Source organism: Vreelandella andesensis (assembly GCF_003989795.1).
In the GTDB taxonomy this organism is placed as follows: Bacteria; Pseudomonadota; Gammaproteobacteria; order Pseudomonadales; family Halomonadaceae; genus Vreelandella; species Vreelandella andesensis.
Map to the genome: position 1 here is coordinate 1 of NZ_RZHG01000028.1, position 229,459 is coordinate 229,459.

215 protein-coding genes and 6 tRNA genes are annotated in these 229,459 nt (G+C 50.2%); 113 read left to right on the forward strand and 108 right to left on the reverse strand.

Annotation, left to right across the window (positions count from 1 at the left end; genetic code table 11):
- Window positions 1-75: 75 nt before the first annotated feature.
- The 9 genes from ELY33_RS14880 to ELY33_RS14920 all read left to right on the forward strand — a co-directional run bounded on the left by ELY33_RS14880 (window position 76) and on the right by ELY33_RS14920 (window position 10,971).
- Window positions 76-1,646, forward strand: a protein-coding gene (locus tag ELY33_RS14880; RefSeq protein ID WP_126942763.1) for an IS3 family transposase whose coding sequence is annotated in 2 segments (ribosomal slippage) — window positions 76-529 and window positions 529-1,646 — 1,572 coding nt in all. Because the reading frame shifts where the segments join, the coding sequence is not laid out codon by codon here.
- A gap of 708 nt (window positions 1,647-2,354) precedes the next feature.
- Window positions 2,355-3,176 (forward strand): bacteriorhodopsin-like, encoded by an 822-nt coding sequence (locus tag ELY33_RS14885; protein WP_126948695.1) that lies wholly within the window; start codon window positions 2,355-2,357, stop codon window positions 3,174-3,176.
- A gap of 28 nt (window positions 3,177-3,204) precedes the next feature.
- On the forward strand, window positions 3,205-4,326 hold the full coding sequence (locus ELY33_RS14890; RefSeq protein WP_126948696.1) for a polyprenyl synthetase family protein: 1,122 nt from the start codon (window positions 3,205-3,207) through the stop codon (window positions 4,324-4,326).
- Window positions 4,323-5,891: a phytoene desaturase family protein gene (gene crtI, locus ELY33_RS14895; RefSeq protein WP_208644259.1), complete on the forward strand. Its 1,569-nt coding sequence runs from the start codon at window positions 4,323-4,325 to the stop codon at window positions 5,889-5,891. Before ELY33_RS14890 ends, crtI begins: the two co-directional genes overlap by 4 nt.
- Window positions 5,888-6,934 carry a phytoene/squalene synthase family protein gene (locus tag ELY33_RS14900; RefSeq protein ID WP_126948697.1) on the forward strand — a complete coding sequence of 349 codons (1,047 nt, stop codon included), beginning with the start codon at window positions 5,888-5,890 and terminating at the stop codon, window positions 6,932-6,934. Before crtI ends, ELY33_RS14900 begins: the two co-directional genes overlap by 4 nt.
- 2 nt (window positions 6,935-6,936) lie before the next feature.
- The gene (locus ELY33_RS14905) at window positions 6,937-8,121 is read left to right on the forward strand and encodes a lycopene cyclase family protein (protein WP_126948698.1); all 1,185 of its coding nucleotides are present in this window, start codon (window positions 6,937-6,939) and stop codon (window positions 8,119-8,121) included.
- 69 nt (window positions 8,122-8,190) lie between these two features.
- Window positions 8,191-9,135, forward strand: coding sequence for a Brp/Blh family beta-carotene 15,15'-dioxygenase (locus tag ELY33_RS14910; RefSeq protein WP_126948699.1), 945 nt, complete (start codon window positions 8,191-8,193; stop codon window positions 9,133-9,135).
- On the forward strand, window positions 9,119-9,751 hold the full coding sequence (idi, locus tag ELY33_RS14915) for an isopentenyl-diphosphate Delta-isomerase (RefSeq protein WP_208644260.1): 633 nt from the start codon (window positions 9,119-9,121) through the stop codon (window positions 9,749-9,751). Before ELY33_RS14910 ends, idi begins: the two co-directional genes overlap by 17 nt.
- Window positions 9,752-9,870: 119 nt before the next feature.
- The gene (locus tag ELY33_RS14920; RefSeq protein WP_126948700.1) at window positions 9,871-10,971 is read left to right on the forward strand and encodes a flavin monoamine oxidase family protein; all 1,101 of its coding nucleotides are present in this window, start codon (window positions 9,871-9,873) and stop codon (window positions 10,969-10,971) included.
- 49 nt (window positions 10,972-11,020) lie between these two features.
- Here the strand turns inward: ELY33_RS14920 and ELY33_RS14925 are convergent, their stop codons facing one another.
- Window positions 11,021-11,908, reverse strand: coding sequence for a LysR family transcriptional regulator (locus ELY33_RS14925; protein ID WP_126948701.1), 888 nt, complete (start codon window positions 11,906-11,908; stop codon window positions 11,021-11,023).
- 130 nt (window positions 11,909-12,038) lie between these two features.
- On the opposite strand from ELY33_RS14925, the gene ELY33_RS14930 reads away from it, so the two are divergent.
- From ELY33_RS14930 to ELY33_RS14950, 5 genes are all read left to right on the forward strand, one after another.
- Window positions 12,039-13,634, forward strand: coding sequence for an NADH-quinone oxidoreductase subunit L (locus ELY33_RS14930; protein WP_126948702.1), 1,596 nt, complete (start codon window positions 12,039-12,041; stop codon window positions 13,632-13,634).
- The gene (locus ELY33_RS14935) at window positions 13,631-15,991 is read left to right on the forward strand and encodes a putative inorganic carbon transporter subunit DabA (RefSeq protein ID WP_126948703.1); all 2,361 of its coding nucleotides are present in this window, start codon (window positions 13,631-13,633) and stop codon (window positions 15,989-15,991) included. The genes ELY33_RS14930 and ELY33_RS14935 overlap by 4 nt, the downstream gene beginning before the upstream one ends.
- Window positions 15,992-16,264: 273 nt before the next feature.
- A complete protein-coding gene (locus ELY33_RS14940; RefSeq protein ID WP_126948704.1) occupies window positions 16,265-16,858 on the forward strand; it encodes a hypothetical protein in 594 nt (197 codons plus the stop codon).
- A 234-nt stretch (window positions 16,859-17,092) separates the two neighbouring features.
- Complete coding sequence (locus ELY33_RS14945) at window positions 17,093-18,439, forward strand: type II toxin-antitoxin system HipA family toxin (RefSeq protein ID WP_126948705.1); 1,347 nt, start codon at window positions 17,093-17,095, stop codon at window positions 18,437-18,439.
- Window positions 18,436-18,741 carry a helix-turn-helix domain-containing protein gene (locus tag ELY33_RS14950; RefSeq protein WP_126948706.1) on the forward strand — a complete coding sequence of 102 codons (306 nt, stop codon included), beginning with the start codon at window positions 18,436-18,438 and terminating at the stop codon, window positions 18,739-18,741. Before ELY33_RS14945 ends, ELY33_RS14950 begins: the two co-directional genes overlap by 4 nt.
- Before the next feature lie 30 nt (window positions 18,742-18,771).
- On the opposite strand, the gene ELY33_RS14955 is transcribed toward ELY33_RS14950, so the two are convergent.
- Window positions 18,772-20,505 carry a PilZ domain-containing protein gene (locus ELY33_RS14955; RefSeq protein ID WP_126948707.1) on the reverse strand — a complete coding sequence of 578 codons (1,734 nt, stop codon included), beginning with the start codon at window positions 20,503-20,505 and terminating at the stop codon, window positions 18,772-18,774.
- A 510-nt stretch (window positions 20,506-21,015) separates the two neighbouring features.
- On the opposite strand from ELY33_RS14955, the gene ELY33_RS14960 reads away from it, so the two are divergent.
- The gene (locus ELY33_RS14960; RefSeq protein ID WP_244208627.1) at window positions 21,016-23,583 is read left to right on the forward strand and encodes a putative bifunctional diguanylate cyclase/phosphodiesterase; all 2,568 of its coding nucleotides are present in this window, start codon (window positions 21,016-21,018) and stop codon (window positions 23,581-23,583) included.
- 210 nt (window positions 23,584-23,793) lie between these two features.
- Here ELY33_RS14960 and ELY33_RS14965 read toward each other — a convergent pair whose 3' ends face one another.
- From ELY33_RS14965 to ELY33_RS14975, 3 genes are read right to left on the reverse strand one after another with little or no spacing between them, the layout of a single operon-like run.
- Window positions 23,794-25,008, reverse strand: coding sequence for a lipocalin-like domain-containing protein (locus ELY33_RS14965; protein ID WP_126948708.1), 1,215 nt, complete (start codon window positions 25,006-25,008; stop codon window positions 23,794-23,796).
- The gene (locus tag ELY33_RS14970; RefSeq protein ID WP_208644261.1) at window positions 25,005-27,518 is read right to left on the reverse strand and encodes an ABC transporter permease; all 2,514 of its coding nucleotides are present in this window, start codon (window positions 27,516-27,518) and stop codon (window positions 25,005-25,007) included. Before ELY33_RS14970 ends, ELY33_RS14965 begins: the two co-directional genes overlap by 4 nt.
- On the reverse strand, window positions 27,515-28,180 hold the full coding sequence (locus tag ELY33_RS14975) for an ABC transporter ATP-binding protein (protein WP_126948709.1): 666 nt from the start codon (window positions 28,178-28,180) through the stop codon (window positions 27,515-27,517). Before ELY33_RS14975 ends, ELY33_RS14970 begins: the two co-directional genes overlap by 4 nt.
- A gap of 285 nt (window positions 28,181-28,465) precedes the next feature.
- Between ELY33_RS14975 and ELY33_RS14980 the strand changes: the two genes are divergently transcribed.
- Window positions 28,466-29,635 (forward strand): alpha-hydroxy acid oxidase, encoded by a 1,170-nt coding sequence (locus ELY33_RS14980; RefSeq protein WP_126948710.1) that lies wholly within the window; start codon window positions 28,466-28,468, stop codon window positions 29,633-29,635.
- A 152-nt stretch (window positions 29,636-29,787) separates the two neighbouring features.
- Here the strand turns inward: ELY33_RS14980 and cydB are convergent, their stop codons facing one another.
- Both cydB and ELY33_RS14990 read right to left on the reverse strand, forming a co-directional pair.
- Window positions 29,788-30,786, reverse strand: a complete 999-nt coding sequence (gene cydB, locus ELY33_RS14985; protein ID WP_126948711.1) for a cytochrome d ubiquinol oxidase subunit II — start codon at window positions 30,784-30,786, stop codon at window positions 29,788-29,790.
- Window positions 30,783-32,192: a cytochrome ubiquinol oxidase subunit I gene (locus ELY33_RS14990; RefSeq protein WP_126948712.1), complete on the reverse strand. Its 1,410-nt coding sequence runs from the start codon at window positions 32,190-32,192 to the stop codon at window positions 30,783-30,785. Before ELY33_RS14990 ends, cydB begins: the two co-directional genes overlap by 4 nt.
- Window positions 32,193-32,523: 331 nt before the next feature.
- On the opposite strand from ELY33_RS14990, the gene ELY33_RS14995 reads away from it, so the two are divergent.
- From ELY33_RS14995 to ELY33_RS17910, 3 genes are all read left to right on the forward strand, one after another.
- Window positions 32,524-33,537, forward strand: a complete 1,014-nt coding sequence (locus tag ELY33_RS14995) for a hydrolase (RefSeq protein WP_126948713.1) — start codon at window positions 32,524-32,526, stop codon at window positions 33,535-33,537.
- A gap of 22 nt (window positions 33,538-33,559) precedes the next feature.
- Window positions 33,560-34,567, forward strand: coding sequence for an aldo/keto reductase (locus ELY33_RS15000; RefSeq protein WP_126948714.1), 1,008 nt, complete (start codon window positions 33,560-33,562; stop codon window positions 34,565-34,567).
- A 131-nt stretch (window positions 34,568-34,698) separates the two neighbouring features.
- Window positions 34,699-34,863, forward strand: coding sequence for a hypothetical protein (locus tag ELY33_RS17910; RefSeq protein WP_167470104.1), 165 nt, complete (start codon window positions 34,699-34,701; stop codon window positions 34,861-34,863).
- A 55-nt stretch (window positions 34,864-34,918) separates the two neighbouring features.
- Here the strand turns inward: ELY33_RS17910 and ELY33_RS15005 are convergent, their stop codons facing one another.
- Window positions 34,919-35,680 carry a dienelactone hydrolase family protein gene (locus ELY33_RS15005; protein WP_126948715.1) on the reverse strand — a complete coding sequence of 254 codons (762 nt, stop codon included), beginning with the start codon at window positions 35,678-35,680 and terminating at the stop codon, window positions 34,919-34,921.
- A gap of 161 nt (window positions 35,681-35,841) precedes the next feature.
- Between ELY33_RS15005 and ELY33_RS15010 the strand changes: the two genes are divergently transcribed.
- The 5 genes from ELY33_RS15010 to ELY33_RS15030 all read left to right on the forward strand — a co-directional run bounded on the left by ELY33_RS15010 (window position 35,842) and on the right by ELY33_RS15030 (window position 38,068).
- Window positions 35,842-36,522, forward strand: a complete 681-nt coding sequence (locus ELY33_RS15010; RefSeq protein ID WP_126948716.1) for a Bax inhibitor-1/YccA family protein — start codon at window positions 35,842-35,844, stop codon at window positions 36,520-36,522.
- A 79-nt stretch (window positions 36,523-36,601) separates the two neighbouring features.
- Window positions 36,602-36,991 (forward strand): sulfurtransferase complex subunit TusD, encoded by a 390-nt coding sequence (tusD, locus tag ELY33_RS15015; protein ID WP_126948717.1) that lies wholly within the window; start codon window positions 36,602-36,604, stop codon window positions 36,989-36,991.
- 35 nt (window positions 36,992-37,026) lie between these two features.
- Window positions 37,027-37,392, forward strand: a complete 366-nt coding sequence (gene tusC, locus ELY33_RS15020; RefSeq protein ID WP_126948718.1) for a sulfurtransferase complex subunit TusC — start codon at window positions 37,027-37,029, stop codon at window positions 37,390-37,392.
- A gap of 35 nt (window positions 37,393-37,427) precedes the next feature.
- Window positions 37,428-37,715 (forward strand): sulfurtransferase complex subunit TusB, encoded by a 288-nt coding sequence (gene tusB, locus ELY33_RS15025; protein WP_126948719.1) that lies wholly within the window; start codon window positions 37,428-37,430, stop codon window positions 37,713-37,715.
- Window positions 37,716-37,717: 2 nt separating this feature from the next.
- Window positions 37,718-38,068: a TusE/DsrC/DsvC family sulfur relay protein gene (locus ELY33_RS15030; RefSeq protein WP_126948720.1), complete on the forward strand. Its 351-nt coding sequence runs from the start codon at window positions 37,718-37,720 to the stop codon at window positions 38,066-38,068.
- A gap of 10 nt (window positions 38,069-38,078) precedes the next feature.
- Here ELY33_RS15030 and ELY33_RS15035 read toward each other — a convergent pair whose 3' ends face one another.
- Both ELY33_RS15035 and ELY33_RS15040 read right to left on the reverse strand, forming a co-directional pair.
- The gene (locus tag ELY33_RS15035; RefSeq protein WP_126948721.1) at window positions 38,079-38,711 is read right to left on the reverse strand and encodes a helix-turn-helix domain-containing protein; all 633 of its coding nucleotides are present in this window, start codon (window positions 38,709-38,711) and stop codon (window positions 38,079-38,081) included.
- Window positions 38,712-38,818: 107 nt separating this feature from the next.
- Window positions 38,819-39,760 carry a histone deacetylase family protein gene (locus ELY33_RS15040; protein WP_126948722.1) on the reverse strand — a complete coding sequence of 314 codons (942 nt, stop codon included), beginning with the start codon at window positions 39,758-39,760 and terminating at the stop codon, window positions 38,819-38,821.
- A 106-nt stretch (window positions 39,761-39,866) separates the two neighbouring features.
- Here ELY33_RS15040 and ELY33_RS15045 point away from each other — a divergent pair, with 106 nt between their 5' ends.
- Complete coding sequence (locus tag ELY33_RS15045; protein ID WP_126948723.1) at window positions 39,867-42,614, forward strand: bifunctional acetate--CoA ligase family protein/GNAT family N-acetyltransferase; 2,748 nt, start codon at window positions 39,867-39,869, stop codon at window positions 42,612-42,614.
- Window positions 42,615-42,692: 78 nt separating this feature from the next.
- Here the strand turns inward: ELY33_RS15045 and pdxH are convergent, their stop codons facing one another.
- The gene (pdxH, locus tag ELY33_RS15050) at window positions 42,693-43,337 is read right to left on the reverse strand and encodes a pyridoxamine 5'-phosphate oxidase (protein ID WP_126948724.1); all 645 of its coding nucleotides are present in this window, start codon (window positions 43,335-43,337) and stop codon (window positions 42,693-42,695) included.
- 237 nt (window positions 43,338-43,574) lie between these two features.
- Between pdxH and ELY33_RS15055 the strand changes: the two genes are divergently transcribed.
- Window positions 43,575-44,267, forward strand: coding sequence for a cytochrome b/b6 domain-containing protein (locus ELY33_RS15055; RefSeq protein WP_126948725.1), 693 nt, complete (start codon window positions 43,575-43,577; stop codon window positions 44,265-44,267).
- Window positions 44,268-44,291: 24 nt separating this feature from the next.
- On the opposite strand, the gene ELY33_RS15060 is transcribed toward ELY33_RS15055, so the two are convergent.
- The 3 genes from ELY33_RS15060 to ELY33_RS15070 are packed head-to-tail and all read right to left on the reverse strand — an operon-like array spanning window position 44,292 to window position 45,823.
- Complete coding sequence (locus tag ELY33_RS15060; protein WP_126948726.1) at window positions 44,292-44,684, reverse strand: DUF2069 domain-containing protein; 393 nt, start codon at window positions 44,682-44,684, stop codon at window positions 44,292-44,294.
- Window positions 44,681-45,307, reverse strand: a complete 627-nt coding sequence (wrbA, locus tag ELY33_RS15065) for an NAD(P)H:quinone oxidoreductase (RefSeq protein ID WP_126948727.1) — start codon at window positions 45,305-45,307, stop codon at window positions 44,681-44,683. Before wrbA ends, ELY33_RS15060 begins: the two co-directional genes overlap by 4 nt.
- Before the next feature lie 45 nt (window positions 45,308-45,352).
- Entirely contained in the window at window positions 45,353-45,823 is a 471-nt protein-coding gene (locus tag ELY33_RS15070; protein ID WP_126948728.1) for a gamma-glutamylcyclotransferase family protein, read from the reverse strand.
- Between the two features lie 153 nt (window positions 45,824-45,976).
- On the opposite strand from ELY33_RS15070, the gene smrA reads away from it, so the two are divergent.
- Window positions 45,977-46,567, forward strand: coding sequence for a DNA endonuclease SmrA (gene smrA / locus ELY33_RS15075; protein WP_126948729.1), 591 nt, complete (start codon window positions 45,977-45,979; stop codon window positions 46,565-46,567).
- A 101-nt stretch (window positions 46,568-46,668) separates the two neighbouring features.
- On the opposite strand, the gene ELY33_RS15080 is transcribed toward smrA, so the two are convergent.
- The 4 genes from ELY33_RS15080 to metH all read right to left on the reverse strand — a co-directional run bounded on the left by ELY33_RS15080 (window position 46,669) and on the right by metH (window position 54,009).
- Window positions 46,669-47,214, reverse strand: a complete 546-nt coding sequence (locus ELY33_RS15080) for a DUF934 domain-containing protein (RefSeq protein WP_126948730.1) — start codon at window positions 47,212-47,214, stop codon at window positions 46,669-46,671.
- A complete protein-coding gene (locus tag ELY33_RS15085; protein WP_126948731.1) occupies window positions 47,201-48,859 on the reverse strand; it encodes a nitrite/sulfite reductase in 1,659 nt (552 codons plus the stop codon). Before ELY33_RS15085 ends, ELY33_RS15080 begins: the two co-directional genes overlap by 14 nt.
- Window positions 48,860-49,006: 147 nt before the next feature.
- The gene (locus ELY33_RS15090; RefSeq protein WP_126948732.1) at window positions 49,007-50,314 is read right to left on the reverse strand and encodes an MATE family efflux transporter; all 1,308 of its coding nucleotides are present in this window, start codon (window positions 50,312-50,314) and stop codon (window positions 49,007-49,009) included.
- Entirely contained in the window at window positions 50,314-54,009 is a 3,696-nt protein-coding gene (gene metH, locus ELY33_RS15095) for a methionine synthase (protein WP_126948733.1), read from the reverse strand. The genes ELY33_RS15090 and metH overlap by 1 nt, the downstream gene beginning before the upstream one ends.
- 285 nt (window positions 54,010-54,294) lie before the next feature.
- Between metH and nfuA the strand changes: the two genes are divergently transcribed.
- Complete coding sequence (nfuA, locus tag ELY33_RS15100; protein ID WP_126948734.1) at window positions 54,295-54,906, forward strand: Fe-S biogenesis protein NfuA; 612 nt, start codon at window positions 54,295-54,297, stop codon at window positions 54,904-54,906.
- Window positions 54,907-54,979: 73 nt separating this feature from the next.
- On the opposite strand, the gene ELY33_RS15105 is transcribed toward nfuA, so the two are convergent.
- On the reverse strand, window positions 54,980-56,014 hold the full coding sequence (locus ELY33_RS15105) for a DNA-binding protein (protein ID WP_126948735.1): 1,035 nt from the start codon (window positions 56,012-56,014) through the stop codon (window positions 54,980-54,982).
- A gap of 199 nt (window positions 56,015-56,213) precedes the next feature.
- Here ELY33_RS15105 and ELY33_RS15110 point away from each other — a divergent pair, with 199 nt between their 5' ends.
- Window positions 56,214-57,410 carry a tyrosine-type recombinase/integrase gene (locus ELY33_RS15110; RefSeq protein WP_126948736.1) on the forward strand — a complete coding sequence of 399 codons (1,197 nt, stop codon included), beginning with the start codon at window positions 56,214-56,216 and terminating at the stop codon, window positions 57,408-57,410.
- Between the two features lie 38 nt (window positions 57,411-57,448).
- Complete coding sequence (locus ELY33_RS15115) at window positions 57,449-57,868, forward strand: SufE family protein (RefSeq protein ID WP_126948737.1); 420 nt, start codon at window positions 57,449-57,451, stop codon at window positions 57,866-57,868.
- 17 nt (window positions 57,869-57,885) lie between these two features.
- On the opposite strand, the gene yidD is transcribed toward ELY33_RS15115, so the two are convergent.
- Genes yidD through ELY33_RS15145 form a run of 6 tightly spaced genes read right to left on the reverse strand, consistent with a single transcriptional unit; the run spans window position 57,886 to window position 62,568 of the window.
- Entirely contained in the window at window positions 57,886-58,218 is a 333-nt protein-coding gene (yidD, locus tag ELY33_RS15120) for a membrane protein insertion efficiency factor YidD (protein WP_126948738.1), read from the reverse strand.
- Window positions 58,218-58,685 (reverse strand): phosphoribosyl-AMP cyclohydrolase, encoded by a 468-nt coding sequence (gene hisI, locus ELY33_RS15125; RefSeq protein ID WP_126948739.1) that lies wholly within the window; start codon window positions 58,683-58,685, stop codon window positions 58,218-58,220. Before hisI ends, yidD begins: the two co-directional genes overlap by 1 nt.
- Complete coding sequence (locus tag ELY33_RS15130; protein WP_126948740.1) at window positions 58,685-59,134, reverse strand: transcriptional repressor; 450 nt, start codon at window positions 59,132-59,134, stop codon at window positions 58,685-58,687. Before ELY33_RS15130 ends, hisI begins: the two co-directional genes overlap by 1 nt.
- A gap of 31 nt (window positions 59,135-59,165) precedes the next feature.
- Window positions 59,166-60,164: an alpha-L-glutamate ligase-like protein gene (locus ELY33_RS15135; RefSeq protein ID WP_126948741.1), complete on the reverse strand. Its 999-nt coding sequence runs from the start codon at window positions 60,162-60,164 to the stop codon at window positions 59,166-59,168.
- Window positions 60,161-61,684 carry an inactive transglutaminase family protein gene (locus ELY33_RS15140; protein ID WP_126948742.1) on the reverse strand — a complete coding sequence of 508 codons (1,524 nt, stop codon included), beginning with the start codon at window positions 61,682-61,684 and terminating at the stop codon, window positions 60,161-60,163. Before ELY33_RS15140 ends, ELY33_RS15135 begins: the two co-directional genes overlap by 4 nt.
- A gap of 38 nt (window positions 61,685-61,722) precedes the next feature.
- Complete coding sequence (locus tag ELY33_RS15145; protein ID WP_126948743.1) at window positions 61,723-62,568, reverse strand: ATP-dependent zinc protease family protein; 846 nt, start codon at window positions 62,566-62,568, stop codon at window positions 61,723-61,725.
- A gap of 224 nt (window positions 62,569-62,792) precedes the next feature.
- On the opposite strand from ELY33_RS15145, the gene ELY33_RS15150 reads away from it, so the two are divergent.
- On the forward strand, window positions 62,793-63,329 hold the full coding sequence (locus tag ELY33_RS15150; protein ID WP_126948744.1) for a DUF3833 domain-containing protein: 537 nt from the start codon (window positions 62,793-62,795) through the stop codon (window positions 63,327-63,329).
- Between the two features lie 79 nt (window positions 63,330-63,408).
- Here ELY33_RS15150 and ELY33_RS15155 read toward each other — a convergent pair whose 3' ends face one another.
- From ELY33_RS15155 to gorA, 4 genes are all read right to left on the reverse strand, one after another.
- Window positions 63,409-63,801: an ectoine synthase gene (locus ELY33_RS15155; protein ID WP_126948745.1), complete on the reverse strand. Its 393-nt coding sequence runs from the start codon at window positions 63,799-63,801 to the stop codon at window positions 63,409-63,411.
- A 100-nt stretch (window positions 63,802-63,901) separates the two neighbouring features.
- Window positions 63,902-65,170, reverse strand: coding sequence for a diaminobutyrate--2-oxoglutarate transaminase (gene ectB, locus ELY33_RS15160; RefSeq protein WP_126948746.1), 1,269 nt, complete (start codon window positions 65,168-65,170; stop codon window positions 63,902-63,904).
- A 113-nt stretch (window positions 65,171-65,283) separates the two neighbouring features.
- Entirely contained in the window at window positions 65,284-65,862 is a 579-nt protein-coding gene (gene ectA / locus ELY33_RS15165; protein ID WP_126948747.1) for a diaminobutyrate acetyltransferase, read from the reverse strand.
- A gap of 234 nt (window positions 65,863-66,096) precedes the next feature.
- Window positions 66,097-67,479: a glutathione-disulfide reductase gene (gorA, locus tag ELY33_RS15170; protein ID WP_126948748.1), complete on the reverse strand. Its 1,383-nt coding sequence runs from the start codon at window positions 67,477-67,479 to the stop codon at window positions 66,097-66,099.
- A 172-nt stretch (window positions 67,480-67,651) separates the two neighbouring features.
- Here gorA and can point away from each other — a divergent pair, with 172 nt between their 5' ends.
- On the forward strand, window positions 67,652-68,299 hold the full coding sequence (gene can / locus ELY33_RS15175) for a carbonate dehydratase (RefSeq protein ID WP_126948749.1): 648 nt from the start codon (window positions 67,652-67,654) through the stop codon (window positions 68,297-68,299).
- A gap of 40 nt (window positions 68,300-68,339) precedes the next feature.
- On the opposite strand, the gene ELY33_RS15180 is transcribed toward can, so the two are convergent.
- From ELY33_RS15180 to ELY33_RS15205, 6 genes are all read right to left on the reverse strand, one after another.
- On the reverse strand, window positions 68,340-68,867 hold the full coding sequence (locus ELY33_RS15180) for a c-type cytochrome (protein ID WP_126948750.1): 528 nt from the start codon (window positions 68,865-68,867) through the stop codon (window positions 68,340-68,342).
- Between the two features lie 42 nt (window positions 68,868-68,909).
- Window positions 68,910-69,530 (reverse strand): peptide-methionine (S)-S-oxide reductase MsrA, encoded by a 621-nt coding sequence (msrA, locus tag ELY33_RS15185; protein ID WP_126948751.1) that lies wholly within the window; start codon window positions 69,528-69,530, stop codon window positions 68,910-68,912.
- Between the two features lie 9 nt (window positions 69,531-69,539).
- Complete coding sequence (gene tamB, locus ELY33_RS15190; protein WP_244208628.1) at window positions 69,540-73,541, reverse strand: autotransporter assembly complex protein TamB; 4,002 nt, start codon at window positions 73,539-73,541, stop codon at window positions 69,540-69,542.
- A 9-nt stretch (window positions 73,542-73,550) separates the two neighbouring features.
- Window positions 73,551-75,404: an autotransporter assembly complex protein TamA gene (gene tamA / locus ELY33_RS15195; RefSeq protein ID WP_126948752.1), complete on the reverse strand. Its 1,854-nt coding sequence runs from the start codon at window positions 75,402-75,404 to the stop codon at window positions 73,551-73,553.
- A gap of 84 nt (window positions 75,405-75,488) precedes the next feature.
- The gene (locus tag ELY33_RS15200; RefSeq protein ID WP_126948753.1) at window positions 75,489-76,337 is read right to left on the reverse strand and encodes a hypothetical protein; all 849 of its coding nucleotides are present in this window, start codon (window positions 76,335-76,337) and stop codon (window positions 75,489-75,491) included.
- Window positions 76,338-76,346: 9 nt separating this feature from the next.
- On the reverse strand, window positions 76,347-77,639 hold the full coding sequence (locus tag ELY33_RS15205) for a nucleotide sugar dehydrogenase (RefSeq protein WP_126948754.1): 1,293 nt from the start codon (window positions 77,637-77,639) through the stop codon (window positions 76,347-76,349).
- 165 nt (window positions 77,640-77,804) lie between these two features.
- Between ELY33_RS15205 and ubiG the strand changes: the two genes are divergently transcribed.
- Window positions 77,805-78,548 (forward strand): bifunctional 2-polyprenyl-6-hydroxyphenol methylase/3-demethylubiquinol 3-O-methyltransferase UbiG, encoded by a 744-nt coding sequence (ubiG, locus tag ELY33_RS15210; RefSeq protein ID WP_126948755.1) that lies wholly within the window; start codon window positions 77,805-77,807, stop codon window positions 78,546-78,548.
- Entirely contained in the window at window positions 78,549-79,214 is a 666-nt protein-coding gene (locus tag ELY33_RS15215; protein ID WP_126948756.1) for an HAD-IA family hydrolase, read from the forward strand.
- Between the two features lie 101 nt (window positions 79,215-79,315).
- On the opposite strand, the gene ELY33_RS15220 is transcribed toward ELY33_RS15215, so the two are convergent.
- From ELY33_RS15220 to ELY33_RS15280, 13 genes are all read right to left on the reverse strand, one after another.
- Window positions 79,316-80,077, reverse strand: coding sequence for a YciK family oxidoreductase (locus ELY33_RS15220; RefSeq protein ID WP_126948757.1), 762 nt, complete (start codon window positions 80,075-80,077; stop codon window positions 79,316-79,318).
- A gap of 33 nt (window positions 80,078-80,110) precedes the next feature.
- Window positions 80,111-80,902, reverse strand: a complete 792-nt coding sequence (gene ybgF / locus ELY33_RS15225; protein WP_126948758.1) for a tol-pal system protein YbgF — start codon at window positions 80,900-80,902, stop codon at window positions 80,111-80,113.
- A gap of 104 nt (window positions 80,903-81,006) precedes the next feature.
- Entirely contained in the window at window positions 81,007-81,570 is a 564-nt protein-coding gene (pal, locus tag ELY33_RS15230; RefSeq protein ID WP_126948759.1) for a peptidoglycan-associated lipoprotein Pal, read from the reverse strand.
- Between the two features lie 46 nt (window positions 81,571-81,616).
- Window positions 81,617-82,909 (reverse strand): Tol-Pal system beta propeller repeat protein TolB, encoded by a 1,293-nt coding sequence (gene tolB / locus ELY33_RS15235; protein ID WP_126948760.1) that lies wholly within the window; start codon window positions 82,907-82,909, stop codon window positions 81,617-81,619.
- Window positions 82,909-84,132 carry a cell envelope integrity protein TolA gene (gene tolA, locus ELY33_RS15240; protein WP_126948761.1) on the reverse strand — a complete coding sequence of 408 codons (1,224 nt, stop codon included), beginning with the start codon at window positions 84,130-84,132 and terminating at the stop codon, window positions 82,909-82,911. The genes tolB and tolA overlap by 1 nt, the downstream gene beginning before the upstream one ends.
- A gap of 13 nt (window positions 84,133-84,145) precedes the next feature.
- A complete protein-coding gene (tolR, locus tag ELY33_RS15245) occupies window positions 84,146-84,583 on the reverse strand; it encodes a protein TolR (protein WP_126948762.1) in 438 nt (145 codons plus the stop codon).
- Window positions 84,584-84,594: 11 nt separating this feature from the next.
- Window positions 84,595-85,290 (reverse strand): protein TolQ, encoded by a 696-nt coding sequence (gene tolQ, locus ELY33_RS15250; RefSeq protein ID WP_126948763.1) that lies wholly within the window; start codon window positions 85,288-85,290, stop codon window positions 84,595-84,597.
- Between the two features lie 134 nt (window positions 85,291-85,424).
- Entirely contained in the window at window positions 85,425-85,817 is a 393-nt protein-coding gene (ybgC, locus tag ELY33_RS15255; protein ID WP_126948764.1) for a tol-pal system-associated acyl-CoA thioesterase, read from the reverse strand.
- The gene (gene ruvB / locus ELY33_RS15260) at window positions 85,814-86,851 is read right to left on the reverse strand and encodes a Holliday junction branch migration DNA helicase RuvB (protein ID WP_126948765.1); all 1,038 of its coding nucleotides are present in this window, start codon (window positions 86,849-86,851) and stop codon (window positions 85,814-85,816) included. Before ruvB ends, ybgC begins: the two co-directional genes overlap by 4 nt.
- A 42-nt stretch (window positions 86,852-86,893) precedes the next feature.
- Window positions 86,894-87,502, reverse strand: a complete 609-nt coding sequence (gene ruvA / locus ELY33_RS15265; protein ID WP_126948766.1) for a Holliday junction branch migration protein RuvA — start codon at window positions 87,500-87,502, stop codon at window positions 86,894-86,896.
- 70 nt (window positions 87,503-87,572) lie between these two features.
- On the reverse strand, window positions 87,573-88,124 hold the full coding sequence (gene ruvC / locus ELY33_RS15270; RefSeq protein WP_126948767.1) for a crossover junction endodeoxyribonuclease RuvC: 552 nt from the start codon (window positions 88,122-88,124) through the stop codon (window positions 87,573-87,575).
- Window positions 88,125-88,211: 87 nt separating this feature from the next.
- On the reverse strand, window positions 88,212-89,993 hold the full coding sequence (aspS, locus tag ELY33_RS15275) for an aspartate--tRNA ligase (RefSeq protein WP_126948768.1): 1,782 nt from the start codon (window positions 89,991-89,993) through the stop codon (window positions 88,212-88,214).
- A gap of 66 nt (window positions 89,994-90,059) precedes the next feature.
- Complete coding sequence (locus tag ELY33_RS15280; RefSeq protein ID WP_126948769.1) at window positions 90,060-90,341, reverse strand: FmdB family zinc ribbon protein; 282 nt, start codon at window positions 90,339-90,341, stop codon at window positions 90,060-90,062.
- A gap of 205 nt (window positions 90,342-90,546) precedes the next feature.
- Between ELY33_RS15280 and ELY33_RS15285 the strand changes: the two genes are divergently transcribed.
- Entirely contained in the window at window positions 90,547-91,497 is a 951-nt protein-coding gene (locus tag ELY33_RS15285; RefSeq protein ID WP_126948770.1) for a D-2-hydroxyacid dehydrogenase, read from the forward strand.
- Between the two features lie 11 nt (window positions 91,498-91,508).
- On the opposite strand, the gene ELY33_RS15290 is transcribed toward ELY33_RS15285, so the two are convergent.
- Entirely contained in the window at window positions 91,509-91,784 is a 276-nt protein-coding gene (locus tag ELY33_RS15290) for an acylphosphatase (RefSeq protein ID WP_126948771.1), read from the reverse strand.
- 105 nt (window positions 91,785-91,889) lie between these two features.
- A complete protein-coding gene (locus ELY33_RS15295; RefSeq protein WP_126948772.1) occupies window positions 91,890-92,789 on the reverse strand; it encodes a YihY/virulence factor BrkB family protein in 900 nt (299 codons plus the stop codon).
- 163 nt (window positions 92,790-92,952) lie between these two features.
- Here ELY33_RS15295 and ELY33_RS15300 point away from each other — a divergent pair, with 163 nt between their 5' ends.
- Entirely contained in the window at window positions 92,953-94,047 is a 1,095-nt protein-coding gene (locus ELY33_RS15300; RefSeq protein WP_126948773.1) for a bifunctional nicotinamide-nucleotide adenylyltransferase/Nudix hydroxylase, read from the forward strand.
- Between the two features lie 32 nt (window positions 94,048-94,079).
- Here ELY33_RS15300 and ELY33_RS15305 read toward each other — a convergent pair whose 3' ends face one another.
- The 7 genes from ELY33_RS15305 to ELY33_RS15335 form a co-directional block, all read right to left on the reverse strand.
- Complete coding sequence (locus tag ELY33_RS15305) at window positions 94,080-94,997, reverse strand: LysR substrate-binding domain-containing protein (RefSeq protein ID WP_126948774.1); 918 nt, start codon at window positions 94,995-94,997, stop codon at window positions 94,080-94,082.
- A gap of 52 nt (window positions 94,998-95,049) precedes the next feature.
- A complete protein-coding gene (cls, locus tag ELY33_RS15310; RefSeq protein WP_126948897.1) occupies window positions 95,050-96,468 on the reverse strand; it encodes a cardiolipin synthase in 1,419 nt (472 codons plus the stop codon).
- A 119-nt stretch (window positions 96,469-96,587) separates the two neighbouring features.
- Complete coding sequence (locus tag ELY33_RS15315) at window positions 96,588-98,093, reverse strand: fumarate hydratase (protein WP_126948775.1); 1,506 nt, start codon at window positions 98,091-98,093, stop codon at window positions 96,588-96,590.
- Between the two features lie 182 nt (window positions 98,094-98,275).
- Window positions 98,276-99,100: an endonuclease VIII gene (gene nei, locus ELY33_RS15320; protein ID WP_126948776.1), complete on the reverse strand. Its 825-nt coding sequence runs from the start codon at window positions 99,098-99,100 to the stop codon at window positions 98,276-98,278.
- 3 nt (window positions 99,101-99,103) lie between these two features.
- Window positions 99,104-101,128, reverse strand: coding sequence for an excinuclease ABC subunit UvrB (gene uvrB / locus ELY33_RS15325; RefSeq protein ID WP_126948777.1), 2,025 nt, complete (start codon window positions 101,126-101,128; stop codon window positions 99,104-99,106).
- A gap of 26 nt (window positions 101,129-101,154) precedes the next feature.
- Window positions 101,155-101,562, reverse strand: coding sequence for an OsmC family protein (locus tag ELY33_RS15330; RefSeq protein WP_126948778.1), 408 nt, complete (start codon window positions 101,560-101,562; stop codon window positions 101,155-101,157).
- Entirely contained in the window at window positions 101,562-101,759 is a 198-nt protein-coding gene (locus ELY33_RS15335; RefSeq protein ID WP_126948779.1) for a hypothetical protein, read from the reverse strand. Before ELY33_RS15335 ends, ELY33_RS15330 begins: the two co-directional genes overlap by 1 nt.
- A gap of 178 nt (window positions 101,760-101,937) precedes the next feature.
- Between ELY33_RS15335 and ygfZ the strand changes: the two genes are divergently transcribed.
- A complete protein-coding gene (gene ygfZ / locus ELY33_RS15340; RefSeq protein WP_126948780.1) occupies window positions 101,938-102,906 on the forward strand; it encodes a CAF17-like 4Fe-4S cluster assembly/insertion protein YgfZ in 969 nt (322 codons plus the stop codon).
- Here ygfZ and ELY33_RS15345 read toward each other — a convergent pair.
- From ELY33_RS15345 to ELY33_RS15380, 8 genes are all read right to left on the reverse strand, one after another.
- Window positions 102,903-103,694 (reverse strand): TatD family hydrolase, encoded by a 792-nt coding sequence (locus ELY33_RS15345; protein WP_126948781.1) that lies wholly within the window; start codon window positions 103,692-103,694, stop codon window positions 102,903-102,905. The genes ygfZ and ELY33_RS15345 overlap by 4 nt on opposite strands.
- Window positions 103,695-103,735: 41 nt before the next feature.
- Complete coding sequence (locus tag ELY33_RS15350) at window positions 103,736-105,325, reverse strand: peptide chain release factor 3 (protein ID WP_126948782.1); 1,590 nt, start codon at window positions 105,323-105,325, stop codon at window positions 103,736-103,738.
- A gap of 246 nt (window positions 105,326-105,571) precedes the next feature.
- Window positions 105,572-105,781, reverse strand: a complete 210-nt coding sequence (locus ELY33_RS15355) for a putative motility protein (protein WP_126948783.1) — start codon at window positions 105,779-105,781, stop codon at window positions 105,572-105,574.
- A gap of 104 nt (window positions 105,782-105,885) precedes the next feature.
- Entirely contained in the window at window positions 105,886-107,127 is a 1,242-nt protein-coding gene (locus ELY33_RS15360; protein ID WP_126948784.1) for an NAD(P)/FAD-dependent oxidoreductase, read from the reverse strand.
- Window positions 107,128-107,701: 574 nt separating this feature from the next.
- A tRNA-His gene (locus tag ELY33_RS15365) sits at window positions 107,702-107,776 on the reverse strand.
- Between the two features lie 43 nt (window positions 107,777-107,819).
- Window positions 107,820-107,894 (reverse strand) — tRNA-His (locus tag ELY33_RS15370).
- A 57-nt stretch (window positions 107,895-107,951) separates the two neighbouring features.
- Window positions 107,952-108,028: transfer RNA gene (locus ELY33_RS15375), tRNA-Arg, on the reverse strand.
- Window positions 108,029-108,120: 92 nt separating this feature from the next.
- Window positions 108,121-108,197 (reverse strand) — tRNA-Pro (locus ELY33_RS15380).
- Between the two features lie 231 nt (window positions 108,198-108,428).
- On the opposite strand from ELY33_RS15380, the gene folD reads away from it, so the two are divergent.
- Both folD and mtnN read left to right on the forward strand, forming a co-directional pair.
- Window positions 108,429-109,295, forward strand: a complete 867-nt coding sequence (gene folD, locus ELY33_RS15385) for a bifunctional methylenetetrahydrofolate dehydrogenase/methenyltetrahydrofolate cyclohydrolase FolD (RefSeq protein WP_126948785.1) — start codon at window positions 108,429-108,431, stop codon at window positions 109,293-109,295.
- A gap of 48 nt (window positions 109,296-109,343) precedes the next feature.
- Entirely contained in the window at window positions 109,344-110,057 is a 714-nt protein-coding gene (mtnN, locus tag ELY33_RS15390; RefSeq protein ID WP_126948786.1) for a 5'-methylthioadenosine/S-adenosylhomocysteine nucleosidase, read from the forward strand.
- Between the two features lie 78 nt (window positions 110,058-110,135).
- On the opposite strand, the gene pyrC is transcribed toward mtnN, so the two are convergent.
- On the reverse strand, window positions 110,136-111,173 hold the full coding sequence (gene pyrC, locus ELY33_RS15395) for a dihydroorotase (protein ID WP_126948787.1): 1,038 nt from the start codon (window positions 111,171-111,173) through the stop codon (window positions 110,136-110,138).
- 178 nt (window positions 111,174-111,351) lie between these two features.
- On the opposite strand from pyrC, the gene ELY33_RS15400 reads away from it, so the two are divergent.
- Genes ELY33_RS15400 through ELY33_RS15410 form a run of 3 tightly spaced genes read left to right on the forward strand, consistent with a single transcriptional unit; the run spans window position 111,352 to window position 113,626 of the window.
- Window positions 111,352-111,768: a hypothetical protein gene (locus ELY33_RS15400; protein WP_126948898.1), complete on the forward strand. Its 417-nt coding sequence runs from the start codon at window positions 111,352-111,354 to the stop codon at window positions 111,766-111,768.
- Window positions 111,769-111,775: 7 nt separating this feature from the next.
- A complete protein-coding gene (locus tag ELY33_RS15405) occupies window positions 111,776-113,050 on the forward strand; it encodes an ATP-binding protein (RefSeq protein WP_126948788.1) in 1,275 nt (424 codons plus the stop codon).
- Between the two features lie 36 nt (window positions 113,051-113,086).
- Window positions 113,087-113,626, forward strand: a complete 540-nt coding sequence (locus tag ELY33_RS15410; RefSeq protein WP_126948789.1) for a response regulator transcription factor — start codon at window positions 113,087-113,089, stop codon at window positions 113,624-113,626.
- A gap of 52 nt (window positions 113,627-113,678) precedes the next feature.
- Here ELY33_RS15410 and ELY33_RS15415 read toward each other — a convergent pair whose 3' ends face one another.
- Both ELY33_RS15415 and hybE read right to left on the reverse strand, forming a co-directional pair.
- Window positions 113,679-114,452 (reverse strand): 3-hydroxybutyrate dehydrogenase, encoded by a 774-nt coding sequence (locus ELY33_RS15415; protein WP_126948790.1) that lies wholly within the window; start codon window positions 114,450-114,452, stop codon window positions 113,679-113,681.
- A 75-nt stretch (window positions 114,453-114,527) separates the two neighbouring features.
- A complete protein-coding gene (gene hybE, locus ELY33_RS15420) occupies window positions 114,528-114,965 on the reverse strand; it encodes a [NiFe]-hydrogenase assembly chaperone HybE (protein ID WP_126948791.1) in 438 nt (145 codons plus the stop codon).
- A gap of 140 nt (window positions 114,966-115,105) precedes the next feature.
- Between hybE and ELY33_RS15425 the strand changes: the two genes are divergently transcribed.
- Window positions 115,106-115,369, forward strand: coding sequence for a GrxA family glutaredoxin (locus ELY33_RS15425; protein WP_126948792.1), 264 nt, complete (start codon window positions 115,106-115,108; stop codon window positions 115,367-115,369).
- Between the two features lie 110 nt (window positions 115,370-115,479).
- Window positions 115,480-116,247: a VOC family protein gene (locus ELY33_RS15430; protein ID WP_126948793.1), complete on the forward strand. Its 768-nt coding sequence runs from the start codon at window positions 115,480-115,482 to the stop codon at window positions 116,245-116,247.
- Window positions 116,248-116,279: 32 nt separating this feature from the next.
- Here ELY33_RS15430 and ELY33_RS15435 read toward each other — a convergent pair whose 3' ends face one another.
- On the reverse strand, window positions 116,280-116,945 hold the full coding sequence (locus ELY33_RS15435) for a CoA transferase subunit B (RefSeq protein ID WP_126948794.1): 666 nt from the start codon (window positions 116,943-116,945) through the stop codon (window positions 116,280-116,282).
- Window positions 116,946-116,990: 45 nt separating this feature from the next.
- The gene (locus ELY33_RS15440; RefSeq protein WP_126948795.1) at window positions 116,991-117,689 is read right to left on the reverse strand and encodes a CoA transferase subunit A; all 699 of its coding nucleotides are present in this window, start codon (window positions 117,687-117,689) and stop codon (window positions 116,991-116,993) included.
- Between the two features lie 147 nt (window positions 117,690-117,836).
- Between ELY33_RS15440 and ELY33_RS15445 the strand changes: the two genes are divergently transcribed.
- The 3 genes from ELY33_RS15445 (at window position 117,837) to ELY33_RS15455 (ending at window position 120,648) form a co-directional block, all read left to right on the forward strand.
- Window positions 117,837-118,760 carry a LysR family transcriptional regulator gene (locus ELY33_RS15445; RefSeq protein ID WP_126948796.1) on the forward strand — a complete coding sequence of 308 codons (924 nt, stop codon included), beginning with the start codon at window positions 117,837-117,839 and terminating at the stop codon, window positions 118,758-118,760.
- A 116-nt stretch (window positions 118,761-118,876) separates the two neighbouring features.
- Window positions 118,877-119,758 carry an acetyltransferase gene (locus ELY33_RS15450; protein ID WP_126948797.1) on the forward strand — a complete coding sequence of 294 codons (882 nt, stop codon included), beginning with the start codon at window positions 118,877-118,879 and terminating at the stop codon, window positions 119,756-119,758.
- 122 nt (window positions 119,759-119,880) lie between these two features.
- Window positions 119,881-120,648 (forward strand): LysM peptidoglycan-binding domain-containing protein, encoded by a 768-nt coding sequence (locus ELY33_RS15455; protein ID WP_126948899.1) that lies wholly within the window; start codon window positions 119,881-119,883, stop codon window positions 120,646-120,648.
- A 176-nt stretch (window positions 120,649-120,824) separates the two neighbouring features.
- On the opposite strand, the gene gcvT is transcribed toward ELY33_RS15455, so the two are convergent.
- Both gcvT and ELY33_RS15465 read right to left on the reverse strand, forming a co-directional pair.
- Window positions 120,825-121,937, reverse strand: a complete 1,113-nt coding sequence (gene gcvT, locus ELY33_RS15460; protein WP_126948798.1) for a glycine cleavage system aminomethyltransferase GcvT — start codon at window positions 121,935-121,937, stop codon at window positions 120,825-120,827.
- A gap of 93 nt (window positions 121,938-122,030) precedes the next feature.
- Entirely contained in the window at window positions 122,031-123,449 is a 1,419-nt protein-coding gene (locus ELY33_RS15465; RefSeq protein ID WP_126948799.1) for an alanine/glycine:cation symporter family protein, read from the reverse strand.
- A 413-nt stretch (window positions 123,450-123,862) separates the two neighbouring features.
- On the opposite strand from ELY33_RS15465, the gene gcvH reads away from it, so the two are divergent.
- Both gcvH and gcvP read left to right on the forward strand, forming a co-directional pair.
- Entirely contained in the window at window positions 123,863-124,252 is a 390-nt protein-coding gene (gcvH, locus tag ELY33_RS15470) for a glycine cleavage system protein GcvH (protein ID WP_126948800.1), read from the forward strand.
- A gap of 78 nt (window positions 124,253-124,330) precedes the next feature.
- The gene (gene gcvP, locus ELY33_RS15475; RefSeq protein ID WP_126948801.1) at window positions 124,331-127,225 is read left to right on the forward strand and encodes an aminomethyl-transferring glycine dehydrogenase; all 2,895 of its coding nucleotides are present in this window, start codon (window positions 124,331-124,333) and stop codon (window positions 127,223-127,225) included.
- 38 nt (window positions 127,226-127,263) lie between these two features.
- On the opposite strand, the gene ELY33_RS15480 is transcribed toward gcvP, so the two are convergent.
- On the reverse strand, window positions 127,264-128,169 hold the full coding sequence (locus ELY33_RS15480) for a LysR family transcriptional regulator (RefSeq protein ID WP_126948802.1): 906 nt from the start codon (window positions 128,167-128,169) through the stop codon (window positions 127,264-127,266).
- 175 nt (window positions 128,170-128,344) lie between these two features.
- Here ELY33_RS15480 and ppnN point away from each other — a divergent pair, with 175 nt between their 5' ends.
- The 3 genes from ppnN to ELY33_RS15495 all read left to right on the forward strand — a co-directional run bounded on the left by ppnN (window position 128,345) and on the right by ELY33_RS15495 (window position 130,860).
- Window positions 128,345-129,727 carry a nucleotide 5'-monophosphate nucleosidase PpnN gene (gene ppnN, locus ELY33_RS15485; RefSeq protein WP_126948803.1) on the forward strand — a complete coding sequence of 461 codons (1,383 nt, stop codon included), beginning with the start codon at window positions 128,345-128,347 and terminating at the stop codon, window positions 129,725-129,727.
- Between the two features lie 82 nt (window positions 129,728-129,809).
- Complete coding sequence (locus tag ELY33_RS15490; protein WP_126948804.1) at window positions 129,810-130,535, forward strand: sulfite exporter TauE/SafE family protein; 726 nt, start codon at window positions 129,810-129,812, stop codon at window positions 130,533-130,535.
- A gap of 61 nt (window positions 130,536-130,596) precedes the next feature.
- Complete coding sequence (locus tag ELY33_RS15495; protein ID WP_244208629.1) at window positions 130,597-130,860, forward strand: hypothetical protein; 264 nt, start codon at window positions 130,597-130,599, stop codon at window positions 130,858-130,860.
- Window positions 130,861-130,958: 98 nt separating this feature from the next.
- Here ELY33_RS15495 and ELY33_RS15500 read toward each other — a convergent pair whose 3' ends face one another.
- Entirely contained in the window at window positions 130,959-133,694 is a 2,736-nt protein-coding gene (locus tag ELY33_RS15500; protein ID WP_126948805.1) for an HAD-IC family P-type ATPase, read from the reverse strand.
- 620 nt (window positions 133,695-134,314) lie between these two features.
- Here ELY33_RS15500 and ELY33_RS15505 point away from each other — a divergent pair.
- Window positions 134,315-135,040, forward strand: coding sequence for a Crp/Fnr family transcriptional regulator (locus ELY33_RS15505; protein WP_167470105.1), 726 nt, complete (start codon window positions 134,315-134,317; stop codon window positions 135,038-135,040).
- Here ELY33_RS15505 and ELY33_RS15510 read toward each other — a convergent pair.
- The gene (locus tag ELY33_RS15510) at window positions 135,020-135,946 is read right to left on the reverse strand and encodes a GGDEF domain-containing protein (protein WP_126948807.1); all 927 of its coding nucleotides are present in this window, start codon (window positions 135,944-135,946) and stop codon (window positions 135,020-135,022) included. The genes ELY33_RS15505 and ELY33_RS15510 overlap by 21 nt on opposite strands.
- Before the next feature lie 162 nt (window positions 135,947-136,108).
- Entirely contained in the window at window positions 136,109-136,594 is a 486-nt protein-coding gene (locus ELY33_RS15515) for a hypothetical protein (RefSeq protein ID WP_126948808.1), read from the reverse strand.
- Between the two features lie 781 nt (window positions 136,595-137,375).
- On the opposite strand from ELY33_RS15515, the gene ELY33_RS15520 reads away from it, so the two are divergent.
- The 14 genes from ELY33_RS15520 to ELY33_RS17915 all read left to right on the forward strand — a co-directional run bounded on the left by ELY33_RS15520 (window position 137,376) and on the right by ELY33_RS17915 (window position 147,796).
- Window positions 137,376-137,735 carry a hypothetical protein gene (locus tag ELY33_RS15520; RefSeq protein ID WP_126948809.1) on the forward strand — a complete coding sequence of 120 codons (360 nt, stop codon included), beginning with the start codon at window positions 137,376-137,378 and terminating at the stop codon, window positions 137,733-137,735.
- A gap of 51 nt (window positions 137,736-137,786) precedes the next feature.
- Window positions 137,787-138,245, forward strand: a complete 459-nt coding sequence (locus ELY33_RS15525; RefSeq protein WP_126948810.1) for a hypothetical protein — start codon at window positions 137,787-137,789, stop codon at window positions 138,243-138,245.
- Window positions 138,246-138,270: 25 nt separating this feature from the next.
- Window positions 138,271-139,020, forward strand: coding sequence for a VIT1/CCC1 transporter family protein (locus ELY33_RS15530; protein ID WP_126948811.1), 750 nt, complete (start codon window positions 138,271-138,273; stop codon window positions 139,018-139,020).
- Between the two features lie 372 nt (window positions 139,021-139,392).
- Window positions 139,393-140,745: a site-specific integrase gene (locus ELY33_RS15535; protein WP_126948812.1), complete on the forward strand. Its 1,353-nt coding sequence runs from the start codon at window positions 139,393-139,395 to the stop codon at window positions 140,743-140,745.
- Between the two features lie 120 nt (window positions 140,746-140,865).
- Window positions 140,866-141,552, forward strand: a complete 687-nt coding sequence (locus ELY33_RS15540; protein WP_126948813.1) for a hypothetical protein — start codon at window positions 140,866-140,868, stop codon at window positions 141,550-141,552.
- Between the two features lie 199 nt (window positions 141,553-141,751).
- Window positions 141,752-142,060: a hypothetical protein gene (locus ELY33_RS15545; RefSeq protein WP_126948814.1), complete on the forward strand. Its 309-nt coding sequence runs from the start codon at window positions 141,752-141,754 to the stop codon at window positions 142,058-142,060.
- A complete protein-coding gene (locus tag ELY33_RS15550; RefSeq protein WP_126948815.1) occupies window positions 142,057-142,296 on the forward strand; it encodes a hypothetical protein in 240 nt (79 codons plus the stop codon). The genes ELY33_RS15545 and ELY33_RS15550 overlap by 4 nt, the downstream gene beginning before the upstream one ends.
- An 83-nt stretch (window positions 142,297-142,379) precedes the next feature.
- Window positions 142,380-143,327 carry a toprim domain-containing protein gene (locus ELY33_RS15555; RefSeq protein WP_126948816.1) on the forward strand — a complete coding sequence of 316 codons (948 nt, stop codon included), beginning with the start codon at window positions 142,380-142,382 and terminating at the stop codon, window positions 143,325-143,327.
- Window positions 143,324-145,303 (forward strand): DUF927 domain-containing protein, encoded by a 1,980-nt coding sequence (locus ELY33_RS15560; RefSeq protein ID WP_126948817.1) that lies wholly within the window; start codon window positions 143,324-143,326, stop codon window positions 145,301-145,303. Before ELY33_RS15555 ends, ELY33_RS15560 begins: the two co-directional genes overlap by 4 nt.
- On the forward strand, window positions 145,300-146,034 hold the full coding sequence (locus tag ELY33_RS15565) for a hypothetical protein (RefSeq protein ID WP_126948818.1): 735 nt from the start codon (window positions 145,300-145,302) through the stop codon (window positions 146,032-146,034). The genes ELY33_RS15560 and ELY33_RS15565 overlap by 4 nt, the downstream gene beginning before the upstream one ends.
- Complete coding sequence (locus tag ELY33_RS15570; RefSeq protein ID WP_126948819.1) at window positions 146,024-146,296, forward strand: hypothetical protein; 273 nt, start codon at window positions 146,024-146,026, stop codon at window positions 146,294-146,296. The genes ELY33_RS15565 and ELY33_RS15570 overlap by 11 nt, the downstream gene beginning before the upstream one ends.
- A gap of 50 nt (window positions 146,297-146,346) precedes the next feature.
- On the forward strand, window positions 146,347-146,823 hold the full coding sequence (locus ELY33_RS15575; RefSeq protein ID WP_126948820.1) for a hypothetical protein: 477 nt from the start codon (window positions 146,347-146,349) through the stop codon (window positions 146,821-146,823).
- A 415-nt stretch (window positions 146,824-147,238) separates the two neighbouring features.
- Window positions 147,239-147,553 (forward strand): hypothetical protein, encoded by a 315-nt coding sequence (locus ELY33_RS15580; protein ID WP_126948821.1) that lies wholly within the window; start codon window positions 147,239-147,241, stop codon window positions 147,551-147,553.
- Window positions 147,554-147,652: 99 nt separating this feature from the next.
- Window positions 147,653-147,796: a hypothetical protein gene (locus tag ELY33_RS17915; RefSeq protein WP_167470106.1), complete on the forward strand. Its 144-nt coding sequence runs from the start codon at window positions 147,653-147,655 to the stop codon at window positions 147,794-147,796.
- 540 nt (window positions 147,797-148,336) lie between these two features.
- Here ELY33_RS17915 and ELY33_RS15585 read toward each other — a convergent pair.
- From ELY33_RS15585 to ELY33_RS18345, 5 genes are all read right to left on the reverse strand, one after another.
- Window positions 148,337-148,413: transfer RNA gene (locus tag ELY33_RS15585), tRNA-Pro, on the reverse strand.
- A 125-nt stretch (window positions 148,414-148,538) separates the two neighbouring features.
- Window positions 148,539-149,348, reverse strand: coding sequence for an inositol monophosphatase family protein (locus ELY33_RS15590; protein WP_126948822.1), 810 nt, complete (start codon window positions 149,346-149,348; stop codon window positions 148,539-148,541).
- Between the two features lie 91 nt (window positions 149,349-149,439).
- The gene (locus ELY33_RS15595; RefSeq protein WP_126948823.1) at window positions 149,440-149,925 is read right to left on the reverse strand and encodes an anti-virulence regulator CigR family protein; all 486 of its coding nucleotides are present in this window, start codon (window positions 149,923-149,925) and stop codon (window positions 149,440-149,442) included.
- 93 nt (window positions 149,926-150,018) lie between these two features.
- Window positions 150,019-150,402, reverse strand: coding sequence for a type II secretion system protein (locus tag ELY33_RS15600; protein WP_126948824.1), 384 nt, complete (start codon window positions 150,400-150,402; stop codon window positions 150,019-150,021).
- A gap of 61 nt (window positions 150,403-150,463) precedes the next feature.
- A complete protein-coding gene (locus ELY33_RS18345) occupies window positions 150,464-150,880 on the reverse strand; it encodes a prepilin-type N-terminal cleavage/methylation domain-containing protein (RefSeq protein WP_340148140.1) in 417 nt (138 codons plus the stop codon).
- A 243-nt stretch (window positions 150,881-151,123) separates the two neighbouring features.
- Here ELY33_RS18345 and pilB point away from each other — a divergent pair, with 243 nt between their 5' ends.
- The 6 genes from pilB (at window position 151,124) to ELY33_RS15635 (ending at window position 157,282) form a co-directional block, all read left to right on the forward strand.
- Window positions 151,124-152,878, forward strand: coding sequence for a type IV-A pilus assembly ATPase PilB (gene pilB, locus ELY33_RS15610; protein ID WP_126948825.1), 1,755 nt, complete (start codon window positions 151,124-151,126; stop codon window positions 152,876-152,878).
- An 8-nt stretch (window positions 152,879-152,886) separates the two neighbouring features.
- Window positions 152,887-154,116 (forward strand): type II secretion system F family protein, encoded by a 1,230-nt coding sequence (locus ELY33_RS15615; protein WP_126948826.1) that lies wholly within the window; start codon window positions 152,887-152,889, stop codon window positions 154,114-154,116.
- A 139-nt stretch (window positions 154,117-154,255) separates the two neighbouring features.
- Window positions 154,256-155,101 carry a prepilin peptidase gene (locus tag ELY33_RS15620; RefSeq protein WP_126948827.1) on the forward strand — a complete coding sequence of 282 codons (846 nt, stop codon included), beginning with the start codon at window positions 154,256-154,258 and terminating at the stop codon, window positions 155,099-155,101.
- Between the two features lie 40 nt (window positions 155,102-155,141).
- Window positions 155,142-155,738: a dephospho-CoA kinase gene (coaE, locus tag ELY33_RS15625; protein WP_126948828.1), complete on the forward strand. Its 597-nt coding sequence runs from the start codon at window positions 155,142-155,144 to the stop codon at window positions 155,736-155,738.
- Between the two features lie 98 nt (window positions 155,739-155,836).
- Entirely contained in the window at window positions 155,837-156,070 is a 234-nt protein-coding gene (yacG, locus tag ELY33_RS15630; RefSeq protein ID WP_126948829.1) for a DNA gyrase inhibitor YacG, read from the forward strand.
- A gap of 339 nt (window positions 156,071-156,409) precedes the next feature.
- Window positions 156,410-157,282, forward strand: coding sequence for a DNA replication terminus site-binding protein (locus ELY33_RS15635; protein ID WP_126948830.1), 873 nt, complete (start codon window positions 156,410-156,412; stop codon window positions 157,280-157,282).
- 31 nt (window positions 157,283-157,313) lie between these two features.
- On the opposite strand, the gene ELY33_RS15640 is transcribed toward ELY33_RS15635, so the two are convergent.
- Window positions 157,314-157,661: a hypothetical protein gene (locus ELY33_RS15640; protein ID WP_126948831.1), complete on the reverse strand. Its 348-nt coding sequence runs from the start codon at window positions 157,659-157,661 to the stop codon at window positions 157,314-157,316.
- Between the two features lie 371 nt (window positions 157,662-158,032).
- Here ELY33_RS15640 and ELY33_RS15645 point away from each other — a divergent pair, with 371 nt between their 5' ends.
- The gene (locus ELY33_RS15645) at window positions 158,033-158,866 is read left to right on the forward strand and encodes a helix-turn-helix transcriptional regulator (protein WP_126948832.1); all 834 of its coding nucleotides are present in this window, start codon (window positions 158,033-158,035) and stop codon (window positions 158,864-158,866) included.
- A 77-nt stretch (window positions 158,867-158,943) separates the two neighbouring features.
- Here ELY33_RS15645 and ELY33_RS15650 read toward each other — a convergent pair whose 3' ends face one another.
- From ELY33_RS15650 to ELY33_RS15685, 8 genes are all read right to left on the reverse strand, one after another.
- The gene (locus tag ELY33_RS15650; RefSeq protein ID WP_126948833.1) at window positions 158,944-159,318 is read right to left on the reverse strand and encodes a histone-like nucleoid-structuring protein, MvaT/MvaU family; all 375 of its coding nucleotides are present in this window, start codon (window positions 159,316-159,318) and stop codon (window positions 158,944-158,946) included.
- A gap of 286 nt (window positions 159,319-159,604) precedes the next feature.
- A complete protein-coding gene (rpsA, locus tag ELY33_RS15655) occupies window positions 159,605-161,281 on the reverse strand; it encodes a 30S ribosomal protein S1 (RefSeq protein ID WP_126948834.1) in 1,677 nt (558 codons plus the stop codon).
- Window positions 161,282-161,465: 184 nt separating this feature from the next.
- The gene (gene cmk / locus ELY33_RS15660; protein WP_126948835.1) at window positions 161,466-162,155 is read right to left on the reverse strand and encodes a (d)CMP kinase; all 690 of its coding nucleotides are present in this window, start codon (window positions 162,153-162,155) and stop codon (window positions 161,466-161,468) included.
- Window positions 162,145-164,436, reverse strand: a complete 2,292-nt coding sequence (locus ELY33_RS15665) for a bifunctional prephenate dehydrogenase/3-phosphoshikimate 1-carboxyvinyltransferase (protein ID WP_126948836.1) — start codon at window positions 164,434-164,436, stop codon at window positions 162,145-162,147. Before ELY33_RS15665 ends, cmk begins: the two co-directional genes overlap by 11 nt.
- Window positions 164,437-164,447: 11 nt before the next feature.
- On the reverse strand, window positions 164,448-165,539 hold the full coding sequence (gene pheA / locus ELY33_RS15670) for a prephenate dehydratase (protein ID WP_126948837.1): 1,092 nt from the start codon (window positions 165,537-165,539) through the stop codon (window positions 164,448-164,450).
- 5 nt (window positions 165,540-165,544) lie between these two features.
- A complete protein-coding gene (serC, locus tag ELY33_RS15675) occupies window positions 165,545-166,648 on the reverse strand; it encodes a 3-phosphoserine/phosphohydroxythreonine transaminase (RefSeq protein ID WP_126948838.1) in 1,104 nt (367 codons plus the stop codon).
- Entirely contained in the window at window positions 166,632-169,361 is a 2,730-nt protein-coding gene (gene gyrA, locus ELY33_RS15680; protein ID WP_126948839.1) for a DNA gyrase subunit A, read from the reverse strand. The genes serC and gyrA overlap by 17 nt, the downstream gene beginning before the upstream one ends.
- Before the next feature lie 156 nt (window positions 169,362-169,517).
- Window positions 169,518-169,952, reverse strand: a complete 435-nt coding sequence (locus ELY33_RS15685; RefSeq protein ID WP_126948840.1) for an acyl-CoA thioesterase — start codon at window positions 169,950-169,952, stop codon at window positions 169,518-169,520.
- 156 nt (window positions 169,953-170,108) lie between these two features.
- Here ELY33_RS15685 and ELY33_RS15690 point away from each other — a divergent pair, with 156 nt between their 5' ends.
- The 11 genes from ELY33_RS15690 to nth all read left to right on the forward strand — a co-directional run bounded on the left by ELY33_RS15690 (window position 170,109) and on the right by nth (window position 180,988).
- Entirely contained in the window at window positions 170,109-171,047 is a 939-nt protein-coding gene (locus ELY33_RS15690) for a recombination-associated protein RdgC (RefSeq protein ID WP_126948841.1), read from the forward strand.
- 56 nt (window positions 171,048-171,103) lie between these two features.
- Window positions 171,104-172,285, forward strand: a complete 1,182-nt coding sequence (locus tag ELY33_RS15695) for a 1-acyl-sn-glycerol-3-phosphate acyltransferase (protein WP_126948842.1) — start codon at window positions 171,104-171,106, stop codon at window positions 172,283-172,285.
- Between the two features lie 233 nt (window positions 172,286-172,518).
- Complete coding sequence (locus ELY33_RS15700) at window positions 172,519-172,800, forward strand: hypothetical protein (RefSeq protein WP_126948843.1); 282 nt, start codon at window positions 172,519-172,521, stop codon at window positions 172,798-172,800.
- A 101-nt stretch (window positions 172,801-172,901) separates the two neighbouring features.
- The gene (gene metG, locus ELY33_RS15705) at window positions 172,902-174,938 is read left to right on the forward strand and encodes a methionine--tRNA ligase (RefSeq protein WP_126948844.1); all 2,037 of its coding nucleotides are present in this window, start codon (window positions 172,902-172,904) and stop codon (window positions 174,936-174,938) included.
- A gap of 107 nt (window positions 174,939-175,045) precedes the next feature.
- Window positions 175,046-175,627, forward strand: coding sequence for an electron transport complex subunit RsxA (gene rsxA, locus ELY33_RS15710; protein ID WP_126948845.1), 582 nt, complete (start codon window positions 175,046-175,048; stop codon window positions 175,625-175,627).
- A gap of 5 nt (window positions 175,628-175,632) precedes the next feature.
- Window positions 175,633-176,235, forward strand: coding sequence for an electron transport complex subunit RsxB (gene rsxB / locus ELY33_RS15715; RefSeq protein WP_126948846.1), 603 nt, complete (start codon window positions 175,633-175,635; stop codon window positions 176,233-176,235).
- Window positions 176,222-177,916: an electron transport complex subunit RsxC gene (gene rsxC, locus ELY33_RS15720; protein ID WP_126948847.1), complete on the forward strand. Its 1,695-nt coding sequence runs from the start codon at window positions 176,222-176,224 to the stop codon at window positions 177,914-177,916. Before rsxB ends, rsxC begins: the two co-directional genes overlap by 14 nt.
- Entirely contained in the window at window positions 177,913-178,992 is a 1,080-nt protein-coding gene (locus ELY33_RS15725) for an RnfABCDGE type electron transport complex subunit D (RefSeq protein WP_126948848.1), read from the forward strand. Before rsxC ends, ELY33_RS15725 begins: the two co-directional genes overlap by 4 nt.
- Entirely contained in the window at window positions 178,989-179,636 is a 648-nt protein-coding gene (gene rsxG / locus ELY33_RS15730; protein ID WP_126948849.1) for an electron transport complex subunit RsxG, read from the forward strand. The genes ELY33_RS15725 and rsxG overlap by 4 nt, the downstream gene beginning before the upstream one ends.
- Window positions 179,633-180,334 carry an electron transport complex subunit E gene (locus ELY33_RS15735; RefSeq protein ID WP_126948850.1) on the forward strand — a complete coding sequence of 234 codons (702 nt, stop codon included), beginning with the start codon at window positions 179,633-179,635 and terminating at the stop codon, window positions 180,332-180,334. The genes rsxG and ELY33_RS15735 overlap by 4 nt, the downstream gene beginning before the upstream one ends.
- A gap of 15 nt (window positions 180,335-180,349) precedes the next feature.
- Window positions 180,350-180,988, forward strand: coding sequence for an endonuclease III (gene nth, locus ELY33_RS15740; RefSeq protein WP_126948851.1), 639 nt, complete (start codon window positions 180,350-180,352; stop codon window positions 180,986-180,988).
- A gap of 79 nt (window positions 180,989-181,067) precedes the next feature.
- Here the strand turns inward: nth and ELY33_RS15745 are convergent, their stop codons facing one another.
- Window positions 181,068-182,126 (reverse strand): tRNA-queuosine alpha-mannosyltransferase domain-containing protein, encoded by a 1,059-nt coding sequence (locus ELY33_RS15745; protein ID WP_126948852.1) that lies wholly within the window; start codon window positions 182,124-182,126, stop codon window positions 181,068-181,070.
- Window positions 182,127-182,291: 165 nt separating this feature from the next.
- Between ELY33_RS15745 and ELY33_RS15750 the strand changes: the two genes are divergently transcribed.
- Genes ELY33_RS15750 through ELY33_RS15765 form a run of 4 tightly spaced genes read left to right on the forward strand, consistent with a single transcriptional unit; the run spans window position 182,292 to window position 187,694 of the window.
- Window positions 182,292-182,666, forward strand: a complete 375-nt coding sequence (locus ELY33_RS15750; RefSeq protein ID WP_126948853.1) for a response regulator transcription factor — start codon at window positions 182,292-182,294, stop codon at window positions 182,664-182,666.
- Window positions 182,663-184,723, forward strand: a complete 2,061-nt coding sequence (locus ELY33_RS15755; protein WP_126948854.1) for a 3'-5' exonuclease — start codon at window positions 182,663-182,665, stop codon at window positions 184,721-184,723. Before ELY33_RS15750 ends, ELY33_RS15755 begins: the two co-directional genes overlap by 4 nt.
- Window positions 184,720-184,923, forward strand: coding sequence for a hypothetical protein (locus ELY33_RS15760; RefSeq protein ID WP_126948855.1), 204 nt, complete (start codon window positions 184,720-184,722; stop codon window positions 184,921-184,923). The genes ELY33_RS15755 and ELY33_RS15760 overlap by 4 nt, the downstream gene beginning before the upstream one ends.
- Window positions 184,924-184,925: 2 nt before the next feature.
- Window positions 184,926-187,694, forward strand: a complete 2,769-nt coding sequence (locus ELY33_RS15765) for a sensor histidine kinase (protein WP_126948902.1) — start codon at window positions 184,926-184,928, stop codon at window positions 187,692-187,694.
- A gap of 3 nt (window positions 187,695-187,697) precedes the next feature.
- Here the strand turns inward: ELY33_RS15765 and ELY33_RS15770 are convergent, their stop codons facing one another.
- The 3 genes from ELY33_RS15770 to ELY33_RS15780 are packed head-to-tail and all read right to left on the reverse strand — an operon-like array spanning window position 187,698 to window position 190,461.
- Window positions 187,698-188,825 carry a DUF294 nucleotidyltransferase-like domain-containing protein gene (locus ELY33_RS15770; RefSeq protein ID WP_126948856.1) on the reverse strand — a complete coding sequence of 376 codons (1,128 nt, stop codon included), beginning with the start codon at window positions 188,823-188,825 and terminating at the stop codon, window positions 187,698-187,700.
- Window positions 188,826-188,860: 35 nt separating this feature from the next.
- Window positions 188,861-189,187, reverse strand: coding sequence for an HlyU family transcriptional regulator (locus ELY33_RS15775; RefSeq protein WP_126948857.1), 327 nt, complete (start codon window positions 189,185-189,187; stop codon window positions 188,861-188,863).
- A 53-nt stretch (window positions 189,188-189,240) separates the two neighbouring features.
- Window positions 189,241-190,461, reverse strand: coding sequence for an argininosuccinate synthase (locus ELY33_RS15780; protein WP_126948858.1), 1,221 nt, complete (start codon window positions 190,459-190,461; stop codon window positions 189,241-189,243).
- Between the two features lie 207 nt (window positions 190,462-190,668).
- On the opposite strand from ELY33_RS15780, the gene rnt reads away from it, so the two are divergent.
- Window positions 190,669-191,337 carry a ribonuclease T gene (gene rnt, locus ELY33_RS15785; RefSeq protein WP_126948859.1) on the forward strand — a complete coding sequence of 223 codons (669 nt, stop codon included), beginning with the start codon at window positions 190,669-190,671 and terminating at the stop codon, window positions 191,335-191,337.
- 204 nt (window positions 191,338-191,541) lie between these two features.
- On the forward strand, window positions 191,542-192,801 hold the full coding sequence (locus tag ELY33_RS15790; RefSeq protein WP_126948860.1) for a 6-phosphofructokinase: 1,260 nt from the start codon (window positions 191,542-191,544) through the stop codon (window positions 192,799-192,801).
- A gap of 101 nt (window positions 192,802-192,902) precedes the next feature.
- Here the strand turns inward: ELY33_RS15790 and ELY33_RS15795 are convergent, their stop codons facing one another.
- The gene (locus ELY33_RS15795; RefSeq protein WP_126948861.1) at window positions 192,903-194,618 is read right to left on the reverse strand and encodes a bifunctional protein-serine/threonine kinase/phosphatase; all 1,716 of its coding nucleotides are present in this window, start codon (window positions 194,616-194,618) and stop codon (window positions 192,903-192,905) included.
- 256 nt (window positions 194,619-194,874) lie between these two features.
- Between ELY33_RS15795 and ppa the strand changes: the two genes are divergently transcribed.
- From ppa to purH, 8 genes are all read left to right on the forward strand, one after another.
- Entirely contained in the window at window positions 194,875-195,405 is a 531-nt protein-coding gene (ppa, locus tag ELY33_RS15800; RefSeq protein ID WP_126948862.1) for an inorganic diphosphatase, read from the forward strand.
- A gap of 218 nt (window positions 195,406-195,623) precedes the next feature.
- On the forward strand, window positions 195,624-197,474 hold the full coding sequence (gene dsbD / locus ELY33_RS15805; RefSeq protein WP_126948863.1) for a protein-disulfide reductase DsbD: 1,851 nt from the start codon (window positions 195,624-195,626) through the stop codon (window positions 197,472-197,474).
- A gap of 296 nt (window positions 197,475-197,770) precedes the next feature.
- Window positions 197,771-198,235 (forward strand): acetyl-CoA carboxylase biotin carboxyl carrier protein, encoded by a 465-nt coding sequence (gene accB, locus ELY33_RS15810; RefSeq protein ID WP_126948864.1) that lies wholly within the window; start codon window positions 197,771-197,773, stop codon window positions 198,233-198,235.
- Between the two features lie 30 nt (window positions 198,236-198,265).
- Window positions 198,266-199,606 carry an acetyl-CoA carboxylase biotin carboxylase subunit gene (accC, locus tag ELY33_RS15815; RefSeq protein WP_126948865.1) on the forward strand — a complete coding sequence of 447 codons (1,341 nt, stop codon included), beginning with the start codon at window positions 198,266-198,268 and terminating at the stop codon, window positions 199,604-199,606.
- Window positions 199,607-199,716: 110 nt separating this feature from the next.
- Window positions 199,717-200,628 (forward strand): 50S ribosomal protein L11 methyltransferase, encoded by a 912-nt coding sequence (gene prmA, locus ELY33_RS15820; protein ID WP_126948866.1) that lies wholly within the window; start codon window positions 199,717-199,719, stop codon window positions 200,626-200,628.
- Between the two features lie 98 nt (window positions 200,629-200,726).
- Entirely contained in the window at window positions 200,727-201,767 is a 1,041-nt protein-coding gene (gene dusB / locus ELY33_RS15825) for a tRNA dihydrouridine synthase DusB (protein WP_126948867.1), read from the forward strand.
- Window positions 201,764-202,087 carry a DNA-binding transcriptional regulator Fis gene (fis, locus tag ELY33_RS15830; RefSeq protein WP_126948868.1) on the forward strand — a complete coding sequence of 108 codons (324 nt, stop codon included), beginning with the start codon at window positions 201,764-201,766 and terminating at the stop codon, window positions 202,085-202,087. Before dusB ends, fis begins: the two co-directional genes overlap by 4 nt.
- 60 nt (window positions 202,088-202,147) lie before the next feature.
- On the forward strand, window positions 202,148-203,728 hold the full coding sequence (purH, locus tag ELY33_RS15835) for a bifunctional phosphoribosylaminoimidazolecarboxamide formyltransferase/IMP cyclohydrolase (RefSeq protein WP_126948869.1): 1,581 nt from the start codon (window positions 202,148-202,150) through the stop codon (window positions 203,726-203,728).
- Between the two features lie 264 nt (window positions 203,729-203,992).
- Here the strand turns inward: purH and ELY33_RS15840 are convergent, their stop codons facing one another.
- A complete protein-coding gene (locus ELY33_RS15840) occupies window positions 203,993-205,450 on the reverse strand; it encodes an NAD-dependent succinate-semialdehyde dehydrogenase (RefSeq protein ID WP_126948870.1) in 1,458 nt (485 codons plus the stop codon).
- Between the two features lie 118 nt (window positions 205,451-205,568).
- A complete protein-coding gene (gene folE, locus ELY33_RS15845; protein WP_126948871.1) occupies window positions 205,569-206,120 on the reverse strand; it encodes a GTP cyclohydrolase I FolE in 552 nt (183 codons plus the stop codon).
- A gap of 296 nt (window positions 206,121-206,416) precedes the next feature.
- On the opposite strand from folE, the gene ELY33_RS15850 reads away from it, so the two are divergent.
- Entirely contained in the window at window positions 206,417-207,010 is a 594-nt protein-coding gene (locus ELY33_RS15850) for a hypothetical protein (protein ID WP_126948872.1), read from the forward strand.
- A gap of 49 nt (window positions 207,011-207,059) precedes the next feature.
- Here the strand turns inward: ELY33_RS15850 and ELY33_RS15855 are convergent, their stop codons facing one another.
- Both ELY33_RS15855 and ELY33_RS15860 read right to left on the reverse strand, forming a co-directional pair.
- Window positions 207,060-208,034, reverse strand: coding sequence for a serine/threonine protein kinase (locus ELY33_RS15855; RefSeq protein WP_126948873.1), 975 nt, complete (start codon window positions 208,032-208,034; stop codon window positions 207,060-207,062).
- A 33-nt stretch (window positions 208,035-208,067) separates the two neighbouring features.
- A complete protein-coding gene (locus tag ELY33_RS15860; RefSeq protein ID WP_244208630.1) occupies window positions 208,068-208,631 on the reverse strand; it encodes a ComF family protein in 564 nt (187 codons plus the stop codon).
- A 262-nt stretch (window positions 208,632-208,893) separates the two neighbouring features.
- Here ELY33_RS15860 and ELY33_RS15865 point away from each other — a divergent pair.
- Both ELY33_RS15865 and ELY33_RS15870 read left to right on the forward strand, forming a co-directional pair.
- Window positions 208,894-208,978: transfer RNA gene (locus ELY33_RS15865), tRNA-Leu, on the forward strand.
- Between the two features lie 221 nt (window positions 208,979-209,199).
- On the forward strand, window positions 209,200-210,192 hold the full coding sequence (locus tag ELY33_RS15870; RefSeq protein ID WP_126948874.1) for a hypothetical protein: 993 nt from the start codon (window positions 209,200-209,202) through the stop codon (window positions 210,190-210,192).
- 105 nt (window positions 210,193-210,297) lie between these two features.
- Here the strand turns inward: ELY33_RS15870 and ELY33_RS15875 are convergent, their stop codons facing one another.
- Window positions 210,298-211,059 (reverse strand): SDR family oxidoreductase, encoded by a 762-nt coding sequence (locus ELY33_RS15875; protein ID WP_126948875.1) that lies wholly within the window; start codon window positions 211,057-211,059, stop codon window positions 210,298-210,300.
- A 214-nt stretch (window positions 211,060-211,273) separates the two neighbouring features.
- Between ELY33_RS15875 and ELY33_RS15880 the strand changes: the two genes are divergently transcribed.
- The 4 genes from ELY33_RS15880 (at window position 211,274) to ELY33_RS15895 (ending at window position 214,873) form a co-directional block, all read left to right on the forward strand.
- On the forward strand, window positions 211,274-211,744 hold the full coding sequence (locus ELY33_RS15880) for an FxsA family protein (protein WP_126948876.1): 471 nt from the start codon (window positions 211,274-211,276) through the stop codon (window positions 211,742-211,744).
- 230 nt (window positions 211,745-211,974) lie between these two features.
- The gene (locus ELY33_RS15885; RefSeq protein WP_126948877.1) at window positions 211,975-212,268 is read left to right on the forward strand and encodes a co-chaperone GroES; all 294 of its coding nucleotides are present in this window, start codon (window positions 211,975-211,977) and stop codon (window positions 212,266-212,268) included.
- Between the two features lie 58 nt (window positions 212,269-212,326).
- Window positions 212,327-213,970, forward strand: a complete 1,644-nt coding sequence (groL, locus tag ELY33_RS15890) for a chaperonin GroEL (RefSeq protein ID WP_126948878.1) — start codon at window positions 212,327-212,329, stop codon at window positions 213,968-213,970.
- 159 nt (window positions 213,971-214,129) lie between these two features.
- Entirely contained in the window at window positions 214,130-214,873 is a 744-nt protein-coding gene (locus tag ELY33_RS15895) for an RNA methyltransferase (RefSeq protein WP_126948879.1), read from the forward strand.
- A gap of 110 nt (window positions 214,874-214,983) precedes the next feature.
- Here ELY33_RS15895 and ELY33_RS15900 read toward each other — a convergent pair whose 3' ends face one another.
- The 4 genes from ELY33_RS15900 to fabI form a co-directional block, all read right to left on the reverse strand.
- A complete protein-coding gene (locus ELY33_RS15900; RefSeq protein ID WP_126948880.1) occupies window positions 214,984-216,330 on the reverse strand; it encodes a Na+/H+ antiporter family protein in 1,347 nt (448 codons plus the stop codon).
- Window positions 216,331-216,498: 168 nt separating this feature from the next.
- A complete protein-coding gene (locus tag ELY33_RS15905) occupies window positions 216,499-217,731 on the reverse strand; it encodes an acetate/propionate family kinase (protein ID WP_126948881.1) in 1,233 nt (410 codons plus the stop codon).
- Window positions 217,732-217,733: 2 nt separating this feature from the next.
- On the reverse strand, window positions 217,734-219,164 hold the full coding sequence (locus ELY33_RS15910; protein WP_126948882.1) for a bifunctional enoyl-CoA hydratase/phosphate acetyltransferase: 1,431 nt from the start codon (window positions 219,162-219,164) through the stop codon (window positions 217,734-217,736).
- Between the two features lie 40 nt (window positions 219,165-219,204).
- Window positions 219,205-219,981 (reverse strand): enoyl-ACP reductase FabI, encoded by a 777-nt coding sequence (fabI, locus tag ELY33_RS15915; protein ID WP_126948883.1) that lies wholly within the window; start codon window positions 219,979-219,981, stop codon window positions 219,205-219,207.
- 440 nt (window positions 219,982-220,421) lie between these two features.
- Here fabI and ELY33_RS15920 point away from each other — a divergent pair, with 440 nt between their 5' ends.
- From ELY33_RS15920 to ELY33_RS15940, 6 genes are all read left to right on the forward strand, one after another.
- Window positions 220,422-221,627, forward strand: a complete 1,206-nt coding sequence (locus ELY33_RS15920) for an MFS transporter (RefSeq protein WP_126948884.1) — start codon at window positions 220,422-220,424, stop codon at window positions 221,625-221,627.
- Window positions 221,624-221,755, forward strand: a complete 132-nt coding sequence (locus ELY33_RS18285; protein WP_279629884.1) for a hypothetical protein — start codon at window positions 221,624-221,626, stop codon at window positions 221,753-221,755. Before ELY33_RS15920 ends, ELY33_RS18285 begins: the two co-directional genes overlap by 4 nt.
- A gap of 133 nt (window positions 221,756-221,888) precedes the next feature.
- Window positions 221,889-222,647: a DUF1538 domain-containing protein gene (locus tag ELY33_RS15925; protein ID WP_126948885.1), complete on the forward strand. Its 759-nt coding sequence runs from the start codon at window positions 221,889-221,891 to the stop codon at window positions 222,645-222,647.
- Window positions 222,647-223,462 carry a Na,Li,K/H(+) antiporter subunit UmpB gene (gene umpB / locus ELY33_RS15930; protein ID WP_126948886.1) on the forward strand — a complete coding sequence of 272 codons (816 nt, stop codon included), beginning with the start codon at window positions 222,647-222,649 and terminating at the stop codon, window positions 223,460-223,462. Before ELY33_RS15925 ends, umpB begins: the two co-directional genes overlap by 1 nt.
- Window positions 223,452-223,805, forward strand: coding sequence for a P-II family nitrogen regulator (locus tag ELY33_RS15935; RefSeq protein WP_126948887.1), 354 nt, complete (start codon window positions 223,452-223,454; stop codon window positions 223,803-223,805). Before umpB ends, ELY33_RS15935 begins: the two co-directional genes overlap by 11 nt.
- 10 nt (window positions 223,806-223,815) lie before the next feature.
- Window positions 223,816-224,232, forward strand: a complete 417-nt coding sequence (locus tag ELY33_RS15940; protein ID WP_126948888.1) for a CBS domain-containing protein — start codon at window positions 223,816-223,818, stop codon at window positions 224,230-224,232.
- A 22-nt stretch (window positions 224,233-224,254) separates the two neighbouring features.
- On the opposite strand, the gene ELY33_RS15945 is transcribed toward ELY33_RS15940, so the two are convergent.
- Window positions 224,255-224,473: a hypothetical protein gene (locus ELY33_RS15945; RefSeq protein WP_126948889.1), complete on the reverse strand. Its 219-nt coding sequence runs from the start codon at window positions 224,471-224,473 to the stop codon at window positions 224,255-224,257.
- A 176-nt stretch (window positions 224,474-224,649) separates the two neighbouring features.
- Between ELY33_RS15945 and mntR the strand changes: the two genes are divergently transcribed.
- Window positions 224,650-225,132 carry a manganese-binding transcriptional regulator MntR gene (gene mntR / locus ELY33_RS15950; RefSeq protein ID WP_126948890.1) on the forward strand — a complete coding sequence of 161 codons (483 nt, stop codon included), beginning with the start codon at window positions 224,650-224,652 and terminating at the stop codon, window positions 225,130-225,132.
- A gap of 117 nt (window positions 225,133-225,249) precedes the next feature.
- Here mntR and ELY33_RS15960 read toward each other — a convergent pair whose 3' ends face one another.
- From ELY33_RS15960 to ELY33_RS15970, 3 genes are all read right to left on the reverse strand, one after another.
- Window positions 225,250-226,014 (reverse strand): DUF3750 domain-containing protein, encoded by a 765-nt coding sequence (locus ELY33_RS15960; protein ID WP_126948891.1) that lies wholly within the window; start codon window positions 226,012-226,014, stop codon window positions 225,250-225,252.
- Between the two features lie 423 nt (window positions 226,015-226,437).
- Window positions 226,438-227,880, reverse strand: a complete 1,443-nt coding sequence (locus ELY33_RS15965) for an NAD(P)(+) transhydrogenase (Re/Si-specific) subunit beta (RefSeq protein ID WP_126946082.1) — start codon at window positions 227,878-227,880, stop codon at window positions 226,438-226,440.
- Window positions 227,881-227,896: 16 nt separating this feature from the next.
- On the reverse strand, window positions 227,897-229,459 hold a 1,563-nt coding region (locus ELY33_RS15970; RefSeq protein ID WP_126946085.1), incomplete at its 5' end, for a Re/Si-specific NAD(P)(+) transhydrogenase subunit alpha.

The following is a 229,459-nucleotide window of genomic DNA, read 5'->3' on the forward strand; positions in this document are numbered from 1 at the left end:
CCCCCTCTGTCAACCTAGTTGTCCGGTTGGCGATATTGCCCAAATCTATTCCAGAGGGAGCGGCATGGAGCACGTGTGCCACGTTATTCTGCAGAGCGTAAAGCCGCCGTACTGAAAAAGTTGTTGCCCCCCCATAATCGCAGTGTGGTGTCGGTCGCCACTGAAGAAGGCATCTCTGACGCGACGCTGTATAGTTGGTTAAAACAGTGTCGAGAAAAAGGAGTGCCTGTGCCGGGTTACACCCAAAGCGACAACGAGTGGTCGCCTGACGCCAAGCTTGCCGTGGTCATCGAAACCGCCACCCTCTCAGAAACAGAGCTTGGTGCTTACTGCCGCGAAAAAGGCCTTTATCCCGAGCAAATCCAGCAGTGGAAAGCCGCTTGTCTCCAGGGCGCTGGCCAACAAGAAGACCAGCAAAAAACGGCACAAAAGCAGCGTAAACAAGACCGTAAGACGATCAAACAACTCAAAGCGGAAGTGCGCCGCAAAGACAGAGCCCTAGCGGAAACCACGTCGTTGCTGGTGCTCTCAAAAAAGCTCGACGCCTTGTACAGCGAAGACCCGAACAGCGGCGAGGACGACTGACGCCGTTTGAGGAACGTGCAAGGCTCATTGCGTTATTTGATGAAGCGATAACGGGGGGTGCTTCCCGTTATCAAGCAGCGGCGATTATCGACGTGAGCGAGCGCACACTGAAACGCTGGCGTTCTGCGTGTGGCGCGGTGGCTGAGGATCAGCGTCCACACGCGGTACAAGGCCGTCAGCCGCATCAACTGACTCACGAGGAGAAACAGGCCATTTTGAACGCCTGCCATCGCCCCGAGTATCAGAGCCTGCCGCCGTCTCAAATCGTGCCGTTACTGGCCGATCAAGGGGCCTACTTGGCGTCCGAATCGTCGTTCTACCGGGTGCTGAAAAAGCACGAACAGCAGCACCACCGAGGGCGAATGAAACCACGCCGACCAGTACCTGAGCCGACGAGCTTTACGGCCACTGGGCCGAACCAGGTCTGGTGTTGGGATATCAGCTACTGTTCTTCCGTTGTGCGTGGTCAGCACTGGTATCTCTATCTGATCATGGATATCTACAGCCGCAAAATCATCGCGTGGGAAGTCCATGAGGCGGAATCAGGCGAGTTAGCGAAACAACTGCTGGAACGCGCCTTATTGCGAGAAGGCTGCTGGCATCAGCCCCCGGTGCTGCACTCAGATAACGGTGCGCCGATGACGTCTTATACGCTTAAAGCAAGATTAACAGAGCTGGGAATGTTGATGTCTTACAGCCGGCCGAGAGTGAGCAATGACAACCCTTACTCGGAAGCGTTGTTCCGCACCGTCAAATATTGCCCCGCGTGGCCTACGAAGGGGTTTGCATCGCTGAGTGCGGTACGAGACTGGATGCTGGCGTTCGAACGCGCTTATAACGAACAGCACCTGCATAGTGGCATTCGGTACGTGACACCCGCTGATCGGCATCGAGGTGTCGACCGAGAACGTCTTGAGCACCGCAAAGCGGTTTACGAAAGGGCTAAGCGCCGGCATCCACAACGCTGGTCGGGCAGCACCCGAAACTGGGAGGTGCTCGGTTCGGTGTCGCTCAACCCTGGAAAAATGCACGAAATCGAGCGTAATAAACAGGCTGCTTAGAGGCAGCCATTTGGACAACTGGGTTGAAAATCACCGCTACCCTCGCGCCTAGAATCTGTAAATTTTTGTGTTGATAACACACTAAGCCACCTAAATTACTTTACAAGACTTCTAACGTCTAACACGCAGAGACAATTTTTCATGCGGCAGTGGCCATAAAAATTGCGCTGCTATTGCGTCACTCGCTAGCTTCTTCCTCTACGACGCCACCTTATTTATCAACTATTTTACTGATTACCCCCCCCCACATCTGTGTAGTTCTCCTGGCGTACCTGACTGACAGTCACTCCGTTCCCATACGGAATTTAACTACGTATTGTGCATCTCTTTTATATCGATTTTCTTTTCAAATAATTGATTTTAATAATTATATTAAAGTGCGTCGCTAACCACACGAATGAGTGAAAGTCGAGCTTTCAAACGGTTGCAGGCCTGTCATACGATCCCATTACATGATGCCTATCTCAATAAAGTTATACTAAAGTTGATAAAAAAATTGCTATAGATCAAATCGTGAATAATATTTGTATAAGGGTGTTGCTAATTTATTGTTGGTGTGACTAATCTATACAGAAGTTAATCAGAAGATAGTTTCTGAATAACTTTTTGTTGGTATGCATTAGTAGATCATTGCTTATTGGGTAAGAGATCTGTGCTGACCCCAACAGCAATGACTGCTTACAAAAATTAGTGCCGCCGGAGATATTTATGGAACTTGAAGCTCTATCCGTAGGGCAATACTCCTTTGTCCAGAATGGCTATTCATTCGGCTTTGCCGTGATGGCCGCAGCAACGCTTTTCTTCTGGTTAATGAAGTCTGAAATTGCCCCAGCCTACCGCCTAGCCATCACCATTACCGGGCTAGTAACCGCGGTTGCTGCTTATCACTATCTACAAATCATGCTGTCTTGGGGTGCCGCAGTTGATATAACGGCTGGAGAAGTCGTCTCAACAGGTAAGCCTTTTAACCAAGCGTATCGGTATGTTGATTGGCTATTGACGGTACCACTATTACTGATCGAGCTAATACTGGTCATGCGCCTGTCCAGAAAAGAAACCATTAAGAAATCAACGGTTTTAGGTGGTGCAGCTGCGTTAATGATCGTACTAGGGTATCCAGGTGAAGTATCCAGCGTGGGCGGTCTCCGCTTCGTGTTCTGGGTGCTCTCAATGATTCCGTTCGTCTACATCGTTTACCAGCTTGTGGTGGGCCTTAAAGAGTCCATTTCACAGCAGCCGGAAAGCGTGAAGGGCTTAATCAACATCGCTGTCTACTTGGTCATCGGTTCTTGGTTATTCTACCCGATCGTCTACCTCTTTCCGTTGGTCGGTTTGGAAGGCGGAGCTGCTATCACAGCCGTTGAAATTGGCTACACGGTAGCGGATATCGTTGCTAAGGCTGTCTTTGGTGTCTTCATCTTCGTGATTGCCATGCGTAAATCACAGGATGAGACGCAAGGTGCTCCAACAGTTCACCATGCAGCAAATGTAGAAGCAGACGACGAAAAAGAAACGTCAACGCTCTCTTAAGTGACGACCTTCAAAAAAAGGAGTTGTTTTGGCCAAGGATGGCCCCGTTAAAAAGGACGTTGGCATGGTCACTGCAACACCCATTCAAACCGCCAATTTCAACGCTGATGGTGGCAATGAAACAATGAAAGCACCATCCAATGCGAGCGATGTCGATCGCGAACTTGAACACGTTAATGCATTAATGCGTAAAAGCCTTAATGCCACCGATCAATGGCCAGCACATGCTGCGAGCCTCTATCATCTTGAAACGGGCGGCAGTCAGTTGCGCGCCCGTTTAGCGTTACTTAGTGGTATGGCATTTAAGTCATCAAGCGCTCATCGAATTGCCGCTGCTGCAGCTTCCGAGCTCATTCATAATGCATCGCTTGTGCATGACGACTTGTGCGACGGCGACAGTGAGCGCCGTGGACAACCCTCTGTCTGGAAGCGTGACAACCGTGGGGTTGCACTTTGCACGGGTGATCTTTTACTTACTGCGGCCTTCCGCGCTGCCCTTTATAGCGACCAACCCAAAAACAGTCTGGCGCTGGTTCAGCTCCTCACCGAGCGGTCAGGCCAAGTCATTGCTGGTCAAAGTATCGAATTGGCCTCACGTGGCTCCAACGATATCGATTTTCAGCGCACTACTCATCATCAACGCCTGGTTCCTTCGTTTACCAAGTATCTGCAAGCCACATTAGCTAAGACAGCGCCTTTGATTGCACTGCCCCTGGAAGCTGCGGCATTGGGTGGAAATATTACCGAACGGCAATGCGAACAGCTCCAACGGTTTGCAGAAGCAGTGGGGCTGGCTTATCAGATTATCGATGATTTAGATGATCTAGATAGTCCTTGTTCGCAACACCTTCAGCCAGACCATTATCATTGCTATCACGCTTGGCCGCGTCATTGGCCGGTTAGGCCACAGCAGCTGGCGAACCCTGCCTCTCAGGCCATGCGCCGTGCCACTCGCCACGCATCCGCAGCGTTATCCCGCGGGGATGCTCTTATCCAGCGCTTTCCTGAGACCCTTGGTGTGGCATTAAAAGAAGTGTTGGCAACGCTGCGCCGCCGGCTTGATAAACATCAAATGACCATGGCGGCCTATGCGGATCAATCATCTGAGCCGCACCAGGGTATCTATGCTATGACGGGGCAGGCCTTATGAACGAACTGATGGATAAGCCAGTATCGGCGCAAGGCAAAGCAATTGTCATCGGGTCAGGGTTCGGTGGCATTGCCGTTGCCATACGTCTGTTGTCTGAAGGTTGGGACGTTGAGTTACTTGAGCGCCATGCCGATATTGGCGGGCGAGCTCGTGTTTTCCATTTAGACGGCGTGACCTTTGATGCCGGACCAACAGTCATTACCGCGCCGTTCATTTTTGAAGCGCTTTTTGAACGCTTCGGCGAACGCATGGAAGAACATGTCACCCTATTGCCCGTCGAACCTTTCTACCGTATGGATTTTGCCGACGGTAGCTATTTCGACTATAAAAGCCGTATTGATGAGACTGTCGCAGAGATTGAGCGTATATCGCCAGGAGAGGGCGGCGCTTACGCGGATTTTTTGAAAGCGACAGAGGTCATGTACCAGCGCGGTTTTGTCGAGTTGGCGGAGCAGCCCTTCACACGCGTATCAGATATGCTCAAGGTACTACCCGACTTGGTGCGACTGCGGGCCGATATTAGCCTTTATGATTTTGTGTCACGTTTCTTCACTGATGAACGCTTGCGTAAGGCATTTTCAGTGCCTTCGCTGCTGGTAGGCGGGCACCCGTACCGCACTTCGTCGCTTTACGGCTTGATTCACGCCCTTGAACGTCGTGGAGGTGTCTGGTACCCAAAAGGGGGGACCGGTGCGCTGGTTAAGGCACTTGCCGACTTGTTTAAACGCAACGGTGGGTTCATACGGACTAATCAGCAAGTCAGTGCGATCAGTGCGGAAGGTGGCCGTGTTACCGGTGTGGAGCTGGTATCGGGCGAGCACTATTCGGCAGACATTGTGGTCAGCAACGTTGATCCGCTGCATGTTTATGAGCACTGGCTACCGATGGGGCGCTGGGGCCGCTTATTAAATAGTTGGCGACGGCGTATGAAGCAGTCGATGGGGCTGATAGTGGTGTATTTCACCACCCAACGACGTTATCCAGAGCTTGAACACCACACAATTGTCTTCGGCGATACGTTCAAAGAGATTCTAGACGCCATTTTTGATAAGCATGAACTGCTCGACGACCTTAGTCTTTACCTGCATCGGCCGAGCGCCACTGATCCGCAGATGGCGCCTGCCAATAGCGACGCGTTCTATGTATTGGCGCCGGTGCCAAATCTTAGCGGTAAGCAAGATTGGGAGACGCTTGAGCCGGTTCTCACCCAACAGATTTTGCTGACGTTGCAACAGCGGCTAATGCCCGATCTGTTTGAACAATTAAGTGCCACCCATGCGATAACGCCGCGCTATTTTCATGACGCACTTTCAAGCCCTTTTGGTAGCGGTTTTTCAATTGCGCCGACGCTGACTCAGTCTGCCGGGCTGCGTTTTCATAACCGCTCCCCACATTTCGACAACCTGTATTTTGTGGGTGCTGGAACACATCCTGGTGCCGGTGTGCCAGGAGTGGTGTCTTCTGCTGGCGTGGTCGAACGGTTGGTCAAGGAAGATAGCCATAAACGTCAACAGTGGCTGGCGTCTGTACAAGACAGGTCTGTGCAGGGCGGAAAAGTCACATGACTACGCCAGCCAGTAGGTCTCAGGCCACCCTCCGTCAGCATGGTAGAAGCTTTCATTGGGCGGGACACTTTTTACCTGCCGACCAGCTGAAGTCCGGAGCCCGGCTTTACCACGTTTGTCGGCAGGTGGACGACATCGCCGATAACGCCACTACTGATGCACAGTGCCAGCGCGCTAAGCAAATGCTTTGCTGTTTGCAGCAACAACTTGCAGCGCGCTCACCTAATGCGTCTTCACCTTCGTTAATGTTTCTTGAGGATCAATCAATCGCTTTAGCCGCAGATGGCGTACCAACCTCGTCGCTATCAGCAACAGATCGAGAGGTCGTGGCAGCGCTTGAGGCCGATATTTGCTCACTATTTAACCCAGATTCATCGGCCTTTCATGCTATGCAGGACCTGCTTGCGACCATGACTGCTGACCTTACCAGGCTTCATCTCAACAGCCAGTCAGCATTGTTGCATTATGCCTACGGGGCCGCAGGCACGGTTGGCGTGATGATGTGCCACTTGCTCGACGCCAACGAGCATGATCGTGCACTGGCCTTTGCCATTGATTTAGGTATCGCGATGCAAATGACAAACATTGCGCGTGATGTTCTTGAAGATGCAAAGGAGGGCCGACTTTATTTGCCTGCCGCCTGGATGTCTGACGACGTCACGACAGCCCAAATTGTCGCAGGTGATGTTCAGGCACGCCAGCAGGCCTGGCAAGCGATCCAACGATTGCTGGTGCTGGCTGAACATTACTATCTCAGCGGTTGGCAAGGGTTAGCGTTCTTGCCGGTTCGGGCGCGGCTGGCGATAGGCGTTGCGCTGCGTGTCTACCGTGATATCGGTCGGCGTATTCAGCGACTTGATGCGGCGCAGTACTGGGGCTGTCGTGTGGTTGTGCCGGGGTGGGCAAAGGCGTATCAGAGTGTGTTGGCGTTGTCCGCTCTTACGTCTGGTAAGCCGTCGGTTCATAACGCAGCGCTTCATCAACCTCTTGGCAGTACTCTTTCTTTTTACGGTATTGCGCAGCATAGTGATCTCAAGTGTTAACCATGCACCCTTATACCGACGTCGCTATTTTAGGTGCTGGTTTAGCAGGGCTTAGCATTGCAAGCTGGTTAGTTGGCATGACACCGCAGCATGTATCAGCGCCGCGCGTGCACCTGCTTGAGGCGCGTCAAGAAGATACCAACGACCGCACGTGGTGCTTCTGGGATCAGCAGCCGCATCCTTTTCGTGAGGTTATCAGTCACCGTTGGCCCCGCTGGCAAGTCCGGTTTGGAAATCAGTGCGTCGAGCGCGAAGATTCCGAACACTGTTACTCTTTGCTATCCGCCAACGCTATGCGGCGCTCAGCCTATGCGGCAATCGCGACACGTCCAGAGTTCCGTTTAACTCGTGGTATTGACGTTGGCACGATTTCCCCGCAAAACGATGGCCTGCATATTGCCACTTCCCAGGGCGGGCTAACGTCTAAACTGGTCATCGACACTCGCCCACCCGATACCACTATGTTGCCTTCCCATCGTGGCGTCTGGCAGGTCTTTCATGGGGTTGAAGTGCATTGTCCCGAGCACGGGATCCCACTTTCAACCGCGTGCCTGATGGATTTTCAAACAGGGTTCAGCGGCGTTAATTTTGTTTACCTGCTGCCACTCGATGATCATCGACTGCTAGCTGAATGGACGTGCTTCCACAGCGATAAAACGCACCCCGATTGCCAGCGGTTGTTGTCGCGGCAGATCCCCGTTCAACTCAGTGATTGGTTGAATCAGCGGCTGGGAAGCCAGTGGACGCTTTCGCGGCAGGAAACGGGCTGCCTACCCATGATGCCAGTGACGCCGCCGCAGCTGAATTCGCGCTACTTGGCGGCCGGCATACGCGGCGGGTGGATGCGTCCCGCCACGGGGTATATGTTTGCCAGCTGCCAACGGGGAGCGGCTGATGTGGCTAGGCAAGTTCATCAAGCTAGCCAAACTGGCCGCTGGCAGCTAACGCCACCTTTGCTGCGTTCTCCGGCACTTGAGTGGATGGATAACGTGTTTTTACAAGCACTGCGTCAATCCCCTGAGCAGGCACCCGGCTGGTTTATGCAGCTGTTCGAACAGACCAGTGCGATTGAACAGCGTCGTTTTCTAGGTGATGAGCCTCGTCTGCGTGACCTGCTGGCCATTATGCGAGGACTGCCGGCAGGGCCCTTTTTAAGCGCCGCCTTTCGTCTGACGCGAAACTCCTAGCCTGCCGGCTTTGTGATTAGAAGCTGCATCTATAAAAGGTCAGGTAGTTTTTGTACGGGGAGAAATAACATGCACGCAATCAATTTTGCCACGGCACAGCGTCACCGCGTTTGGGCGGTAATGGCCGCGTTATTTGCTGGTGCTGTGGCTGTCTGGCTGCCTAGCGTTGACCTTGCTTTGCAGTTCTGGATGATAGTGATACCGGTTGCGCTGTTTGGTCTGTCCCACGGCGGCGCCGACCCGGTGATTATTAACGCTGTTAAAGTTGCGCGCGGGCGCAGTAGCGCTCAATGGTTGGCTGGCTATGTAGCCCTAATGGCACTCACCGTGGCTTTTATTGTTTGGCAACCGACGCTCGCTTTAGTGGGGTTTTTGGGGCTTTCAATATGGCACTTTGCAATAACGGATTGCATGTTCTTACCCAAAGGCGGGCATGCCGGGGTAGGGTGGCTGAGTGGCAGTTTGCCTATTATTGGCCCAATGGCAGGGCACCCGGAACAAGTAGCGATGCTGTTTGCTTGGCTATTGCAACAGGATCCTGCACTGGTTATGAACATCGTGTTACCGGCTGGGCGAGTGCTGATGTTGGGATGGGCATTGTCGCTGGTTGTCGTCATGGCTCTAACGCGACCCAGTAGTCGTAGTGCAGTTCTCCTTGAACTATGTGCCTTGGCCGCGCCCATGTTGCTTTTACCCCCCTTGCTCGCCTTCGCTTTTTACTTCTGTATTGTGCATAGCCTGCGTCATTTTTTGCTTTTACTAGGCGCGGAACGCCAAGCTATCAATGCTATTGACGTTAGAATGCTTGCACGTCGTGCAGCACCCGCAACTGCTGGGGCTATTGTGCTAGGGGGAATTTCCTGGTGGGTCATGAATAGCGGGGCTGCTAACCTGGAAAGCGCCTGGCTTGTTGACGCTGTTAGGGTCGTTTTCTGGGGGCTGGCCGTGTTAACCGTTCCGCATGCGTTGTTAGTGGCTTTATGGATAGCTCCCAAGCATGAAGTTAACCACTAACACGGCAACATTTTACGCTTACGATTTAACCAGCACAGAGGCAAACCGCATGGTGCTAACTCGCAACGCCATTGTATCTTTTGATAACGAACCCTTAGTCCTGGTTGATGAACATAATCAGGTGCAAGGATACGACTCAAAAGTGGCATGTCATCAGGGCCAAGGTCAGCTACACAGGGCTTTCTCTGTTTTCGTTTTTAATCGACACAATGAAGTGCTTCTACAACAGCGCAGTGCGTTGAAACCGCTGTGGCCACTTTACTGGTCAAACAGCTGTTGTAGCCATCCACGCCGGGGTGAAGATGAACTGGCTTCAGTAAAGCGTCGCCTGAAAGAGGAACTTTCCATCGCACCTCATCCCGAGTTTCTCTATCGTTTCCGTTATCAAGCTGAGTTTGCTGATATAGGAGCAGAAAACGAACTCTGCTCGGTTTACATTGCGCGCTCGGATAAGCGCGTTATCGTTAATGAAAGCGAAGTGGCAGACTGTCGCTATATCGCACCGGAAGCCCTGGACAGAGAATTACGTGAAAACGCTTCACACTACACTCCCTGGTTAAAACTCGAATGGCCTTGTATACGTGAAAAATTTTGGTCCCAGGTAGCGTCACTTTAAATCGCTTAATAAATGGTTGGTAAAAATGGTTGGTAACAACCTAGCAGGTGTCTGACGAGAGCACCAAGCCCGTTATACTGCGGTATGCTGTCGGTTCTTATTTGCCAACGAGACTTTTCATGCAAACATCACGAATTGCCATTGTTGGCGCTGGTTTGGCGGGGCTTTATGCCGCGTATTTGTTGGAACAACGAGGCATCACCGATTACGTGGTGCTGGAAGCGCGGGAGCGAGTGGGAGGGCGTATTGCATCGGTGGTGCTTAATGATGAGGGCGCTCAGGACAGTGTGACAGCGGCATTTGATTTAGGGCCATCGTGGTTTTGGCCGGGCTTTCAGCATGCGTTGGGGGAACTGGTGCAATCGCTGGGGCTTGTGTCGTTTGTGCAGCATGAAACTGGCGATATGATTGTAGAGCGTTCCCATCAGACACCGCCTGTGCGCATGCAAGGCTTTGTGAACCAGCCATCCTCTATGCGGCTGCGGGGCGGTATGAAGGCGTTGACGGATGCGTTGCATCTGCGAATCGATCCCTCACGTATTCTCACTGGAAAAGCCGTCCAGTCGATGACGCAAACGCCTGATGGACCTGTTGAGCTGTTGTGCGGTGCCGGGCAGCGTTATGTCGCTCAGCATGTGCTGTTGGCGGTGCCGCCTAGGCTGGCTTCACAGGCGATTAAATTTTCTCCGCCGCTGCCGCAACAATTAATCCATCAGTGGGCGGGTACCGCGACCTGGATGGCTCCCCACGCCAAGTATGTGGCGCTTTATTCCACCCCGTTTTGGCGAGACCAACAGCTTTCGGGTGAGGCGCGAAGCCTGCTGGGTCCGTTGGGTGAAATCCACGATGCCTCACATCCAGGAGGTCACAGCGCGCTGTTTGGCTTCTTTAGTTTGCCAGTCAATGCCCGTGAACAGCTTAGCGACGAGGCACTGCGCCAGCACTGCCGCGCGCAGCTGGCTAGGTTATTTGGCCCCAACGCCGCTAGCCCGCTCTTGGATGTGATTAAAGATTGGGCGCGGGAACCGTTCACTGCCACTAATGCCGACCAAATACCCAGCGAACATCATGGCATAGCACCGTCTAACCGCGCTGCGGAAGGGCCTTGGCAGCACCGGTTGACGGGTATTGGTAGTGAATGGGGCGAGCATTACGCTGGGTATTTAGCAGGCGCAATTGAAGCCGCCGAGCGTGGCGTGGCGGATTTGCTTGCGAAATAGGGCTTTTTGTTTGCACTGGCGCTAATTCAGCAGTGCTAATCCAGCAGTGCTAATCCAACAGTGCATCTTCAGAGCGTGTTAGCAGCGCTTTTAGGCTTGGCGATTCAAATCGTCGTTGAATGGTAATGGCATAAAACTCCTCCCACACGCCTGGCAGCGCGCCATAATCTTTTAGCGTGCCGTTGTGTAGTTCGTCGCGGACGACAACCGGCGGCATAACAGCGATGTGCTGCGTGTCCCTGGCGAGTAGGCGCATCATAGCCATGTCGTCTACCTCGGCAGCAATTTTGGGTGAAAACCGGTAGTGGCTACAGAGCTGATCAAACGCATGACGAGTGGCATTTTCAGCGCCAGGCAGGATAAAGGCGTGGCCGCTTAGTCCGTCAGGAAATACAGGGGGCGGAGAAAGTTGGGACGAGGCAATCAAACTGACCGGCTGACGTGCCAAGCGCTGCGAGCGCCAGGGGTGTTCGCTATCGCCCCGCACGGGCTGATTCGAGAGCACCACATCCAGCTTGTGAGCGGAAAGGCGGCGCAGTAAGTCATCCATTCCGCCACTTTGTAGAATTAGGTCTAAATCGTCTCGACCCAGCAGCGGCCGCACAAACCCTTCCTGAAAATTACGTGACAGCGTAGCGACAGCCCCCACCCTGACTACCTCCCGGTGGGCGTGACCGCCTTCGGCAAACAGCGCGCTGAGTTCCTCCCCTTGAGTAAAAATGGTCTCGGCGTAATCAAAGGCAAGCCTGCCCGCTTCGGATAAGTGTAACTGCCGCCCTTCGCGGATAAACAGCGCTTGGCCTAGGCGATCCTCTAACTGGCGAATTTGCTGGGAAAGCGATGATTGTGACACGTGCAGCGCTTCGGCAGTGCGGGTCAGGTGGCCCGACTTTGCCACTTGCCAAAAATAGTAAAGGTGGTGGTAGTTAAGCTTCATAGAGGCTAGGTCTCGGGCAGCATTATGGCTATCCGTTCTGTTTTAAAGAACGATTTGTCAAAAATAAACTATTTTTTACATGGTGACGAGGTAGGCATAGTCGGTGGCACACGACTAAGGGGGAAAGGCTATGCCAAATTTCGTCAACATAACGGTGCTTTCGCTATTGGCACTGTGGCTATTGATACCTGTATTGCTGTTGGTGGTGGCGGGGATAAGCGCCAGGGCGAACTCGCACGCGTCGCTTCAACGCGCATGGAAAATGGGGCGTGGGCTTACCGCCAGTGCCTTGGTTGCGAGCTTGGCAGTGGCCGTGCTGCTAATGCTCGATGCGCTGGGAGTGCCTACGAACCTGCCAGAAGCAGCGCGCCCGTTAGGGCTTTATCCTGATGGCTTGGCTGTGTGGATGGCGCTGTTGATTAGCTTGTTAGGCACGGTGCTGCTGCGGTTTGCAGAAGGCTACTTAAAAGGCGACCGTGGCGAGCGGCGTTTTTTACCCTGGTGTTTGGTAGTGCTGGCCAGCGTCATGCTGTTGGTTTTTACTCACCACTTGGTGGTGATGCTGATTGCCTGGGTTGGCGTTAGCGTGGCGCTGCATCATCTGCTCACCCTTTACCCTGAGCGTGTGGAAGCGCAGCGGGCGGCATGGCAGAAATTTGTGGTAAGCCGCCTGGGTGACATCGCGTTGATCGTGGCGGTGGCACTTCTTTACGCTCGTTTCGGCACGTTTGAATTATCCGAGCTGTTTGCAGCAGCGGCCGCCACCTCTGGCGGTTGGCAGGTGGAAGCGGCATCGGTGGCACTCGCTATTGCGGCTCTGTGTAAATGCGCTCAAGTGCCACTGCATGGTTGGTTGATTAAAGTGATGGAAGCGCCTACGCCCGTTTCTGCGCTGCTACACGCCGGGGTGATTAACTTAGGTGGTTTTGTTTGGTTGCGGCTATTCCCGGTGTTTGACGGCCTTACCCTGGGGCACTACCTGCTGATTGTTGTCGGTGGCTTCACCGCGTTGGTGGCTGTGATGACGATGCTGACTCAAACCTCGGTGAAACATGCCTTGGCGTGGTCTACCTGCGCGCAGATGGGTTTTATGCTGTTTGAGATCGGGGTGGGGGCGTACACCTTGGCGCTGGCTCACCTGTTGGCGCATTCCCTTTATAAAGCCCACTCCTTCTTGGCATCCGGTCGTACCGTGAGGGCATCCCGCTGTGAGCGCTTTCTGCTTGCGCCGCTGCGTCAGCGGCTTTCTCTTGCACTGCCCGCTGCGGCACTGGCGGCGGCGGTGTTGGTGGTCTGGCCTGCACTGGTTAGCCATAACCCGCTATTGGGCGTGTTATTAAGCCTGGCAGTGGGCAGTGCGCTACTGGGCTTGCCGGTAGGCATTGCCAAACCTAAGCGGTTAGCGCTGTTCGCAATGGCATTGGCACTGGTGCCGCTGTATGCCTTGCTGCATGGCGTGCTGGCACCGGCACTGCCTAGCACCTACACACCCTTAACTCTTACCGCAGGCCTGCTGGGTGCGCTGATGCTGGCAAGCCTAGTGCTTGTCGCTGGGGCAGTCACGCTGTTTCCCCAGGCAACCTGGGTGGCCCGCTGGCGCGTTCACTTTAGCCAGGGGCTGTATCTGGCGCAGCCGTTGCAGCGCGCGGTGGATGCAGCGGCCCCCGTTCGTCCGTGGTCTCGTTCTGTATCGAACACCTCTGGCCTAAAAGGAGAATTATCATGAGTCAGTCTATCGCGTTTGATACACCTATATCGCTTAGCCAAAACCATAGCCAGTACCATGATGCGCTGAAACGAGCTACCGATGCGATTGCCCCGATATGGCCGTTAGACCAGTGGATTGCAGTTAACCCCTGGTGGGGCTTGAAACATCAGCCTATTGAGCAAATAAGTCATTCGCTACTACGCCGGGCAGGGCAGCCAATGACTATGCCTGCTGAGTTTTACCGTCATGCTTGGGAAACGGGTCGGATTAGCCCGCAAGACTTGCAGCAGGCGATTCACCAGGGTGGCTACCCCTATAGCGAGCAAAGCCTAGTGGGCTATTTGACATCAACCCCACAAGCGGTGACGCCGCTGCGCAGTGCTTGGGACACGTTGCTGGGGCAGCCTGGGTTCGACGCATTGGCGGAAAGCTGCGCCAGCTATTTTGATGATCATCAGCAGCGCTGGGCCAATTACAATGCACCTTCGCTGTATCAGTTTTGGAAAGCCGCTGCTCAGCACGACCTTCGCTGGCCTAAGGCTCAGCGCAATGCCTTACAAGCATTACCACAGGAGGCCACCGCTGCGATTGAACAGGTGGCGGCTGAATGGGGACTAACGCCAGCCACCTTCGAAGTGCTGGTGCATACGCTGCTGCTCAGGGTTAACGGTTGGGCATCGTGGTGTCAGGGGATGGAATGGCATTCGTCTCATCGTCAGGCAGAGGCAGGTATAACCCAGCTCGCAGCAATGGTGCTGATATGGGAATGGTTGGGGGTAAGTCGACTTACCCGCGACCAGCAGAATGAGTGGCGCGTCCAGTGGCAAACCGAAAATAATGCCGTGCCTGCGTATTATGATGCGCTATGGTGCTGGCAGCACGCCTATGAGCTTGGTTACCAGCGTGGTTTGTCTATTACGTTGGCAATGCCTGGCCAATCTTCACAACGTGCTCCGGAGGTGCAAGCAGCCTTTTGTATTGATGTGCGGTCAGAACGTTATCGTCGCCATTTAGAGTATGCAGCGCCCGCTGTTGCTACTCAGGGTGTAGCAGGCTTTTTCGCGATGCCAGTCGCTGATGTCGCCATCGGGCCTGAGCGTGCTCAGCCGCGTTTACCTGGGCTTCTAAAACCGCGCTATCGGGTGGGTGTGCAGAACCCCCAACAGCAGGGCGTAAAGCGATACCAAACAGAGAGCCAGCGGCAGAGCGTACGCCATGCCAAATATGCACCGCTCTCGACGTTTACGCTGGTAGAGACAACCGGCATCGCTTGGGGCTGGAAGTTGATAAAAGATAGCCTGCGCAAGCAAGCACCAATGCCGCAATGCGATGTGCCTGCCGGGCTTTTTCATGCCTATGATGGTGAGCCGATTTCTCGGCAGGAAAAGGTAGCGCTTGCCATGAACCTGTTGACGCTATTGGGCCCCCTCTCTGCCTCGCTGCTGGTACTGGTGGGTCACGACTCGCAAAGTGAGAATAACCCGCATCATGCAGGGTTAGCCTGCGGTGCCTGTGGTGGGCAGGGCGGTGGTAAGAACGCTCGGGTGGCTGCTGCACTGTTAAACGACTCGGATGTTCAGCAAGCCGTTAAAACCGCTGGGATAGCACTGCCAACCCCATTTTTTGTGCTGGCAGCAACTCACTGCACCCTTACGGATCGAGTAAATGTGTACCGGGATAAGCAAATGCCCACGGCATTAGAGTCCGCTTTACTCACGTTTGAAAGTGCTGCAAAGGCCGCTGGAGAAGCCACCCGACAAGAGCGAGCCCCAGCCTTAGGCGTTGACGAGAGCAACCACATCGAGCGCCTAAAAAAACTAGCCATACGGGGGGCTGACTGGTCGCAGCCTCGGCCAGAGTGGGGGTTAGTTAACAACGCTGCGCTGATTTTAGCGCCTCGGTCGCTTACCCAGGGAAAAACGTTGGATGGGCGTACATTTTTGCATGACTACCATCCCGATCAAGATCTCGACGGCAAAATTTTGGAAGGGCTGATGATGGCCCCGATGCTGGTAGCCAGCTGGATTAATCTGCAGTACTACGCTTCCACCGTTGTGCCAGGGCTGTATGGGGCGGGGAATAAGCTGCTGCATTCAGTAGTCGGTGGCCATGTGGGCGTCATCGAAGGAAATTCGCCTCAGTTGCGTATCGGCTTGCCCGAGCAAGCTCTCTTTGATGGTGACACACTGCACCATGAGCCGTTGCGCCTGACCGTTGTCATCGACGCGCCTAAAGACCGCATCGAAGCCATTATCTCGCGACAGCCAGTAGTGGCTGACTTGATCAACCATCGCTGGCTCTGGTTAACCCAAATGGGGGAAAAAGGGTTAGAGCGCTATTCTTCGCAGGGCTGGCAACCGATTGCTGCGTCTTAATGCCGACGACGCTGGGCGCTGCTTGCCGAATAGAGCACGCTGGGAACCCCAATGCTAAATAGGACAGTGTTGGGGCCAGCCCTTTTTGTTTTTGGTGCCTGCTCATTAGTAAATAGTGACAGGTTTCTCTCGCTACACTACTGTCATCTTAAGCATCATGAGTAATCGCAACAGACTTATCTCGACCTTACAACAGCTTTTTGGCGCTTCGGCACCCTGTGCTTATGCTCCAATTCATGTCGAATGGAGCTGAAAAATAAAAGGGAAGTAGACATGTTTAAGAAAATCAACTTACTCACTATTTCAACCGCTACGGCGCTTTCTTTGCTGTTATCTTTTTCTACGTTTGCGTATGAACTGGCTGTTGAGTCGGGAGATGGTTTGGCTGTTGAGTCGGGAGATGAGTTGGCTGTTGAATCGGGAGATGAGCTGTCTGTTGAGTCGGGGGATGAGTTAGCGGATGAAGCCTACAGCGAGACAGCAACAGGGATGGTTGAAATCGTTGTCCAAGCAATCTGCGATGGCGATAAAGAAAGGCACCTTGGAATGCATCAACGTAAAATTGAGTCAGATCGTTATTATGAGGAGAAATTTACGGCTTTCCATGAGGCATGTAACGATTCGGGTGTCGCGGAGATTGAAATAGAATCGGATTTCGACGATGCCGTCATGCAAGAGCAAAAGCGTCGGTATCTCATTAACGCAAACATTATTATGGAAGATGGTGCTGTTTATACGACGTCGATTCGAGTGGCTTGGGGATCGATCCAGGGGCCAGAGGGTAGCGAACCCGTTGAGACGTGGAGATTGGATGGAATTAGCAGGGTACAAGTGCCCACCCTTAGTGAAGCCCTATCGAGAAATTAGATTTCCTTCCTCTGTGTAGAAGACTTATTTGAGCGGTATGATGCTCATTAATTCTTGGTCGCGATGTTTTTGTGCGTTAAAATGCTCACAAGTTATCGATTAAAAAATATTTGAGCAGTTTTTTGCGCACAAATGAATTATATATAAATGACTTTTTATATATGCGGCTTGTGACATAAATAGCTTGTGACATAAATAGCTTGTTATGTGGATAGCTTGTTATGTGGGTGACGCGTGAAATTAACGATACAGGTTCATTTTGAACAAGCTTGGCATGATGCGGCTGAATTGTCGTTGCCCACTCCTGAGAAGGGTACTCGCGGGGTGTCTCGGCTGCGCTATGCGTCCGACTATGCCGTCGAGTGGCTATTTCAAGACGACCTTCACGCCTGCAGTATGCAGTTACCCATCGAGCTAATGCTGACCCACGAATCACCACGCTGGTTCGGCTTCCTGGAAGATATTATGCCAGCCGGAGCTAGCCGCCGATTTTGGGTAAATTATCTGGGTCTTCACGATTTGCCAGTCGGACGACAAGATGCTGAGTTACTGGCGCGTGGCACTATTGCACCGGTAGGTAACTTACGTATCAAAGAATCAGTGCCTGACCTTTCCGCAAAGCCAGCTTTAGAGCAACGGCGCTTTCCGATGGAAAGTGTCGTAGAGCGTCAGGTGGACTTTTTAGAATATGCCCAGCAGATGGGGGCGGCCAGCGGTGGCGCCACAGGCGCTGGCGGCGAAGCACCAAAATTGCTGCTCAGGCTGACGAATGATGATCATGTTTGGATCGACACTTGGCAGGATGAGAACCACCGGCCAGATCTACCCATGCTGGTAAAATTTCCACGTGGTAGACGCTCAACTGACGATTGCGACATATTACGAGCTGAATATCATTATTATCAGGAGCTTGCTTCTCTTGGTGTCGATACGATTGATACTAAACAGATGCGTCTCATAGAGGGTGAGCGTTACCCGTCTCTGTGGTTACCCCGTTTCGATATGCAGTACCTCGACGGTAACTGGGTCCGCTATGGCCTGGAGTCGGTCTATTCCTTGGTAGGGGCAGCGCCTGGTACCTTTCTGCATCACGGGGACACACTTGGCAAGTTAATACGTTTGCTTAAGGTGCAGTATCGGGTGCAAGAACAAGGCGCGATGTTCGAGAGTGGTCTATTTGTTCTGGAGTGGGTTAAGCGTGATTTGTTGAATATCGCCTTCGGAAACTCTGATAACCATGGCCGTAATACGGCGCTATTGAAGCGCCCCGAAGGCATTGAGCTTGCCCCAGTGTATGACTTCGCTCCGATGAAGGCCGACCCCGAGGGCGTGACGCGAACGACGCAGTGGGGGGCACCTTTGGAGGTTGGTGGTGAATATGATTGGCGAGCGATAGCCGACACATTGGCAGGCATCGTTGAACCTGAACGTATGATGATGGAGCTGCGTGCGCTTGCCGCGCGTCTTGAAGGTGTCGATGAGCGTTTGGCTGCCCGTGGGGTTCCGACTCGAATTCTTGATATGCCTGCGGTAGGCCTGCGCACTGTTACTACTCGACTCACACGCTGGGGTTTGTTATGAAACGACGCTATTCGGATGATCGCGAAGAGGCGTTGGTAGCTCTGCTGAAACGCTTCTATGCCGAAGAAATTACCGATGGAGAGTTATTGCGTGCGCTGCGTCGTGATGTGTTGGGTTTGAATCAGACCCGCTATGCCGCTTTGGTTGGCATCAGCCGGCGAACCTTGTCAGATCTGGAAGGCGACAAAAATAATGTCACTTTAGACGTTAAAAACCGCGTATTCCGCCCACTAGGGTTGGAAGTGAGCTTGTTGCCGCGTAAGCGTTCCCTGTTGGAACAGATACTGGCGTTCAGCAAGTAACTAGCGTCGAAGACGTATCGGGTAATAGCCCTAAACTTTAAGTACTTTTAACCCGTAATTAAAGGGGTTGACGATTCCTTCTAGCTTGCCAATCTGGGTTATGTCGCCTTGGGAGATAACACTGCTGATGTTGGTCTCAGGGAAACGCAGGTTTTTAACGATGTGAACCTGATTTGGCATGCCTCTAGCATCGATATCCATGACCCAGGCAAGAAAATTGCCCGAGTATTTTGCCAAGCACCCAATCGGGTAAAGTCCGTATGCTTGGATGTACTCTACTAACACTGTTTTGTCATAGGCCGCGTCTGCGTTACTGACAATGCGGTAAGCATTAAGGGGTGAGTGTGTGGGTTCTCCATTACGTGAATGTAACAACTTATTGACTATTTTGATGACCGATATCAGACGAATTAGTTTGGAAAGCTGATTGCCGCGCCTCGATGCGGGATAGCCTGAGCCATCTAGGCGCTCATTGGCGTTTTCAATCACATCTCGGCATGTGGGACTTGGCTCCCAGCCTAGCGTGTTTATTTTCTTTAGGAACTCTTCAACATGGCCGCTGAGGATTAACTTCTGTGCTGGGTTCATGTTTACCTTCAGCGAGGGCAGCTGTTCGCTTACTAATAGCGGCTTGCCAAGGGTGTGTAGCAATCCCCCCAACATGGCTTCACGAACCTGAGGGTCATGTGGATCGCGGGAGAGTAGTAAATCAGCGAGTAGGCTTGTTACCTGAACAGCATGCCTAACCCAGTCGGGTTCTTCCCTCAGAGACGCCAAAGCAAAAAGAAACGCCTTGCGATCTTGTTCGATAAGATAGCGAAGCGTATCGACGCAATCATATAAAATCTCGCTAGGAAATAAGTTGCGGTTTTTCATATACATAAGCGCTACTTGGAGTTGATGGGCGACATCCATCACCCCGCGCTGCATAGGCGACTGGCGAGCCTGTTTTTCGCGCTCTTGGGCTTCTCGCTGCAAAATTTTCTTCTCTTTAAGACCGGGAATGAAAAGGGAAGAGTGATATGCCAATTTATCGTTGGTCCCAGTACGGTAGGCAGCTTCTCGCTCGGACTCATTGACGAATTGAAATAACGTTTCAGCTTGTGATGTCGACAGACTGGTAAACTGGATGCCCACCGCCGCATAGCCATGATTACCAAATGGGCGTATGTGGCGGACGTTGCCCTCGGCAAAAAAGCTGTCGCCATTAGGAAACTCGAGTGTCACCCCAGGAATACTCTGGTCTAGACCGATTGCTATGCTGTCAGCCAAGTCGATATCGACCATGCAACCACCAATCGATAAGTTACGTAAACGACCCGGCACATTAAGGTTATTTGAGTAAATTTCCAGGCTGACCCGGGCTTGCATGCCCATGATAAAGGGAATGCGAACCGCCCCCCTATTTTCCTGAACAAATACTGATTCTGGAAGCTGACACTCCAGGCGATAATGCGTGCTGTCCGATTTATGCAGTTTTGCTGACACATTGCTGAGGCTGTATGTTTCTCGCTCAATGGCGTGAGCACCTTTCAATGCCTCTAAGTCGAAGTTTACGCTACCATGGGCAAAATAACGCTCAATGCCCAATCCTGCGTATTCGATTTCTAACACCATGTGCCCAGTACTCAGGTTCAGTTCTGCGACCTCCGCCGTTAAGGCATAGGGCATGTCTTTAGAATAAACCGACAGCTCGTTAGTATGCTTCAGCAACGAACGGATAATGCTGGCTGAAGGATTCTGGTGCTGGTCGGAAGAGGTCATCTGAGATACCTGCGCATTTGATATTAATAGTTATTTTCCAAGATCATGGGAAAAAAATCTGATTATAATCGTCGATAATATACAATTTAATTAGCAGAGCAATCACTTTCAATTCGATGCGTCTAGGTAGCCGATGCTTCTAGGTGGTAAGTGTTTCAAATCGGAGGCTTATGAATTACCTTACCCTTGCCCGTCAAGCTAGCAGCCCCTCAGTTTACCCGCCAGCACCATCGTTTTTGTATCAATACGTCTATGTCTAAAATAATTATGTCTAAAACATATAAGCCTAAAAGATTTATGTTTAAAAAATCTATGTCTAGCAGGGTCATCAGTAGGTAATAGCGCCATTGAAAAGCCCCGTTGGCCTGCATACAAATTAAGAAGGTGCTACAGAACTACTGACGCTATGTGATAAACGTTTAACTATCTTGCATATGATGGGGTGCTGGTGCATTGTCGCCTGCACTAGGGATGGTCCAACAAGCGGCTCAACTGTATGGAGAACCACGATTGTTTAATGAACTTTCGCTGATGGAGAGCCAGCATGAGGTGCATGAGCTAATTGCTCAGCAGGCGCCGCTTGGTTGCACTCTAGATGCTATTGCCTGCTGGATTGAGGTCATGCTGCCTGATGCCATCGTCGCGTTTATGCGGTTTGATTCTGATCGTCAGTCTCTAAGTCTTTATCCCTGTCAACGCTTTTCCGATCGCTATCACAAATTACTTCAGGGAGTGCCGATTGGGTTTGAATCGGGCTCTTTTGGTAATGCTGCTTACTTACGCCAGCAGGTAGTAACTGAGAACATTGCCGTTGATCCTCGTTGGCAAACACTCCGCGATGAAGCTGAGAACGAAGGGCTTCGTGCGTGCTGGTCGAGCCCAGTAGTGACCGCCACGGGAGAGCTATTAGGCACGTTCGGCACCTATTTTCGACATGCCTGTTGCCCTAGTGAAAAGAGTTTGCATCGGTTGCGTTTGGCGGCTGCGCTGGTGGCGTTGGCCATTGTTCGCGACCGCGATTCTTTTACGCATCGTAATTTGTCAGAGTGGCATCGGTCTCTGTTTGTGAACCATCCGGACGGTGTCTATGAACTTGACTTGGAAGGTCGTTTCCAACGCGGGAATACTGCCCTTTCACGCATTACGGGCTATTCGGAAACGGCGCTCATTGGCCAACACTTTAACGCGTTCGTAGAACCTGCTTGTCATGCGCATACCCAAGCGAGTTTTGATATTGCCAGGCAAGGGGGATCACGCCAGTATGAGACGACGGGCATCCATAGTGATGGCCACGCTTATTTTTTGGAAATCCTCAACTTTCCAGTGTCTGTCGATGGCGAAATTATTGGGGTTTATGGAATCTGCCGAGATATAACCCAACGTAAAAAAGAAGAGGCGTTACGCCGTTTGTTAGAACGCGGTATCCAGGCTACTCCCAATGGCATTGTTATGGCAGATGCGACTAAGCACGATATGCCGCTGGTCTATCTGAACGACGCTTTCTGCCGAATGACGGGATACTCTTCTGAGGAAGTGTTGGGCCGTAACTGTCGGCTCTTGCAAGGAGTAGATACAGACTTAGGCTCTATTTCCACCATGCGACAAGCGATTGCGGAGAGGCGGTGTGTGGATGTGACATTGCTTAATTACCGCAAGGATGGAACGCCCTTTTGGAACTTTTTGTCACTTAGCCCGATGCTCGATGAAGCTGGAGTGTGTAGTCACTATATTGGTATTCAGCAAGACATTACAAAAACACGTGAGCAAGAGTCACAGCTCGCTTATCAGGCGACCCATGATTTGCTGACTGGATTGCCTAACCGTACAGTACTGGATGAACGTTTAAACGAGGCTTTTGAGCTAGCCCAGCAGGCGCACACATCGGTTGGGATCATGCACCTTGACCTTGATGGGTTCAAATCTATCAACGACGGACTTGGTCATCACATCGGTAATTTGTTGTTAATAGGCGTAGCAGAACGCCTACAACAGATTGTTGACCCAGGGGATACCGTTGCGCGGCTAACCGGTGACGAGTTTGCTATTTTGATGCCCAATCTGAAGGGGCATGTGGCGGGTGGCAACGTTGCCAATCGTATATTGAACGCATTAACAACCCCTTTCCAGATTCAAGGTCGGCCACTGCACATCAGTGCCAGCATTGGTATAGCCTGCAATGGTGGAGTTGTTGAGCACGCTCACGAGCTGATGCAGCGCGCTGATCTCGCCATGGGGGACGCTAAACAGCAAGGTCGTAACACCTGGCACTGGTACAAGGGCGACGAACAGCGGGCTACTGAAGAAGCAGTACGCTTGCGCCATGACCTGCATTACGCGCTGCAGCACGAGCAATTCGAACTTTACTATCAACCTATCGTAGACGCGGTAAGCGGACGTACTCGGGGGCTTGAGGCATTGGTTCGATGGCATCACCCAGAGAGAGGGATGATATCACCAGGAGTCTTTATTCCGCTTGCTGAGCAAACGGGGCAGATTATTCCATTAGGACGCTGGGTATTAATGCGTGCATGCCAAGATGCTGCAGTAATGCAAGCTGCAAATATGCGAATGGTGCCAGTGGCTGTCAATATTTCATCACTACAATTTCGCCGAGAAGGCTTTATAGAAGATGTACTGCAAGTACTCGACGAGACGAAACTGCCTTCTGAGTTCCTTGAGTTAGAAGTCACCGAAAGCGTTTTATTAGATGGCGCTGAGAAAGCAATCGCTTTGATCAATCAGCTCAAGGACATTGGTATTCGTGTTGCTCTTGATGACTTTGGAACCGGCTTTTCTAGTTTGAGTTATTTGCGAGATTTACCTATTCATAAAATTAAGCTGGATCGTGCCTTTATCCAAGATATTGTCAGCGATCGCAACAATGCTGCCATCGTGCAAGGGGTTATTACCATGGCACATCATATGGGCTTAGTAGTTGTTGCTGAGGGTATTGAAGCGCCAGAGCAACAACAAGACCTAGTGCGTCGTTGCTGCGATCTTCTTCAAGGTTTTCTGTTTGCTAGGCCTATGCCTAGAGACGCAATTTTATCCCTTCCTGATGTGCTGCCCAGCGAATAAATGATTGATAGCAGTGGCAAGTAAATTCATTAACTAAAACGTGGGCCAGCGAGCTGCTCTGGCTCTATGCCGCATTGGTTGGCGTTAGACGATAAATCTTATTTCCTTGCCCGAGGTGACGTCTACGTTCTCTGTACTGGAGTTTATGTTGCCTCCGCCAGAGAACATGCACATCAAGGCGGCGACTGGGTCAGAGCAGCTGGGCCTTGATTAGTACCCGGTCATTTCTAAATAACCCACGCCAATCTGGTCTTGGCTGGGCGTATCTCGCACCACCACGTCACCTTCCCAATAGGGCACGGTGGTTGGCATCCAGCGGTTGGCGTGTCGCGCTTCTACGGTGAATTCAAGATTCGCCTCAGGAAGTGTTAACTGCCAACGGGTGGGAATATCCCTTTCTGCTACCTGCTCTGTGGTGAGAGGGGTAAGCACAATGCTGTCTCGACCGATCAGTTCGGTTTGGCCAGCCGCATTAAACAAGTGGGCAAAGCGGTAATCCGTACCGTTTTCACCGCCGCCGCGCAATCGGTATGCCATCAGTTTGCGGCCATCATCCAGGTGCAGTGAAAACCAGTCCCAACCTGTTTGTTCGGCGGTTAGTAATTGGCTGCTCCATTCTCGGTCTAGCCAACCACGGCCTTGCACCGTACGGGATTCGCCATTAAGCATCACGCTTCCTTCAATGCGTAAAAATGGCTGACTGTAGTAGTGAGACCCCTGACCCTGAATCGTTTTGGCATTGAATCCGTTTTCTCCATGCCACACCAGCGGGCCTTCCGCGTGAAGGGTGAGGTCGTAACCACTCCGTGCGTCGCCCTCACCGTGGTAAGCGCTTAACGAAAAACGTTCAAAGTTAGCATCTGGCGGACTTCTGAAAGACCAATCATCAATCCAGGCATGGAAAGGAGCCGCCACTACGCCTGCTTGGCCCTGTTGTTCGGAACGTTGTTGAGGACGCTGTTCAGAACGTTGTTGAGAACGTTGCTGAGCCAATGGTTGAGCACTGTGGCTGCGGGCAAAGCGCTCGGCGGCAACGTGGGTGGCGTGCTGTGAGATGCCCAGATGAGCCATCCACACCTGATCTGCGGCCCAGGGGGTGAGGGCTGGTCGCTCTTGTGGTGGCATAAGGGCTTGCCGAAACAGTGTCCACTGCAGGCCTAACGGTTCTCCTTGGCTATCTTCAAGGTTTGCCGTGAGATACCACCATTCAATGCGGTAGTCGGGATGGGCTCCGTGGTCCTCTGGAAACATCAGCGGTGTGGAAGCATCGGCTTGAACGAACCCTTGTGATTCCGCGCCTAAGCCCGCAAAGCCATCTTGTGCTGTCTGTTGAGGCTGCGCGCTTTCTTGTGAATCACCACAGCCCGTCAACATAAGGCAGGCGGCTAAAATTGAAAGTGTTTTAAGCCAGCGTGGAAAGCTCATTGGGTTTCCTCGTTAAGCAGTGCGCGTGGCGATGTTCGCCAAAGCTGCAGGGTTGGCAAGGCCGCAGCAAAAAGGGCAACGCTAAAGGCGGTGAGTAGCATGACCGCAATATCCAGGGGGAATAGCTGAAGTGGTAGCCGCCAACCGAAGGCGGCGACATTAATGACGGCTACTAGCAGCCAAGTAATCGTAATGCCAAGGGGAATAGCCAACAGGCCAGTGATTAATGCTAGCCCTCCTAGCTGGATCAGCGGCAATAACGCAAGGGTGGCACGCGGGACGCCTAGCGCCCATAGCGTAGCAAGTTGTCGTTGTCGCTGCTGTGCTTGGGCCAATAGGGTCGCTAGAAGTGCGAGTGCCGCTACCCCTAACGTTAAGCCATTCAATGCCCGGGTAATGCTGAAGGTGCGCTCGAAAATTTGCGTAGCTGCCTCTTTTATCTCTTGTTGGTTCACCAGGGTGTCAGGGGATAGGTCAAATTCCGTGCTCAGCGCTTGGCGAAATGCATCGGTATCAGCTTCACTGTGTAATACGATCCCTGTCGACGCTAGCTCTCCTTCAAAGCGTTGCATAAGCGTGTCAACGGTGACTAATAGCTGTTGCTGAGGGTTGCCGTAATCTGGGTAAATGGCTGCCACTGTAAACCAAACAGCGCCTTGTAAGGTTTCAAGTAAAACGCTATCGCCTGGTTGAAGCGCTCGGGCTACTGCCATCTGTTCATTAATAAAGACGCTTTGCTGTGCAAGAGCTTCCCAAGCCCGTGGAATGCCATCAAATGTCTCAAGTAACGGCCATTGTGAGGTTAGCGTTGGCACCGTGCTAATACCGAAAACAGCAATGGAGCTGAGCAAGGCTGATTCATTAGCGTTGCGTTCATTTTCCATAGCAGAATTAATAGCCAGCAACCTGGTGTTGCCCCGCGCGGTAGGCAGGGTTTCAAGTACTTCTGGCTGTGAGGTCAGCCACTCGTTGAGAGGGGTAAGTGTCGATGGGGTGGCATTGATGTAAAGCGGCGCCGCTAGTCGCTGATCTAACCACTCTAAAAACGTCAGACGAAACCCGCCTACCATGCTGCTAACGCCCAAATTAGTGGCAAGGGCAATTAATAGAGCCATCATTGCCAGAGATAAGCGGGGCAGCTGAAGTTGCATATCAGCAGCCAACCACTGGCCTAGTGGGCGGCGCCGCAGCAGCCGTTGTAACAGCTGCAGTAAGGCGTTAAGCGCTGGTGGCAAGCACAAGGCACAGGTAAAAAGTAACGCAGCGACCAAGCTGAAACTGACCACTAGCCCTTCACCCGCAGGAAGTAAGCTCAGACAAGTGGCTAAGCCTAACGTTATCGCTCCGGCTAGTCCGCCAGCCTGCAGCATTCGCATTAGCTGGCGCTGATAGCTAAATCGCCATGCGTAAGATTGCCCAAGAGCCAACACTTGCAATTTTGTGGCTCGCCACAGTACACCACTGCCTGCCAATAGTAAGCCGCCTAAGGTGATGGCTACGCTGCCAAGCCAATAATGCCAGGGTAGTGCTAGCGAGCGCTGGACGTCAGCTTGGTACAGTGAGGAAAGTGTACTGGCCACATCAGGCAGTAATTTGCCAGCTAGCCATAGGCCGCTTATTAGCCCTAAGGCAGCGCCAATCAGACCAAATAGCAGAAGTTCTAACAGAATGGCGAGGGTGATGGTTTTACCTGGCACGCCGAGGGCTCGAAATGTGCGCAGGGTTGTCATGCGCTGCTCCATGGCTAGCCCTAAGGCGGCTTGAACAATAAACAGGCCAACCACAAGCGACAGCAGCGCTAACGCGGTTAAGTTGAGATGAAAACTATCGGTTAGCTGTTCCGGTGAGGCCAGACTGGTTGCTCGAGTGAGACGATAGCCTTCCGGCGGTTGCGATAATGCGCCAGACGCGGTGACTAAACTAAGGGTGGCCTGCTCGCCAAAAAGCGCCCAGACAGCAGCAATATCCATCACCAGTGTGTTGGGGGGAAGGTCATTCCTTAGAGTCAATGGTGGTAGGCGCTGCTCACCAATGGATGGAGTTGCGCCGAGTGCCTGTTGGCGGTCAAGGCGAAAGACTTGCAACGTATCGGGGGAGAGTTGGGTTTGCCAAGGTGGCGAAATAAACTCGGTAAGCGACCCGCCGTTTGCAGTTGTACGACTGTTCCCATTTGAAGCAGGAAGTGTAAGCAGGTCGATGCCTAACACCGTTAACCGCGTATTCTCTATCGTCAGTGAGCTTTCAAGTAATGGCGATACGGGCAGGCCAGCCTGGCGTAATAAAAAGTAGTCATCGATGCTAAGGGCGATGCCATCGCTACGGGCGAGTTGATCGGTTTCAAGGCTAAATAGCGCGTTAGCACGGGCATAGCTTTCTTTAGCAGTTGCGTTAATCGCTTGAACGCTACTCCACAGCGCACTGGCCACCCAAAGACCTACTAACAGCATGGCGAGCTGACCAGGATGACGACGATAGTGGCTCAGAAGCGTGAGCACCACCCGTAATATCATCGTTTCGTTTCCTTTAGACTGCCTAAGTGAAGATGAAACGTGCGATCCAGTGGTGCCGCGACTCGTGCACTATGAGTGACCATTAATAGGGCGCACTGTGTTTCTTTAACCAAATCAAGCAGCAGTGCCAACACCGTATCGGCACTCTGCTCGTCAAGATTGCCGGTAGGTTCATCGGCCAGTAGTAACGAGGGGCGCACTGCCAGGGCACGACCGATTGCTAAGCGCTGCTGTTGGCCACCTGATAACTGCTCAGGGTAATGACGTTCACGACCGGCAAGCCCAAGTCGATCAAGCAGATAGGCACTCCATTCACCATCTTCTTTGTGGGCAAGCCGAGCTTGAAGCGTGAGGTTATCAATGACGTTTAGGCTTGGCACAAGGTGAAACTGCTGAAAGATAAGACCTAACTGTTGGCGGCGTAGTTTCGCGCGGGCGGGTTCATTTAACGATGAAAGTGATTGTTCGTCGATAACGACATGCCCTAGGTCTGGCGCTTCTAACCCGGCGGCGATGTGGAGCAAGGTTGATTTACCACTACCGGATTCGCCCATCAGCGCAAGGCTTTCTCCTCGGGCAAGGGTAAGGTTTATCTCATTAAGCACGAGTAACTGGCCCTGCGGGGTAGTGAACGTTTTGCTTACCTGCTGCAGGGCTAACATACCTATCTCCCGTTGACTATTTCTCGTTGCAGAGACTCGGCACTATAGCAGAACTTTCAATACTTTCACTAAAGCTGTATAAGAATATTATCTTGTACAGCATTTACAATATGCCTGTTTAGCAAATGATAGTCGAGCAGCTAAATTAGGGAATGTCAGGCATTTTCAGGCCCGAACGTGGCTCAAAAGAGCGGCAAAGAATATTTACTTGTGCAGTGTTCGAGAACAAGATAGAGATCGTCTGTTTTAGATGTATATGAGAATAATATCTATTGAGGGTGCGTTATGCCGATCTACACCAACATTGAAGACCTTCGCCGCCATTATGTTCGCCGTACGCCCAAAATGTTTTATGACTACGCTGAGTCGGGCAGTTGGACAGAGCAAACCTTCCGCGAAAATACCAGTGACTTCCAGCATATTCATTTGAAACAGCGCGTGGCAGTCGATATGTCAGGGCGCTCTACGCGAAGTACGATGATAGGCGAAGATGTAGCCATGCCGGTGGCGCTGGCACCCGTGGGGCTAACGGGAATGCAATCGGCGGATGGTGAGATTAAGGCAGCACGGGCGGCTGAAAAGTTCGGTGTGCCGTTTACACTTTCTACCATGTCGATTTGCTCAATTGAGGATGTCGCGGAACACACGACGCAACCGTTCTGGTTCCAAGTGTATACATTGAAAGATGATGATTTCATGCGCCGCTTGTTTGAACGAGCTAAAGCGGTTAACTGTTCTGCTGTTGTGGTGACCGTTGATTTACAAGTGCTCGGACAGCGTCACAAAGACCTCAAAAATGGGCTCTCCGCACCGCCTAAATTGACTGCCAAGTCGATTGCTAACATGGCGACGAAAATTCCTTGGGGTTTGGAGATGCTGAAAACCAAACGTCGCTCATTTGGCAATATTGTAGGGCACGCCAAAGGGGTTACGGACCCTTCTTCATTGTCAGCGTGGACAGCGGAGGCGTTTGACGTTTCGCTAGACTGGAAGCGCATTGCTCAGTTTAAGGCGTGGTGGGGCGGTAAGCTGATTGTGAAGGGCATCATGACTCCCGAGGATGCGCGCTGTGCTGTGGAAATAGGCGCTGATGCAATCATTGTTTCTAACCATGGTGGTCGTCAGCTTGATGGCGCAATGAGTTCCATTCGCATGCTAACAAGTATTATGGATGAGGTGGGCAACGAGATAGAAGTGCATCTTGACTCCGGTATCCGTTCGGGGCAAGACGTACTGAAAGCGTTGGCGCTGGGTGCTAAAGGAACCTACATTGGACGCGCTTTCACCTATGGCTTGGGAGCCGCTGGTGAAGAAGGCGTTACTAAGGCACTGCAAATTATACATAAAGAGCTTGATACGACCATGGCGTTATGTGGCGAAACTGACGTTAGCCGCTTGGGTCCTCACAACCTTTATGTGCCGAATGGTTTTGCTGATCCCACTGTAAAACTCTAAGCCTTATCTCCTTAGACCTATTTTATATTTTACGCATTAAAAAGGGTGCCTGAATGGCACCCTCTCTTTGTTTCAATGAACTGCAGTCCTAAGCTCAATTGTGTCTTGTGAAAAGCAATCGATGAGTAAAGCAATCGATAAATAGTGAGGCGTCAGTGGTAGCCTTCGCCCACTTTTACCTTTCCACGGAACACCCAATAGGTCCAGGCGGTGTACGCTAACACGATAGGGATAACAAACAGCATACCGATCAGCAAAAATAACTGTGACTCCGGTGCAGAGGCGGCATCCCAAATCGTATAGTTAGGCGGTACGATAACGGGCCACTTGCTGGCGATGAGACCTAGATAGGTGAAAATAAACAGGCCTAGCGTGGCAACAAAGGGCAAGCCTTCCTGCTGGCGCTTTACCGACCGATAAAGAACGCCTGCGCACGCCAGAGCGAGAAGCGGCAGGATACCAATAATGTGTATTTTGGTTAGCCAGCGCTCCATTACTTCAGGGCTTATGATCGGTGTCCAAAGGCTGACAATGCCGAATACCACCAATACCGCTAGCAGCAGTTTTGGTGTGATTTTGTAAGCCCACTGTTGAACATGGCCCTCTGACTTCAGGATCAGCCACGTAGAGCCAAGCAGTGCATAGCCTGCCATTAGGCCAAGCCCTGTCAAAACAGTGAAGGGCGTTAACCAATCCAGAGCGCCACCGACATAGCGAAAATCTTCAACGGCAAACCCTTGAATGTAAGCGCCGACGACGGCGCCTTGTGCAAAAGTGGCAATGGCAGAGCCCCAGCAAAATGCACGGTTCCACCAGCGGCGATTTTTCTTCGACTTGAAGCGAAATTCAAACGAGATGCCGCGAAAAATTAAGCCAGCCAACATTAGGAATACACCAATGTAGAGAGCGGGCAAAAAGACGGAATAGACTAAGGGAAAGGCGCCAAGTAGGCCTGCGCCACCTAATACCAGCCAAGTCTCATTACCATCCCACACGGGGGCAACAGAATTCATCATCACATCTCTGGACTCTTCATCGGGTGCGAAGGGAAATAAAATACCCAGCCCCAGATCAAAGCCGTCCATCAAGACGTACATAATGACGCCAAAACCAATAATGCCGGCCCAGATGAGTGAAAGATCAATGCTCATGCGTTGGCTCCTTCTAAGTCATCATCAAAGGGGGTGTGTGCCGCAGAGAACGGCCGTTTTGGACGCCCAACTTCACCTTCAACTTCTGTTTGGGTTTCTTTCATACCATTTCGAACAACACGAGTGAGGTAATAAATCCCGGTTAAAAACACCACGCTGTAAACGGCGATATAACCAATTAAGGTAAACAGCGCCATACCACCGGTTAGGGAGGGCGTTAACCCTTCAGCATGGGTCATAACGCCATATACTAACCAAGGTGCACGTCCTGATTCGGTAACAACCCAGCCACCTAGAACCGCTAGGAAGGGCGATATAATCATGAAGGTAAGCGTTTTTAAGAAAAGCGGGTTTTCATAGACACGCCCTTTTCGACGCAGAAACAACCCAGTCAGTGCAACGGCAATCATCAGTAAGCCAAGGCCGACCATGACGCGGAACGCCCAAAATACAATCATGACGGGAGGCTGCTCTTCTGCGGGAGCAGCGTTAAGCCCGGGCACTTCGCCATCTGCACGGTGAGTCAGGATCAAGCTGGCAAGGTTGGGAATGCCAATTTCAAAGCGATTGGCCTGGGCATCTTGATCTGGAATGGCGAAGAGCAGGAGTGGAACGTTGGTTTGCGTTTCCCAGTTACCTTCCATAGCGGCTACTTTCATTGGCTGATGTTCTAAGGTGTTCAAACCGTGGAAGTCACCGACCACTGCTTGAGCAGGCGCCAAGATCAGCAGTAACCATAAACACATGGAAAGTGCTTTTTTATTAGCTTCTACATCGCGCTTACGCAGCAAGAACCAGGCGCTAACACCCGCAACCACGAAGCCACCGGTTAGGAAGGACGCCATGCCCATGTGAACGAAGCGATACCAGAAGGAAGGATTAAACAGGGCTTCCATCCAAGAGGTAATATGGAACCGGCCGTCAATCAGCTCAAAACCTGCCGGGGTTTGCATCCAGCTGTTAGCTGAAAGTATCCAGAAAGAGGATATAAAGGTGCCCACCGCTACCATAATAGCCGCAAATAAATGCACCCCTTCAGGCACTTTATTACGGCCAAATAGCAGCACACCCAAAAAAGCGGCTTCTAAGAAAAAGGCCGTCACTACTTCATAGCTGAGAACAGGACCTAAGAAGTTAGACGTTGCGTAGGCGAAGTTGCTCCAGTTGGTACCAAACTGGAACGACATAACGATGCCCGATACGACACCCATACCAAACACAACGGCAAACACTTTTGTCCAGAAAAGCGCCAAGCGATCCCAAGCAGGATTTTCCGTTTTGTAAAATAGCCCATGCAGCAGCGCAATGTAGGAAGCCAGCCCGATGGTAAACACCGGGAAAATGGCATGAAAGGAAACAACAAAGGCGAACTGAAGCCTTGAAAGCAACAGGGGATCTAATTCCATGGCGACCTCCTAGATCGTGTGACACGAAAACACTGAAAATCAGTTTTGTCGCAGGAGCTATATTTTTTTAATGGCTTTGGCTGTATTTCTTTGCTCATTGATAATAGTTGAAACTATTCTGCGACGTAAGTTGAAAGTACCCAATGACGCAGGGCGTATTGTCGCATCGCTACTGTCCGTCAATGTTTTTATGAATCCGTTTTTATGATTATGTCTTGCGAAATTACGCAGGGCTTTCTAGCGTTGCGTGCCGGCTGTGATTCTGCTGACAAATGTAACTTTGCTTACAAACTTTGCTAAGCTAGCAAACTGTTTTTTGCTGGCACCTTCTATGTCTCCATTTCAATCTTCGTTTCCATTCCGATCTTCACGCTGGCTGCCAGGTGGGCATTTACAAACGCTCTATAGCTCGCTATGTCGAACATCGCCTCAGTTGCATCGTCGTCGGGAGCGGATGACGCTTCAAGATGGTGATTTTATGGATGTGGATTGGTTTGGGCCTGAAGAAGGGTCGGAGCATTGCGTGCTGTTGCTTCATGGCCTAACTGGAAGCTCGTCGTCACTGTATATTCTCGGGCAACAGCAAGCGTTAGCGGCGCGGGGTTTGCAGAGCGTAGCCGTGAATTGGCGTGGTTGCTCTGGTGAGCCAAACCACCGTGCAAGGGGATATCACTCAGGGGTGAGTGAGGACCTGGCTGATGTGGTTAATCAACTAGCGGCACGCTATCCAACCAAACTGTTGACCGCGATTGGCTACTCACTGGGTGGCAATGTGTTGCTAAAATATTTGGGCGAAGAGGGTAGCCATACTCCGTTGAGGGGGGCTGTCGCTGTTTCAGTGCCTTTTCGGCTGGACCACTGTGCGGATCGAATAAGCAAAGGTTTTTCCAGAATTTATCAAGCACGTTTTATGCGAGATCTTCGGCGCTATGTTGAGCATAAGCAGTGTGCCTTCTCACACCAAGGGCGTCGTGAGGAGCTGGCGCGTTTAGCATCGCTTGAAACATTGGAAGGGATGACGACGTTTTGGGACTTTGATGGCCGTGTCACTGCGCCATTGCATGGCTTTGAAAGTGCCGAGGACTACTACCAACGCTGTAGCAGTGCTTTCTTTGTGGAACACTTGCGTATTCCAACGCTTATTATCCATGCACAAGATGATCCTTTTATCTATCCGCAGAGCGTGCCGCACGCCGAAACCCTGCCAAGCCATGTCACATTGGAGCTTCATGCCACGGGTGGTCATGTCGGATTTATAGAGGGGTCTCCATGGAGGCCGCGTTATTATCTTGAGTACCGGTTGCCAGATTGGCTGCAATCGCAGGATTTCAGTCAGCATAATTAACGTCAATGACCTAGAGGTCGCTATGTCCGCCTTTTTTGAACGATTAAACGACGTTTCATCTCCTCGTATTGGCCTGGGGTGCATGAACCTGTCACACGGCTATGGTCAGTATGTGCCGGAAACAGAGGCACTTCGGGTATTAGAAGAAGCATTTGAAATGGGGTACCGCCATTTTGATACGGCAACGCTCTATGGCGGAACGGCAAATGAACGGCTGCTTGGATTCGCTTTAAAGAAAATCAGGCATCAACTGTTTCTTGCCAGTAAGTGTGGAATGGCTCTGGATGCTGAAACGGGCAAGCGTGTGATCGATGGGCGTCCTGGCACGTTGCGTCGCCAGTGTGAAGAAAGCCTGACACGACTGGAAACCGATTATCTGGATATTTACTATCTGCATCGTCTTGATCGCAGCGTCCCTATTGAAGAGAGCGTAGGGGCGTTAGGTAGATTGGTGGAAGAAGGCAAAATTGGCTCGGTTGGTTTATCGGAGGTATCGGCAGAGACACTACGCAGAGGTAATGCGGAATATCCCGTTGCAGCAGTACAGTCAGAATACTCACTGTGGACACGTAACCCTGACATTGCACTCAAGGAGGTGTGTCTAGAGTTAAATACGGCGTTAGTGGCGTTTAGCCCGCTTGGGCGTGGCTTTTTGACGGGGGCAGTGGAAGAGAGTACGCAGTTTTCAACAGGCGATATGCGCGCCGTAATGCCTCGCTTTAGTGAAGAAAATCTATCTCACAATTTATCTTTGCTGAAGGATATTAAGGCAATTGCTCGTCGCCTTGAGATTTCCCCGGCACAGTTGGCGCTGGCATGGCTAAAAGCCCAGGGTAGTCATGTTATTCCCATTCCTGGTTCCTGCTCAGTGGCGCACATACGCGAGAATTTACGCGCTGAAACGATTACTTTGGATGAGGCAACAGTGGCTCAGCTCAACGGCATGATGTTGCCAAACCAGGTCGCTGGCGCTCGTTACAGCGATGCACAACAAGTCGATATTGATACTGAAAACTTTCCGGAGCAATAAGGAAACGGGTGGTGTTAGGGAAGCATAACGGGGACATAGACATTATTTACTAAAGCCCGTTGCTTTCTTTCCACTCAGGGCTATTATTCGCTATCGATGGCGATATTGTTAGCCTACTAAGGAGCACTGCCATGTTGAAGGGTCTAATTATTTGTTTTGCAGTGCTATTCGCTCAGCTAGCAGTGCTGAGCATGATAGACGCACGTTTCTACAACGCTCAGGATGCACGGCAGGCAGCCACAACCCAACAACCGCCTCACAAAGATGAGGATGACGATAACGCTTTGCCCTCATAAAATAACAAGCGGCGATGGACAGCTACTTGCCCATCGCCGATGTTATGTAGATGTTTTAAAGCATCTCATTTAGCCACTGTTTAAACGTTTCCCAAGAACGTTCGTCGGCGCGCTCATGGTAGCGATCACTGCCAAATACGCTAAACGCATGAGGTGCTCCCGAGTAGATACCTACTTCATAGGTGACGCCCGCTTGTTCTAACGCTGTTGCCAAGGTTGCAACATCTTTTAAGCTAACCGACGTATCAGCACCACCATGGGCAATATAAATGGGCGGTGTATCACTGGAATAAGATTGATCCTCAGGGGTATCTAGCCCGCCATGAAAACTTGTATAGGCTGCGATATCATCAGCTTCTCCGGAACGGGCAATCTCCAATGCCACTGCGCCGCCGAAGCAGTAGCCCATGATAACGGTTTTCGGAGCGGCGCCCTCCTTTCTGGCTTGGTTTAGACCTGCCAGCGTCAAATGGCGCATCCGTTCACGATCTTCGTAAAGAGTGCGTGTAGCCGCTTGTTTATCTTCTGTCGCTTGAGGTCGGTTGCCTGCGCCAAATAGGTCTACGGCAAACGCATCATAGCCTTCAGCTGCTAACATATCTGCACGTTGTCGTTCATAGTCATCAATGCCATCCCAGTCGTGAATGATGAGCACACTGCCTTTTGCATTGTCGCCAGCAGATGTAAAGTAACCTTCGTAGGCTTCGCCATCTACTTCATAGCGAATATCGTTGCCGCCGGCAGTGAAGCCGTAAGCAGAAGAAGCGAAGGCAACAAAGCTAAATATGGTGATAGTGAGGGGAATTTTATAGCGCATTTCTATGTCCAAAAAATGTGTGGAATGTTAAGCATAGTCAACGCAGGAGAAGACAGGATCTCAAAACACAGTTGTTTGCGTGGAACACAAATACTTGCGTCTGGAACTTGGTAACGGCATTCTTGTCCGTTGTTAGTATTAACATTATGGAGCATAGATAAATGTCTTTTAACGATTCGAACACGGCGAGAGCGCAAACGCGCAGCGAAGTAAGTAGTGTTGGCGCCAATAAAGTGCTACGTAATACTTATGCGCTGTTGGCCATGACATTGCTATTCTCCGCAGTTACTGCGGGTGCTTCGGTAGCAATGGGCATTCAGCAAATGAACATTTTTGTGTTCTTCATCGGTGCGTATGGACTGATGTTCCTGGTACACAAAACTGCTAATTCGGCAGCTGGCTTGTTAGCTACTTTCGCATTCACCGGATTTATGGGGTTTACGCTTGGTCCCATCATCTCCGCTTATCTCACGCTGCCTAATGGTGGCGCGTTGATTATGAATGCCTTGGCAATGACCGGTCTGACGTTCATCGGCCTCTCTGCGGTTGCATTAACCACCAAAAAAGACTTCAGCTTTTTAGGAAATTTCCTAATGGCGGGCGCCATTGTGCTGATTTTGGCCATGATAGCCGGGCTGATCTTCAACATTCCCGCGCTTTCTCTGATGGTTTCTGCTGGCTTTGTGCTGTTCGCATCAGCCGCGATTCTCTACCAAACCAGTGAAATTATTCACCGTGCGGGAGAGACCAATTATATTCTTGCAACCGTTACGCTTTATGTGTCCATTTATAACTTATTCATCAGTCTTCTCTCGATACTCGGTATCATGAGCAACGATTGATTACCCCCGCAGTATGATCACGACAGACCCTACCAGTAGGGTCTGTTTTTTTTAGAGCGAACTGTGTCGAGATAACCCAATGGAGTATGGCTTATTGGTTATGGGTGCGCCGTATCGTAGTGCAGCCCCTCATTCCGCACTGCGATTTGCCCAATCAGTGCTAAATAAAGGGCACCACATTAAAGGCGTATTTTTCTATCAAGAGGGCGTTCATAATGCCTCCCAACTGATGACACCTCCTCAGGATGAACTCAACATACGGGAAGCCTGGGTTGAACTACACCGTCAATACGGTGTGTCATTAGATGTATGTATTGCGGCGGCATTACGCCGCGGTGTGATGAGTGAGTCAGAAGCAAAGCGGCATGGGCAAGTGAACTTCAATCTTGAATCCCCCTTTGAATTAACCGGGCTAGGTCAACTGCTTGAGTTACAGCAGCGCTGTGATCGATTGATTACGTTTGCATAGAATTAAAAGATAGATCTGATAGATAGGATTTATAGATGACTGAGCCAAATGAGCGACTTGTTGTTATACGACATGCGCCCTATAGCTCAAATGAGTTACGGGAAGGGCTGGATGTCGCACTGGTGGCTGCTGCCTTTGGCCAAGCTGTTAGCCTTCTGTTTTTAGGGCAGGGCGTGCTCGCGCTACTAAAAGAGCAAAAAGCTGGCGCACCTGGCCAAAAATCAACGCTGCCGACGATTGATATGTTAGAGATGTACGATATAGAGACTATTTTAGTGCCTACCGAGACACTACAGAACTTCAATATAACTGCTGACCAGCTAGTTGATGGGGTCACTTTACTACCGATTTCTGATCTGCCGGATCTATTTCAGCGTTATGACTACGTACTTAATTTTTAACTACATGCTCAATTTTTAGCAGAGTAGCCAAAGATATGCTGCATATTTTAAATAAGCCACCTCATAGCGATGCTGCCGTGCAAATGCTCAGTACACTTAGTGGTAACGACACCATTGTGTTAATCGAAGACGGCGTGCAAGCGGCGTTACATCCTGAATGGCAAGGGTGGGCAACAAATGAGGTTTCAATATTTTTGTTAGTCGAAGATGCTATCTCAAGAGGTATCCATTCCATTGCCGTTGCTCATGGGCTGCCTTTGATAGAGGTGGATGACTTTGTTGTATTAACTGAGCAAAATGAGCAGATTATTTCCTGGTATTAAGTATGTGTAATCAAAATTTATACCGTTATCTTGATGAACAACAAAAAATCAAACTTGACCCTGAAGGGTATCTTGTTAAGCAGCAGCAATGGAACATTGAGGTTGCTAATTTACTAGCTGAAGATGAAGGGCTGGTTCTTACAGAAAAGCACTGGGAAATTATTCAGCTGGTGCGCGATTTTTATAACCGTTATGAAATGGCGCCCGCCATGCGCCCCTTAGTTAAAGCCACAAAACAGGCTTTGGGCAACGAAAAGGGGAGTTCAATTTATTTAATGACGCTATTTCCAGGTAGCCCACCTAAGCGTATTGCTCGCATAGCCGGCTTACCTAAGCCTACCAACTGTTTGTAGCGTTTTAACGTTATACCAAGTCGCCCCGTGTACAAACAGAAAGCACGACCGCGTCCTCCGGGCTGGTAGAAACAAGCGCATGCCCCATATCACTATCAAAATAAATACTATCGCCTTCAGAAAGCATCAGTGGGGCATAAAACTCGGTGTAGAGTAAAATATCGCCTTCTAAAATCATCAAAAATTCTTCACCGTCGTGGCGCACCCATTGATGATACTCATCAAAACTGCGTGCCTTGACAATGGTTTTGAACGGAATCATGCGCTTTTGCGCAAGCTGATGGCCTAGTAGCTCATGCTCATAAGTGGGAGTAGGATGCAACTGGCCCTTGCCTTTGCGGGTCAAATCTCTACGTCCCATGGTATAGCGCTCACGCTTTGGCGGCGTAAATAATTGAGGCAAGTCAATGTTAAGCCCAGTAATAAGCTTTTGAACCACACTGAACGATGGCGATACTTGGTCATTTTCGATCTTAGAGAGCGTTGATCGAGCTAAGCCTGTGCGCTGGCTAACGTCTTCCAATGTCCATTGGTTGGCAAGACGTATCTGTCTTAACCGTTCACCCAAGCGTAAAGGTTCAACGAAGGGCTTGCGCCCTGAAGCTATGCGCAGTGCAGCATGCTCTTCAGAAGTAGCAGTCATAAAGTCACGTGAGTAAACGTTAATAAAAACTGTATATTATCACAATCCTCGATTACCAAAATCGCCAAGCAACCTAATGCGTCGACTCACCATGGCTGTTGACATGCTTACGAAGCATCCGAATAGGGCAAGCCCAGCAACGCCTTTAAGTGTGCTTCTACACCACTAGCAAGCGTTTTCGGGTTATATCCCCCCTCAAGTACAGAAACAACGCGGTTTTCTGCATAGAGAGCGGCAATTTCCATCGCTAGATGCGTTATCCAATAGAAATCCTCATCCTCTAAGCAGATATCGCCCATAGGGTCATCACGATGGGCATCGAAGCCTGCAGAAAGCATAACTAAGTCTGGTTTGAACGCATGAAGCGCGGGAAGCCACTGACGCTCGATAATACGTCTAAACTCAGTACTGTCAGTGCCTACTTCCAACGGAGTATTCACCACGTTTTGCCATTCACTACGTAGGTAGCGCCATGGGTAAAACGGATACTGGAAACTTGTACACACCAATACTTCGGGGTCATCTTTGAAGATATCGATAGTGCCATTGCATTGATGGACATCGAAATCAAGGATCGCGATACGCCTAGCGCCATATTTTGCTTTTGCGTGGGCAGCACCGACGGCAACGTTATTATAGAAACAAAATCCCATTGCATCAGCAGCTTCTGCATGATGTCCAGGAGGACGTACGGCACAGAATACGTTGTCCGCTTGGCGCTTAAAAACTTGATCAACCCCGCGAATAACCGCGCCGGCGGCTACTCTTGCCGCTTTCAAACTATCGGGATTCATCATTGTGTCGCTATCAAGAGTAACGATGCCTTCCTTTGGCAGACACTTTTCTAGCGCATTAAGGTGTCTTACGGGATGCACCCTAGCTAACGCTTCATTACAGGCTTCTTTGGCATCCGCTTGCATGGTTTGTTGAAGGAGTCCTGCTAGAGACAGGCGCGCGCGGATTGCCTCGAGACGTTGGGGGTTTTCAGGGTGCTCAGGCCCCATATGGTGCAATGAGCAGTCGGGGTGGGTAAGGTAGGAAGTAATCATGCGAGCGCTCCGAAGACAATATCGACACCTTAATCTTCCCAGGGGCTTGCGCGACAGTGTCAATAAGTCGTACACAGTGGTTATTAATTTCAGAGGAGACGCATTCGTGAGCACACGTTTTTTGCATCATTTTTTCGAACCGCGCACAGTGGCTGTGTTCGGTGCCTCTGAAAAGCCAGCCTCATTAGGAGGGTTGGTGCTAAATAACCTTCAAGAGGGTGGTTTTAAAGGAAAAATATGGGCAGTAAATTTAAAAGGCTATGACACTGTATATGAAGTGCCCTGTGTTCGTACCGTCAGCGAGCTGCCTGAAACCCCTGATTTAGCCGTTATTTGTTCCCCTATCGAAGGTGTGCCTAGTCTTATTAAAAAGCTTGGGCAGTTCGGTGTTAAGGCCGCCCTGGTGCTTTCCGGTGGTGCTTACCTTGATCGTGAAACGGGCAATAAGGGCTCTATCCGCCAGCGTATGCTGCAGTCGGCGATAGAATCAGGCATCCGGGTGCTTGGGCCGGAGTGCATGGGCTTGATTGTGCCAGGAAAGAAACTGAATGCCTCTTATGCGAGTCAGCCAGTAAAAGCGGGGAAAGTGGCCTATCTAGGGCAATCAGGCATGTTGGCAAATGCCATGATTGATTGGGCAGCTGGCCGAGACGTTGGTTTTTCGCATTTGATCACGGTAGGCGATAGTGTTGATGTTCTATTGCCAGATTTGATTGATTACGTAAACCAGTTTTCTCCAGCACAAGCGATCTTGCTACACCTTGAGCGTGTCATGGATGCTCAACATTTTATGACCTCCGTGCGTGATGCCTCGCGTAATCGCTTAGTCGTTGCCATTAAAAGTGGACGCACGCCACAGTCAGATATTTCGGGGTTGGCTCCCACCCCAGGTATCGCCAATCGTGATGTGGTATTTGATGCAGCTTTTGCGCGGGCTGGCGTAGTTCGCGTCAATGATTATGATGAACTGCTGGATGCTCTTGAAACCTTATCGAGAATGAAACCGCTACGCGGTGACCGGTTGGCTATTGTATCCAATGGATTAGGGCCTGCGATGCTGGCAATCGATAAGCTGATTAGTGCTGGCGGTAAACTGGCGGAATTTAACGAAGAGACGCAACGCGTGTTGCATAAAAGCCAGGTAGATATGAGCAAGCCTGGTGAAAATCCCGTGGATCTGGGCGGCAATGCGTCGCCGGAACGTTTCGTTGAAGCGCTGAAAATTGTCACTGCCGATTCGAACGTAGATGCTGTACTGGTGGTTCACGCGCCTACGCGCTTAGCCCCGTCACTGGCTACCGCTCAGGCGCTGATTGATCATCGCAAGTCGTTTAAACGTAATTTGTTGACTAGCTGGATGGGCCTAAAAGAAGCCCTAAACGCAAGGCATGTGAGTAATTTGGCGGGTATACCCACCTACACATCGCCGGAAAAGGCAGTGAAAGCGTTTATGCATATGGTGGACTATCAGCGTGTTCAGGCATTGCTGCATGAAATCCCACCTAGCCTGCCATTTTCAACTAGCGCAGAGATTCGTGCGGAGTGTCGCGCGCTGATTAAAAATGCCAAGGAGAAAGGGCGGCAAACGTTGACCCATTCCGAAACGGCCCAAGTTTTAGAAGCCTATGGCATTCCGGCAGCACCTAGTGTTTATTTGGCTAATCCTGAAGAAGCATTAGCGATGGCCGATCATTTTCCTGGGCCCAAGGCGCTAAAAGTTATCCATGAGGGCAACTGTCGACCTTACCGCTACCGTAAACATCCTCATAAAATATCCGCGGGGCTACTGCAAGATTTAGAAACGCCAGAACAAGTTGCTGAAGGTATCCGCCAGTTAGGCGAAAAGGTAAATGAGAAGTTTCCAGAATATGCCATTCGTGAGTATTGTCTGCAGCCAATGCAGCGGGGCAAGCATTCGATGCAGATCTGTGCCGGGATCACTCGTGACCCGGTTTTCGGACCGCTAATTGTGTTCGGGATAGGCGGCTATAAAGTAAATGTGCTGGCAGACCGCCAGATAGCACTACCGCCGCTGAACATGAGCTTGGCCGCTGACGTAGTGGGTAGAACCCACGCGGCCTCACTGATTCGTGAGCATTCGGCTGATCCCGAACGTGATATTGAGAGGCTTTGCCAGCTATTGGTCAAGCTGTCTCAAATGGCTTCTGATTTGAGCGACTTGAGAGGGCTGGAACTTAATCCGTTGCTGCTTAACCGCGATGGGATGCTAGCCGTCGATTTTGCCATGGATTTAGGCACACCTGCACGTTTTGCTATCATGCCTTATCCTGAAGAGCTGCGTGAGTGGGTAACACTGAAAAACGACTGGCGGGTAGAGGTTCGTCCCATTCGTGCGGAAGATGCACCGCTGATTACAACGTTTCACCGTCAGCTCTCAGAGGAAAGTATTCGTTTTCGATACTTCCACAATAAATCCAACCTCACCCAGCGAGATTTATCGATTCTTTCGCATATTAACTATGATCGGCAAATGGCCTTCATTGCCGAGCATCAGCATGATGATGGCAGTAAAGAAATGCTCGGCGTTGTAAGGGTTTGGAACGATCCTGACAATATACGCACAGAGTTCTCTGTGATTATTCGCGATGATCTTCAGGGATTGGGGATTGGCAGTTTATTGATGAAAAAAATGATCGATTACTGCACCAACATTGGCACGCTCGAAATGATCGGCAAGATCATGGTGGATAATCACCCCATGCGGGCGTTGATGAAGCATTTAGGTTTTAGGTGCCGATACAACATGGAAGAGCAGGTGATTGATGCCGTGCTAAGGTTGAACGAACCTGAAAGTGAATGGCAGCGACATCGCCTTGAGAGCCAACCGGATTAGTAGAGTAAGAGCCGCCACAAAAATAGGCCTGTATCTCAACGATACAGGCCTATGTAATTCAACAATATATTGGCAGGATTATGGCGCTAAGCGGAACCGGCTCCAATCGCCGCCGTCCCGGCGCTCAAAGCGCAGGCGGTCATGAAGACGACTAGGTTGCCCCTGCCAGAATTCAATCATTTCTGGTTTGACTCGATAGCCGCCCCAATGATTCGGACGAGGAATATCCTGGCCTGCGTAGGCTTGTTCAAAACGTTTTTGGCGTTCTTCAATCCAGTTGCGATCAGGGATCACGACGCTCTGTGTCGCAATCCAAGCGCCCAACTGGCTGCCACGCGGCCGGCTCGAAAAGTATTCATCAGACTCTTCATGTGGCACCTGCTCTACGGGTCCTTCGATGCGGACTTGGCGAGACAATGAAGGCCACCAGAACGTAATGGCGGCAAAAGGAACATTGCTCAACTCACTGCCTTTGTGGCTATGGTAATTAGTGAAAAAAACCATGCCTTTTTCGTCAAACCCTTTGAGTAGCACCACGCGAGCATGAGGGCGCCCCTGACTGTCTACGGTAGAAAGGGTCATAGCATTGCCATCTTTTCCTTCAGTTTCTAGCGCTAGACTAAACCACTCATCAAACAGTGCAAATGGATTGTCGGGGGCCTGGGCTTCATCAAGGCGGCCACCTTCATAATCGCGCCTAATATCAGCTATATTGCGTGTCATTGAATACTGCTCCCTTTAAATTTCACTCATGTTCGCTGGTCTGTCCGTAAAGCTCAAGCCCTGTCACTGGGCTTTGATTCCACGCACTATTCAGAAACTGTAGCCATGGATTGATGACGTTACGGCTAACTTAAAATTGCGTGATTGTATAACGTGTCGGTCCGGTTCTGTAATGCGTTCTATCAGAAACATTAAAGAAATGAGAAAATGTATGAATTGAAGATAAAGGGCAACGTAATGCAGAACGGTAGAAAACAGATAGCTGTCTGGGATGTCTTTGTACGTTTATTTCATTGGTGTCTGCTGGCTGCGGTGCTCATATCGTTTTACACCACTAAAACCGACGGCGCACCGTTTTTGTTTCCGATTGAGGTTCACGCCCAAGCGGGTTACATCATTATTGGTTTGCTGATATTTCGCGTGATATGGGGCGTATTAGGTCCTACTTATGCTCGCTTTAGTACGTTTGTTTATGGGCCCAAGAACACGGCCAGTTATGCAAAAGCACTGCTAAAGCGTCAAGAGCCCCGCTATGCAAGTCACAACCCTCTGGGGGGTTGGATGGTGGTCCTCTTATTGCTCTCGCTATCCTTTCAGGCAGTGAGTGGGCTTTTTCTGAGTGACGACATTTTCTTTCAGGGGCCGCTTTATGGCTTGCTGGGCCGAGACGTGAGTGGCGAACTAGCCAGCTTGCATGCGCTCAACAGCGATTTACTGCTCATCCTCATTGGGATTCATCTTGTTGGCATCGTTGTGCACGCGTTGTTAGGAGAGCATTTAGTGCCTGCGATGGTGACGGGTATCAAACGTTTCACTAGCGCGCCAGTTGATGAAAAACCTGCCTACCGAACTAAGTACCGACTGCTTGCGATTGGGGCGTTTTTAGTTGCGGCAGGCGTCTGTGGCTGGCTATGGTTTTATCCCTATTAGTATCGCTAGGTTAACTATCTGCGCTTAGCCCTGGAGCTGTTGGCGGCTGCGAAAACGAGCGTATGCCATACAGCCAGTGAATAACGCCAGTGAGATAACGGCTTCAAGTACGCCGCGCATCCCTTGCCCTGGCAAGGTGGCAAGCATGATGCCTTGGGTAAAGTAGAGCAAGCTGACAAACGCTAACCAGGCATGCCCTCTGGCACGTTGGCCAATGATAGATGGCAGAAACAATACCAGGGGCAGTACAAATGCAACGACTGGACGCCAATTAAAGTTATCTCCTTGAATAAAGAAGCCACGGTAGATAACCAGAAGTAGCAGAATGCAAAAACTGACCAGCACTAATTGTCTAGATTGCTGTGTAAGCCTGTCCAGTCCATATCGTGTCTCGAGACCTTCTAACCACTGTCTCATGCCTTTTCCTCCTGGCGCATTTTGTGTAGCGCTCGTGCCAGTCTGGCTAACCGTTTGCCTTGAGCAAAACACAGTGCACGCTCGTGCTCGTCGACAGAACGATCACTACGCGCTCCAGCGACATGACTAGCCCCATAAGGTGTACCACCGGTTTGGGTGCTAAGCAGAGCGGTTTCGTTATAGGGAATACCCGCGTAAACCATGCCGTGATGGAGAAGGGGAATCAGCATGGTCAGCAAAGTGCTCTCTTGTCCACCGTGAAGGCTTGAAGTGGACGTAAATGCACAGGCCGGTTTGTCGATCAACGCGCCATTCATCCATAAACTACTAGTGGTATCTAAAAAGTATTTGAGCGGCGCAGCCATATTGCCAAAACGCGTAGGGCTACCTAATGCTAACGCACTGCAATGGCGTAAATCTTCGAGGTCTGCATATACCGCTCCCTCTTCTGGAATCTCGGGGTCAACGGCTTCGCAGGTAGTGGAGACAGGGGGTACTGTGCGAAGCCGTGCATCAACGCCCGTGATGCTTTCGACACCTGCAGCAATTTGGCGTGCCATATCTGCCGTGGCTCCGGAGCGCGAATAGTAAAGAATTAAAACAAACGGCGTGGAATCACTCATGAGGTATCCTAAAAAAACGACGTTAGAGGACATTGCATTAATTGCTTATGGTAACAGAGCTACTGGTTGGACAGGAGATGAGTTAAGCAATTGACTGAGCATGGGCAGTCGCACATAAACCCATGCAGCCGAACCGTCCGTAAGTGTATGTTTGATCCGCTCATAGCGAATGCCCAAGCGCTCGTAACGATCCAGTCGCAATAACTGGCTAGCAGTAACGTCTAACCGCAAGCCTTCGACATAGCTATTCGCCTTGGGCGCCAAATCCAAGCCTTCTTTTGTAAAGCCTTCAAGCCTTGCTGGTTGTGGGTTACCTGAGCTGCCCATCACCACCCAGCGCACAGGGAGGTAGCGCAGCGTGCCGTACACGAAGACATGGTGAGTACGTTCTTCAATGACCGGCAAGTGAGAGGGGCGTTCATAAAACCAAGGGCTCAGCATTGTCAGCCAAAGCCAGCCTGCAGCGCCGATCATGAGTGCTGTGCTACATGCGATCAAACGTTTTAACCAAACCATGCCCACTCCTTACACGATGTCTGCTATTAGCGTGGCGTTAGATGTTAATGAAAACAAGTCTTAAGCAATGTCGGCGGGTTTGTTAGGATAAGAGGCTGTGTTTAGGCGTTAGCCCTTATGCCTAGGCATTAGACCCTATCGGAGGAGCCTGTTATGAATCAATCACTTCGTGATGAGATGGATTTCAGTGCGTTGGTTGGCGATGTAAAGCCGCTTCCCAAGCATAACCGCGCCGATACAGGCACTCAGCGCCAGCGACCTACAGAGGCCCAGCTAGCTCGTCGTGAAAGTGCCGAGGAGCGATTAGAAGAGCGCAATTTCTTATCCGATGATTTTGTTGATCTGTTGCCGCCTTTCGATCCGATCGAATACCGCCGTGAAGGTATTCAGCAAGGTGTGGTCGATAAACTAAAGCACGGTGGCTACAGCGTACAGGCGCAGCTGCATCTTTTACGGCGGCCTTTGGCGGAGTGTCGACGAATGCTGTTCCCGTTTATTCAAGAAGCGTATGCTCACGACCTTCGCTCTGTGCTCATTGTGCATGGGAGAGGCAGAGACATAGACAGCCCAGCGAATGTTCTACGTTCCTATTTGGCGAAGTGGCTTAGCCAGTTTGAAGAAGTGCAAGCTTATGTTTCTGCGCAACCTTCTGAGGGCGGCCTTGGTGCCACCTGGGTTATGTTGCGTAAAAGTGAACGAGCTAAATCTAATAACCGCGAGCGCCAGCAAAAACGTCGTGGCTAACACTCCATTTATTAGCAAGCCTTCATTCGTTATCAAGCAAAAGGGCAGCTGAGAAGCTGCCCCTTCTGTTCTAACTATATCTATCACTAATTTGCGTGCGGCTACGGCCTGCTATCCGCTAAACGACGCTCGAACAATGCCTGGCGCTGCTGAACATCGGGTTGGTAACGAACACTAAAGGCGTTGATCGCCCGTATAGCGTCCTCAGGGGGCTGGTCATCTCGCAGTGCCATGGCGGTAAATCCACAGCGGCGCATGTAATCCAACTGGTCGACCAAGACATCGCCGACTGCACGTACTTCGCCAGCATAGCTGTAGCGTTCGCGCAGCAAGCGAGCCAGGGTATAGCCACGTCCGTCTGTAAATGCTGGGAAATCAATAGCAATGGCACTGGTGCTATTGAGCTGACGACCAAGTTCAGGGGTTAACTCAGTATCGCTTAAGAGCAGCGGCGCTAGCTCGGTATCGTCCTGGTTCGCTTGCCACAGTTCTAGCGGCACAAAGGCAGGGCGCTGCTCAGGGAGCGTTGCTGTGTCATAGGACACGCACCAAGCATTTTCTGCTGCCAATTCACCCTCAGCGATAAGGTGATCGACATGGTCCGGTGTAAACTCAACGGTGTCGGTCTGGGTTTCATTGCTGAGCATAAACACGCTCCTTAAAGGGTTTCAAGCCGATACGGCGATAGGTATCGAGGAATCGCTCGTCTTCGTGGCGTTCGGCCACATAGACTTGAAGAACCTTATCGACAACGTCCGGCACGTCTTCACGGAAGAAAGAGGGCCCAAGAATTTTCCCTAGCGAGGCATCATCGGTTGAGTTACCGCCAATCGAGATTTGATAATACTCTTCACCTTTTTTATCGACACCCAGAATGCCAATGTGACCAACATGGTGATGCCCACAGGCATTCATGCAGCCGGAAATATTAAGATCCAGCGGGCCGAGATCGTAGAGGAAATCCAGATCTTCAAACCGCTCCTGCAGCGCTTGAGCAATCGGGATAGAGACCGCGTTGGCCAAACCACAATAGTCGCCACCAGGGCAGCAGATAATGTCGTTCAGCGTACCTACTGTTGGGTTGGCCATGCCCAGTGCATCAAGTTCTTTCCAGAGCGCTTCTAGCTCGTCGACGGGAACATCAGACAGCACTAGATTTTGTTCATGAGTGACGCGTACTTCACCAAAGCTATAGCGATCCGCTAAGTCGGCCACGGCTTCCATCTGGTCAGCCGTGACATCGCCAGGAGCGTGTTCGCGACGTTTCAGAGAGAGCGTTACCGCTTTATAGCCGGGCACTTTATGATCGGTGACGTTGTTCGTCACAAAGCGGGCTAGACTGCGATTTTCGCTGCGTAACTGTTCGAAGCTAGCGATAGCGCTCTCAGCAACGGGGCGACGCTCTGGCTCGGGGAAGTGCACCTTGGCCGCATCGATCGCTGCTTGGTTGAGCGTTTGCGGGCCATCTTTTAGGTGTGCCCACTCTTCGTCCACGCGGCGGCGAAACTCTTCAATGCCCAGCGCCTTCACCAGAATTTTAATACGTGCTTTAAACTTGTTATCGCGGCGGCCAAATTGGTTATAAACGCGAACACATGCTTCCAGATACGTTAACAGGTGCTGCCAGGGGAGGTCTTCGCGAACGACGTCGGCAATCATTGGCGTGCGACCAAGACCACCACCCGCTAGCACTTTAATGCGTACTTCGCCGTCTTCGTTGCGCCAAAGCCGGAGACCGATATCATGCACTTGGATGGCGGCACGATCATATGCGGCACCGCTAACGGCAATTTTGAATTTGCGCGGCAGGTAGGCGAACTCGGGGTGTAGCGTCGACCACTGGCGAATCAATTCACACCAAGGGCGTGGATCTTCCACTTCATCGTTGGCGATTCCCGCAAACTGGTCACTGGTCGTATTACGGATACAGTTGCCGCTGGTTTGAATGGCGTGCATTTGAACCTTGGCCAGGTCGGCCAGAATATCGGGTACGTCTTCTAGCGCTGGCCAGTTTAGCTGCAAGTTTTGCCGGGTCGTGAAGTGGCCATAGCCGCGATCGTAACGGCGGGTAATGTCCGCTAACGCGCGAAGCTGCCCTCCCGCTAACATGCCGTAAGGAATGGCAATACGCAGCATTGGCGCATGCTTCTGAAGATACAGGCCGTTTTGGAGTCGCAGCGGGCGAAACTCTTCCTCTCCCAAACGCCCGGCACGGTAGCGGTCCATTTGGTCACGAAACTGAGTAACGCGCTCGTCAACCAACGTTTGGTCGTGAATATCATAACGGTACATGTGGCACGATCCTGCTTAAAGCGAAATGGTCACGTCGAGAAGGACGGTAATGTGCCAATACTTTAACGCAGGCGTTATATTCTTCAAAAGAATATATAATTATTTTTTTATTTCTAAATGGTATTTAAAACGCTTAATTCACTGTTTTTACGCTAGCCAGCGCCGACGCTGCCATACCCATAAAAAACTGCCGGAATTGAGCGCACGGTAAATAAGCTGTACTAGCCACACACCGGGTAGTCCGTATTCCATTTCAATGCCAACCCACCAGGCTAGCGGTAGAAACACTAACCACTGTATACCCAAGGTAAGCAACATCACGGTACGCTGAGCACCAGCGCCCATTAATGCTTGGGCTAGCACCAGGGCGGCAGCATCCAGCACAATCATCAAGCCAGTAATTTGTAACGGTAGGGTACCCAGCTGAATGAGCGAAGGGTCTTCAAAGAAAATAGTGAGAACAGTTGCAGGAAACAGCAGCATAGGTATCGCTAATGCTGTCAGCAGCATCCCAGCAACACTTAATGCATCGATCCCCCAGCGGTATGCCGCTTGTTGATCATCCCTTCCTAACGCTTCACCTACTAGGCTCATCGTCGCTACACCCACTCCAATGCCCGGTAAAATAAGCAACAATGACAAATTAACCAGCACATGGCCGACGGCGACACTCTCCGTGCCCATCCTACCTAATAGCCAAAAAAGCACCACATAACCCGCTGCGAACCACACTTGTTGCATTGAATGGGGAAACGCAAGACTCAGCGTTGACCATAGTGAGTGTAATGTCTGCTTCTGCTGGGTAAGCGCATCAGCGTTATGCGTCACACCTGCCCAAATGATCAGCCCCAGCAGTAGAGAAAGTGATGTGCCTATGCCCGCGCCACTAGCACCCAGCGCTGGGAGGCCTACCATGCCATAAATTAACCCGGCACTGGCGATCACATTAAATACATGCACAATCACGATAATACGTAGGTAAAGGTGCGTGTGCTGTCGACCGTTCCAGTAACCGCGAAAGCAAAGTGTCAGGGCAACGGCGGTTAACGAAACAACACGCCAGCGAAAGTAGTCAACGGCAATAGCGGTCACGTCATCGGCGGGGGTTATCAACTGTATTAACCAGGGGGCCTGCCACCATGCGAGACACGACAAGGGGACGCCCACTAAAACGGCGATGAGCAAACCCGAGTGAAGTGAACGTGTCAGCGGGAAGTGTTCGGCGCCTAGGTCTTGAGAGGTTTGAGACTGGACGCTGGAGGAAAGGCCAAAGACCAGCGCTGTCATCATAAACATGGCATAACCGCCGATACCAACACCTGCTAATGCTTCTTGGCCTAAGTGGCCCACCATAGCGGCGTCAATAAGGTTGAGCATGCTTTGTGAAAGCATGCCCAGCATGATGGGTAAGGCCAAGCGCATGACCCTACTTTGGCGGCGACCCACAGGCGACATTAGCTAGGGTCGTAAGAGAGCACCGGAGAGAGCCAGCGCTCCATTTCCCCTAATGGCATTTGCTTGCGTTGTGCAATCGTCTCCACTTGATCTCGGGTGATTTTGCCGGTGGAGAAGTATTTTGATTGGGGGTGGGCGAAGTACCAGCCAGACACCGCCGCCGCTGGCCACATGGCAAAGTTTTCAGTCAGTGCCAAACCGGTGTTTTCTGTGGCATCAAGCAGCCGGAACAGCGTGGCCTTTTCCGTATGGTCAGGGCAGGCTGGGTAGCCGGGAGCAGGGCGGATACCCTGATATTTCTCGGCAATTAACGCATCATTATCCAATGTCTCTTCCGGTACGTAGCCCCAGAACTCTTTACGCACACGCTCGTGCATGTGCTCGGCAAACGCTTCCGCTAAGCGGTCAGTTAACGCTTGCACCATAATGGCGTTGTAATCGTCACCGGCCGCTTCATAGGCTTTTGAAAGCTCATCAACCCCATGGCCTGTGGTGACGGCAAAGCCGCCAATCCAGTCGGCTTTGCCGCTCTCTTTGGGGGCAATAAAATCTGCCAGGCTGTAACAAATACCGTCACGCCCTTTAGTGGTCTGCTGGCGGATATGATGCAGGCGCTCAACCACCTCGGTGCGGCTTTCATCGGCATACACTTCAATCACATCGTCATCGACGCTGTTAGCGGGCCACAGGCCAATAACACCCCGTGCCTGTACACGTTTTTCATCGATCAGCTTGCGCAGCATTAATTGGGCATCCGCAAACAGGTTGCGAGCGGCTTCGCCGACAACGTTATCTTCAAGGATTTTGGGGTACTTGCCGGCGAGCTGCCAGCTCATGAAAAACGGTGTCCAATCGATCCGTTCTACCAGCGCTTCAAGATCGTAGTCGTCAAAGGATTTTAGGCCCAATACCTGAGGTTTAACCGGCGTGAGGCTAGTCCAATCAGTGCGGAAGCGACGTTTGCGGGATTGAGTGTAATCCAGATCCGCCGCTTTAGGTCGGCGTTTGGCATTACGCTCGCGCACTTTTTCATACTCTTCACGAATCTCGCTAACGTAGGCTTCTTTAAGGTTCGGGGCCAGTAAACGACCCGCAACGCCAACTGCCCGGGAAGCATCTGTCACATAGATCACTGGGTGATCGTATTGTGGCTCGATTTTCACCGCGGTGTGAGCCTTGGAAGTCGTGGCACCACCAATTAACAGTGGCAAATTCATGCCCCTGCGCTTCATCTCTTTAGCAACATGCACCATTTCATCAAGCGATGGGGTAATCAGTCCAGAAAGCCCGATGATGTCAGCGTTATGGTCTAGAGCCGCCTGCAGAATTTTTTCCGTAGGTACCATCACACCCAGGTCGATGACTTCATAGTTATTACACTGCAGCACGACACCGACAATGTTTTTGCCGATGTCGTGAACATCCCCTTTGACCGTGGCCATTACGATTTTGCCTTTGGCCTTGGTCTCTTCGCTTTTTTCTGCTTCGATATAGGGAATCAGGTAGGCCACCGCCTGTTTCATGACACGGGCCGACTTAACCACCTGAGGAAGAAACATTTTCCCTGCACCAAACAGGTCGCCGACCACGTTCATGCCATCCATTAGCGGGCCTTCAATGACCTCAATCGGTCTAGTCGCTTGGGCGCGGGCTTCTTCCGTATCTTCTTCGATATGAACGGTCACACCTTTAACCAGCGCATGCTCGATACGCTTATTAACCGGCCAACTGCGCCATTCCAGGTCTTCTTTCTTGGCAGCGCCGCTACCATCACCTTTATATTTGTCGGCCAGATCCAATAGGCGTTCGGTGCCATCGCTACGACGGTTTAGTACGACGTCTTCAACTGCATCACGCAGCTCGGCGGGCAGGTCATCATAGACGGCCAGCTGACCCGCATTGACGATGCCCATGCTGAGGCCCGCGCGGATAGCGTGGTAGAGGAATACTGAGTGGATGGCTTCCCGTACCGGATTGTTACCACGAAATGAAAACGAGACGTTCGACACGCCGCCGGAAATCATCGCGTGGGGCAAGTGTTCGCGAATCCATTGGGTCGCCTCAATAAAATCGACGGCGTAGTTATTGTGCTCATCGATACCAGTGGCGATGGCAAAGATATTTGGGTCGAAGATAATGTCTTCAGCAGGGAAGCCAATATCGTCAACCAGCAAGCGATAGGCGCGCTCACAAATTTCGGTTTTACGCGCAAACGTATCCGCTTGACCTTCTTCATCAAACGCCATGACCACAATGGCCGCACCAAAACGACGGCATTTAGTGGCTTGTTCACGAAACGCGGCTTCTCCTTCTTTAAGCGAGATCGAATTCACAACTGCTTTGCCTTGAACGCACTTTAGGCCCGCTTCGATGATGTCCCACTTAGAGGAGTCGATCATAATCGGGACGCGAGCGATATCGGGCTCACCAGCAATCAAGTTCAAGAAGCGAACCATCGCCTCCTGTGACTCCAACATGCCTTCATCCATGTTGATGTCGATAATTTGCGCGCCGTTCTCGACCTGCTCCAACGCAACTTCAAGCGCGGTAGTGAAATCTTCTTCGACGATTAACCGCTTAAAACGCGCTGATCCTGTCACGTTGGTGCGCTCACCGACGTTCACGAACAACGAGTTTGCTTCGATATTAAAGGGCTCTAAGCCAGATAGGCGACACGCATGGCTGCGTTTAGCTACCTTGCGGGGGGGGAATGAGCGAACAGACTCAGCGATAGCTTGGATATGTTCAGGGGTAGAACCACAGCAGCCGCCGATAATGTTGACCAGCCCGCTTTCTGCGAATTCACTAACAATGGCTGCCATTTCCTCTGGCGTTTGGTCATATTCACCAAATTCGTTGGGTAGGCCCGCATTGGGGTGCGCAGAGACAAAGGTGTTGGCTTTTGTAGATAGCTCTTCGATGTAAGGGCGCAGTTCTTCAGCACCCAAGGCACAGTTCAAGCCAACCGATAGCGGCTGGGCGTGGCGAACAGAATTCCAGAAGGCTTCGGTAGTTTGGCCAGAAAGTGTGCGACCAGATGCATCGGTAATTGTGCCGGAAATCATCACTGGCAGCCGAGTACCTAAATCATCGAACAGTTCTTCAAGCGCATAAATAGCAGCTTTGGCATTCAGGGTGTCGAAGATGGTTTCGATCATAATCAGATCGGCACCGCCTTCAATTAATGCGCTAGCGGCTTCGTAATAGTTTTCACGTAGCTCGTCAAAGGTGACGTTGCGTTTCGAAGGGTCGTTCACGTCCGGCGATAGAGACGCTGTACGTGAGGTTGGCCCAAGCACCCCAGCAACATAGCGGGGAATATCGGTTTCAGCAGCCACGGCATCGCAAACGCTGCGCGCCAATCGTGCCGACTCACGATTCAGCTCGGGCACCAAGTCTTCCATGCCGTAATCTGACTGCGAAAGACGCGTACTATTAAATGTATTCGTCTCAATAATATCCGCGCCAGCTTTTAAATAGTCGCGGTGAATACGTGTCACCAGGTCAGGGCAAGTAAGCGCTAATAAATCATTATTGCCTTTAAGATCGGATGGCCAATCCCGAAAACGGTCGCTACGAAAATCGTCCTCACTGAGTTCGGCGTTCTGCAACATGGTACCCATGCCACCGTCCAATATCAGGATACGTTGGGCAAGGCGTTGAGTTAGGGAAGCAGTCAAATCACTAGCAGCCATGGCAGGGGGGAATCTCCAGCATCTCAGTCAAAAAGGATATTTTTGTAGTCATCGTCATAGTGTGAGCGAACACATCATAACAAAGGGCACACCTTAGGGCAGTAAGTAGGGGCGTGAAGTTATTGCAGCATCTTGATGAGGCGCGCTCATAGGCATCAACAATAGCCTACTAAAATAGTCGGGATTGTGCTGGCGAGTAGTTTTGCTTACCATAGAAGTCAATGAAGTAGTTACAAATGACAAGTGATGTGGCAGCGCCACTACCACGGGAGGATAACATCCCTTATGACCACGACTATCGAAACTGATACCCAAGGTATTGATATTACTGACAGTGCTCAGGAATACCTTGCTGAACTCTTGGAAAAGCAGAACGTTGAAGGCATTGCTGTACGCATTTTCATCACCCAGCCAGGTACGCCTTACGCAGAAACGTGTTTAGCGTATTGCCGCCCAGGTGAAGAAGAACCTACCGACGTTAAGCTTGAACTTGAAAAAATTAACGTATTTCTCGATAAAAACAGCTTAGCGTTTTTAGATGAAGCGATAGTTGACTTTAATGCAGACCGTATGGGCGGCCAGTTAACCATCAAAGCCCCGAACGCGAAAATGCCCAAAGTTAACGCGGACAGCCCCCTAGAAGATCGCATTAATTACACGCTTTACAGCGAGATTAACCCAGGGCTTGCGGCTCATGGTGGTGAGATTAAATTGGTAGAGCTCACCGAAAATAAGGTTGCTATTCTTGCCTTTGGTGGCGGTTGTCAAGGTTGTGCAGCGGTAGATTTGACGCTAAAAGATGGCGTTGAAAAAACGCTAATGGACCGGATTCCTGAACTGGCTGGCATTCGTGACGTTACCGATCACACAGATACGACGAACGCGTATTACCGCTAACGAAATATCAGTGCACCGCGTTCGCTTCGAAAAGCCCAGCAGAATTTTGCTGGGCTTTTTTGTGCGCAAGGGCTCACTCTCTAGGTGAATTGTCGTCTTTTTCCTGTGATGAAAGCGCCTCAGGCAGGGCTGTTAACTGTGCCTGAAGGGCTTCCATTCGTTGCCAAAGCTGTTGTTGCCAGTCTTCATCTTTAAGCGCCGATTGGTGCTGCTTTTCCAGTGCTTTATTGGCTTTATCAAGCTCGCTTTTTAAGCTGGCGTTCTGGTCATTTAGCGATACGTGGTTGCGTTCAAACTCATCAACTTGCTGTTCCAAGCGGCTGTTATCGACTTGGTAGTGCTGCAGTGTGTCTTTATTGAGCTGCAGCTCTTTGGCCAAGCTGTCTGAGCGTTGCTCCATTTTCTGAAGGCGCTTTTGTAGTGCTTTCTCTCCCTGGGCACGCTCTTGCCTAAGCGTATCTAGCAACGCCATTAACTTTCCTTCTGCAGCTTCGTTACGCTGCTCTTCCTGAGCTAAACGCTGCTCCCAAGTGGCTCGACGTTGTTGCTGCTCTTCAGCGAAGCGCTCTTTCTGCTCGGCTATATCATGCTCAGCCTTTGTAAACCGCTGTTGATACTGCTTGGCGTCTTGGGTGGCTTGCGCTGCCTGCTGTTGCCATTGATGCTCATTTGTTTGGCTAGCTGCCAACTCGCGGTTCAGTGTTTCCAGGCGTTGTTCCGTATGCCGCAAATGCTCTGCGAGGGCACTCTCTCGTTGCTCTGCATTTGCTGCCTGCTGAAGGGCATCGGCAGCTTCCTGCTGGGCGCTTTCTACCTGCCGATTCGCATCTTCACGATAGTGGATGAGAGCTTGATTGGCGGCCTCTTGCGCTTCTCGCCACAGCTCACTTGCCACATTAACGATTACCTCTGGTACGCCCTTAGGTGGCGGAACGTCACGATTTTGCTCTCGCTCAATGCGCCAACTACGGAAATGTTCGCTGATTGTAGTGAAGCTGCCCGTTCCTAGTACTTCCCGGATACGTTGAACGCTTGGTGTATCGCCGCGGGCGAGCAGGGTGTCGACTGCTTGTTGAACATCACTGTATTGAATCCCGCTGCGCGCCATGGTGCTTTATCCCTTAAGGTTGATCACGCTATTTTCATAGAGTTTCATCAAAATTACAATAATTACGTAATACATAAAACGTAATTTTATTTACATTAAAGTCAATAAATTCAAGATTACTCCCATAATCTTGAGTTTTAGCGCTGATAACACCACACTTAGCCACTGAAAGCGTATGCAATGACCGAGGAAGTGGTGGATGCCCAGAGAAGTGTCAAAACAACAAAAATCAGCCAGTAAAGTCCTAGAAAAAGACAGTTGGCCTGATCTTCTGCCTATATTTTCCTCGCCAGTTACCTCGCGAATTGACACGCTATTCATTGATGTCAAAAATGACTTTGAGGCGGTAGCAGCATGGCTCCAGGAGTATCAAGACAGTCCCCAAACACTGAAAAGTTACCGCCGAGAAGCAGAGCGCTTGCTGCTTTGGTTGACCAACCAAGATAAGCCGTTATGCGCTATGAATCGTGAATTGTTGCGTCAATATGAGGTGTTTTTAGAAAACCCGCAGCCAGCGCAGCAATGGGTGGGGCCAACTAAGCCACGCCACCATGCACAATGGCGACCCTTCCGCGGTGGGCTTTCACCGGCAAGTCGACGGCAAAGTCTGATTATCTTGCAGGGCATGTATAGCTGGCTAATAGAAGCAGGGTGGGTTAGCCACAACCCTTTCGTGCTCATGCGTGACAAGGCGAGGCGACTGAATAATCAAACGCAGACAATTGAGCGCTATTTAGAGCGCGATCTGTGGGCATGGTGTTGGGAATGGATGAATGCGTCAGCAAAGCCTATCAGTGAACGAGAAGCTTACGAGCAGGCGCGACGACGGTTTATATTTAGCTTCGCTTATTTGTTAGCACCGCGTATTAGTGAAATGGCCAATGCGCAGATGGATGATTTTCAGGAGCGCGAAGGACGCTGGTGGTGGGTGGTGGTCGGTAAGGGGAGTAAGCTTGCGCGTGTACCAGTACCTGATGATATGCTTGAATGTTTAATAGAATGGCGAGAAGCGCTTGCATTAAAAGGGCTGCCCAGCTACCAAGAACCAACTCCCCTAATACGGGCGCTGGATAAGCATCGCGGAATTACCGACAACCAGCTATATCGATTGATTAAAGGCGTTTTTAGCGACGCAGCCGATGCACTAGAGGCACAGCATGGCAAGCCTGCCTATGTCAGCGCGCTACGTCGGGCAACACCTCACTGGTTGCGGCATACGGCGATCACGCACCAAGCCCAATCGGGAGTAAGCCTGCGCTATTTAGCGGAAAGCGCCCGTCATTCCAAACTGGATACGACTAGCCGATACTTACATACCGAAGATCATGAGTGGCATCGTGAACAGCAGCGTCATCGCTTGAAAACACCCCCAAAAACGCCTTCTAACCCGTTATAATGCAAGTGACATTGAGACACCAACCCAAAGGAAACGCCATGGCAACTTCAGGCGCTGAGCTGGCCCAGCAAGAACTGGTCGAAGAGTTTGAGATATTTGATAACTGGATGGATCGTTATCAATACATTATCGATATGGGAAAGCAATTGCCTGACTTTCCGGAAAAGCAGCGAACGGAAGAGTTTAAAATTCAAGGCTGTCAATCCAACGTATGGATGTGTCACGAAGAGCAGGGCGACAAGCTGATTTTTAAGGCTACCTCGGATGCTGCCATCGTCTCAGGATTAATTGCGTTACTGCTGAGAATCTATAGTGAACGCACACCTGATGAGATCAACCATACCGAGCCGCACTTTTTGAAGGATTTAGGGTTAGATAAGCACTTATCGCCTACCCGCAGTAATGGCTTGCATGCCATGTTAGAACGTATCTACCAGGTAGCTAAGCAGCCACAATAGAGAGCGGGTTTGTAGTATCAGCGCCGATGATTGCACTTAGAGTGTGGCGGCGCTGTTAAGTCAGGGTCTTCCTGACACAGCTGTTCGCTTCTGCCGCCAGGCACTGGATCAATACCACCATCGCTACCTGGATGGCAGCGTACAATGCGCTTTATTGCCATCCATCCACCCTTAAAGGGGCCATGTACCTGAATAGCTTCAACGGTATAGGAAGAGCAGCTAGGCCAGAAACGGCAGCGCGGCCCTAGTAGCGGGCTAAGGGTGTATTGATACACTTTGATAAAGCCAATCATCACCATTGCAAGTGCTTTCGAAGCCCTGCGCTTTGCTGAGGTTAGCAGTCGTGACACTATTTCTTTCCGTAGAGCGTCGCAGGGTCGATAAGCGGTTCGCTGGTAATAGTGGCATGCTCATTGCTGAGCGATACATAAAAGCAGCTTCGTCGACCCGTGTGACAAGCAGGGCCTGTTTGGTCAACCTGGAGTAACAGCGTGTCACCATCGCAATCGAGGGTAGCAGTTTTCAACTGCTGTTGTTGACCAGAGGTTTCCCCTTTGCGCCAAAGCTTTTGACGTGAGCGTGAATAGTAGCAAACACGCTGTGTTGCTAGCGTTTCTTCGAGTGCCTCGCGGTTCATCCACGCCATCATTAATACTTCACCCGAATCAAACTGCTGAGCAATGGCTGGAAGCAGACCAGCTTCGTTAAAGCGAACTGCATCCAGCAGGGTTTTCGTACTGGGCAAGGTGTCGGACGGGTTAGCAGACTCAAGGGCTTTAAAGAGGTTGCGTGGGTCTAATGGGGTAAAACGGGACATTACTCATTACTCGCTGGTCGGCAATTTTGGCATAAGCCTTGAAGCTCTATCGTTTGGCGCTCGACGTTGAACCCTTGACGCTTGGCTAAGTCAGCCAGTTGGTCACTTATTTCATCTAAGTGAAGCTCTTCAACATAGCCACAGTGGCGACAAATCAACAGCTGAAAGCCATGGGCATGCTCCGGACATGCGCAGGCAACATAAGCATTCTGAGACTCGATGCGATGAACGAGGCCTTGTTCGATAAGGAAGTCGAGCGCGCGGTAAACCGTAGGCGGTCTTGCTGCTGCATGCTCAGTGGAAAGCTGGTCTAGTAAATCATACGCTTTTAGGCCGCCACCATTATCAGCAATGAGCTCCAATACCCGGCGACGAATAGGCGTAAACCTAACGCCACGGTTGTGGCACTGCGATTCCGCTTGTTGTAACAGCGTATTAGCTTCAGTCATTAGGGTACTCGTTGAACTTAATATGCGTAGTTTACGCCGTCGTCGAAGAGGTGTCAGGCGTTTCTACGAGTTCGCTTTTTCGAGCAAAGTGATGCTGTGCAAACGCCACTCGCTCAGCGACGGGAATACCATCTGGCTGCTGTTCAATCAGATCAAGCCGACGACGGAGTCCTTCACCGTTAGTCATTTGAATAGCAAGCCCCGGGCGTGCGTTAAGTTCAAGCAGCATAGGGCCATGCTTTCTATCTAGCACCATGTCAGTGCCAAGGTAGCCAAGCCCCGTCATCTCGTAGCAGCCTGCTGCTAGGTGGAGCAGTGTATTCCATTGAGGAACGATTAGGCTGGCAAGGTCGTGACCTGTATCGGGGTGGCTAAAGCAAGGTCGATCAAACTGTACCCCCCGCAGGGCAGCTCCTGTGGCAATATTCAGGCCAACGCCAACAGCCCCCTGGTGTAGGTTGGCTTTGCCATCTGATGCCGCGGTAGAAAGCCGCATCATGGCCATCACCGGATACCCTTTAAAAACGATGACACGGATATCCGGCACACCTTCATAGGAATAGTCCATGAGGCTTTCATTAAAATTAATCAGCGTTTCAATAACCGCTACATCTGGCGAGCCACCAAGTGAATAAAGCCCAGAGAGTATGTTCGAAACGTGGCGTTCAATATCCTCGATCGATAAGCTAACGCCACTTGGCTTGATAAAGGCCCGATCTTGTACATTTTCAATGACGAGTATGCCTTTCCCGCCACTGCCTTTGGCTGGTTTGATGACAAAACCGGCGTGGCCGCTCAGCATTTTATCGATGTGCTTGACGCCGAACTGAGTCGTCACCGTGCCAATAAGCTCTGGCGTCGTAATGCCGTAGCGTTGAGCGATAAGCTTAGTTTTCAACTTATCGTCAACAAGTGGATAAAGGCGCCGGGGATTATAACGGCCAATGTAGCGGATATTTCGCCGGTTCATGCCGATAATTCCCTTGTCTCTCAGTCGACTGGGCCACGTCCAGTTTTTTAACCAACTCATGAGGTTTTCTCTTCGTCGGTAATTGGCTTAAATCGGCGTAGTTCCAGTAAACGGTAACCTGTGTAATTACCAAGCAATAAAATGAGTGCCATCAGAATGAACTGAACACCGAGGAAGTTGAATGTGATGTGGCGAACCCAGGGGTTGTTCATTGCTAAGAAAGCTAATACAGCCGTTAACAGGCTACCCCCGCCTTGAATCAATACCTGCTTCGGACCTTCCTCTTCCCAAAGAATCGACATCCGCTCGATCGTCCAGGCTAGAATGATCATCGGGAAGAAGGTGACGGTTAAACCAGCGCTCAACCCCATACGGTAAGCAATCACAGTAAAGATTGAAATAATTGCAATCACCGTGATGATGACCGCCGAGACCCTTGCTACCAGCAATAAATTTAGATATGACAGGTAGTTGCGAATAATCAGACCCATGGCCACAATCAGCAGGAAGCCAATTAAGCCCGTTAGCAAGGTGGTTTGAATAAACGCTAATGCAATGAGCACCGGCATAAAGGTGCCCGATGTTTTCACCCCAACTAGCACTCGTAAAAACACGACTACCAGTGCGCCAATAGGTATTAATAGAATTGTCTGGAAAAGTGCCTGTTCTTCCAAAGGGAGACTATGGATAGAGAAGTTCAGCAAGGTATTGTCGGAGTAGTGATTACGAACCGCAGCTGATGCAGGCTGATAATGGGTTAACATAGAAAAAGTGACACGGGAGTTAGTACCGCCCTGAACCTCCAGCACTGCGCGGCCACCCGTTTCCCAAAGCAGAAGGTTATCAGGTTTTCCCTCTTCGCCACTGGCGGGATTGAATAGTGACCAAGTTTCAGCAGATTCGTCGAACACTTGAATCCAGCTACTGAGCGTTTGTCGACGACGACCATCTTCCATCAGCAAACCGCTTACTTCTCTCGCATTGACGCCCGCCTGGTTTAATAAACGCACAATCAAAGCTGAGGGCTGTTCTTGGGTTAATAGTAAACGGGCATTTTCTTCTTGGCGGTCGCTATTAATATCTAAAATCAGCTCCCTCGCAAAGGTGGCGTTATTTGCACTGCGTGCCCAAGCGCGATCAATCAATTGGCTAGCTGCTGTGTCGTATGGGCTTTCCCAAGGGGGGGTAGACGACAATTCTGGTGGTGTTTGTACCGGCGAGCGTGCATCCGGCGAAACAAGCATCTGTACAGAATAATATAGCTGTTGGCTACCGGCCGCATCGCGGATAGTCCACACAGCTTGGCGACCAAACTCATCTGCTTTATAGGCAAGACCGTACCCGGACGACGCCGTGTTTTCTGTTAATACTCGGTATCCCGCCTGATGTGAAGGCAGCGCTAAATCAACCTGAACGGGGCCGTCCTGAGCATTAAAATTAATAACCGCTTCGATTTCCCAGACTTGGCGTTGTTCGCCGGGTAACCAAGGGATTTCGAACTGAACATGTCGATGCACACTGGCGGCAATGCCAACCAACAATAGTAATCCAACGATCAAATAAAACGGCAACCGTGACATTATGATTCCTTTCGGCCAAAAACGGCGGGGGAGAGTTGTTACTCTTCAGTATCGTCTTGATCTGCTGCTTCATCATCAACGGCTTTGTCGGCGGGCTCACCACCAGGAAATTCTGGGCGTTCATAACGATAGGTCTGAGCAACATCAATGGTTGCAATATCCATCATGAACCGACGCCCCAGGAGCACTGGGTAATCCAAATGTGTGCGGTCATTGAGGGTGAACTCAACGTTTTCGCGAATTGGCCCTAGGGTCATTAATAGTGAAATCACTGGACGAGAATCTTCACCTGACGCCTGAACAATACGTACTCTGCGTACAATTGGCGTTTCAATCCATTCATCTCGCACGCGATCTACGACAACGTCATCGTCGTTTAGTGCCAACTTGAAACGCACCCAGTTTTCGCCATCACGCTCAAAGCGGGTAATGTCGGCAGCAGAAAGTGAAGAAGTGTTGGCTCCTGAGTCGATGCGCGCTTTCAAGTAGGTGCCAACACTAGGCAATCCAACCCATTCACTTCGGCCCAGCAGCGCTTTGTTGTCCTGAACGGTATCAACATCACACTCTTCGCGAACAATGACGGGCTCTTCACCACGTGCTTGCAAACCTGCAACATCTTGACGCAAATAACGCAATAAACTGCCGACTTCGCGTACATCAGCAGTCAATGCTTGGTGGTGCTGCTGTTGGTTAAGCTGCTGTTCACGGAGTGTAGGTGCGGAAACGCATTGCTGGGCAATAGAGGTTTCAAGCTCAAGGATACGCGAGTTAAAAGACGCCTCGCTCAATGGCGGCGGATCATTCGTTTCTGGCGGCGTCACAGCGCAGCCTGCAAACGAAAGCGACAAACCAGCCATCAGACACAATACTCCTAAGCGCATAACGTGAGGTATCCTTAAACAAGAAGAGGTGAGTCATTAGTTGAAGAACATTGCATTATCTAACTCGAGCGCACGGTTTTGAAACCTTTATTTATCTGATTTAACATAATATATATTATACGAACCTATATGGTTCAAAGGATATATCGCGTAACAGTACTGTGTTGCACCATTTTCTCCTACAATAGCTATACGTAAAACATTCGCCATTTAGGAAATCTCTAATGATCAGCATACGCAAGTTCATAATGGTAGCCACCCTATTCGTGTTGGCTGGCTGTGCCAATGTCGAGGTTGAAGATTATGCCAATACAACACCTCGTTTAGATATCGCTGAGTACTTCACTGGCAACACGCGCGCCTGGGGCATGGTGCAAGACTACTCTGGCGAAGTACAGCGCCGTTTTACGGTCGACATCACCGGAACGTATAGCGATGATACGTTGACACTTGATGAAGCTTTTTTGTTTGCCGATGGTGAGACAGATCGTCGGGTATGGGAATTTGAACGCGTTGACGATCATCGCTGGATCGGCACAGCCAACGACGTTGAAGGCCAGGTGGATGCTCGACAGTATGGGCACGCTTTTCATATGCGCTATCCGCTTGATATCGAAGTAAGCGGCCGTACTATCCGTTTTACAATGGATGATTGGATGTATTTACAGCCCGATGGTCGTTTGATAAATCGTACCGCAATGCGCAAATTTGGCCTTACCTTGGGTGAAATTACCCTGGTTTTTGAGCAAGTTGACCCTTGATTCACAAATGCAAAAAACAGCCTGCTTAAAAGCAGGCTGTTTTTATTATCAGCTAATCAAAAAAACTAACGTAAGCGATCTACTCACCAGCGGGTGCGTATGAACCGTCTTCCTGATGTACTTCATTGCCAGTAATAGGTGGCGTGAACACACATGCTAAATGCATAGTTTTGTGGGCACGCAACAGGTGTTCATCGTGCTGGTCAAGAATATAAATATCGCCTGGCTTAATTGGCCAGATTTTACCATCTGCCAGGGTCTCTACCTCTCCCTCGCCTTCAATGCAGTAAACAGATTCATAATGGTGCTTATAGTGAATATGCGTTTCGGTACCTTCGAAGATGCGTGTAATGTGGAACGAGAAGTTCCCACCATCATTGGCCAGTACCAAACGCGTGCTATCCCAGTTACCATTTTCTGCGGTGACAAGACGATCTGTTTTACGTGCTTCTTCAATATTGCGAACGATCATAGATGTACTCCAATGCGAGGCGTTTGATTTGAAACCAAACGCCTCAGTACTGAATTGATGCTACTTACTAAACCTACTACGAAAGCAGCTTAATCCTGAATTACGCCTGGATAACAGCATTGACGGAAGCTTCAAGAATATCCAGTGCTTCCAGCAAGTCCTCATCTTTGATGGTCAGCGGGCATAGACACTTTACTACTTCACCGTCTTGGCCGCTGGTCTCGATGATAAGGCCGTGCTCAAAAGCTTTGCTGGTGATTTTGTCAGCAATATCACCGGAAACAACGTCAATCCCGCGCATAAGGCCACGTCCACGTTCGGTGGCAGGCATACCGTTCTCGCTGAGTAAAGCCGCCAGCTTTTGGAAACGTTCTTCAACAATACGCGCTTTGCGCTGGACGTCACGCTCAAAAGTATCGTTTGACCAATATTTTTTTAGCGCAGCTGTGGCGGTTACCATCGCTAAACTGAAACCACGGAACGTGCCGTTGTACTGACCAGGCTTCCACTTATCAAGCTCAGGACGCATTAATACATGAGCGAATGGAAGCCCGAAGCCAGAGAGAGATTTTGAGTTAGTCACGATGTCAGGCGTAATGCCGGCATGTTCGAAGCTGAAGAACTTACCCGTGCGGCCACAGCCCGCTTGAATGTCATCGACGATCAACAAAATATCATGAGCGTGGCAGATGCTTTCCAGACGCTTGAGCCAATCAAGGCCTGCTACGTTAATACCGCCCTCGCCTTGCACGGTTTCAACAATAACACCCGCCGGAATATCGAGACCGCCAGATTTGTCGTTAAGCAATTTTTCGAAGTAATCCAGCGTGTCCGCGTGCTCACCCATATAGCCATCAAAGGGTAAGAAGCTTGCGCCTTGTGTTGGAATGCCACCGGTTGCTTCGCGGAACTTGCGGTTACCCGTGGTCGCCAGTGCGCCCATGGTGACACCGTGGAAGCCGTTGGTAAAAGTCACTATGTTGTGGCGACCTTTAGCAACACGGGCCAAACGAATGGCCGCTTCTACTGCGTTAGTCCCTGTTGGGCCAGGCAGATGCACTTTGTAGTCCAAACCACGCGGTTTGAGTATCACCTCTTCTAAGGTTTCGAAATAATCGCGCTTTGCTGCGGTCCACATATCCAAGCCATGAACAATACCGTCTGTCGATAAATAATCGATCATCGCCTGCTTAAGATGAGGATTGTTGTGGCCGTAATTGAGAGTGCCAGCACCGGCCAAAAAATCGATGTATTCACGACCATTCTCGTCCGTTAAACGCGCATTCTGAGCTTTCGTAAACACAACGGGGAATGAACGAGAATAAGTACGTACGTTAGATTCCATGCGTTCGAGCGTTTGGGTCTGCATTAGCGACCTCCTTTTTTAATCATTGAGCCAAGCGAGGGACAAACTGGCGGAAACGAATTCAAAACTCACCCGGTATTAACGGTGATGTATGAAGCAATAGCTGGTTAGTTTCGTTACATGCTGTCTGTTTGAAAGGGACCTATACGAACTAGGTTTTCTGGATCATGTTCTCCACCGAGTTGTTCAGTAGAGAAATATTCACGACTATTTAAGGGGGCTTGCCAACGCGCGGCAAGACGGCGAAACAATCCCCATGAAGCTTGGTTGTCCGGGGTGATCGTCGTTTCTAAATGATGCACATTATTGAGTTCAGGCCGCGACATAATGGCTTCAACTAAGCGACGCGCCAGGCCGGTACCGCGTGCTTTTTCGCCTACAGCCACTTGCCATAGGAAATAAGTATCTGGCGCGTTATCTTTCACATAACCAGATACAAACCCAACTATTTCGCCTTCTTCATTTGTCGCAACCGCACAGCTGTCACGAAACTGGGTTGCCAGTAGCAGATAGGCGTAGGCGGAGTTAACATCAAGCGGTGGGCAAGCTTTAATTAGTTCGTAAACGCCCCAACCGTCATCTGCATTCGGCTTGCGAATAAACAACGGTGTAGACGCATGTCCGACGACAGCATCGGCAACTGTCGGTCGAGCAAGGTCTGCAGAAGGAGTAAAAGGTGTTATTGGCGTACTCATGGTTATGCTTCGCTGTAGCGAATTTGATTGTCATTATAACAGCTGATTATGAGCAATTCAAAAATCATATTATTCATCCAAGTCTTATCCATAAATTTTGGTTATAAACTGATGCGCAGCCTTTAAAAGAATGATTAAAAACAGCGGTATTGCAAGAGTTTAGGTCAACCACGCATAGGCGCGAGATAAAAAAGGCGAGCTAATGCTCGCCTTAACAATATGAACTTTATGTAATCAATTGCGCGCAGGTGTTCTCATTGTCACAAATTCTTCAGCACCTGTTGGGTGGATACCGATTGTGCGATCAAAATCTTCCTTCGTTAGCCCGGCTCTAACCGCAATGGCGATCCCTTGAATCAATTCACCTGCCTCATCACCTACCATATGAGCCCCCACAACGATATCCGTGGCATCATCAACAATTAGTTTCATTAAGGTGCGCTCTTGACTACCAGACAATGTGTGTTTCATTGCTTTAAAGTCCGCACGATAAACACGAATTTTGCCAATCTTTTCTCTGGCAGCTTCTTCAGATAACCCGACCGTTCCGATATTTGGATGGCAAAACACAGCCGTTGGAATCGTCTCGTAGTCCAATGGCTTAGGTAGTGTGTCTTTGAAGTGAATATCGACGAGCTGCAACGCTTCAGCTAGAGCAACGGGTGTTAATTCCGGCCCCTGGGTTAAATCGCCCAGCGCTAAGATCGAAGGAACCGACGTTTCGTAATGCTCATTTACTGGGATTTTGCCACTGCTGTCGAGATGAATACCTAGCGCATCAAGCCCCAGCCCTTGGGTATTGGCGTTGCGTCCTGTGGCGGCCAAAACGGCATCTACCTCTTGAATATCACCGTTAGTTAAATACACGTTAAACGCCGAGCCATGGGGCTCAATCCGCTCAATATTGGTATTGAAATGAAGGTTGACGCCCTTTTTGCTCATTTCATCCCGAGTAAATGCACGAACTTCTTCATCAAAGCCTTTTAAGAACAGATCACCACGGTAAATCAAGTGTGTGTCGCTACCAAGGCCGTTAAAAATGCTTGCGAACTCGACCGCAATATAGCCGCCACCCAAAACGAGAAAACGTTCTGGAAAAGTATCAAGGTCAAATATTTGATTTGAAGTGACGGTATGTTCACTGCCAGGAAAATCAGGAACCCATGGCCAGCCACCTGTCGCCAGTAGTATCTTTTGCGCGGTAACCTCTGAAACGCCCTCTTCAGAGGACAGCGAAACCGTATGCGTTCCAGCTAGGGTTGCTCTGGCATTAATCAACACGACTCCAGCGCCTTCTAACATCCGCTGATAAATCCCATTTAAGCGTTTTATTTCACTGGTCTTATTATCGCGTAGTACTGACCATTCAAAAACAGCAGGTCCTGGCAATTGCCATCCAAAGCCCGCAGCATCATCAAAGCTATCGTGGAAGTGGGCGGCATAGGAGTAAAGCTTTTTAGGGACGCAGCCGACATTGACGCAAGTACCGCCCAAGTAACGATCTTCTACGATGGCAACTCTGGCGCCCGTTGCCGCCGCCATTCGTGCCGCGCGGACACCTCCTGACCCTGCCCCTATCACCAGTAAATCGTATTCATATTCTGCATTTGCTGCCATGTGCTGCTCCTATCCTGAACTACTGTATATGCTTGCTGATCATGTACTTGTCGATAACAATCGCGAAACACAAAGATTGACCTTGGATTTCAAGGAGGTTAAAAACGCTCTCTTTGTAACCGAGTTTGCTCTATCTTAAACCTAACAGCTCCTAACCTGTGACGGAGATTCAATGTCTAACTCTATTGAGACACTGCTCGATAATAATCGCGCTTGGGCAGAGCGCATGTGTGAGGAGGACCCCGAGTACTTTAAACGCCTTTCCAACCAGCAAAACCCTGATTACCTTTGGATTGGTTGTTCTGACAGTCGCGTGCCCGCCAACCAGATTATTGCCCTTCCCCCGGGCGAGGTCTTTGTCCATCGCAATGTTGCTAACCTTCTTCACCATACCGACATGAACGCACTTTCTGTTGTGCAGTTTGCGGTGAATGTACTCAAGGTCAGCCACGTTATGGTTGTGGGGCACTATGGTTGTGGTGGCATTAAGGCGGCAGTTACCGGGGGTGAATGTGGTATCGTCGATTATTGGCTGCATTCAGTGCGCGAACAGTATAACCATCACCGCGAGACGCTTGAGCATTTGCCAATGGAAGAGCAAATTGATCGGATGTGTGAATTGAACGTGAAAGCTCAAGTTAATAGCTTATGCCGTACTAAAATTTTACAACGCGCCTGGCAGAGAGGCCAAAATATTTCAGTGCATGGCTGGGTTTATGGTTTGAGCGACGGCCGTATAAAAGATTTAAACTGCACCATAACCGGCCTGGAGCAAGTTGAAACCCTCTACCGTATCGACCGTCTTCAGCAAACCGACTAAAAATTTCCGCGTCTATCTCGACTAAGAGTACTTACTTTAGCTAGTCGTAGCGGTAGGCGCGATGACAACTTTTACAGCTCAATCCAACGTCAGAAAATGCTCGGGTGGCCGCGCGATAGTCCTCTTGCTCGGCCGCGTCGATTAGTACCGCTACTTTTTGTTCAAGATCTTTGAAGCCTGCAGCAAAATCTTCCCACTCCTCCCATATTTCAGGGCGGGCATCAGACCCACGCCCATGAGTGCCGGCAATAAACGCGGGCAAAAAGTGCGCTTGGGTAGCTTTTTCTTTCAGCGTTGCTAAACGCGGGGCAGCGCCGCGGGCATCTTGGTTATTCACCAAGTCAAAACGTAGCTGACGAAGAAGCCTTTCTAGCTCTTTTAATTCATCTTGACGCCATATCACCGCATCTCGCTCACTTGCAAACGGACTCTCTTCAACCGTTTGTGGCATAGCCAGAACGGCATCTTCAGACATTTCTTCTGCCATGGCAGGCATAGCAAGCGTACCAAAGGCAGTTAAAGCCCAAGCCGAAAGAATGCGCCATGGCCGTTTTAACGTGTGTGGCATTTTACTGACCTTATGATGGATAATTTGACGCGCTTATCGTTACTAACCAATGGGGCACGTTACGCCAGTACCTTTGAGTCCGCAGTAACCAGACGGGTTCTTCTCCAAGTACTGTTGATGATAAGCCTCAGCATAGTAAAAGACATTTAGCGGTTCGATCTCGGTAGTAATGGCGCCACGGCCCGCACTGTCGAGTGCCTTTTGATAGGCGTCAGCGCTCTTTTCGGCGGCAATTAACTGGCTATCCGTCGTCGTGAAAATAGCAGAACGGTACTGGCTACCCACATCGTTGCCTTGACGATTTCCTTGAGTAGGGTCGTGTTGTTCCCAAAAAATTTGTAACAACGAATCCAGTGATACGATATTGGGATCGTATACTACTTTAACTACCTCGGTATGACCTGTTAGTCCTGTACAGGTTTCTTGGTAAGTTGGGTTTTGTGTTTCTCCCCCAGCGTAGCCTGCAGCCGTTACATAAACCCCCGGCACTTGCCAGAACAGACGCTCAACCCCCCAAAAGCATCCCATTCCTAATACAATTTCTTCATGACCTTCTGGAAAAGGAGGATGAAGCGAATGGCCGGTAACGGTATGGGTGCTACTCGTTTCAATCGGCGTTACGCGGCCAAGTGGTACTGATCTTGCTTTAGAAAATAGCGTCATAACGCCCTCTTATTGCCGTGGATAAATGGTGGGGTCACCTGATCGAGTAAAGGTGTAAATTAAATCGACGGCTTGGTTAGCGCCCGATACTGCCTGCACATACAGGTTACGCCAAAGTGTGTAGCGTAATGTCAATTCTGCAATAGGCGAGAAAATACCAACACCGTAGCTAATTCGGATATCGTCGGTTAACTGCCCTGTTAGTGCCACTTGACTGCTGTCACCAGCCCCGGTGGTATCCAGAGTTAAGTCGCTAATTCCAAATGCTTCTCCAATCGAGCCAACAGCTCCGCCTGTCTTGCCGAGAGACATCCCGATTAAGGCAGTGGTAAGCGCACTGTCAATTCCCCCACCCGATGCATCGGGTGCACGCCCTCTCAGCAGATAGGACAGCGCACGGGTTTCATCCATTCCTGGTTCAGAAAAAATCACTACATTGGGTTCTTCTGCATTGCCACTGACTCGAATACCTGCAATGACCTCATCTTCGGTGATGTCTGGATTACGAATTGCCTCGAAATCTAAAATTGGAAGTCCTGGTGGGCCGCTGAATATCAATTGCCCTCGGCGAATCAAGAGGTCCTGGCCGAAGGCCTGGAAACGCCCGTCCACTAGATTGACATCACCAAACAGCTGAAGTGCGCCACTGTCTTGACGAATTTCTAGCGTGCCACCTAACCCGGAATTAAGCCCATATGCTGAGATCTGCATGTCACTACCCAAGGTCAGGGTGATGAGTACATCAAGTACCATTCCTGATTGCGATAACACATCAGCAGCACTAGGCTCACCATTGACCGCCCGTTGTTGGGCAATCCGCTCAGCTTCTCGATCGTCACGTTCGGTGATAATGACTTCATCACCGCTTGTGCTAATGGCTGAGGCAGGGAGTTCCCCAACTTCTAAACGCGCCCACGGTACATCAACGTTGCCTCGTACTTGTAAGCGATCCGGTGTCACTCGAATACGAATATCCGGCGCAGCTTCTAAGCGACCAAATTGTGGCAGAACAATTAATAATGGCTCTTGGGTGGCGTTAACATCAACACCAATACGCCAGTCGTTACCTTTGGGCCAGTAAGCATCGCCAGTGATATTTAAACGGCCGCGTTCAGCAGCGATAAAGCCGTTTATATCCCCTTGTTCGCCATCGAAGGCAACGACTAGCTCACCATCTTTGATATCAATAGGAATATCTGGGCCATGAGCGCTTAGGTTACGAAGGGCAAGCTGCCCCTGTAAATCTGGTTGGCTGGTAGTTCCAGAGATTTGTATTCGGCCACTTAAGTCGCCCTCTAAGCGATCCATACCTACCACTAATGAGCGGTAAGGCGTTAAAGAAACTTCTTGGACTCGTAACTCTCCATTTAAACCGCCACGACCAAGAGGATCACTGATAGTAAGGTCAAGGGCAAGCTCGCCAGCGTCTTCAAACGACAACACGACATCGGCATCCGCCTGAGCTTGATTAGCTTCCAACTGCGTGTTTAAACGAATCACAGGCAGTTTTACAGGCTGGCCGTAATCGTTGACCGCCGTAATGGCTAACTCACTTAATACCTGAACATCCGCTTGCCACTGAGCCCCTCCTTGACGCCAAGCTGCAACGATGTTAGCGGTCGTGTCACCCTCAAAGCTCCACTCTTCAGGCAATAAGGGCTCTAGCGCTTCCATAGGCACTTCTCGGATGCTCAACACCGCACGTCCTTGGTCGGCTGATGCGGTAACTGATTCTTCCGAGCAAACTACCCCTCCTTCTTCGCGACGCACGCAGAAGGGTGAGAGTTGTGCTTGGCCATTAGCAAGGTTGTAGCGGATATCAAGCGGAGCTTCCAGGCGCAAATTGCCAAACTCGGAGTCAATTTCCAGTGGTGTTAGTTGCCCCTGGTACTGCTGTGCCTGTTGATCAAAACGACCATCCAGGGAAACAAGCGCACGACTCAACATGTTATTAGCTTGTCCGTCGACACTGACAGTGAGCACATGCTGAGATAAACGGCCATTCAGCTCAAGGTTAATACTTGAAAAAGCCTGACCACCTGCAGTGACTTGTTGCAGGCCAACATTAATGTCTAGCGATGGGTCTTCGATTCCCTCGATATTGCTGGTGAGGGATAAGGCTTCAATACGGTTTTCAGCAAACTGCAGGTCGCTGCCGGATAATTCGGCAGCCACACTAGGTTGGCTAATGCTACCTCTAGCGAGAATACTTCCTGTTAACGTGCCCGCTAAGTCTGGATGAAGCGTCTGTAATTGCCGCAATGCAATCTCGGCATCTAGCGACATTGCTTGCTCACTGACCTGACCAGAGGCCGTTAATCGGTTGTCTCCTTGAGTGAAAAGTAGCTCTTGAATATCAACTTCAAGCGCACTATTGGCATCTAAGGTGGCCTGCAACGTTAAAGGATATTCCTGTAGCTCCCCATTAATGTTAAGTACTGGAAGGCTAACTTCCCAAAGGTCGCCTGTTTGGCGCACGCTAGCGACAATATCGCCATTTAGATTACCGTTGAGTTGTTCGACAAAATGTGATGGATCAAATTGATTCAACCGGATGGTGGTGTCCACTCGAAGCGACGATTCCCAATTGACTTCACCTTCACTGCTGAGCGAGCTTTCATCAATCGTGAGGTTCAGCGGCGTCCAGCGGAATGATGAAAGATCGCCGTCGCCACTGAGTCGAATATTGGTGAGCGGCACTTGAGGGCCTTGGGCGCTCAAGGAAAGCGTTGTTTGGTATGCTTCCAAGCTGCCGCTGACAACGATATCTATATCTTCAGCTATGTAAGGTGCTTGTGCTGGATCATCGCTGCTTGGCTGTGTGAGTGGCCACTGTAAGCGGTTGCTTTGAAGGTGTATATCAAAGGGTAGTGTCGGTGCCAGTGCATCGACTTGAGCATCCAGTGTCGCATTAATGATACCAGACGCTTCTAAACTGGCTGTTAGCTTATTTAGTGATCCTGATAATTCCAAAACAAGCTCTTCGCCACTTAGCTCAGGAAATATCTCGGGTAGAAACAAGGTTGATGTTAATCGAGCATCTAACGGATAACCGCCTGACAATGTGACGTTGGCTGATAAGTTTGCCTCGGCATCAGGCGTGAGCAATGCTAGTGACTCGAGGGCTATTTGGTTACCTTTGCCACTGGCAACGACTGCTAAGCGTTCCACTTGGTAATCGGCTGCTCCACTGACAGTAAAGTCGGTCACGGTGAGTGACGCTAAGTCGATATCAATAGGCAGCATTATTTCAGGTAGCTCAATTCGCTCACGTGCGAGTAATGTCTCTGCTGCTTGTTCGGATTCCGCTATGACGGGTTGACTAGCCAAAATAGCACCATCAATACCTTCCGGCTTTAGCGGTGTCTGGATACCTTCAGTCAGTTGAGTGCCCGCAGAGGGCGGTAAATACAGGGTTGGTCGCACAAGCGTGGTAGGCGCGATATTGACCAGATGTTGCTGTGCAGTAATCGCTGTTGAAAACGAATCCCAGCCAACTCGTGTTCCATCAGCTAGCTGAATTTGAACGTTATTTAACTCAACTGAGCGTAGCTCAATAGGAAAAGGGAGGTGGATGCTAGCTAGCCCATCTGATTCTGGTGATTCCGTTTCAGCACTCTCGCCCAAACGTATGTCCACACCTTCTAGATGAAACCTATCCAGACAAAGCTTACCTGATAGCACACAATCATCCGCCCAGACCAACGCTAGACTCTCGATGTTGACATGTGTCTCGCCGAACAATAGTTGAAAACCGCGCAATGCAAAGTCGTCAAACAGTGCACCTTCTTGGTGTTCATACGTAAAGAACCCTCGTTGCTCGCCTAGAGAAAACAATTGTCCAGTGCCCCAGGGAGAGAGCGCTACGCCGAGCAGCAGTGCGACCAAGCCAAATAGCCATAGCGGTAACACAATGACTAGCCGCACTAAACTCCATAAAAACAACCCGATTCGATGTTTAACTGAGAGCGGTTGACGCTTAGTAGACACCGCTGTTTCAACCTTAGTCAAAATGCTCTCCTAAAATTCCGGTCCGATGGAAAAATGCAAGCGCCAATCATCTTCGTGGTCAAAAGGGTGTGCTACATCAAACCGGATAGGACCCACTGGTGAAACCCAGCGTACGCCAACTCCTGCGCCCGTTTTTAGTTCCTCAGGGCCCCAGTTATCAAAGGCATCGCCACTATCAATAAAGGTTGCGCCCCACCAATCTCCTGAGACCCTACGTTGGTACTCGAGCGTTGAGGTCAACATTTGCTGGCCGCCACGTAAGCGCCCTTGTTCATTTCGAGGGGATAGGCTTTCGTAGGAGTAACCTCTAACGCTTCGATCTCCCCCTGCAAAAAAGCGCAATGATGGCGGTAGTTTATCGAAATTATCTGTTTCGATAGCACCAATACTTAGCCTTGCTGAAAAACGGTTATCATCATTGAATGTTCGAATCCATTCAGTGTCACCTTTTACCCGCGCAAACTGAGCATCCGACCCCCACAGGGTATCTGAATACTCAACCGATAGCTGTTGTCGGTCTCCCCATAAGGGGAATCGCTGAGGGCGTGTTCTTGAACGAGACCACTGAATGCCTGGATAAAACAGTAACACCTCGTCTGACACCCCACCTTGAGTAAATTCTTCGTAAGTAGTACGAAAGTAAAGTGTTTGCACCCAGCGGTTTTCAAATTCCCATCGCCGAGCGATTTCAACCGCGCCTTCCAACGACTGGGTATCACCATCATTTACGTTACGTACGCCATACTGCAGACGATAACTATCACGTAATGGATCATCTAACGGAATATTGTAGGTACCAGTAAAACGTTGGTCAGGTGCTGAAATATATAAATCATGATCCAAGCTATGGCCAAAACGGTTAATCCATGGCTGTTTCCAGCCAAAACGCAGGCGAGGCCCCACATCGGTTGCAAAGCCAACGCCTACTTCGAACTGATGGCGGTCAGCAGGTTCTACTATTACGTCAATGGGTAAGCTGATATCACTACGCTTTGTGACACCAAGTGCACTGGCAAGCGCTACGCTGGAAAGTCGTGGGCGTTGGGGTTGTGATGCTGTTGCCTCATCCCACCACGGAGAGCCACCGGTAGAAGGCGATAATGTCAACTCTCTTGCTGTCTTTAAGCGTGGTCGAACCGTCACAGAACTGAACCATCCTGTTTCAGCTAAGCGTTGATTATAACGAGCGATAGACTCGGCTAGATAAGGCTCCCCTGCTTCAAAAGTCTGTATTTTACGCAAACGGTCAGGTTCAATATGGCTACCTGAAATAGACGTATTGCCAAACTGATAGCGCGGGCCACTATTGAAAGCCATATAGAGGCGAGCACTTTCAAGATATGGCCTTATTTCCATTCGACGATCAGTGAATCCCCAGTCAAAATAACCGCGCTCTAGTGCTAAGCCTGTAAACTGGTTGCCCAGGCGGTCCCAAGGTGCATGGCGTAATGTATCGCCTTCCTTTAAAGGGAAGGCATCCAGCGCTTCCTGAAACGATGGGTCATCGTTTGCTTCACCGATAATGTTGACAGACAGCACCTCGATTTTGACCTGCGAACCTGGTTCGATAGTTAACGTGATGGGCGAGCTATCAACGTCAACTGTCATGTCTGGCTCATAGTAGCCGAAGACGCGCATGGCTTCTCGGGTGCGTTTACGTATTTCACCTTCTAACCTGGTGTCGGTGTACTGGTCTTCGTCAATATTTTGTAAATAGGCACCAATATTGTCTTCTACTTCACTACTGACACCATTGATAGAAGCGTTGAGTGCCCATATAGGAGCCGACCACGTTACAAAAAATGGTAAAACTAGCCCACGAGTCGCTTTTTTAACGGTGGGCCATCGCCGTTTTCTTTCCATGCAGTTCATCCCTAACTAAATCAGCGACTCGGTGGCTTGATTACCAGTTGCTATATGCTGCCAACAATGTCTAACAATGTATTTCTAGCGGAGCATTTCCATTTGAGCACTAAAAGCCAATTGGGCTTGCCGCACTTGTCGAATGTCGCTCTCTAAAGTGCTTAAACGTTGAGCCACCTGTTGCTCGAGTGCTTGCAAGGCTTCCCGAGTAGCTGGCGTATCAGTATTGCTTAACGTTTCAAGGAATGAGTTTACCTCAACAAGGCGTTGATCAACCTCTTCTTGCCATTTTGTAACGTTTGTTACCAATTCGGCGCTTTCGTTTTCTAGCTCAGTAATCGCATCGAGCCGGCTTGTCGTATTAGATAAGCGTTGCGATAACATGTTTTCCAGGTAAGTCACCTCTTCTGCTAAATTTTGTCGTCCGGACGTACCCGCCTGTTCAAGCGCATCAAGTGAAGTCCGTATGGCTGCGAGCTGTTGATCACGCAGCGCTGCCTGCTTTTCCAGCTGGCTAATACGCTCAGCGATGCCACTGAGCGCATCGCTATTCACAAGTTCTTCATTGGACGTTAAAAGCCCAAACAGCTCTTCACGTGTATCCGTTAACGTAACGGCTAATTGCTCCTGCTCTTGGAACAGCGTGGTCATCTGAGCTTGTACAAAGGCTATCGAATCTTGTGCGTCGGTGTCGCCCGAGTCTAGCCTTGCATGAAGATTTGATACCTCTCCGCTTACTCGGTGAACCTCTTCTACTAAGCGCTCTCTTTCATACCAAAGGCCCGCCGCTGCGGCGCCTAGTAAGATGATAATAAGCACCATCAATAGCCACAATGGCCACAGTTTCGGCCCCTTGCGATGACGCAAGTGTTGTGCGGTCAAGCTTTGATCCACATCGGGAACAATGCGAGAAGACGCAGTACTGTTGGGCATGTTTTTTCCTCAATACGTTGTAGGATCGGCTCGACGCCCGATTCCTCTATATCGCAAACCACAGCTAGCCACGAAGGCTGGGTCATAAATATTTCGTCCATCCAACACTAACTTAGCGCTCAGTAACGAGGCTAAACGATGCCAGTCAGGGTTCCAATAAGATTTCCACTCGGTTACTAACATCAGCGCATCTGCCCCCTCGCATGCGAGGTAAGGGTCATTGGTAAAGGTAGTTAGGTCATTTCGGTCACCGACCGCGTCAAGCAGCGCTGGTGTTGCCGCTGGGTCATGTAAATTTACCTTAACGCCTTGCGCCCATAAGGCAGCAAGAAGCGTGAGTACAGGTGCATGATCGATTCGAGTGGTGCCTGGTTTAAAGGCAGCCCCCCAAATAGCAATCGTTTTGCCCGCTAAATCACCCTCAAAGAATGTCCAAAGCTTCCTAAACAAGGTCTCTTTTTTCTGCTCATTGATGTCCATCACCTGTTCTAGCAACGCCGAATTTCGACCACTGGCTGACTGAACATCCGCTAAGCGCATTAAGTCACGAGAGAAATTAGGGCCACCAAAACCACAGCCAGGATATAAATATTCATAGCCAATTCGAGTATCTGCCCCCATGCCCTGACGTACATGCTCAACGTCAACCCCAAGCGTGTCTGCAAGCCCTGCTATCTCGTTCATGTAGCTAATACGTGTTGCCAACATGCCATTGATAGCCAGCTTAGTCAGCTCAGCAGCTCTGCATGGCATTCGCTGGAACACGTCATTGCGGCGATTAAAGGCACGCAAAAGTTCACGAGCTACCTGTTCGCCAGTTGCATCATCACAGCCTAATAGCCAGCGTGAAGGGCGCGTAAAGGAAACCCACGCCCGCCCTTCTTCCAGTGTGTCGGGTAAGGCAACACTGCTGTGCTGAGGACCCATAAGCGCGTGTAGCTGTTCTGTTTCTCCTACTGGGAATGTGGAATTATTAATTAATACAGCGCCGCTATGCTGATCGAATATAGGTGCTTCTAGCAGCGCTTTAGCGGCTTGGCGCTGATCAGGCGATAGAGCCAGCCAAACCACATCAGGAGAATGAGCCTGCGATGGCGCTTCAATAATTCTCAGTGTGCCACTGGCTAACGCTTGTTCAATATGCGTCATTAATTCGGGTTCACTGCGCAGCCAATCTGCTTTTAAAAGCTGTGGCCAGGGCGCGCTTTCGTGTGGCAGCCACTCAACTTGATGACCTACCCAGGCTAACGCAGCGGCGGCGGTGGCAGCACTTAGTTCACTTCCGTGGAGTAATACTCGCATTCATCACGCTCCCTGAGAAAATAAAATTCGCGAAAATAGGGGGTTAAGAGTCATATCGCGTTCCTTTTCATGCGTTCCTTTCCTGGAGTGGTTAGAATGACATGATACCTTACGACTGGTTGGACGCTACCTTCATGCCAACTTACCGACAAAGAGAGTTAAAACATGCAAGCGATACCTCAGGATAGCACTACTCATCGCAACCACGACAATGTCGACCCGGCGGAAGTCGCTAAATTTGAAGCACTTGCTAGTCGTTGGTGGGACACAAAGGGTGAATTCAAGCCGTTGCATGATATCAACCCCTTGCGACTTGACTTTATCGACGCCCGCGCAGGCTTGGCCGGTAAAAAAGTGCTAGATGTGGGCTGTGGTGGTGGAATTTTAAGCGAATCAATGGCCCATCGGGGTGCTGATGTTACCGGCATCGACCTCGGAGATGCGCCTCTCAACGTCGCTCTACTTCATGCTGAAGAAAGCGGTGTTTCTGTTGACTACCGACTGATAAGTGTTGAAGCGCTAGCGGCAGAAGAGCCTGGGCATTATGACGTCATCACCTGCATGGAAATGCTTGAGCATGTGCCTGACCCAGCATCGGTCATTCGCGCTTGCAGTGAGCTGGTTCGCCCTGGGGGCTATGTGTTTTTCTCAACACTAAATCGCACCCATAAGTCGTATGTTTTTGCGATTCTAGGTGCTGAGTATGTGCTCAAGTTATTACCACGTGGCACCCATGATTATGCGAAGTTCATACGCCCTTCTGAGATGGCAGCCTGGGCAAGAGCATCTGATTTGGAGATTAACGAGCAAACCGGACTTACCTACAACCCATTGACTCGTCACTACCGTTTAGTGGCAAACGATGTATCGGTTAACTATATGATGTACTGCAGAAAAGCGAGTCAATAAATGTCAACGTCGATGCCTGATGCCATCCTGTTTGATTTAGACGGAACCCTTGTTGACACCGCCCCCGACCTTGCTAACGCAACGAATGCGTTGAGACAGCATCATGGGCTTGCACCACTGCCCTATGCGCAAATACGTGGCCAGGTTTCTAACGGAGGCAGTGCCTTGGTTACCCTTGCTATTGGCATTGAAAGCGGTTCTAAAGAGCATGATACGGCGCGGCAGTATTTGTTAAATAGCTATGAGCAAGCCGTCGCTGTTCACAGCCGACTATTTGAACCATTGGACCAATGGTTAGCCCGCTGGCATTCAGAATCACGCTTATGGGGGATTGTTACGAACAAACCGAGACGCTACACCCTTCCGCTGCTTGAGGCGTTGGCGCTCGCGCCAGGGGCGCTTTTGTGCGCGGATGATCTGGCGGTAAAAAAACCAGCCCCAGAGCCTCTTTGGGAAGCTGCACGCAGGCTAGGTGTGACGCCGCAATCTTGTTGGTACGTTGGTGACCACCTACGTGATATTGAAGCGGCAAAGGCAGCAGGAATGACGGCAGTTGCGGTTGGCTATGGCTATATCAGCGAGGAAGACGATTACCAACAGTGGCCAGCTGACTTGTGGTTTGAAACATGTAAAGACTTAGTCGATGCTCTAACTACTTTTCATTAACTACTTTTCATTAATTACTTTTTAGAAAAGCTTTTCAGAAAGCGATAATTGAATGAAATCATACAGAGCATCGACAAGCGGTACGTCGTTTTCATGCGTGCTCATACGCGTGGCGGTTGAGCATCAAGCTTTTGGCCGCTAATACCGACACTGTCTGGCCCCATAAGCCATAAATAGGTAGGCATTATTTCTTCAGGGGTGCGTAGCGTCAATGGATCTTCACCAGGATAGGCAGTGCGGCGCATTTGGGTTCGTGTTGCACCAGGATTTAGCGTGTTAACCCTTAAAGTTGACTGGTTTTCAAGTTCGTCAGCGAGTACCTCTACAAAACCCTCTGTGGCGAACTTTGAAACTGAATAGGCTCCCCAATAGGCTCGGCCTTTTCGTCCGACGCTAGAGGATGTGAATATCACTGAGGCATCAGCTGACTGTTGAAGCAGAGGTAGCAGCGCTTGGGTCATCCAAATAGGGCCATTGATATTGACCTGCATCACTTGTTCCCATAACTCAGGATTGTACTGCTCAAAAGGAGTAATTTTGCCTAGTAAGCCCGCGTTATGAAGTAACCCATCTAACCGACCAAACTCTTTGTCCAACGTCTCAGCCATATCGTGAAAATCTTTGAGCGTTGCGCCCTCAAAATTGAGCGGAAAAATAGCAGGCTGTGGCCCGCCTTCTGCTTCAATTTCATCGTAAACACGCTCAAGCTTAGCAATTGTACGGCCAAGTAGTATTACGGTTGCCCCATAGCGGGCATAAGTAAGTGCAGCAGTACGTCCAATTCCATCACCCGCACCGGTTACCAACACGACGCGGTTTTCCAATAGATTGGACGCTGGTTGATAGTCGATTTTGCAGCTCATGAGGTTTCCTTGATGCAAAAGGGTTAACAGTCGTTATCCTGCAGACTGACGCAAAAAGTCACTTGCCAGTCCAGCGGCGCTACTCTGCGGATAATCATCACGTACTTGTTCAAGCAGTTCACGACTGCGCTCAGCCTCGCCTTGGCGCGCTTTTACTAATCCTAGCTTATAAAGCGCGTCAGGGACTTTGCTACTGCCGTTGTATTGCTCAATCACACGGCTGAATGACGCATCAGCATCGCTTAGCTCACCCTCAGCAGCGTAGAGTTCGCCTAGCCAGTAATATCCGTTTGCAGTCAGACTGCTATCGGGATGATCAGTGACAAAGGCTTTAAACGCATTGATTGCATCTTCAAATTGACGTGCCTGAACATGAGCAAATGCTGCCTGGTAGTCTGCTTGAGCGTCTTCACTGACGTTTCGAGCAGAAGGCGCGTTAGCGACTTGCTCAGCCGCCTCAGGCGCCACTGAAGGAGTAGATTGTTCAATCTGACTAGGGCCGCTATTCAGCAAACGATCTTCGATATCCAGGTATTGTTGCTGTGATTGCCGGCGAAGTTGCTCTAACTGGTGTCGAAGCTCTTCGATTTGACCACGTAGCTGCTGAATTTCTTTCTGGTGTTCTTGCACTTGGTTAAAGAGCACCAAGTTACCACTGGATGATTCCTGGCGTTGAGTTTGCTGGTAAAAACCACTCGAACCGCTTGATAAATCTTGAACGAGGGGCTGTTGACCAAAGGCCGTTAAGGGCAATACGGACAGCGGGAGCACTATGGCTCCCGCACCGCACAGCCTCTCAAAATAACGTTTGAGACTGTGTTTCATGATGACTCCAATGATTACTTAGCTAGCGTACCTAGCACCTGTACCAGGCACTCAATACTCGTTATTCAGCACCTAATAGTCCATAACTAGGTACGCCAATGCCATCAGTAGTTAAACACGACGCGACGGTTTTGAGAGTAGGCGGTTTCACCTTGGCCGCTAGCTGCCGGACGCTCTTCACCATAACTCACAACGCTCATTTGCGAGGGAGACACGCCTTGGATATTTAAGAACCGCTGAACTGCACCTGCACGACGCTCACCAAGGGCCATATTGTATTCGCGAGTGCCACGCTCGTCGGTATGGCCATGCAATACCACTCGAGCACCTGGGTTAGCACGTAAATAGCGAGTGTGAGCCATGACTACTGATTCATACTCGCTTTTAATTGTATCGCTGTCGAAATCAAAATAGATGGTACGCACTTCTGGAATGCGAGAATCAGCTTGTTGTCCAGCGCCCGCGCCCGCGCCGGAACCAGACGTAGAGCCGTACTGGCCGCCGGTGCCAGTCCCAGTGCCAACACCAGAGGTGCTCGTTCCCATGCTGCTGCCATCCTGGCTTCCATAAGAGTCCCCATCCTGGGTTCCGCCGGTGCTGGAACAGCCAGCGATAACTACGATAGATAACGCTACTGCCAATGAGCGAGCCAACGGTTTAAGTTGCATAATCAGACTCCTTGCCTGAAAACAAAAAATTAATACTTTTCGTCAATCAATTTAAAAAAGGTGACCACGCGGGATCGCGGACATCACCCTGCGCTGCGGGTAATCTAAATGACGAGCGGCCATCCGCTGAAACGGCACTTAGTACCCCATTGCTACCCTGTTGGGTAGCGAAGATTACCATGGTCCCGTTCGGCGCAACACTAGGAGATTCATCTCTTGTTGTTTCACTTATTACAACCAGTCGACCTCCGTCACGATCTTGTCGCGCCACTTGGTATCCACGGCTGGAACGGTGGATCAAAAAGATTTGCTCACCGTCAGGCGAATAACGCGCACGAGCATTGTAATTGCCGGTAAACGTGACGCGTTTTGCTTCACCGCCACCTAGCGAGTATTCATAAATCTGTGGTCCACCACTCCGGTCAGAGGTAAACAGCAGAGTACGTCCATCAGGCGCCCAAGCTGGTTCAGTATCAATGCTACTGTTTTGAGTGATACGTTCTACTGATCGATTATTGATATCCAAAATATAAATTTCAGGCTGCCCGTCTTTAGACAGTGACATAGCAATGCGTCGTCCATCAGGTGACCATGTGGGAGCACCATTGATACCTTCAAAAGATGTTGCTTGTATCCGTTGGCCGGTCGAAACATCTTGAATATAAATAGCCGGGCGTTCTGTCTCGAAAGAAACGTAAGCCAGCTTTCGACCATCAGGGGACCATGCAGGCGACATGATCGGTTGATCGGAAGTAAGTACTTGTTGGCTGTTACGCCCATCTGCATCGGCCACATACAAGCCAAATTGCATATTATCACCCAGTCCTTGAGCGGTTACATAAGCAATTTGAGTTGAGAAAGCTCCCCGAATATCGGTAATTTCTTCAAAAATTTGATCGCTAATATAATGAGCAGCGCCACGTAAATCGTTCGCACTCACAGTGACCGTTTCGCCAATCATGCGACGCTGGCCACTGATGTCCATTAGCTCAAATTGAATCTGATAACCGCTGTTTGTCTGCTGCGCGCTACCTACCACTAAATATCGCACATCTAGCGAACGCCAAGTACCAAACTCAACTTCATCCGCTTGACTTGGTTTGTCAAACATAGAATTGCGTTCTAAGGGTGCAAAAAAACCGCTGCGTTCAAGATTGTCCTGGATGATTTGAGCCACGTCTTCAGGCATGTTGTCGCCGCCTGAAAAGGGAACAATACCAATCGGTAAAGCTTGGTCGCTTCCTCGTGTTATTTCGATTGTTAGGTTTGCATTTGCTATTGCATAGCTACTAATAAATAGCAGTACGCAAAACAGCCACACTTTGCTCATGGTTTGCATCAGCGAACATCCCCCGGGGTAAATCGCAGATTAAATTGACGTAAGTTACGCTGCAGCTCTGCAGGCAAATCCCTCAGCTCGCTAAATGGTGCAGCGTGTTCAACGGCCTGCATAGCAGACCGGTCAAAGGCACTATCACCGCTGGATGAGGCGATAGTGGTTAAAAGTACTTCTCCTGACGGGCCAAGCCTTACTTGAATCGTAGCACTCATCGTGTCACTGGCGCCTGCTGGAATTAACCATGCCTGCTCTACCGCGCGACGCACAATATTAATAAAACTATTCGCTGCTTGCTGTGCTTGCTGTGCATTAGCGGCAGCCTGAGCTTCTCCTGCTAGCTGACGCTGTCTGGCCGCCTCGGCCTCACGCTGGCGTTGGGCTTCTGCTTCGGCCTCAAGCTGGCGCTGAGCTTCTGCCTCGGCTTCACGTTGGCGTTGGGCTTCTACCTCGGCTTCACGTTGGCGTTGGGCTGCTGCTTCGGCCTCACGTTGGCGCTGAGCTTCTGCCTCGGCTTCACGCTGGCGTTGGGCTGCTGCTTCGGCCTCACGCTGGCGTTGGGCTTCTGCCTCGGCTTCACGCTGGCGCTGAGCTTCTGCTTCACGTTGGCGCTGAGCTTCTGCTTCTGCTTCACGTTGGCGCTGAGCTTCTGCTTCGGCCTCACGTTGGCGTTGGGCTTCTGCCTCGGCCTCACGTTGGCGCTGAGCTTCTGCTTCGGCTTCACGTTGGCGTTGGGCTTCTGCCTCGGCCTCACGCTGAGACTGTTCTCGGGCTTGAGCTTCTGCTTCCTGCTGCTCGGCTAGACGCTGTGCTTCTTCCTCTCTCCGTTGCGCTTCAGCTTCGGCCTGAGCTTGAGCCTCTTGTAGCTCACGCGCTTGCTCTTCTGCACGCGCTTGGGCTTCTTCCCTAGCAGCCGCTTCATCGGCTTGTTGTTGTAATGCTTCTTGCTCACGTGTATCGGGTTCTTCAAGCGCTGGTTCGGCCACGTCGGGTTTGTCTGAACCATTGAGTGCGGCTTGCTGCTCTGTTGTCTGCTGAGCCTGGTCAGTAAATGTCTCAGTGCTAACGAGAGTTGCTTGCACGATTGAAGAAGAGTCTGGCTCTGCCGTAGAACTTGGCAGGCTAACTAAGCTGAAAAATACAACTAACAGGTGCACTGCAACCGCTAGAACGGCAGGCCAAGTATAGCCAACATCCTGGGGGTCGCGTGGTGGTTTAACTGCCATGTGCGCGCTACCTTTAACCATCTTGTGGCGGTTCAGATAACAGGCCCACATTCGCGACACCTGAACGCTGAAGTGTGCTCATCAATAAAACTATTTGCCCGTATGGCACATTGCGATCGCCACGAACCATGACTGGCGTGCCAGGGCGACGCTGTAGTATGGCCATTACTCGTTGTGACATTTGTTCAAGAGAAACAGACGTCGAATCTTCTCCAAGCGTGATGAAGTAGACGCCCTCTCGGTCGACAGAAATAATGATGGGATCACTTTCATCTTGGCTTTCTATTGGCTCTGATGTGACTTGAGGCAGGTCTACTTGTACCCCTTGAGTCAGCATCGGTGCGGTGATCATAAAGATCACCAGCAAGACCAGCATGACATCAATAAAAGGCACTACGTTGATTTCAGCCATCGGCTTTTTACTGCCGCTACGATTAAACGGGCCTTGCATAGCGTGCTCCCTTAGCTAGCGCTGGACTGGCTTTCGCGACCCTGCAGGTTACGGTGCAAGATGGCGTGAAACTCCTCGGCAAAGTCTTCGTACTTGCCCAGCAAACGAGCAGCGTCATTGGATAAACGGTTATAGAAAATTACTGCTGGAATAGCTGCGAACAGACCCATCGCCGTTGCAATAAGCGCTTCGGCAATCCATGGGGCTACGGTTGCCAAGGTAGCTTGCTGTGTCATAGATAGGGATTGGAAGGACCCCATGATCCCCCAAACCGTACCGAATAATCCTATGTAAGGACTCGCTGATGCCACGGTGGCGAGAAATACCAGATGCTGGGTGAGGCGATCCTCTTCTCGAGACCATGCGACGCGCATACTCCGTTGCACGCCTTCTAAGATGGTGTCGGGGTTACGTGTTTTTGGCATCAACCGATTAAATTCACGGAAGCCAGCCTGGAACATATGCTCTGCTCCATAACGTGCGTTATCAGCAGGGATTTCTCGATATAACTCGTTTAAATCGACGCCTGACCAAAAAGCTTCTTCAAACTGGTTGTATTCCTGTTTTGCCCTGCGCAAGGCAATGCTACGTTGGAAAATAACCACCCATGAGAGTATTGATGCCACCACCAGCAACAACATTACCAGCTGAACAACCGTGCTAGCGCTCATTATCAAGTGGGGAATAGACATGGTGTTATCGTTCACAGTTACCCTCATCAAGCTGTTAACGTCGGAAATTCCGAGCAGTGGTAGTATCTAAAAATAACGGAGTACACACGCAACATCGCGCTATCCACTCCATAAGTTTGGGCACGTTTTCAGCGTTCGCCTTGAATTAATCAACCAGGCACTTTCAGTATATTGGGCCATGCCTTTGGCCGCATCTTATGAGCGCACAAACAGGCTATCTCGACTGTAGCCGTGCATAAGAGTTCCTCATTTCGCCGTACTTGCTGCAAAAAAGTCATGCGGCATCGACCAACACTCTCAACATTTGTACTGACAATAAGCGAGTCATCTAAGCGCGCAGGCTTACTGTAGTGGCAGGCCAAACGAAATACCACTAGCTGGGTACCATCGTCTAGCAAAGATTGCTGATTAAGTCCGAGTGTACGCAACCACTCGCTGCGGGCGCGCTCCATAAACTTCAGATAGTTAACGTAGTAGACAATGCCGCCGGCGTCAGTATCTTCCATGTAGACGCGCACCGGCATGGTAAACCCATTTTTCATGGGCGACGCTCTCCCTCTGGGTCAATAGCATGTTCATGAGGCGTTTTGTTGAAATGTAGCCACGCTTGACGCGTCACTACGCGTCCTCTTGGTGTGCGCATCATTAACCCTTGCTGGATTAAGTAAGGTTCGATGACGTCTTCAATAGTACCGCGCTCTTCGCTGATAGCGGCTGATATCGAATCGACGCCGACAGGGCCACCATCAAATTTATCGATCATTGCCAGCAAAAGGCGCCGATCCATATGATCTAAGCCATGGTGATCTACATTTAGCATATTGAGTGCTGCATCGGCGAGAGTGACATCCACAATGCCATTGCCCTTTATTTCTGCATAGTCACGGACTCGGCGGAGCAGCCTATTGGCAATACGCGGGGTGCCTCTTGAACGCCTAGCAACCTCCACGGCTCCTTCATGGCTGGTCTCAACACCTAGTAAGCGTGCTGAGCGAGTAACAATCTCAGTAAGCTCTTCAAGATTGTAAAATTCCAGGCGCTGCACAATGCCAAAGCGGTCGCGCAAAGGCGAGGTGAGCAAGCCCGCGCGCGTTGTCGCACCTACCAGCGTAAAGCGAGGCAAATCTAGTTTAATTGAACGTGCAGCAGGACCTTCGCCAATCATAATATCTAGCTGAAAATCTTCCATCGCTGGGTAGAGCACTTCTTCTACCACAGGCGATAGACGGTGAATTTCGTCAATAAACAACACATCACCAGGCTCTAAGTTCGTCAGCATGGCGGCTAAGTCACCTGCACGTTCAAGCACAGGACCAGAGGTTGATTTCAGCCCTACGCCCATCTCAGTGGCAATAATATTAGCAAGCGTTGTTTTACCAAGCCCCGGCGGGCCAAATACCAAGGTATGATCCAAGCTTTCCTGACGTAGCTTTGCGGCCCCCATGAAAATTTCAAGCTGCTCGCGTACGCGCGGTTGCCCAATATAATCCTTTAGATGTTTGGGACGAATAGCATGATCAATACGCCCTTCCCCATACTCGGGCTCAGCCGCGATTAATCGGTCATGTTCTAACATAAAGTACGCACTATCAGTCGTTCCATGAAATGACTCACGTTGTTACCCCGTCATGCGTTTTGTCAGCGCGGCTTTTATAATTGCCTCTGTTGACTGGTTGGGATTGATGTCAGCCAACATTTTTAAAGCTTCAGTGAGCTTGTATCCCAAGCTCACCAGCGCAGCTTCTGCATCTGCCAACGTATCACGTGGAGCAGGTTCGCCATTAGCCGCTTCTAACGCGAAGGGTGCATCGGTCGTGTTCTCCCATTCTGGGAACCGGTCGCGCATTTCGATAATTAACCGCTCCGCGGTTTTTTTACCAACGCCGGGTAGTTTAGTCAGTGCTTTACTATCGTCGTCACGGACGCAGCGCATAAAGGCTGCTTCATCCATTCCAGATAAAATGGCCAACGCTAACTTTGGCCCTACGCCGTTAACTTTAATCAAGGCACGAAACAGTGCGCGCTCTTGCTCGCGCCCGAAACCGTATAACAAATGGGCATCATCACGAATGGTAAGGTGCGTATACATCGATACGCTCTCTCCCACAGCAGGAAGCGCCACTAAGGTATTCATAGAGGCTTCTAGCTCGTATCCGACACCATGCACATCAACCACAATCCAAGGGGGATGCTTCTCTAATAACAAACCATTAATACGACCGATCATAAGTATGCTCGCAATAATAAAAAGCTAACATTCACTATAAAGACACTCTGTACAAATGACCAGTTAGTAGCTATAGCCGCCACCGCCCGGTGCTGCGCCGCCGACCTGCTGTTGAGGGCGCAGTAAGTAAGCCGTGCCCTGCATACGCATGGGTAAGCGCGATTGCTAGCGCATCGGCAGCATCGGCCTGTGGCGTTGAAGAGAGCTGTAGAATCGCGGTGACCATGTGCTGTACTTGGCTTTTATCCGCGCCTCCCTGCCCAGTGACGGCTTGCTTGATTTGCCTTGCTGCGTATTCCGCAATGTTCAGGCCGTGATTCGCGATGCAGACGAGAGCTGTGCCCCGTGCCTGACCAAGCTTCAGTGCTGAATCAGGATTTTTGGCCATAAAAACACGCTCAATAGCGACTGCCTCGGGTCGATGCAAACCGACCACTTCACTCAAACCTGCATAGATTTGTGCCAAGCGCTGCTCTAATGGGCCCTCGGCTGTCCTAATACAGCCGCTGGCGACGTAATGAGGCTTAACACCCACTAAATCGATGACACCATAGCCCGTGATACGTGAACCTGGATCGATACCCAAAATTCTGATCGAGGAAGCAGGCTGTTTTTCATCCATGTCACCTTTCCTATTAATAGAGAACTGTTCAAACAAAAACACCGACGCCTAAACGTCGGTGCAGAGCTAAAAGTCAGAGTTGAGCGATTATTCGCTAGCTGTCTCTGCTTTCGCTTTTTGGCGCAAACGGATGTTTAAGTCTTTCAACTGGTCTGCACTGACTTCGCCTGGTGCGTCAGTCATCAAACAAGCGGCACTTTGGGTTTTCGGGAAGGCAATAACTTCACGAATTGTCTTAGCTCCGGCCATTAGCATAACTAAACGATCCAAGCCGAACGCAAGACCCCCATGGGGAGGCGCGCCATATTGCAGAGCATCCAGCAGGAAGCCAAATTTTTCTTGTGCTTCTTCTTTGCCAATGCCCAAAATTTCAAAGACAGTGCTTTGCATGGTTTGATCATGGATACGAATAGAGCCGCCGCCTAGCTCGGTTCCGTTAAGCACCATATCGTATGCGCGTGACAATGCGTTTGCTGGATCAGATTTAAGTGCTTCTGGAGAGCAAGAAGGTGCTGTAAACGGGTGATGTAGTGGGCTAAGGCGACCGTTGTCGTCCGCTTCAAACATCGGGAAGTCGACCACCCATAACGGCGCCCACGCCTGGGTGTATAGCTCAAGGTCAGCACCTAACTTGACGCGTAATGCACCAATGGCTTCATTGACGATGCGAGCTTTATCCGCACCAAAGAAAATAATGTCGCCATCTTCAGCGCCTACGCGATCAAGTAGCTCTTCAACTACATTTTCCATGAACTTAACGATGGGTGATTGAAGACCATCAAGCCCTTTCGCACGCTCATTGACTTTAATCCACGCCAGCCCTTTCGCACCATATATGCCGACAAACTTGGTATATTCGTCGATTTCTTTACGAGACAGTTTGGCGCCACCCGGCACTTTCAATGCCGCTACACGACCGTCCTCCGCACTTGCAGGGCCTGAGAAAACCTTAAAATCAACCTGCTGCATCAGATCATCAACATCGGTTAATTCTAGCGGAATGCGCAGATCCGGCTTATCAGAACCAAAGCGATCCATTGCTTCTTGCCAGGTCATCCGCGGGAAGTCAGGCAGCTCAACGCTAAGCACTTCTTGGAAGAGTTGACGAATCATGGCTTCGGTAATGCTCATGATGTCGTCTTCTTCAACAAAAGACGCCTCGATATCGATTTGCGTAAACTCAGGCTGGCGATCGGCCCGCAGATCTTCATCGCGGAAGCATTTAGCGATCTGGTAGTAGCGGTCGAAACCGGCCACCATTAACAGCTGCTTAAACAGCTGAGGCGACTGAGGTAGTGCAAAGAAGCTACCTGCATGTGTCCGGCTAGGAACGAGGTAATCGCGAGCACCTTCCGGCGTTGCGCGAGTCAATACCGGCGTCTCGATATCTAAGAAGCCTTGATTTTCCAGGTAGGCGCGAACGTTATGAGAAATACGTGAACGCAAACGCAATTTCTCAATCATATCCGGGCGACGAAGGTCGATATAGCGATGCTTTAAGCGAACCTCCTCACCGACTTTGTTGTGCTCATCTAGCTGAAAAGGGGGGGTAGCAGCCGTATTAAGTACTTCCACCTCCTTGGCTAATACCTCAATCATGCCGGTTGGCATGTTGGGGTTTTGCGTTCCTTCAGGACGCAGCCGAACGCGGCCAGTAATACGAAGCACGTACTCACTGCGAGCACGGTCAGCATTAGCAAATGCCTCGGCGGTATCAGGGTCTACAACGAACTGAGCGATGCCATCGCGATCGCGCATATCCAGAAAGATAACCCCACCATGATCACGGCGGCGATGAACCCAACCGCAGACAGTGACCGTTTGTTCCACCAAAGTTTCGTTAAGCTGGCCGCAATAATGGCTGCGCATGTCTAATCCTGTTCTGTTGCGTGGCAATGAGATTGTCGTGGACCGTTCTGGTCCTGACAACCGCGGCTAAGCCGCGGCGCCCTTGTTCGTTGATGCGCTACTGGTATCGCTTGTGGTACCAGTGCTGGAAGTCGATTGGCCTTCTGCCGCCAAGTTTTTCTTACTTCCTGTTTTAAAGTCGGTTTCATACCAACCGCCGCCCGCAAGACGGAAACCAGACGCTGAAACCAAGCGTTCAAGACTAGCTCGCTGGCACGCGGGGCAATCTTTCAGCGGATCTGCGCTGATTTTCTGCAATTTTTCCATGCGATGACCGCAGGCCTTGCACTCGTACTCATAGATGGGCATGTTGATAACTCCTGAAAAGCTCAACTCCGACAAGCTAAGTTCTTTATGTAGACCAGTGGCAAATTTGACGGTTGCCAAGCTAAGACTATGTGGTCTGCCGGGATAAATTCCAAGACTGCGGTTGATAGAGCGACACATTATACCCTTTTGTGCCCCCTGCTGAGCAAGGCCAAGCGCCTTTCGGTAGATAATGGAGAAAAGAAAGATGCCCAACGCGGTAATGCTGGATGCCGAGAGCCTAGGTGCGGATATCGATCTATCAGCAATTCGGCACCTTGTGAGTCACTTAGATGTGTATCAGCAAAGCACTTCCGAGCAGGCAGGTGAGCGCCTGGTAGAGGCGGATATAGCGATCGTCAACAAAGTCGTGCTGGATGCTGTAACCTTGGCAGCACTGCCTAAGCTCAAACTTATATGTGTGCTGGCGACTGGGCTTAACAACATCGACCTTAATGCTGCTAAATCCCAAAATATTCGTGTCAAGAACGTAACCGCCTACGGAACCGCTAGCGTTTCTCAGCACACATTCATGCTTATACTGGCATTAGCTAATCGATTGCCACGTTATCAGGCTGACATCGCTCGTGGCGAATGGCAGCACAGCGATTTCTTTTGTTTACAAGGCCACCCGACGCTGCAACTTGCTGGCAAGCATTTGGTGATGGTGGGGCAAGGCGAGCTTGGCTCAGAAGTGGCGCGTTTAGCCGAAGCGTTTGGAATGAAGGTTACCTTTGCCGCTCGGCCAGGAAACGAAACAGACGACAAACGGCCTACTCTTGACGAGCTAATACCGAGAGCAGATGTTATTAGCCTGCATTGCCCGCTTAACGAAACAACCCAGCACCTTATCAATCGCACCCGATTGGCAAATGCGAAACCATCTCTGCTACTAGTCAACTGTGCGCGTGGCGGAATCGTTGATGAGGAAGCTGCGCTCGAAGCGCTTCGCAATGGCAAGCTTGGAGGGCTAGCGGTTGATGTGCTACCCAACGAGCCGCCGAAAGAAGGACATCCTCTATTAACAGCGTTAGCAGAGGGCGAAGCGCTCAATCTAATTGTTACCCCCCACAATGCCTGGATCGCTCCAGAAGCTCGCCAGAACATTGTGATGCTAACGGCTGAGAATATTAAGCAATGGCAACGTGAGGTGACTTGATTAAACGCCGATTAATAGGTGGCGAAATGATCGGGAGCGCGGTGGCCCTGCAGCACTTCAATGGTGACATGGGTTACCTGCGCCCCTTTTGGCCCCTGCCATAACCATTCGGTTAGCAAAGACACGGCAGTTGAACTACCGCATAGCAATACCTCAACACGTCCATCGGCTAGGTTTTTGGCATAACCCGTCAGGCCTATTTGCAGCGCTTGTTCCTGTGTTGAGCGCCGAAACCAAACCCCCTGCACTTTCCCTGTCACATAGGCACGCACACAACAAGTAGTCATATATTGCCCTCTTAGTGCTTTTGAACTCTGTCAGAAAAATGTACAAACTGGGTTCTTTTAATTTCCGCTCTTTTCAAACCGGCTCTATTAATTACCCTGGCCATGCTAAACAAACGATCGCTCCACCAGTACAGCACTGTTACGTGGTATCAAGGGCCGTCCACGGCGGAGTAGCAAGGACCGAGTAAAAGCAGCACCAAATAGTAAAATTAATGAACTGTAATACACCCATAGCAAAATCATGACAACAGAACCCGCTGCGCCATACGTTGACGCCGTGGCGGTGTAGGCTAAATAAATAGCGATTACGTTGCGACCAATCGTAAAAAGCACAGCGGTGACTACCGCGCCAATCAGCACATCTTGCCAACCGAGGACAACATCTGGCAATACTTTGAAAATGGTCGCGAATAACAACGCCACCATTGCTAGCGAAATTAACGACTCAAGCGACGTGGTTAACAAGCTAGCATAAGGTAATAAATTACCGGCTCCTTGGAGCATGCCCCGCAAGATAACACCGAGCACCAACGATACCAGTAGAATGAAGCCAATGGACAAAACGACCGTTAAGGAAAGTAGCCGATTTTTTAAGAAAATAAATGCGCTATTGGAGGTGGGTTTAGCAGCAACGCCCCAAATGGTGTTAAGCGAAAATTGCATTTGAGCAAAGACCGTCGTGGCACCCACTAACAAGGCCACAAAGCCAAGTAGTGTCGGTAAAATACCGGATTCTTCGATACGTGACTGAGCAACGGCCTGCTCAATGGCAAGGGCTGCTTCTACACCTAAAGCATCTTGAAGCTGAGCAACAATCTGGCCTTGAGCAGCATCTTCACCCAGTACGACACCGATAACCGTTACCGCTATAATAATGGTGGGAGCCAGAGAGAACAGGGTGTAGAACGCAAGGGATCCTGCATAGCTGAAGGCATTTCGCTCCAACCATAACGCGGTTGCATCTTGAACGACGTTCCACCAAAAAATAATTGTCTTTTTCAGCATATTTAATCCCTTAACAATAGAATGTCCCTATCAAGCTCTAACGCAAGATACCGCTTGTAATTATACCGAACTAAAGCGTTGAGCGCAGGCGGAGACACATTGCACGGTTCGATTGCCACCTCCATAATGGCTCCCCTTTCTCTCCTACGACCAAGGAAGCGTTATGAATTCGGATGCTGTTAAGTCTGCTACGGCCTACGACTTTGATTGCTTGGTGTTTATTGGTCGTTTCCAGCCCCCTCATCTTGGCCACCTTGCCATTATCAGTGAAGCGTTAAAACAAGCTCGCCAAGTCATCATATTAGTGGGGTCTGCTTGGCAGGCACGTTCTTTGCGTAACCCCTGGAATTTCGATGAGCGTCAAGCAATGATTCGTTCTGGATTTGATGATCAAGACAACGAACGACTGGAAATCACGCCTCTGCTTGACGCACTTTACAACGATGATGTGTGGGTACGTGACGTTCAACGTAAAGTGCGCGATTTGGCTTCGCCTGCCAACGCTCGTCTACCCCGTATTGGTTTAATTGGCGCAAGCAGGGGGCAATCAAGCTATTATCTATCGCTTTTCCCTCAATGGGAGTCCGTTAGCGTTCCACTTGTTGAGGGTATTTCAGCAAGTCAAATACGTGAGCGGCTGTTTCGCTCCCCAGGCTCTACCGATGACTATTTAAGCACCGGTGCTTATCATGACTTGCCCCCCGAAGTCGTCAAAAGCGTTGATAAGTTTTGCAAAGGTACTGCCTACCACCGCTTGCTAGAAGAGCAGCAACTACTGGATCAATATAAGCAAGCTTGGGCACAAGCCCCCTACCCACCCATTTTCGTAACCGTTAATGCGGTTGTTGTGCAATCGGGTCATATTTTGCTAGTAAAGCGAACGTCCGCGCCGGGTAAAGGACTTTTTGCATTACCTGGTGGTTTTATAAATCCTCATGAACGCTTATTGGACGCCTGTTTAAGAGAGCTTCGCGAGCGGTTGAGGCTTAAAGTCCCTGAACCCGTTTTAAAAGGCTCGCTACGCGGACAACGATTGTTCGATGAACCTCATCGCAGCTGGAGAGGACGTACATTAGCAGAAGCTTTTTATTTTGCGCTCAGGCCTGATCAACAGTTGCCTCGTTTAAAGCATGTCAAAGGCGGCGACCACGCTCGTTGGGTTGCTCTTGCTGATCTAGAGCCTGATAGTTTATTTGAAGATCACTTTTTTATTATTCAAAACTTTCTCGGTTTACCGGCAGATTTAGGTACATTTTAAAATCTAAAATCTTTTATTAATCACCCTGTAGGCTATGCCTGTAGGAAATCTCGGGGTAGCTTCATCATTTGACGCCAAAGACGCTCAACGCCAGGTTTATGAACCAACGAACAGCGATAAAGCCTAATTTCTAGAGGAATATCCCAGCCTTCATCGCCAGCTCTTACCAACTTGCCTGTTTTAAGCTCTTCACGAATACAAAAATCAGGAATCCAGGCGATACCTACACCTTGAAGGACCATACCTTTTAATCCTTCTGCCATGGCTGTTTCATAAACCGTACGCAGTTTCAGCCGCAATGGATCGTTTTTGAGCAGCATTCTTACACTTCGCCCCAGAAAAGCACCCTGCGTATAAGCTAAATAAGGAATTGAACTATCATTCTGAATTGAGAAAAGCGGCTTGCCATGTTCATCGGGCAGTGAAACCGGCAACATTTTCACCTGGCCAATAGAGAAAGAAGGAAAGACTTCTGCATCTAACTGCATGGTGGCAAAAGGATCGTAATATGCCAGCATCAAATCACAATTACCCTCACGAAGAACATGAATAGCCTCTCCGACGTTCATAGCCACCAAACGTGTGGGCAGTTCCCCCAACCCTTTTTGCAAACGAGAAATCCAGGGCGGGAAAAAACTTAATGCCAATGAATGAGCCGCTACGATATCTAGGGCTTCGTTAGCAATGGATACGCCTCGAAGATGGCTTAAGGACTCATTCAACTGTTCTACTAGATTGCGAGCGGTAATCAAAAATAATTGGCCCTCAGAGGAAAGGCCAATTGGTGTTGTAGAACGATCGACTAATGTAACCCCCACCGCTTGTTCCAGTGCACGAATACGACGACTGAAAGCAGGCTGAGTAACGTGGCGTTGTTTGGCGGATGCCGAAAAACTTCGTGTATTGGCTAACGCAACAAAATCTTCGAGCCATTTTGTTTCTAAATTCACCCAAAACTCCTTGTGCCTAATCGTTGTAAGCGGCGTGCAGGATTATTATTTGTTACTGAATAGGTGCGGTTAAATATGCCGCACGAGAGATCACTTTTTTCCACATTGGGCGCTGACTAATTTCGTCGATAGTAACACGGCGACACTGAGCAAAATCCTGCTCCAGCATGGCATGCACTTTACTGGCAAACGTCGAACTGGGAATAAAAGCGGTTATTTCGAAGTTAAGCCTGAATGATCTGTTATCCAAGTTTATGGTGCCAACTGTTGCTGCGTTGTTGTCAATCAGAATGACTTTTTGATGTAAGAAGCCTGGTAGATAACGGTATATTTTTACACCCGCTCTCAACATGTCAGGTAGAAATGAAAATGCAGATAGAAACACAAGCAGATGATCAGGTCGCTCTGGAATCATAACGCGAACATCTACTCCGCGCATTGCTGCCAGTCTAAGTGCATCCTGCACACCTTGGTCTGGTACAAAATAGGGGCTGGTTACCCAAAGCCTTTCATTAGCACTGTGAATTAGCTGTTGAATTAAAAGGCTAGCCGTATCCTGCTTATCAGCAGGGCCGGATGGCACAATAACCACGTGATGATTATCTTGTGGATGACTTTCCGCATGCCAATTGAGTGTGATCACTTCCCCTGTTGCCCAGTGCCAATCTTCCCAAAAAGCTTCCTGTAAACCCAACACACACGGCCCACTAAGTGCTAAATGGGTATCACGCCAAGGGCCATGACGTGGATGTTGTCCAAGGTATTCAACGCCAACGTTAAAACCACCTACCCAACCCTGCTTACCGTCCACTACTGCTATTTTGCGATGATTGCGGAAATTGAGCTGGAAGCGATGAATGAAACCACGAGAAGAACGAAACGCTTTTACTTCTATGCCCTCGTTCATCATCTCATTTAAAAACCCGTCGTTTAGCTTCCGGCTACCTACTTCATCGTAAAGAAAATAAACGCGCACCCCTCGCTGTGCAGCTTTAATTAAATGGTGCTGCAATCGTTTGCCTAAGGCGTCGTTACGAACAATAAAGAACTGCAGAAGCAAATAATCTTTAGCTTGATCAATACCGTCAAATAAGCTTTTGAAAGTAGCTTCACCATCAATCAACAAGTCAGCACTATTGCCTTTCGTCAACGGCATCATGGCTAACTGCTCAACTGCTTGAATATCAGTGCTCGCCGGCAAAGAAAGGTGCGGTTTAATGTTATGGCGATAGCGCACGAGCACGCGTCGTAACACATTATCTCGTGCTCCCCTTGCCGTCACATAACCATAGAATCGCGGACGGCCAAAAAACCAATACGCAGGTAGCGCTACATAAGGAAACGTTAACAGTGAAATAATCCAAGCAATTGCGCCCTGTGACGTTCTGCTCGACATAAGCGCCATGACCGCAGATACGATACCCAATAGGTGTATCAGCATAATGCCGGTCCCTAGCAACCATGATGCCATTGCCTTTTCCTCGCTATGAAATGAGCTGTTTATCGAATTATTTAACTGATAATGCACAAAAGCCCCGCAAAAGACGGGGCTTATTTGACACTAATTGCAGTTTTACTGCCATCAGTTTGCTACGCCTTTTGCGCAATGATCTCCTTCCATTTGGCAGGGCCTGTTTGATGGACAGAGGTTCCCAGGCTATCAACAGCTACCGTGACCGGCATATCTTCAACTTCAAATTCGTAAATTGCCTCCATACCCAAATCTTCAAAACCAACAACACGGGATTTCTTAATTGCCTGGGCAACAAGGTAGGCAGAACCGCCAACAGCCATTAAATAAACCGCTTCATTATCTCGAATGGCATCAATGGCGCTCTGGCCACGCTCGGCCTTACCAACCATGCCAAGCAAGCCAGTTTCTTCAAGCATGGTGCGGGTGAATTTATCCATCCGGGTAGCGGTGGTTGGACCAGCAGGCCCAACAACTTCGTCACCTACCGGATCAACAGGACCAACGTAGTAAATAAAGCGGCCTTTCATATCAACGGGCAATGGCTCGCCCTTGGCAATCATATCCACCATACGTTTATGTGCCGCATCACGACCGGTTAATAACTTGCCGTTCAGCAGTAACGTATCGCCTGGTTGCCAGGTTTTTACTTCCTCAGGAGTAACGGTATCGAGATTAACGCGTTTAACGTTGTCTCCCGCTTCCCGAGTAATTTCTGGCCAGTCTTCAAGTTTAGGCGCAGCAAGTGCCACTGGGCCGCTGCCATCAAGTGTGAAATGTGCGTGACGTGTGGCTGCGCAGTTGGGGATAATAGCCACAGGCTTATTCGCCGCATGGGTTGGGTAGTCTTTAACCTTAATATCCAGCACCGTGGTTAAGCCACCTAAACCCTGCGCACCGATACCGCTCTTATTCACTTTATCGAACAGCTCCAGACGTAGCTCTTCGGCGCGGTTGCTAGGACCTCGCGCTTGTAAATCTTGAATATCAACAGGGTCCAATAGCGCTTCTTTGGCAATGATCATCGCCTTTTCAGCGGTACCACCGATACCGATACCGAGCATACCTGGCGGACACCAGCCTGCACCCATTTTAGGCAACTGTTCCATCACCCAGTCAACGACACTATCGGAAGGATTTAGCATCGCAAACTTAGACTTTGCCTCACTGCCACCGCCTTTGGCGGCTACGTGAATATCGACCTTATCGCCAGGTACAATCGAGTGGTGAATAATTGCCGGCGTGTTGTCTTTGGTATTTGCTCGCTTACCGTCGGGATCAGCGAGAACGGATGCACGAAGCACGTTATCCGGCAATTGATAGGCGCGGCGAACGCCTTCATTAATCATGTCATCGAGGCTCAGCTCGGCCTCCCATGTGACGTTCATACCCACATGAACAAATACCGTCACGATGCCCGTATCTTGACAAATTGGACGATGGCCAGTGGCACACATTCTTGAATTAATTAAGATTTGTGCAATCGCATCCTTTGCAGCAGGGTTTTCTTCCCGCTCATAAGCATCCGCCATTGCATCAATAAAATCTTTCGGATGGTAGTAAGAGATGTACTGCAGAGCATCGGCAACGCTCTGAATGACGTCGTCCTGGCGAATCACGGTCATGGACTAACAACTCCTCTGTTATCGTCTTAGCTGCGGCTTCTATAACGGCCGTCTAGATGTGTAGTTAGTATACCTTATTGGCCTTTATACGGCAGCCACAACCAGCACCAACCTGTTTACGCTCAGTACGTCTTCAGTCTTGCGTATTTTTGTAGTTTATAAAAGATAACGGTATAAGTTTATTAGCCAATTGGTTGGCACGTTGGACACAAATACAAGCGACGAGATCCAACCATCATCCGCTCTATAACCGAACCACAGCGGTGACAGGAAAGCCCAGCACGTTCGAACACACTAAAACGCCATTGCCTTCGCGGCTCACCGGAAGCAACCGCTTGTTTAATCCAGGCCTCGCGATTGGTGACGCCAGCTTGTAAATACGCCTGACGCGTCGTTTCCACGATCATAGTGCTAAGCACATCTAATTGATTCGTCGTTAAGTCAAAAGGACGCTTCTTGGGGTGCACGTTAGATAAAAACAGAATTTCTGAGCGCAAGTAGTTCCCCAAGCCAGCGACTAGCCGTTGATCAAGTAACAGCGCACCAAGGCTTCTGCGCATAAACACAGGATCAGTTAGACGTTGCCTGACATCATTAGGAGCTACCTTTTGGCTTAGCAAATCTGGCCCAAGGCGAGACAAGAAAGGATGATGTGGCAGCTCGTTCTCATGCCACAGCGAAATATCTGATGCACTGTAAAGGCTGGCTGCCTTACCCTCAGCGACCAGCCGGACACGTAATGACCTTTTTGTGTTTGGCGGCTTATTTTCGCTATGCAACTTCCAAACGCCATAGAGCTGATTATGGGAATACAACACTCGTAGGTCTGCAAAACGGATCAGCATGGCTTTTCCCCATGTGTCCACTGCCTGAACCCGCTGTCCAATCAGGGAGCCCGCCTGCTTGGCGAGTTCGGGAAATGCGAACCAAGCATCATCAAGATGCTTGCCACCTATCTGCTTCTCTATTCTATCCGCTGCACGGCGGATCTCGGGGCCTTCAGGCATCGTTTATCCTAGCGCCAGCTGTTTTTCTTGCATTTGATGAAGTTGATCACGAAGTCTCGCCGCTTCTTCAAACTCCAGGTTCTGTGCAGCTTCAAACATAGCGTCTTCTAGCTTACTGATAGCCCCCAACAGGTCATGTTTACTCATTGTGGCCACATCATACTCAGCAGCACTTTCCGCCACTTTCCGCTCATTGCCACGCCGACGACTGCTCTTTTTACCCGGTGTCTGAGCGGCTTCAAGAATATCCGCCACAGAGCGCGTCACAGTGGTTGGCGTAATACCATGCTCTTGGTTGTGGACAGTTTGCTTTGCTCGCCGACGCTCGGTTTCATCGATTGCTTTGCGCATTGAATCGGTGATTCTGTCGCCGTATAAGATAGCTTTGCCATGGGCGTTACGGGCGGCACGGCCAATGGTTTGAATCAACGAGCGTTCAGCACGTAAGAAACCTTCTTTATCCGCATCCAAGATGGCAACAAGCGACACTTCGGGAATATCTAAGCCTTCTCGGAGTAGATTGATGCCTACCAAAACATCGAACTTACCAAGACGCAGGTCGCGGATGATTTCTACGCGCTCAACGGTATCAATATCCGAATGTAAATAGCGTACCCGAATACCGTGCTCATCAAAGTAATCGGTAAGATCCTCTGCCATACGTTTGGTTAGCGTCGTCACAAGAACACGCTCGCCTACAGCGGTGCGTAAGCCAATTTCCGAGAGCAAATCATCGACCTGCGTACTGGCAGGGCGAACTTCAATTTCTGGGTCTAACAACCCCGTTGGACGCACCACTTGCTCGACAACTTGACTGGCATGCTCAGCTTCATATTTGCCTGGTGTTGCCGAAACAAAGATAGTTTGTGGGGAAATAGATTCCCACTCTTCAAATTTCATTGGACGGTTATCGAGCGCCGATGGTAGCCGGAAACCATATTCAACCAGGGTCTCTTTCCTAGAACGGTCTCCTTTATACATACCGCCGACCTGGGGCACGCTTACATGGGACTCATCTATGAACAGCAGCGCATCGTCGGGCAGATAGTCGAAGAACGTTGGGGGCGGCTCGCCAGGAGCGCGTCCAGATAGATAGCGTGAATAGTTTTCAATGCCGTTGCAGTAGCCAAGCTCCAGCATCATTTCTATATCGTAAAGGGTGCGCTGCTCTAAACGCTGCGCTTCAACCAATCGCTCATGTTTACGCATCCACTCAAGACGCTCTTTAAGCTCTGCCTTGATCGCGTCAATAGCGCCTAAAATGGTCTCTCGCGGGGTGACATAGTGCGATTTCGGGTAGATGGTCATGCGGGGCACATGGGTGCGCACCTCGCCTGTCAATGGGTCAAACAGGCGAATAGAATCAACTTCGTTGTCGAATAACTCCACCCTCACTGCTTCTTCCTCAGAATCTGCAGGGAAAATATCAATGACATCGCCACGCACCCGATAGGTGCCTCGACGGAAATCCATATCGTTGCGTGTGTACTGCAGTTCAGCTAACCGACGTAAAAAGGCACGCTGGTCGATTAACTCACCTCGAGTGAAATGCAGCCGCATCTTAAGGTACTGGTCGGGATCACCAAGACCATAGATCGCAGATACCGAGACAACGATAAGCGCGTCACGCCGTTCCAACAGTGCCTTCGTAGCGGATAAACGCATTTGCTCGATGTGGTCGTTTATTGAAGCATCTTTCTCAATAAACGTGTCTGAAGAAGGGACATAGGCTTCCGGCTGATAATAATCATAATAAGAGACAAAATACTCTACCGCGTTATCGGGGAAAAACGACTTGAACTCGCCGTATAATTGAGCGGCTAGCGTTTTATTCGGCGCCATCACGATGGTTGGTCTCTGCTGCTGCTGCACAACGTTTGCCATCGTGAACGTCTTACCCGAGCCAGTCACCCCTAATAAAGTCTGATGGGCAAGTCCCGACTCAAGCCCACTGATCAGGCTGCGTATCGCGGCGGGCTGATCACCAGCAGGCTTAAATTTTGACTGCAGCCGGAATTCCTTGCTCATCATTACTCCTTCAGGAGGATAGTGTACTACTCGGTAAACGTAGAAATTTCTATCGTCGCTTGGGTCATCAACCGCTGTATCGGACAGCGGTGGCTTATATCTTCCAGCTTGGCACGCTGCTCAGGGTCATCAATGCCATGCAAGGTAAGCGTGACAGCTAGTTTATAGACACCTTTTCTTTCCTCACTATCATCGCGCTGCACTTTAACGGTGATGCCTTCGAGAGGCCATTCTTTGCGTTTGGCATACATTTGCACAGTAATCGCTTTGCAGGTGCCTAGTGCGATATCAAAATAATCATGCGGGTCAGGCGCACTGCCGTCACCTCCTACTATCGGTGGAACATCTCCATACAAATCTTCCAAGCCGTTAACTTCGATACGCTGACGAAATGTATGATTACGTTCACTAATAATGGTTATTGGCTTGTGCATCAGGATACCTTTATGCCCAGGTTTAACTTTTCGACAGCTTTTATAAGCGTTTCACGCTTAGCACGCCCCTCTACCTCAGCACCATAGCGCCCTACCTCAGCACTATCGACGCCATCCAGTATCATCAGCGCCGTGGTTATCTTATTCACTTGATCTGCCGTTGTGACACCGTTAAACGTTAATGATTGATATGCCATTCCTTGCCCTTTCCTTCACTAGGTTGAAGTAAGTGTGCTGAAAAAAAGCTATGCAGAACTGATACAGGCGTAAAAGTCTAGCACGCATTAGAACCCTTGCAATCTGCGAGCAGTGCCCGCACCTTTAAAACAAATACGATTACGTTACGTTTACCCTATTTTGCCTTATGGAGTCACTATGGCGACTACCTCTTCGCTACTCAAGATGAGCGGCTGTGCTCGTTTGCCTCACCTCGCTGCCTTAGATGTCAAAGGTGCAGATGCTGAAAAATTCTTACAAGGACAAACAAGCGCGCAGGTTAGTTTAGCCAATGGCTTTTTCGCGCCTCTTACCTGCTTTTGTACCCCAAAGGGAAGAATGCTAGCCAATGCTCAACTGCTGAAAATCAGCAACGAACATTATAGGCTACTGCTGAGTACGTCACTGGTCGATATGCTCGTCAACCATTTAGCTAAATTCGCCGCTTTTTATCGCGTCGAATTGCAGGCTCAGCCATCAATGGTCATTGTAGGCGCCAGCGAAAGCGCCAACGAGGCTGCTCAAGCGTTTGGTTTGTCCCTCCCTGATCAACCTTATACCCATCACACCAATTCACAAGCAACAGTTCTGCGCCTGCCTGGCCAAGGGCGCTGGCTAATCAGTGTAGAAAACACTGCGGAACATCACGCCCTAAAACCAAACGACGATAGAGATGCGCTCAACACGTGGCTATTAGAAGATATTCGCAGTGGTTTAGCGTGGTTAACGGCCCAGCAGCAAGAACATTTCCTACCGCAGATGTTGAACTGGGAAGCCCTTGGGGGGATAAGTTTTAAGAAAGGTTGCTATACGGGGCAAGAAGTCGTCGCACGAGCGCATTTCCGTGGCCAAGTGAAAAAACGCTTGGTACGGGTAACAACCACTTCTGACAGTTTACCCAGCGTCGGCGACTCGATAGTCGATGAACAAGACAAAACCGTGTGTGAAGTGGTTAGTAGTGCGTTTAGCGCTGACCAGCAAGTTGAGCTACTCGCCGTCGCGAGTACTAAAGCCATTGAAGCGCTAACTCCTCTCTATTGGCAGGGGCACCCGATAACACTCTGCGACCTCCCCTATACCATTGAACGTCTGGATCCTGAACAATTAGCCAGCAGCCTAACAGCCTAGTGAGAGTTATAAAGCGGGAGTTGAAATAACCGAATAGCATTTGCACTGCTCTGTGACGCTATCTGTTCAAGTGGTTGACAACGCAGCTTTGCTACTGTGCTTGCCACCCTTACTACCCTGCTCGGTTCATTACGCTGGCCCTGATACCCGCTAAGCGGCATATCAGGGCTGTCAGTCTCTAGCACAAAGCCATTGTCGGGCAAGCGCGAAACCACGCCACGCAGACGCTTTGCCCGCTCGTAGGTAATCGTGCCTCCTAAGCCCAGGGTATACCCCAAATCGAGAAACTTAGCGGCCTGCTCATAAGAACCTGAGAACGCATGAATAAGGCCTCCCTTGGGAAGCGCCAACTCGCGGAGCCGTTTGCCCACCTGATCATTGGCGGTTACGCAGTGCACTACAACAGGTAGATCGAACTGTTTAGCAAGGCGAAGCTGCGCATCAAAATAGACCCACTGCTTATCTAGTGTTTCCGTAAAACGGCCATCGATACCGCACTCACCTACTGCCACAAAGCGCGTTCCCGCCTGAGTTTTCTGCTCAGCTAATAGCTGTTCCAGTGCGGCTAAATCTTGATGTGAGTGCTCGTCAACAAAATAAGGGTGTAAACCCACACACAGACTTACATCTTTACGCGCGCCTAGCGCCAGCACACATGGCCACTTGGAACGCGTCGTTGAAGGCACAATAAAGTGTTCAACACCCACCGCCCTGGCATTTTTAATAACCGCATCGCGATCATCGTCAAATGCCGCAAAATCCAAATGACAGTGAGCATCAATCAACATAGAAATTCAACGCAGAAAGATCAACGTAGAGAGTAGCTAAATCAATGCTCTCGGGTGGGTTGAAAGCGAATATCCGGCCAGCGCTCTTGCGTCATCTGCAGATTCACCCGCGTTGGTGCAATGTAGGTCAGATAACCACCACCATCGATGGCGAGGTTGGCGCTGGCTTTACGCTTAAACTCCTCTAGCATCTTAGTATCTTCGCAATAGACCCAGCGCGCCGTTTGTACATTAACACCTTCATACACGCAGTCCACTTTGTACTCTTCCTTCAATCGATGGGCCACCACATCAAACTGAAGCGTACCAACGGCTCCTAGGATCAAGTCATTATTATCCACCGGCATAAAGACCTGGGTAGCGCCCTCTTCAGAGAGCTGTTGCAGCCCTTTTTGTAACGCTTTCATTTTTAGTGGATCTTTTAAACGAACGCGTTTGAACAACTCTGGTGCAAAGTGGGGAATGCCGGTAAAGCGCATATCTTCACCCACTGTAAAGGTATCGCCTATCTGAATCGTGCCGTGGTTATGCAAGCCAATAATATCACCTGGCCACGCTTCCTCCACCTGAGAACGGTCTGATGCCATGAACGTTAGGGCATCGGCAATCTTCACATCTTTGCCTATCCGTACGTGACGCATCTTCATATTCTTTTCGTACTTACCAGAACACACACGCAAGAAGGCAATGCGGTCACGATGATTAGGATCCATATTCGCCTGGATTTTGAATACGAAGCCAGTAAAACGATCATCGTGAGCCGTTACTTCGCGAGTATCTGTTTCGCGCGGCTGGGGCGGTGGCGCATATTCAACAAATCCATCCATCATTTCCCGCACGCCGAAATTACCCATTGCAGTACCAAAATACACGGGCGACAGATCACCACGACGATAGGCATCAAGATCAAACTGATGGGAGGCTCCGCGCACCAATTCAACTTCCATACGCAGTTCTTCAGCTTGCTCTTCGCCTAGCACAGCATCGACTTCAGGGCTATCTAACCCCTCAATTCGCTTGTCATCTGGAATACGGCTGCCTTGCCCTTGCGTATAAAGATGAATGACATCGTTGTAGAGGTGATACACGCCCTTAAAGTGCCGCCCCATGCCAATGGGCCATGTTATAGGCGCGCACTGAATGTTTAGCACGGTTTCTACTTCATCCATCACTTCAATGGGATCGCGAATATCGCGGTCCATCTTATTAATGAACGTAAGTATGGGCGTTGTGCGCAAGCGACATACTTCCATTAGCTTAATGGTACGGTCCTCAACACCTTTCGCACCATCAATCACCATTAATGCGGAATCAACCGCTGTTAACGTACGATAAGTATCTTCAGAAAAGTCTTCGTGCCCCGGGGTATCCAGCAAGTTAACGATACGCCCGCCGTAGGGGAACTGCATCACTGACGTTGTGACCGAGATACCACGCTCTTGCTCCATCTTCATCCAATCGGATGTCGCGTGACGATCATTACGCTTGCTCTTAACAGAGCCTGCTAACTGAATCGCATTCCCGAACAACAGCATTTTTTCGGTGATGGTGGTTTTACCGGCGTCAGGGTGCGAAATAATCGCAAACGTACGGCGTAGTTCTGCTTCGCGCGCTAATTTGGCGTCAGACATGGAGTTCTCTAAAAATGGTGCAACATTAAGACTGGGTTGGTGCCGTACATACCGGCGTTCACATGGATATATGTTAACGCAACTAGGCCGTTGCGGCATACCATGGATACCAAAGGGGTGATCAAGAAGGTAGGCACTAGCATTTTAAACAGGGGGACTACGACAGCTACTAAAAAAAGCCGTTGCAGATTGCCTTTAAAAAAAGCGCCGAATTAGTCGGCGCTTTGGTCATCCATGTTTGCCCAGCTAGGCATACGTATTGATTTGCGTACCAACATTACCCTCTTGAGCAAGGTCTGGCTGAGCCCCCATGTTGGCAGAAGCAAGTACTTCTGACACTTGCTGTGACTGCATATCAAGAGATTGCTTAAACAGCTGCATTTGCGCTTGCTCAGCCGTTTGCGCTTGGTTCATATATAGTGCGGTGCTCACTGCGTTGCTTACGGCAACATCCATCTTTCACCTCACAATTGTGGAATGTAGCTTTAAGATAGCAAACACCATGCTTTATCACCAAGCGCTCATCCTATTAAACGCTTAGAAATAAGTAGCTCATTAGCTTAAAAACGGTCAGCTCTAAAAGGTGCCATATCAATCTCGGTCGGCTTACCTTCCATCATATCTGCTAGTAACTGCCCGGTAGCAGGCCCCAGCGTGAACCCCTGGTGACCATGACCGAAAGCTAACCACAGGCCAGAATGCTTAGGAGCCGGGCCAATCACAGGCTTCATATCCGGCAAGCAGGGTCGCGCTCCCTTCCAGGCAGACGCTTCTCTCCGCTCCCCGAGAGGAAATACTGAACGGGCAACTTTTTCTGCATCAGCTAACTGCTTCTCATCTGCTGGCGACTCAAGGCGATCAAGCTCAGCACCTGTGGTTAACCTCACGCCTGCATTCATAGGGGCAAGTAAATAACCGATCTCAGCATCCATCAACCAATAATGAAGTTTTGCGGAAGGTTGCGTGGTGTAGTGCATATGGTAACCACGCTTAACAAAGGTCGGAAAATGATAGCCTAAGCCTTTCAGCCAACTACCCGCCCAAGGCCCAAGGGCAACCACCACCTCGTCCACTTCCAAACATTCTGCGGCAGTATCAACTTGCCAGCGCTTACCTTGCTGCTGAACACCCTTTATATCGGTTTGCAGAACACGCCCACCTAACTGAGTAAACGAATCAGCATAGGCAGCAACCAAGGCACCTGGGTCAGCGACCGTCCACGGGTCGAGCCAGTGAATAGCGCCTATAATATCGCTGCCTAGATCAGGCTCTTTTTCAGCCAATCCTTCTCGGTCTAAAACTGCGAACTGAACACCGTAATGGTCGCGTGCTTCTTCTGCTTCTTTCACCCTTTGAGCAAGCTTTTTCGGGGTGCGATAAATCTCCAGCCAACCTTCCCTACGAACCAAATGATCAGCATTTGCTGCTTCAATCATAGGTTCGTGAGTCTTTAAACAGAGCTCTATCAATGACGCATACTCTGGCACTATTTTTTTATACAATCGGCTAGAGGAATTATGCCAGTAACTCAACAACGGCGAGGCAGCATTAATCATGCCAGCCGGCCGATAGCGAATATCAACACGTTTGTTTGGCAACACACTCATAATGGTTTTCATATCCCGCGGGAACGCATAAGGACGCACAGCTTCCCGCTGAATAATGCCGGCATTGCCAAAAGAGGTTTCTCGACCCGGCTGGTGACGATCGATCAGTGTTACTTGATGACCACGCTGCTGCAGTTGCCATGCAATGCTGACACCGACTATACCTGCCCCTAAAACCACCGTTTGACGCGCCATTGCGTTGCACTCCCTAGATAAAAATACCGACCAGTGTTCAGATGTCTATTATCGCCTAATAACTTACTGAAAAATATCACTAACTAAAAAGCATTAACATAGCTTAAAAAACTGTTTTAAGGTCAAATATTAGTAATAAACATTAAAACCACGGATAATACAGATGAGTTCACTATCTGCGTTGTCAAGATCATTAACATACCGGAATACTTCATACTAAAACCCTTTCCAGGCATCTCTTCAAGCGCGAGTTTTCACGGTTATTGAAGCGATATCGTGACAAGAAGCACAAGAAAAATTCGTGGCAATATCAGGTAGGGTATTTGAACTGGCGGTATAAATCTCAGGCAAAGCCTAGCGCCTATCACCTATTACCTATTACCTAGTAAAGATTTGCATGATGAACAATCAGGAAGGATGTGCAGAAGGAGGCTTATAAAATACGAGAATTTAAAAAACAAAAAAAGCCAGACACTGGTCAGCCTGGTTCTGGTGCAAAACATCTGGTGCAAAAACAATAGAGGAATCAAAAAAAAGGAGGGAGGGGAATAATTCAGGGAAAAATAAAACTTGATGGGGTGGATGATGGGGATCGAACCCACGACCACCGGAGCCACAATCCGGGGCTCTACCACTGAGCTACATCCACCACAAAAGAACTGAAGATTTGTAAATATAGTACTGGAATCAAATGGGGTGGATGATGGGGATCGAACCCACGACCACCGGAGCCACAATCCGGGGCTCTACCACTGAGCTACATCCACCATTGATTAAGTACTGAATTACATGCCTAACCGAATGCGTCCACAAAAAATTGTGGATGGCGCGCCCAGCAGGACTTGAACCCGCAACCTACGGCTTAGAAGGCCGTTGCTCTATCCGGTTGAGCTATGGGCGCACATGAAGCATTCAATAGAACCGAATACTAATGAGCACTTGACCACAACCAAAGTTTGGAAAAGCAATTTACTACCTTCCGCGTTAGGTATGTGGTCGGGATGGAGGGATTCGAACCCCCGACATCCTGCTCCCAAAGCAGGCGCGCTACCAGACTGCGCTACATCCCGATTTCTTACCTTTGACGCTGTTGCATGTCCGTCTCAAGCGAGGCATATATTACTATTTCTGAGATTAAAGTCAACACCTAAAGTGATTGATTCTTTAGAAGCTTTGCCTTGTCGCCCTAGCGTGCGAAAATCAGCCTTCTTCTAAAGTCCGTGACCGCCCTGCGCTTGAGCACGTTTTTTAGAAAAGCAGTCACTCAGCTTCGACTCCAACCTCAACAGGGATTCTATTACATGACCGCCCAACTTATCGATGGTAAAGCCATCGCCGCTAATGTCCGCCAGCAAGTTGCCGAGAAAATCAGCGCACGCCAGAAAGCTGGCGCTCGGGCACCTGGACTAGCTGTTGTTGTGGTCGGCGAGGACCCAGCCTCACATGTCTATGTGAGTAACAAACACCGCGCTTGTGAGCAGGCAGGAATACACTCCTTTCAACATGCACTGCCAGCCGATACGAAGCAGCATGAATTAGAAGCACTGGTCGATCAGTTAAACGAAGATGAAACAGTTGACGGTATTCTTGTTCAACTACCGCTGCCAGCGCACTTAGATTCTCGCCCTATTCTTGAGCGAATTCGTCCAGACAAAGACGTCGACGGCTTCCACCCTTACAACATTGGTCGGTTGGCACAGCGCATGCCTTCACTTAGACCCTGCACACCTAAGGGCATTATGACCATGCTGTCCCAAAGCGGCATTGCCGTGAGAGGCCTAGATGCCACTGTTGTCGGCGCTTCTAATATTGTCGGTCGGCCAATGGCTTTGGAGTTAATGTTAGCAGGCTGTACCACAACGGTATGCCACCGTTTTACCCAACAGCTAGAATCCCATGTACGCCGTGCTGATTTGGTCGTTGTGGCTGTCGGCAAGCCGGGCATTGTTAAAGGAGAGTGGATTAAACCCGGCGCTATCGTAATTGACGTTGGTATTAATCGCCAAGAAGACGGCACTCTTACCGGCGACGTTGATTTTAAAGCAGCAGCAGAGCGCGCCAGCTTCATAACGCCTGTGCCTGGCGGCGTTGGGCCAATGACCGTTGCTACATTACTTGAAAACACACTTGAAGCCGCTGAACGGCACGACAAAAGCTTAAATCGATAGGGCTACTAACGCCTCTGCAGATAACGATTTCTTAAGGAGTAAATACGCGTGCAACGTATCGGAATTATCGGCGCTATGGCGCAGGAAGTGAATATACTGGCTGAACAGTTAGAAGGTGCTGAACGTTATGAGCACGCTGGCTTCGTTTTTTATACAGGCACACGCCATGGCCTTGAGATTGTTGTACTGCAGTCCGGGATTGGTAAGGTCAACGCGGCAGTAGGTACCGCGATTCTACTTGAGCGGCACCAGCCTGATGCAATCATTAATACTGGCTCCGCAGGCGGCTTTGCATTTGATCTTAATATTGGCGATGTGATTATTTCGGATGAAGTTCGTCACCATGATGTTGACGCTGTGGTCTTTGGCTATGAGCTTGGCCAAGTGCCTGGAATGCCCGCCGCCTATCAGGCAGATAAGCAACTTCGAGATATCGCCCGCAATGCCATTGCAACACTAGGTGAAGTTAACGTGCGCGAAGGTCTCATCGCCACGGGTGATGCCTTTATGGCCGACCCAGAACGTGTCGCGACCACCCGTAAACAGTTTCCAACCATGTTAGCCGTAGAGATGGAAGGCGCTGCTATTGCACAAACATGCCATCTTTATAACTGCCCATTTGTGGTCATTCGTGCGCTTTCTGATATACCCGGCAGTGGTGACAACCATCTATCATTTGAGCAATTTTTAGACGTAGCAGCTGACCACTCATCACGCATGGTCGACCAGATGCTAATTGAACTCGGTAAGATCAAGAAATAGCCGCTAGCAAATACCGCTTAACCTATCAAACACGGAGCCAGTCGGCTCCGTGTTTGATCTGCTATCCAGCTATACACGTTATGCTTTCAGCTTCCATGCCAAGCTCTCACCCGCCATTAACGGAATAATATGCTGACCAGCCGTATAGGGATAATGCGCTGGAAGACTCCACGAACGACGCTCCAACGTGACGCTATCAGCATTAGTCGGCAATCCATAAAAACGCGGCCCGTTTAGACTGGCAAACGCTTCTAACTTGTCCAAGGCATCCATTTCTTCGAAGGCTGCTGCATAAAGCTCAATAGCAGCAGGCGCGGTGTATGCCCCTGCACAGCCGCAGCTAGACTCTTTATCCCCCTGGGCATGCGGCGCACTGTCGGTGCCTAGAAAGAATTTAGCGCTGCCACTGGTCGCCGCTTTCAACAATGCCTGGCGATGCTGCTCACGCTTTAAGATAGGCAAGCAGTAATAGTGAGGCCGAATACCACTTGCCAGCATTTTATTGCGGTTAAACAGTAAATGATGAGCCGTAATCGTGGCAGCAATGTTATCAGGCGCTGCAGCCACAAACTCAGCAGCTTGCTGAGTCGTAATATGCTCAAACACCACCTTGAGGTTTGGGTGTCGAGCCAAAAGGGGCTTCATCACCTGCTCAATAAACACCGCCTCTCGATCAAAAATATCAATCTCATGGTCGGTCACTTCACCATGAACCAATAGCGGCATACCCACTTTCGCTAGCATCGCAATCGTGTCATCGCAGTGCGCAATATCGGTAACACCTGATGCAGAATTAGTAGTAGCTCCCGCAGGATAAAGCTTAACGGCTTTTACAACACCGCTCTCGGCGGCACGCTCAATTTCTTCAGGGGGCGTCGTGTCCGTTAAATAGAGCGTCATCAGCGGTTCAAAGGCACTCCCTTCCGGCAACGCTGCTAAAATTCTCTGCCGATATGCTAGCGCTTGAGCAGTCGTGGTTACCGGCGGTTTTAAATTAGGCATAATAATCGCGCGACCCATTTGGGTGGCGGTATGGCCTACCACAGCGCTTAGCGCCTCATCATCACGTAAATGAAGATGCCAATCATCGGGGCGAGTCAACGTAATAGCGTCCACGGCAAGTCCTGTGCAGCAATGAATTGAGTAAAAGAGTTAGAACAGTATACCCAATACGGGTAACGGATAAATCTCCCCTATCCATCCCACAGCCGTTCTCAAGTGTCGTATCATGGCGACACTTTGTAAGATCAAGAGCGCTGTTTTTAGGGCGCTGTTTTTAAGGACTCGGTTTTTTATGCAGAATGTGCGTCGCTATGCGGACATTATCGCCAGTATTGAAGGATTACTATGGCTTGGTCTTGCCTGGTCGATATCCTTTTCAATGTATTTTGGAAGTACTGAACCGACAGTGGCTGTCCTATTCGTTGTTGGTGCATTGGTACTATTTGGTTGGGCGCACCGTCCAATGCGTTATTTATTGAAGCGCTACCATGTACGTAAACGCCGAACTGACATGTGGATTCATACGCTAGCACTGCCACTTTTGCTCGCTATGTTTTTCCATATCATGTTAGAGGCTGTAGTAGGCAGCACTTGGTTGCCTCCTAAAATGCTGTTATTTAACTTGCTTGCCTCAGCGGGATGGCTGACGTTCGTTATGACGTTATTTATAAAATATGTTATTCACAACGTAAAAGCATCGAGCAAATAACCACACCATGCCTACCGCCCTGCCGCTGCCACTTTCGACACCAAACCGTAACCTCGTTAGATTAACGATTGTTCGAGGGATTACCTGGACCGGCTTTTTACTGGCCATTATCGTTGGCATTGAGCTGCTCGCTTTCGATTTGCCCGTGACAGCAGTCGTCAGTGTTGTGATTGCCATGGGGATCCTCAATATCGTCACATGGTGGCGATTAGGCAGACCAAAAGCGGTTAACCATTTAGAGTACCTTGCCCACTTACTGGCAGATATTGCAGGCCTAACGCTGCTGTTTTATTTTTCAGGCGGTTCAACTAATCCCTTTATTACTTATTATCTAGTACCTGTCACCATTGCTGCCGCAACCCTTCCGTGGCGGCACGCCTGGATCATTGCCGCTTGCGCAATGGCGGGTTACACCTACTTGATGTTCTTTTATCACCCAATACCACAGCTTGGGCACATTAACAGCGACAGCCCGCTAAGCCTTCATGTATTGGGTATGTGGCTTAATTTCGGCTTATCAGCCGGTTTGGTCACATTCTTTATCTATAAGATGGCTCACGCACTGCGTAATCGAGACAAAGCACTATCACGCACACGAGAAGCTGCGCTGCGCAATGAACAAGTTTTAGCAGTCGCCACCCAGGCAGCAGGCACGGCTCATGAGCTCGGCACACCGCTTTCAACTATGGCCGTGCTGCTAAATGAAATGCAACAGGACGCGCCCGATGGCTCTCACTTACAACAAGATATCGCGATACTTCGTCAGCAGGTAGATGTGTGCAAATCACGCTTGCAGCACCTTGTTACGACAGCTGATCGTCGGCGTATGGCAGAACCAGAAGTACTAGACGCAGAGGTTTGGTTAGCATCCGTTGTGCAACGCTGGCTTGTTATTCGACCGGATGTTAGCCATTTTTTTGAAGTTGCTGAAAAACGTGGACGCCCCTGGATAGCCGTTGATGCCACCTTAGATCAAGCACTAACCAATTTACTAAATAACGCCGCCGATGCTAACCCAGAGCAAATTGGTATTCGTTTGGATTGGCAAGATGAAAGCGTTGTTATTGATATACGCGATCATGGCCCCGGCATCGCCATGTCGATTGCTGATCAGCTAGGCGACACGTTTATTTCCACCAAAAGCAAAGGCATGGGGATTGGTCTGTTTTTAACCCATGCCACCATTAATCGTTTCGGTGGTGGGGTAAGCCTGTACAATCATCCAGAAGGCGGTACGCTAACAGAAGTGACGTTGCCCCTTTGTTCCGCCCCTGATAAATGACAGCAGCGCAGCATTCGCCAGAAAATCGAGGACATCATGCAGACGCAAGACCAACGCCTTTTAATCGTCGACGATGATGAAATGTTTTGTCACGTGCTTAGCAGGGCACTTACACGCCGTGGATTTGAAGTCAACGTTGCACACGATGCTGATCAAGCAATGGCGCTAATCACACAGTTTATGCCCACAATGGCAACACTCGATCTTAAACTTGAACACAGCTCTGGCCTTAAGCTGCTTCCAGACATGCTGGCAAGCGCACCAAATTGCCGTATTGTGGTATTGACGGGTTATTCAAGCATCGCCACAGCGGTAGAAGCCATCAAACTTGGCGCCATTAACTACCTCTGTAAACCAGCAGATGCTGACGATGTTATTGCAGCCTTTGATCACCAGGATGGCGATCCAAATATTGAATTGGCGGATAATCCTCCATCCATCAACCGTATAACCTGGGAGCACATTCAAAAGGTGCTACAGGAACATGACGGCAACATTTCAGCAACGGCTAGAGCACTCGGTATGCATCGGCGAACGCTACAGCGGAAATTACAAAAGCGCCCTGTAAGACGCTAGCTTCCCGCCCTTTGCGTTACTGCAGCGCAAAGAGCGGGAAACTAGCTCGGTATTATTGGGCGGTCCATCCCAAATCGATGTTCCAACTAGAGCCTGTCACAGCCCCTGCCGCATCGGATGCCAAGTAGGCAACTAGTTGAGCAACTTCGGCAGGCTCGATCAAACGTTTTATAGCTGCGTTTTTCAGCATGATTTTTTCAATTACCTCTTGCTCTTCCATACCATGCAGCTTGGCTTGGTCGGCGATTTGATTATCCACTAAGGGTGTTTTTACATAGGCGGGGCAAATAGTATTAGCGGTAATCCCCTGCTCACCGCCCTCTAAAGCGGCAGTTTTCGTCAGGCCGATCATGCCATGCTTGGCACTGATATAAGCTGCTTTACCTGGCGAAGCAACCTGCGCATGAACAGACGCAATGTTGATCACACGTCCCCAGCCTTTCTTACGCATATGTGGCCATGCTGCTTGGGTAAGCAAAAAAGGAGCCGTCAGCATTAAATCAATAATTTGACGCCACTTCTCTTCAGGAAAAGTCTCAATAGAAGCAACGTGTTGAATGCCCGCATTGTTAACCAAAATATCGACACCACCGAAGCGTTTCACTGCATCAGCAATTGCCCCGCGACACGCGTCTGGATCGGTTAAATCCCCTTGATAAAACGCCGCGCCCGCCGCATCAGCCACCGCTTTACCAGCAGGGTTAAAGTCGACTGCTAGCACTTGGAAACCTTGATCACAGAAGTGCTTTACCACCGCTTCACCAATACCACTGCTGGTGCCAGTAACCACGGCGACACGGGGTGTAATAGCTTTTTCAGAGGACATAAACGTTCCTTTTAATAAGATTATGCATAATAAAATGAAAGGACAAACAGTTTAGATAGAGGTTGACGTTTCTGCCTAGTCGACCTCTGGAGAAGATTTATCAGATACCATTAGCTGCATCATCATACGCTGAGCCAACCTCGCAGCCTCCTGCATACTTTCAAGATCACTTAAACTTTCCAGAACGACGCGCTTATAAAGCTTGCTGCCATTAGGCAACTGCTCACATGAGAGCGAATAATGACCGGAAGGAAAGCAGAGATACAACGTCTTGCCCATCGGCTCGTGCTCAATATTGCTTGGCACAGCCACTAACCACATCGCACACGGTGTTATTAACGCACCCACCAGCAGCGACGCATACTTCCCTTGCCAGGGCTGAAAACAAAGCGCATCGACCCCAAGGCGAGGGTTATAATGATCCGCCAGCTTCATTGAACGCAGGTGTGTATCGCGATAATGCGATGCTAGTTCGGCTAGGCGTTCGTATTCTTGGGCAGTTAAGGTTCGCATACGATTTCCGATGTTTAAACGATCGCCAATAACACGACTTAATGGCGAGTGTAGTGTGGCGCTATTGGCCAAACTAAGCGGGCTACGCCACAATAGGCAACCTATTTATTCTATATTTTTATCTTAAAGGAGTTTCTGCAATGTTCGTGGTAATTTTCGGCCGTATGTCATGCCCTTTTTGCGTTCGTGCAAAACGTCTCGCTGAACAGTTGGAGAGCAATGGAAAAATAGAGGGCTATCGCTACGTTGATATGCCTTCAGAAGGTGTTACAAAAGAAGACATTGCAAAAACAGCTGGCAAGCCTATTCATACCGTTCCCCAAGTATTTATTGACCAACAGCACATCGGCGGCTTTACCGAGTTCGACCAATTTGTACGCCAACGGCAGCTTTTGGCCTCTTAACGCAGGCGTTAAAAGTGACGTTTATACCCGTTGAACAACCATGTCATCGCTTGCCTATACTGAAATAGGATATTTCAAATGACGTTCGATTAGGCGGCGAGGATATACCAATGCAGCGAGAGGAGTTTGTTCAACAGCTTTGGCTGGACTATGTACATACACACCCAGACCTTGGGGGACTCAGATTGTGGCCACTCAGCACATCGGCCGAATATTTAGCTTTAGTCACCCTAAACCATGGCCCTTTTGCTGCTAGCAAACTAAACGTCACCCTTGCACGTATGGGTTACCGCTCTGTTGGGTATTACGCCATGGCGGATAAAGGTCTTCTGGTGTACTTACTTGCACCCAATGACAACAGCAGTTGGTTAGTATTGGCAGAACTGCAGCTTGGTACGCTTTCAAAAGCCCCCCGGGAAGCGCTGACGCAGCTCATTTCACAAAGTCACCCAGCCGATTGCAAAGGACAAAACTTGCTGTGTCGAGGACGCCCATGGCCAATGCCCTCCTGGGCACTTTATCAGCAACTGCTACAGGCACACCCTCTCGCAGCTTGGTTAGCGGTCATGGGGCCCAGACTACATCACGCTGGATTTGACTGTTCAACGATTGGCGAATCCATCGACACTTTGCACAGCCATCTTGAAGGCTGCGGCATGATCAGTTTCGAAAGCCAACAAAACGACATATTTTCCGTTTCACCACTCATTAAACATCGGTTTTATCCTGCGATGCCGCAAAAAACCGTCTTCAATTTAGGTGATGAACATCGTCTTTGCTTGGGCGGCCTGGCGCTTGTGCAAAAACATGTTGGTGACGACCATGAACGTATTGCTGAAATACTGCTGCCGTTTCACACTCGCTGTGAAATGGCGTGAGCTATAACTCTATAGCCCACGCCTGTTGGGTGTTATTCAGCGTCGAAGGTCATTTCAGGAACGTGATCAGGCACGATCAGTTTCCCAGCGGTTTTTTCAACAATTTCTTCAACACTAACCCCCGGTGCGCGCTCTTTAAGAACAAAAGCACCATCTTTAATTTCCAAATAGGCAAGGTCGGTCAATACGCGATTAATGCAACCTGCCCCCGTTAAGGGAAGTGTACACTTCTCTAATAGCTTGGATTCACCGTGTTTCGAGGCATGCGTCATGGTGCAAATAATATTTTCTGCGCCAGCGACCAGATCCATGGCACCACCCATTCCTTTGATAAGTTTGCCTGGTACCATCCACGACGCAATATTACCTTCTTGGTCGACTTCAAAAGCACCCAGTACGGTCAAATCTACATGACCGCCACGAATCATAGCGAATGATTCTGCCGACGAAAAAATAGCCGCACCCGGGCGAGCAGTGACCGTTTGCTTACCGGCATTGATCATATCAGGGTCAATCTCTTCCTCGGTGGGAAAACGCCCCATTCCTAATAAACCATTTTCGGACTGCAACATGACATCAATGCCATCAGGCACATAGTTAGCAACCAACGTAGGGATGCCGATACCTAAATTAACGTAGAAGCCATCTTCAAGTTCACGTGCAACGCGCTGTGCCATTTGCTCACGTGTTAAAGCCATGGTGTATACCTCTTATTGAGTAAATATGTCTAAACCTGGGAGCGATCAGCTACGAACTGTGCGTTGTTCGATTCGTTTCTCGAATGAGCCTTGAATAATGCGATCCACATAGATACCGGGGGTATGGATCTGGCTTGGTTCCAATTCGCCTGGTTCAACAATTTCCTCAACTTCTACCACCGTTATTTTTCCAGCGGTAGCTGCCATAGGATTAAAGTTCTGTGCTGTATGGCGATACATGACGTTGCCATACCGGTCCGCTTTCCAGCCTTTAACAATCGCAAAATCACCGGTAATCGCTTCTTCTAAAATATAATGGCGACCATTAAATTCACGCACCTCTTTCCCATCACCAATGGGCGTGCCGTAGCCTGTAGCGGTATAAAATGCGGGAATACCTGCACCACCAGCACGCATTTTCTCGGCCAGCGTGCCTTGGGGTGTTAGTACAACTTCAATTTCATCATTGAGCATCTGCCGTTCGAACATAGCGTTCTCGCCGACATAAGAAGCGAGAATTTTACGAATCTGACGATCCTCGAGCAGCACACCCAGCCCAAAACCATCAACGCCGCAGTTGTTAGAAACGACCGTTAGATCGGTGACAGCCCTGCGCTTAATCTCGGCGATCAGATTTTCGGGAATACCGCAAAGGCCAAAGCCGCCAGCAATGACGGTCATACCGCTTTCGATACCTTCCATTGCTTCCTCATAGGAAGCTACACGCTTATCAAATCCTGCCATTGTTATGCCTCGCATTATTATCGGTGGTACGTTGCACGCGTCGTTATGATGCGGTTGGATCGGTAGAGTTAGTGTTGTCCTAGATGATATATTTGTTAAGTTTGTTTTTCTTATCAATTTATATAAATAATTTATAAAAGGGTCAGTATGACCGTCAAGCAACTCCGTGCTTTTCTTGCAGTAGCTCAAACCTTGAGCTTTACACAAGCCTGTGAACGCCTCCACCTGTCTCAACCAGCGCTCAGCTTAGCCATCAAAGGGCTGGAAGATTCGCTAGGGGGAAAACTGTTGATACGCAGTACCCGTAACGTTCGGCTAACGCCTGAAGGCGAGTCCCTACTCCCCCTGGCAAAGCATCTACTTGCCCAGTGGGATAATACCGAGGAGCGACTACGCCAGCGCTTTACTCTTCAGCTAGGCCGTTTAAGCGTAGCAGCAATGCCCTCTTTTGCGTGTAATTTACTGCCCAGCGCGCTGGTTACCTTCCGTCGGCAATACCCTAAAATTAACATTACTGTCCACGATGTCATCAATGAAGAAGTCATCGACATGGTGCGTTCCCGCCAAGTGGAAATCGGTATTGCCTTTTCACCAGAAGGAATAGGCAGCTTAACGTTTACGCCCCTGTTTGAAGATCAGTTTATCGCTGTTGTGTCGCCTCAGTCATCTCTGGCCGAAGCCAAAACCCTAAGCTGGGCAACGTTGTTAAAACAGGATTTTATTACCCTACAGCGCCCATCAATGGTGCGCAGACTGCTAGAGCAGGAACTTGCCAAGCAGCACATTGAATTGCCCGTTGCGTTTGAAAGCCACCAACTCTCAACCGTTGGTAGAATGGTGGCAGATGGATTAGGCGCAAGTGCAGTTCCTTCTATGTGTATTCAGCAAATGCATCAGCTCGGCGCGCGCTGCGTCCCCTTAACATCTCCTGGCATTGCTTGCCGGGTCGGGATACTAACGTACCAAGAGTTATCGGTCGCGGCCCAAGCACTGCGCAAGGTGCTTATCGAAAGCATTAATACGCCCTCTCTAAGGCTTAGTTCGGCAATTCAACACACAACGGTTTTGTAATGTACTGGGCAGCGTGAGCATGATCCTTTAGCATTAAGGCTGGGTTGCATATACCTTGCGTTGCTTATCGCTAGAATCACACCCCTAGTATCATCATTCGTAAAAGGAAATGTGGTATGTCTACTGCCAAAGGAGTTGTCAGTCTGTTATTACTGACGCTAACGACGCTGTTTTGGGGTGTACCACTAATTTTGTTAACACTGTTAAAAATCATCATCCCAGGTCAACATCGTAAACAAAGGGTTCTTAATAGTCTGTGCAACGTTGCACTCAATTGGGTTGGCGCAAATCTCTGGTGGATGCGCCGATGGATAAAACCTAACGTAAATATCAGCATTCCAGACTCACTCAGTCCAGATCAATGGTGGTTAGTCATCTCAAATCACCGCAGCTGGACAGATATTTTTATCCTTTTTATGGCACTACATCGCCGTATTCCTATGCCCAGGTTCTTTTTGAAACATCAGTTAATTTGGATTCCTATCGTCGGGCTGGCATTTTGGGCGTTAGAATTCCCGTTTATGCGACGGTTCAGTCGTGAACAACTTGCTAAAAATCCTAAACTTGCCGCTATTGACCGAGAATCAACAGAGCGCGTTTGCCGGCAAGCTCGAAATGCCCCCATCGCCATCTTTAACTTTGTCGAAGGAACACGATTTACCATAGCAAAACGGGAAAAACAGCAAAGCCCATTCCGGCATTTACTTAGACCCAAGGCAGGCGGTGTCTCACAAGTGCTTAGCCTGCTTGGCGACAAACTAGATGGCATTCTGGATGTAACCATTAGCTATGAAAATCCAACGCCAACTTTTTGGGATTTTCTATGCGGAAAAGAAGCTCGCATCACGCTAAACGCAAGGCAGCTCGCTATTCCCCAATGGATGAACGAAGCCAACTATCACGAAGAACAGCAGCACAAGGAACGTTTCCACGCATGGATCAATTCACTCTGGCAGGAAAAAGACGCCTTGCTAGCCAAACAAACCAACCACGACTAGCCCGATGGTTAGCGGTTTGCCTGCTAACAACCGTGTTAGCAGGATGTGCTGGCTCTCCCTCTTCAAATGGCCAGAATAATCCAGTGCCCAGCAGCACTGCTGGCCAAATAAACGGTGAATGGATAGAGGTACAACGCGGCGATACGCTGGGACAACTTGCCAACCGAGCAGGCGTTCCACTGGAACGTCTCGAACGTTTCAACCCTGGAACAAATGCTCAGCGCTTAAACGTTGGCCAGCGTCTGTTGATACCAACCCAGCAGGAGCGAGCGCCCTCTGGCGGACCGTATCGCTACCAGATTCGTTCCGGCGATACCTTCTCAAGTATCGCCCGCTACTTTGGTACCACCACGGGGCGTATACAAAGCGCCAACCCCGGCACTTCACCCACAGCACTAAGAGTCGGGCAAATTGTCAGTGTACCGCTTAGCAGCAGTACTGCTTCAAGTAGCGCTAGTACTAACCGTACAAGCCAGTCAGCATCATCGCCTCCCCCAAGCGCCAGCTTGCCTGCCTCCGCACGCCGTTGGCCTTGGCCCTTAGAGGACTATCGCATTGTGCGCCGATTTGGTGCCGATAGCCGGGGTACCTTACAACCGATGCTGCTGGCCACCCAAGCAGGTGCCAAAGCCCAAGCCGTAGCACCGGGTGAAGTACGCTTTGCTAATGGAATGCGCCAACTCGGAGAGGTCGTCATCATTCATCATGCAGACAACTTGCAATCCGTTTATGCACTGTGCGAACGCATTTTAGTGCGTGTCGGCCAGCAAGTGAGCACTGGCGACCCATTATGTGATGTCGGCCAAAGCAGCGCGACACAGCGCTACGACTTGCTTTTCGACCTACGCCAAGGTGGCAAGCCAATTGACCCTCGCCAAGTATTAAGATGAAAAAAAGCCCCTGATTTTATCAGGGGCTTTTTCATGAAAGGTGGTTGTAAAAACCGTTATGAAAAAACCGTTATGAAAAACCCCGATGAACATTTACAGGATTATCCGCGCCAGCATTAATCACGACAGCATTAATCATGACAGTATTAACCACGCCAGTATTAACCACGCCAGTATTAACCGCGATAATAGCCTGGCTTCACGAAGGGGGTAGAGGTCACGACCATAGGTAGCTGTTTCCCCCTCACCAATGCGTAAACGGTGGTTTCTGGTGCTTCCCATTCACGCGCCACATAACCCATGGCAATCGGCTTACCAACGCTTGGTCCAAAGCCACCAGACGTCACGACACCAATCTCATTGCCCTTAACATCAACTAAACGTGCCCCCTCTCTTACTGGCGCACGCCCTTCTGCCACTAAACCTACCCGCTTACGCGTGTGATCTTTCGCGGCTACTTGGTGAAGAATAAGGTCCGCGCCAGGAAAACCTGCAGGACGATCCCCTCCATGTCGGCGGGGCTTACCAATCGCCCAAATAAGACCTGCTTCTACAGGCGTCGTCGTCATATCCATATCGTGGCCGTACAAGCACAGTCCAGCCTCTAAACGAAGCGAGTCGCGCGCGCCCAAGCCAATCGCTTCTACTTCGGGCTCTGCTAACAATTGTTCCGCAAATGCCTGACTAACGTCAGAGGCCACTGATATCTCAAAGCCATCTTCGCCGGTGTAACCGCTACGGCTGATCCAGACCTCCTGACCAGCCACCGTGAAGCGGCCATGCTGCATGAATATTAACTCACATGCCTGGGGGCATAGGCGTTTCATGACGTCTCTAGCCTTCGGCCCCTGTAGCGCCAGCAAGCCACGGTCTAACACCTCAATGTGATGAGTAGCACCGAGATTAGTACGCAGATGGACAATATCCTGCTCTTTGCAAGCAGCATTAACGACCAAATAAAAGTGATCACCTGCATTAACGGCCATTAAATCATCGATAATGCCGCCATCTGTTCCGCTAAACAGCCCATAGCGCTGCTCGCCTTTGCGCAACCCGACCAGGTCTGCAGGAATCAGTGACTCTAGCGCTTCGGCAACGTTGTCACCCGACACCGCTATTTGGCCCATGTGAGAAACATCAAACAGCCCACACTGCTGACGCGTGTGCTCATGCTCTTTTTTGACGCCCAATGGGTATTGCACCGGCATATCATACCCCGCAAAAGGAACCATCTTGGCGCCTAGCGAAAGATGCAATTCATGGAGTGGTGTCTGTTTAAGGTCGGTCATGGGATTTCCTCAGTCGAGAAAGAGAAACGGGAAGCCATAACTGGCTTCCCGGCTCTATTACATCGTATCGGCCCCTGTTACGTTGAACAGGGCTTACTTATCATGATCAAGCGCTTCGCCTGGCAGCACGTCTTTGCCTGCAAAGTAATCACGCGTAAGTTTAAATACCACCGGCGAGAGCAGCGCCAGGGCAATCAAGTTCGGTATGGCCATCATGGCATTAAAGGTATCGGCCATCAGCCAAATAAAACCAAGCTGCGCAATAGCACCTAGCGGAATTGCCAGAACGAACAGCACGCGGTATAGCATAATCGAACGTGTGCCGAACAGGAACTGACAGCACTTCTCACCGTAGAAAGACCAGCCAAGAATTGTGGTGAATGCAAATACAGCCAAGGCAACAGCCACAATTTGGTTACCAAAACCGGGCAATGCTGCATCAAACGACAGTGCTGTTAGTGAGGCACCCGCCTCACCATCGATCCACACCGTAGAGGTTAGAATAACCAAGGCGGTAATAGTACAAACAACGATGGTATCAATAAAGGTACCCAGCATCGCGATGAGTCCTTGGCGAACCGGGTTTTTGGTCTGCGCTGCGGCGTGAGCAATTGGCGCACTACCTAGACCTGCTTCGTTAGAAAAAATACCGCGTGCCACGCCAAACCGGATAGCGGCCATCACTGCCGCACCAGCAAAGCCACCCGCTGCTGCCATGGGATTAAAGGCGTAGTAGAAAATCAAACCAAACGCCTCACCAATTTGACTAGCGTTAACGATCAATACCAACAGACCGGCAATCACGTAGGCAATACCCATAATAGGGACAAGCTTGCCAGCCACTTTCGCAATGCGCTTAATACCACCCAGGATAACCGCACCTGCCAGTACCATAATAATCACGCCAGTTAACCAATGCGGCACACCAAAGGTAGAGTCCATGGCATCCGCCACAGAGTTAGACTGAACGGTATTACCGATACCGAAAGCCGCTATCGCACCAAAGAATGAAAACAAACCGCCCAGCCAGAGCCATTTTTTACCCAAGCCATTTTTTATATAGAACATCGGGCCACCCACGTGATACCCGGTGCTATCGGTTTCACGGTAGCGCACAGCGAGAACCGCTTCGGCAAATTTAGTAGCCATCCCCACTAAGGCTGTGATCCACATCCAGAACACCGCACCTGGGCCACCAAGCGCGATAGCCGTTGCGACACCCGCAATGTTGCCTGTGCCTATCGTTGCGGAAAGTGCTGTCATCAGCGCATCAAAAGGCGAAATCTCACCGTCTTTGTCAGCTTTGCCAGATGACGCCTGATCAGTATCTGCTTGGCTAGGCTTCGGGGTGCGACCTTGCCACATTAGCTTGAAACCCACACCGAGCTTTCTAATTGGCATCAGTTTCAAGCCAATCTGTAAGTAAATCCCAACTCCTAGCAGTAGGACCAACATTATCGGGCCCCAAACAACACCGTTAATTGCCCCTAGGAGGCTAGTTAATGTTTCCACACATTTCTCCTTACCCTGTTGATTAGCTCATTTGTTATGGGTACCGGGCAGTCAGGCTGCCTTCATTGTTAATACAGCTGTGTCGTCAAGCGTTTCTACCATAGCGCGTATCGCACTATGAAAAAACGCATGATCTGCATGTTTTACACTATTTTCCTAGTATGTATCTATTGCAATGTCGCGAATCTGCAGAGAAAAGATCTGTTTTTACATATCCCGACAGCTATAAAGCATCATGAAACTTTAGAATGCTTTTTACCTTCCATGAGTCGATTAGGAAATTTATTTCCAATTGGAAACACGTTAACATGTACCTCAGACCGTCTTATTTAGCGCTGGCCAATAGTCGCAAAGGCGAACGACAGGCGTTAGTATGCTTCTGTCCAGATAACTGTTTCATAAAGGGAATCACCATGAGCAATCTTCCTGCCAATCTTCGTTATGCCGAAAGCCACGAATGGGTACTTGATCACCAAGACGGTACCGTCACCATCGGCATCACTGACCATGCCCAAGAAGCGCTGGGTGACGTTGTTTTCGTTGAGCTGCCAGAAGTGGGTCAGGCACTCAACAAGGGTCAGGAGTTCGGTGTCATCGAATCTGTTAAGGCTGCTTCTGATCTCTACTCGCCGGTTAGCGGTGACGTTATCGACGTTAACGAGGCACTCGAAGATTCGCCAGAAACAGTCAATGAAGCACCTTACGAAGCGGGTTGGATCATGAAGGTACGCCTGACCGATACAACCCTAGAAGGCTTATTAGACGCAGATGCTTATCAAGCAACGCTTAGCTCAGATGATTAATTAACCGGAATGCCTGTGACTAGCAGGCTTTCCAGTATCGCCCCTGCACGGTTTTCTCATTACGTTCGGAACCTTTCCATGTCATTTGAAACACGCCGCTTGGCCGAACTGGCCGACCACGATGGTTTTATCAAACGCCACAATGGGCCTAGTCCCGCTGATGTCGACACCATGTTAAAAGCGCTCAATATGCAGCGCATGGAAGATCTTATTGAGCAGACCGTACCAAGCGATATTCGCCTTGGCCGTGAGTTAGCCCTTGACGACCCACGCAGTGAAGCAGAAGCGCTAGACTACTTAAGCCAACTGGCGCGCCAAAATCGAGTGACTAAAAGCTACATCGGGCAAGGCTACTACGGCACCCACATGCCCGCCGTCATACAGCGTAATGTGCTGGAAAACCCAGGATGGTATACTGCCTATACGCCCTATCAGCCAGAAATTTCCCAAGGCCGCTTAGAAGGCCTGCTTAATTTCCAGCAGGTGATTATGGACTTAACCGGCATGGAGCTTGCTAATGCTTCCTTGCTGGACGAAGCGACTGCCGCTGCTGAAGCGATGGCGCTATGCAAGCGTAGCAACAAAAAAAGTAAATCAATCGCTTTCTTTGTTGCCGATGATCTGTTTCCACAAACGCTGGACGTTATTAAGACCCGTGCAGCGTTTTTTGGCTTTGAGCTAATCAGTGGTCCCGCAGAAACCCTGGCAGAACACGATGTATTTGGTGCACTGGTGCAATATCCTTCCGCGAGCGGTAACGTTACGGATATTTCCCCTCTTCTGAGTGCTGCCAAAGAGCGCGGCATCATGACCTGTGTCGCCACGGATCTACTGAGCCTTGTGCTGCTGAAAGAGCCAGGGGCAATGGGCGCTGATATCGTCGTAGGAAACTCCCAGCGTTTTGGTGTTCCCATGGGCTTTGGCGGTCCCCATGCTGCTTTCTTCGCCACATCCGACAAACTTAAGCGCTCGATTCCTGGTCGGATTATCGGTGTTTCTAAAGATAGCCGCGGTAACACGGCACTGCGCATGGCCATGCAAACCCGCGAGCAACACATCCGTCGCGAGAAAGCGACCTCAAACATTTGTACTGCTCAAGCATTACTGGCCAATATTGCTGGCTTCTACGCCACTTACCATGGTGCAGAAGGTTTGCGTAAAATTGCAGGCCGAGTGCATCGGCTCACCAGTTTATTAGCGAAAGGCATTATCCAAGCGGGCGTCACGTTAGCTCACGATAGCTGGTTTGATACGCTGCGCCTAACCCAAGTAGATGCTGGTAAGATTCATGGCCGAGCCATGACTCATGATATCAACCTGCACTACTTCGCTAATGGTGATGTCGGTATCAGCCTGGATGAAACCACCACTGCTCACGACGTCGCGACGCTGTTTGATGTGTTGTTAGGCGATGAGCACGGCTTGTCGGTAACAACGCTTGATGAACATGTAATTAACGAGGAAATCAGCGGCATTCCAGAAAACTACCGTCGTGAAAGCCGCTTTTTGGAACACCCCACGTTTAAGCGCTATCGCAGCGAAACCGAGATGCTACGATATTTGAAACGTCTCGAAAATAAAGACCTGTCGTTAGCCCATGCCATGATTCCACTGGGCTCGTGCACCATGAAGTTGAACGCTACCAGTGAAATGATTCCGATCTCCTGGCCTGCGTTCGCGCACCTCCACCCGTTCGCTCCTCGCGATCAAGTGGCAGGCTATCACCAAATGATTGACGAGCTAGCAGCCTTCTTAGTGGAAGTAACGGGTTACGATCATATTTCCATGCAACCCAACTCGGGTGCCCAGGGTGAATATGCAGGCCTGCTGGCCATTCGTCGCTATCAGGCAGCACAAGGTGAAGCTCATCGCGACGTGTGTTTGATCCCCAGCTCTGCCCACGGTACTAACCCAGCGTCTGCAGCTATGCTAAGTATGGACGTTGTGGTTGTTGAGTGTGATGTCAACGGCAACATTGATCTGGATGACCTAACGCGCAAAGCACAGCAGTACAGTGATCGTCTTTCTGCGGTAATGATTACCTATCCGTCTACCCATGGCGTATTTGAGTCTCATGTTCGCAAGGTTTGCGACGTAGTACATGCGCATGGCGGCCAGGTGTACGTAGATGGTGCCAACATGAATGCTCAGGTAGGTTTGACGCGACCCGGCGACTTCGGTGGTGACGTCTCTCACCTCAATCTACACAAAACTTTTTGCATTCCCCACGGTGGCGGCGGCCCGGGCATGGGGCCCATTGGTGTCAAAGCTCACCTTGCGCCCTTCGTTTCCAATCACGCGGTCACGCCTATTAAGGGTGTTAACCCTGAAAACGGTGCGGTCTCTGCTGCGGCATTTGGCAGCGCGTCTATTCTGCCAATTTCCTGGGCCTACATTAAGATGATGGGTGCGCAAGGTCTTCGCGAAGCAACCGAGCTGGCTATTCTTAACGCCAACTATATCGCCAAGCGATTAGAGAGTGCTTACCCTATTCTCTACCGTGGCCAGAAAGGCAATGTCGCCCACGAATGCATTATCGACATTCGCCCGCTCAAAAGTGCTTCTGGCATCAGTGAAGAAGACATTGCTAAGCGTCTGATGGATTACGGTTTCCATGCGCCGACCATGTCGTTCCCAGTGCCAGGCACACTGATGATCGAGCCGACGGAGTCAGAGTCACTGTACGAAATTGACCGCTTTTGTGATGCCATGATCGCGATTCGAGAAGAGATTACTCGCGTCGAGAAAGGTGAATGGCCGCTGGACAATAACCCGTTGGTAAATGCCCCACATACCCAGGCAGATTTGATGGATAGCGAGTGGCAACGCCCCTATGATCGCAAACTGGGTGCCTTCCCAACCGACGCGGTTGCTGCGTCCAAATACTGGCCTACTGTTAATCGCGTTGATAACGTATTCGGTGACCGTCAGCTAATCTGCTCTTGCCCAAGCATTGACGAATACCGCCGTTGATTCAGCAACGTTAGTTAACCGCTAAACGCCCTTGGTGCTCATTGTCCGAGCGCCAGGGGCGTTTTTTCTTGCATGCGCTGGTGATGAAAACCATCCAGCAGCTTCTCATAGCGTTTCGGTAACACCGAATCTCGCCGGCGCAGCAAATAAAGTACTTCATTAATACTGTGGGGTAATGACAGCGCTTTGACTTGGCGCTGCCAGGGGGAGGTCTCTAACACCAGGCGTGAGACAACTGTAAAACCCAAGCCTCGAGCGACCGCATCCAGCACCATGCTTACTTCGTTGGTAAATCCCTGGTGGCGAAAATGCGTCATCGAGCGAAATTCGTCTGGGTAATTGGCGCGCAACAGTACATTGGCGTAGTTAATACCGTCATAATAATTAACAAAGCCAATGCCCATCAGATCTGATAGCGTACTGCCGGCAAAATCAGCTGGCACGACTAAACATAGTGGCTCTTTATGCCACACTGTACAGGTAAGTTCGGTGTGATTAACCTTCTCAGTCACAATGCCAATATCGTACCGGCCTTCAAGCAGGTCATTAACGATTTCATGATTAAACGCAAAACTGTAATTTACCGTTAAATTGGGATGCATCTGCTGCTGGCCAAGAATGAAGGGATAAAACATCAGCCCAACACTTCCTGGTGAGCCAATCCGACACTCGCCGCTATCCAATGAATCGTCATCTAACGCATGGCGAAACTGTTCATGTTCGGCAAACAGCTTCAACGCATAATCGTAAGCCCTTCTCCCAGACTCCGTTAGCGTAAAGCTTCTGGCCTTTCTTTCTATCAGCGGTTTATCTAAATAGCTTTCCAATTTGCGAATATGCTGGCTGACGCCAGGCTGCGTCATTTCCAAACGGCGCGCGGTTCGTGTGAAACTCCCCGTTTCAACTAACGTTATAAACGTCCGAAAATACTGGGCATTAAACATAATAAAGCGCCATCTTGACTAGTCACTGTGTGCTCTCAACGAAAGCACAGGGTAGCACAATCACTTATTAAACGGGCGCTTAGGGCCGACACTACTCTTATTGCTTGAATTCAGTCAGTAAAGGCCGTGATAGTATGTAGTCTCGTTAACAATATGATTAGGGACAGCCAAACTAATGACGCAACTCTCCGTGCCGCGCGCCACCATTTCCAGCATTATCTCCCCGGAAGGAAGCCTCGAAGTGCTTTCCCAGCATGAAGTCAACCGCTTAAAAAGCACCTCGAAAAGTGGCTTGCATGACCTACTACGCCGTTGCGCACTCGCAGTGCTTAACTGTGGTAGCCCAACGGATGATAGTTTGGCCATTATGGAAGCCTATAAAGACTTTGATATTGAAGTCTTGCAGCAAGACCGAGGCATCCGTCTTAAGTTAACCAATGCCCCTGCAGAAGCCTTTGTCGACGGGCGTATGATTCGCGGTATACGTGAACACTTATCATCGATTCTTCGCGACATAGTTTATGTTTATAACGAAATTCAGCACCACAAGCGGTTTGATCTAACCACGGGTGAAGGCACAACCAACGCGGTGTTTCATATCCTGCGTAAGGCAGGCGCATTGAAGCCAGGACGTGACCCCAGCTTGGTGGTGTGCTGGGGTGGCCACTCGATTTCCAGGGAAGAGTACGAATACACCAAGGACGTTGGTTATCACCTTGGTCTTCGGGATCTAGACATCTGCACTGGCTGCGGCCCTGGCGCCATGAAAGGTCCTATGAAGGGCGCAAATGTCGCCCATGCCAAGCAACGCCGTAAAGATGGCCGCTATCTGGGCATTTCTGAGCCTGGCATCATTGCCGCCGAAGCGCCAAACCCTATTGTTAACGAACTGGTGGTCATGCCAGATATCGAAAAACGGTTGGAAGCATTCGTGCGTCTGGGACACGGTATTGTTGTTTTTCCTGGCGGTGTTGGGACTGCAGAAGAGATTCTTTACTTATTAGGCATACTGCTTCACCCAAGCAATCACGATATCCCCTTCCCGCTCGTGTTTACCGGCCCAGCTAACTCTGCCGAGTATTTTCAGAAAATCGACGAATTTCTAGTATATACGTTGGGCAAAGATATCCGCCGTTATTACACAATTATTACTGGCGACCCAGTGGCCGTCGCTCGCAAAATGCGTGACGAAATTGATGAGATTACGGACTTCCGTCGCAAGCACCAGGACGCCTTTTACTATAACTGGCGTCTGACTATTGCGCGTGACTTTCAAGCGCCCTTCGAGCCCACTCACGACGCTATGCGCGGTCTAGCGCTTCATCGCGAGCAACCTACCCATGAATTGGCGGCCAACTTACGTCGTGCATTTTCTGGCATCGTCGCAGGTAACGTTAAAGAGCCCGGCATTCGGGCAATTGAAGCGCATGGTCCCTTTGAGTTAACCGCCGAACCAGAACTGATGCAGCGTTTAGATGAGCTGTTAACCTCATTTGTCGCCCAAGGACGCATGAAGCTTGATGGGAATGCTTATACACCCTGCTATGTTCTTAGGTAACTAATCCAAGTCAGTACATCATCAGTACATCACTAAGCAGGCACAGCTTGACCGTTGTGCCTGGCGCGCCAGGAAACCCGCCGTGATTATTGCTCTTTTAACGCTGGTTGCAGCAGGCATTGTCAAAGGTGCTATCGGTTCTGGTGTACCGGTCATTGTGGTACCTGTACTCACAATGCTCTACGACGTGAAGCTGGCCATTGCTGTGTTAATCGCCCCCAATTTGTTCAGCAACCTTTTACAAGTATGGCAATATCGACACCATTTATTACCACTGCGATTTCTCGCTGTCTTCTCCCTTTCAGGAGGGTTAGGCATTGTGCTGGGCACATGGGGGTTAGTCGTTTTGTCACCAACTTTTTTGTCGCTTGGTGTGGCAGCGTCGATAGTGCTCTATTTGGTTATCAAGTTGGCACGGCGAAAGCTCGCGCTTCCTTTCGCCACTGCAGAACGTATCGTGCTGCCTGTTGGTTTACTAGCCGGCGTATTGCAGGGCGCAGCGGGCATGTCAGCACCTGCATCGGTGACGTTTCTAAATGCAATGCAGCTCGAGCGCCAAGTATTTATTGGCTCTATCTCTGTATTTTTCGTGGCTATCACCTGCGTTCAAATACCTGCGCTGCTGAGTGCGGACATACTAACGCTGGAGCGCACGTTTTACAGTTTCATAGCTCTATTCGTCATTCTCGCCGCTATGCCCATCGGCGCCCAGCTTGGTAAACGCTTGTCACATCGCTGGTTTGATAACCTCATCATGCTATTGCTGGCAGGAATTGCAGTCAAAATTATTTTGGATGCTGTGCTTTAAGCCATTACTGGCTCACCGCCGAGCAGAAATGGGATCAAGCCGCTACACTCATGAAGCAGTCGTGACTCCTTCCCTAGGTGTCAATGGCAAGGTGGATATCACCACCAAGGAAAGGATAAAGAGTATGGAAATGATTGATCAGCTTCGGGATGGAAAAACCAAAGCGTTCGCCAAGCATTGCTTTGAACGCTACTCCCCTGAAGAGCTGAATACCGCCTCCGAAGGTGCGCCAGATCAGGACGAAATGGCCCACTGGGAAATTACCGTAGGCCAATGGGAAGAAGCCATTGCAGCCGCACTTGCGGATCACCACGCCCAAGGGTAAATAGACTGCTCAGCTAACGTGAGTAGGGTTAGCGCCACCTATGGCTTGTTATTCAATCCCCTTAGGTAGCGCTGATTTTTCACAAATAGGCTATTGGCTTATTTCTGCTTGGCCTTGAGCATGCGCCACCCCATCTTTTCAGCCTCAATTAACAAATAAATCACCCCGCTACTAAAAATGATGGCTAGCCAATGCGCGGGATTTAACCCTTCGCTACCAAAAATGATCTGCATAAAGGGCAGGTAAGTAAACGCCATTTGTAACAACATCACCATGATGATGGCGATCCAAACCGGTCGACTACCGAAAATACCGGTTAGCGATAGCGTACTGTTAATTAAAAAGCGGCTATTGATTAAATAAGCTGCACTCCCTGTAACCAGCATATTAACCGCTCCTGCCCGTGCCAAGGCTTCGCTACCTCCTTGGCCTAGTATCCAAGAAAACATCCCGAAAACACCGATAAGCAGCAGCACAGAAACAAAAAACACTCGCCACAATAAAAACAGATCAAGCAGCGGTGCCTTGGGGTCTCTGGGTTGACGAGCCATCAAATCTTTCTCACCGATTTCAAACGCTAATGCTAGCCCTAATGTAATTGCCACCACCATATTCACCCAAAGGGCCTGCAGTGGCGTTACCGGCAACACCGAGCCGGACAGCACTGCCAGCATGATGGCCAAGCCCTGAGCGCCATTGGTGGGTAGAATAAAGGTAATGGTTTTACGGATGTTATCGTAAACTTTTCGGCCTTCTTCAATAGCACTGACTATCGTTGCGAAATTATCATCCGCCAGCACCATCTCGGACGCATCTTTTGCTGCCTCAGTTCCTTGCATCCCCATAGCAACGCCGACATCTGCCCGTTTTAAAGCGGGTCCGTCATTAACGCCATCTCCAGTCATTGAACAGACACCGCCCCGCGCCTGCATTGCCTTAACTAAACGCAATTTATGCTCTGGCGATGCCCGAGCAAACACATCAACGTCTAAAATGATCTCTTCAAGCGCTTGATCGGACATCGTTTCAATTTCTCGTCCAGTAAGCGCTTTTTGGATTTGCGAAAAACCTAACTGCTTAGCAATAGCAAGCGCTGTCGAAGCATGATCGCCAGTAATCATAACGGGACGAATACCCGCTTGTTGGCAAAGCTTAACCGCTTCAATAACTTCTTCTCTTGGCGGATCCAGCAAGCCAATAATTCCTAATAAGCGCAAGCCGCCTTCAATATGATGATGGTCAAGCTCGTCGATCGCAGTCGCAGTGGCTGGTTTATCTGCAATGGCTAAAACACGCAAACCTCGCGAAGAAAGCTCGTGGATACGGTGTTCCCATTCAGTACGATCAATGTCGACAGTGCCTTGCGAGGTAGCAACACTATCGCACATCTCTATCAAGCGATCAGGCGCCCCCTTTACGATGACACGCTGTCCATCGGTTTCTTCATGCAGCGTGGCCATGTACTTAAAATCTGACTCAAAAGGGATCGCATCTAACCGTGGAAACTGCTCGCGCACCTTCGACGTACTAACGCCTGCTTTCTCTCCAGCAACCACCAACGCGCCCTCTGTCGGGTCGCCATAAATTTGATGCTGCCCCGCCTGCTGATGCAACTCAGTGTCGTTGCACAATACGCCGGCACGTAAAAAGTCACCTAATAAAGAAACACCATCGACATCAACAGCCTCTGATTCCTGTTCACCGTTGGCGTGCAGTCGATAAAAAGCGCCTTTAGGCTCAAACCCAATACCATCGATGAAAAACTGCTCGTCACCCAGCCAAATCGCTTGGGCTGTCATTTCATTGCGCGTCAGCGTGCCCGTTTTATCAGAAAAAATAGTCGAGATAGAGCCTAGCGTTTCCACCGCAGGAAGCCGGCGAATAATAGCGTTGCGCTTCGCCATATTTTGCACGCCAAGCGCAAGTCCAATGGTGACGATAGCGGGTAAGCCTTCGGGTATAGCGGCAACCGCCAGCCCCACAGCAGCCATGAACATATCCGCTGCGGGCTGATCATGAAGTATCGTGCCCAGCAACGCAGTGATGGCTGCCGCCGCTAAGATAAAAATTGCGAGAACCCTGCCTGCTCGATCTAACTGCTGAAGCAATGGCGTTTTGATTTTTTCAACACCGCGCAGAAGTTCAGAAATTTTGCCAATTTCGGTGTAGCGCCCCGTTTCAACTACCAAACCACGGGCATTCCCTTGCACCACGATCGTACTGGCAAACGCCATACTACTTCGCTCAGCAAGATCCGCATCTTGGTCAACTGGATCAATCTGCTTTTCAACAGGTACCGACTCTCCTGTTAAAGCCGCCTCGTCGGTGCGAAAACGCCGCGCCTCAATAAGCCGCACGTCTGCAGGTATTCGGTCTCCGCTCTCCACAAGCACAATATCCCCCGGCACTAATGCTTCAGCAGGAATGGTAGTGCGCTTGCCGTCACGTAAAACATTGGCCTGAGGAGACAGCATGTTGCGGATGCTATCGAGTGCCTGCTCAGCTTTTCCTTCCTGAATAAATCCAATCAGTGCAATCACGGCCACCACACCCACAATGGCCGCCGCGTCTATCACATGTCCAAGCAGAAAACTGGCAATAGCAGCCACCAGCAGTATAAGAATTAAAATATTATTAAGTTGATCCAATAAACGTCGATACCAGGGACGCCCCTTGGCCTGCTGGAGGCGATTTGGCCCACAGCGCTCTAGCCGTGCTTGAGCTTCAGTGGTAGTTAAACCATCAGGAGTAACGGCCTGCCACTCAAGCGCTTTATCAATAGAGGCGCTGTGCCAGTCTGATGATGGCTGGGCAGGTGATTGAGGGTTTTCCATCGATAAGCTCCATTGATGAAGATATCGTCAGCTTACATCAGGTTGCTGCGCTGCAGTACTGCGCTTGCCTATAAAGTAACAAGGAAATGATACAGCGCAAAAAAACTACTCCCCCAAACTTCTTTACACTAGGCGTATTCTCTCAAGAAAAAATGGCTTTTATCTACATTTAATCTAACATTATGCTGCTTCGTATATTTAAACAACTAACTGTTCACTGATAGAAAAAGCATGGGCGGAGCACGGTTTAACGCTATCATCGTTTCTTAACCATTATCATCTTAAAATGCTATAACTTACAATATCTTAAAAATACTAAAGGTCTAATTTTATAATAAAACTATACGACATACATACATAAAAAGCATGATTGTAATGAAAAAACTCCACTTCATATTAATAAGCTAACTCATTATTTTTACAGAAATCATCACCCAGAAAAAATACCGAATCAGAAAATATATTCAAAATTGTATTGAATTATTTAAAAAATAAAATAATATTATAATTTATTAGATCAGCAAAAACTTTCCGCTTAAATTATATTTTAAAATAAAAAATTAACAACAGCTTTACACACGCTTGACGTGTAAAACGCTTGCACACCAAAGGTGGACGACGTGGATACCCCTTACATTTTTTCAAAACTTAAAAATAAAAAAACAGAAATATTTACATCAACCAAAATTAACGAAATAAAATCACTCAGGGATCTTTCTCAACCTTTATTTACATTACGCAAAAAGACCCTATTGATAACAGAAAGAGATAAATTTAATGGGTTGTATCTTGTTCATAGCGGCTTACTAAAGCAAAGTCATATAAGAAAACCAGGAGAAAGTGAAATAATCACTCACTTTTTCTTGCCTGGCGATATAATAGGGCTAGACTCGATATGTGAACATCACTATTGCGGTCCTGTTACATCAATAGAAACATCTTCACTATCGCTAATAAAATTCAGAAATATAGATGAGTACTTAATAGCACAAGAGAATCACAATAAGCTATTAAGAGTCTTAAGCAGGTCAATTCGTACGGAACATGCGCGTTTGTGGCGGACACTAAGTCAGCCATCAGACGCCAGACTCGCGTATTTTCTTATCACTATGTCTAATAAGTTTAGTGAACTAGGGTATTCTCCGAACGCCTTCAGGCTAGCCATGTCAAGACAGGAGATAGCAAATTATTTATGTATGGCCTCTGAAACCGTCAGTCGTATTATTAGCCGCTTCGAAAACGAGGGTCTGCTTTCAGCAAATAGACATGATTACTTTATTCTAGACCCTATCGGTTTAGCCACTATAGCCAAAAAAAACAGATCATCACCAAACTTTAGTGGGTGATCGATCAACATCATCAATAGCAATAGATTCAATTCTATTGCGCCCGTTTTGTTTAGCTTTTAAAAGCAAATAATCCGCTTTATTAATTAGTGCCTCAATGTAAATATCTTCATGTTCTAGTTCTGCGATACCAATACTAATAGAAATATTGACACGATTTAAAGCAGCTCGAAGCCGCTCAGCAATTAATAAAGCACCAGAAACATCTGTTTCTGGCAGTACAACCATAAACTCGTCGCCACCATACCGCCCTACGCTGTCGCATTCACGCACGGTTTCAAGGATAGTTTTCGCAACTTCCTTTAACGCTTGATCTCCCACAAAATGTCCTTGTTTATCATTAATTGATTTAAAATTATCAAGATCAAGCATCATGAGACAAAGCGATAGTCCATAACGACAGACGCGCTTTATTTCAGCATTAGCAAACTCTAAAAGATAGCGTCGGCTGTATGTACCCGTGAGATAGTCGTGATTTGCCAGGTATGACAACTGCGCGTTGGTAGCCATTAATGTTGCAGTGCGCTCAATGACCCGTTTTTCCACTTCATTTTCAATATAATCATTCAGCGACATTGCTTTTTCCTTAACATTATCTTTATGGATAATTCCAAGCAAGTGAGTCAAGCATCCTTGAAAATTAGCAATAGGCGTTAAACAAAGCTGGCAGTCTTCATCAAGTTTTCTTTCGTAAATATTTACCTCTAACGCATTATAATGAGATAACGAATACTCTTCTAAACACCGAGCACAGTTAACCACTATTTCTTCACCGAGCGGTTTTGTAAACAGCTGATTAAGGTGTTTGCCAACATACTCAAGGTCATCATCCAGCCTGGCTTTCTGGGAAGAATTGATTGCTACGATAATAAATTTCTTATTATCATCAATCCGGACTATAAACATTTGCTCAGAAAAAAAAATCCCAAAGTTTATTTACTAACAGGAAGGCATTAGACAAAGGCTGATTTACTGTTTTTTGATTTTTCAATAAATTCGACATTGCACACCCCCATTGAAAATATAAAATCAAACTAGTTATACTTTTTCTGTTACAGAATCACCCTCTTAAAATATTTGGACTTTCCAATTTTCACGGCATTCTTTAATTATATTTAATTCATTATTTTTTTGATTAACGCAATTCCACAACGGCCGATAAAGTTCAGGCGTGGCGTTAGTTTCTAATAGCCAGTTAAAGAAAACATACGTTTCGTAGGCAGCCTCTTCAGCATGCTCAAGTAGATGATGCCCCATACGCTCATCAACAACAAAAAAATGTCGACTGTTATTCTTATAAAATCTTGGAAGTTCCCATGTAGGTGAATTATTTATACAAGCACTTAACCCTATCTGCAGGGCAGCTTTTTGCAAGCTACTAAGACGGTGTACACACTCTAGACCGATCGAGCTCATCAAGCGGCTGACAGAGGGGTCAATCGGAAGAAAACTAAGTGCCAACCATCGGTATCGGTTAAGCTCTATTGACTCGTGAGAATAAGCTAAATCGAGCTGCTCTTGTGGTAGAAAATTATGCGCTACTTGTTTATTCATATGCTTGCTTCTCCATTTGGCCTAAGGCGGCTGTAAAATCGTCGATAACGCAATCGTAGACCAAGCCGAACTTTTTTTTCCATGACATTTATCAACTTTATTAAAAAAAGTGAATGAATATAACCAGCTGAACCGCTAATCATTTTTTATAATTATTTATCATGTGTTAAATATAAGTACTTATAGCTAGAATTTGAATGCAAATACGTTATCAAACTCCTACTGCATAATTAGTTTTTTAAACATCAAACCACGGCCGTTCTCTTAAGCTATTGTATTACAATAAAATTTTTCAAGCATGCAGTTCAAATTGATAATTAAACTTAACCATATCTTCAAAACTTTCGCTCATTGAAATTATATATTCATGACTAAAATCAATAAATAACGAGTGAGCGTGACCTATCATAACGTTCGATTCTCTGTATCACTTTCTGTGCTCCTACCATCTCGTCCATAAATAAATTATACAAAACATTTACAATCGATTTTTATTAAAAAGGCTAAATAAAATAATTTGAATTTAAAAACTAGAATTTTAGCAACCAATAATAAAACGTACAGCCCACTAACAAATCCGTAAGGTATTAATAAACCGAAAAAAAAATAAAACACCATTTTAAAATTAACGAGATATTCTTAGATATTGATCAAACTAAAAAACAAAACCTATTTGCAATGAATTAAAAACATGATCAGCGTCAAATGAATAGCTAATAACCACCACGTCTACGTTGAGTGTGACTATGCTTTTTATAAGTACACATGAGGAGTCAACACAATGACAACATTAATGTTCCCCAACCTGACAGCGAATGACATCAACAACGATACTATGCTGATGCTTTGGTATCACCCTTGGGTAGAAGCCACTCATTCAGCTGCCAAGCTACAGCGAATCTGGCTAGAAGCATTCAACGATGCGCTTCGACATGAATTGGATTTTATTACAACAGTGGCTCCTATTTACAATAAGTTAGGCAGCTGCATGCTAGGTTTCGAAGGACCTCAAACACCAGGATCAATGGCAACTTGCTACCACAACATCGCAGGAGACATGGCAGATGCCGCGCTCAATCGTATGCGTAAGGTATCGGAACTCAACGATGACTTGCGTGAGCGAATTTGGGACGAGCTATGAGTAATGTCCTTAGTCGGGATGCGTTTTATCTTTATGCAGGCAGGTTGAACAATGACAGTCGAAACGATTCAAGATGTGCTGGAACTGACACGTAAACTACATACTGACTTGGCTGATGTTTTCGAGCATGCCTCACAAGCATCTCACCAGGAAAGACTTCGTATGCTTTTTGATTACCTGTCAAAGCATGAACGAGAGCTCAGCCAGGTGGTAGCATTAACCATAACGAGTGGTAGGCCTGGGGTCCTTGATACGTGGTGTGCAGAGTATTTCGACAAACACTCCTTCACATTCGAACAGCTCAACACCACTAATTACCTGCAAATGAATTCCGAAGAGGTTATGCACTCATTACTTTTGATACATAACCAGTTAATTGATCTATATCGTTATTTATCATCAAGAGCAGAGACTAGTGCTGTCGAGGAGTTATTAAACGGCGTACTTGCCCTAGAGCAGCATGAAATTATGCGCATGATGCGTGATGCTGAGGAATTGGAGGACCTTTAAAGTGACATTAGCGTGAGGTCACATCGTGCCCACTCCAAGTCGTGAAAGCCTTCTAGAAGAACATCACCCTGAAGCCGTGCGCAAGCGGCTGGCGACCCCTGTAAAAGCATCAACACTTCCAGATGCTGTGCTGGGTGGTATTGATGGCTGTGTGACAACGTTTGCGGTGGTTTCAGGCGCTTTTGGCGCAGGTTTTTCACCACAGGTGGCGCTGGTACTAGGTTTTGCCAACCTACTTGCTGATGGCTTCAGCATGGCTTTTAGCAATTACGAAGCTGGGCAGGCACAGTTGGCTCAGATCACCAGTACAGAGCGCATCGAACGGCAGCATATAGACTTAGTGCCCGAAGGCGAACGCGAAGAGATTCGTCAGTTATTCCATGCAAAAGGCTTTGAAGGGGAGCTACTTGAGCACGTTGTCGATACCCTATGCAGCGAACCCGATAGATGGGTAGCCACCATGTTACAAGAGGAGCATGGCCTGTCGTCTGCTGGGCTTAGCCCCCTTCGTTCAGCGTTAGTTACCTTTGTTGCTTTTTTAGTAGTAGGAACCCTGCCATTACTGCCTTATACATTAACTGGTTTAGAAACCACTTCGCAGTTTCTAGCTAGCCTGGGGCTAGCAGGCATCGTGTTCCTGGCTATTGGTATGCTTAAGAGCGCGGTTTACGGCCTTCCCGCTTGGCGCTCGGGCTTTCGCACTTTTTTGATGGGCACCGCCGCTGCCGGGCTTGCCTATTCAACAGGCTATTTTGCGCAGTGGCTATTACCCTAACTAGTGTTATGTTTTGCGCTGCGTTTGCTTTCAGCGATGGCTTAAGCTGTGTTGCTTGAATCAGACAATTAAAAGATAAGGTTCAGGCGGCTTACCGCTAACAATCAACAGCAATAAAAAAAGGCCACCGCTTAAAAAGCTAAGTGACCGTTTCATCTGTTTGGTCGGAGTGACAGGATTCGAACCTGCGACCTTTGCAACCCCATTCCGTTTATCCCATATTTAAGCAGACACTGACAGAAACAAGAAAACACCATAAGCCACTGATATAATATATAAAGTAAGCCTATTAGAGTTTGCTTGTTGTTTCCCGCTGTACCCCGTTATATCCTTCGAGTGTCACCTATTTGTCACCTAGAAATTGAGGCCATCATGGCAGGCACCGAGACCCGAGTGAAACTGACCGCTAAAAGCGTGGAGAAGCTGGCAAAAGATATACCGCCGGGAGATGTCTGGGACACCGACTTGGCAGGTTTCCATGTGCGCCCTGGTAAACGCGGCCTGACATTCCGGCTCTACTACCGCACCAAGGCCGGCAAGCGCCGCTTGATGACGCTAGGGACTTACGGAACACTGACGCTCACTCAAGCACGCACAAATGCTACCGAAGCCTTAGCTATCGTCGCGCAAGGTGGCGACCCACGCGCCGTGTTAGAGGAAGCCAAGGCCGAGCAGCAGCGCCAGCAAGATCAAACGCTGGGAGCTTACCTAGATGGCCCATACACCGCCTATCAAAATCGCAAGAAGGACGGCAAAGGCACGCTTCGCAGAATCCAAAAAGATTTTGCTGACTGGCTCGACAAACCTATGAGCAGCCTCACCCGTGCGGAGGTTGAACGCTGGCAAGCTCGGCAAGAAGCCAAAGAAAAGCCACTCGCCTTTGGTAGCCTCAAGCGTTCTTTCGACGCCATGCACGCCATGCTGATGCACGCCACCGAGCGCAAGGTAATACCGGCCAACCCACTGGCGGGCGTCAAGCTACAAAAGCCAGCGATGAATGACGACGATATGGCCGAGCAAGCATCACAACGTCGCTATCTGGAGCATGATGAAGCCGAGGCACTATTTACTGGCCTGGATGCGTATCAAGAGCAAAAGCGTGAGCAGCGCCGCCGTAGTCGAGCCCATGGAAAATCATACCTGCCCGACCTGGATGGCGCGGCTTATGTAGATCACGTCAAGCCGTGGGTTTTGACCATGTACTACACCGGTTTTCGGCCCGGCGATATAACCGGCCTTCGCTGGGAACACGTCAATCTGACCTTTGGCACGATCCGCAAGGTGATAGAGAAAACGGCGCACCACCATTCCGAGCCTATGACCTTCCCGTTATCCTCAGCGGCCTTCAAGACACTGGCCACTTGGCACCAGCACGTGGGCGAACCAAAGACAGGCCTGGTATTCCCCTCGCAACGCAATGGGCAGCGTATGGATAGAACAGCCATGCAAAAACCGTGGGCAAATGTGCGCAAGCTCGCCGGGCTGCCTGATGACCTGCTGCTGTATAGCTTGCGGCATAATTTCGCCAGCCAGCTGGTAATGGCAGGTATCGACTTGCTGACAGTTTCCAAGCTGATGGCGCATTCCGATATTCAAACAACCATCCAGCACTATGCCCACTTACGGCCTGACCATACCCGCGATGCAGTGGAGGCATTCGTGAATCAAGGCCCAAGCCGTCAAGCTGAGCAAGAGACTGCTATTCCCCTAACGATAGTTCGATGAGGCTGGCGCCGATGGCGTAAGCCTGCCCCGCTTGGCTGGCCTAGGGTAGCTCCCGAACGTACGGATCACTTCACCGTGCTGGCCGGCCACCTTTCATGAAGTGAGCGCGAGGAGTAGCGCATGGCACTTTCACCCTGGCACGTTGCCGCTAGGCTGAGTTTTGATGATGTTGCGGCATTACTGACCGGTTTTGATATTTCCTTGGCTAAAACCGGCAATATTTTTGATCACGAGATCAAAGAATATAAGGAATGGTGTCGCGTCATTATCTGCGCAGCCAAAGATGGTTATCTGACGCCATATCATGTTGAAGTTTTACATAAGGAGTTCCAACAAGATTTATACCCGACCACAGTAGATGAAGAAACGGGCGATGAGGAGTTTCTCCTCAGCGTCACTGATACATGGTGGGTAGACTGGCGGCATGGGGATGTGCCTTGGCAGACTAACGCGAACGAGGATATTCGTATAACCATCGAACGCCAAGAGGTTTGCCGATGGCTGAGAGCGTCAGGTATTAAGGATGACGACATACCCGAAGCGCTGCGCGTCATGCCTGCGGGGAAAAATGCCAGCGAGAGCGAGAATGACGAGCTACACCCCAGGCGAGAAGCTACCTATCAGCGCATCATCGCGGCTCTGATGGCTTTGCAGTACGGGTACCGTGAGATAAGACAGCCATACGAAGTGGCTGATGAGCTTCTGGATGATTTAAAACTGAGCGATATTAGAGCGCCAGCAAGTCGCAACACACTAGGCCCGATTTTGAATCGGATGCTGCCGGTTCAAAAAGCTGACTTGGATTGATACTGGACTAGCCCCCAGTCCAACTGCACCTATGCCGGGCGAGATCACGCCACCATGAGAGCGTCAACTAGCAACATACAGACGCTTTCATGGTAGTACGGCAACTTGGCAATGTAGCTTTTAATGTTGCCCATATCGGTTTCATTGCTTTCGCCAACTTCACCATGGAAGCGTCAACCAGCAACGTGGAGACGCTCAAATGCCTACCAAGCAACACGACTCAAGCAACACCCTCGCCAATGCCCTGGCCCGCTACCGCGATGGCTTCGACCCGGCGCTTATCGAACTTCCCGAGACGGCAGTATTCCCCGGCCTGATTCCCGCCGCCCCTACCACTGCACGCAAGAGCCGTTGCACCGGCACCCTTCTGGGCAAGCCCGCACCACGTTTTATTCGCCGGGGGCGCGCGATCCGCTACCGGCTTAAGGATGTGCTCGATTGGCTGGCCGAAGGTGAAGGTTATGCCAGCACCGCTGAAGCAGCCGTTGCCGGGAGGGCTGCATCATGACCCTTCAAGATCAGCTTTATTTCAATAATGCGGGCTTAACGGGTGACGTATTCATCATGCGCCGCGCCAGCCATGCAGTGAGCGCGATTGCGAGCGTATTGCACGATGAGGATACCAGCACCTATTGCCGCGAAGGCTTGCTGGAAGCGTTGGAAATTATCGCCAATGACCTGGATGAGCGCGCCGCCTTTATCAGCCATGAAGTATTGATGAGAGGAGGTGATGACGATGTATGAACTTGCTCACCTACTAGCTAACGGCTGGCGCTGCTTAACGCAACGAAGCACAACATCTCAGCAAGTGGCGGAGGAAAAAGCCAATGACTGAGTTTGCAAAAAAAACCCCGGCCTATGTGGGCCGGGAGCATGGGAGTATCCATAAGTCAGAGTGCCGCCAGTATAGCACCATCGAGCAGGCGCTAGGCGATGCCCTGGCCGCGTATGGCGTTACCGGGCTGGCGATCCGTGCAGATGGTGACGTTCACCGCTTCGATACCGCCGACAAGGCCAAGGGCAACCGCAACGGCTGGTACGTCTGCCCCTCGCTGGAAGTGGCTGTTTATGGCTTCTGGCATACCGGGGAGCAGCATACCGTCACCACTGGCAGCAAAGCTGACCCCGCCGCCGCTGCTGAAGCCCGGCTGGCTGCAATGCGAGCCAAGGAGCAACGCGAGACCGAACGACGCCAACAACAGGTCAATACAGCCGAACAGGCCCGCCGCTGGTGGGCCATGGCTGGCGCTGCTGACCCTGGTCACTCTTACCTGACCAAGAAGCGCCTGGCACCGCATGGCCTACGCCAACGTGATTCTGCACTGCTGGTGCCGCTGTTCTATGACGGCGAACTGGTCAACCTGGAACGTATCTTTCCCGATGGTGCTAAGCGCCCCCTATTTGGCGGACGTGTTAAAGGCGTGGCCGGGCTGGTGGGCAAGCTGGCTGGCGCTGAGCGCGTCCTGGTCGCTGAGGGCTGGGCAACCGCCGCTGCGCTTTACGAGGCGATGAACGTGCCCGTGGTCGTGGCGCGTAATGCGGACAACCTGGAAGCCGTGGCCCGCCGTTTGCGCCAGCACCTACCGGACAACATCACCATCACCCTAGCTGCTGATGACGACCGCTTCACCGATGGCAACCCCGGCGTCACTAAGGCACGGCTGGCTGCGCTGGCTATTGGGGCCAAGGTGTTGATGCCGACCTTCTGCGCTGACTGCCAGCGCTGCACCGACTTTGCCGACGTGGCCTTGTGCCGCAAGGAGCATGGCTTATGAGTTGGCAGCCAGACGATAACTTGGACTTGTTTAGGAAAGTCAGCGACACGACAGCCCCCATTAGCAGCCACCCTTCTCGAATTCTAGCGGGAACACCGGGAACAGCGGGAACAAGCACCAAGGAGCCAAGTAAAAACAGCAGGTTAGCAAAAAAACCTGACACCGTTCCCACTGGGAACACGGCGGGAACACCGGGAACAAACGCGCCAATGGGGCAGGAAACCGACCCACAAGACGGCGATCCACTCACCCCAGAGATCAAGCGGCCATGTTTCGCTAACCATAACGCACCGTTTGTGGTTGATGACAAGGTTAAGCCTGCCGGGCTGTGGTGGCATGGCACCAAGCAGCGCAACGGGGAACTGGTGAGCGATGATGTGCGCATTGCTGACCCCATCGAAGTGACAGCAATCAGCCGCGACGAGCATGGTGGTAACTTTGGCCGTCAATTGCGATTCAGAAACAGCGAGGGCCGATGGTGTGAGCGTGTGCTACCCATGCGGCTACTCAGTGAAGGCGGTTCCGAGCTTCGCCGGGAATTGCTAGACATGGGCCACACTCACAGCCTGAAACACCGTGCCAAGCTGGCTGACTTCATCATGGACAGTCACCCCAAGGGCCGCATTGTGGCCGCTACCACGACAGGTTGGCATGACAACGCAAGCGCCTTTGTGCTGCCCCACCGCACGCTAGGCAATCAGGATTACAGCTTTAGCGCTGAAGCCATGCGTGCCACGTACTTTGAAACGCGGGGCACCTTAGCGGGCTGGCGTGAAGACGTTGCCAGCAAGGCCAACAACAATCCCATCATGGTGATGTGCGTATGCGTAGCACTAGCGGGGCCGTTGATATGGCCCGCTAAGCAACAAGCAGCGGGAGGCTTGGGTTTCAACCTGCGTGGTGGCTCCAGCAAGGGCAAGACTACCGGGCTACAAATAGCCGCGAGTGTGTGGGGCAGCCCGCAATTCCTACGCCCATGGGCTGCGACCGGAAACGGCGTGGAGGCGCTAGCCGCGTCTCAAAACGACACCTGCATGGTGCTGGATGAACTGAGCCAAGCGAATCCACACGAAGCCGGGAGCATGGTGTACATGGTAGCCAACGGCGTCGGTAAACAACGTGCTGCACGTACAGGCGGTATTCGTGAAGCGCAACGCTGGCGCTTGATGTTGCTGTCTAGTGGCGAACGCAGCCTAGCGTCTCACATGGGCGAAGCAGGCAAGACAGCCAAGGCGGGACAGGATGCCCGCTTGTTGGATATTCCCGCTACTGGCCGCCGCTACGGTGCCTTTGACGATACCCAGGGCATGAACCCTAGCGACTTTGCCAACGCTATCAAAAGCGCCACGGCAGAACATTACGGCCACGCAGGCATGGCGTTTATCAACTACTTGCTCAAGCGTGACGACTTACCCGCGCTGTATCACGAGATCATGCAAGACCCGGCCTTCATTGGCACACAGGATGGCGTTTCCAGCCGTGCCGCTGGCGCGTTTGGCCTACTGGCAATGGCGGGTGAACTGGCAACAGAGGCAGGCATTACAGGCTGGCAGCCGGGCTACGCGCTTGATGCTATCGCCACTTGCTTTGCGCTATGGCAGAACGAGCGCGGGAGCCTACCCCCCGAAGACACAGCGATCCTGGAAGGAGTAAGGAGTTTTATCGAGCGCCACGGGGATTCTCGCTTTAGTGAACTAGTGCCCACGAAGCCTGACTACCTGCCAGACCAACACCAGCCCACCGTTCACCAGCGAGCAGGCTACTGGTCAAACGTAGGTAATGACCGCGTGTTCTATTTCCAGAAGGCCGAGCTTGAAGAAGCTGCCAAAGGCTTTGATGCCAAGACGATTGCGGCTGTCTTGGATGACGCCAACTGGCTGTATGAGAAAGAAGCCGGGCGCTTGGCCGTCAATAAGCGCGTGAACGGCACAATCAAACGTCTATATGCGGTACTTCCCAAGGAGGCTGACCAATGAGCTTGCGCGATGTGCTCCAGCAGCGTCGGTTAAGGGCAGGTGTTCCCGCTGTTCCCGCAACGTTCCCGCCACCGGGAACAGAAAAAGGCCATACAAAACAGGGATGTTCCCGGCGTTCCCGCTGTTCCCGTTCAGATTCGACAGGGACGAATCAATGGGCACGGGAAGTTCAGGCCGAACACTCGCCCACCACCCCGGCAGAGATTGCGGCCATTATTGGTGGCCTGAAAGCCGTGGGCCGTTCATTGGGATTGGTAGAAGCGCTGGCGCGTGAGGCCATGGCCCAACTAACACAGGAAGCCGCTGCCGAGTTGGCAGTGGTACTGGATGACGTTTTTGAAGTTGCACCGGATGACGCCACCGCCCGCGCTCATTGCCGCCGCCTGCTGAACGATCCGCAAGCGCTGGCAAACGCCAAGGCGGTATGGCCGAGTTTGCCGCCTACCCTTGCCGCTGTTACTCAGACAACTACCACCGCGACCGTGGTCGATCATGCCCCGCAATGGCTGCGATTGATTCGCCAGCACTGCGCTTTGGTGCCAGAGGATGAACGGCTGCTGACCCGCTGCCTTGGGATGCGCCCAGCAAGGGATGCTCTACAAGCAGCACAGCGCTATGTGACCACTTGGCAGCAAGCCGCCAGCGCTGAACCACGGGAGGCTGCCCGCGACAATTCAGGCAGACGCGCCGCTAACAATGAACTACGGGGAGGTAGTCGCCATGCTGGATGAAACCACCATTGAAGCACGTCGCCTTGCCGCCAGCCTGCGCAGTATCGACGCTGACTTGGCAGAGAGCGCCCACGCTGTGTTGCTGGCGCTGGAACCAACACCCGATCAAGACACGTTGATGGGATGCGCGGATACACTGGAAACCATCGAGCAGCGACTACCACCGGGGGCACTTGCTGCCCTGGTGCGTTTACGCCTTACACGCCTGCAAGGGCTGGTGAATACTATGCTAGATAATGATTTACCGCCAACCGCCGCGTAGTAACCACCAACAATAACCACCAAAAGTAACCACTCTAAATTGGTGACGATATGATTATCACACGCGAATCACTGACCCAAGCCGCTAACAGTGGGCAACCGCTGGATCACTTAACCGCTGGGCAAACATGGGCAGCGCATACGCTGTGCGTACCCCCAGAGCGCTTGCAGAAGCCACTAGCCAGCCATATTGCCGCGTTACTGGATAGCGTCGAACGCAAGGCCCGCCGTGAGTTCTTCGGAGGCATCGAGCGTGGCGATACTGATGCAATGGTTGCCCGCGCCTATGATGAGCAACACCCGCCGTTCCTGCGTCTGCCGATCCTTGAAACACTACGGGAGGGAATGAACGAACACTTCCCGGAACTGAAGCCCGCCGGGTACAACGATCAAGGCCAGCCAGTCTATGCCCTTGCTGATATTGCCCAAGCGCTGGACACGTCAGAGGATGAACTACTCGAACATGCAGAACAGCGGGGAATGCTCGACCAGTTGAGGAAAACACCCGCACCGCACCGGGTACACTGACCACATCATTAACCGCGCCCTGGCCTTTGCTGGGGCGTTTTACGTCAAGGGTATTGATGCCAAAAGCACTAAGGTCGCATTAAGGGAGCGAGGCAGGAATACCATAAGGTTTCTATAAGGGAGATTGCACTGGTTCGCGCCTTAGGTTCGCATTGTTCGCGCGAACTTTGTCCGAACCCTATGTCCGAATTGTGCGTTCGTTATGGTATTGGTGCGCACGTCTGGTGCGCAGCCGGAAGCCTAGCAATTCCTAGCATAGGAACCTGTCAAAACTTAACATTGGAACCTGATAAAACCTGATATTGCTGGCGCTGAACTACTAGGGAAAACTCAAGGCGCGAACAGTGGTACGAGGCTCCGGTACGAATTGTGCGTTCGTACCAGTACGCAATCCAGAGGCAAAAAGTACGCACTGTTGGTACGCATTTCACGCACCGCCTTCACGCACTATCTTCACGCAATCCGCGCACAACTTCGCGCAGTAAAACCGCGCACTTTTAATGCGCGAAACCACCGGGGGATGCCATTCGGTTTCATCGTCAAAATCATCGGGCGCTGGCAATTCTTCAGGCTGGTAAATTTCGAAACCGTTTCCTTTTTTACCATCCAAGACATTGCCTACGGTTGGGTGGGTTACCCCCACCGCTTCCGCAATTTCCCGCTGCGTTTTGCCTCACCTGAAAAAACGCTAGGTTCCTCTGTGCGACACCCCACCAGCCACGAGGCGTAGAGTGCCTGGAGCTCGGCACTTTTCCGGCATTGCAGGTGCTCCACCACTGGCAGCTAAAAAGCCCGTAGCTGTAAGGTTTCGAGATGGTGGAGGTGGGGATTGCTACCGCGTGGATGCCGCGATGATGTACAGGTGGTTCCGTTGCGGGTGACGGTGCGCTCGGATGGCTGGCTATCTGTCGAATTTAGACAGATGGATGACTTGACGTTACGCACAGTGCTGGCGCTGATGGCCACCGGATAACCGGAAGTCATGTTGAAGCGCAACCGCCGGGGAAAGCTGGGGCTTGTTAGGGTATCGGTGCCTGACTGCTGACGTGGTGAAGCTGGGAATAAGGGATTTTCCCTATTATCAAAGGAAAGCCGGAATCTGCCTGTTTGCTGGAAACCTTAGTGGATACCACTTGCCCTTGCAGGCACCTTTTCGGAGCAGTACGCGCACGGGATTTTCTATTCGTATCTACTTCAGAAAGTGTTAGCAAATGTTCGCATCGAGCAAGAATGCACGCTGACAGATGTTGGCATGGGAAACGCAACGGCAGAGGCAACAAAAAACAACACCCGTGGAGCAGTGCAACGGCTGACCTACTGTGAAACCTTCAGGGTGAAAAACCCGCCAAAGAACTCCTATTAAGGACGCTATTCAATTCCCCATTTCTCTACAGAATCGGCTTGCAAAAGGTGAAAATTTCGGACGGCTGTCACCTATATGTCACCTAGAAAGTTAAGCAACAAAAAACGGCCACCGCATGATTCGCTAAGTGACCGTTTTATATAATTTTTTTGGTCGGAGTGACAGGATTCGAACCTGCGACCTTTGCAACCCCATTGCAACGCGCTACCAAGCTGCGCCACACTCCGATGCCTTGATTAGCAATGATTGTTAGCCTACATCGTTTGCTTCAAGACGGTGCGTATACTAGCGTTTTATTAACCAAATGAAAAGCCATTTTTGCGCTTTCTATTCAGTTGCTTGCCGCTTTTATTCAATCGATGCTTTTGAGCAGCGATGCCATTGCATCGTAAACCTTCGGGGTCGTTACGAGCAGTTGCTTAGGGTAGAGGTCCGCTGGCACGCCGTCAGGTACTTCTGTTAAGTGCCCGACTTTCGCACCTGCTTCGCGGGCTATTACCCAGCCTGCAACGAAATCCCAGGGTGAAACACTTTCGTAATACGCATCCAATCGACCACAGGCGACATCGCAAAGGTCAATCGCCGCGGCGCCATTGCGGCGAACATCTTGGCAGTATGTTAATACGGCTTCTAAACGGGGTAAGAGTTGTTTACGCGCCTGTTTATCGTAGGGAAATCCAGTGGCTACCAACGTATTTTCAAGCGTATCCGCCCCACTGGGTTTTATCGGCTGCTGATTACAAAACGCGCCCAACCCTTCTGCTGCGCTAAAGGTGTCACCTAGGAAAGGCGCGTGAACCACACCTACTTTAGCAACGCCGTTTTCAATCCAGCCGATCGACACCGCCACATGGCGTAGGCCTTGGGCAAAGTTAACGGTACCGTCGATGGGATCTACTACCCACAGCTGCTCGGCGGGGGTATGCAGCGCACGCTCTGGGCTTAGCTCTTCGCTCAACCTTGCTTCGCCAGGAAAATGCGCTTCCAAGCGCTGGCTAATTAGCGTATCCACTGCCACATCTACATCGGTTACCAGCTCAATACCAGCTTTTAAGTGCTGGCTAAAGTCTTGCTGCTCGCGGGCGCGGCGAATCATCTCGCCCGCTTCTTCGGCAATGCGCACTGCCAGTGCCAGCCGCGCTTCTAGGGTATAGGCCGTCATTAATGCTCCTTGCTTGGGTCACGTTACCTAACGTTAAGCTCAGCTTAAGCGGTGGCGCATGGCATTACCATGACAGCAGGCGAAACAGTTGTTAAAGAAGCGCATCGACCAGCACATCAACCACTACGCGGGTAGCGGCCTCAATAAGCACAACATCTGCGCCTACGCGCTCCCATTCATAGCCGGGGTATTGGGGCAGCTGAGAGGCCAACGGACCATCAAAGCGTTTTGCAATGCCCGGGGGCAATGGCCTACCGCGTTCTACGTTGCGCTGAATACCCGGCGGCAATGGTTGGGCACGTGGCGCATCGTAGTGGCGCAACAGACGAAGCAGTTCACGTTCGTTGATACGAGGAAGGTCGACAGTGCGCTCGTCGCGATGGCGACGCTCATGGCGGCCTATATCCTGCCCGCCACGCTGGCGCTCGGCATGTGCACCGTTGTCTCTGGCGCTATTGTCTCTCGCACTATTATCTCTAGCACCATGGGCGGGCGCGTGGGCAGGCTGCGCAACGGCAGCCACCTGCCAAAACAGGGTGCAAACTAATAGGCAAGCGCTAAGAGGGATCGATTTCATCATCGGCTCCTTATGGTCAGGAGCGTTAAGTGTAGAGAGGAAATGAGCAGGCAGTATGGATGTTTAGAAAGGCTTTGCGAGGGATAAGGATAACTATGGTGCTGTTACACGCTCAACTGTGCCCTGCTGGGTAATTTGCGCCTGAACGCCCTGGCGTTGGGTATCGAGTATCAGCGACGTTGCTTCGCCCTCAAAAACACCGCGAAAGGCCGAGGCGACAGCCGCTTGATTAGGCTGGCCATCATCACCAACGGCGCAGGCACCAAAGCTGAACGGCGCTAACGTATCGTCAAGGTGATTACTTGCTAAAGCCTGGGTCTTAAACGTAGCCAATTCCCGCTGGCAAGCACCAAAGGCAGAGTGGTCGAGGTAGGTTAAGTAGGCGGGTAGACTGAGTGCTGACAAAATCGCAGCAACTACAATGGCTAAAAGAAGCTCAATCAAAGTATAGCCGCTAACTCTACTGTTATTATCCATATATGACACCAAAAATTAAGCTGCCCGTGAGGCAGCTTAATTTAAAAAAACTACTGGAAGTTCAGGTACCTGGTGCATCGGCCTCGTCAGTACTAATTTTCCCCTGGGCAGTTACATATACGCTCGGATCACGACCAGTTTCTATTGCCAGACTCGCAGAATCAGGAGCGGCTGTGCCTAAAAAATATGTTTCCAAAGAAGTGAGTTGAGCGGGAGTAGGCTCACAAGACTGAAACTCGTAATTGTCAGGGTCATTAGGATCGGCTGGATCTACATTTGCAGCCACAACTAACGAACGGTATGAGTTTAGCTCAGCAAGACATGCATTCGCTTCAGCACGATTAAGATAATTACCATACTGCGGCACACCCACAGCGGCCAAAATACCGATTATCGCTACAACGATCAGCAGCTCAATCAAAGTGAAACCGCGTTGCTTAAAGCGGCGGGGATGTTGCATTTGGGTAGGTTGCGTCATAAGAATCCCTTGCGTTTAGTCATCATTTTTAGTGGATGTAACAAATTTTAACGATTTAGGTAAGTTCATCTTACATTATCCGACCCTTTCAGTGTTGGCAATGACCGATGTCATGCTTTTATCACCCGTTATTCAACCTTTTGAACCAATGCCGGCATCGCCTGATCATTAGGGCCACGAGTACCTTGCGTACGCTGAATATGGTACAAGGTGGCTTACATTTGCCATACCGCCGAGATCACCATGAGCCAACCTGCCCCAGAGTCTACGCTGAGCCATGCGGCTTCACATGGTGGCCTGCGCGGTATCGCTGAACGGTTAGTGAAGCACGGCATACTCACCGATGCCCAAGCGACTGTTGCGGAAAGCACGGCAGCCGAGCTTGAAGTGTCGCTACTGCAGCATGTAGTTGATAGCGGGCTTGTAGAAGCTGATGCAGCTGCACTGGCTGCTGCCTGGGAGTATGGCTTACCCGTCGTTGACCTGGATGCCATTCGTATTAATGCGCTGCCCCCCGCAAACGACTACCCCGTTAAAATACTAGAGCGCCTGGATATTCTTCCCCTGGCGCGTCATGGGCACCGCCTTACCGTTGCGGTGCCCTACCCCGCCACGCTTACCCAACTCGATGAATTGCAGTTCGCCACCGGGCTAAGTGTCGATGGCGTGCTGGCACCTGCTGATCAGCTTAAAAACACCTTAACGCAATACCTGGCGCAAAATGAACGCAGCATGCTAGATGAGCTAGAAAACGTTGATGATGCGGTCAGCGCGTTGAATATTGTTCAGCTTGGCGAAGATGAGGCAACGTTTGATAAGGCAGTAAAAGATAGCGAAGACGCCCCGGTGGTTAAATTCGTGAATAAAATACTGCTAGATGCCATCAGCCGTGGCGCGTCCGATATTCATTTTGAGCCTTATGAAACTCAGCTCCGGGTGCGCTTTCGTATCGATGGCATGTTGGTTGAAATTGCTCGCCCGCCGTTTGCGCTGCGGCACCGCATTGCAGCCCGATTAAAAATCATGTCACGGCTGGATATTTCTGAACGGCGACTGCCTCAGGATGGCGCGATCAAGCTACAGCTTTCACGCACTCGTTCAATTGATTTTCGGGTGAATTCATTGCCCACTGTGTTTGGTGAAAAAATAGTACTGCGTCTGTTAGACCCGGCCTCTGCTCAACTGGGTATCGAACAGCTGGGTTTTAGCCCTGAACAGCAAGCCGCTTATGAGCATGCGCTTGGGAAACCCCAGGGAATGATTCTGGTCACCGGGCCTACGGGTAGCGGTAAAACAGTGACGCTTTACACAGGTATCAATATTCTTAACCAAGTTGAGCGCAATATTTGTACGGCAGAAGACCCGGTTGAGATTAAAGTATCGGGAATTAATCAGGTTAACGTTTTGCCTAAAATCGGCCTAAACTTCGCCAGCGCTCTGCGGGCCTTTTTACGCCAAGACCCTGACGTGGTCATGGTGGGCGAAATTCGTGACTTGGAAACCGCCGAAATTGCCGTAAAGGCCGCCCAAACAGGCCATTTAGTGCTATCTACCGTACACACCAACTCTGCCGCTGAAACGCTAACTCGTTTAGCGAATATGGGTGTTGCCTCTTACAACATCGCAAGCTCCGTTAGTTTGATTATTGCCCAGCGCTTGGCGCGTAAGCTATGCAACCTGTGCAAAACACCCGCTAATATTCCTGCCGAAGCACTGCGTAAAGCAGGCTTTAGCCAGCAGGATATTCGCAACGGCACGATTTATTCGGCCGTCGGCTGCAAACAGTGCACCCACGGTTATAAAGGTCGTGTCGGTATTTATGAAGTGATGCCCATTACCGATGCCATGCGCCAGTTAATTATGCGCGATGGGGATGCACTGGAAATTGATCAGCAGGCCCGCCGCGAAGGCTACCCAAGCCTGCATCAACGTTGTTTAAGCCGTGTGCTGGATGGCAGCACCAGCCTGGAAGAAGTTAACCGCATCAGTAAGGAGTAACCCGCGCCATGGCTAACGCTAAAGCACGCCGCAAAAAGCCAGCGCCGCTGCATCGCTGGAAGTGGGAAGGCAAAGGCCCTCAAGACCGTGTCATGCGAGGCGAGCTGATTGGTCGCACGAAACCCGACGTTATTGAACAACTGGCGAAGCAGCGTATCGTCGCCACCAAGGTGCAAAAGCGCAGCAGCTTTAGTGGCCGCGGCAAAGTCACCAACGTCGACATTATGATTTTTGCACGGCAAATGGCCACTATGGTGCGTGCAGGCATTCCTATTCTGCAGGCGCTACAAGCCGTATCTGAAAGCTTAAAAAAACCCGCGATGGTGGCGCTTACCCAACAAATCATGGAAGACGTCTCTTCCGGCGATAGCCTTTCCGGCGCCATGGCAAAGCACCCCAAACAATTTGACCGCCTGTTTGTTAACTTGGTAGATGCAGGCGAGCAAGCTGGTGCGCTTGACCAAATGCTGGAACGGATTGCCAGTTATAAAGAGAAAGTTGAATCACTCAAGAACCGTGTCAAAAAAGCGCTCTGGTACCCTACTGCAGTCATGACCATCGGCGTTGCGGTTACCATGCTGCTGCTTATTAAAGTTGTGCCCGAATTTGAAAGTATGTTTCAGGGGTTTGGTGCGGAGCTACCGGCGCTTACCCAGTTTACGGTTAACTTATCAGACATGGCGCAAAAGTACTGGCTACAAACACTTGGCACGCTGGTCGCTAGCATCATGCTGCTTAAAGCCGCAGCACGACGCTCGCCGCGCGTTGCTTATCGGCTGGATAGCCTGATGCTTCATCTTCCTATTCTTGGCGATATTTTGCACAAATCTGCTGTTTCGCGATTTACACGTACCTTGGCGACAACGTTCACCTCAGGCGTGCCGCTTATCGAGGGGCTAGAAACCGCCGCCGGGGCAGCGGATAACCGTGTTTATATCAAAGCCATTAACGAAGTGCGCCAAGATGTAACGACTGGACAACAGCTGCATTTCGCCATGCGTATGACCAACCGTTTTCCCGCGTTGGCCGTTCAAATGGTAAGTATTGGTGAGGAAGCCGGCTCGCTGGATGCCATGCTTAACCGTGTCGCTGACTATTACGAAGAAGAAGTGGATAACAAAGTCGATGCCCTGACCTCGTTGATGGAACCAATTATTATCGTTGTCCTTGGCGCGCTGGTGGGCGGCGTGGTTGTCTCCATGTATTTGCCGATTTTTGAAATTGGCACCGCGTTATAAATTACTCGTGCACCGGTAGCTACCAATCGTCAATGACACTTTCCAATCTTCAATGACACTTTCCAACTTTTACCGATGCTTTCCCGCGGTACTGATACTTTCTAACGCTTATCGGCACTAACAAAACAGCAGGAATACTATGGATTTACCGCCAAGTTTTTACCTTTTTTTTGCTTTATTGATTGGCCTCTGTTTCGGCAGTTTTCTGAACGTTGTCATCACCCGTTTACCCGTTATGTTGATGCGCAGCTGGCGCAATGAAGCACGCGCTTCTCTGGAGCTTGCCGAAGAGCCGTCACCCCGCTTTAACCTTGCTACTCCAAAGTCAATGTGTCCACGCTGCGAACAGCCGATTGCCTGGCACGACAACCTTCCCTTACTAGGTTGGCTAAAAAGAAGGGGGAAATGCGCTCATTGCAAAACGCCCATCAGCGTTCAGTACCCACTGGTTGAGCTAATGGGCGGGGTGCTTGCTGTAGTAGTTGTCGCTTTGTATGGTGCCACCCTCAGCGCAATGTTTATCTATGGCGCCTGTTTAACGCTGCTTGCCTTGGCAGTCATCGACTTTCGCACCTATTTACTCCCTGATAGTTTAACCCTGCCGCTGCTTTGGGCCGGCTTTGCCTATCAACTGGTCTTTCAGCCTTTGTTGCTCCCTAGCGCTGTCATCGGCGCAATGGCAGGCTATCTGGTGCTGTGGAGCTTTTACTGGCTATTTAAACTGATAACAGGCAAAGAAGGCATGGGGTTTGGGGATTTCAAATTACTCGCAGCGCTTGGCGCTTGGCTAGGCTGGAGCATGTTGCCACTGCTGCTTATTTTATCTGCTGGTATTGGCGCGGTGGTGGGATTAGCTGCCCAAGCAGTATCACCTAAGCTGCGTGGCCAGCCTCTCCCTTTCGGCCCCTTTCTTGCGCTGGCGGGCTGGATTTGCTTGCTTGTAGGAAACGAGTTAATGGCACTCTATACATCGTTACTTCATTAACGCTAACACCAATTTTGGGTCAACCTTTTCGGGAGCAAATATGATCATTGGGCTGACAGGTGGTATTGGTTCGGGAAAGTCTACTGTTGCCCGTACGTTTGAAGAACTGGGGGTTGGCTGGGTGGATGCCGACGATGTCGCAAGAGAAGTCGTTGCCCCTGGTGAGCCCGCGCTAGCGGCCATTGCTGAACACTTTGGTACAGAGATATTGAACGCTGACGGTACGTTGAATAGGTCGGCGCTACGTACCATCATTTTTGAAGACCCCGCACAACGCCAGTGGTTAGAATCTGTCACTCACCCTAGGGTTCGTGAGCGCCTTCTTTCACATCTTGAACGCCTGCAGCAGCAGTCGCCCTATGTTTTACTAGTATCGCCACTGCTGTTTGAGTCTGGGCAAGATAAACTGGTAGATCGCACACTCGTCATCGATGTACCCGAATCGCTGCAATTCGCCCGCACGCTTGCTCGGGATGGGGTGAGTGAAAACCAAGTGCGTGCTATCCTCGCCGCCCAACTTCCACGCGAAGAACGACTTGCGAAGGGCAATGATGTCATCGATAACAGTGGCGACCATGCAAACATAATGCGCCAAGTCATCCAATTGGATCGGCGTTATCGTGCAGACTGCGCTTAGCGACATATTTGAAACAGTACTTGAAACAGTACTTGAAACAGTACTTGAAACAGTACTTGAAACAGTACTTGAAACAGTTTTTGAGACAGGAGTTAGTCATGCCCACGCCGGCGAATGATTCACCGCTAGAAGTTGCCTGCCCTCAGTGCGGCAAGAAAATCATCTGGGGGCCAGAAAGCACCTATCGCCCTTTTTGTAGTAAACGGTGCCAACTACTTGATTTGGGCGCCTGGGCAGAAGAATCGCATCGCATAGCCGGTGAATCGGCCATGGATGAAGCAGACTTAGATACCCTGCTTGCTCAAGCAGATAGAGACGCCCCGCTTTCCTGAAAGGCCCCGGTTTCTTAGAAGTTAAAAGAATAGTGCAATTCGTTTCTAACTTCTTAACGCTGCTATCTGAGGGGGCTTCTGAAAGACGGTTGTTGAAGGAGAACTCCTAAAAGAAAGCTCCTGAAAGAAAGCTCCTGCCTGAACGACAGCATACAAAAGGAATTACTAAGAAAAATTACTAAGAAAAATTGCTAATAAAAGTACTAATAAAGAGTTGTTAAAAATAGTTATTAAGAGTAATTATTAAGGACAGCGGTTAAGAAAAGTTACCACGAAAAACATTACTGAGCGTGTGTCGCTGAAAAAGTCTCGCTTTACTAGCTTATAGGTCCGCCTTAAATGACCGATACCCCGCCGCCTTCGTATCACCTTCTGCATGAGCTTGATGTCCACTTCGACCAATTAGTGGCTACCATCGAGCGGGCTTCAGCACTGTATGAATCAGAACAACCGCCTACCTGGCGGTTTCATCACGCGGCTAGCAACCCTGCTTGGCTGCGGGAAGCCCTACTGGATATGTGGCATCAACAGGGGCAGGACGGGCGCGAAACGCGTAACTATATAGCTGTCATCGCCGCTAGTGATGAATTACTTGAAGCTTGCCATCAAATTAATCACGCGAAAGCACGTATCAGCGATTTAATCGCGCGCATTAAGCACTCTCATCCAAACGCGTTGAGTGATGCTAAGGCTCGCTTACCCAAGCGACATCCACATATCGATGAAATACTGCGTAAAAGCGGATTTGCGAGGCTCCATCTAAAACAGTGCTGGCGGCAACTCCCCATTGCTCCGGCGCCCGTGTCCAGAGTTAGGCTAGCGTGGTACAGCAGCGGTCGCTCAATCAAAAGAGTCAGCGTCCAGGAGGCTGAGCAAAAATTATTACAATTAGATAGTGATGCGCCACACATTCGCATCCAGCTACGCAAGCTTGCCAGCATTCCAAGTAGGGAAATATTGGCGCAGGTACAAACCCAAGCCCCGTTAATGCGCGCTAATTTGTTTTTTGTCGAACCGCTTGCCGATGGGCATACGCGGCGAGCGCTTAATATTGCAATGCCGTTAATCGTACCCGCTAATGAAGGTCGATTGCCCCACCTTAAAGCCCCTGCGGAAACGCCTCCAACGACTCGTACTAGAGCTAAGCGGCGCGATGAAAAACTAGAAGACGACGTCTATTTACCCAGCCTACGTATCTTTCGATATCGTTAACAGTTAATTGCTGTCTTACTATTTTAACGTATTAACTGAACGCTGCTGGCACGCTTTCTAGCTCCCACTGCTTGGCCTCAAGCAATGTGTGAATCATCTCTGCAACATCTCGCTCTGACAAATCATAGGCATCAATCAGCGCTTTTAAGCGCTGATCAAACAAGCAGCTTTGCTCATGAGAGTATGCTGCTTTGTGAGCCGCTTGGTCGTCTGCTTCTAACGCCGCAATTGAACGTACTGGTGGACCCGTTGGAATATCGAAATCGCTGTTAGGATCGTCTAACTGACGCAGTGCGTGTGCGAAGGCATCATCCAACTCACGGAACTTACGTAGTTTTTCACGCTCATCGAGCTGCTTTTGAACCTTTTGATATTTCATCGATGTTTCATTTACACCTTACTTGAAATGGGTGACAAGCCTGCTAAAACAGACCTTTTTTTGTTAAAACTGTGCACAAACGCGTAAAACCTCTGGGCAAACTTGCCTTTGCACTCTCTTACCATCATAAAGGCATCACGGCTAAGCAATACACGAACGGATACTAATTATTAAGCGGTATGCTTCTACTGATAAAGCCAAAAAACGACCAGCAAAGTAGCTTAAGGCCGCGCATATAGCGGCAAATTCATCTGGCAGACAGAAAGCAATCTTAATCGCCTATCAGATTACTAGCAACGCAAGCACCGGGAAGGTGCATTACAGGTGAGATGAGTAACGACCTGTACGACTCAAGCATAGGAGGCCAGATAATGTTCAATGCAATGATGCGTGCTGAGATCTGGCTGCAAGACACACTCGATAAGCCATTCGGAATCGAAGACCTTGCTAACCACTTAGGATACTCAGCGTCACAAGTACGCCGACAGTTCCGCCAGTGCTTCAACATATCGCCGAGCGCTTACCGTGAAAAAAGGCGTCTTGAACGAGCCGCTGTATTGCTTTCACTCACCTCACAAAATATAGCGCAAATCGCTATTCGTTGTGGATATACCAATCACTCTTCTTTCTCACGCGCCTTTCAGCGCCGCTATCAACTGTCACCCCGCGAATACCGTCATGCGGTAAGAAGCATGTATCTTCAGAGCAGGCCTGACAGACATTATACGACCAGCATTGAAAAAAGCCGGCCTGCGCATGTTGTTTTAATGCGCATGTACCAAGCACCAGACCACATTCGTGGACTAGGCTACACCAACTATCACGCCAATCATTTAGAGTGCCTACAAGCCCAGCTAGGGATATCTACTCCAACAATGGTGTTGCCAGATCTCTTGGCAGAAAAAGCAAAAGCAGTTATTGAAGAACCTAGCTTAAACCAAACGAGAACTGATATTGGATTCTATCTTGAAAGTAAAAATGCTGCCAAGCACGTGGCGTTGCCTGTTACCTATCGGCGAGTTGAAATTCCTTCTCGTTACTATGCAAAAACATGCTTCGACAATATTTCACAACTGTCTAATGTAATGTCTGAAACACTAGTGGCTTTAATGAATAAAAGAAACCATTTAAATATCAGTGGTGACGCACCTCAGGTATTATGGCAACCGCAGCACATTGAGTTGAGAATACCTCTGTCTTTCTAACTCGATCTGAGTAATTTTTACCGATCATATCAAACCAAAACCGGCATTTCTCGTTAGAAATGCCGGTTTAAAACGACTTAGTCTTCCATGCGCTCTAGCCAAGACTCAACGGTTTCATCACCATGCTCGTCTTTCCAGCTACGCAGGCCTTTATGATTGCCACCACGGGTTTCAATCACTTCACCGGTATGCGGGTTTTTATAAATCTTCAGACGACGCTTACGGCGCGTAGAAGAAGCAGCATTGCCTTTTGAACCACGCTGTTCCGCGTTAGGGTCAAGCAATGCAATAACGTCAGAAGGACGCTTGCCAAACTCGTTCATTAGCGCTTCAAGCTTCGCTTTAAATTCAAGCTCGCTCTTCAAGCGCTGATCGCCTTCCAAGCGCTGTAAATCTTCTTGCAGTTGTTTTAGCTGCTGTTCCTTTTGAATGTACTCATTCAATAACGACATAGGGGTTCCTTTCAGCATAGGTTTAACTGCGCGAGTTAATCAATTTATCAACTCAATACGCACGAGTTCAGGATGCGCGTGTATTATTGCTGTAAATGCGCTAACTGACAATAGTCTAGTTGATTTTACCTTAAATACTAATTGATTTTTATTGCTAAGTTAGCACTATAAAAACCAGCTTATACACTCAGTTCAAACATAGGCTAATTATTTATTTCATGTCGTACGCGTTTATAAAAAAACGCCGCCCATTGGGCGGCGTTTTTACAGGCTTTCAACTACTTAATTAATCTTGGCCCATTTGCTGCTTGATTAGATCACCGATGGTGGTTGGACCACCCGCTTCCGGCTCTTGATCACGCAGTTTCTTCAGATTTTGACGAGTATCGTCTTGCTCTTTCGCTTTAACCGACAAATTAATCTGACGGCTCTTGCGATCGACGCTAACGATACGCGCTTCAATGCTGTCGCCTTCATTCAGCACGTTGCGGGCATCTTCAATGCGATCAGCACTGATTTCAGACGCCTTGAGAATAGCGATAACATCAGTCGCCAGCTCAACGTGTGCTTCTTTGGCATCAACTTCTACAATACGGCCTGTAACGATACTGCCTTTGTCGTTAACCGACAGATATTCAGCTACTGGATCGGAATCCATTTGCTTAATACCTAAGGAAATACGCTCACGCTCAGGATCGATTGAAAGAATAACGGCTTCTGCTTCGTCACCTTTCTTGAAGTTGCGTACGGCTTCTTCACCGGTTTCTGTCCAAGAGATATCAGACAAGTGAACCAGACCATCAATGCCGCCTTCAAGGCCGATAAAGATACCAAAGTCAGTAATTGACTTGATAGTACCTGAAACACGGTCGCCCTTGTTATATTCAGCGTTGAAGGTTTCCCACGGATTAGCAGTACACTGCTTAATGCCCAGAGAAATACGACGACGCTCTTCGTCGATATCAAGAACCATCACGTCAACATCATCGCCCACTTGGACAACTTTAGACGGATGAATATTCTTGTTCGTCCAGTCCATTTCTGAAACGTGAACCAGACCTTCGACACCCTCTTCAAGCTCAGCAAAGCAGCCGTAGTCAGTCAGATTGGTGACAACAGCGTGCACTTTGGTGCTTTCTGGGTAACGGGCTTTGATGTTGACCCAAGGATCTTCACCAAGCTGCTTAAGACCTAGTGATACACGGTTACGCTCACGGTCAAACTTGAGCACCTTAACGTTGATTTCGTCGCCAACAGCCACGATTTCAGACGGATGCTTAATGCGCTTCCACGCCATGTCTGTGATGTGAAGCAGGCCGTCAACGCCGCCCAGATCAACAAAGGCACCGTAATCAGTTAGGTTCTTAACGATACCTTTGATTTGCTGACCTTCTTGTAGCGTCGCCAGCAACGCTTCACGCTCAGCGCTGTTTTCGGCTTCCAGCACGGCGCGACGCGAAACAACGACGTTGTTACGCTTCGGGTCAAGCTTGATGACTTTGAAGTCTAGCTCTTTGTTTTCCAGGTGCGCAGTGTCGCGAACCGGACGAACGTCAACCAAAGAGCCTGGCAAGAAGGCACGGATAGAGTCGACCTCGACAGTAAAGCCGCCTTTGACTTTACCGTTGATCACGCCCTTGACGACTTCATCTTTCTCGAAGGCTGCTTCCAGAATCTTCCAAGCTTCAGCGCGCTTGGCTTTTTCACGGGATAGACGGGTTTCACCGAAACCATCTTCTACGGCTTCAAGCGCAACATGCACGTCGTCACCGATAGCGATGGTGAGTTCACCGTTCTCATCGCGGAATTGTGACGCAGGGATCTGACCCTCAGATTTCAGACCAGCGTTAACGGTAACCCAGTCACCGTCAATGTCGACAACCTGAGCCGCGACAATTGCGCCTGGCTCCATGTTGATGTCGTTAAGAGACTGTTCAAACAGTTCAGCAAAGCTTTCGCTCATGGTTTTCCTACGTGATCAACGTTGTTGAGGCATAAATGCCTTCTCCGTACCACCAGCAAGTACGGGCCTAATGTCATTCAGCTTTTGGAGGTGTTAGCGCTGGTTAGACCTGACCGGGTTCTCTGATATGGAGTTATCGCCCTGCCACGTCGTGACACCTTTCCAAAAACGCCGCAAGCGAGGATCAAATGCCGTTTGTTATGCCACGTTGAGCTAACAATCCAGACAGCTGATCAACCACTTCCGGTATGCTCAGGTATGTGGTATCAAGCGTTATGGCATCATCTGCCGGCTTGAGAGGAGCCACACTGCGTTGCGTGTCGCGTGCATCGCGCACCTGAATCTCCTTTAAAAGACTCGATAGACTAGCACCCACCCCTGCTTCCTGCAACTGTAGATGCCTTCGCCGCGCACGTTCTTCTGCACTTGCGGTTAGAAAAATTTTCAATGGCGCATCAGGGAATACTACCGTTCCCATATCACGACCATCAGCGACCAAACCCGGCGACTGTTGAAAGTCTCGCTGACGCTGAAGCAACGCTTCACGGACTTGCGGCAGGGCCGCCACACGAGACGCTCGCTCACCCGCTTGCTCTGTGCGTATCGCTCGGGAAACGTCCTCACCTTCTAGAAGCGTTCGAGGCTGCCCATCCTGCACGGGGAAAGCAACATCAAGCTGAGCTGCAAGCAGCGCTAACGACGTCTCATCATCCAGTGCCACGTCATGTTTCGAGGCTGCCTGTGCAGTAAGTCGATATAACGCACCGCTGTCTAACAGATGCCACCCCAGGCGTTCGGCAACTAAGCCACTGATGGTGCCTTTACCTGCTCCACCTGGGCCGTCAATGGTGAGCACAGGGATCTTAATCGTCATTAACACCCTCCACACTTACACGCATACCGATATGCTGCGCCAACGCCACAAAATCAGGGAAAGAAGTAGCCACATTTGCGCAATCATCGATGATGATGTCATCGCTTGCGCGCAAAGAAGCAATCGCAAACGACATGGCAATACGGTGATCACCCAAGCTGTCAATGCGCCCACCGCCATAACTCGGCACGGAATCATCACCATTGCCGTCGATATCGATACCGTCTTCAACAACCGTGTGGTTAACGCCTAAAATTGCCAGACCATCTGCCATTGCCTGAATCCGATCAGACTCTTTAACACGCAGCTCTTCAGCGCCACGTAAGCGTGTCTTACCTTGCGCGTTAGCGGCGGCAATAAACAGCGCAGGAAATTCATCAATGGCAAGCGGTACTTGATCAACAGGGATATCAATCCCTTTTAAGGGCGCATAACGGATACGAATATCCGCTACCGGCTCTCCGCCTACCTCATGCGCATTTTCAAGCGTTAAGTCAGCTCCCATCAAACTAAGAATATTAATGACGCCAATACGCGTAGGGTTGATGCCTACGTGCTCAAGGGTAATATCTGCCCCTGGTGTGATAGCCGCTGCTACTAAGAAGAATGTTGCAGAAGAAATATCGGAAGGAACATCTATCGGACCTGCTGTCAGCTTGCCGCCCCCCTGAAGCCAGCAGGTATCTCCCTCGCGCGATACGTCATAGCCAAAGCCATTAAGCATACGCTCGGTGTGATCTCGAGTAGGAGCGGGCTCCCGCACACGCGTTTCACCTTCAGCGTACAAGCCTGCCAGTAATAAGCACGATTTCACCTGTGCGCTGGCCATAGGCATGGCGTAGTCAATACCCTTCAATGCTGCGCCACCTTTAATATTAAGGGGCGGTCGGCCGCCTTCAGCAGTGTCGATAGTTGCACCCATCAAACGCAGTGGGTCAGCCACACGTCCCATTGGCCGCTTGGTTAATGACTCATCACCGGTTAGCTCGCTATCAAACGCTTGACCTGCTAATAGCCCGGCAAACAAACGCATGGCAGTACCGGAATTACCCACATAAAGTGGGCCTGCTGGGGCTTTCAAACCATGCATTCCCACCCCATGAATAGTGACTCGCCCTTGATATGGCCCTTCAATGGCAACGCCCATCTCACGGAAAGATTGCAGTGTCGCAAGGCTGTCTTCACCTTCAAGAAATCCTTTTACCTCGGTGACTCCCTCCGCCAAAGCGCCTAGCATAATAGAGCGATGGGACATTGATTTATCGCCCGGCACGCGTAGACGTCCTTGCGCCTTACCGCCCGGCTTCACCCGATAAGTCACTTTACCGTGTGGTTGCATATGATATTCCGCCTGATAGCTGGTTTTATTCAATAACGTATCGAAATAATGGCGTGCATGACTGGCACGATCAAAAGTTGCAATAAGAGAGTCGCTATCGCCACTTTCTACTGCCTGGCGTAACCGAGCGAGTCCTGCTTCAAAATCATCTAACGACGACAATACGGCATCTCGGTTGGCAATAAATATATCTCGCCACATAACAGGGTCGCTGCCAGCGATACGGGTAAAATCCCGGAATCCACCGGCTGCATAGCGAAAGATTTCTAACCGCTCGTCTTGACGCGCCAGCGTATCGACCAATGAAAATGCCAATAGGTGTGGTAGATGACTAGTACGTGCGAGCACTTGATCATGCCGTTCTACGCTCATTTGCAGCACGTCAGCGCCAGCGGCCTTCCATAACGCTTGGACCCGTGCAAGCGCGCCTGCATCTACATTCGGCTCTGGGGTAAGAATCACTTTGTGATGAACATAGAGGGCTGGATCTGACGCGCTAACACCACTTTTTTCAGATCCAGCAATAGGATGACCCAGCACCACCGAAGAGGGCATTTCACCAAAAGCACGCACAGCACAATCACGGATCGTCGCTTTTGTGCTGCCCACATCGGTAATCACAACGTTCTCAGAGGCGCGGTGAAGAGAAGCCGCCAAGGTGGTCATTACACTCTCCATTGCCAACACTGGCACGGCCAGAATCACCATGGAGACGTCATCAAGCAGTTCCGCTAGCTGTGAACCGCCATTATCTATTAACCCTAACTCAATCCCCTGGGCAATTTCTGATGCATTAGCGTCGCACGCTGAGATATGCCCTTTAAAACCTGAATGACGAAGCGCGGCGGCTAGCGACCCGCCGATCAAGCCAAGACCAACAATTAATAAACGTGACTCTTGGCAAGGTGGCCGACTATCAGCGCTTGTTTCCAACGCTTGCACAGCACACTCCGTCACAGCACGCCTAAAGGATAGGAGCCAAGAACCCGCAGCTCAGACGCGCGCAGCCTAACTTCTTCAAGCACAGCTGCTACCTGCGGCTCGTCCCGATGCCCTTTGAAATCAATGAAGAACACATAATTCCAAACGCCCGTCCGCGAAGGACGTGTTTCGATTCGTGTCAAATCAATACGGTGACGGTGAAACGGCTCCAGCAGATCATAGAGCGCACCGGGCTGGTTGCGCATAGCGACAACAATTGAGGTTTTATCCTCGCCAGATATTGGTACATCTTGATTACCAATAATCAAAAAGCGCGTGGAATTATCAGGTCGATCCTCAATTTTCTCGGCAATGCGCTCTAGGCCATACAGCTTGGCCGCCATATCCCCAGCAATCGCCGCACTGTGCCACTCTGTTTTAACCAGCTTGGCCGCTTCCGCATTTGAGGAAACAGGCACACGTTCAGCGTGAGGAAAGTGGGCATCAAGCCATTTACGACACTGACCAAACGACTGTGGGTGGGAGTAAATTCGTGAGACTTTATCTCGACGCGTGGTTTCGCTAATCAGAAGATGGTGATGAATACGCAGAACCACTTCACCACAGATCCTGATCGACGAATCCATAAAGGTATCGAGCGTATGATTAACAACCCCTTCGGTAGAGTTCTCTACCGGCACAACCCCATAATGAACAGCGCCTGCCTCTACTTCACGAAACACTTCATCAATCGCCGCCATCGGCATACTGACGGCACTTTCACCAAAGTGCTTAAGCGCTGCCTGCTGGGTAAACGTTCCCTCAGGGCCTAAATAGGCAACTTTCACAGGCTGCTCTAGAGCAAGACACGCCGACATAATTTCGCGAAACAGCCTCGCCATTTCTTCAGAATCTAGCGGGCCCTGATTCAACGACATGATGCGACGCAACACCTGCGCTTCTCGCTCAGGACGATAAAATATAGCGTCTTCGTCTTGGGAGAGTTTAACGTGCGCCACTTGCTGAGCGCAGTTGGCGCGCTCACTAATCAAGTGCAGAATATCGCCATCCAACTGGTCGATACGTTGACGTAAGTCGTCTAAATTAACCGGCGTATCGGACATTGTGGTTAGCCTCTTCGTTGTTCAAAGTCCGCCATAAAGGCGGTTAACTCATCAACAGCCTCTTCAGGCACCGCGTTATATAAACTGGCACGCATGCCGCCAACACTGCGATGCCCCTTCAGATTAAGCAGCCCCGCCTCGTCAGCTTCTTGCAAGAACACACTGTCTAAGCTGGCATCGGCCAGCACAAACGGAACATTCATGCGAGAACGATTACGACTGGCAATCGGGTTAGAATAAAAATCGCTGGCATCGATAGCGGCGTAAAGCTTCTGCGATTTGCGATGGTTAATAACATCCATCGCCTCTAACCCACCGATATCGTCTTTTAACCACTGGAAAACGAGGCCTGCCAAGTACCATGCAAACGTTGGCGGCGTGTTTACCATAGAACTGGCGTCTGCAAGCAGTTGATAGTCAAATAAAGACGGGATAGAGCTAGGCGCTTTGCCAACTAAATCATCACGAACAGCAACCAGCGTTAGGCCAGCTGGACCGATGTTCTTTTGAGCACCCGCATAAATCACTCCAAACTGCGTCACATCGATAGGGCCAGATAAAATATTTGATGACATATCACAAACCAGCGGTACATCTTTGCCATCCGCACGCTGAACCCTTGGCGTGTAGTCGAATTCTAAGCCACCGATGGTTTCGTTCGAGGTGTAGTGCAAGTAGGCAGCATCGGTGCTAATCGACAGTGCATCTTCCTTGGGAACCGCCGTATGGCCGTTGGCCTCGCTACTCGCTGCCACGTGACAGTTGAAACCCAACCGCCGAACTTCACTGATCGCTTTTTTGCCCCAAATGCCCGTTTGGATAAAATTAGCGCTCCCCCCTTGCCCCAGCAAGTTCATCGGCAGCATAGCGAACTGCATGCTGGCACCGCCCTGCAAGAAAAGCACTTTGTAGTTACTGGGAATACCCAGTAAATATCGCAGGTCAGCTTCTGCACGGTCCGCAATAGCGACAAATTCGTCGCTACGGTGGCTCATCTCCATGACAGATAAACCGCGCCCTTGATAATCCAGTAGTTCATTTTGCGCACGCTCAAGCACGGCGACAGGCAGGGCCGCTGGCCCTGCACAAAAGTTATAATGACGTGTCATTGGTTCCCGGTTCCTGTTCGCCATCGTCAATGTTGCCTAGCTCGCCAGTCTCATCTAAATCTGGCTCAACTGCATCAGACTCAAATGCGTCGATTTCGGCAGGCTCGTCCACGCGGACAGTTTTAACTAATTTTTCTTCTTTACCCAGGCGAATCAGCATTACCCCCTGAGTATTACGCGAGGTCGTTGACACTTCTTCAACCCGAGTCCGAACCAACGTGCCACGGTCGGTAATCAGCATCATTTCGTCGCTGTCGTAGATCTGCATTGCTGCAACCAACGCGCCGTTACGTTCGCTGGTTTGCATAGCGATAACACCTTGGCCACCACGACCGCGCAACGGGAATTCTTCCAGGCGCGTGCGCTTACCAAAGCCATTCTCACTCGCCGTGAGAATATAGATCTGGCCTTCTGCTTGAGCATTCTCGACCGAGACAACCTGCGTATCAGCGTTTGCATCGGCGTCATCTTCAGCGTCAATTTGCTGGCTCTTCGGAATGATCAAGCTGATGACTTCCGCGTTACCCGCTAGACGCATACCGCGAACACCCCGGGCAGTACGACCCATAGCGCGCACGTTCCCTTCTTCAAAACGGATCGCCTTACCGTTAGAGGAAAGCAACATGGCATGATCAGAGCCGGACGTAATAGCAGCACCTACTAAACGGTCGCCCTCTTCCAAATCAATGGCAATCAAGCCAACACTACGCGGACGGGAGAACTGCTCAAGACTGGTGCGCTTAACGGTGCCTTTCGCGGTTGCGAAGAAAATGTAGTGTTCAGGGTCGTAGTCACGTACCGGCAGAATAGCGTTAACGGCCTCGCCTTCTTCAAGCGGCAGCATATTGACTAGCGGCTTACCTCGCGAACCCCGACTAGCATTCGGCATTTCGTACACTTTCAGCCAATACACCTTGCCACGGTTAGAGAATAGCAGCACGGTGTCATGGGTAGAGGCCACCAGCAGGTGCTCAATAACGTCTTCATCCTTCATTGCGGTAGCTGACTTACCGCGTCCACCACGGCGCTGGGCTTGATAATCAGACAACGGCTGTGTCTTGGCATAGCCTGAGCGGGAAACGGTGACCACCATGTCTTCTTCTGCGATCAAATCTTCAATCGACAAATCAAGGTGGCTAGCCTGAATTTCCGTGCGGCGATCGTCGCCATACTGCTCACGCACGGCATGCAACTCTTCCCGAATCACCTCCATTAAGCGATCCGGAGAGGCCAAGATGATGGTGAATTCCGCTATTTTCTCAAGAATAGACAGGTATTCTTCTAACAGCTTTTCAGTTTCAAGCCCCGTTAAGCGGTGCAGACGGAGTTCGAGAATTGCCTGGGTCTGCGCGGGTGACAGACGATATTCCGTCGCTGCCGTGTTTAGACCAAACCCTTCCTCCAGTTCTTCTGGCTTGCAAGAGGTTGCACCGGCGCGTTCCAGCATGGCGGTAACTTGGCCAGGCTTCCACGTTTTGGCCAACAGCTTTTCGCGGGCTTCCGCAGCATTGGGGGATGCTTTAATTAGCTCAATAACTTCATCAATATTGGAGATAGCAACTGCCAAACCTTCCAATAAGTGACCGCGCTCACGGGCTTTTTTCAATTCAAACAGGGTGCGGCGTGTAACAACTTCGCGACGATGGCGAATAAACGCCTCAAGCATCTCTTTTATGTTGAGCGTGCGAGGCTGTCCGTTTTCAAGCGCCACCATGTTAATACCAAACACATTCTGCAACTGTGTTTGCGCAAACAAGTTGTTGACGACGACATCACCCGACTCGCCTCGCTTAATCTCGATCACCACGCGAAGGCCATCTTTATCCGACTCATCGCGAAGCTCAGCAATACCTTCGATTTTCTTCTCTTTTACCAGCTCAGCGATTTTCTCGATCAATCGCGCTTTGTTCACCTGGTAAGGCAACTCAGTGATAATAATGTGATCTCGACCACTCTTATCATCATGCTCAATGGTGTGACAGGCACGCACATAGATACGCCCACGCCCCGTGCGGTAAGCGTCTAAAATTCCCGCACGACCATTGATAATGCCACCCGTGGGGAAATCCGGCCCAGGAATGTGCTGCATCAGATCATCAACAGTGAGCGTATAATCATCAATTAACGCAAGACAACCATCAATTATTTCCCGCATGTTATGGGGCGGGATATTAGTAGCCATGCCAACCGCAATCCCTGATGACCCATTGATTAGCAGGTTAGGAACTTTGGTTGGCAGCACGGCGGGTATGCGTTCAGTACCGTCGTAGTTATCGACCCAATCGACGGTGTCTTTTTCCAGGTCAGCGAGTAGCTCGTGGGCGAGGCGCGCCATGCGCACCTCGGTGTAACGCATAGCGGCCGCGTTATCACCGTCAATGGAACCAAAGTTCCCCTGACCATCCACCAGTACGTGGCGCATGGAAAAGTGCTGGGCCATACGAACGATTGTGTCATAGACCGCACTATCACCGTGCGGATGGTATTTACCGATGACATCGCCGACGACGCGCGCCGACTTCTTGTACGGTTTATTCCAATCGTTGCTCAACTCATGCATGGCAAAAAGCACACGCCGGTGAACAGGCTTGAGGCCGTCACGCACATCGGGAAGAGCGCGACCGATAATGACACTCATCGCGTAGTCGAGGTACGACTGTTTAAGCTCGTCTTCAATATTGACGGGCAAGATTTCTCTGGCGATGTCACCCATGAAAGTCAGATCCTTTGCACTGCATTGGCACTGCGAGAGTTAAAAGCGCTTAAGTAAAGAGCCGCACTTGATACCACAACAAGGCGGCGCGCAGAGTCATCACCATCATACCACTGCATAAGCACCATGGGCAGTCAGTGGTACCGGCATTGCGATTTACCCTAAAAAGGCATCTTTATCGATCACAAGCCCCTCAAGCACTTCTCGCACCTCTCCTTCAATAGAAGCGGCCTTATTGGCCTTCATATCTAGCAGCACAAAGGTCAAATCTGCCTGGGCAACCAGGGTGCCGTCTTGACGCACGATGCGATGGTGGCAAATTGCACTGCGTTCTCCCACATCGACAATACCGGTCATAATCTGCAAATCATCGTTTTGAACGGCAGCCGCTCGATAATCAATATTCAGATTAACCACGACAAACGCTCGACCTGCCTGATGAAGCTGATTTATCAAACGCGGATGATCATCAAAAAAAGCCCAACGCCCCTCTTCCATGAATTCAAGATAGCGCGCGTTATTTACGTGGCCGTAGCCATCTAACTGGTAGCCGCGCACTCGCAGCGCCACACTGGATATTGCTGTAGACATAACCACTCCTTTTCTAAAATCTGTTAAGCATTAACAATCTCGCTCAAATCAAACACAAGTTTTAAACCAGTGCAACAACAAGGCAATCCCTTAAGGCGCTGGTAGGAAAGGCTTGGTTTCGCCATAATGTTCCACCTTTTTAATAGGATTGGTGACATGTGGTTCAAGCACCTGCATTTATACCGCCTTCACGGCGCCCCTGAGCTAGATAGCGAAACGCTGGAGAATGCACTCGACGAGCATGCAGCCAAGCCGCTAGGTAATGCGGATGCGCGCCGTTTAGGGTGGACAGCCCCGGCAGGTCGTATGGGCAGTGGTCAGCGGCTGCATGAAATACAGGGCCATAGGTTATTGTCCGCCCTACGCCAAGAACGCTTGCTTCCTGCGTCTGTGGTTAAAGAGGAAGTCGATGAAAAAGTCGCTGATATCGAAGCCAGTGAAGGGCGAAAAGTAACTCGCAAAGAAAAAACTGCATTAAAAGAGCAAGTCACTGAGGAACTAATGCCCCGTGCCTTTGTTCGCAGTCAAAAAATCGATTTATGGTGGGATACTGGTCGTCAGCTAATCGGCGTCAACGCCAGCTCCCGCACACGTGCAGAAGATGTGCTGGATCTGCTACGCGAGACACTAGGTAGCCTGAAAGTGACGCCACTCACATCGCAAACACTGCCCATCCGAGCGATGACCCAGTGGCTGGGCGAAGCGGATAGCCGCCCAGCTGATCTTCAGTTAGGGGATCAGGTTGAGTTAAAAGCGAAAGGTGATGACGGCGTACTGCGTGCTCGACAGGTTGATCTGGACAGTGACGAAATCCAGCAACTGCTTGAAAGCGGACGTCAAGCCAGCAAGCTCGCGATAAGCCTGGAAGGTCGTTTAAGCTTTGTGCTACACGATGATCTGGCGCTGAAGTCATTGCGTTTTGGCGATGCATTAATTGAAGAAGCTGATCACGCAGATGATGGCGACGATGCGCTTGTTCGCTTAGAAACTGATTTTATTTTGATGGCGCAGGCACTGTCAGACGATATTCCCCGCCTGATTGAGTGGCTTGGTGGTGAAGTTCAGCGCGATGCTGCTTCTCAGCCAGACGTATAATTTCACCGTTAGCCTAGACCTATACTGTTTATTTCTGCCTATACCCAACGGATCGCATGACTCATCACAACAACTTACTTAACGCAGACACCGCTAATGACCCCTGGGCTGATATTCGCCCCTACATGGATCATGAAGTAGCCAATGTTCTCGAGCGCCTGTCGCATGATAGCGAGCTTTTAAACGCATTGACTCGCTTCAGGCTGCCGCGCATGGCCAAGTGGGCACCTCCCGTTGCTCGCGCTCTGGCAGGTCATGCCATCCGTCGTGAAGTAAAGGGTGTTACATCAGTGCACGGCTTCCAGATGCGAATTGCCAGCTACATGGAACGCATGATTCGCACTACCACGGATGCCTTCGAGGTTTCTGGGCTTGACAAGCTCGATAACGATAGCGCCTACCTCTTTATAGGCAATCATCGTGACATCTCGCTTGATCCTGCCTTCGTAAACTATGCCCTATATCTGGCTGGCCGCGACACAGTGCGTATTGCGATCGGTGACAATTTGCTCAAAAAGCCCTACGTCACGGACCTGATGCGCTTAAACAAAAGCTTTATTGTTCCGCGCAGCGCACGGGGCAAGCGTGCCATGTTGGCGGCGTACCAACAGCTATCGGCCTATATTCGTCACTCGATCACGGTTGACCAACACTCTATTTGGATGGCGCAGCGAGAAGGCCGTGCTAAAAATGGCATTGATCGAACCGAGCCCGCTATCATCAAGATGCTGACCATGGCCAGACGCAACGCCGAGAGAGATATGGTGTTTGGCGAGGCCATTGCTGAGTTAAAACTGGTGCCGGTATCGATTAGCTATGAATATGATCCTTGTGATTTACAAAAAGCACAGGAACTTCACGATATCGCTACCGAGGGCAGCTACACGAAAAGCGAATTTGAAGATATTCGCTCCATTGTGTCAGGCATTACTGGCCCTAAGGGTCGGGTTCAATTGCGATTTGGTAGCCCGGTAGGTGCTGACATGGCGACACCTGACGAAGTAGCAGCGGAAATTGATCGCCAAGTAATCGGTGGCTATCGCCTATACCCCAGCCACTACTTAGCATTGGAAGCACTTGGCGAATCACCAGAACTTATTGCCCGCAAAACGATAACGCGTCAGGACAGGGATCGTTTTAACGCTCGGCTGGCCAGCATACCTGAAGCGTTGCGGCCTTATTGGTTGGCGCAGTACGCCAACCCTGTCAAACATAAGGCAGGGCGCCTCAGCCTATAGCGCTTGCTAGTACTGGAAGAAAAAGAACTAGACGAGTGAGTACGGAAAGAATGAGTCCGTAAAGAATGAGTAAGGAAAGAGTGAGCAAGGTAAGAGAGCATGCTGAAAAACATAAATAAGCGCTGGCCAATGCCTTTTTGAACCCATGCTCAGCTGCAAAAAAAGTGCTATGGTCAAGGCATTCATTGGTCTCGCTTGAACATTCCTCAAGCGTGGTCTTAAGGAGAACTCTAATGTCCGCAACAGAAATTCAAAAAACGCGCATTATCAATGAACTGCGCGACTTTATCCGTAAGCTGCTTCAAGATCCAAAAATCTTAGAACAATCCCTGGCGATTGCGCGGCAGCAGTTAATCGAAGGCAATAACCAAGCAGTGATGGCCAAAATTGCTAACGAAATCTCCGATACGACAAGCGTCCATATTCCCGAAGACCCCGCTGAACATTCTGAAGCCGATAAACTTTTTCTGAAGCTTCTGCGTGAGGTCGTTCAGGAAGAACAGGGACTCTACTAGCAGAGATAAGTTGCTGTAAGTAGCATGTTGACGTTACCGGCGAAGCCCATCTCTACTTCGCCGTCTTTATTTGCACTGCCTAACCGGAATTATCATTCACCATGTCAAATACTGCCCCGCGCAACATTTTGGTGACAAGCGCGCTTCCCTATGCCAACGGTGCCATCCACCTAGGCCACCTTCTTGAATACATCCAAACCGACATTTGGGTGCGTTTTCAAAAAAGCCGTGGACAGCAGTGCTACTACGTATGCGCAGATGACGCCCATGGCACCGCTATCATGCTGCGGGCTGAGCAGGAAGGCATTACGCCGGAAGCACTAATCGAGCGCGTTTCTCAGGATCATCAGGAAGATTTCGCTCGTTTTGGCGTGGGATTTGATAACTATCATTCCACCCATTCAGAGGAAAACCGTTACTTCAGCGAACTGATTTACACCCGCTTGCGTGACAAAGGACATATTGCTACCCGCGATATTGAACAAATGTTTGATCCGCAGAAAGGCTTGTTCCTAGCCGATCGTTTTATTAAAGGAACCTGCCCCAAATGTGGTGCCGATGATCAATATGGCGATAACTGTGAGAAATGCGGCGCCACTTACACGCCTGCCGATTTAATCAATCCTGTTTCTGCTATTTCTGGTGCAACACCGGAAGTACGCACTTCAACGCATTACTTTTTCAAACTGCCAGACTTTGCTGAATTTCTTCAGCAATGGATTGATGACGATCATGTCCAGCCACAAATTCGTAACAAACTGATGGAGTGGTTCGAGTCGGGCTTTAATGAGTGGGATATCTCCCGCGATGCGCCCTACTTCGGCTTTGAGATTCCTGATGCACCAGGCAAATACTTCTATGTCTGGCTAGATGCGCCTATCGGCTACTTAGCTAGTTTTAAAAACTTGTGTGACCGAGAAGGTATCGACTTCGATACTTTTTGGAAGAAGGATTCAAAAGCAGAGGTCTACCACTTCATTGGCAAGGATATTGTCTATTTTCATGCCCTGTTTTGGCCTGCCATGTTGCATGGTGCAGACATTCGCACGCCTACTGCGGTCAACTGCCACGGGTTCTTAACCGTAGACGGTGCCAAGATGTCTAAATCGCGTGGCACGTTCATCAAAGCTGCCACTTACGCTGAGTACTTAAATCCTGAGTACTTACGCTATTACTTTGCCGCTAAATTAACCTCCAAAGTAGACGATTTAGACCTTAATCTGGACGACTTTTCTGCGCGGGTTAATTCTGATCTGGTAGGTAAGGTTGTCAATATTGCTAGCCGTTGCGCGGGCTTTGTGAAAAAACTGGGTGGCGGTACGTTGGCGGAACACTGCGCAGAACCAAAAATGGTCGCCCGTTTTATCTCTGCTGGCGACGATATTGCTGACGATTTTGAGGCGCGTGAATTTAGCCGTGCCATGCGCAAAATTATGGAATTGGCCGACGAAGCCAATACGTACATTGCCGACAAGGCTCCTTGGGCACTGGCCAAGCAAGATGACCATGATGCTGAGGTACTGGAAATTTGCTCAGTAGGCATCAACTTGTTCCGCCAGCTGATGGTCTATCTTGCCCCCGTAGTGCCAACAATGGCCGAACAGGCACGCGAATTCCTGAATATTGGTTCATTAGACTGGAGTAGCCGCCGCAACGTATTGGTCAATCATCCAATTAACAAGTTCAAACCACTGATGACAAGGGTTGAACGGGATAAGATTGACGCTATGATTGAGGCTTCCAAGGAGGATTTAGTGGAAGAGGAGAAGCTAAAAAACACCCCAAAAGGACCATTAGCAGATGAGCCGATTGCGGCAGAAATCAGCTTTGACGATTTCGCCAAAGTTGATTTACGCATTGCCCGTATTGCCAAAGCGCAGTATGTGGAAGGTGCTGACAAGCTGCTTCAGCTTACGCTGGACTTAGGGGGTGAAACACGCAATGTCTTTTCAGGCATTCGCTCTGCTTACTCACCAGAAGCTCTTGAGGGTCGTTTGACGATTATGGTGGCTAATTTGGCTCCTCGCAAAATGCGCTTCGGTTTGTCAGAAGGCATGGTACTAGCTTCGGCTAATAAAGAAGGCATTTACCTGCTCTCCCCAGATGCGGGCGCGGAACCAGGACAACGTGTCACGTAATTTAGAAGGCATGAAGGAGGGCAGAGTCTGGCTCTGCCCTTCCCGGCGCTTAAGGTTCAACGAACACTCTAGCCAGATCCCCCTTTTTCAGCGCACAATACGCCGCTATGAATGAACTCTTTCTAATTTTGATCAGTACTGCGCTGGTCAACAATTTCGTGTTGGTACAGTTTTTAGGGCTTTGCCCGTTTATGGGGGTTTCGAACAAGCTGGAATCCGCCATGGGAATGTCGTTAGCGACGACGTTCGTGCTGACACTGGCGTCGGCCGCTAGTTATGTGGTCTATCATGGCTTGCTTGTGCCTTTGGATGTTACCTATCTTCGTACCATTAGCTTTATTGTTGTCATTGCCGCCGTGGTGCAATTTACCGAAATAATGGTGCGCCAACTCAGCCCCCTATTACATCAGGTGCTGGGGATTTTTTTACCGCTGATTACGACTAACTGCGCGGTACTGGGTGTGGCACTTTTATCACTTAACCGCGAGCTTAGTTTCTTTCATACCATTCTTTATGGTCTTGGCGCTGCGCTGGGGTTTTCAATGATTTTAGTGCTGTTCGCAGCCATGCGTGAGCGATTGGCCAATGCTGATATACCGACCCCCTTTAGAGGTGCCGCCATTGCGATGGTCACCGCGAGTCTTATGTCACTGGCCTTTCTTGGTTTTTCAGGTTTAGCGCAGGGGTAACCGCCATGGGGGATGCATTTTCTTGGTGGGGCATTCTTAGTGCAGTGAGTGTGTTGACCGGAATTGGAATAACGTTTGGCGCATTGCTTGGCATGGCCAGTGTGCGTTTTAAAGGTGAAGACAATCCACTGGTAGAACAAATCGACGCGCTATTACCACAAACTCAATGTGGCCAGTGCGGCTACCCGGGCTGTCGACCCTATGCCGAAGCAATCAACCAGGGCGATGCTTTGAATAAGTGCCCGCCCGGCGGCGAAGCAACTATTCACGCATTAGCAGACTTATTAGGCCGAGAAGCGGAACCGCTGGATGGCGAAGCAGCCACCGAAGATACCGTTGCGTTTATCCGTGAAGCCGAGTGCATCGGCTGCACTAAGTGCATTCAAGCGTGCCCAGTGGATGCCATTATTGGCGCGGCGAAGCAAATGCATACGGTAATAGAGGACGAGTGCACAGGTTGCGATTTGTGTGTTGCGCCCTGCCCCGTCGACTGTATTGATATGCTGCCCAGAGGCAAACCACTCAGCCAGTGGCAGCCTGTTGTTAATATAGCGCCCTTAATCGCCAGCGATCGCCAGCCAACCAGGAGCCAACATGCCGGCCTATGAATTTCCGGGGGGCATCACTTTGCTCGAACGAAAAGATCGCTCCAACCAATCGCCGCTTCGAAACGCGCCTTTGCCTGCGCAGGTAACGCTTCCACTCAAACAGCATACGGGCAATCCCGCCATCCCCTGTGTTGCTACCGATGATGCGGTTCAAGTAGGTAGCCTGATTGCTAAGCGAGACGGCATGGTATCGGCAAATCTGCATGCCAGTATTAGTGGGACGGTGACCCAGGTTAGTGATAGTGCAATTACTATCGACGCCGATGGTCTAGATAGGTGGCAAGCGCTACCGCCGCTTGACTGGCGAACTGAGAACCATGCAGTACTTATTGATAGATTGGACAGCTGCGGACTCGTAGGCCTCGGTGGCGCCGGTTTTCCTTCTTATATCAAAGCACAGATTGCCGACCATCACCGCATTGATACGCTAGTGGTCAATGCTGCAGAATGCGAGCCTTATATCACAGCAGACGACTTGGCTCTCCGCCATTATCCAACCGACATAATGGAGGGAGCGCAGATAGTTGCTAGGCTTTGCGGCGCCCAACAGATTGTGGTGGGCATTGAAGATAATAAGCCTGATGCGATCCGCGCATTAAAAGTTGCGCTCTCTGACTTTGAACAGATTAACGATCATCCAACTAGCGATCAGCACCGAGTAAACATAACGCTAAAAGTCATCGAAACCCGCTATCCAAGCGGTGGTGAACGCCAGTTTATCAAAAAATTGCTCAACCTCGATGTTCCCAGTGGCGGCCTTCCCGCGGATATCGGTGTCCTTTGCCACAACCCGGGCACACTGCTGGCAGCGCTGCGCGCAGTGCGTGATGGTAAACCGTTGGTTGAGCGAATCGTCACCCTAACGGGAGACGCTATCAGCGCACCGGGTAACTACTGGGTACGCCTTGGCACGTCTATTGAAACGCTGCTGCTGCAGGCTGGTTTAGAAAACCAACAGCTTTACCACGTCATTGTAGGTGGCCCGATGATGGGCGTACCACTCTCGACCCTTGACACGCCGGTAATGAAAACGACGAACTGCTTGATCGCAGCTACCCGTGAAGAGCTTCCGCCGGCCCCCGCTGAGTCTTCCTGCATCCGCTGCGGTGCCTGTGAAAGCGTATGTCCTGTCCAGCTCCTTCCGCAACAACTGCATTGGTATGCCCGCGCGGAAAGCGACGATACCCTGGAAAAGTTGCATTTATTTGATTGTATTGAGTGCGGCGCCTGCAGCTTTGTCTGCCCCAGTTATATTCCCTTGGTGCAGGATTATCGTTCAGCAAAGCAGCGCATTCGCGTAAAGCGCATTGAAACCGCCAAAGCCGATCACGCCAAACACCGGTTTGAGTTTCGTCAAGCGCGGTTAGCACGCGAGGATGCAGAGAAGCAAGCACGTCGTCAGGCAAGAAGGGGACAAATCCGTCAGCCTTCAGACAGCTCAAAGGCAAGCGACAGTGCCGCTTTGCAAGTTGACTTGCGCAGTTTGCGGATTGCGCAAACTGCCGCGAAAGCGGCGGTAAGAAAAGCTGAAAAAACGCTGGCAAGGGCTGCCGCGCAAGACCCCAACCAGCGCCATGATGATTTAGAGACCCAACTGGCCACCGCCCAAGAAAACCTTAAGGCAGCTGATACTCGGCTGACTGAGGCTCGCGCCACAATGGCACAACAGGAATCGCCATGAGTATGATGCACGCCTCTCAACTAACGGCTAAATCGACAAATGCTAAGTCGCTAACTGCCAAGACATTTAATGCAACGCCACCTACCGCTCAACTGATGCGATGGGTAATCATCGCCACCTTACCGGGGCTTGCCGTAATGACGTTTTATTTCGGCATTGGTGTTATCAGTAATGTGCTACTAGCGGGACTGTTTGCACTCGGCGCAGAAGCGCTGGCTTTGAAACTCCGCCAACGCTCGTTACGGCCTGCGCTTTCTGATTCAAGCGCGTTACTAACAGGCGTACTCTTAGGCGCGTCGCTACCACCTGCTAGCCCCTGGTGGCTCATTGGAATAGGTATTCTGGCGGCCGTTGTTGTCGCTAAACACCTATATGGCGGCCTAGGTCAGAACCCTTTCAACCCGGCTATGGTGGGGTATGCACTGTTACTGGTGTCGTTTCCCACCTACATGACGTTATGGTCGCCTCCGCAGTCATTTATCCCCGAAAACCTATGGGCCCAGATTGGCGGTACCTTGCCGGCTTCCATGCTAGATGCGCTGAGTGGTGCTACACCGCTAGATGCCTTTAAACACAAAGGCGAAGCAGTGCTGGCCAGAGAATTTTGGGCTACTCAACCACTACCCGAAGGCGCTTTGAGCGCTTGGCGCAACGTAGCGCTGGCCTGGTTAGCAGGCGGGCTTCTATTGATTGCTAAACGGATTATCAGTTGGCATATTCCTGTTTCAATGCTGGTCAGTATGGCTTTACTCGCAACGCTTTTTTATGCCAGCAGCCCAAGTCACTTCGCTTCACCGTTTTTCCACTTAACCACGGGGGCTGCGATATTCGGGGCATTTTTCATTGCCACCGATCCTGTCTCGGCAGCGACTAGCCGCCGAGGAAAACTCTTTTTCGGCGCGGGAATTGGTGCGTTGGTAATGATTATCCGCACGTTTGGCGGCTACCCAGACGCGGTTGCATTTGTCGTTTTATTGATGAACTTATGCGTACCACTATTAGATATCTATACCGTGCCACGCCCAACGGGTCAGCCTAAAGCACAGCAGCAAACAGAGCAGGTAGACAGATCATGACTCCCCGCCAAGCCATGCTGCGCGGCGCTTTCGCCTTAGGGGTGTTCTCACTGGTCACTGCAGGTAGCGTTGCGTTGACTCGGGCGGTGACTGCCGAGCGTATCGCTGATCATCAGCTAGCCTATCAACACCGCCAACTACAGCAGGTATTACCAGCAACGTTGAGAGACATCGCTGTTCAAACGGTTTTAGACGGTGTGTTCGAACTACCCAATCCAGAACAATTGGGCCATCGCGAACCTCAACACGGGTGGTATGTTCAACGCGATCATCAGCATGCCGTCATTCTGCCGGTTGTCACTCGTCAAGGATATAATGGTGAGATTCGGCTACTGGTGGGGATCGATCAGCAGCGGCGTATCACTGGTGTTCGCGTTACCCAACACCAAGAAACCCCTGGGCTTGGCGATGATATCGAGCGCCAACGAAGTGACTGGATAACTGAGTTTAATGGATTAAGTCTAAACAGCTTGCCGCCTGCTGGATGGGCAGTGCGTAAAGATGGCGGCCACTTTGACGCCTTTACGGGCGCCACCATTACGCCACGTGCAGTCGTCAATGCTGTTCACCTTGCACTGAATTATGTCGCCAGCACTGCCGTCGAAAACGAACTTACTATCACCTTCGAAGAGGCCACCCCATGAGCCAGTGGCGAGAACTAGCCCGAGAAGGCCTTTGGTCGAATAACCCTGCTCTCGTTCAACTACTGGGGCTATGCCCGTTACTAGCGGTGAGTGGTAGCGTCGTCAATGCTCTCGGGCTAGCATTCGCTACCCTGCTCGTCATGGTGGGCGCCAGCACCACCATTTCGTTGATTCGCCATCAGGTTCCCAGCACTGTCAGGCTGCCCGCTTTTGTGATGGTGATTGCCGCCTTTGTTACCTGCGCCGAGCTTTTAATGGCGGCGTTTGCCTATTCGCTTTACCAAGTCTTGGGAATTTTCATTCCCTTGATTGTCACTAATTGCGCTATTTTGGGGCGTGCAGATGCCTTCGCTTCACGCCAACCCGTCGTACCTGCCGCCATCGACGGTTTTATGATGGGCCTGGGGTTTGGAGCCGTATTGGTACTGTTAGGAGCATTACGCGAACTGCTTGGCCAAGGCACGCTGTTTAGCGATATGGCGCTGCTATTTGGGCCTGTCGCCGCAAACTGGCAACTCACGGTTATAGATGATTATCAGTTTTTGTTTTTTGTGCTGCCACCTGGGGCTTTTTTTGTTGCGGGGCTATTGATTGCTTTAAAAAATGTAATTGATCAACGGCGGTCCGCTCGCGCGCAACCTGCACAAGCAATGCCCAGAACAGAACGCCGAGTACGCGTTACTGGCACTATCAAATAACCAAGAGAGCGTCCGATGAATGCCCACAAGCGACATGAAATTTTTGCTCGCCTACAGGCGGAGAATCCGCATCCCACGACTGAGCTAAACTGGAGCACGCCCTTTGAACTTCTGGCCGCCGTGCTGCTGTCTGCTCAAGCAACGGATGTTGGCGTCAACAAGGCCACTGATAAACTTTTCCCTATCGCCAACACGCCCCAAGGGATCATTGACCTGGGTATCGATGGGCTAAAGCATTACATCAAAACCATTGGGCTATTTAATATCAAGGCCGAAAACCTGATGAAAACTTGCCACTTGCTGATCAATCAACATGGTGGCGAGGTGCCTGAAACACGCAAAGCGCTAGAAGCCTTGCCCGGGGTTGGGCGAAAAACCACCAATGTGATTCTCAACACTGCGTTTGGCCAGCCCACCATTGCCGTGGATACGCATATTTTTCGAGTCTCTAACCGCACAGGTATCGCTAAGGGTAAAGATGTCGTTGAGGTTGAGCAGAAACTACTCCGCCATGTTCCTAATGCATTTAAACAGGATGCTCACCACTGGCTAATTCTTCATGGGCGCTATACCTGCATTGCGCGCAAACCACGCTGCGGCAGCTGCATTATTGAAGACTTATGCGACTATAAAGACAAAACTGAACTTGCCTAAGCCTGCTGATCATCAATGTGAAAAGGTAGTACATTGGCCAACTCGGCGGTTGGATCCACTTACTCGAGCCTGACGTCGGTCAATGCCCCATCAAAAGCGCACGATAAGCGCGACGCCATTCAGGCCACTGCCACTGCTGAGTATTCAACAGTACTGGTTGACTATTGGGGTCAGTTAGCCAGGCATGCAGCCGTTGATATAGCCCCTCTTGCGTGCCATCAAAGCGGTAGTTACTGGGGTATAACTCAGGGAAACACAGCCTGTCTGGTACTAGCGGGATCGCTCCGCGCTGGGCGGCTTCCATAATAGCTAATCCCTGGAACTCATGCCACGTGGTGGAAACCACAATGCCACCGCCATTCAATAATGCCTGATATGCCCGTTCAGGCTGAGGGCCCCAACAAATCGTTTGCGCCGCCAAACGTTCTTCAGCCTCATCAAAAATGGCCGGCACATCGCGAAAGCGCTGTCCAAGTACCGCCAGTTCAAAAGGAATCTCCTGCTCGCTCAGCTTAAACAACACCGCAAAGAAATCCTCGGGATTTTTATCGTACTCCCAGCGATGATTCCAAATGATCCGCCGTGGGTGTGCGTTAGTCTGGGGAGTATCAATTAGCGGCATTATTGGCACTGGCAATACTTTCGCCCGCTGGCGTAAGCGTTCCAACGGTTTGGCGGCCGGGAGATTTTCAGGCATTTTTTTTAAGAACCGCCGTGCACCATCGAAAAATGAGTCCCAGTTGTAGGCGGTATTAAACACTAACGTATCTGCTGCAAGCGCCGCGTACAAATTGACTACTTTAGCCTCATTTCGTGGCATTTTCTGTTGAGATTCAGGGTAGGCAAACTGATTTTCATGAAAGTAAACGATTTTTCTAGCACGCCCTAGATGGGGAAATAAGCCAATGAGCGTGGCAACATCTACCATCGAAGTGGCTAGCACAACGTCGTAGGATTCACTGAGTGTTTCATACTCTTTTAACCACCAACTCAATGGATTACCGCGAATACGCCACGAAAAATGACGTGGCGGTAAACTCAGCAGCGTCCAAGATACATCATCAATTTCGGCCATCAGGCTTTGTGCCCAATAGCGATGACTAACAGCCTCATAAGCAGACAACAATAAAACGCGCATAGACACCCTAATTAAAGGCCCATTAAGCCTGAATTCAACTAAACAAAAGCGGTCGGTTGTAGATAACACTTTACGGGCATTCGGCCAAGGTCGTCTTGGCCTAACCTGTCGCGCTACATACACTCTAATCAAACACCTAACAACGACACCTTTGGGGAGGGCATCATGGCCAAAGTACTCGTGGTCGACGACGAGCCCAACATTGTACTGTCTCTGGAATTTTTAATGGAGCAGGCAGGCTTTCAAGTTGTTACTGCCTACGATGGCGAAGCCGCGCTCGAACGCATCAGCGATTCAGCCCCGGACCTACTGCTACTCGATATCAGCCTGCCGGGAATCAGCGGATTTGATGTACTCGAGCACCTTCGTCGTTCAGAAGCAACGGCCCAACTGCCGGTTATTATGCTGACCGCACATGGGCGAGACATCGAACGCGAGAAAGGCTTGGCGCTAGGGGCGGATGACTACATCACCAAACCTTTTTCGACCCAGTCGTTAATTGAAAAAGTTAAATCACTGCTCAATGGTAACTCGCAATGACCCGTAACGGGCTCCCTAAACGTCAGCGGCTCATTGGCCTATGGCTGCTGCTAAGTGGTGTCAGCTTGTTCGGGGGCGCTATTTTTGCAGCGTGGCTGGATGCTCAGCTTTCGCCCACAGGTCCTACCCGTGTAGCACTTTGGCTGGGCAGTTTTTCCGGCGGCGCGACAATATTTTTAGTTGGCCTGCTGCTAGAACGCATGCTGTTTACCCCCTTGCGCCATTTACAGGTTCAGCTTGCCAGATTAGTGGCCAACCCAGATGCCCGTGATGAACATCCGCCTGAAGGCTGGCTGAAAGGGCTTGGTCCTGACCTAAGAAAGGTGCGTGAAAGCTGGCGTATTGATCGTAACCAATTGGCTACCGCGCATGCGGATGGCGCTCGTAGCGCCGCAAAAATTCGCCGCGAACTAGAGACACTGCTGCAAGTACTCGAAACCCCCTTATTACTATGCGACCACCACCGCCGTCTGATGCTGTTCAACCAGGCCGCAGAAGATTTCTTTGTTGACAATACGGCGCTGGGCCTGGGCAAACGCCTAGAAGCGCTGCTGCCCGTTGCTAGCTTGCAACAAGCACTTAGCCAACTGCCGACGGATGGTTCGCCTAGAGAACTACTTGCCCCCTGCGATAACCGCTGGCTAAAGATTGTGCTACGCCGAGTTCCAGGCAGCGATGGTGAAACACTACTCACGTTTAGCGATGCAACCGCGTCCTGGTCAAATGAGATGGGTGTTAGAGCGGAACTCGCCACCAAACTCCCCCTGTTACGCCAACATACGGCAAGCCTGACCAGTGCGGCAGATGCACTGATACAGCTGCGCCATAACGGCGCGGAAAACCCTGCGTTACGTCAGCGGTTCGAGCAAGTGATTCAGGAAGAAGGTGCCACTCTAGGTAATAATGTTGGACAAATCGGACAGCTACTGGACGATTTGCAACATCAAGGTGAGCGCTTGACACCTATGTGGTCAAATGATTTCTGGCAAGCCTTGGACGAACGCCTAGACCCAGCCCATCGACTAATCACCCCTATCGGCATGCCCGCTTGGTTTAAAGGCGATGCACCGGCATTGATTGTACTGTTTGATTCCTTAGTCAAGCATCTTAATTCCCACCTTCCGGTCAGCCATTTTGAAGGTGAAATATGCCTTGGCAACAAGCGTGTCTATTTGGATTTAATTTGGCAAGGCAGCCCTTTACCTGAGCATGAGCTGGCGAAATGGCGGCGCCAGCCCCTGCCGTCGCTACCGCTTAATCCGCTGGTATCTGATGTACTGCGCCAGCATGCAAGCGATATTTGGAGTCTCGCGGATGATGGTGGCCTTTATGCGCGCCTTCGCCTGCCGCTGCCAGCGATGGAGCGCGTTGGTGCACCTAGAGAAACAGCGCCACCTCGTCCAGAGTTCCATGATTTCGGTATTGCTGACCTGCCGCCGCCAGATGAAGCATTGGCTAACCGCGCATTACGTAGCCTAGAAGTGGTTGCGTTTGACACTGAAACTACTGGCCTGGAGCTTCGCCGTGGAGATACGGTGATTAGCCTAGGAGCTTGCCGGGTAGTCAATGCACGCTTGTTGGCCAGCGAAGTTTTTGATCAAAAAGTAGATCCGAAACGTCCAATCCCCCTTAACAGTACAGCGATACACGGATTGACAGATGCTGACGTGGTTGGCGCTCCCCCCCTCGATATTGTCCTAGCGCGCTTTCGAGACTACGTCGGTGAGGCTGTTCTGTTAGCTCATAATGCTGCGTTTGATATGCTTGCCATTACCAACAAAGGCGTCGTGTTTGACCTGCCTGTCATCGATACCCTATTGATTTCAAGAGCTTTAGACGAAGCATTAGATGGGCATGATCTAGACTCGCTGGCAAAACGCTATGATCTAGCTTTTCCACCGGGTACTCGCCACACGGCGCTTGGAGATGCTCGTGTAACGGCTGAGTTATGGCTAGCGCTGCTACCCCGGCTTGAGGCACGTGGGGTGGACACGTTAGAGCAGTTGTTGGCGCTGCAGGCCAATGCGTTTGATCGCCAAGATGCGAGCGCCCCATGAAATCCACAAGCTCACGCAAACTAGAGCGCTTGGTTGCCCTATTCGCTATGGCAATACTCCTGTTCAGCCCCCCGCTGATTATCATGGTTGACCGGCTCCCCTCTTTAAGCGTGAGCTGGCTGCCGCTCTATCTCTTTATTGCTTGGGGCACGGTGATAGGCCTCACCGCATGGCTGATGGAACTACGTTCGGGACGCTGATCATGCGTACAGATGCACTTATTCTAGGGACTGCATTTGGCTATTTAGCGCTGCTATTTGTTGTAGCCGCATGGGGGGACCGTCGAGCCGAGCAAGGTCGATCGCTAATTGGCTCACCCACGGTATATGCACTATCGATTGCCGTGTACTGCACTGCGTGGACGTTTTATGGCAGCGTAGGGCGTGCAGCAGAACATGGCCCCAGTTTTCTGCTTATCTATCTTGGGCCAACGCTTGCGATGCTCTTAGCCCCTGTCGTTATTCGCAAAATGGTACGCATCGCGTCCCGCCAGCGCATTACCTCTATTGCTGACTTCATTAGCGCTCGCTATGGCAAAAGCACCAGCTTAGGCGCACTCGTTGCACTAATGGCGCTTATTTGTATAACCCCTTACATTGCGTTGCAGTTAAAAGCGATCACCGTTAGCCATGCGGTACTGGTGAACTATCCCAACACCGCTGATACCACGCTGGTTGATGAGCGTTTCTGGTTGGATAAATCGCTTTGGGTCGCCTTAGTACTCGCCGTATTTATTATTCTTTTCGGCACTCGCCATCTTGATGCGAGTGAGCGACATGAGGGAATGGTCGCGGCTATTGCCTTGGAGTCACTGGTAAAGCTAGTAGCATTCATGGCCGTCGGTGTTTTTGTGGTGTTTGTCTTGTATGAAGGCCCTGGTGCGCTATTTGCAAGTGTCGCTGGGATGCCAGAAGTGGCTGAAAAAATGGGGCTGGACAGTGTCCCAGGCGGTTCCACAGGCTGGGTCGGAATGCTGATACTGGCTTTTTTGGCCTTTTTAACCTTACCTCGCCAGTTCCAGGTCCTGGTTGTAGAGAACGTTGATGAGCAGCATTTAGCCAGGGCAAGCTGGCTATTTCCGCTTTATATGCTGCTTATCAATCTGTTTGTTATTCCCATCGCTGCTGCTGGCCTTTTGTTAGGTGCTGGCGCGGGAGATTCCGATAGTTTTGTGCTAACACTACCCTTATCTGCAGGGCTTGAAGGGTTACCCTTGCTCGTATTTATCGGCGGTCTTTCAGCCGCTACGGGTATGGTTATTGTTGAAACGATTGCGCTTTCTACCATGGTGAGTAACCAGCTTGTCATGCCCCTATTACTCAGAACACAACGCCTTCACCTGAGCACCTCCGGCGAGCTGGCAGGTTGGCTGCTGGGCATTCGTCGCATTGCCATTGTGTTAATTCTGCTGCTTGGCTATCTATATCACGCGCTGATTGGCGACTCTTATAGCCTTGTTACCATAGGGCTTGTCTCTTTTGCGGGGGTCGCACAATTTGCCCCGGCCTTATTGATTGGTCTTTATTGGCGCGGTGCAACTCGCCAAGGAGCCACCGCTGGCCTAATCGCAGGTTTTTTAGTCTGGTGCTATACGTTACTGCTGCCAGGCTTTGCCCAATCCGGTTGGTTAGATGCATCATTTCTTACCCAGGGGCCATGGGGCATTTCATGGCTAATGCCTTACCGCTTGTTTGGCCTTGAAAATTGGGATATTTATTCCCACGCACTGCTATGGAGCATGTTGGCAAATGTTGGCTTACTGATTGGCGTGTCACTTTTTACCCGCCCGACGCCACTCGAACAAACCCAAGCCGCCCTTTTCACTGAAGCCTTACACCCTAACTTGCAAACGACTTCTCTATGGAAGGGACAGACAACCCAAGGTGCCTTAAAAGAATTACTTATTCGCTACCTTGGCAATCAGGTCACACAGCGCGTGTTTAACCAGAGCCTTAGCAAAGGCGACTACCGCTCTGACGAACCGGCAACAGCCGATTTAATTACCCGTTCAGAGCAGGCACTAGCGGGCTCACTCGGCAGTGCATCAGCGCGGGTACTGATCAATTCGGTGGTGCGCGGCGAAGCACTGGATCTTGAATCAATTCTAAGTATTTTAGACACCACGTCTCAAACCCTGGAATACAACCGCCGGCTAGAACAAAAATCCCAAGAGCTATTAGCGGTAAGTAACGAGCTGCGCAGTGCCAATGAGCAGTTGCGTGAGCTTGACCGTTTGAAAGATGAGTTTGTCGCCATGGTCAGCCATGAGCTGCGAACCCCCCTTACATCGATACGTGCCTTTGCCGAAATATTACGCGATAGCGATCAACTACCTGATGAAAAACGTCAACATTTTTTAGGTGTTATTGTCCATGAGAGTCAGCGTCTTTCGCGTTTAATAGAAGAAATTCTTGATCTCGCGCGCTTGGAGAGCGGGCGCCTAACGCTTCATCCTGTCCCTCTTGACTTAGCTGCTCTAGCGAGACAAAGCATTGATGCGGTTGCCCGGCTGCATGAAGATCGAGGCATTATCCTCGATATTAGCTTAGAGGCTGACCCCGCCATAGTGATCGGTGACCAGGACCGATTAGAACAAGTCATTATTAATCTGCTGGATAACGCCAGTAAATTTGCAGACCGGCAGCAGCCTCAAGTGAGACTGGCACTTTATCGGCACCGCCAACACTTTCGTTTAAGCGTCGAAGATAACGGTCCTGGTATTAGCGCTGACGAACGTGAGCGTGTGTTTGAGAAATTTCATCAAATACAGCAAAGTGGCGAGACACCCCGCGGACGCCCGAAAGGTAGCGGTCTAGGCTTACCTATCAGTCGAGGCATTATCGCCCACCTGGGTGGAAGGCTTTGGGTAGAAGACGCTAAAACTCTGGGTGGCGCATGTTTAACCCTAGAACTGCCAGCAGCGCCAAGCGAGTCAATTCCGGGGGGCTCCACGCATATAACAGAGGAATAGCCGTTATAGACGCTTCACTTGGTTAACAAATGCTTTGATCTGCTGTAAATCAAATTTCAGTAGCAGTCGCTCATCATCGCGAAGACGTTGCAGATCCACCCATCCGTCGGCTGTTTGCCCATAGGATTTGTTATGACGCTGCTGTTCAAGAAGTAAGGCCTGCAAACGATTAAAAGCAGCCAACAGTAATTCAGACTGTTCTTTCGTTAACGCACTCGTGAAATGGACAAGTGCCGCAAGCCGCTCACGCGTGCCTATCTCACTTCGCTGGTGGCGCACGCACAACAAGCGGGCAGCGCTAATCAACGGCATCAATGCTTGGTGCTTAAGGTTAACCGCTTGGTCGTAGGGAGCCGCTAATGCAGGATGCGAAGCAATGCGATTAAATCGGTCAAGCGCCACCGGTAACTCGCCCAGCAAGGTCGCCATTTCATTCATAAATAAAGGCGCGCTAGAAAGTGTTGAGCGCACCCGATGCCCTAACGTCTGTGCAAGCTCAGCGTTCCCTGCCACAGGATAAAAATCGAGCCAGATATTGGTTTGCTGCACCCGCTTAACCTGGCGATCAGCACTCCAGATTTCAAATTGTTGCTGCCATTCGCTCAGACGCTTACGCCACATTGGCCAACGCGCCATGACATGGCCACGGCAAAGCGGAATACCAGCTTCATCTAAACGTTGCGTGAAACGTTCGCCTAACGCCTGGAAATACCCATCAATTTCAACGTGTCGAGCATCTGGGTAGTCGTCAATAATAAGAGCGTTGTCCTGATCAGGACCCAGTAAGCTTTCAAAGCGAGCCGCCGAGCCAAGCGCAAGAACACAGTAATCGACTGGCGGTTTCCCCCACCCTTGTGCCTGCATCTCGTCTAACGCCATGGCAATCGATTGGCGATAAAGCCAAGCGTTATGTTCACTGATGAGTTCGCTAATACGCCAAGCAGGCAAGTCAAAACGCACCAACACCTCAACAAAAGAGAGCTGGGCGGCATAGGCGTCAGTTAAAGACGGTGAAAAAAGGCCTGCATTTGAGTGAAAATCACGTAATGGTGCGGTTAGCGTTGCTGTATCTAACGAGCCATCATGACTAACCAAAGAACGCCAAGGTGAAGCACGGTATACGATTCGCATACGCTGCTCCTCAACTAAACGTAATAGAAAGCTTGCTAGGTTTGGCTAGCGTTGCGAGGATCAGGAATAAACATATCCTCTCCCACTTCATCTATAAAGCGCTGCGCTTTAGCAACCATCATCGCATCGCAAGCGTCACGACCCGGCAGCATGTCAGAACGCTCAAAGCGATGCTCGTGAGTAACGCCCTCGCCATCTAACTTACTGATCCAACCGCTAACCCGAAATTGCCCACTTTGGTTATCAGGCTGAGAGACGATTAAATACTCTTTATATTCAACAGGCTCAGACGCTTTGGTGCTTCCTTCGGAGTCTCCCGCACTCGCGCCACCCATCAGGCCAGAAAATAGTTTTTTAAACATTCGGGCTCTCCCGCGATAAACGCGGCCAGAAACTACCTGGCCGCTTAGCATGCTTAGCTCTGTTTACGACCTTTACCGGCGGCGATCCGAAGACGCAATGCATTCAGCTTAATAAAGCCCTCTGCATCTTTTTGATCGTACGCGCCCGCATCATCTTCAAACGTTGCAATAGACTCATCAAACAATGACTGCTCGGACTTACGTCCTACAACCGTTGCATTGCCTTTATAGAGCTTCATGCGGACAACGCCTGCTACGTTTTTCTGTGTTTCGTCGATCGCCGCTTGCAACATACGGCGCTCAGGGCTCCACCAATAACCGTTGTAGATCACCTCTGCATATTTTGGCATCAGTTGGTCTTTTAAGTGTGCTTCTTCACGGTCAAGGGTCAGCGACTCAATAGCGCGGTGAGCGCGGAGCATGATGGTGCCACCGGGCGTTTCATAACAGCCGCGAGACTTCATACCGACATAGCGGTTTTCAACGATATCCAGGCGGCCAATACCGTTATCGCCCCCCACCTTGTTCAGCTTTTCGAGCACTTCATGAGGCTTAAGCGCTTCACCATCGATGGCCACAATATCGCCATTCTCAAAGGTTAACTCTATATAAGTCGGCTGCTCCGGCGCGGCTTCAGGCGAAACACTCCAACGCCACATGTCTTCTTCTGCTTCGGCCCAGGGGTCTTCCAGAATGCCGCCTTCATAAGAAATATGCAGCAGGTTGGCATCCATGGAATACGGTGATTTTTTCTTTTTATTAGAAAAATCAACGGGGATTTTGTGCTCTTCACAGTAGGCCATCAACTTCTCACGAGAAGTGAGATCCCACAAACGCCAAGGAGCGATAACTTTCACGCCAGGTTTCAGTGCATAGCCACCTAGCTCAAAACGAACCTGATCGTTACCTTTACCCGTTGCTCCGTGAGAAATGGCATCAGCACCCGTCTCATTGGCAATTTCAATTAAGCGCTTGGCAATCAAGGGGCGAGCGATAGAGGTACCAAGTAGGTATTCACCTTCATAAATGGTATTGGCTCGAAACATGGGGAATACGTAATCGCGGACGAATTCTTCGCGAAGGTCCTCGATATAAATCTCTTTAACACCCAGTGCTTGAGCTTTAGCGCGTGCGGGCTCGACTTCCTCACCTTGACCGATGTCGGCTGTAAAGGTCACTACCTCGCAGTTGTAGGTCTCTTGCAACCACTTAACGATAACGGATGTGTCCAGGCCGCCTGAATACGCAAGCACAACCTTTTTGACATCGGACATTCTTTGCTCCTTGTTTATGAAAAGTAGTTCAACAACTGCACTGCGCTGAGCACAGTGCAATAATATAAACACTGAGTATAGCGCTCTCAATGCTCAGCGAATACCGTCAACGACGCCTAAGGGATAAAGCTGTTAGAATCACAGCCAACATAGAAGTAACTTTAACCGCTTATTTTACTAATAACTCGCTTTACTAAGGAGAGCTGCATGAGCGAGGCATTTGCCCGCGAATTGATGGCCCAACGTTTTCGCAGTTATCTGCCGGTTGTCATTGATTTAGAAACGGGTGGGTTTAACCCCCAAAGTGACGCAGTGCTTGAAATTGCTGCGGTGACACTCACCATGGACCCTGACGGTAACTTATTACCCGACGCCACTTATGCGTATCACATTCAGCCGTTTGAAGGCGCAAACGTTGAACAGTCTGCCCTTGATTTCACAGGTATAAATCTTGATGACCCGCTACGCCGTCAAGTGGCGCTTAGCGAATCTGAAGCGCTAGGTGAAATTTTTCGTCCGATCCGAAAATCAATCAAGGCCCATGGCTGCTCACGAGCAATTCTTGTTGGTCACAATTCTGCTTTTGACCACGGCTTCCTTAATGCGGCGGCGAATCGTTGTAGCGTAAAACGCAACCCATTTCACCCTTTTTCCAGCTTTGATACTGCCACCTTAGCAGGGTTTGTGTACGGCCAAACAGTGCTTGCCCGTGCATGCCGAGCGGCCGGTATTGAGTTTGATAACAAATCTGCCCACTCAGCTCGCTATGATACCGAACGCACGGCAGAACTCTTTTGTGCGATGGTCAACCGCTATAAAGATTTGGGTGGATGGCGGTTAGCGCAGCAAGAGCAAGAACTGGACGAAGGCGAGTAATAAGCCGCCAAGATGCACCCGCAGCGGCTTTGCGCTAAACTTTGTGGCGACTACAATCTTCGCGATTGTACAACCTGCTTTTAGCAGCGTGTTGCCAGCGCACATTTTGTTGTACGCACGATTATTAACACAAGCAAAGGAAAGTCATTTTCTTTTGCTTGAATATTGCTTCAACCACCCGTTTTCAGGAGATGAGACGTTTCCATGGCCCAGCATAATGCCTTTTACGCCCAGTCAGGTGGTGTTACCGCCGTCATCAATGCTAGCGCCTGCGGCGTTATCGAAGCTTGCAGACAGGCACCCGACCAGATTGGCAAGGTATATGCCGGTCATAACGGCATTATCGGTGCCTTAACGGAAGATCTCATCGATGTCACTCAAGAGAGCGATGAATCTATTGCTGCCTTACGCCACACCCCTGGTGGTGCATTTGGCTCGTGCCGTTATAAGTTGAAAGATATTGATACTCATCGTGCTCAATATGAACGCTTAATCGAGGTATTTAAGGCCCACGATATTCGTTACTTCTTCTACAATGGCGGCGGTGATAGCGCAGATACTTGCCTGAAGGTGTCGCAACTGTCTGAAAAACTTGGCTATCCACTGACAGCCATTCATGTTCCGAAAACAGTCGACAACGACCTTCCTATAACCGATAACAGCCCAGGTTTCGGCAGTGTTGCCAAATATATTGCCACTTCCACACTTGAAGCTTCACTGGATATTGCCTCCATGTGCGCCACCTCTACCAAGGTGTTCGTCCTTGAAGTCATGGGCCGTCATGCTGGCTGGATTGCTGCAGCAGGCGGTTTAGCAGGCGAAAGCGAAGGCGAGCCGCCCCACCTGATTATTTTTCCTGAAATCTCATTTGATCGAAAAGCGGTCATGGCACGCGTTGAAGAAAGCGTTCAGAAATACGGCTACTGCGTTATCGTTGTCTCTGAAGGCGCACGTTATGAAGATGGCACTTTCCTTGCCGATGCGGGCAATACAGATGCCTTTGGCCATCGCCAACTTGGTGGCGTCGCCCCTACGCTAGCAGGCATGGTGAAGCAAGATCTTGGTTACAAATACCATTGGGCAGTTGCTGACTATTTACAGCGCGCGGCGCGCCACCTAGCTTCTAAAACCGATGTTGAACAAGCTTATGCGGTGGGCCGCGAGGCGGTAACATTAGCGCTTGCGGGCAAGAACGCCATGATGCCCGCCATACGCCGCATATCACAGGAACCCTATCAGTGGGACGTGATCTCTGCCCCGCTGGCGCAAGTGGCAAATCAAGAAAAATTCATGCCACGGGACTTTATCAGCGAAGACGGTTTCGCGATCATGCCAGCCTGTAGAGCATACCTCTCGCCGCTCATCCAGGGCGAAGATTTTCCTCCATTCGAGAATGGCCTGCCAAAAGTAGCTAAACTAAAGCTCGCAAAAGTGGAACAAAAGTTGCCGAAATTCACGCTGTAAATATTTAGCGCGTAAATAAAAGGTTCATAAAAACAGGGCGATGAATGAATTCATCGCCCTGTTTTTATATAAGACCTTTTATTAGTTGAGCAACGGAGTAGCTAGCGCAATAGCCAGGAAAGCACAAGGAGTAGCAAAAGAATTCCAGCCACCCCCTGCCAAAAACGTCGTGACTCTTGACGAGGTTCCTCTCGGCTCGTCGTTCGACCTAGGGGAATCCGCAACGCATGAAGAAATTCAGAAAGTCTTCTAAAGCGCAACGCACGCTGGGGGTCTAAGGCACGACGTAACGCGTCATCGAGCTCTGGCGATATTTCTGGGTTCGTGGTGCGCGCACTGCGGTAGCTTAGCTCTTCAAGGTCTGTGTGGCTACGCAGTCGATTAGGCGTCAACGTATAGGGCAATGCACCGGTCACTAGCCAATAAACCGTTGATGCTAACGAGTACTGGTCACTACGCCGGCCAACGCTATCACCAAGTGCATACTCAGGTGCGGTATGTTCATTAAAGCCAATTTGTCGCAATAGCTCACCTGAATGGCGATGCCCATCCACTTCTCGCATATGGCAGGCACTGAAATCTGCCAGCACGAGTTTGCCGTGGGGGTCTATCAGCACATTATCAGGCGAAATTTGCTGATGGATGATGTCGCGATGGTGCAACGCTTGAACCGCTTTACCCAGTTGATTGGCGATATCCAGACGTTGCACTAAGCTGGCTTGCGGGTGCCTTTCCGCCCACTGACGTAGGGTTTCACCTTCAACGTATTGCATCAAATAGTAGAGATAACGGCGTGGCCGCGAAGACTCCATCACTTTGACGACGAAGGGTGAATTTACCCGCTCTACCACCCACTGCTGCAGTAAAAAATGTTCTAGATATGCATTGCGCAGAGAAAGCTCTGGACTGGGGGCTTTCATCACCATTTCACGCTCTGAATACACATCACGGACGCGATAAACTCTAGATTGCGCATTACGTGAAAGCACCGACAGCACCTCAAGCCCATCAAGCCGCTCCCCTGGCGCCAGCTCAGGCGGAATAGGCAGATCACCATAAATAAGCCCTGGATGATCTTCAGACGCCTCCGGCAACTCATCAATACGCAGCAGTTGGAAGCAAAATTGATCACCACCATATCCGCGGTCTTGTGCCCGCTGTTTCGCTTCGCTTGCCAAACACTCGCAGGCGGCGTCTAGGTCACTGGCATTTTGGCGGATAAGGCGAACATAATCCGAAGGCATTAAGGTGCCACGCACACCCTGGGTAGTGAAAACGAAAAAATCACCCTGCTTGAGCGGCAGATGGGAATAGTCAATATCGACGCTTCCATCCATGCCCAAGGCGCGTGATGGGTAGCGGTAGCCGCCAACATCGGTGACGTGATCGCGCGTTAGCTGCTCAAATTCAGCGCCTCGCAATCGAAAAACCAACGTATCTCCCATATGAAAAAGGTGCGCCTCTCGCTCGCGAAAAACCATCGCTGATAGCGAAGAAACAAAACTTCCTTCTTTGACATGCTGACTTTGGCTATAGCACCAGCTGTTAAGAGCATGAAGTACACGGGTTGCCGACGTTTTCGTATCCCAGTGATCAGGCGTGGAGTAATAGTCAGCCAAAAAGCCACGAACACTTAAATCACCCGCCTGCTTGGCCATAGTATTACGAGAAATCGAGTCACTAATAACCGCACAGCCCCCTTTTACTTTCAACAGCGGCGCATCAGGCAACCTCACCGACATAGAACTACGGTGTAAACGCCTATTAGGGGCAACAAAGGCTTGGCCATAACTAATTAGTAACTGGGCGTGCGCCAATTCATCCTCCTAGGCTTTAGGCTCAACATAGGAACCACACAGCGGTTATGATACACGCTGAACAATGGAAACGATGCTCGCCAAACGTCGCGAAGATCAAAAACGAAGCTCATTTTGGAACTCAAAGCCTTTATCGGTGGCACACACCTATGTCGCATTGGTAATCCACTGGCCAACTTCGTATAATTCTCGCCATTAATGCAATGCATCAACTGCTTAGCCACTGCACTACACAAGCCAAGCCAAGGAATCAACAATGAACTTCGATAACATCCCCGCTGGAAAGGATTTGCCCAACGATATTTACGTGGCAATTGAAATTCCCGCTAATCACGCACCGATTAAGTATGAAATCGACAAGGACATGGGCGCCCTTTTAGTTGACCGTTTCATGGCAACTCCCATGTTCTATCCGGCCAACTACGGTTTCATTCCTCACACCTTGGCCGATGACGGCGACCCACTGGATGCACTGGTCGTTACTCCCCACCCCGTGGCGCCAGGCTGCATAATTCGCGCTCGCCCTGTTGGCATTTTGAACATGACTGACGAAGCAGGCGAAGATGCAAAATTGGTATGCGTTCCGCATCCCAAGCTAAGCACTCTGTACGATGACATTCAAGAAGTCACCGATCTTCCTGAACTGCTACGCCAGCAAATTGCTCACTTCTTCGAAAACTATAAAGACCTCGAAAAAGGTAAGTGGGTGAAAGTAGAATCTTGGGAAGGTGTGGAAGCCGCACGCAAAGCTATTGAAAAATCAATCGCGGCTTACCAAAAAGCATAACCCAACGGGTTCAGTAATAAAGCCAGACCGATTTTGCTGTTAAAGGCTGCCCTCGTGGCAGCCTTTTCTGTTGTCGGCCGCTTTACTCTAACATCTTGGATTTTTACATTAACTAAGCATGAACATGCGCGTCACGTCACCGCAGCATCTACGCTGATATCAAAAGGTAGGATATGCTATTTCGAATTTCCCCTGATACGTCTACGTAAGGATACTTCGTGTTGTCTCTTAAGCGTTTAAGCCTGTTACTGTTACTCTGCTGGCTTCCCCTAATGGCCCAAGCCCAGTGGTTTTCCTCGGCCAGTAATCAAAGTGAATTTTTACCTGTTCTGGAAGCTTTTCAGCCTACTGCTTGGCATGATGGCAATGTTGTTTATGTTGGTATCGATATTGCTGACGATTATTATTTATACCGCCACCAATTTAGCGTCAGTAGCAAAACAGACGCCGTGTCTTTTGAAGACCCGCTACTTCCACAAGGAACCTTTACAACTGATGAGTTCATGGGCGATGTCTATATTTTTCGTGACACGCTCGTTTTCGAAACTCCATTTTCACCACCCTACAGTGGCCCAATCGATATTGAACTGACGTTCCAGGGCTGCGCCGATGCCGGTCTTTGCTATCCACCAGAAACTATTTCGCTCGAAGCCTCAGAGTCTTCCTCCCCCAACATCTTTGCAAGCTGGCAGAACACTGATGCTCAACAAATCAGCCAAACTGCTGGTTCGAATGACAACAGCGAATTTTCAGCACCACAAAGCGAAGATAGCCGCTTTAGTGCGCTACTCAACAGCGCCAGCCTGCCTCTCGCGTTAGGGTTGTTTTTTATTGCCGGACTAGGCCTTACTTTCACACCTTGCGTGCTACCGATGGTGCCCATTTTGTCTTCCATCATTGTAGGGCAAAAACCAACAAAGCCCCGTGCGTTTGTACTCTCGGCTAGCTATGTTTTGGGCATGGCGTCTACCTACGCATTAGTAGGTGTTTTGATGGGACTGTTTGGTGCGGGCTTGAATCTTCAGGCTCACCTGCAATCAGCACCGGTACTGATTACCTTTGCTGTTCTATTTACGCTATTTGCCTTAGCCATGTTTGGGGGGTTTGATTTACGAATTTCACCACGGCTCGCTTCTAAAATTGATGGCTGGCAAGCGCGTGCACAGCAAAGTGGCCCTACGGGCCTAGCCCTGGCTGGCGCACTCTCGGTATTGGTAGTTTCCCCCTGCGTAACAGCTCCACTTGCTGGCGCATTGGTGTTTATTTCATCGACGGGAAACGCAGCCATGGGCGGAGCCGTTTTGTTTGCACTAGGCTTAGGCATGGGTGTGCCGTTGCTATTAGTAGGCACCTTCGGGGCTACGTTGCTGCCCCGTTCAGGCGCTTGGATGAACGGCGTTAAAATTGCTTTCGGCCTGCTATTGTTAGGTGTTGCCATCTGGATGGTGGAGCGATTAGTGCTGCCTTCAGTGGCGCTGTTGCTCTGGGCAGCACTAGCCATTGGCAGCGCACTCGTACTAGGCGCTTTAAACATGAATCAGCCCCAAGGCTGGCCAAAAGCTCGTCAAACGTTAGGGCTAATGTTGCTTGCGTGGGGCGTTGCCCTAGTCATTGGCGCTGCTCAAGGTGGCAGCAACCCTTTACGACCTTTAACGGTATCCAGTTCATCAGCAAGTAGCAGCACGCCGCAAGCAACACTTGCTTTTCAGAAAGTCGGTGAACTTAGTGCGCTTGAAACAGCACTTACTGAAGCCTCAAACGCCCAACAGCCAGCCTTCGTTACTTTCACGGCTGACTGGTGCATCTCCTGCAAGTTAATGGAACGCGATGTTTTCCCCGACCCCAATGTAGTCGCCGCATTGAACGATTTTCGCCTTATTGAGGTCGATGTCACGAATACGGATGCTAAAAGTAGAGAGCTGTTAAACCGATTCAACTTATTCGGACCGCCAAGTTTACTTTTTTTTAGCCAAGGTGAGGAAGTTCGCGATGCGCGTATTCAAGGTGAGATAACCGCTGCAGAACTGGCACACCATTTGGAAACGCTACGCCGCTGGCAACGAGGCTGACCGAATGCCTTCAGCAATCTTGTGTCGCGAACGTCGTCAAACGGTTGTTTAAATATCGAAGAAAGAGCATATATTGGTCGCCACTGGACATGCCCGTACTTTTTCGGCAAACTTCGCAGCCATATAAGCTAAAATCCTCATTTTTTAGGACTTAGCACCGGGTAACGTTCACCATCGTGCAGCGTTCTCTGCATTTTCAAACAAGGTTTACTGCGCAAGTACGGCGCTCAATGCAGCTGAAAATACTCGACTAAATTGCATTGCGATTAACCTTCATTACTTTTGGGGCGACAGATATGGACATTCGTAAAGTTAAAAAACTTATTGAGCTTCTCGAAGAGTCAAACATTAGCGAAATTGAAATTCAGGAAGGCGAAGAGTCTGTTCGCATCAGCCGCCATCCTAATGGTGCCTCATGGCAGCCACAACCAATGCCCCAGTACGGTCAGCAAGCGCCCTTCCAGCAAGCACCTGCCGCTTCTATCGCACCGGTTGCGGATGCGGAGCAGCAAGGTACAAGCTATCGGGGTGAAGCAATTAACTCGCCAATGGTAGGTACGTTCTACCGCAGCCCAGCGCCAGGCTCAAAATCATTTGTCGAAGTTGGCGATACCGTCAAGCAAGGCGATACCGTATGCATCGTTGAAGCGATGAAAATGATGAACCAAATTGAAGCCGATCGCGACGGCGTGATCGAGGCCATCCTTGTTGAAGATGGAGAGCCGGTGGAATTCGATCAACCTATGATCGTTATCGCTTAATCTTTCAAATCAACACGGGTGGATTCTCCCATGCTGGACAAGGTACTTATTGCAAACCGCGGCGAGATTGCCCTTCGTATTCTTCGAGCTTGCAAAGAGCTGGGGATTAAAACCGTTGCGGTTCACTCCAAAGCTGACCGTGAATTAATGCATGTCCGCTTGGCCGACGAGGCGGTTTGCATTGGCCCTGCCTCCTCAGCCCAGTCCTACTTGAACATTCCTGCATTAATTAGCGCGGCTGAAGTGACGGATTCAAGCGCCATTCATCCTGGCTACGGCTTCCTTTCAGAAAACGCTAACTTTGCAGAGCAGGTTGAGCGCTCTGGTTTTACCTTTATTGGCCCGCGTCCGGACACTATCCGCCTCATGGGTGATAAAGTTAGCGCCATTGAGGCAATGAAGATAGCTGGCGTTCCAACCGTGCCTGGCTCGGATGGTCCGCTTGGTGATGATGAAGATACCAACCTAGCCACTGCGCGCCGCATTGGTTACCCGGTTATTATTAAAGCCGCTGCCGGCGGCGGTGGCCGCGGTATGCGGGTTGTACATACTGAAGGCCATCTCCTTTCGGCCATTAATGTCACCCGCACCGAGGCGCATTCAGCGTTTGGCGATGGCACGGTTTACATGGAAAAATTCCTTGAAAAACCTCGTCACGTTGAAGTGCAGGTATTGGCCGACGGCCAAGGCAACGCTATCCACCTCTATGATCGTGACTGCTCTTTGCAGCGTCGTCACCAGAAGGTTTTGGAAGAAGCTCCAGCCCCCGGCATTGATCCCGAAGCCCGCGCCAGAGTGTTGGAAGCCTGCCGCCAAGCGTGCCTCGAAATCAACTATCGTGGTGCAGGCACCTTTGAGTTTCTTTACGAAGACGGCGATTTCTTTTTTATCGAAATGAATACCCGTGTCCAGGTGGAGCACCCCGTCACCGAAATGGTGACTGGCGTGGATATCGTTAAGGAACAATTGCGTATTGCCTCCGGTTTTCCGCTGTCAATTCGCCAAGAAGACGTAAAAATCAGTGGTCATGCCTTTGAGTGCAGGATCAATGCGGAAGATGCGCGAACGTTTATGCCCTCTCCAGGCAAAGTCACGCTATTCCACGCGCCAGGTGGACTTGGCGTGCGTATGGACTCCCATCTATACACTGGCTACACCGTTCCGCCTCATTACGATTCGCTTATCGGCAAGCTAATCACCTGGGGCGCTGATCGCGAAATTGCCCTAACGCGTATGCGCAATGCCCTAGACGAGCTGCTAGTCGAAGGAATTAAAACCAATATTGATCTGCAGAAAGATTTGGTGAGAGATAGTTATTTCCGCCAAGGCGGCGTCAATATTCATTATCTGGAAAAGAAACTCAGTAGCTAATCTCCGTGTAAGCGCTGAATGAATAGTCGATAATGCCCAACGGGGTGGCCATAGCCGCCCCGTTATTGTTTTACCTTTGCGTGAATACACGTACGCAGCGGAGATTACTTATGCCCTGGCTCCAACTCAAAGCCCACGTTGCTCCAGAACAAGCCGAACTGCTAGAAGATCTCTTGATAGAGGAAGGTGCGACAGCCATTGGCCTTCAAGATGCCCATGATGATCCCGTCTTTGAACCTGAGCGTGGCACCACTCCACTGTGGCAGGACACTATTCTCACTGGCCTCTATGACGACTTAGACGGCGTAGAAGCGATGCTTGAGCGCATTAAAGCGGCGTGGTCTGAGCAAGTGCCCGACGAATCCTGCCCAGCAATTGAGTACGAGCTATTAGCCGATAGAGACTGGGAAAGAGAGTGGATGGATGACTTTACGCCGTTACGAATGGGTCAACGGCTGTGGATTGTGCCTAGCTGGCATGAACCACCAGAAGCAGATGCCGTCAACCTTATCCTTGACCCAGGCCTGGCATTTGGCACGGGCACCCACCCTACCACGGCGCTTTGCCTGGAGTGGCTGGATAGCCTTGCGATTAGCGGCGATTTGGAAAATAAAACCGTCTTGGATGTAGGATGCGGGTCAGGCATTCTTGCCATTGCCGCGTTAAAATTAGGGGCAAGCCACGCAGATGGTACTGATATAGACCCACAGGCGCTTCAAGCGAGCCGTGATAACGCAGCGCGAAATGAAATTACCGAAGCGCAACTATCTCTTTACTATCCCGAACAGTTAACCGGCGGCCACTACCCAGTCGTTACGGCCAATATACTGGCTGGGCCATTAGTAGAATTAGCCGCGATGATTGCAGGCCATGTGGCACCGGGTGGAAAAATAGCGTTATCTGGCATTTTAGCGAATCAAGCAGATGAGGTCTTACAGGCCTATGAAGCACAAGGCTTGTTCATCGAGGAACCCACAATCCGCGAAGGATGGGTTCGTTTAACAGGTTATCGCGCTGCTTAATCTAGTCAACGGCCTTCACCCTACCGACGAGTAGGCGTATCATACGCCCCCTTGAAACGCCTACTCGGCGATTTTTATCTGTACCAACAGCGCAGCATATGACCACACAAAATTTTCAGCCACCCATGATTGGGTCTCACCAGTTACCCAACCAAGTTATCTTGGCGCCGATGGCTGGCGTTACCGACCGCCCGTTTCGCCAACTCTGTAGGCGCTTGGGAGCTGGGTGGGTGGTCGGCGAAATGGTGACAGCCGATCCTTCTCTTTGGCATACCCGAAAGTCCAAGCTTCGCATGGATCACCAAGGAGAACCCAACCCACGAGTTGTGCAAATTGCCGGGGGTGACGCTGAAATGCTCGCGAACGCAGCGCGCCTTAATGCTGAACTTGGCGCCCAAGTCATTGATATCAATATGGGGTGCCCTGCAAAAAAGGTCTGCAACAAGGCTGCCGGCTCTGCCCTAATGCGTGATGAAGCATTGGTGGCTGATATTCTTGAGGCTGTCGTCAATGCCGTTGACATACCGGTTACTTTAAAAATTCGTACTGGCTGGTCTGCTGAGGCTAACAATGGCCTGCGCATTGCTAAACTCGCAGAATCGGCAGGCATTCAAGCCTTAGCCGTACATGGACGTCATCGAGAGCAGCGCTATACTGGATGGGCTGAGTACGACACTATCGCAGAGATAAAATCGCACTTGACGATACCGGTTATCGCCAACGGGGATATTATCAGCCCCCAAAAAGCCAAACAGGTACTGTCATATACAGGGGCTGATGCAGTAATGATTGGCCGTGGTGCGCAAGGCAATCCATGGATATTTGAGCAGATCACACATTATCTTGCTTACGGGGAACTGCTAACGCCCCCCACTCTTGATGAGCGCCGTAGCGTTCTCCAAGAGCATTTAAAAGCCCTGCATACATTTTATGGCGATACGATGGGTGTTCGCATAGCGCGCAAACACCTAGGCTGGTACTTAAATGAGGATCCGCGCTTTAACGAGAACCAATACCATCTGCTGAAGCAGCAATTTAATGCGCTTGCCACACCAGAATCACAATTCGATTGGATTAATGATGCCATGACGCAGGACGCTGTAGGGCGTCTGCTAGCTAAAGGAAGCCATGCTGCATGACCGAACGCGACCTGCTTTCGAACGAGCTCTCTCACCGCCTTTCAGGCACTCTGGCGGACCCGACTACGAGCGTGCCACCTCAACCACTCAGGGAAGCGGTTGAAACAGCAATACGTCGTTATTTCGAGCATCTCGATGGCAGCCAGGCAACCGACCTTTACGCGATGGTGATGGCCGAAGTAGAAGCGCCGTTACTAAGCTGCGTAATGGAGCACACCGATGGTAACCAAACCCGGGCTGCCGACGTATTAGGCTTGAACCGTGGCACATTGCGTAAAAAACTTAAGCTTTATGGATTGATTGAAGGTGACGCCCCATAAGGGGCGTTGTTGTTTATAATTTTCGACGTTAATTCCTTGACTCTGCATACGAGCACTCTAATGGCTGATAGCACTGCTACCCCCGTCCGTCGCGCCCTTTTGAGCGTATCCGATAAAACCGGCATTGTTGAATTCGCCCGTGGTTTAAGCGAGCACGGCGTAGAACTTCTTTCGACTGGTGGAACTTTTCGACTACTTCAGGAAAATGCCATTCCCGTCAAAGAAGTCTCCGAGCACACAGGGTTTCCCGAAATCATGGATGGTCGTGTGAAAACACTGCACCCCAAAATCCATGGCGGAATACTAGCGCGCCGTGGTCAAGATGATGCCGTAATGGCAGAGAATGACATCACCCCTATCGATATGGTGGTCGTTAATCTTTATCCATTTGCCGCTACTATTGCCAACCCAGACTGCACACTCGAAGATGCCATCGAAAATATCGATATTGGTGGACCAACGATGGTACGTGCATGCGCGAAAAACCATGCTTATACCACCATCGTGGTAAATGCAGATGACTATGCTCGGGTACTGGGGGAGCTTGCTGCCCAAGATGGTCTGGTGAGTGCAACCACCCGCTTTGATCTTGCCGTGAAAGCGTTTGAACACACTGCTGGTTATGACGGTGCCATTGCCGATTACCTTGGCCGAAAGGTCACTAGCGACAGCTCAACGTTTGCCCGCACCTTTAATCTGCAACTAGATAAAAAGCAGGACATGCGTTATGGCGAAAATCCGCATCAGCAAGCAGCGTTTTATGTAGATCCGCTAGCAAGCGAGCCAAGTGTTGCCACCGCAAAAACCCTGCAAGGCAAACCACTGTCTTTCAATAATGTGGCTGATACAGATGCAGCGTTTGAGTGCGTTAAAGCGTTTGAAGAAACGGCTTGCGTGATCGTAAAACACGCTAATCCTTGCGGTGTGGCAATAGGCGCTACCGCACTTGAGGCTTACGACAAAGCCTTTGCTACTGACCCGACCAGTGCTTTTGGCGGCATTATTGCGTTTAACGTAGCATTAGATGCTGAAACTGCTCGGGCAATTATCGATCGCCAGTTTGTTGAAGTTATTATCGCTCCGGGTGTTAGTAATGAAGCAGCTGCCATCGTGGCAGAAAAGCAGAATGTTCGCTTACTTGATGTTAGTGCACACTGGCCTGGCGAAGCACAGCCAGCGTTTGACTTCAAACGTGTTAACGGCGGGCTTTTGGTACAAGAACGCGATCAAGGCATGGTAACTCGCGAAGCGCTGACCGTCGTTAGCGAACGTACACCGTCAGAACAAGAACTTCGCGACTTGGGCTTTGCTTGGCGAGTTGCTAAATTCGTCAAGTCGAACGCGATTGTGTATGCCAAAGAAGGACAAACAATTGGTGTAGGTGCAGGCCAAATGAGCCGCGTTTACTCAGCGAAAATTGCAGGTATTAAAGCGGCTGATGAAGGTTTTTCGGTACCTGGCTCAGTGATGGCATCAGATGCATTCTTCCCGTTCCGCGATGGCATTGATGCTGCTGCAGCCGCAGGCATTACCGCTGTTATTCAGCCTGGCGGTTCCATGCGTGACCAAGAAGTGATTGATGCTGCTAACGAAGCGGGCATTGCTATGGTGTTTACTGGCATGCGCCATTTCCGCCATTAATCGTATCACCAGCCGAAAATGACGCAATAACTGCAAAACTGGGTAGTGATATAAATTTTACTGGGTAGTGGTATAAATTTTTTAGCTATATAAACGGAGTCGCTACATCAACAGGCCCCCACCGGAGAAATCCAGTGGGGGCCTGCTTGTTAGTCATACTGTTTATAAAAGCTCAGTTTATAAAAGCTCAGTTTATAAAAGTTCGGTTTATAGAAATTCAGTTTCTAAAAAATCCTGATTCTAGAACGTAGATTTTGCCTGGGTTTAACCCAAATCAATACACAGATATTTTGTCTCAAGGTACTCTTCTAAACCTTGATGCCCGCCTTCTCGCCCAAGCCCAGACGCTTTTACGCCACCAAAAGGCGCGGCGGCATTAGAAATAATGCCTGTATTAATCCCCACCATGCCGTACTCAAGTGCATCAGCGACACGCCAAACGCGACCCAGGTCTCGTGAATAGAAGTAAGAAGCTAAGCCATACTCTGTATCGTTAGCCATTTCGATAGCAGTTTCTTCTTCATCAAAGGGGAATACCGCTGCCAAGGGGCCAAACGTTTCTTCATGAGCTACTTTCATTTTATCCGTTGCGAAGCTAATCAACGTGGGAGTAAAGAAGTTACCGCCCAACGGATGCGGATGGCCGCCTAACAACAGCTCAGCCCCATTATCTACCGCATCTTGCACATGCTCGCTCACCTTTTTGACCGCATCCCCGTCAATCAACGGCCCAATGTTAATGTTGGGCTCAGTGCCATTCCCTACATGCAGTTCACTGTGCATGGCAACCGCCAATTTTTCACAGAAAGCATTAATAACACTGGACTGAACCAAGAATCGATTAGTGCAGACACATGTCTGGCCCGCATTACGAAACTTAGCTGCCATGGCACCTTCTACGGCGGCATCAAGGTCTGCATCTTCAAAAACGATAAAGGGCGCATTACCCCCCAGTTCAAGAGATATCTTTTGTATATGCTCAGCTGCCTGAGCCATGAGCTTGCGTCCAACTTCCGTAGAGCCCGTAAACGTAATTTTACGCACTTTTGGAGACTGAGTAAGCGCCTTGGCAATATCAGCTGCACTGCCAGGCACTACATTGAAGACCCCACGGGGGATGCCTGCTCTCTCTGCCAACATAGCAAGCGCCGTTGCAGAAAATGGCGTTTGGCTCGCAGGTTTAACAACAATCGTACAGCCTGCCGCTAATGCCGCTCCTGCTTTACGGGTGATCATAGCAGCGGGGAAATTCCAAGGCGTAATAGCGCCCACAACACCAACAGGCTGCTTTGTCACCACAATACGTTGGTTCGGTTTGGCGGCAGGAATCGTCTCGCCGTAGACACGGCGTGCCTCTTCTGCAAACCAACGTAGAAAACTAGCGGCATAGACGATTTCACCCTCAGCCTCTTTAACCGGCTTACCCTGCTCGTAAGTCATAAGCAAGGCAAGATCATGTTTGTGCTCGAGCATGAGATCATGCCACTTCAACAGCAGATCAGCTCGCTCTTGAGCGGTAAGAGCACGCCAAGCGGGTAATGCAGCATCGGCCGCATCAATAGCGCGCTCAGTCTCGACTTTGCCTAGTCGAGGCATGTCCCCAACGGGCTCACCCGTCGCAGGGTTTAAAACATTAATTTGCTCACCGCTATCGGCGGCTACCCAGCTACCATCGATGTAAGCAAACGGGCAATACAGCTGTGTTTCTTTCAGCGCTTCCATGACAAACTCCTGACCAAATAGTGGTCTCACGGGCTCATTGACCTGTTCATGCTAAGACGAAACCGCGCATTTAACCAAATCTTTAAAATGAAACCTGCCGAAAGCGCTTCGTTACATATCAATTGATAAGCATTAGGAACTCTTGACGAGTTGCCTGATTACTGCGAAATCCGCCCAACATCACCGAAGACGTCATGCTTGAATTTTGCTTTTCAACACCGCGCATCATCATACACAGGTGACGTGCCTCAATGACGACAGCGACGCCTCTTGATTGCGTAACTTCCTGCACAGCTTCGGCAATTTCACGTGTTAAGTTCTCTTGAATTTGCATACGTCTCGCATACATATCAACAATCCGCGCAAACTTCGACAACCCTAGTACTTTACCATTAGGAAGATAGGCGATATGGCATTTACCAATGAACGGCAGCAGATGGTGCTCGCACATTGAGTAAAGCTCTATATCTTTTATAAGCACCATTTCATCTGTTTGTGACTCAAATACCGCACCATTAACTATCTCTTCAAGTGACTGCCGATAACCAGCATTCAGGAACTGCATTGCTTTTGCGGCTCTTTTAGGTGTATCACGCAGCCCCTCCCGATCAGGATCTTCGCCAATTGCCGAGATAATATGGCGATAGTGTTGAGCAATGTCGTCGGTCATTTGAAGCCTCGTCAAAACTGTACGTACTGCGATTAAGTAAACGCCTGAAATTTAAGAACGTTTTGTCAACAGCAAAATATTGATACTCGTCAATAGCTGGAATTACGAACCAACCATGTACAAAAAATATACTCGAAACAACTTTTGCACAATAAAAAATCGTGGATTACTACTATTTTAACGCACCTACCTCTGCTGTGGCAGAGTGCCGCGCACCCCCCTTTGAGACTATTTAAGCTGTGCTATTATAGAGCGAATACTTAGCTTAATTCGTCGCGCTCATCTGAGAGTTCCTTATGCCATTCAAACCTGTATCGTTTTTCTTAACCGCCCTAATCGGAACTGCGTTGGCAACACCCTTGTTAGCCGCCGAACAAGCATTAACGCTTCCCAAGGGAGCCAGCGTCGGTGTCGAGGTCATCGAAAAGCTTGCTTTTACTGGCAGCCAAGCACGTCATGAAGGCATCCTGCTTCATCCTACTCAAACTGACAGCGCCTCCCATGAGCTACCTGAATATTGTGTCTTAGTTGCTAACGCGCAACTTACCAACGGTCGTATACGCATCACGACTCAAGACGCGACCTGCATTGAGACACACGATACAGAAAGCGCCATTTTTACCGGCGAATTTAGTGCAGGCGCATATGCAACAGATGGTCAGTACGGCCTTGCCTGCGATGAGTCGAATTGCAGCTTATCGCCAGGTCAAGCATTCGTAGTTACCCTGGATAAAAATGTCGACATTAACGCTCAAGACAACCCTTCAGCAGAAATTAATGCTGCTCGACGACAAGCTGATGGGGACGGCGTTGCCAACCCAATTCCATCAGATCGGCCTGACCCCGATGAGAGTGCTGAAAACCCACGCTCCATCAATCAACCAGAATAAAGCCAGTTATTAATTGACTACGGGGCCAAAAATTGGCTTGTACAAGTAGTCACGCTAGCCAAATAGGTTTTCCAAGCTGTAACAATTGCTGCTCAAGCTGGCGGATGTGCTGATCCCAATAACCGCTTTCCGCCAGCCATGGAAACGCACGCGGAAAGGCGGGATCATCCCAGCGAGAGACAAGCCATGCCGTGTATCGAATAAGACGATAAGCACGCAATGGTTCGATTAACGAAAGCTGATCGTGGGGAAATGCTTTCGCCTCTTCATATCCTTCCATAATTTCAATTAGCTGTGCTTGACAACTTGATGGGTCATCAGCGGGTAATAGCATCCATATATCTTGAATAGCGGGCGCCATAAGGCAATCGTCAAAGTCCACCAAGGTAAATGATTCATCTCTTCCCAACACATTACCTAAATGACAATCCCCATGCGTTCGAATCATTTGGTCGCGCGTGATGGGATGTTTCTCGAGATGGCAAAGAATTTTCTGCACAACATTGTGATAAGCACGTTGCTGATGCTTGCTTAGCCTCTTACTCTCGATTACACGTGTCTCTGCATCATGAATATCGTGCTGCCACTCTAATGTTGGTCGGTACTGAAACGCCTGCCGAGATGACACTGCGTGCAACTGACCTAACACACTACCTAACGCAAATAGATGTGAGGGATTGTCTAATTCAGGCGCTTGTCCACTGCACTGCGGGAAAATCGTGAACCGAAATTGCTGGTACGTATGCAGCGATTTGCCATGCTGATTTCGCCAGGGGGCTGCTACGGGCACACCCGCGGCAGCCAGCTCTTGAAGAAAATCGTGCTCTTCCTGAATAACCTCATCAGACCAACGCCCAGGGCGATAAAACTTCACCACCCAGCGCTTACCGTCATCGTCGCGAAACATCAGCACTCTATTTTCATAGCTATTAAGTGCAAACGGCTCGCCAGCCGGCCAAATCCCTACAGACTCCGCAGCAGACATCACTGCGTCCGGAGAGAGCGTGCTAAACGGGTGTGACATATAGCGCTCCTGTGCAGTTAAACTTTAATTCTATCAATTATGCACCAGGGGTGTTCGAGCAACTGTCCAAACATCGACACGTTTAGCACCCGCACTGAGCGCTTCTTCAGCGAGCGCTTGGCACGTCGCTCCAGTAGTAACAACATCATCAATAATCGTAAGGTGAGATGGGAGTGGCCCCTTATCAATACAAAAGGCGCCGACTAGGTTTTTCGCCCGCTCTTTTCTATTTAACGTACGCTGAGAAGGCAGTCGCTTGATGCATTCTGCCCTGATAACAGGCAATTTGACCCGTTTGCCTAGCTGCTCAGCCAGCCACTGAGACTGATTAAAACCACGCTGACGAGCCCGGGCAATGTGCATAGGCACAGGCAAAAGACCCTCTCCTAGAAAACTGGGGGCTTTAGCCATCATCAGCTCTACCAACAACATACCCGCACGGGGTGATGCATTAAATTTGAAATCATGAATGAGTTCTCGTATGGGTCCATCAAATAAAAGCTCCGCCGTCGCGGCGGTAAACGCTGGCGGCTGCTCCTGGCAGTGGCCACAAACTCGCTGAGAGGGATCTGTGTCCGCATTGAATGCCACGCTCACGCTATCCAGAGGCTCTTTACACTGCCAACACCCATTGTTGTTCCACGGCAACTGATCAAAACATTCCTGGCACCAACCGCTACTAGTCTGTCTGGAAGAAAGGCAAAACCCGCAATAGCCTGGCAGCGCCTTTTTGACCCAGGTACTTGAAGAATGTATTAACCTCGTCAGAATCATGCCTTCTCCAGACTGGCTTATTAATAATTTTAATGGCACGGCGTTGACATCCATACGAATGCTGTTAATATACGCCACGTCTTCAGCGGATGTGGTGGAATTGGTAGACACGCTAGATTTAGGTTCTAGTGCCGTAAGGTGTGGGAGTTCGAGTCTCCCCATCCGCACCAATTTAAAGGTGTTAGCCTTCAAGAAATTCGGTAGCTTAATGCTAACCGAATTTTTTTGTTTTTATCTTCCCATTTTATCTCTAACTAGCTGACTTCATCTTATTTTTGGGCTACGTTAGCGGCTACCAATTTTGTCGCGACGGTTTGAAAGATACGTTGACGTTATTACTTGATTGGCGCATCGCATTGCTCTCAGCTAACCCCCTTCCAGGAATTCTACGATGAAACCAGCGCTCGCTGTCGCTTGTCTTGGCGTATTTTGTGCATTGTCACCTCACGTTTTTGCAGTTGAGGAAGATAGCGACTTACCCGAGTGGGCTGAAGCACGTGTTGAGCCATTTCGAGCACGTATTGGCAATTGGGTAGACAGCACATCAAGAAATATTGACTCTTTTTTTGGTGGCGACCAATCATCTTCTGCCGATAACAGATCTTATCTTCGCCTAGGCCAAGAAATTGACTGGATGGAAGGTGAAGGGACAAAAGGCGATATTAGCGTGCGCTATCGTATTGATCTTCCTACCACAGAAGACCGCCTTCGCCTGATAATAGAGAGTGACCCAGAAGAATCACAAGGCACGCTAGCTGAACAGGGTTCTGGGCGACTCTACAATGACCAACGCGATCGTCGAACGTCAACGTTCGGTCTTGATTGGTTAGAAAGCAGAGACAAACGTGAGAATTGGAGTAATCGCTTTGGCGCTGGCGTTCGTCTACGCCTCCCTCTTGACCCTTACGTACGCTTTACCAGCGAGCGCCTGTGGGATTTCAAGGATAGTCTTTGGCAGCTAGAATCATTCAATCGACTTTCCTGGTTTAACAATGCAGGTTATTCAGCGCGCACCGAGTGGGATTTTGGCCGACCACTATCCACCAATCGCCACCTGAGATTTATTACCAATGTGCAGTGGCGTGAGGAGGAAGATACGCTTGAATACAGTGAAGTAGTGCAGTTAAACCAACGCCTGAACCGCCGCAGCGCGCTACGCTACTCAGCTATTGCTATTGGTGAAAGCCTGTCTAACCCGCGAATGACAAACTACTACTTGCAAACCCGCTACCGCAGGGACATCCACAAGGGAATACTGTTTGCAGATGTCATTCCAGAGCTACGCTTTCAGCGCGAGGTTAGCTACGACCCACGCTGGGCGATGACGTTGCGAGTAGAAATGTACTTCCAACGCGAGCTTCAGCGAGATTACTTTCACTTCTAGCGAATAGCTGACGAATAGCTGCTTGCGTTTGTCACATTAATGAGCATCAGCAGCGTCGCCAACGGCCATTAACTGATAGCAACCGCTAGCAATAACGATCAGTGGTTAAATCCGTAGTCCACCGTCACACTCGATAATGCGCGCGGTAAAGTAATCGTTTTCAAAAATGAAGGCGACGCTTTTCGCGATGTCATCAGGGTTACCCAACCGTTTAAGAGGAACACTGGAAGCGATTCTCTCGAGCATATCCGGGCGCATGGAGGCAGTCATTTCAGTCTCAATAAACCCTGGCGCTACAGTTCCAGTACGAATACCGTATCGGGCAAGTTCTTTGCCCCAAGTAACCGTCAACGCATGCACACCAGCTTTAGCAGCTGCATAATTGCTCTGCCCCATATTACCCGCACGGGAAATACTTGAAATATTGACAATAACACCTTGATGACCAGCTTCGATCATTTGCGTTGCTGCTTCTCGTCCGCAAAGAAATACGCCTGTTAAATTAACATCAAGCACTTTCTGCCAAGCAGACAGCGACATGCGCTTTTCAACCACACCTTCTTTAGCTTTAATGAGAAGACCGTCGTCAGTGATACCTGCATTATTAATACAACCGCCCACGGGACCCATGCGGTTCGCAATGTCAGCAAATGCCTGCTGCACCGACTGCTCATCTGCCACATTGGTCACAAAAGCGTTCGCTTGAACATCTTGAGCCGCTAACGCTGATACAGCATCATCCAATGCTTCTGCACTCATATCCAAAAGCGCCAGCCGAGCGCCTTGCTTGCCTAAACGCTCTGCCATGGCAAAACCAAGGCCTCGGGCACCACCAGTAATCGCAATCACTTTATTTGTCAGGTTCATTTGTTTCTCCTTAGGCCGATACTTAGTAAATTGCTTGCTAAGCATTGCCAACATCGGCTTATGAAATGCCACTATTGTGCATTGCAGCATAGAAGTTATTTAGCGAAATATCGAGCGTTAGAATGCACACGAGGGCAACTAGCCGATTGTTGGCTGCTTGTTTTCGTGAATTCCGTCACCATATTAACAAATTACGTTTGTTGTGGAGTTTGTCATGCCCATCCTTATTTTTATATCGCTGTTTACGTTAGTTGATTTTGTTCTACTGTTTTCAATCGGTAGCCAAATCGGTTTATTGACTACCCTGCTACTGGTACTGGTCACTGGTTTTATTGGGCTACACCTAATTCGCAAAGAAGGTGTTTCTACTTTGGCGCGCGCGCGCCAGCGCATGCAAGCGGGCGAAATTCCTTCTCAAGAACTATTTACCGGGGCCGCGCTGATTTTCGGTGGTGCCCTACTCTTGGCCCCCGGCTTTCTTTCCGACGCGCTCGGCATTGCCTGCCTATTGCCTAATGCTCGCCAGTTAATGTTTAAAGCCCTGGCTTGGTTGGGCTTAAAAAACGTGTCAGGCCAACAACAGCAGACACGTTATCAGCAGGACGAATCATCACGTTCAAATGGTCATGAAGGGCCAATCGAGGGTGAATTCATTAGCCGAGATGAAACGGCAAGGCGCCGCTAAAGGCATATCGAACAAAAATGAGGAAAAACCACATTTTTTTATTGCCTGCCCCTTGAAAGACCATCAGTAGCCCCCATTTTTTGGACAGCACACAAGTTCGGTGGATGCGTTAGCGTTCGCCATTAACATGAAGGTAAATTACCTTCACATTTCGTGGGCATGAGGCCCACGGAAATTTCATTTAGCTAATTGCCCTTATGGGCTCTGACGATACTCAGGAGAGCGTAAGAATGAATATCCGTCCTTTGCACGATCGCGTCGTTGTTCGTCGCGTGGAAGAAGAGCAGAAAACCGCTGGCGGCATCGTGCTACCGGGCAACGCTCAAGAAAAACCCACTCGCGGCGAAGTCCTGGCGGTTGGTAATGGTCGTATTCTCGATAACGGCGACGTTCGCCCATTAGACGTTAAAGTTGGCGACTCGGTGATTTTCAAAGACGGTTACGGCGTTGAGAAACAGAAAATCGACGGCGAAGAAGTTCTGATCATGAGCGAAGCCGATATTCTGGCAGTCGTCGAAGGCTAAACAACGCCTCGATCACTTACTTTTCCTTTTAAATTTCAATGTTTAGGAAATAACGAACATGGCAGCTAAGCAAGTTAAGTTTTCCGATGATGCCCGCAAACGTATGGCGCGAGGCGTTGACGTTCTCGCTAATGCGGTAAAAGTTACCCTCGGCCCGAAAGGTCGTAACGTGGTACTGGACAAGTCTTTTGGCTCTCCCACCGTCACCAAAGATGGTGTATCGGTTGCCAAAGAGATTGAACTGAAAGACAAGTTCGAGAACATGGGCGCTCAAATGGTTAAGGAAGTTGCTTCCAAAACCTCTGACGCTGCAGGTGACGGCACCACAACAGCAACAGTTCTGGCTCAAGCAATTATTGCTGAAGGCCTGAAAGGCGTTACTGCTGGCATGAACCCGATGGACCTGAAGCGCGGCATCGATCAAGCCGTTAGCGCGGCAGTAAAAGAAGTTCAGGCAATGTCTGTCCCTTGCACCGACACTAAATCTATTGCCCAGGTAGGTACTATTTCTGCCAATGGTGACAAGCGCATCGGTGAAATCATCGCTGAAGCGATGGAAAAAGTCGGCAAAGAAGGTGTCATCACTGTTGATGAAGGCCGTGGCTTCGAAGATGAGCTAGAAGTCGTTGAAGGTATGCAGTTTGATCGCGGCTACCTCTCGCCCTACTTCGTCACCAATCAAGACACTATGTCAGTCGAGCTCGAAGACCCCTACATTCTGCTCGTCGACAAGAAAATTTCCAACATCCGCGAATTACTTCCGGTGCTGGAAGCCGTTGCTAAGCAAGGCAAACCGCTCGCGATTATCGCTGAAGATATTGAAGGCGAAGCGCTTGCAACGCTGGTTGTGAACAACATGCGCGGTATCGTTAAAGTGGCTGCTGCCAAGGCACCCGGCTTCGGCGACCGTCGTAAAGCGATGCTGCAGGATATCGCTATCCTGACCAATGGCACCGTCATTTCTGAAGAAGTTGGCTTGACGCTTGAGCAAGCGAACCTAGATCACCTAGGTACCGCTAAGCGCATGACGATGTCTAAAGAGAACACCACCATCATTGATGGCGCTGGTGTAGAAAATGACATCGAAGCACGTGTGAATCAAATTCGTGCGCAAATCGAAGAAACTTCTTCTGATTACGACAAAGAGAAGCTGCAAGAGCGCGTTGCCAAACTGGCAGGCGGTGTTGCTGTTATCCGCGTCGGTGCGGCTACCGAAGTAGAAATGAAAGAGAAGAAAGCCCGTGTTGAAGATGCTCTGCACTCAACTCGCGCTGCTGTTGAAGAAGGCGTTGTACCTGGTGGCGGTACTGCCTTGGTTCGCGCAATGGCTAAAGTACAAGGCCTGACTGGCGACAACGAAGACCAGAACCACGGTATCAACATGGCGCTGCGCGCTATGCAGTCTCCGCTGCGTCAGATCGTTACCAATGCCGGGGAAGAAGCCGCTGTTGTTATCAACCGTGTGAAAGACGGCGAAGGTAACTTCGGTTACAACGCGCAGACTGGTGAGTATGGCGACCTGTTCGAAATGGGTGTTCTGGATCCGGCTAAAGTAACTCGTACTGCACTGCAGTCCGCGGGTTCCGTTGCTGGTCTGATGATCACCACTGAGTGCATGATCGCTGACGACCCAGAAGAGAAAGACGCTGCCCCAGACATGGGTGGCATGGGCGGAATGGGTGGCATGGGCGGCATGATGTGATGCACCCCTGAGCCTACCGCTCTGACGTTTATCGTCTTGAAGAACCCCGCCAAGTGCGGGGTTCTTTTATTTAGCGTCTATCCCCTTCCTGCCTCAAATGGGATTTAAAAGCATGCTACCATCATCGCCTTTATCCGGCAGCTGTAGGTCTTCATTACCGTGCTTTCCAATATTCGTATCGTACTGGTGCAAACTTTCCACCCAGGCAATATCGGCGCCGCTGCGCGTGCCATGAAGACCATGGGATTAACAGAGCTTGTACTGGTAAATCCACGCGCCTTTCCTGATGAAGAAGCCACTCGCTTAGCTGCGGGTGCCGTAGACGTGCTGGAAAACGCTCGCTGTGTAAACAGCCTTGAAGAGGCAGTGAGTGACTGTGTTCAGGTTGTGGGGGCCAGCGCAAGGCTTCGTAGCCTACCGCTTCCCCATTTCGACGAACCTGATGACATGGCACAGCAAGTGATTCAGAACGCCGTACAGGCCCCGGTGGCGTTGGTGTTCGGGCGCGAGCGTTCAGGTCTCACCAATGATGAGATACGCTGCTGCACGCATCAGGTCAGTATTCCCGCCAATCCTGAATACGGTATTTTAAACCTCTCCCAGGCTGTGCAGATTCTTGCCTATGAAGTACACCGCGCCTGGCGAAAACGCGATGATAACCACTTCATGTACCAACGGCCGCTTGAAGCAACACCTCCCAGCCGGGATCAGTTTGTCCACTTCCAAGACCACCTTGGTCGTTTGATGCAGCAAAGTGGCTTTATTACCCAGCCCCATGCCCGTACTGAAGAACAACTTCAGGCGTTGTTTTCCCGCGCCCAGCCCAGCCGCAAGGAGCTCTCTTTACTCCGCGGCCTACTCAGCGCCTTTGAGTCTCATCTGCCTGATAGCCGGAAAGGCTAAATACCTCTTCTAACACACCAATTTGGCAAAACATGCATACCAAAAGGGGCAGCCACGCCGCCCCTTTTGTTGCCAATAACATTCGCCTAGCTGTTGCTGCGAATATGGGTTTAAAGCGACATCGCTGCCAACCACCCAAAAGCAATCAGCGGTATGTTGTAGTGCAGGAAGGTAGGCACCACGCTGTCCCACATATGATCATGCTGGCCATCAACATTTAGACCAGAGGTCGGCCCCAGGGTTGAATCAGAGGCTGGCGAGCCAGCATCGCCTAATGCCGCTGCTGTACCCACTAGCACAACTGTCGCCATTGGCGAGAAACCGAACTGTACCGCTAGCGGTACAAAAATGGCCGCGATAATGGGAATGGTTGAAAATGACGAACCAATACCCAGGGTAATAAACAGGCCCACCAGTAGCATAACGAGCGCTGCTAAACCGCGGTTATCACCAAACAGGTCAAATGCCCCCGCCACTAACGACTCAATATCCCCTGTCGCTTTCATTACTTCTGCAAAACCAGCCGCTGAAATCATAATAAAACCAATCAGCGCCATCATACGCATGCCGCTGGTAAACAGATCATCCGCTTCACGCCATTTAAAAATACCACCCAGCGAAAGCAAACCGATCCCCACTAGCCCACCAACGATCATAGAGCCGGTATAGAGCTGCAAACCCAACGCGGCCACAATAGCCACACCCGACATCACAAGCCCGAACGTGTGAGGCGTTGCTGGCGAGTGCCCTTGGTGCGCGTTACTCGCCACTAAATCTTTATGGGTATATTCGCGCTGACCGCGGTAACTGAAAAATAGGGCCACAAGCAAGCCAATGGCCATCCCGCCTACCGGTATAGCCATTGCCATGGGCACCATGCCCCGGGTAATTTCCAGCCCAAGTGACTCGCCTGCACTGTTTAAATTTGCCAGCAAAATATCATTCAAGAAAATCGCACCAAACCCGACAGGTAGCAGCATATAAGGGGCAGTTAATCCAAAGGTCAGCGCGCAGGCCACTGCGCGGCGATCTAGCTGGAGGCGATTCATTACCACTAACAGCGGTGGGATCAGCACTGGAATAAACGCGATATGCACCGGAATGGCGTTTTGTGATGAGATCGCCACTAAGAGCACTGCAACGAGCAACAACATCTTCACTCGCGCTTGATGTGCCACTGTAGACTCTTTGCCCAGCATGGTAATGAGGCGATTGGCCAGCATGTCAGGAAGTCCCGAGCGAGAGATGGCCACCGCAAAGGCACCTAATGTGGCATAGGCAAGCGCTACTTGGGCACCGCCGCCGACACCATCATTAAAAGCGCTAAGCGTTTCATCCAATGACAGACCGCCAACTAAGCCCCCAACCAGCGCACCAACAACAAGAGCAAACACTACGGATACCCGCGCAAGCGAAAGCGCTACCATGACTAGCACAGCAAGAATCACCGCGTTCATTAAAACTCCCAGTAAGATAAGTGAGTGAACTTACAAAAGCTGGGGATTTTATCAGATCAGAGGATTCACGGTAGCGGTAATAACTGTTGGAATAGCAACAATTCACTATCACCGTTGCTGGTGTATTTAGTATCTCCTCAGGCGTCAGGGGTGATACTAAAGCGCGGGTTAACTCGCTTTGTTGAGCAGCGCTAAGCAATCACTGGCAATCACTCGCTCTTCATCCGTTGGAATGATCCAAACGCCTACATGGCTGCCAGGTAAGGAGATACAAGCGGCATCACGGTTATTAGCTATTTCATCTAACTGCATACCCAACCACTCACACTGAGCCACAATACGAGCACGAACCGGCGCAGCATGCTCACCAATTCCCGCAGTGAATACCAATTGATCAAGCCCACCCAGCGCTCCAGCCAAACTAGCGATTTCTCGCGCGGCTCGATAGCAGTAGAGTTCAATCGCTTCCTCTGCTTCGGGGGCATCACTTGCAAGTAACTCGCGCATGTCGCTACTGATACCGGAGACACCCAGAAGTCCTGAGCGCTTGTATAAGAGCGTTGACACGTCATCAACACTCATTTTTTCATGACTAATTAAGTGCAGCACCAGCCCTGGGTCCAAAGCTCCAGAACGCGTCCCCATTGGCAGTCCATCAAGCGCGGTAAACCCCATGGTCGAGGCGACGCTGATGCCATCGCGGATAGCACACATGCTGGCACCGTTACCCAAATGCGCCACCACCACCCGTGAATGCGGCGCATCACCCGGTAAAACTGTGGGCAGAGTACGCTGGATATAATCATAGGAAAGCCCATGGAAGCCGTAACGCATCAACCCTTTGGCTGTGAACTCACGGGGCAAAGCAAACTGACGAGCCACCCAGGGCTGATGAGCATGAAACGCGGTATCGAAACACGCGATCTGTGGCACATTTGGCAACTGTTCCATCAATAGCTTAATAGGCGCAAGCCCATGGGACTGATGCAATGGCGCTAAACTTGAAAGTTTTTCTAACTCAGCCACATCGTCAGCAGTTAATCTGACCGCTTCATGATAGGTTTGGCCACCATGAACGACGCGATGCCCAATAGCGACCAGCCTGCCTTTATCTTCACGCTGAGCAAGCCAAGCCATCAGCTTTGTGATGGCATCTTCATGATTCATTGCCGGAGTTAGTCCTAGCGCTTCCAGTGTTTCTAAACGATAGCTATGCGAGTTCTGCCCTGGCTCGCGGTACTCCAGCGACACGCGGCACTGCGATGTTGCCAAGCCTGAAAAATGCCCACTGTAAGTTAGCGTCAACGCCCTTTGCGAGGGGCCAGACTCTTCAGTATTGATATGATAAAGAGCAAACTTGACGCTGGAAGAACCACTGTTTAGCACCAATATTTCCTGCATAGTTATGCTCCTGAAGGGCTACCCAGTATGCTGCCGCGACGCTGATGATCTGCCAGTAGTAACGCTAAAGCACTGGATGCCATACGCGTTAACGCATCATCTGCGCGGCTTGTCAGCATGATCGGCACCCTGGCACCTACGACAACTCCCGCCCCCGTTGCATCTGCTAGGTGAGTAAGCTGCTTCATTAACATATTGGCCGCTTCAAGATCGGGCGCAAGTAGGATATCCGCACGCCCCGCCACTGGCGAAACGATACCTTTAGTTCTTGCCGCGGCTTCTGAGACAGCATTATCGAAGGCCAGCGGCCCGTCGAGCGTGCCACCGGTAATCTGACCACGCTCAGCCATCTTACATAGTGCTGCTGCATCAATCGTCGAGATGATTTTGGGATTGACGGTTTCAACTGCAGAGAGAATCGCCACACGTGGGTTGTCGTTACCTAACGCGTGAGCCAACTCAATAGCGTTTTGAACAATATCGCGCTTTTCAGGCAGCTTAGGATAGATATTGATAGCCGCATCCGTGATTAATAAGGGCCGCGGATAGGTCGGCACATCAAAGGCCATCACATGGCTTAGGCACCGTTCAGTACGCAAGCCTGTTTCGCGCTTGAGCACTTCACGTAAAAGCTCATCGGTGTGAAGCGTGCCTTTCATTAACGCACCGACTCGTCCCTGGCGTGCTAATGCCACTGCCTGTTCAGCAGCCGCGTGGCTGTGGGGAACATCAACCAACTCAAAAGCGCTGATATCGACCTCGGCCTTTTCAGCGGCGAGTAGAATTTTCGCTTTTGGCCCAACCAGTACAGGGATGATTAACCCTTGAGCTGCCGACTCAACCGCCCCGCAAATGGCGCTTTGATCTACGGGGTGAACCACCGCAGTCAGCATAGGCTCCGGATGATCGGCAGCGGTTAGAATTTCATGCAATCTGCCACGCTCTGTTAAACGCACTTTAGGTAATAGCGCGCGGGGGCGTCGGATTTTTTTAACTGGAGCCACTACGCTGGCTTCGCCTTCAATTACCGTATCGCCACGTTGATTTTCACAGCGGCAGGCAAAGGTAACCCGATGACGCTGGTCGTCTTTATCGATAGCCCGTACGGACACACGCAGCACATCACCTAGCCTTACCGGGGCTTTGAACTGTAGTGTCTGCTCAAGGTAGATCGTACCCGGCCCAGGCAACTGCGTTCCTAATACAGTGGATATCAGCGCTCCACCCCACATACCATGGGCAATCACTTCTTGAAAACGGCTGCTCTTGGCAAAATCGTTGTCAACGTGCGACGGGTTAACGTCTCCTGACATCACGGCAAACAATTTGATGTCCTCCATGGTCAGGCGTTTTTCAAGATGAGCTTCTTCACCGATCGTTATTTCGTCATAGGTGCGATTTTCAATTAGATCGTTAACGTCACTGACAGACATTGAGTTACTCCTTTAAAAAACGTCCTTGACCACCCATGCGTTAGAAACGCAAGTGATGACCTGCATCCACATAGTGGGTTAATCCCGTCAGTGATGCTCCAGCATCAGAGGCAAGATAAACAACCGCATTGCCAACATCTTGCACGCTGGCAAGGCGTCGCAGTGGAGAGCGCGTTTCACCGTCATGAGCCAGTTCATTAAACGCTTTCAACCCAGACGCTGCTCGCGTGCGAATAGCGCCAGGCGACACCGCATGAACACGGATACCCTGCGGACCAAGCTCAGCGGCCATATAGCGCGTGGCAGATTCCAATGCGGCTTTCACGGGACCCATTAAGTTGTAGTTATCAACAACCTTTTCAGCTCCATAGTACGTCATGTTAAACAGGGCTCCGCCTTCTTTCATTAACGGCTCGGCATGCTTGGCCATGCGGATAAAGGAGTGACAGGAGATATCCATGGCAAGCGCAAAGCCCTCTTTGGAGCAGTCAACCACTCGTCCGTGTAAGTCATCGAAGGGGGCATAGGCAATCGAGTGAACGACAAAGTCTATTCGGCCCCAGCGCTCTTTTGCACGGGCGAATAACGCATCAAGTTGATCGTCGTGTTGTACATCACACAGTAGTAGCTCCGGCTCTCCCATAGTGCTAATCAACGGCGTGATAAATTTTTCAGCTTTAGGAGAGGCGTAGGTCACTAAGCACTCAGCACCGGCGTGATGCAGCGCCTGAGCACAGCCAAAAGCGATACTGTCTTGGTTAGCCAGGCCTGCAACAATTCCGACCTTGCCCTGCATGGAAAAAGGATTCAGCACCATTGGCCTCCTAAATAATCAATTATGGAAATGTAATCCAACACCCAGGAATTAAACGCTTCATCGGACCAGCGCGCTTGCTGCTTTGCAGCATACTACCTAGTATGCCGTCCTTAGCTAATTACCGACACTGCTAATGTAACGATACGTGTATTTAGTGGCTCACTTCAGTAATGCTTCTAGTAGCGTGTCTTGCACTTTGGCTACAGCGATGTTTCTAACCAAACCGTTTTTTGTAAGCACCGTTCTAAGCACTTTTTTTTTCAAACACACTGCTGTTTAAAGACACCGCTTTCTAATCACACCGTTTTAATTTTTTTGGAGAGCCTACGTGAACAAACTCGCGATTGTTATTTCCTTAATGCTGCTGATGTTGTTAAAAGAACACAACGCGTGCGATAGTTCGTTAACACGTTAACTAACCGCATAACAAGGGACGTAAAATGGCACTGCCACGACACACGCTGCTACTCATCGTGCTCGCAAGCCTGGTTATTTCTACGGCCATGGGACTTCGCCACGGCTTTGGGCTTTTCCTTGAGCCGATGAGCAGCGACTTTGGCTGGGGGCGCGGCGTGTTTGCATTCGCTCTCGCGGTTCAGAACCTTCTTTGGGGTCTATCGCAACCGTTCACTGGTGCGCTGGCAGACCGTTTTGGAGCGGCTAAAATTATTGTTGTCGGGGCCATTTTATATGTGACCGGATTATGTTTCATGAGCCTTTCCACCAGTGCTCTAGGAATGACACTAAGCGCTGGATTATTGATTGGCTTGGGCCTATCTGGCACCACCTTCTCAGTCATTTTGGGCGCAGTAGGACGCGCAGTAACTCCCGAAAAACGCAGTATGGCAATGGGCATTGTGAGTGCCGCAGGCTCTTTCGGGCAGTTTGCGATGCTGCCCGGCACACTGGGTCTAATTGAATGGCTTGGCTGGTCAGCGGCGCTACTGGCTATGGGCGCCATTGCTGCGTTGATGATTCCCCTGGGGGCCATGCTTAAAGACCGCCCAAGTCCTAACGCATTGGGCGACTTAAGCTTACGCGACGCGCTTAATGAGGCCGCTGGCCAGAAAGGCTTTTGGTTACTGTGCCTGGGCTTTTTCGTCTGCGGCTTCCAAGTCGTATTTATTGCTGTTCACTTGCCAGGGTACTTATTCGATAACGGACTGGCTGTTCGTGTGGGCACCACGGTGCTGGCACTGGTTGGTTTGTTCAATATTGTAGGCACTTATACTGCGGGATGGATGGGTGGAATTTGGTCGAAACCACGCCTACTTAGTTGGCTGTACTTGATTCGCGGGGTGGTCATTGCTGCTTTTATCGTGTTGCCGTTAACGTCTACCAGCGCCTATCTATTCGGTATCGTCATTGGTCTACTGTGGCTTTCAACCGTGCCGCTAACTAACGGCATTGTGGCGTCTGTATTTGGTGTTCGCCATTTATCCATGCTGGGCGGCATTGTGTTTCTATTTCACCAGCTAGGATCGTTTATGGGGGTCTGGCTGGGAGGCTACCTCTATGACATCACTGGCCATTACGATATTGTTTGGAAAATTGCCATTGTGCTTTCACTGGTTGCTGCCGGGCTCCATTGGTTTATCAGCGAAAAACCATTAGCACGAAACACTGCTCATCAGGTGGTCTCATGAAACAACTAACATCGTTTGCACTGCTTATTATATTAGCGGCGCTACTGCTTAGCGCCGTGGCACTCGCCTGGTGGGGCTGGCATTCGTTAGATGGATCACTGCTGCTAGTTGGTAGCCGGCTGTGCTAAAAAGCCTGAATCCTGAGCTGAATCACGCAGATCCCTATTTTTTTACTTTATACTCACTTTTTACAGACACGTTCACTATACGCCAACGTGCTCATTACCATCACGTGACAGCCCTGGTGAAACTAGACAATCAATGAATATCATCACTTCGCTTGTTTATCAGCTCAAAGACAGCTTGAGAGATCTATTGCCCGTAGTTTTGGTAATGGCTTTTTTTCAGCTAGTTGTCGTTCGTCAGCCGCTACCCGACTCGCTTGCTTTTTTAGATTTAGTGTTAGGGCTTGTGTTCGTTGTGATGGGGCTGACTTTGTTTATCAAAGGTCTAGAGCTAGGGCTTTTTCCGCTAGGCGAAAATTTAGCACGCGCTTTTGTGCAAAAAGGATCGGTATTTTGGCTGCTACTGTTTGCGTTTGCGCTAGGTTTTGGCTCAACTGTGGCTGAACCAGCCCTTATTGCCGTCGCTGCCCGCGCAGGGGAAGTGGTGTCTGAAAGTGGCTTAATAGCCAGCGATGCTCAGGCTTCTTTTGCGTTTACCCTTCGCATGGTAGTGGCCGTTTCCGTAGGCACTGCGGTGGTTGTCGGTGTATTGAGAATTTTTAAAGGCTGGCCTCTACACCTGATGATTATTAGCGGCTATATCATTGTCTTATTGCTAACACTGTTGGCTCCAAGTGAATTAATCGGTATTGCCTATGATTCCGGCGGTGTTACCACCTCAACAATTACGGTGCCACTTGTCACGGCATTAGGCGTAGGCTTGGCATCGACTATTAAAGGGCGCAACCCAATGCTCGATGGTTTTGGCCTTATTGCCTTTGCATCGGTAATGCCCATTATTTTCGTGCTGCTTTTCGGTATTTTTGGCCTCAGCTTAGTCGCAGGGAGCCCGTGATGAACTTAATCACTACGTTTTGGGACACACTGAGAGACATCTTTCCCATTGCAACTATCATTTTCAGTTTCCAATACCTCGTGATTCGCAAGCCGATTAAGCGCTTATCTCAGGTGCTGGTTGGTTTTTTCATGGTGTGGGTTGGGCTATCGCTGTTTCTCGTTGGTCTAGAACAAGCGCTTTTCCCTATGGGCGAGTTAATGGCCTCTCAGTTAACTAATGCCGATTTTTTACCCGCTGTTGCAGAGGGCGCCCAACGACATTGGAGTGATTATTACTGGGTATATATATTTGCTTTTGCAATTGGTGCGAGCACGACCATTGCTGAACCATCGCTTATCGCCGTGTCCATCAAGGCTGGCGAAATTTCAGGTGGAACCATAAACCCTTTTATGTTGCGCCTTGCTGTGGCGTTAGGCATGGCATTTGGTATCACTCTTGGCGTATGGCGTATTGTGATGGGTTGGCCACTTCAGTGGTTTGTTTTTGCCGCTTATTGCTTGGTAATACTGCAAACCCTGCGCTCACCGAAATCAATTATTCCTCTTGCTTTTGATTCAGGCGGCGTTACCACCTCGACCATTACGGTGCCTATTATTGCAGCGCTGGGACTGGGGCTAGCGTCATCGATACCTGGCCGAAGCGCTCTGATGGATGGTTTTGGTATGATTGCTCTCGCCTGCTTGTTTCCTATTATCACTGTGATGGGATACGCGCAAATTGCTCAGTGGAAAGATAGACGCAAGCAAACCTCCGACACCCCCCCTTACAGCAAAGCTCCGTCGTCTATTAAAGGAGATGAAAATGCGCTTTAAACTGATTGTAGCGTTAGTTGAGGATAAGCTAAGCGATGATATTCTTCAGGCCGCTCGTGGTGCTGGTGCTACCGGTGCAACGGTGATTAACAACGCTCGTGGAGAAGGTCTCAAAAAGGCAAGAGGCATTTTCGGCATGGAAATTACCGCTCAACGCGATGTTTTGCTTTTTTTAGCGGAAGAACATATCAGCCGACATATTCTCCAAGCCATCGCGGACGTTGGCGAGTTCGACGAAACGCCCGGTACAGGGATTGCCTTTCAGATTGATGTTGAAGATGCGCTAGGGGTAACGCATCAAATAAAATCTCTTTCAGAAACGCTAAATCAGCCTTTAGGCTAAGGAGCTTAATATGTCGACCGCCAAGCCCAATACTACTGAGCGCACAGTGATGGATGCTATGCATTCTAACTATGTGATGGCAGATGGATTTCTAACGGTAGCGGATGGAATTACCTTAATGCGTCTGCACAAGGCCAGCGTTATCATTATCGATAGACGTAGTGAGCACGACGAATTAGGCATTGTTTTGCCCTCTGATATCGCAAAAAAAGTACTCGCGTCTAATCGCCCTGCCGAACGCATCAATCTCTACGAAATTATGAGTAAACCTGTGCTTAGCATTCGTCCTGAGATGAACATTCGTTACTGCGCTCGGCTTTTTGATCAATTCGGACTATCACTCGCCCCCATCGTCGATTCGAACCAACAAGTATTAGGTATCGTTGATTATCATCAAATGGTGTTGGAATGGTTAGCTAGCAAATGAAATTGTCAATTTTATGATGATGCTATAGTTGCGTTAACACACCATGCTTAGGCGAGAACAACAACGCCACTACCCAAATATTCCCAATCGTTCCCAGGCTAGCAACAATGGTGCTTTCCAAAAGAAGAGTTGCTACTTTTTTGACCAAATCACCCAAGGCAGAAAACGTGACTGACACGTTCAGTTCTTCCAACTGCACAGAGAACATAAAGCCCGAAAGGCCCACCGCAGCGCTTACCATAAACTAGCCATACTGCTTGAACACGACTTCTCTCTCCGTGCTAGGATCCCAAGAAGTACAACTAGGGCTCAATATAAAAGCGACGTGCAAACAATTTAGCCTTGGCTAACAATCTTCTAAAAAAATGAGCTACCATCACTAATTAACATTTTCACCAACTTTGATAAATTTTGCCAATGAGCGACTACCCACAGCAACACTCTGAGCCTGCTACTGCATATCACAAAAGTGGCGATGCGCTGCCCCCCGTGGAACAGCATGCACAACAGTATGAGACCGTGCGCAATGCTCATGAAACAGAGCTGATCGAAGATTATGTCGAGTTAATCGGTGACTTATTACGCCATCGTGGCGAAGCGCGCGCTGCAGATATCGCTAATCGAATGGCCGTTAGCCAAGCGACTGTCTCTAAAATGATTCGCCGCTTGAATGAGCTAGGTCTAGTAACAAGCAAGCCCTATCGCTCGCTCTTCTTGACTGAAGAAGGGCAAAAAATGGCTGAAATTTCACGCACACGCCACAATGTCGTGCTGCATTTTTTGCGTGCCTTGGGGGTCGATGACAGCACAGCCCGTATTGATGCTGAAGGCATGGAGCATCATGTCAGCGACAAAACACTTGCAATCATGCAACGCTTCACCGAGCAACATCAATCATAATCAACCTAATTCACTTGCTTAATAACGCTGAAAGGCGTTTCACCTGGGCTATTTGCCCGTTCCCAATCATTTCGATATGAGTGGTCTGGATAATATCCTTGACGTACTGAGACGTCATCAGCCTTTATTCCCCATTACTTTCGCTGGCATACCAAGGCGTCCTACTCCAGGCAGCTTTATAGCAGGACGTATAAAATCGATACCTGCACTCAGCCCTAGCACGTTAATTTCTAGCCCCTCTTCCAGCGCAATCATGATACCTGCAACGCCACCGAGGGAAAGTTGATAGCCAGAACCACTGGGCGCGGTGGTGGCTACACCATTAAACAAATAATCTTTACCAACCGCAGTTGTCGGCAAAGCAACGTCTAAGCCTTCAACTTCCCTGATGACCCATGCGATAAAACTATTGCTGTTAGGGCCAGGCCAGACGCGATACAAATCTGCCTGTGGGTAGCGCGCAACGGCGTCAACAATATTGGGAATTAAACGTGCAGCTTCCGCGCCGCGGTAATCTGCTAATAGTTCGGGCGGATGCCCAAACCACGCTCTATCAGGCGTATCTATGGACGAAACAACCGTTGGTCGACGCCAACTCAATACCTGGTGAAGTCGGTAATCAGCAGCTCCCTCTGCTTTCGTTGCAATCCATACGTGGACACCAAACGCTCCTCGCCAGTTATAAGCACGGGCGGCATACACTTGAACAACCGCTTCTTGCACCTGGGCAGGGTCGGGCGCCAAGCCTGCCGAAGAGCGGTCAAGACTTGACCAGTGCCCGTCGGTAATCACTTGGTTACTCGCTAATATCCAAGCAGGTCCTGAAAGTAGCAGGCCCAGTAACGTGGCTATACCCAGCAGCCAGCGCAATATGGTTTTCATATGATCATCCATAAAATATTAAACCTTGTTAATACCGCGACTAACCACACAACGCAAGGCGTAATATCAACGATATTCGATCCCAAAAAATTAATTTAAATTTTTCATATGCTCAATTATAACTACGTTTAATATGCGCTTTAGCGTTTATTGTTTTAATAAACAATCATTAAATAGACTAAAGCTTACTATTAATAGATATTCGATATGAACGTTGTAGCGCTGAGAAGGTAGATATCCCCCCTCATTACCAGAGTGTCTTCATTTCCAAACCACCGTTGGTTTAGAACGTTGGATGAGGCAAAACGCCAACTAATTTATCTACCTAAACAAACAACGGGTTGGATAAAACAGTCTGTTATAAAAAAAGCGGAGCGCTTTTGCGCTCCGCCCCTTTTACGTCAAGACCTTCGTGGTTAAACGTTAATCTATTAACGGCAGCAGTGCGTTAAGGCTATCGCGTGCATCGCCGTAGAACATCCGTGTGTTCTCTTTGAAGAACAGCGGGTTCTCAATGCCGGAGTAGCCGGTGCCCTGGCCGCGTTTGCTGACAAACACCTGCTTAGCTTCCCAAACCTTTAATACCGGCATACCGGCGATAGGGCTATTGGGGTCTTCCTCGGCAGAAGGGTTCACAATGTCGTTGGAACCAATCACGATCACCACGTCAGTCTTGGGGAAATCGTCATTGATCTCGTCCATTTCCAGTACGATATCGTAGGGGACTTTCGCTTCCGCCAGCAGCACGTTCATGTGCCCGGGCAGACGCCCCGCCACTGGGTGAATACCAAAGCGAACATTTTTACCGGAGGCTCGCAGTTTGCGCACCAGATCACTTACTGCACTTTGCGCTTGCGCCACCGCCATGCCGTAACCCGGCACAATAATCACGCTATCCGCATCGTTTAAGGCACTGGCCACACCGCCGGCATCGATTGCGATTTGCTCGCCTTCAATCTCAGCCGCCGGCCCTTGGGTGCCGCCGAAGCCACCCAAAATCACGTTGATAAAGTTGCGGTTCATTGCCTTACACATAATGTAAGAAAGGATGGCCCCTGAAGAACCCACCAGCGCGCCGGTCACAATCAACAGGTCGTTGGAAAGCGTGAAGCCAATCGCCGCGGCGGCCCAGCCGGAGTAGCTATTGAGCATCGATACCACGACCGGCATATCCGCACCGCCGATGCCCATAATCAGGTGATAGCCGATAAATAACGACAGTGCCGCTAGCACGATCAATGTCCAGAAGCCTGCGCCATTGAGGTACATAATCGCGAGCAGCAGCGAAAGCACCGCCGCACCGGCGTTGAGCATATGCCCACCCGGCAGCTGGCGAGGTTTGCCATCCACTTTGCCTGCCAGCTTACCGAATGCTACCACCGAGCCGGTAAAGGTCACCGCACCAATGAAAATGGCGAACACGACTTCTATTTGTAAAAAAGTCAGCTCATCTGGGGCTTTTGTAGCGACCAACGCGGCAAACGCTGAAAACTCTTGCATCGCGCCGTCGGCGGCTTGTGCTGCCAGTACCCGGCGGCGCTCTAAATCGGCGCTCCAGGCAACCAATACCGCTGCTAAGCCCACAAAACTATGAAGCGCCGCTACCAACTGAGGCATTTCGGTCATTTCGACCTTGCCGGCGACATAGACGCCAATCCCAGCACCGATCAGCATCGCTGGAATCAGCCACCAGTAGCCACCGATACCAGGCCCGAGGGAGGTAAAGAACACCGCCACGGCCATACCGATAATGCCGTACCACACGGCTCGTTTGGCTTTTTCCTGATTACTCAGCCCGCCTAGCGATAAAATAAATAACACACTTGCCGCAATTGCCGCGGCAGATACGAATCCTTGTCCTAACATATCGTTTCTCCGCCGCTTAGGATTTTTGGAACATGGCGAGCATCCGGCGTGTCACCAGGAAGCCACCCACGATGTTAATCGACGCAATCAGTACCGAAATAGCAGCCAGCACGATAACGACGCTACTGCCTGAGCCGATTTGCAAAATGGCGCCTAAGATAATGATGCCCGAAATGGCATTGGTAACCGCCATTAGGGGCGTATGCAGCGAATGACTCACCTTCCAAATTACCTGGAAGCCAATGAAGCACGCCAACACAAATACGATGAAGTGCTGCATAAATGAGGCGGGCGCTATTTGGCCTAACAGCAGCATTAGCACGCCACCCACCGCGAGCAAGCCAGCTTGCCGTTTGGTTTGAGCTTTAAACGTGGCCAGTTCAGCGGCTTTTTTCTCTTCAGGCGTTGGTGCTTTCTCTTTTTTCTTCGGCTTCGCCGCGGCGATCGCTTTCACTTTCGGGGGCGGCGGTGGGAAGGTAATTTCGCCCTGGTGCGTGACCGTGGCACCGCGAATCACGTCGTCTTCCATATTGTGATGGATGACACCGTCTTTCTCTGGGGTGAGATCGGTCAGCATGTGGCGGATGTTGGTGGCGTACAGCAGCGACGCTTGGGTAGCCATGCGTGAGGGGAAGTCGGTGTAGCCAACCACCACCACGCCGTTATCACTGACAACACGTTCATCAGGCTTGGTTAAATCGCAGTTACCGCCTTTTTCAGCGGCTAAGTCGATAATCACTGAGCCCGGCTTCATGGCCGCGACCATATCTTCTAGCCACAGCTTCGGCGCGGGCCTGCCTGGAATGAGTGCCGTGGTGATGACGATGTCGACATCCGGCGCTTGTTCGCGGAAACATGCTAGCTGCTTCTCGCGAAACTCTGGGCTGGAAGGTGACGCATAGCCACCGCTTTCCGAACCGTCCTGACTGTCTTCAAAATCGAGGAACAGGAATTCAGCGCCCATGGATTCAATCTGCTCGGACACTTCGGGGCGCACATCAAACGCACGTACCACAGCGCCCAGGCTCGTCGCGGTACCAATCGCCGCCAAGCCCGCTACACCTGCGCCAATCACCAGCACCTTGGCTGGGGGGACTTTACCCGCGGCCGTGACCTGACCAGTAAAGAAGCGGCCAAAGTTATTGCCAGCCTCAATCACCGCACGGTAGCCCGCAATGTTAGCCATTGAGGAGAGCGCGTCCATTTTTTGCGCTCTGGAAATACGCGGCACCATGTCCATCGCAATAACCGACGCGCCCTGCGCTTTACAGGTTTCCAACAGCGCGTCGTTTTGTGCCGGCCAGAAGAATGCAATCAGCGTCTGGCCTTCCCGCAGGTAGTGAGCCTCTTTTTCCGAAGGTTCACGGACTTTAATCACCACGTCCGCATCACGCCACAACGCTTCCGCGCTTTCCACAACGCTGACACCCGCGTCGCGATACGTGTCGTCATTAAAGCCCGCGGCAACCCCCGCGCCGGCTTCCACCAGGCATTCATGGCCCAGCTTTTGGAGCTGTGTTGCGCTCTCAGGTGTCAGCGCTACACGCGCTTCTCCTTGAGCTGTCTCTTTCGGTGCGCC

Excerpts from the sequence above, each read along its gene's own strand:
- ELY33_RS14885 (WP_126948695.1), top strand. The coding sequence starts at position 2,355 with ATGGAACTTGAAGCTCTATCCGTAGGGCAATACTCCTTTGTCCAGAAT.
- crtI (WP_208644259.1), top strand. The coding sequence starts at position 4,323 with ATGAACGAACTGATGGATAAGCCAGTATCGGCGCAAGGCAAAGCAATT.
- ELY33_RS14900 (WP_126948697.1), top strand. The coding sequence starts at position 5,888 with ATGACTACGCCAGCCAGTAGGTCTCAGGCCACCCTCCGTCAGCATGGT.
- ELY33_RS14905 (WP_126948698.1), top strand. The coding sequence starts at position 6,937 with ATGCACCCTTATACCGACGTCGCTATTTTAGGTGCTGGTTTAGCAGGG.
- ELY33_RS14910 (WP_126948699.1), top strand. The coding sequence starts at position 8,191 with ATGCACGCAATCAATTTTGCCACGGCACAGCGTCACCGCGTTTGGGCG.
- idi (WP_208644260.1), top strand. The coding sequence starts at position 9,119 with ATGAAGTTAACCACTAACACGGCAACATTTTACGCTTACGATTTAACC.
- ELY33_RS14920 (WP_126948700.1), top strand. The coding sequence starts at position 9,871 with ATGCAAACATCACGAATTGCCATTGTTGGCGCTGGTTTGGCGGGGCTT.
- ELY33_RS14925 (WP_126948701.1), bottom strand. The coding sequence starts at position 11,908 with ATGAAGCTTAACTACCACCACCTTTACTATTTTTGGCAAGTGGCAAAG.
- ELY33_RS14930 (WP_126948702.1), top strand. The coding sequence starts at position 12,039 with ATGCCAAATTTCGTCAACATAACGGTGCTTTCGCTATTGGCACTGTGG.
- ELY33_RS14935 (WP_126948703.1), top strand. The coding sequence starts at position 13,631 with ATGAGTCAGTCTATCGCGTTTGATACACCTATATCGCTTAGCCAAAAC.
- ELY33_RS14940 (WP_126948704.1), top strand. The coding sequence starts at position 16,265 with ATGTTTAAGAAAATCAACTTACTCACTATTTCAACCGCTACGGCGCTT.
- ELY33_RS14950 (WP_126948706.1), top strand. The coding sequence starts at position 18,436 with ATGAAACGACGCTATTCGGATGATCGCGAAGAGGCGTTGGTAGCTCTG.
- ELY33_RS14955 (WP_126948707.1), bottom strand. The coding sequence starts at position 20,505 with ATGACCTCTTCCGACCAGCACCAGAATCCTTCAGCCAGCATTATCCGT.
- ELY33_RS14965 (WP_126948708.1), bottom strand. The coding sequence starts at position 25,008 with ATGAGCTTTCCACGCTGGCTTAAAACACTTTCAATTTTAGCCGCCTGC.
- ELY33_RS14970 (WP_208644261.1), bottom strand. The coding sequence starts at position 27,518 with ATGATATTACGGGTGGTGCTCACGCTTCTGAGCCACTATCGTCGTCAT.
- ELY33_RS14975 (WP_126948709.1), bottom strand. The coding sequence starts at position 28,180 with ATGTTAGCCCTGCAGCAGGTAAGCAAAACGTTCACTACCCCGCAGGGC.
- ELY33_RS14980 (WP_126948710.1), top strand. The coding sequence starts at position 28,466 with ATGCCGATCTACACCAACATTGAAGACCTTCGCCGCCATTATGTTCGC.
- cydB (WP_126948711.1), bottom strand. The coding sequence starts at position 30,786 with ATGAGCATTGATCTTTCACTCATCTGGGCCGGCATTATTGGTTTTGGC.
- ELY33_RS14990 (WP_126948712.1), bottom strand. The coding sequence starts at position 32,192 with ATGGAATTAGATCCCCTGTTGCTTTCAAGGCTTCAGTTCGCCTTTGTT.
- ELY33_RS14995 (WP_126948713.1), top strand. The coding sequence starts at position 32,524 with ATGTCTCCATTTCAATCTTCGTTTCCATTCCGATCTTCACGCTGGCTG.
- ELY33_RS15000 (WP_126948714.1), top strand. The coding sequence starts at position 33,560 with ATGTCCGCCTTTTTTGAACGATTAAACGACGTTTCATCTCCTCGTATT.
- ELY33_RS17910 (WP_167470104.1), top strand. The coding sequence starts at position 34,699 with ATGTTGAAGGGTCTAATTATTTGTTTTGCAGTGCTATTCGCTCAGCTA.
- ELY33_RS15005 (WP_126948715.1), bottom strand. The coding sequence starts at position 35,680 with ATGCGCTATAAAATTCCCCTCACTATCACCATATTTAGCTTTGTTGCC.
- ELY33_RS15010 (WP_126948716.1), top strand. The coding sequence starts at position 35,842 with ATGTCTTTTAACGATTCGAACACGGCGAGAGCGCAAACGCGCAGCGAA.
- tusD (WP_126948717.1), top strand. The coding sequence starts at position 36,602 with ATGGAGTATGGCTTATTGGTTATGGGTGCGCCGTATCGTAGTGCAGCC.
- tusC (WP_126948718.1), top strand. The coding sequence starts at position 37,027 with ATGACTGAGCCAAATGAGCGACTTGTTGTTATACGACATGCGCCCTAT.
- tusB (WP_126948719.1), top strand. The coding sequence starts at position 37,428 with ATGCTGCATATTTTAAATAAGCCACCTCATAGCGATGCTGCCGTGCAA.
- ELY33_RS15030 (WP_126948720.1), top strand. The coding sequence starts at position 37,718 with ATGTGTAATCAAAATTTATACCGTTATCTTGATGAACAACAAAAAATC.
- ELY33_RS15035 (WP_126948721.1), bottom strand. The coding sequence starts at position 38,711 with ATGACTGCTACTTCTGAAGAGCATGCTGCACTGCGCATAGCTTCAGGG.
- ELY33_RS15040 (WP_126948722.1), bottom strand. The coding sequence starts at position 39,760 with ATGATTACTTCCTACCTTACCCACCCCGACTGCTCATTGCACCATATG.
- pdxH (WP_126948724.1), bottom strand. The coding sequence starts at position 43,337 with ATGACACGCAATATAGCTGATATTAGGCGCGATTATGAAGGTGGCCGC.
- ELY33_RS15055 (WP_126948725.1), top strand. The coding sequence starts at position 43,575 with ATGCAGAACGGTAGAAAACAGATAGCTGTCTGGGATGTCTTTGTACGT.
- ELY33_RS15060 (WP_126948726.1), bottom strand. The coding sequence starts at position 44,684 with ATGAGACAGTGGTTAGAAGGTCTCGAGACACGATATGGACTGGACAGG.
- wrbA (WP_126948727.1), bottom strand. The coding sequence starts at position 45,307 with ATGAGTGATTCCACGCCGTTTGTTTTAATTCTTTACTATTCGCGCTCC.
- ELY33_RS15070 (WP_126948728.1), bottom strand. The coding sequence starts at position 45,823 with ATGGTTTGGTTAAAACGTTTGATCGCATGTAGCACAGCACTCATGATC.
- smrA (WP_126948729.1), top strand. The coding sequence starts at position 45,977 with ATGAATCAATCACTTCGTGATGAGATGGATTTCAGTGCGTTGGTTGGC.
- ELY33_RS15080 (WP_126948730.1), bottom strand. The coding sequence starts at position 47,214 with ATGCTCAGCAATGAAACCCAGACCGACACCGTTGAGTTTACACCGGAC.
- ELY33_RS15085 (WP_126948731.1), bottom strand. The coding sequence starts at position 48,859 with ATGTACCGTTATGATATTCACGACCAAACGTTGGTTGACGAGCGCGTT.
- ELY33_RS15090 (WP_126948732.1), bottom strand. The coding sequence starts at position 50,314 with ATGTCGCCTGTGGGTCGCCGCCAAAGTAGGGTCATGCGCTTGGCCTTA.
- metH (WP_126948733.1), bottom strand. The coding sequence starts at position 54,009 with ATGGCTGCTAGTGATTTGACTGCTTCCCTAACTCAACGCCTTGCCCAA.
- nfuA (WP_126948734.1), top strand. The coding sequence starts at position 54,295 with ATGACCACGACTATCGAAACTGATACCCAAGGTATTGATATTACTGAC.
- ELY33_RS15105 (WP_126948735.1), bottom strand. The coding sequence starts at position 56,014 with ATGGCGCGCAGCGGGATTCAATACAGTGATGTTCAACAAGCAGTCGAC.
- ELY33_RS15110 (WP_126948736.1), top strand. The coding sequence starts at position 56,214 with ATGCCCAGAGAAGTGTCAAAACAACAAAAATCAGCCAGTAAAGTCCTA.
- ELY33_RS15115 (WP_126948737.1), top strand. The coding sequence starts at position 57,449 with ATGGCAACTTCAGGCGCTGAGCTGGCCCAGCAAGAACTGGTCGAAGAG.
- hisI (WP_126948739.1), bottom strand. The coding sequence starts at position 58,685 with ATGTCCCGTTTTACCCCATTAGACCCACGCAACCTCTTTAAAGCCCTT.
- ELY33_RS15130 (WP_126948740.1), bottom strand. The coding sequence starts at position 59,134 with ATGACTGAAGCTAATACGCTGTTACAACAAGCGGAATCGCAGTGCCAC.
- ELY33_RS15135 (WP_126948741.1), bottom strand. The coding sequence starts at position 60,164 with ATGAGTTGGTTAAAAAACTGGACGTGGCCCAGTCGACTGAGAGACAAG.
- ELY33_RS15140 (WP_126948742.1), bottom strand. The coding sequence starts at position 61,684 with ATGTCACGGTTGCCGTTTTATTTGATCGTTGGATTACTATTGTTGGTT.
- ELY33_RS15145 (WP_126948743.1), bottom strand. The coding sequence starts at position 62,568 with ATGCGCTTAGGAGTATTGTGTCTGATGGCTGGTTTGTCGCTTTCGTTT.
- ELY33_RS15150 (WP_126948744.1), top strand. The coding sequence starts at position 62,793 with ATGATCAGCATACGCAAGTTCATAATGGTAGCCACCCTATTCGTGTTG.
- ELY33_RS15155 (WP_126948745.1), bottom strand. The coding sequence starts at position 63,801 with ATGATCGTTCGCAATATTGAAGAAGCACGTAAAACAGATCGTCTTGTC.
- ectB (WP_126948746.1), bottom strand. The coding sequence starts at position 65,170 with ATGCAGACCCAAACGCTCGAACGCATGGAATCTAACGTACGTACTTAT.
- ectA (WP_126948747.1), bottom strand. The coding sequence starts at position 65,862 with ATGAGTACGCCAATAACACCTTTTACTCCTTCTGCAGACCTTGCTCGA.
- gorA (WP_126948748.1), bottom strand. The coding sequence starts at position 67,479 with ATGGCAGCAAATGCAGAATATGAATACGATTTACTGGTGATAGGGGCA.
- can (WP_126948749.1), top strand. The coding sequence starts at position 67,652 with ATGTCTAACTCTATTGAGACACTGCTCGATAATAATCGCGCTTGGGCA.
- ELY33_RS15180 (WP_126948750.1), bottom strand. The coding sequence starts at position 68,867 with ATGCCACACACGTTAAAACGGCCATGGCGCATTCTTTCGGCTTGGGCT.
- msrA (WP_126948751.1), bottom strand. The coding sequence starts at position 69,530 with ATGACGCTATTTTCTAAAGCAAGATCAGTACCACTTGGCCGCGTAACG.
- tamA (WP_126948752.1), bottom strand. The coding sequence starts at position 75,404 with ATGGAAAGAAAACGGCGATGGCCCACCGTTAAAAAAGCGACTCGTGGG.
- ELY33_RS15200 (WP_126948753.1), bottom strand. The coding sequence starts at position 76,337 with ATGCCCAACAGTACTGCGTCTTCTCGCATTGTTCCCGATGTGGATCAA.
- ELY33_RS15205 (WP_126948754.1), bottom strand. The coding sequence starts at position 77,639 with ATGCGAGTATTACTCCACGGAAGTGAACTAAGTGCTGCCACCGCCGCC.
- ubiG (WP_126948755.1), top strand. The coding sequence starts at position 77,805 with ATGCAAGCGATACCTCAGGATAGCACTACTCATCGCAACCACGACAAT.
- ELY33_RS15215 (WP_126948756.1), top strand. The coding sequence starts at position 78,549 with ATGTCAACGTCGATGCCTGATGCCATCCTGTTTGATTTAGACGGAACC.
- ELY33_RS15220 (WP_126948757.1), bottom strand. The coding sequence starts at position 80,077 with ATGAGCTGCAAAATCGACTATCAACCAGCGTCCAATCTATTGGAAAAC.
- ybgF (WP_126948758.1), bottom strand. The coding sequence starts at position 80,902 with ATGAAACACAGTCTCAAACGTTATTTTGAGAGGCTGTGCGGTGCGGGA.
- pal (WP_126948759.1), bottom strand. The coding sequence starts at position 81,570 with ATGCAACTTAAACCGTTGGCTCGCTCATTGGCAGTAGCGTTATCTATC.
- tolB (WP_126948760.1), bottom strand. The coding sequence starts at position 82,909 with ATGCAAACCATGAGCAAAGTGTGGCTGTTTTGCGTACTGCTATTTATT.
- tolA (WP_126948761.1), bottom strand. The coding sequence starts at position 84,132 with ATGGCAGTTAAACCACCACGCGACCCCCAGGATGTTGGCTATACTTGG.
- tolR (WP_126948762.1), bottom strand. The coding sequence starts at position 84,583 with ATGCAAGGCCCGTTTAATCGTAGCGGCAGTAAAAAGCCGATGGCTGAA.
- ybgC (WP_126948764.1), bottom strand. The coding sequence starts at position 85,817 with ATGAAAAATGGGTTTACCATGCCGGTGCGCGTCTACATGGAAGATACT.
- ruvB (WP_126948765.1), bottom strand. The coding sequence starts at position 86,851 with ATGTTAGAACATGACCGATTAATCGCGGCTGAGCCCGAGTATGGGGAA.
- ruvA (WP_126948766.1), bottom strand. The coding sequence starts at position 87,502 with ATGATCGGTCGTATTAATGGTTTGTTATTAGAGAAGCATCCCCCTTGG.
- ruvC (WP_126948767.1), bottom strand. The coding sequence starts at position 88,124 with ATGGATGAAAAACAGCCTGCTTCCTCGATCAGAATTTTGGGTATCGAT.
- aspS (WP_126948768.1), bottom strand. The coding sequence starts at position 89,993 with ATGCGCAGCCATTATTGCGGCCAGCTTAACGAAACTTTGGTGGAACAA.
- ELY33_RS15280 (WP_126948769.1), bottom strand. The coding sequence starts at position 90,341 with ATGCCCATCTATGAGTACGAGTGCAAGGCCTGCGGTCATCGCATGGAA.
- ELY33_RS15285 (WP_126948770.1), top strand. The coding sequence starts at position 90,547 with ATGCCCAACGCGGTAATGCTGGATGCCGAGAGCCTAGGTGCGGATATC.
- ELY33_RS15290 (WP_126948771.1), bottom strand. The coding sequence starts at position 91,784 with ATGACTACTTGTTGTGTGCGTGCCTATGTGACAGGGAAAGTGCAGGGG.
- ELY33_RS15295 (WP_126948772.1), bottom strand. The coding sequence starts at position 92,789 with ATGCTGAAAAAGACAATTATTTTTTGGTGGAACGTCGTTCAAGATGCA.
- ELY33_RS15300 (WP_126948773.1), top strand. The coding sequence starts at position 92,953 with ATGAATTCGGATGCTGTTAAGTCTGCTACGGCCTACGACTTTGATTGC.
- cls (WP_126948897.1), bottom strand. The coding sequence starts at position 96,468 with ATGGCATCATGGTTGCTAGGGACCGGCATTATGCTGATACACCTATTG.
- ELY33_RS15315 (WP_126948775.1), bottom strand. The coding sequence starts at position 98,093 with ATGACCGTGATTCGCCAGGACGACGTCATTCAGAGCGTTGCCGATGCT.
- nei (WP_126948776.1), bottom strand. The coding sequence starts at position 99,100 with ATGCCTGAAGGCCCCGAGATCCGCCGTGCAGCGGATAGAATAGAGAAG.
- uvrB (WP_126948777.1), bottom strand. The coding sequence starts at position 101,128 with ATGAGCAAGGAATTCCGGCTGCAGTCAAAATTTAAGCCTGCTGGTGAT.
- ELY33_RS15330 (WP_126948778.1), bottom strand. The coding sequence starts at position 101,562 with ATGCACAAGCCAATAACCATTATTAGTGAACGTAATCATACATTTCGT.
- ELY33_RS15335 (WP_126948779.1), bottom strand. The coding sequence starts at position 101,759 with ATGGCATATCAATCATTAACGTTTAACGGTGTCACAACGGCAGATCAA.
- ygfZ (WP_126948780.1), top strand. The coding sequence starts at position 101,938 with ATGGCGACTACCTCTTCGCTACTCAAGATGAGCGGCTGTGCTCGTTTG.
- ELY33_RS15345 (WP_126948781.1), bottom strand. The coding sequence starts at position 103,694 with ATGTTGATTGATGCTCACTGTCATTTGGATTTTGCGGCATTTGACGAT.
- ELY33_RS15350 (WP_126948782.1), bottom strand. The coding sequence starts at position 105,325 with ATGTCTGACGCCAAATTAGCGCGCGAAGCAGAACTACGCCGTACGTTT.
- ELY33_RS15355 (WP_126948783.1), bottom strand. The coding sequence starts at position 105,781 with ATGGATGTTGCCGTAAGCAACGCAGTGAGCACCGCACTATATATGAAC.
- ELY33_RS15360 (WP_126948784.1), bottom strand. The coding sequence starts at position 107,127 with ATGGCGCGTCAAACGGTGGTTTTAGGGGCAGGTATAGTCGGTGTCAGC.
- folD (WP_126948785.1), top strand. The coding sequence starts at position 108,429 with ATGACCGCCCAACTTATCGATGGTAAAGCCATCGCCGCTAATGTCCGC.
- ELY33_RS15400 (WP_126948898.1), top strand. The coding sequence starts at position 111,352 with ATGCAGAATGTGCGTCGCTATGCGGACATTATCGCCAGTATTGAAGGA.
- ELY33_RS15405 (WP_126948788.1), top strand. The coding sequence starts at position 111,776 with ATGCCTACCGCCCTGCCGCTGCCACTTTCGACACCAAACCGTAACCTC.
- ELY33_RS15410 (WP_126948789.1), top strand. The coding sequence starts at position 113,087 with ATGCAGACGCAAGACCAACGCCTTTTAATCGTCGACGATGATGAAATG.
- ELY33_RS15415 (WP_126948790.1), bottom strand. The coding sequence starts at position 114,452 with ATGTCCTCTGAAAAAGCTATTACACCCCGTGTCGCCGTGGTTACTGGC.
- hybE (WP_126948791.1), bottom strand. The coding sequence starts at position 114,965 with ATGCGAACCTTAACTGCCCAAGAATACGAACGCCTAGCCGAACTAGCA.
- ELY33_RS15425 (WP_126948792.1), top strand. The coding sequence starts at position 115,106 with ATGTTCGTGGTAATTTTCGGCCGTATGTCATGCCCTTTTTGCGTTCGT.
- ELY33_RS15430 (WP_126948793.1), top strand. The coding sequence starts at position 115,480 with ATGCAGCGAGAGGAGTTTGTTCAACAGCTTTGGCTGGACTATGTACAT.
- ELY33_RS15435 (WP_126948794.1), bottom strand. The coding sequence starts at position 116,945 with ATGGCTTTAACACGTGAGCAAATGGCACAGCGCGTTGCACGTGAACTT.
- ELY33_RS15440 (WP_126948795.1), bottom strand. The coding sequence starts at position 117,689 with ATGGCAGGATTTGATAAGCGTGTAGCTTCCTATGAGGAAGCAATGGAA.
- ELY33_RS15445 (WP_126948796.1), top strand. The coding sequence starts at position 117,837 with ATGACCGTCAAGCAACTCCGTGCTTTTCTTGCAGTAGCTCAAACCTTG.
- ELY33_RS15450 (WP_126948797.1), top strand. The coding sequence starts at position 118,877 with ATGTCTACTGCCAAAGGAGTTGTCAGTCTGTTATTACTGACGCTAACG.
- gcvT (WP_126948798.1), bottom strand. The coding sequence starts at position 121,937 with ATGACCGACCTTAAACAGACACCACTCCATGAATTGCATCTTTCGCTA.
- gcvH (WP_126948800.1), top strand. The coding sequence starts at position 123,863 with ATGAGCAATCTTCCTGCCAATCTTCGTTATGCCGAAAGCCACGAATGG.
- gcvP (WP_126948801.1), top strand. The coding sequence starts at position 124,331 with ATGTCATTTGAAACACGCCGCTTGGCCGAACTGGCCGACCACGATGGT.
- ELY33_RS15480 (WP_126948802.1), bottom strand. The coding sequence starts at position 128,169 with ATGTTTAATGCCCAGTATTTTCGGACGTTTATAACGTTAGTTGAAACG.
- ppnN (WP_126948803.1), top strand. The coding sequence starts at position 128,345 with ATGACGCAACTCTCCGTGCCGCGCGCCACCATTTCCAGCATTATCTCC.
- ELY33_RS15500 (WP_126948805.1), bottom strand. The coding sequence starts at position 133,694 with ATGGAAAACCCTCAATCACCTGCCCAGCCATCATCAGACTGGCACAGC.
- ELY33_RS15510 (WP_126948807.1), bottom strand. The coding sequence starts at position 135,946 with ATGTTTATAGTCCGGATTGATGATAATAAGAAATTTATTATCGTAGCA.
- ELY33_RS15515 (WP_126948808.1), bottom strand. The coding sequence starts at position 136,594 with ATGAATAAACAAGTAGCGCATAATTTTCTACCACAAGAGCAGCTCGAT.
- ELY33_RS15520 (WP_126948809.1), top strand. The coding sequence starts at position 137,376 with ATGACAACATTAATGTTCCCCAACCTGACAGCGAATGACATCAACAAC.
- ELY33_RS15525 (WP_126948810.1), top strand. The coding sequence starts at position 137,787 with ATGACAGTCGAAACGATTCAAGATGTGCTGGAACTGACACGTAAACTA.
- ELY33_RS15535 (WP_126948812.1), top strand. The coding sequence starts at position 139,393 with ATGGCAGGCACCGAGACCCGAGTGAAACTGACCGCTAAAAGCGTGGAG.
- ELY33_RS15540 (WP_126948813.1), top strand. The coding sequence starts at position 140,866 with ATGGCACTTTCACCCTGGCACGTTGCCGCTAGGCTGAGTTTTGATGAT.
- ELY33_RS15545 (WP_126948814.1), top strand. The coding sequence starts at position 141,752 with ATGCCTACCAAGCAACACGACTCAAGCAACACCCTCGCCAATGCCCTG.
- ELY33_RS15550 (WP_126948815.1), top strand. The coding sequence starts at position 142,057 with ATGACCCTTCAAGATCAGCTTTATTTCAATAATGCGGGCTTAACGGGT.
- ELY33_RS15555 (WP_126948816.1), top strand. The coding sequence starts at position 142,380 with ATGACTGAGTTTGCAAAAAAAACCCCGGCCTATGTGGGCCGGGAGCAT.
- ELY33_RS15560 (WP_126948817.1), top strand. The coding sequence starts at position 143,324 with ATGAGTTGGCAGCCAGACGATAACTTGGACTTGTTTAGGAAAGTCAGC.
- ELY33_RS15565 (WP_126948818.1), top strand. The coding sequence starts at position 145,300 with ATGAGCTTGCGCGATGTGCTCCAGCAGCGTCGGTTAAGGGCAGGTGTT.
- ELY33_RS15570 (WP_126948819.1), top strand. The coding sequence starts at position 146,024 with ATGCTGGATGAAACCACCATTGAAGCACGTCGCCTTGCCGCCAGCCTG.
- ELY33_RS15575 (WP_126948820.1), top strand. The coding sequence starts at position 146,347 with ATGATTATCACACGCGAATCACTGACCCAAGCCGCTAACAGTGGGCAA.
- ELY33_RS15590 (WP_126948822.1), bottom strand. The coding sequence starts at position 149,348 with ATGACGGCCTATACCCTAGAAGCGCGGCTGGCACTGGCAGTGCGCATT.
- ELY33_RS15595 (WP_126948823.1), bottom strand. The coding sequence starts at position 149,925 with ATGAAATCGATCCCTCTTAGCGCTTGCCTATTAGTTTGCACCCTGTTT.
- ELY33_RS15600 (WP_126948824.1), bottom strand. The coding sequence starts at position 150,402 with ATGGATAATAACAGTAGAGTTAGCGGCTATACTTTGATTGAGCTTCTT.
- ELY33_RS18345 (WP_340148140.1), bottom strand. The coding sequence starts at position 150,880 with ATGACGCAACCTACCCAAATGCAACATCCCCGCCGCTTTAAGCAACGC.
- pilB (WP_126948825.1), top strand. The coding sequence starts at position 151,124 with ATGAGCCAACCTGCCCCAGAGTCTACGCTGAGCCATGCGGCTTCACAT.
- ELY33_RS15615 (WP_126948826.1), top strand. The coding sequence starts at position 152,887 with ATGGCTAACGCTAAAGCACGCCGCAAAAAGCCAGCGCCGCTGCATCGC.
- ELY33_RS15620 (WP_126948827.1), top strand. The coding sequence starts at position 154,256 with ATGGATTTACCGCCAAGTTTTTACCTTTTTTTTGCTTTATTGATTGGC.
- coaE (WP_126948828.1), top strand. The coding sequence starts at position 155,142 with ATGATCATTGGGCTGACAGGTGGTATTGGTTCGGGAAAGTCTACTGTT.
- yacG (WP_126948829.1), top strand. The coding sequence starts at position 155,837 with ATGCCCACGCCGGCGAATGATTCACCGCTAGAAGTTGCCTGCCCTCAG.
- ELY33_RS15635 (WP_126948830.1), top strand. The coding sequence starts at position 156,410 with ATGACCGATACCCCGCCGCCTTCGTATCACCTTCTGCATGAGCTTGAT.
- ELY33_RS15640 (WP_126948831.1), bottom strand. The coding sequence starts at position 157,661 with ATGAAATATCAAAAGGTTCAAAAGCAGCTCGATGAGCGTGAAAAACTA.
- ELY33_RS15645 (WP_126948832.1), top strand. The coding sequence starts at position 158,033 with ATGTTCAATGCAATGATGCGTGCTGAGATCTGGCTGCAAGACACACTC.
- ELY33_RS15650 (WP_126948833.1), bottom strand. The coding sequence starts at position 159,318 with ATGTCGTTATTGAATGAGTACATTCAAAAGGAACAGCAGCTAAAACAA.
- rpsA (WP_126948834.1), bottom strand. The coding sequence starts at position 161,281 with ATGAGCGAAAGCTTTGCTGAACTGTTTGAACAGTCTCTTAACGACATC.
- cmk (WP_126948835.1), bottom strand. The coding sequence starts at position 162,155 with ATGACGATTAAGATCCCTGTGCTCACCATTGACGGCCCAGGTGGAGCA.
- pheA (WP_126948837.1), bottom strand. The coding sequence starts at position 165,539 with ATGTCCGATACGCCGGTTAATTTAGACGACTTACGTCAACGTATCGAC.
- serC (WP_126948838.1), bottom strand. The coding sequence starts at position 166,648 with ATGACACGTCATTATAACTTTTGTGCAGGGCCAGCGGCCCTGCCTGTC.
- gyrA (WP_126948839.1), bottom strand. The coding sequence starts at position 169,361 with ATGGGTGACATCGCCAGAGAAATCTTGCCCGTCAATATTGAAGACGAG.
- ELY33_RS15685 (WP_126948840.1), bottom strand. The coding sequence starts at position 169,952 with ATGTCTACAGCAATATCCAGTGTGGCGCTGCGAGTGCGCGGCTACCAG.
- ELY33_RS15690 (WP_126948841.1), top strand. The coding sequence starts at position 170,109 with ATGTGGTTCAAGCACCTGCATTTATACCGCCTTCACGGCGCCCCTGAG.
- ELY33_RS15695 (WP_126948842.1), top strand. The coding sequence starts at position 171,104 with ATGACTCATCACAACAACTTACTTAACGCAGACACCGCTAATGACCCC.
- ELY33_RS15700 (WP_126948843.1), top strand. The coding sequence starts at position 172,519 with ATGTCCGCAACAGAAATTCAAAAAACGCGCATTATCAATGAACTGCGC.
- metG (WP_126948844.1), top strand. The coding sequence starts at position 172,902 with ATGTCAAATACTGCCCCGCGCAACATTTTGGTGACAAGCGCGCTTCCC.
- rsxA (WP_126948845.1), top strand. The coding sequence starts at position 175,046 with ATGAATGAACTCTTTCTAATTTTGATCAGTACTGCGCTGGTCAACAAT.
- rsxB (WP_126948846.1), top strand. The coding sequence starts at position 175,633 with ATGGGGGATGCATTTTCTTGGTGGGGCATTCTTAGTGCAGTGAGTGTG.
- rsxC (WP_126948847.1), top strand. The coding sequence starts at position 176,222 with ATGCCGGCCTATGAATTTCCGGGGGGCATCACTTTGCTCGAACGAAAA.
- ELY33_RS15725 (WP_126948848.1), top strand. The coding sequence starts at position 177,913 with ATGAGTATGATGCACGCCTCTCAACTAACGGCTAAATCGACAAATGCT.
- rsxG (WP_126948849.1), top strand. The coding sequence starts at position 178,989 with ATGACTCCCCGCCAAGCCATGCTGCGCGGCGCTTTCGCCTTAGGGGTG.
- ELY33_RS15735 (WP_126948850.1), top strand. The coding sequence starts at position 179,633 with ATGAGCCAGTGGCGAGAACTAGCCCGAGAAGGCCTTTGGTCGAATAAC.
- nth (WP_126948851.1), top strand. The coding sequence starts at position 180,350 with ATGAATGCCCACAAGCGACATGAAATTTTTGCTCGCCTACAGGCGGAG.
- ELY33_RS15745 (WP_126948852.1), bottom strand. The coding sequence starts at position 182,126 with ATGCGCGTTTTATTGTTGTCTGCTTATGAGGCTGTTAGTCATCGCTAT.
- ELY33_RS15750 (WP_126948853.1), top strand. The coding sequence starts at position 182,292 with ATGGCCAAAGTACTCGTGGTCGACGACGAGCCCAACATTGTACTGTCT.
- ELY33_RS15755 (WP_126948854.1), top strand. The coding sequence starts at position 182,663 with ATGACCCGTAACGGGCTCCCTAAACGTCAGCGGCTCATTGGCCTATGG.
- ELY33_RS15760 (WP_126948855.1), top strand. The coding sequence starts at position 184,720 with ATGAAATCCACAAGCTCACGCAAACTAGAGCGCTTGGTTGCCCTATTC.
- ELY33_RS15765 (WP_126948902.1), top strand. The coding sequence starts at position 184,926 with ATGCGTACAGATGCACTTATTCTAGGGACTGCATTTGGCTATTTAGCG.
- ELY33_RS15770 (WP_126948856.1), bottom strand. The coding sequence starts at position 188,825 with ATGCGAATCGTATACCGTGCTTCACCTTGGCGTTCTTTGGTTAGTCAT.
- ELY33_RS15775 (WP_126948857.1), bottom strand. The coding sequence starts at position 189,187 with ATGTTTAAAAAACTATTTTCTGGCCTGATGGGTGGCGCGAGTGCGGGA.
- ELY33_RS15780 (WP_126948858.1), bottom strand. The coding sequence starts at position 190,461 with ATGTCCGATGTCAAAAAGGTTGTGCTTGCGTATTCAGGCGGCCTGGAC.
- rnt (WP_126948859.1), top strand. The coding sequence starts at position 190,669 with ATGAGCGAGGCATTTGCCCGCGAATTGATGGCCCAACGTTTTCGCAGT.
- ELY33_RS15790 (WP_126948860.1), top strand. The coding sequence starts at position 191,542 with ATGGCCCAGCATAATGCCTTTTACGCCCAGTCAGGTGGTGTTACCGCC.
- ppa (WP_126948862.1), top strand. The coding sequence starts at position 194,875 with ATGAACTTCGATAACATCCCCGCTGGAAAGGATTTGCCCAACGATATT.
- accB (WP_126948864.1), top strand. The coding sequence starts at position 197,771 with ATGGACATTCGTAAAGTTAAAAAACTTATTGAGCTTCTCGAAGAGTCA.
- accC (WP_126948865.1), top strand. The coding sequence starts at position 198,266 with ATGCTGGACAAGGTACTTATTGCAAACCGCGGCGAGATTGCCCTTCGT.
- prmA (WP_126948866.1), top strand. The coding sequence starts at position 199,717 with ATGCCCTGGCTCCAACTCAAAGCCCACGTTGCTCCAGAACAAGCCGAA.
- dusB (WP_126948867.1), top strand. The coding sequence starts at position 200,727 with ATGACCACACAAAATTTTCAGCCACCCATGATTGGGTCTCACCAGTTA.
- fis (WP_126948868.1), top strand. The coding sequence starts at position 201,764 with ATGACCGAACGCGACCTGCTTTCGAACGAGCTCTCTCACCGCCTTTCA.
- purH (WP_126948869.1), top strand. The coding sequence starts at position 202,148 with ATGGCTGATAGCACTGCTACCCCCGTCCGTCGCGCCCTTTTGAGCGTA.
- ELY33_RS15840 (WP_126948870.1), bottom strand. The coding sequence starts at position 205,450 with ATGGAAGCGCTGAAAGAAACACAGCTGTATTGCCCGTTTGCTTACATC.
- folE (WP_126948871.1), bottom strand. The coding sequence starts at position 206,120 with ATGACCGACGACATTGCTCAACACTATCGCCATATTATCTCGGCAATT.
- ELY33_RS15850 (WP_126948872.1), top strand. The coding sequence starts at position 206,417 with ATGCCATTCAAACCTGTATCGTTTTTCTTAACCGCCCTAATCGGAACT.
- ELY33_RS15855 (WP_126948873.1), bottom strand. The coding sequence starts at position 208,034 with ATGTCACACCCGTTTAGCACGCTCTCTCCGGACGCAGTGATGTCTGCT.
- ELY33_RS15870 (WP_126948874.1), top strand. The coding sequence starts at position 209,200 with ATGAAACCAGCGCTCGCTGTCGCTTGTCTTGGCGTATTTTGTGCATTG.
- ELY33_RS15875 (WP_126948875.1), bottom strand. The coding sequence starts at position 211,059 with ATGAACCTGACAAATAAAGTGATTGCGATTACTGGTGGTGCCCGAGGC.
- ELY33_RS15880 (WP_126948876.1), top strand. The coding sequence starts at position 211,274 with ATGCCCATCCTTATTTTTATATCGCTGTTTACGTTAGTTGATTTTGTT.
- ELY33_RS15885 (WP_126948877.1), top strand. The coding sequence starts at position 211,975 with ATGAATATCCGTCCTTTGCACGATCGCGTCGTTGTTCGTCGCGTGGAA.
- groL (WP_126948878.1), top strand. The coding sequence starts at position 212,327 with ATGGCAGCTAAGCAAGTTAAGTTTTCCGATGATGCCCGCAAACGTATG.
- ELY33_RS15900 (WP_126948880.1), bottom strand. The coding sequence starts at position 216,330 with ATGAACGCGGTGATTCTTGCTGTGCTAGTCATGGTAGCGCTTTCGCTT.
- ELY33_RS15905 (WP_126948881.1), bottom strand. The coding sequence starts at position 217,731 with ATGCAGGAAATATTGGTGCTAAACAGTGGTTCTTCCAGCGTCAAGTTT.
- ELY33_RS15910 (WP_126948882.1), bottom strand. The coding sequence starts at position 219,164 with ATGTCTGTCAGTGACGTTAACGATCTAATTGAAAATCGCACCTATGAC.
- fabI (WP_126948883.1), bottom strand. The coding sequence starts at position 219,981 with ATGGTGCTGAATCCTTTTTCCATGCAGGGCAAGGTCGGAATTGTTGCA.
- ELY33_RS15920 (WP_126948884.1), top strand. The coding sequence starts at position 220,422 with ATGGCACTGCCACGACACACGCTGCTACTCATCGTGCTCGCAAGCCTG.
- ELY33_RS18285 (WP_279629884.1), top strand. The coding sequence starts at position 221,624 with ATGAAACAACTAACATCGTTTGCACTGCTTATTATATTAGCGGCGCTA.
- ELY33_RS15925 (WP_126948885.1), top strand. The coding sequence starts at position 221,889 with ATGAATATCATCACTTCGCTTGTTTATCAGCTCAAAGACAGCTTGAGA.
- umpB (WP_126948886.1), top strand. The coding sequence starts at position 222,647 with ATGAACTTAATCACTACGTTTTGGGACACACTGAGAGACATCTTTCCC.
- ELY33_RS15935 (WP_126948887.1), top strand. The coding sequence starts at position 223,452 with ATGCGCTTTAAACTGATTGTAGCGTTAGTTGAGGATAAGCTAAGCGAT.
- ELY33_RS15940 (WP_126948888.1), top strand. The coding sequence starts at position 223,816 with ATGTCGACCGCCAAGCCCAATACTACTGAGCGCACAGTGATGGATGCT.
- ELY33_RS15945 (WP_126948889.1), bottom strand. The coding sequence starts at position 224,473 with ATGGTAAGCGCTGCGGTGGGCCTTTCGGGCTTTATGTTCTCTGTGCAG.
- mntR (WP_126948890.1), top strand. The coding sequence starts at position 224,650 with ATGAGCGACTACCCACAGCAACACTCTGAGCCTGCTACTGCATATCAC.
- ELY33_RS15960 (WP_126948891.1), bottom strand. The coding sequence starts at position 226,014 with ATGAAAACCATATTGCGCTGGCTGCTGGGTATAGCCACGTTACTGGGC.
- ELY33_RS15965 (WP_126946082.1), bottom strand. The coding sequence starts at position 227,880 with ATGTTAGGACAAGGATTCGTATCTGCCGCGGCAATTGCGGCAAGTGTG.